We start from the raw sequence: 229,730 nt of genomic DNA, 5'->3' as shown, positions 1-229,730 counted from the left end.
GGGCTGGCAGAGATGATGGTCAGACAGCTTTCTGCGGCGAATATTGAGCCAAGCGAAACGGCGGGCACCGTGCCGATGCTGCTGGATAATCAGGTGCTGCAAAGGCTGCCGCTGCGGGCGCTGGAGCAGATAGTGCGCCGTGCGTTGCCGAAAGCGCCAGCGGTAGCCGCCGTACCGCTGAGCAATGGCAACTTTGTCGCGCAGTTGTCGGGGCCAGCAAGGATTGCCAGTTTGCAAAGCGGTATTCCGCATCAGTTGATTGTGGCGCAGGCGGCGCTGGAGTCAGGCTGGGGCAAGCGCGAAATCCCCACCGCCGAGGGAACGCCCAGTTACAACCTGTTTGGCATCAAGGCGGGCAGCAGTTGGGATGGGCCGGTGACGGAAATCACCACCACCGAATTTGAGCAAGGGGTGGCGAAGAAGATCAAAGCCCGTTTTCGCGTTTACAACTCCTATGTGGAAGCGATCGGCGATTACGTCAAACTGCTGACCAACAACCCACGCTACGCCAATGTGGCCGCCGCGCGCAGCCCGGAGCAGGCGGCGCACGCGCTGCAACAGGCCGGTTATGCTACCGATCCGCACTACGCCAAGAAACTGGTCAACGTGATTCAGCAGATGAAAAGCGCGGGTGAGCAGGTGGCGAAGGCCTACGGTCAGGGGGGGGAGGAGTTGTTTTGAGGGATAGCAGCGGTGTTTGTACGTTTACATAGCCAACGAGTTCTCGTATCTGGTCATGTACCGATTGATCAACAGGGCCAAATTGTTGGTTATTTAGCTTGTCCGCTGGCATCCAGACACCCATTCAATATTGCAAGGAGAAATTGGCTTACCTTCAGCAGTTATTCTGACTTCCTGCCGATCTCGACGCCATGAAGACAGCACCTAAAATAATGAAACCTCCAAATAAGGTACGTATATCAGGTATCTCATGCAGAAAAAGCGCTGCCAGACAGATACCATAGACAGGTTCTAGATAAACAAACAGGCTTGCCGTTTGTGCTCTGACAAACCGCATGCTAGAGATAAACAACGTGTGGGACAACGCCGTACAAAATAGGCCAAGAAACAATAACTGGGCACCGATGTACCATGAGTCCGGTATCATCGACATGTGGACTAGAGGCAGAAGGATTAAAGCCGCAAATGCGTTCTGATAAGCGGCAATTTTTACTGGATGGGTATTCTGCACTAGCGTACGGTTGGCAAGTTGAACGATAGCAAACGAAAACCCGGATGCCAAACCCCATAAAGGACCGATTAGCTCCCGCATGTGCGGATTTACCTGAGGTATAACCAGCCACAATCCAAACATCAGCACTGGTACAAGCTTAAGGTCGCTCATTCTAATAGTAGACCTGTCGATATACGGTGCGAGCAAGATCACGAAAACTGGAAAGCAGGAAAACGTCAGCAAGCCGACCGCCACACCTGCTAGATGTATCGCGCAGAAAAAACTGTACCAATGAAAGGCGAGCAGTGACCCAGTAATGAGAAAGTGCCAAATTTTCAAACGGTCGATTTGGAGTGGAATTCGCTTGAAAAAAGCGAAGCAAATGAGTGCCAGAGCGCCAAGGCTGGCACGCGCTTCAACCAGAATAATGGCATCGACCCTCGTTGCTTGACCAATGATCCCCGCTAAGCTGAAAAGAAGCGTAGCAAAGTGTAGTTGGAACACAGCAGAATGCGTGCTGTTGCGTAACAGGGCTATCTTTAGCATAAAACTTCCTGATTTCTGGATTTATGCCGTCAGAAGGCCCAACATCCACTGGTATATAAAACAGTGGCGATAGCATGTTTTCGAGTACACCGTTGCAAATTGTAACCATGTTCTCACCACCAGAGAAATGACAATTATTACCCTACGATTTAGAAGAGGCTCTTGCGCAGCGGGAATCGTTCGTTCATAACACGTGAGCCTATATAAAACTCCTGCATTTTCTCGCAATGTTCGATGATTTCCGGCCGTTTTGTCCGTTGTGCGACGGCGATGAGATTCTTGTAAATGTCGCTGACGGGTGCCTCGAAACGCAACTGTATTTCTGACAGATGAACCAAAATCTTCTCTGCATCATCTTTTTCCTTGAGACGCTCTGACAAAGTATCCAGATAGTCATCAAGGTCATCCTGTTCCAGACTCGATCGTGCAACTAGTGCAGGAGCGAGCGTCTCGTCATAAATCGACTGATCCTTGAAGATCAGCGAATAGTGCGGGTTTGGAATGTTCGCATATTGGAAGTCGAGGCTAAGGATGCGACGGTTATCAAAGGAAAGATTCAATGCAGCATGTGGCACCGTAGACTCAAGAATCCATATATCGCCCTTTCTCATCCTGAATACTCCGAATTTTTCTTCCGTATGATACGAATCGAGGCATGTATCGAGCGGGATCAATATACGGACATAGCGATCCTTTTCTTCAGAAAGCTCCAAGAAGTCGGTGTGCGGAATGACCAACCCTTTGACCAAGTTACGCACCCGAGCCATGCGTAGATGCTCCACATCGAAACATTCCTCGATGATCTTACTAAGATACGATGTTGCAGTTCCGACCTGAGTTTTAATGGCTGGGTGGCCGTAGTCAGAATACTGTGTATCAGTCCATTCACCGGTTCTGTTCCAAAGCGAATGATTGATCCATGTACCCGAACTGAATTCATCATATTGCTCTTTGATGATCGGCAGTTCGGAAAGCTTCTTCAGATCGTTCTTTAACAAAACATTATCGAAATTGATATGCCCTATGAGGCGGGTTTCGGTCGCCATTAGTCTTTTCTCCATTCCTACTAGTTATAAAACGACATGTTCCTGATATGTCGCATGCCAATACATTGCATATTAATTCGCAAAATTTGCATTTAAACTCAACTTCTCACAGGTGAGTTGAAAGTCGGTTTAACTCGAGTAGTCGATAAAATATCGTCCAGTAAGCCAACATTATAAAAACTAGCGGGTCGCTGTTTTAGTGTCCTTTTGTTCCACATCACTACTGACTTTCCGGCGTGATAGGGCAAACTCAAACACAATGCCAGCGACTAATCCCCAAAGGGCAGAACCAAGGCCAAAAAACGACATGCCCGAGACTGTTACAATGAAAGTAATTACAGAAGATTCACGTTGATTTTCGTTAGATAGCGATACCGCTAGACTTGACACAAGTGTGCCAAGCAGGGCAAGACCTGCGAGAGTTGTCGTCAATCCCTCAGGCAAACGGGCGAATAATGCAATAACGGATGCACCAAAGACACCAATGCATAGATAACCTATCCCGCATACAACACCGGAAACATAACGCCTTTTTGGGTCTTCGTGACATTCCGAACTAGCACACATTGCGCCAACAATGGCGGCAGGATTAATCCCCGAATTTCCAAAAAATGCGAGCGGAATAGACATCAGCCCACTGGTACCGACGACTGATTTTGGCGAAATATCATAACCAGCATTACGCAGGATATGAATTGAGGTCGCGTATTGGGTCAACGCTAGCAGTAACAATGGCAAGCCCAAACCAACCAGCGATTCCAGGGAAAATGTTGGGTAAGTCAGTATGGGCTTCGCGATGTGTAAGTTAAGACCTTCGGCTGCAAAGTTAGTACCTGGTAAGGCCACGATCACGCCAACTACCAACGCAATCGCTACGGCATAACGGGCAATGATGCGCCGACAGATTACGTATGTAACGATGACAGGCAAAACTACGGCGGGCGTAGACTGCAGAGACAGGAAAATCCGGGCACAGAATTCAAAAAGCACGCCTGCAATCATGGCCGAAAGTAGGTGTGCAGGCAGATACTTGATCAGCTTGGTAAAAACTCCTGATAACCCGAGAATAGCAATAATAACTGTGATCACGAGGTAGCACCCGATCACATCACTAAAGGAATAATGCGCTAGACCCGTTATAAGCAAAGCGACACCAGGTGTAGACCATGCACCAATAACAGGCATTCGGAGCCTTATGCTTAGCCAGAGTCCGAGTGCCCCAGCACCAATTGAAACAGCCCAGATCCATGTGGACAAAAGTTCATGTGATAAGTTACCTGCTTGCGCTGCTTGCACGACGATCAGAACAGGGCCACTGTATGTCGCTACTAAAGCAATAATTCCCGCTATCGCTGCGGAGACAGAAAAGTCTGCCCGTATCCTTGAAAACATGTTACGTATCCTATTTACATTCATTTATCTAATGTTTCTTCAACGTAATGCATGCGTAACTTTTCGTCAACAATAATAAAACAAATGATTTGCATTCATTCAGTGAACAAATAAGCCGAAGCGTTACATTAAAATAACAACAACTTAATGAATGTTTCACGCAAGGCTGTCCTGTTTTTCGTAGCCTTCAGATATCCTGTTGCTAGTAACGTCGTAGTTGCTAAATAGCTCTATGGAGTGTCACCCTTTCGTCATGACATCCCTTGCATCTTGCCTTCCCCCAGAGCTTCGACTCACGTTGCCAATGCACGCCTCAATCGCCGATAGCTTGTTCAGTCTGCATCGCCCCTGCCGCAGATTTTTCGATCAACGAGTTGTTCCTTAGTGCCCATGATTCAACTCGGTTCTAGCATTGAGTTTTGACAAGTTGAAAAGGAATTCTGAAGTGTGGTAACCATGTCTTGTGACTCTAGATCATCATTCTCAATCCATAATTGCACTAAAGGTTGCATATTTGTTAGTGTGATGATTCCATTTTGTTACAAAATAATTTGTAAAACTCTTTAATCCGAATGGCATAAATATGATGAACAATAGCCAAACATTAGTCGTAAAATTAGGCACTAGTGTGTTAACAGGTGGTTCGCTGGGTTTGAATCGTGCTGGCAGGTTTGAGTGCGCCGAAAAATCCGGTGCTGGCAGTCATGACTAACACTGGAAGCAAACTGCAAATCGATTTTCCAAACAAATGAATTAATGTCTGGTGCTAATACTTGTAGTCAGGATTAAATTTGGTTCACGCAATCACTTTTACTCCGTCAGTGTGTTGAGATAATTCGCCCATTTTTGTAGCCAAACTTTGCATTCTTTATCGTAAGTGTTCGAGTTATAAACGTTGATGACCCCCTTGCGACCTCAAATAAATACCCGTCATGTAAACAAGAGACAACCTTTAGGTCAGGTTCCCCTCAAGTATCCCCCTCTCATGCCGATAACCCATACAGACTAAGCGGCAACGCTCAGCAGAATCATTGAATCCAGCGGTCGCAGCATAAGGAACCCCTATGTCCAACAGCGTAATCAATAGCGCAATGAGTGGCCTGAATGCGGCGCAGGTGGCGCTCAGTACCGTCAGTAACAATATCTCCAACTACAATGTGGCGGGCTACCACCGCCAGATGGCGATCCTGACGCAAAACGCTGGCCTTGGCACCATGAACGGCTTTATCGGTAACGGGGCGAGCGTGACCGGGGTTAACCGTGAATATAACCAGTTTATTATGACGCAGTTGCGCGGTGCGCAAAGTCAGGCTGCGGCCCAGAACAGCTATTTTGAAAAAATCTCACAGATCGACAATCTGTTGGCGAACAAAACCAATACGTTGGCGAGCGGTATGGAGGATTTTTTCAAAAACCTGCAAAACCTGGTCAGCAATGCCGGGGATGACGCTGCGCGCCAGACCGTGCTGGGCAAAGCCAACGGCCTGGTGAATCAGTTCAACAATGCGGATAAATACCTGCGTGATATGGCGACGGGGGTGAATCAGCAACTGAGCGACAGCGCCACGCAGATCAATACCTACAGCCAGCAGATCGCCAGACTGAATGATGGAATCACTCAGTTGCGTGCCAGCAGCGGCGGCAGTGAACCGAATGCGCTGCTGGATCAGCGGGATCAGATGGTCACCGAGCTGAATAAGATTGTCGGTGTGCAGGTGACGCAGCAGGACGGCGATGCCTATACCGTCACCTTTGCCAATGGCCTGACGCTGGTGCAGGGCAACGCTGCGTATCAGGTTGTTGCCGTACCTTCGAGCCAAGATTCGGCCCGTTTGACGCTCGGTTATAACCGGGGTAACGGAGCCAGTGAAATTCCTGAAAGCCAGATCGCGAGCGGTAGCGTCAGCGGGGTGTTGACATTCCGCAACGAATCGCTGGATAGCGCCCACAATCAGTTGGGGCAGTTAGCGCTGGCGCTGGCGAGCAGTTTTAACCAGCAGCACCGACAGGGTTTTGATATCAATGGCGATCCGGGCGAGGATTTCTTCAGCTTCGCGGGGGGGCACGCCATCAGTAATACGCACAACACCGGGAATGCTTCTTTGCTGGTGGCTTTTACCGACACCAGCAAAGTTAAAGCCAGCGATTACCGGATGGAGTTTGATGGTAGCGAATGGCAGGTGACGCGCCTTGCCGACAGCGCCAAGGTAACAGCCATGGCCGGAACCGATGCCGACGGCAAACCGACGTTAAGTTTTGACGGTTTGCAGATCGGCGTTGGCGGCCATGCGCACAAGAACGACAGTTTCACCATTAAACCGGTCAGCGATGTGGCGGGCAGCCTGAAAGTGGCGATCGGTGATTCGGCAAAGCTGGCGGCAGCGGGAGCAGCAAACGGTGGCAAGGGCGACAACGATAACGCCAAGAAGCTGCTCAATCTGCAAACGCAAAAGGTGGTGGAGGGCAAAGCAACGCTGAGCGGCGCCTATGCCGGGCTGGTGAGCAGCGTCGGTAACCAGACCGCCACGGCCAAGGTTAACAGCACTTCGCAAACCCATATCGTCAAACAACTGGAGGTTCAGCAGCAAGCGATCTCCGGGGTTAATCTGGATGAAGAATACGGCGAGCTGCTGCGTTTCCAGCAATATTACATGGCCAATGCGCAGGTGATTCAGACCGCTACCGCCATGTTTGACGCCTTGCTGAATATTCGTTGAATTTGAGGAACCCACACCATGCGCATAAGCACCAGCATGATCTATCAGCAGAATCTGTCGGGGGTCACCAATAATCAGTCGCTGTGGATGCAGGCCGGGCAGCAACTCACCAGCGGCAAGCGCGTCATTTCACCTTCGGACGATCCGCTGGCAGCCTCACAGGCGGTGATGATCTCCCAGGCGATATCCGAGAATAGCCAGTATGCGCTGGCGCGGACGTTCGCTCGCCAGAATATCTCGCTGGAAGAAACCGTGCTGCGCAGCGCGGCGGATGGCATCAAAGATATGAAAGCGCTGATCGTCAACGCCGGGGACGGTACGCTCAGTGACAACGATCGCGATTCGCTCGCCACCCGCTTGCAGGGGCTGAAAGATCAACTGTTAAGCCAGGCGAACAGCACCGATGGCAATGGCCGCTATATTTTTGCCGGTTATGCCAACGATCAGCCGCCGTTTGCCGAACAGGGTGGCACGGTGGTTTATCAGGGCAGCCATTCAGCGATCGAACAACAGGTGGATGCCAACCGCACCATGACCATCGGCCATAGCGGCAGCGGGATCTTTATGGCGTTAACCCGCAATATCAAGCCCGAACCGGATGGCAGCCCTTCAGAAGTTAATGTGTTCAAAAGCATCGATATGGCGCTCGATGCCCTGAAAACCCCATTGCAGGGAGCTGATGATGCCACCCGTGACCAGGTGAAAGCTGCACTGGATAAGGCCGCTCGCGGCCTGGATAACACCTATAACAACGTGCTGAGCACCAGTGCGGTACTGGGTACTCAATTACAGGAGCTGGATGTGTTGGACAATATGGGTATTGAAAGTAACACCTATCATCAGGGGCAACTGAGCGCGCTGGTTGATGCCGATGTGGTCGAAGCGATCTCGTCTTACTCTATGCAGCAGGCGGCGTTGCAGGCGTCGTATAAGACTTTCAGTGATATGCAGGGGATGTCGCTGTTCCAGATCAATCGTTAATTGCGTTTTTCGTTTTGGTACGGCACTTCTTCCTACACAACCCGGTGCCGTACCCCTTTTTATTATTTCATTCCGCCTATCAGCAGCGCTAACCGATCGAAAAACTCGCCAAACAGATGCTCACAGAACGGGGCCAGCATCGGCATCATCAGGCCAATGGTGAGAATGCCGATGGTCATGGTGACCGGAAAACCGATAACGAATACCGAAAGTTGCGGGGTGACGCGGTTGAGCAAACCGAGTGCCAGATTGAGCGTCAGCAGCAGGCAGATCAGCGGCAGTGCCAGCATCATACCGTTGATAAAGATCGGTGAACCCAACTGCGCAAGCGCCAGAAAGCCGTTGCCGTTAAGCGGCTGAGCTTGGATCGGCAGCGTGTAAAAGCTGTCTGCCAAGAGGGAGATCAGCCACAGATGCCCGTCAAAACTCAGGAACAGCAGCATCGCCAGCAGGTTCAGCAACCGCGCCAGGATCGGCGTATTGGGGCCACCGGCAGGATCGAAGAAGGTGGCGAACGACAGCCCCATCTGCATACCGATCACCTCTCCGGCCAGGCGCACGGCGGCAAAGGCAAACTGCATGGTCAGCCCGAGCGCCACACCAATCAGCACTTGCTGCACCGCCAGCCACAGGCCGGTGATGGAAAAAATCGGGATATTGCTGCTGGGCAACGCCGGGGCGATCAGCAACACGATCAGCCCGCCAAGGCCGATTTTTACCCGTTTGCCGATCTGTTTTTCACTGAATAACGGCGCGGTAGCGATCAGCGCCAGCACGCGCAGCAGCGGCCAGAAAAACTGGCTGAGCCAGACGCTGAGCTGTGCGCTGTCGAAGGTGAGCATGATTAGCCAATCAGCTGCGGCAGATGGCTGAACAGCAGGCGCATGTAATCCAGCAGCAGATTCAGCATCCACGGCCCGGCAATGATGAGGGTGGCGGCCACCGACAGGATCTTGGGAATAAAAGACAGCGTCATTTCGTTAATCTGCGTGGCTGCCTGTAGCAGGCTGACCACCAGCCCGCTGATCAACGCCGCCAGCAGCAGCGGGGCGGCCAGCGCCAGCGCCACTTTCATCGCTTCGGCACCGAGTGTCATTACTGATTCAGGTGTCATCGTTATTCTCCACTATGAAAATCCTCCTTTTGGCGAAGTGCCGGTCAGTTGAGCGCAAGACTGCATAATCCTGCAGCCCTTTGCTAACCCCTCACCCTAACCCTCTCCCCGAGGGAGAGGGAACTGGTCAGCCGCCACGGGGTTAGCCTGGCTAAAACTCCCACCGCGATGCTGAATAGAACGCCCCCTCTCCCTGCGGGAGAGGGCCGGGGTGAGGGGCTTGTAGTTCGGTGATACTCCCCTAACCCTCTCCCCGAGGGAGAGGGAACTGGTCAGCCGCCACGGGGTTAGCCTGGCTAAAACCCACACCACAATGCTGAACAGAGCGCCCCCTCTCCCTGAGGGAGAGGGCCGGGGTGAGGGGCGGGGCACCGGCCTAGCTATAAAAACTCTGCGCCAGCGAGCCGAGCAGCAACTGCCAGCCGTCGACCAGCACAAACAGCATCAGCTTGAAGGGTAATGAGATCGTCGCGGGTGGCACCATCATCATCCCCAGCGCCATCAGCACGCTGGCGACCACCAGATCGATAATCAGAAACGGAATAAAGACGGTAAAGCCGATCTGAAAGGCGGTTTTCAACTCGCTGGTGACATAAGCAGGTAACAGAATGCGCATCGGCACTGCTTCCGGCCCGGCCAGCGGCGGCAGGTTGGCGAGTTTGGCGTACAGGGCCAGATCGGTTTCCCGCGTCTGGCGCAGCATAAATTCACGCAATGGCTGCGAACCTTGCTCGAACGCTACCTCCATGCTGATTTTATCCTGGCTAAAGGGCAGATAAGCGTCCTGGTATACCTTGTCGAATACCGGCGACATGATGAAGAAGGTCAGAAACAGCGCCAGCCCCAGCATCACCTGATTCGGCGGGGCCGAAGGGGTGCCCAGCGCGTTACGCAGCAGGCCCAGCACGATGATGATCCGGGTGAAGCTGGTCATCATCAGCAGCATGGCGGGCAGGAAGCTGAGTGAGGTCAGCAACACCAGGGTTTGCACTGGCAATGACCAGCTTTGGCCGCCGTTGGCTAAAGGTTGGCTGATCAGGCCGGGTAATTGGGCCAAAGCCGCTGGGCTCAGCAACAACAGGGTAGCGGCAAGCAGCGGCAGTGGATTCATCGCGCTTTCCCCCGGCGCTTCAGCACGCTGTGCATGATCTGGCGGAAATCCGCCGGTGGCGTGTCTGTTTCTGCCGTGTGGTCTTTGGTCGGGGCCGGTAGGGTATGCAGTGGGGTGATCTGCTGGGCGGTGACCCCCAGCACTAGCCAGGTGTTATCCACTTCGACCACGACCACCCGTTCACGCTGCCCCACTTGGCAACTGGCTTTCAGTTTGAGCACTTTATTGCCGTGAACCTGGGGCGCAAACCCTAAGCGGCGGAACAGCCAACCGGCGAAGACAATCAGCAGCAGGATTGCGCCGAGCGCACTGCTGACCTGCATCAGCGTTGAACCGGTGGGCAGTGCGGTAACCGGCTGCTGCTGAGTGCTCTGGGTGGGCACGGCGGCGTGGGCGTTCATCAGCGGCTCAGGCGGCGCATGCGCTCGGAAGGGGTAATGATGTCGGTGATGCGCACGCCGAACTTATCGGCTACTACCACTACTTCGCCTTGGGCGATCAGATAGCCGTTGATCAGGATATCCAACGGTTCTCCGGCCAGGCCGTCCAGCGCTACCACGGAACCCTGTGACAGGCGCAGCAGTTCTTTGATGGTCATTTTGGTGCGGCCCAGTTCGACGGTCAGCTTGACCGGAATATCCAGAATCAGATCGATATCTTGCAGGTTGCCAAGCGCCTCCTGGGCTTCTAACGATTTGAATACGCCTTCGGTGGTCGCGGCGGCCTGTTGCTCGTTAAACGCATCAGCCCACAGATCGTCTACGGATCCCGGTTGTTCGCCAGAGGGTTGCTTAGGATCACTCATTGGGCTGTTCCTCATTCAGAGCATTTAAAATGGGGTTAATCAGATGTTCAACGCGCAGGGCGTACTGCCCATCCAGAGTGCCGTATTGGCTGGTTAACACCGGCACGCCGTCGACGTGGGCGATCAGGCGCTCCGGTTTATCAATCGGTAACACATCGCCGGGTTGCAGTTTCAGCACTTTTGACAGGCGCAAGGGGATATCGACAAAGTTGGCAATCAGCTCCAGTTCCGAGTGCTGCACCTGCTTCACCAGCGTTTCCCGCCAATGGCTATCTTCCTGGCGTGAATTCTCCAGCGGCGGATTGGTCAGCAGTTCCCGCAGCGGTTCGATCATGGCGAACGGAATGCAGATATTGAACTCGCCATTCAGCGCGCCGATCTCCACCTGGAACGGCGTGGTGACCACGATGTCGTTCGGCGAGGTGGTGATATTGGTGAATTTGACCTGCATTTCGGCACGTACGTACTCCACGTTGAGCTTGTAGATGGCGCTCCAGGCATCGCCGTAGGCCTCCAGCGCCAGGCGCAGCATGCGTTTGATCACCCGCTGTTCGGTCGGCGTGAATTCCCGCCCTTCCACTTTGGTCGGGAAACGGCCATCGCCACCAAACAGGTTATCGACGGCGATAAACACCAGACTGGGGGCAAATACGAACAGCGCCGTGCCGCGCAGCGGGTTCAGATGCACCAGATTGAGGTTGGTCGGCACCGGCAGATTGCGGGCAAATTCATGGTACGGCTGGATCTTGATCGGGCCGACGGTAATATCCGGGCTGCGGCGCAGCAGATTGAATAACCCTATACGGAACTGGCGGGCAAAGCGTTCATTGATAATCTCTAACGCCTGTAGCCGTTCACGCACCACGCGGCGCTGGGTATTCGGGTCGTAAAGTTTGATCTCATTCTCGCTGCCAATGGCCGCAGCGGGCTGCTCCCCTTCGGTTTCACCGTTGAGTAAGGCGTCGATCTCGGCCTGTGAAAGAAGACTGTCGCCCATAGAGGATTACCGCAGTATAAAGGCAGTGAATAGCACATCGCTGATCGCCTGTTTAGGCTGCCCTTTGACCAGCGGTGTACCGAGGACTTCTTTGATCTGCACCACCAACTGATGTTTCCCCTGTTCACTGGCCAGTTGACCAGCTTCCTGCCGCGACAGCAGCATCAGCAAGCGGCTGCGCACTTCCGGCAGAAAATCGTTTAACCGCTGGCGCGTGGCTTCATCGGGTAAGCGCAGCGTCAGGCCGATATACAGCACGCGATCGGGGTTGTTATCCGGCGTGACCAAGTTGACGGTAAAGGTGTCGAGCGGCATAAACACCGGCGCGGGCGGAGGTAGCTTTTGCGCCGCTGCGGTAGACTTACCGTCTTTCTGTGGTTGCATCAGCCACCAAACGTAGCCTGTGGCCCCGCAGGCGCCAAGGACGATCAGTACCAGCAGGATCACCTGGAACGAACGCTTTTTGGGTGCTGTCGGCAGGGAGTTTTCAGACATGATGTAATATCCATTAGGGTGGCGGTGTGCAAAAAACTCACGCATGACATATAAGCGAATTATCTCGCTTATCCTGCTGGGCAATAGCCAGAATAGGTGGAGAAAAGCGCGCCAGATTGGGCGTTTAGGCGAAAATATCCACGCCTTCGACCGAACGGGCCATCGCCTGCAAGGTCGCTGGGGTATCAAGGTTTTGCATACGGGGTTCCGCGCGGCCGTGCTGCTGGCGATACGCAGGCTGCCCGCCGTTGTGTGAGTTTTGCTGCGGTGATGGCAGCGATTCGCCGCCAACGCTGCTCTGGCCAAGGTTGATGCCGTTTTCCGCCAGTGCCTGGCGCAACTGCGGCAGCGCGGCCTCCACCGCCGAACGCACCTGACCCTGTGTCGAGGCAATATGTAACTGCACCTGCTTGTCGTCGAGTGTCAGCCTGATTTGCAGCGCGCCCAACTCCTGCGGATGCAGACGCAGTTCGGCACTTTGCTGGCCGTTGCGCTGGAACAGCAGCACCTGTTGGCTTAATGCCTGTTGCCATTCCGCGCTGCCGAGTGGCGCAGGCAACTGAGGTGCTGGCGGTGTGCTCGCCGCTGTGGTGGCGGCTACCGGGCTGGCAACCGCTGGTGGGGAAGCATGAGCGATCGGCGGTGAGGGTTGGGCAGGCTCGGCGGCGAGTTTGGTTGGCGTGGGCGTTTGGCCAGTCTGGTTATCGGGCGTGAGCGGGGTTGGATCGGCTTTTACCGCCAGCGGGGTTTTATCGGCAACGGCTACAGGTGCTTTCTGCTGGGCCTGGTTTGGCGCTGGTGCGGTGGGTTGATCATTCAGCGTGCTCAGCAAATCCGTGGCTTCAGGCTGGTTTTGCTCAACAATCGCTTCTGAACTGATGGGTTGCGGCGCTGGTGCTGCGGGCAACATGGCGAACAGTGCTTGCAGCGTGGCGGCTGGTGGTAATGGGATTTCACTTTCATCAAGCTGATGGCTGGCGTCAATCAACGCAGCCTGGGGTTCTTCTGTGCGGCTCAGCAAGCCAGCTTGCTCCAACAGAGGGCTGCGGCTTAACGCCGGTGCGTCGGGAGCCGCAGCCTGTAACGGTGCCGCCGTCAGTTTGCCGCTCGGTTTCCTCTCGGGCGAAAAACGTTCACCGAGCAGTTGGGCAAAGGCCGACGACAGCTCGCTATCGCTCAGCGGCAGAACGGTTTCACCTATTGCCAGATTATCGCCAGCCGCCAGCAGGCCAGCCGCAAGGTTGAGGTTCATTGGGCGAGGTTCCTGTGTGTACTGCGTTGCGCGAACTCATCCATCAGTTTCTGATCCCGTTTATTCTCCAACACCTGTTCGGCACTCAAGGCGCGGGTATGCAGGGTGTCAAAGGCGTTCAGCCGTTGCTGTTTGTCCTGCCAGTGCTTGGCGGCGTGAGTGACTTTTTCGTTCCACTGCAACACATGGTGGCGGTGCTGAACAATCGCCTGTTCAAGCGTGCCGATAAACTGCTGATAGTTTTGCCAACTGGCAGAGCCCATGCCATCGCACAGGGTGCTATTCAGCCTGTGGCGATACTCATCCTGATAGTTAAGCAGCAGGCTGAGCTGCTGCTCTGCGGCCTGCTGCGCCTGGCGTGCCTGGCCGAGTTGCTGTGCGGCCTGTTCCACCGCGCTCTGCGCCAGATCGCGCAGAATAATCAGAGGTGATGGTGTTTTCATCGCGCTCACTCCCCTTGGTTACAGGATCAGTTGCCGTAATTGCTGGCAGGCATCGTCGTAGCCGCTGCGTTCGAAGATGCCCTGTTGCAGATAGGCTTCCATCTGCGGATACAGCGTGATGGCGCGGTCCAGCAACGGGTCACTGCCTGCGGCATAGGCACCCACGCTGATCAAGTCGCGGTTACGCTGGTAGCTGGCCAACATCTGCTTGAATTGCCGTACCCGGCGGTAGTGTTCTTCATCCATTAACGAGGTCATCGCCCGGCTGATCGAGGCTTCGATATCAATAGCCGGATAATGCCCGGCCTCCGCCAAACGCCGTGCTAACACTACGTGGCCGTCGAGAATGGCGCGCGCCGAATCGGCGATCGGATCCTGCTGGTCGTCACCCTCGGTCAGCACCGTGTAGAAAGCGGTAATCGAGCCGCCGCCGCTGATGCCGTTACCGGCGCGCTCCACCAGCGCGGGCAATTTGGCAAACACCGACGGGGGATAGCCTTTGGTAGCCGGTGGTTCACCGATCGCCAAGGCGATCTCGCGCTGCGCCATGGCGTAACGGGTGAGCGAATCCATAATCAGCAGCACGTGCTGGCCGCGATCGCGGAAGTCTTCGGCGATGCGGGTAGCATAGGCGGCACCCTGCATGCGCAGCAAGGGCGAAACATCGGCCGGAGCGGCGATCACCACCGAACGGGCACGGCCTTCGGCACCCAGAATGTTTTCGATAAAATCCTTCACCTCACGGCCACGTTCACCGATCAGCCCGACGACAATCACGTCGGCCTGGGTATAGCGTGCCATCATGCCGAGCAACACGCTTTTACCGACGCCGGAACCGGCGAACAGGCCCATCCGCTGGCCGCGCCCAACGGTGAGCAAACCGTTGATGGTGCGCACGCCGACGTCGAGCACCTGCTCAATCGGTGTGCGTTGCAGCGGGTTGAACGGCGCGGTGATAAGCTGAGCCCGATAGCCGGTTTCTGGCGGTGGCAGACCGTCGAGCGGTTTGGCGCTGCCGTCCAGCACCCGGCCCAGCAGCGCAGGGCCGAGGGGCAGTTGCTTGCTGGCGCTTTGCCCTTCCGGGGCGATGCGCGCATAGACTCGAGCGCCGGGAACGATGCCGTCCACTTCTTCCAGCGGCATCAGGAACAGCCGTTGGCCGTTGAACCCGACCACTTCACTTTCCACCTCCTGTATGGCACCGGCATCATGGCGTTCGATCAGGCAGGTTGCTCCGAGCGGCAATTGCAGCCCGGTGGCTTCCAGTACCAAGCCGGTGGCGCGCACCAGTCGGCCGTAGCGGCGTACCGCAGGTGCACGGGCAATGCGTTTTTCCAGCGCATCCAGCGCGTTCAGCCAGCGGCCGAGTCGCACGGTCATTACACCTCTCCCGGCGCTGCCAGGCGGCAAAGCTCATGCCAGCGCGTTGCCAGGCTGGCATCCAGATCGCCTTCGTCGGCGCTGACTTTGCAGCCGCCGGGGTGCAGTTGGCCATCGGCCAGCAGCCGCCAGCCATGCAGGCTGAGCGTAACGCCAAGCTGCTGTTCCACCCGCGGGTAATCATCCGGGTGCACGCGTAGCTGCGGTTTGCCGCTGAACATCGGTTCCTGCTGGATCAACTGCTGGATCTGGCCGAGCAGGGCGGTGCCGTCGCAGACCGGGGGCTGGCCGATCACCTGTTTGGCGGCGGTCAAGGCCAGTTGCATCAGGCGCGAGGCAATCACGCTGTCGAGGGCATCCAGCGTGTGCTGAAACTCGCTGACCAGCTGTTGCCACTGTTCCGTCAGCGGCTGTTGCTGCTGCTGGCCTTCGGCAATGCCTTGCTGACGCCCTTCCTCCAGCCCGGTTTGAAAACCGGCGGCGTAACCTTGTTGTTGGCCCTCGGTATAGCCCTGCTGTTGCGCCTGCTGGCGTAGTCTTTCCAGCCGTTGCTGCTCATCGGCCGCGTTCCTCTGCGGGATGAGTTCAATCTCTGGCGGTGGTTCTGCCTCAGTTAACGGCGTGGGTGCGGCCAGATCTTTGGGCGACCAGCGCTGCCAGGGCAGGGTATTGAGGCGATCAGACATAGGTGTCCTCGCCGCCGCCAACAATCATTTCGCCGGTTTCCGCCAGGCGGCGCACCACGAGCAGGATGGCTTTTTGTTCGTTCTCCACCTGCGACATGCGCACCGGGCCACGGTTGGCCAAGTCGTCGCGCAGGATCTCGGCGGCGCGTTGCGACATGTTCTTGAGGAATTTTTCGCGCAGCGGTTGTTCGGCGCCTTTCAGGGCGATCAGCAGCGATTCGCCCTCGACTTCCTGCAACAGGCGCTGGATGCTGCGATCGTCCACGTCCACCAGATTTTCGAACAGGAACATCTCGTCGATAATTTTCTGCGCCAGTTCGCCGTCGTATTCGCGCATGGCACCCATTACCGCCTCTTCCTGGTGAGTTTTCATCAGGTTGATGATCTCGGCGGCGGTGCGTACTCCGCCCATTTTGCTGCGCTTGAGGTTTTGCCCATCCAGCAGGTTGTTCAGCACTTCGGTCAACTCCGCCAGCGCAGCCGGTTGTACCCCGCCGAAGGTGGCGATACGCAGCATCACGTCGTTGCGCTGGCGCTCGTCGAACTGCGCCAGGATGTCTGCCGCCTGAGCGCGTTTCAAGTGCACCAGAATGGTGGCGATAATCTGCGGATGTTCATCGCGGATCAGATCGGCCGCACTCTGCGGCTCCATAAAGTTGAGCGTTTCCATGCCGGAGGTGGTTTCACGCGATTCGAGGATGTCTTCCAGCAGGCTGGCGGCGCGCTCTTCCCCCAGAGCCTTAATCAGCACTGAACGCAGGTAGTCGTTGGCGTTGACGCTGAGTGCCGCAAACTGGTCGGCGTCATCTTCAAACTCGGTGAGAAGCTCCCCCAACTGCTTGTGGGATACCTGGCGCATACTGGCCATAGTGCCGCTCAGTTGCTGTACTTCACGCGAGGAGAGATGTTTGAACACCTCGGCCGCGCGATCTTCGCCTAACGTCATCAGCAGGATGGCGCTTTTTTCTGTCCCTGACAGGCTCATAGCTCGTTACTCATCCATTGGCGGATCACCAGAGCGACCACGCGCGGATCTTTGTCGGCCAGATCGCGGATCCGTTGGCCCTGGACTTCGGCATTGACGCGCTGCTGCGATTTTTTACGCAGCGCCAACTCTTCGTGGTTGGGCTTGTTGATCTCAGCTGCGGGCAGATGGGTGGCGGCAAGAGCGACTGGGCGGCCTTGCAGCTGCGGGCGCACCAGCTTGCGCCACAGCAGCCAGGCTACCAGTAGCACCAGCAGATAGCGGCCCGCCTTGAATACCTGCTCAATAAACGCCTGTGACTGCCAGAACGGCAATTCGCTGCGCACGGGCTCCACATCGTTGAACGGCGTATTCACCACGTTCAACGTATCGCCACGGCTGCTGGAGTAGCCCATCGCTTCGCGCACCAGCGATTCCACCTGGGCCAACTGCTCTTTGCTCATGAGCACCGGTTTACCGTCTTGATCGGTGCCCAGCGTATTGATCACTACGGCGACCGACAGGCGCTCTACCGCACCGGCTTTTTGCTGGGTATGGCGGATGGTGCGATCCAACTCATAGTTGGTGGTTTCATCACGGCGGGTATTCTGTGGCTGGCCGCTGTTGGCATTTGCCGTGGAGGTATTGGCGTTGGCTGGCGTATTCGCTGCTTTTGCGGGTTTGGCTTTTTCGATCGGTGCGCTAGCGGGGGCGCTGGGTTGATTGGAAAGGGCACCCGGCACGCCGCCGATCGGCTGCCCACCAAGCTGTTCGCTCTGGCTGAGCTGTTTTGAACGTATCGCAGACTTATCGGCGGTCTGGTTAGGCTGATACTGTTCGTCGGTTTGCTCGCGGGTGGCAAAATCAATCTGTGCGGTGACCTGGGCGCGCACGTTGGCACTGCCGACGATCGGCGCAATGATGGCTTCGATGCGGCGCTGGTAGCGGTTTTCCACGTCGTTGGCATATTTTAGTTGCGCCGCATTGAGATCGCGCCCGCTGCCGTCGGACTGGGTCAACAGGCGGCCAGCCTGATCGACGACGGTCACGTTGGCAGGGGGCAAGCCCGCGACGCTGCTGGCCACCATATGCACGATGGCATTGATTTGGCCATCGTCCAGCGCCCGGCCAGATTGTAGCGTGAGGGTGACCGAGGCTGAAGGCGGCTTTTGTTCACGAACAAACAGCGAAGGCTTTGGCAGCGCCAGATGCACGCGGGCATTCTGTACCGGCCCCAGCGATTCAATGGTACGCGACAGTTCGCCCTCCAGCGCCCGTTGGTAGTTGATCTGCTCGCTGAACTGGCTGATGCCAAACTTTTCCTGATCGAGCAGTTCGAAGCCGACGGCACCGCCTTTCGGCAGCCCCTGTTGTGCCAAGCGTAACCGGGTTTCGTGTACCTTTTCTGCCGGGATCATCAGTGCCGAACCGTTCTCGGTAAAGCGGTAAGGGATGTTCATCTGCGTCAGTTGCGTGACGATGGCCCCGCCGTCGCGATCGCCAAGATTGCTGTACAGCACCCGATAATCCGCACTTTTCACCCATAACAGCAACGCGACCACGGTGGCGATCGCGGCAGAAGCGGCGATCAGCAGTGGAATTTTCGGGCTGGCACGCAGGCGGTGCCACATGGCTGGAAAACCATGATCCTGGGCGGCGCCGGTGCTGCTTGAGGCACTCATGCTGACAGATTCTCAGTATGAGGGTTAGCGTTGTGTGGTGACAAAGCAGGCTCCCTGAGACAGATAGCTTTACGGGCTGATAGATAAAAGGGCTTCCCCTTCGCTAGGCACGCCATTATTCGCTTTCAAGACCCAGATTGATGGCGCGATAAGCCGGTTTTTTTACCGCCATTTAACCGCTTTAAGCGGAAAACGCAGTGGTAGGCTGTACAACAGGCGCAAATGACGTATTGAGGTCACTATGGCAATTCAGAGCATTGAAGGGGTTGTGCAACAGTTGCAGGCTACGGCGATACGGGCTGGCGGCGTGGTACCGGGCAGTTCGGCGCAGGGTACCCGCTTTGCCAGTGAACTGAAGGCCGCCATCGGTAAAATCAGTGACACCCAGCAGAGCGCGCGCCAACAGGCGCAGGGTTTTGCATTGGGTGTGCCGGGTATCAGCCTGAATGATGTGATGGTTGATTTGCAGAAATCGTCGGTTTCGCTGCAACTGGGGGTACAAGTGCGTAATAAGCTGGTAGCGGCTTATCAGGATATTATGAATATGCCGGTGTAGTCGAAAAACGTTCGGTGGCGTTGAGTCTGAACTGCCTGTCTAAAATTGATTGACAGATGAACAGTAATCAAACGCATTCCCTGGCGTTTAAGTTGCTAATTAGTTGAAAAGTAACACTATTGCAACATAAAATGGCTGGTAAAACCTTAATGATCCCCTCATTTTTAGAGACTCAAATAATTCCAAGTGTGCGGGTATATAACCGATGCTGCCTCAGGTAATAAGTAAACTTCTCCATCAACAACGTCGCGTAGGCTTCTTTCATTTTAGGCAGCAACTGATAGTAGATGACACCCTGTCGGAAAAATGAATACGTTCGGCTTTTGCTGGTATTGACCTTGATCGTTCGTTCCAGACCCACGCTGTCACCCGCCTTGCCCAGCAGCGTCAACAGGACTATCGCCAGCGCACTGAACAGAAATAATCGGTCGCGTCGTGCCGGATTTTTGACACGAACCTGACCCATTCCCATGCCAAATCTGTAGTCCTTGATGTCCCGAAAACTGCTCTCGATACCCCAGCGCTGACCATACAGACTCAAGGCCTTGGCAGCGCTCAAATCGACGCGATTACTCGCCAGAAACCACGGCTCTTTCATACCGCTCTTGTGACAGCAATAGACCCGCTCGACCCGCTGTCGTTGCCCGGTAAGCTCCACCTCTTTGAGCGTGCGAGTTCGCCCGGTCGGGGTAAGCCATTCAGTCGCCGGCACCTGAGCCATACCTGGGTAGCCAACGAGAATATTGCTTTTAAAACGAATGATATAGGCAAAACCCAACTCTTGTTCAAGACGTTCAAACAACGCCATATAACCGAAGCCACGGTCCGCCACGACGGTGACAAAAACCCCTTGCGGCAAGGTCTTCCTGAGCTTGGTTAACAGCGCCTTTTCATGAGCGTTGCGTTGCCCTTTGAGCAAGGATTTCTGGTGGGTTTTCCACAGGAGCGGCGTGTTGCGTCCATGGTTGGTTTGCAAGCTGATAACCAGGGTGCTGTGGTCATCAGTATCAAACTCAGTCCAATCCATGGAGACGACGATGTCAGTACGTTCAGCCACCACATAGGGAACCCAGTCATCAAACAGGCTCCAGACGTTTAGTTTAGTGTTGGTGAGCAGTCTATCAACCTGCTTGACGGCGTGCTTTCGCTCAAGGCCGCTTGCCAAAGAGAGCCCATTGCCAATTGCATGGATGGCCAATGAGCCCGACTCAATCACCCCGTGGGTTGCATTGGCGAGCGACAATACACGCTTGGCATGCATGTCCTGCCCGAATATGTCATCAATGTGGTTAAGGATTATTTCGTGGTTAAGCATGGAGATTGTCTGCTCGTTATTAGCGGGTCAATAACGGAGATCATACCTCAGAAGCCGTACCATGCCTCACTCATATGAGGGGATAGCTAAGTGGTAAAACATACTTTTATGGTCTGAAGCGCTATCGGTTTTAATAAGCACAAAGAGCGATGTACAATGTTCTAGAAATTATATTCAGGTATCAGGTTGTATTTCTTAATATATTAAAGAAAGTCTATTCTTTGAACGCCGCCGATGTTTTCTGCGCGAGGTACCAATTTTCTTTGCATCAATGATATTAGAATGCTTTTTAAATGAAAATATACACAGGGCCATCAGGGATGCCACCAAAAACTCCATCTCACTACCCTCCATGATAATTGATTAGTGAAGCTAATACTTAAGCTAATCGAACGAACTGTCAATGTAATTATCTGAAAATAGGTTTTTTCCTGTTTTTTATAGGATTTACCCTGCTTTTGGTTTCATTTACACAATGTGTTTTTCTTATTTATTTAAAATAAGTATACATAATTTAATTAATTACAAGGAGAAAGTATTTATAGCAAATATGCATTGAGCGGAGAGGCATCAGGCTGTCGAGCATTTCTAGCAATGAGATACCTGGGTTTTTGCAGCTGTCGTGATTGCGTATGCTCTTGTATTGAACTGAATAGCAGTGTGAACACCGGCGGAAAAAAGGGGGAGCAACTCAGAAAGTAGCATCCCAAAAGCACCTTTTTTCACAGATTACTCCTTTGGGAATGTCTTATTGGTGGAAGTGAAGAAATATAGAGCAGTAGGAGCAGGTTCATACGGTAAATAACCTGAGAGTTCAACTTGGTTTTAAGCATTCAGATAACATTTATGTTTTAACTGAAAATAGGCGAATGAATATAAAAAAAACAGGGCATTGGGGGGTTATTTTTTACTGAAACAGAGCGACTTTTAAGTGATCTCTGTCTGTTTTTTTAATATCTTGGGGGCTATAATCGGTGAGCGAAAAATGATTGAAAGCGTTTGTTACTAATACAAATCATTGCGATGTTAAGAAACATTTTCTTTAACTGAATATATCTGATGTAGGGAAGGCGATGAGTACGAAAAGTGAGATGAGATGGCGTTTTTTCAGTTTTATTATGCTGATTGCGCTAATCCTGTTGACGATTTTGCTGGTTAAGTCCAGTTAACATGCAGGGCCACCCTGTCTGATTTTCTGGTGCAGGCACATGGACTATTCTCGCGGTTCAATCGTTGTTAGGGGGTGGCAACGTCGCCGCGGGTGACATCATCTGTTGATGTCCACGCATTGCTGTGGGGCACGGCCAAATGAACAGAGAATGCCCCGTTCGAAAGGGGAATTATCCATAAAAGAAAGAATCATGACCGGAATATTACCTACCCTTTGAGCCATTCAAATACTGTACGTTGATGTTATTACACAGCAGGCTAATAATAGCGTTTGGTGCTATTTCGTGCTTAAACAAGAGTATATTGCACAGGAATCATCTTGGCTGTGGTTCCCCTAATAGCAGAGCCTGGTCATGGAACTGCCCGTAGGTGTTGTTGACGACGTTCTGTTGCGTGGACTGCCCAATCAATACTTTCAATTCATCCATACGCAGTTGTAATAATCGTTTCAATTCGATTTCGTTGTCCAAGATCTGCTGCAGCCTGTGGTGCAATGCTATGGATGATCCAGAGACACTGACAAAATCAGCGGTTCTTTCCACGGCTTTAACGTAGACCATTTCCAGTTCAACCAGAGCTTCCCATTGGCTGGACTGCGCCAGGGCAATCATTTGGCTGCTCAGGTTGTAAATCTGTTGATAGGCCGATAACAGTCGCTGTTCCATTATACGACCTCCTGTGTAGGTTGATAGTTCGGGCCAATCTGGCGCCAGGCGTCGGCAATGTTTTCCAGCAGTTTGGTGACTTCTTCAATCGCTGCAACATCGTTATGCAGATTGGCCTGCATCAGACGGCGTTTCATATAGTCATATAACGCGGCAAGATGGTCGGCAATTTCCCCGCCATGCTCATGATTAAGCCCACTCTTCAGGCCGTTATCGATAATAGTGATCGCCTTCGAAATGGCCCGACCTTTGCCGACGATATTCCCCTGATTCATCAGAATGCGCGCACGCAGCAGGGCGCTGAGTGCCCCGTCGAATAACATCACGATCAACTGGTGCGGGCTGGCACTCATTACGCCGCTTTCGAGACCGATCTGGGCGTAAGCCTGAGTTCCGCTACGGTTATGCATGCTATGTTTACCTAGTTAAAAGCTCTTACTTAGTTGAGAACTGTTGGGTTAAATAACTACTGGTACCGTTCAGTTTTGACATCATGGCATCCAGTTGGACAAATTGCTGTTTGTAACGCTCAAGGGTGCTTTGAATACTGTCGCTGACGCGGGTGATCTGATCGCTCAGATCTTTGAGATCGCTGTTGATACTCTTGGTGGATTCCTCAATCAAGCCATCGGTTTTAATATAGTTCTGTATTTCATGGTGGATCTCGGTGGCCATACCGCTGTCTTTACCGTTACCGGCAAAAAAATTCGCTACCTGTTGCGGTTTTTCTTCAAGCGCCTTTTTCAACTTGTCGCTGTCGAGCTCCAGCTTGCCGGTCTTGCTATTGGTGGTAATGCCGAGGTTGCCCAAGCCTTTCAGTTCAGGGTTATCCTGCGCGGCGCTGAGGGCACTTTTAATTGATGACTGAATACCCCGCAACGTGTAGTCACCGAGCAAGGCACCGTTTTTGCTACTCTGGCTTTCACCACTTTTGACCGGGGTGTATTTAGTCAGGGAATTGAAGGTATCTTGCAGTGCGTTATAGCTATCAACCCAACTCTTGATCTTATCTGCGGAACCGCTCTTATCGGCGCTGATGATCAGGTTTTGCGGCTCGCCGGGTTTGGTGGTGAACTTCAGATCGAGCGTTACCCCCTGCAATGCATCGGCAATGGAGTTGGTGCTGCGGGTAATTTCAGTGCCATTGACGTTGATTTTCGCGTCCTGCCCCTTGGCCGATTCGAACATCGGGTTAGCGCTACCCTTAGCCGGATCGTAATTGAGCACCTCACCCAATTGATCGTCGTTATTAACCTGAAGAGCAATCTGGCTGTTTGCTCCAGAGGTAGACGAGCCGATCGCCAACTTATATTGGTTATCCCCTACGCGCATGATGGTGGCTTTAACACCGGCGTTAGCCGCGTTAATCGCATCGCGCATTTCTACCAGCGAGGTTTGGCCGTCGCTAAGCGAGATGGTCACGCTTTTAGGGGGATAGCCTGCGGTGATGGAAAGGGAGCGATCGGCGGCACCGTCAGTGCCCAATGCGGCAGTTTGATCTTTGATATCGGCCGTGGAAGTCAGGGTTTGTGGCTGAGCCAGTTGCAGCACATCAACGCGGTAGTTGCCCGGCACCGATTTGGCGTTGGTGGTGACACTGAACTGATCGTGAGCGCTGGCGGTGGTGTTGTCAAAGAAGTCAGGTTTGGCTAGGTCTTTACTCAAGTTATCGAACTTTTCTAACGCGCTTCTCAGCGTACCGTAGGCGGTCAGTTTGGCATTATGGCTGCTCTGCTGAGTGGTATAGGGCGTTAGGCGCTGTTGTTCTGCTCGGCTCAGTTTATCCAGCAAACCGTTAAGATCCAGCCCCGAACCGATGCCTAATGAACTGATCGATGCCATTCGTGATTCTCCCAAGGTCAATGAATTATGCACTTTCAGCGTTATCGGCCCAGTAGCAGAAAAGTTTACGGCAAAATCAGAAAATCGATGGCGCAGTAGAAGAGGGAAAAGCGGCGTTATTTGCGCCATTGCCGAAAAATTAAAAAAATTTAAAGGTTGCAGAAGGAGCGCCGATACCTGAAGGGACGGTGATTGACGCCGTGGCGAAATAAACCCAGACCTTTTAATTGTGAATGCGAATATGCCCTAAATAATTCGAGTTGCTTGTAGGCGACAGAGCGCAGCCAACACCCAACCAACTTGAAGTATGACGGGAATATCGCAGCTGATTCGTAAGGAAAGCAAACTATGGCACAAGTCATTAATACCAACAGCCTGTCGCTGATGGCGCAGAATAACCTGAATAAATCTCAATCTGCCCTGGGTACGGCGATTGAGCGTCTATCTTCTGGTTTGCGTATCAACAGCGCGAAGGATGATGCGGCAGGTCAGGCGATTTCAAACCGCTTCACCGCGAATATCAAGGGGCTGACTCAGGCTTCCCGTAATGCTAACGACGGTATCTCTCTGGCGCAGACCACCGAAGGCGCGCTGAACGAGGTGAACAACAACCTGCAGAACATCCGTCGTTTGACCGTGCAGGCGCAGAACGGCTCCAACTCTTCCAGTGACTTGCAGTCGATCCAGGATGAAATCTCACAGCGCCTGAACGAGATCAACCGCATCTCCGCACAGACCGACTTTAACGGCGTGAAAGTACTGAGCAGCGATCAGAAACTGACCATTCAGGTGGGCGCTAACGATGGTGAAACCATTGATATCAGTCTGGAAAATATCAATGCCAAAACGCTAGGCTTGGATAAGTTCAGCGTTGCTGATGGCATTGATACCAGCAAGGTTGGCGCTACCGCACTGACTGCTATTGATAAGATGGGCGCTCCGTCTATCCAGGCTGATGGCAACGCTGCGGCAAAAACCAGTGATGGTAAATTGTACGCTGTGGGCAGCGACTACTTCGTAAAATCTTCCGATGGCGGCATCTATGATGCTACTGTTGGTTCAGATGGAAAAGTGGCTTGGAGCTCTACTACCGCCACTTCTAAAACGACCACCGATATGGCTGAAGTGGCTCAGGTCAAAGTGGGTAACACCACCGTCAGCGGCCTGAGTGGGACTGATGCACTGCATAGCTATACCGATGCGACGGGCAAAGCAGGATATATGGTCAAAGGTAAAGATGCTGATGGTAACGACACATACTTCAGCGCGACTGTTGATGCATCGGGCGCAGTGACCAAAGGTGCTCAGCAGTCTGCCCAGTCCAAAACGGCCGATCCGCTGGCGACGCTGGATAAAGCGCTTTCTCAGGTGGATTCCCTGCGTTCTTCTCTGGGTGCGGTACAGAACCGTTTCGATTCGGTGATCAATAACCTGAACAGTACCGTGAATAACCTGTCGTCTTCCCAATCCCGCATTCAGGATGCTGACTACGCGACCGAAGTGTCTAACATGAGCCGCGCCAACATCCTGCAACAGGCGGGGACGTCGGTGTTAGCACAGGCCAACCAGTCAACTCAGAACGTATTGAGCCTGCTGCGTTAATCGATCTTCCCTATCTTATCACCCCGCGCTTTTAGCGGGGTTAATGAGATGGTCACCCCCACCCTGTAAGCGGTACGCTGACAGGGTGTTTTTTTATGCCAACTCGCCAGCGTTAGCCTGCATGACACAAATAAAGCCGGTTTTATACGGTTGTTCTACCGATTGGTATTTCGCCCCTGTGGATAATGGATATGACCCTCTGATTTGCAGGTTTAGACATCGTGAGCGATCTGTATACCGCCGAAGGCGTCATGGACAAAAATTTTCTCTGGCAGCGCTACGTTCCGCTGGTACGCCACGAGGCGCTACGCCTACAGGTCAGGCTGCCCGCCAGCGTGGAGCTCGACGATCTGCTGCAAGCCGGGGGAATAGGGCTGCTGAACGCCGTTGAACGCTACGACGCCCTGCAAGGAGCGGCTTTCACCACCTACGCAGTGCAACGTATCCGGGGAGCAATGCTTGACGAACTGCGCAGCCGCGACTGGGTACCACGCAGCGTGCGGCGCAATGCCCGTGAAGTGTTAAAAGTGATGCAGCAACTGGAACAGCGGCATGGCCGCCCGGCCAGTGAGAGGGAAGTCGCCCAGGTGCTGGAGATTCCCTTGGATGAGTATCGTCAGATCCTATTGGACACCAACAACAGCCAGCTCTTTTCTTACGATGAATGGCGGGAAGAACATGGCGATAGCCTGGAGGCAGTGCTGGCAGGGCATGAAGAGGGCAATCCGCTGCATCAATTGCTGGAGGGCAATCTGCGCCAGCGGGTAGTGGATGCCATTGAGGCGCTGCCGGAACGCGAAAAAATGGTGCTGACGCTGTATTACCAGGAAGAGTTGAACCTGAAGGAGATTGGTGCAGTGCTCAATGTGGGCGAATCACGAGTCAGCCAGTTGCACAGCCAGGCGATCAAACGCCTACGCGCGCGCCTGGCCAATGATGTTTGACGTTGATGCAGCCCGCTGTCTTTCAACCTGATGTCTGAAACGGATTGCAAACTATGCCAGGAATACTGTCGAAAAAGCGGCCGCTCAGCCGCTACCTGAAAGATTATAAACACAGCCAGACCCACTGTTCTCAGTGCGCTAAGGTGCTTGAGCGCATAGCGCTGGTGTTTCGTGGGAAAATTATCAGTAAAGAAGCCATCGCCAGAATGGATCAGCAGATTGACGAGCAGGTCTGGTTCAATCTGCAACGCGAACTGATGGCGCTATGCCGTTTCTGTAGCGAAATCGCGTATAACAGCGATCCCAGCTACTTCGATATTATGGCGTTTAAGCAGTATCTGTTTGAACAGACCGAGATGAGCCACAGCACGATCCGCGAATACGTGGTGCGCCTGCGTCGGTTGGATGAAATGCTGGTGGCACACAACTATCCTACCGAGCAGTTTGCCAAGGGGATCAGCCACCAGCGTATTGTTGACGATCTGCCATCGGCGGCGCACGCCAACTACCGCATCGCGCTGCGCAAATACGATCAGTATCTGGCCTGGCAAAAGAGTTACTGATAGCTGAGAGCTCAAAGCCCATCTGGTGGGCTCTGCGAGTGCCGGTTGGCGAACGGGGGTTATACTGCGTTATTTTGTTTCCGATCAGATCATTACCGCATTACCTCCCACCACGAATAAAGAGTGATTATTCAGAGCACATCTGATAAATCTATGCTTTGGATGCCGTTATTTTTATTCCCTGGGGGAAGTTGTGAATCTGCAACAGCAACTGGCGCAGTTCCCGCGCCTGGATTTGGTTGGCTCAGCCACACCGCTCGAAAAGTTATCTCGCCTTTCTGATTATCTCGGTCGCGAAATCTACATCAAACGTGACGATGTCACGCCGATGGCGATGGGCGGTAACAAGCTGAGAAAATTGGAATTTTTGGCCGCCGACGCGTTGCGCCTGGGGGCCGATACTTTGGTTACCGCCGGTGCTATTCAGTCAAACCACGTGCGCCAGACGGCTGCCGTGGCAGCCAAACTGGGCCTGCACTGCGTGGCGCTGCTGGAAAATCCGATTGATACCCAAGCGGAAAACTACCTCAGCAACGGTAACCGCCTGCTGCTCGATCTGTTCAACGTGGATGTGGTGATGTGCGATGCCTTGCACGATCCGCAGACACAGCTGGCGGATTTGGCGACGCGCCTGGAAGCGCAGGGGTTCCGGCCTTATGTGGTACCGGTCGGGGGATCTAATGCGCTGGGGGCATTGGGCTATGTGCAATGTGCCCTGGAAATTGCTGCACAACGCGGCAAGACAGCATTCAGTTCGATCGTCGTGGCCTCTGGCAGCGCAGGAACTCACGCCGGTTTGGCCGTTGGTCTGCAACAGCTGTTGCCGGAAAGCGAACTGATTGGTGTGACCGTTTCACGCAAAGTGATCGATCAGTTGCCGAAGGTGGAGCAAATTCAGCAAGCACTGGCGTGTTCGCTGGGCATTGATGAGTTGGCACCGATCACCCTGTGGGACGACTATTTTGCGCCGCAATACGGCATGCCGAACGATGAAGGCATGGCGGCAGTGCAACTGCTGGCGCAGCAGGAAGGGGTGCTGCTCGATCCGGTTTATACCGGCAAAGCCATGGCTGGCTTGATTGACGGTATCGCCCAGAAGCGTTTCCGCGACGAAGGCCCGATCCTGTTTATTCATACCGGTGGGGCTCCGGCGCTGTTTGCTTATCACCCACAGGTGTGAGATGAGGTATACCTCATCGGGGATATATCCGTTTTACGCAGAATGTTGATATATTCCACTTTGAACTATATTTATTAATTTATATTCCTTTATGCAGTCAAAGTGACTGTTAACGTCTTGATATCAAAAAAGATAAACAACTGATGGGGTGTCTATGGTCTTTTCTAAAATCCGTCGTCAATGCCTGCTGGGCGTGATGGCTGTTGCGCTGGTCACCGGGTTGAACGTGAAAACCTATGCGGCTGATAACCTGCTCGATCAGGTTAAACATCGCGGTACGCTGATTGTTGGGCTGGAAGGCACCTATCCACCGTTCAGCTTCCAGGGTGAAGACGGCAAACTCGCCGGTTTTGAAGTGGACTTCGCCAATGCGCTGGCAGAGCGCCTGGGTGTGAAGGCCAAGCTGAATCCAACCAAATGGGATGGCATGCTGGCTTCGCTGGAATCCAAGCGCATCGACGTGGTGATTAACCAGGTTACGATCTCCGACGATCGTAAGAAAAAATATGATTTCTCAACGCCTTATACCGTTTCCGGTATTCAGGCGCTGGTGAAAAAGGGTAACGAAGGCAAAATCACCAAGGCTGATGATCTAAAAGGCAAGAAAGTCGGGGTTGGCCTGGGCACTAACTACGAGCAATGGCTGCGTGAAAATGTGCAGGGCGTCGATGTGCGCACCTATGATGATGACCCGACCAAATATCAGGATCTGCGCGTAGGCCGTATTGATGCCATTCTGGTCGATCGTCTGGCGGCGTTGGATCTGGTGAAGAAAACCAGCGATACGCTGGCCGTTGCCGGTTCGGCATTCTCCCGCCAGGAAGCGGGTGTTGCGGTGCGTAAAAACAACCCGGAACTGCTGGTCGCCATCAATCAGGCCATTGCCGAAATGCAGAAAGACGGTACGTTGGCGAAGATCTCTGAAAAATGGTTTGGCGCGGACGTAACTAAATAATGCATGAGAGTATTCAACTGGCGCTGGATTCAGCGCCATTTTTATTAAAAGGTGCCCTGTTGACTCTCCAGCTCAGCTTGGGGGGCATGGCACTGGGGTTAATGCTTGGTTTTCTGTTGGCGCTGATGCGCCTTTCGCCGTTGTGGCCGGTGTCCTGGTTATCTCGCATTTATGTCTCGCTGTTCCGTGGCACTCCGCTGATCGCCCAACTGTTTATGATCTATTACGGTCTGCCGCAGTTTGGCATTGAGCTGGATCCGTTCCCGGCGGCGCTGATTGGCCTTTCGCTCAATACCGCGGCTTATACTTCTGAAACCCTGCGTGCGGCGATCTCCTCGATCGACAAAGGGCAGTGGGAAGCGGCTGCCAGTATTGGCATGACGCCGTGGCAGACGATGCGCCGGGTGATCCTGCCGCAGGCCGCACGCACCGCGTTGCCACCGCTGGGTAACAGCTTCATCGGGCTGGTCAAGGATACTTCGCTGGCGGCGACCATCCAGGTGCCGGAGCTGTTCCGGCAGGCGCAGTTGATCACCTCACGCACGCTTGAGGTATTCGCTATGTATCTGGTGGCATCGCTGATCTACTGGGTGATGGCAACCTTGCTTTCTGCGCTGCAAAATCGCCTGGAAGCGCACGTTAACCGTCAGGATCAGGAGTAACCGATGAGTGCCATTGAAGTAAAGCAGTTGGTCAAGCAGTTCAAAGGGAACACGGTGCTGCACGGTATCGATCTTGAGGTGAACTCCGGCGAAGTGGTGGCGATTATCGGGCCAAGCGGTTCCGGCAAAACCACTTTGCTGCGTAGCATCAACCTGCTGGAAGTGCCTGAATCGGGCACTATCCGCGTGGGGGATATCGAGATTGACGGTTCGCGCCCGCTGAGTAAGCAGAAACATCAGGTACGCGCGCTGCGCCAGCAGGTGGGGTTTGTCTTCCAGAGCTTCAACCTGTTTCCGCACCGTTCGGTGCTGGAGAACATCATTGAAGGGCCGGTGATTGTTAAAGGGGAGACGAAAGCCATTGCAGAAGAACGTGCCCGCGCATTGTTGGCCAAGGTTGGGCTGAGCGGCAAAGAGCAGGCTTACCCTAAACGCCTTTCCGGTGGCCAGCAGCAGCGCGTGGCGATTGCCCGCGCGTTGGCGATGCAACCGGCGGTGATTCTGTTTGATGAACCGACCTCGGCGCTCGATCCAGAACTGGTGGGCGAGGTGCTCAACACCATTCGCGCGCTGGCAGAAGAGAAGCGCACCATGGTGATTGTGACGCACGAAATGAGCTTTGCCCGCGACGTTGCCGATCGCGCCATCTTTATGGATCACGGCCGCATTGTTGAGCAGGGGTCAGCGAAAGAGCTGTTCGCCAACCCGCAGCATCAGCGTACCAAACAGTTTCTGGATAAGTTTCTTAATCAGTAGCCAGCGGTTTTGATCTGGCAGGAAATGAAGCGCCCCCTTCCTTTTGGTTGGGGGCGTTTTACTGTTAATCAAACGCGTAAGAAAGCTCACAGACCACGTCTTTTGCGCTGCTGATCTTTTCAATGCCTCCCGCTGATTCGGAAACGGTGATCACGCCGTGCTGGTGATCGCCGTCCAGCATGCCTTTCTTGATGATGCCAACCTCACTGTCTCCTCGCCCAGCGCGGATGCTCTCGGTGGCGATAACGCGCACATCTCCTGCCGGAGTATTAATCTCGATCAGATCCTCAGACAAAACGTTAACAATCGCCTCTTTGGTGTTGAGGCTGGCCGGTGATTCAAAGGTGGTGATAAAACGCGTGCCCACATAGACCCCCGCAGCGCCCATGGCCGTGGCGGCTTTTGCCGTTTTCTGGTTATAGATGCCGCCTGCGGCAATCACCGGGATCTTGACCACATCGGTGACCTGAGGCAGCAGGGCCAGAGTACTGATGCGGTGTTCGCTCAGGTGGCCCCCGGCCTCATGCCCGGTGATGATAATCGCGTCCACCCCCATTTTTTCTGCCAGTATCGAGTTCTCAACCGTTGGTGAAATTTCGCGGTGAATCACGATAATACCGGCCTCTTTCAGCCTGCGGATGTACTTCTCACCTTTGGTGATATCTTTGCCGCTGGTAATGACGATATTAATATTTTCTTGCAGGATCACTTCCAGCAACGGTTCAGCATAGTGAAAGCTGATCTCGACGCCCTCAATCGGCAGCAGGTAGTTAACGGCAAAGGGTTTATCCGTTAATGCTCGAGTTTTTGATATTTCCTGACGAAAATCCTCTGTGGTTTTAGCGATCCCGCCATCTGCCACTTTTCGCCCGGCATTCGGCCCTAAAACCCCTAATCCCCCGGCGTTGGATACCGCTGCCGCAAGCTCTGCCGAGTTTAGCCACACCATAGAGGCTTGAATCACCGGCGTATCGATACCTAACAATGTCTGTAGTCTCATCATTTCATTCCTCACATGACAATTAATCAGCGGTAAATCACGGCGCTGGCATGAAGTTTGTTATTGCCGGAGACAGAAATAATTCTGTAGTGGCTGGCGTTTTTTGCTTTAGCTTGTTGTGCAATGTTCTTTTCAACCTCGCTCAGCGTTGTCATCGCTGAAACCGTCACGCTACCCACGCGTTGCATATTTTGCGGCTGTGTCTGTTGCGGTTGTGCCGCCAAAGCCGAGGCTGAGAACAGGCAGGCGGCAATGGCCAGGTTTACGGTGGTTTTTTTCATGTGAAATATCCTTTTGATAGTTAAAACAGCAAGATGTGTTACTTTTCTATTTTTGTAACGTTTGCTATTTAAACCCTACGTGAAGAATCAGGCTTGTGCAATAATTTTTTGTAATGATCATTATTTTAATTTAGAATAGCGCTTGTTCTCAGGGTAAGGCTTTATCATGATCGTTCCATCAAGGGTTCAGGAGCCGTGGAGATGAGTAAAAATCTAAAAGAGGTGAGCGTGCGCGGCAGACCGAAAAAATTTGATCGCGATAGCGTACTGGAAAAGGCGATGAACCTGTTCTGGCGCTTTGGCTATGAGCCTACGTCGATGTCTGAATTGATTGAAAGCACGGGAACCAAGCCTTCTTCGCTGTACGCAGAGTTCGGCAGCAAAGAGGGGCTATTTTGCGCGGCGGTGGAAAAATATCTGGCGACTTACGGCCAGGCCAGAGATGCGATCCTCGATCAGGACCAACTGCCATTACCGCAGGTGGTTGAACAACTGCTGCGTGCGAGCGTTGAATGGTTCACTGACGCCGAGATGCCTCCCGGCTGTTTTATGGTGGCAGCAACCTTTGGTATGTCTGCCACGGATGACGCGTTATTCCACCAACTTAGCCAGCAGCGAAATTCCGCCGAAAAAAAGGTGATTGAATGCCTCGAATGCCGTGTTGGCAAAGGAGAACTTCCGGGTAACACGAATTGTGCTTTATTAGGGAAGTATATCGTTAACGTTATTCAGGGTATGTCAGTGCAGGCGCGCAATGGCGCAACCCGAGACGAACTTTCCGGGCTGGTGGATATCTTTATGAGTCAGTGGCAAGCGATTTCTGCTGCCTAAAGCGGGGCAGGGAGTGAACTGCGATTGGTGAAAAGGCAGCCAGACGGCTGCCTGACTTTTAACTAGCGCTGACTGGCGTATTTAGGTGAACGCGGGCCATAAAGGATACCGCCATCTTGCCCGGCGGCAAGCAGACGCGTATTGGTAATGGCACCAATATCGTATCCTTTGTCGCTGATGGTATTAACGACCTGTGCAACAGCCGCAGTAATCAGCATCCCAACAAGACCGCCACCGGAATTGTTGTTGTTCTCGTTGCTGGAGGCGGTAGCGCTGCCCGCCCACAACTGTTTACCGGTACGCAGATCGACCAGTTTGGCATTGACGGTGACGCGGGTTTCACTGTCGATCACGATATAGCTGGTGCCGTATTGGGTCACATCCAGGTACAGCACGGCGTCAGCGCCGAAGATCTTATGCAGCTTCTGGGTGCTGACCGCACGGATATCGTTGGCATTGGTCAAACCATTCTGCTGGAAGGTTTCTTCCACGACGGCGACGGGCAGCACGTAGTAGCCCGCTTCTGCCAGCGGCAAGGTAGCGCTAGAAAGTACGCTGTGACTGGCTTTGATATCAGGAGACTGACTGATCGGCGGCAGTACCAGAATCGACTTTGGCTTGCTGGCGTGGAAGGCTGCGTAGTCGTAAGGGGCTTTCTTGGCGCAACCCGCCAGCAGCAGTACGGCAACCGCCGCCAAAAGACCTAATGCACGTTTCATTTGAAACTCCCTTTATCTTTGCTCATCAGGAAATCCATAAACGGTGCTGATTCTGGGAACAGTGATTTTTCGGTATTGAATTCAGCCATTGCCAGTTCGGTTCTGCCGGTTTTCACGTACAGCATACCGAGATGAGCATGTAAACCCGGTGGTACGGCCTGACCTTTCGCGCGAGATTTTTCGAGGATCTCTTTTAACGAGGCGATCTGCTCTTCCGGGCTGGAAGCGTCCTGCTGATAATATTGGTATACCGTCTTCTGGTAACCATCCCAGTTGTAAAGAGGTTTTTCGGGCGTAGCACAACCACCCAGCAGAGTGGCTGCCAGCAGCACTCCGCCAATTTTTTTATTAATCATCATGATTCTTTTTTATAATCCGTTAGTTGGCTGGGCGCCATGCACCACTTTCAATCCCTGCAACCAGGTTGTTAACCGCTTCGCGCACGGCCAAGTCCAGCACTTTGCCGTTCAAGGTTGAGTCGTAGCTTGCCGTGCCGCCAAAACCGATGACTTCGCGGTTCGACAGGCTGTATTCCCCTGCGCCTTGGCTGGAGTAAACAACTTCAGAGGTTTGCACGTTAACCACGTTCAGATTGACTTTGGCATAAGCAACCTGGGATTTACCGCGCCCCAGAATGCCCCACAGTTGCTGATCGCCCACTTCCTTGCGACCGAACTCGGTGACATCGCCAGTGATCACATAGCTTGCGCCTTTCAGGGTTTGTTGCTGGCCTTTAATACCCGCTTCGGCTTTCAATTCATCCATATTGGCGCGATCCAGTACGTTGAAGCGGCCAGTTTGTTGCAGATGGGTGATCAGGATGGTTTTTGACTGGTTGCCCAGGCGATCAACGCCATCGGAAAAAACACCGTTCATATAGCTGGAGCGGTTATCAAATTTGCCGACAGCGATTGGGCTACGCACACCTTGATAAGTTGTATTGTAGGAGGCGACCTTGGGTACTTCGAGCGAACGAGAAGACTCTGAAGCACAACCTGCCAATAGGCTGGTTAGGGTAAGAGAACAAATAATGAGTGATTTTTTCATCGAAATGAAATCTCTCCATGATGATCAAGTCGGGAAATACTCCCCATGTATAATTACAAGAGAGTTATTTAGCTAATGTATATTTAAGTGAGGTATCAGTATGTTTTGGTAAACGTGATAGTTTCACGGCGCACATCCTACCAGAAAGATGTTTCTTAAAGGATAACGCCGTGCACTTTATATGAAATTTTTATCGCATAACGGGATGAGTCTTTTCGGCGATCCCCAGTCACTCGGTTTTCTAAGCTCCTGGGGATTTTTACTGATTGCAGAACTTAGCCAATCGTCATCAGGCTGGCGTTGCCACCCGCGGCGGCGGTGTTGACGCTTAACGAACGTTCGATCAACAGGCGCTCCAGCAGAATATGGGTTTCGCCGTGGGCGAAGCCCTGCACCGAGACAATGGCACCGCTGCGCTGGGCAACCTGCTCGCACAGGGTGCGTAACTGGTCGGCATCACCGTGGTAGATCGCGGCATCAAACTCCACCTTATCCTGTTGCCAGTCCTTGCTGAAGCTGATGCGTGCCTGCACGGCGGCGGGCAAGCGGCGGAACAGCGTGCGTTGCAACTCGGCTTCCGGCCACAGCACCTGGCTGCCCACTGCCAGCACGGCAGCTAACTGGATCAGCGCATCGGCCTCGTTATCGGCCAGGCACAGCACGCGTTCACGCGGCAGCAGGGCGTAAGTGTTGCGCTCCCCGGTCGGGCCCGGCAGCGGCCGCACGGTGCCGCCTTGACCAAGCTCGGCATACTGCTGTGCCAACGCTACCAGGTCGGGCTGGTTTTCGGCAACGGCCCACTGTTCCAACGCCTGATGCGCGGCCAGCAGGGCCGGGCGCGCCGTGGCTTCCAACGGGCGTTCGCTGTCTTGGCGATTCAGCGTGCGTTGTACCGCATCCATTGGGCGACTGGCGAGCAGGCGATACAGATAGAGCGGGCCACCGGCTTTCGGACCGGTGCCGGACAGGCCTTCGCCACCAAACGGTTGTACGCCAACCACTGCGCCAACCATATTGCGGTTAACGTATAGGTTGCCGACTTTGGCGTTGCCGGTTACGCGGGCGATGGTTTCATCGATACGCGTATGAATACCCAGCGTCAGGCCATAACCGGTGGCGTTGATCTGCTCAACCAGTTTGTCCAGATTGGCGCGCTGATAACGCACTACGTGCAATACCGGGCCAAAGATCTCTTTTTGCAACTCATCGAAGCTTTCCAGTTCGATCAGCGTTGGCTTAATAAAGGTGCCGCGTGCCCACTCTTTTTCATCCTGCACGTTGCCTTTGGCGGCCTGATAAACCTTGCGGCCTTTGGCGCGCATGGCTTGAATATGGCGCTCAATGCCGGTTTTGGCTTCAATATCAATCACCGGGCCGATATCGGTAGCCAGGCGTTCCGGGTTGCCCATGCGGCATTCGGCCATGGCTCCGCGCAGCATTTGCAGCGTGTGCTCCGCCACATCCTCCTGAATACACAGGATGCGCAGGGCAGAACAGCGTTGACCTGCGCTGTCGAAGGCGGAAGCCACCACGTCGGTCACTACCTGCTCGGTGAGTGCGGAAGAGTCGACGATCATCGCGTTCAGGCCACCGGTTTCGGCGATCAGCGGCGTTGGGCGGCCCTGTGGATCCAGGCGGCCAGCGATACTGCGTTGCAGAATACCCGCCACGTCGGTGGAGCCGGTGAACATTACGCCACGCACGCGGGCGTCGTTAACCAATACCGAACCCACGGTTTCACCCTGGCCCGGCAGCAACTGCAATACGCCCTGAGGAATACCGGCCTCCAGCAGGATCCGCACCGCCTGTGCGGCCACCAGCGGGGTTTGTTCGGCCGGTTTAGCCAGCACGCTGTTGCCTGCGGCGAGCGCGGCAGCAATCTGGCCGGTGAAGATCGCCAGCGGGAAGTTCCACGGGCTGATACACACCACCGGGCCGAGCGGGCGATGGCTGTCGTTGGCGAAATCGTCACGCACCTGACCGGCGTAGTAGTGCAGGAAATCAACCGCTTCACGCACTTCGGCGATGGCGTTATTAAACGTTTTACCGGCTTCACGCACCAGAATGCCCAACAGGCTCTGCAACTGACTTTCCATCAGCTCTGCGGCGCGCTCCAGAATGGCGGCACGTTCAGTGGGCGGGGTGGCAAACCAGATTGGCCCGGCAGCGGCGGCGGCATCCAGCGCCCGGCTGACTTCACCTGCGGTGGCTTCACGCACATAACCGACGATATCACTCGGTTCGGCAGGGTTGAGCACCGGTTGTTCCGCGCCCTGATCCAGAGCGGCATCAATAATCGGTTCGGCACGCCACGGCTGCGCTGCGCTGGTGAGCAACGAGCTGGACAGCGAAGCTAAACGTTGCTCGTTGGAGAGATCCAACCCGCTGGAGTTGACGCGTTTGTCGCCGTACAGCTCCTGTGGCAACGGAATGCGCGGATGCGGCAGGCCGATTTGGCCTTCGCTGGCCGCCAGCGCTTCAACGGCGCTGACCGGATCGGCCACCAGTTCATCCAACGGCAAGGTAGCATCGGCGATACGGTTAACAAACGAGGTATTGGCCCCGTTTTCCAGCAGACGACGCACCAGATAGGCCAGCAGGGTTTCATGCGTACCCACCGGGGCGTAAATACGGCAAGGGCGGTTCAGCTTGCCATCGGCCACTTTACCCACCACCTGTTCGTACAGCGGTTCCCCCATGCCGTGCAGGCACTGGAATTCATACTGCCCTGGATAGTAGTTGTTACCGGCCAGATGGTAGATGGCGCTCAGCGTGTGGGCGTTGTGGGTGGCAAACTGCGGGTAAATCAGGTTCGGTACCGCCAGCAGCTTACGGGCGCAGGCCAGATAAGAAACGTCGGTATACACCTTGCGGGTATAAACCGGATAACCTTCCAGGCCATCCATCTGGGCGCGTTTGATTTCGCTATCCCAGTAAGCACCTTTCACCAGGCGGATCATCAGGCGACGGCGGCTGCGGCTGGCCATATCAATAACCGCATCAATAGCAAACGGGCAGCGCTTCTGGTAAGCCTGGATCACGAAGCCAATGCCGTTCCAACCGGCCAACTGCGGCTCAAAGCACAGTTTTTCCAGCAGATCGAGTGAGATCTCCAGACGATCGGCTTCTTCGGCGTCAATGTTGATGCCGATATCATATTGGCGCGCCTGTAAGGTCAGCGACAGCAGGCGCGGATACAGCTCTTCCATCACGCGATCGTACTGCGCGCGGCTGTAGCGCGGGTGCAGGGCCGAAAGTTTGATCGAAATACCTGGGCCTTCATAGATGCCACGGCCGTTAGAGGCTTTGCCGATGGCGTGGATCGCCTGCTGATAGGAAACCAGATACGCCTGCGCATCGGCTTCGGTCAGTGCCGCTTCGCCGAGCATGTCATACGAATAGCGGAAACCTTTGTCTTCCAGCTTGCGGGCGTTCGCCAGCGCTTCGGCGATGGTTTCACCGGTGACAAACTGCTCGCCCATCAGGCGCATCGCCATATCCACGCCTTTGCGGATCAAGGGCTCACCGCTTTTGCCGATAATCCGGTTCAGCGAGCTCGACAGGTTGGTTTCATTGTGGGTAGACACCAGCTTACCGGTGAATAACAAACCCCAGGTTGTCGCGTTAACGAACAGCGATGGGCTGCGGCCAAGGTGTGAATGCCAGTTGCCGTTGCTGATTTTGTCGCGGATTAATGCATCGCGCGTTGGTTTGTCTGGGATACGCAGCAGCGCTTCCGCCAGGCACATCAGTGCCACGCCTTCCTGTGAAGACAGCGAAAACTCCTGTAGCAACCCTTGCACCATACCGGCGCGGCCGATGGCCGTTTTCTGGTTGCGCATCTTCTCGGCAATGCCATACGCCAGTTTGTGGGTGGCCTGGGCCAGATCGGCCGGTAAGCGTGCCTGCTCAAGCAGCATCGGCACTGCTTCGGTTTCCGGGCGGCGATAGGCGGCGGTAATGGCAGCGCGGCTCACGGACTGCGGCAGGATCTGCTCGGCAAATTCCAGGAATGGCTGATGGGACTCTTCGTAGGTTTGCGGCATAATGTCGTCCGCTTCGGCCAGCCCGGCAGCGGCGAGCGCCGGGAGTTCGGGAATATCGGAACCGCTTTCGAGGCGCTCGAGGTAATTAAAAATGGCTTGCTTGATTAGCCAGTGCGGTGTGCGATCAATGCGTTGTGCCGCGTTTTTAATCCGGTCACGTGTGGCTTCATCAAGCTTTACGCCCATGGTGGTAGTGGCCATGCCAATCCAACTCCTGTGTGTAGAACCTATCCCAGCAGGTTGATAAACCCTGTGCAGATAAGCCTGCTGGGATAGGTTCGTGGAAAGGTTGTGTCATTAATGCGGACAATATCCAGCATGTTGCAACTTTGTGCAACCTTGTTAAATCAGGCTCGTGAGCGAAGTGTGATTTCAATCGGTTTTTTAACATGAAACGACGGCAGGTTTCTTGCTGGCATTGGTACTTCTTTGCGGGTAGAGGCGGTATTTCCCTGCTGTTATCGGGGATAAAGGAGAGGTGCAACTCATTTTGTGATTGATGGGTGCAACCAATGGAGGGGGTAAATGTGACGCAGGGTAAACTTTGTGTAACTTTATTGTTAAACATCTTGTTGGTTGTTGATAGCGTCATCTAGGATAGCCAACGTTTAGGCAATACCGGGCAAAAACTCTATTCATCCGCCCCACGTTTCGGCACTTTGGTGGGTGAAATACATCGCATCGCAAACAGCGTGAATAAAAATACCCGATAGATTTCAAGCGGTGGCCAACAACGCTACGCCTGAAAAATGAAGGGAATAATGAAAGTGGAGAGTGGAATGACAATGAGCACACCAATGCTGGTGACCTTCCTGGTGTACATTTTCGGGATGATCTTAATCGGCTTACTCGCCTATCGGGCGACCAACAACTTTGATGATTATATTCTGGGTGGCCGCAGCCTGGGCAGCGTGGTCACCGCGCTTTCCGCCGGGGCATCCGACATGAGCGGCTGGTTGCTGATGGGCCTGCCGGGCGCGATCTTCCTTTCGGGTATTTCGGAAAGCTGGATCGCCATCGGCCTGACGATGGGTGCTTACCTCAACTGGAAGCTGGTGGCTGGCCGGTTGCGTGTGCATACCGAAGCCAACAACAACGCCCTGACGCTGCCAGACTATTTCACCAGCCGTTTTGAAGACAACAGCAAACTGCTGAGGATTATTTCCGCCATCGTCATTCTGGTGTTTTTCACTATCTATTGTGCTTCCGGCATCGTTGCCGGTGCGCGTCTGTTTGAAAGCACCTTCGGTATGAGCTACGCCACCGCGCTGTGGGCCGGTGCGGCCGCGACCATCCTTTACACCTTTATCGGTGGGTTCCTGGCGGTCAGCTGGACCGATACCGTGCAGGCCAGCCTGATGATTTTTGCGCTGATCCTCACGCCGGTGATCGTGATTTTCGCCGTTGGCGGGATCGACAGTTCGATGCTGGTGATTGCCGCTAAAAACCCGGCCAACGTCGATATGATGAAAGGGCTGAATTTTGTCGCCATCCTGTCGCTGATGGGGTGGGGGCTGGGGTATTTCGGCCAGCCGCACATTCTGGCGCGTTTCATGGCGGCAGATTCTCACCGGACTATCCGCAGCGCACGCCGTATCAGCATGATCTGGATGATCCTGTGTCTGGCTGGCACCATTGCGGTGGGCTTCTTCGGTATCGCCTATTTTGCTAACAACCCGGATCAGGCGGGGAATGTGTCGCAAAATGGTGAGCGGGTCTTTATCGAACTGGCGATGCTGCTGTTCAACCCTTGGATTGCCGGTATTCTGCTGTCGGCGATTCTGGCTGCGGTGATGAGTACCCTAAGCTGCCAGTTGCTGGTGTGTTCAAGTGCCATCACGGAAGATTTATACAAAGCCTTCCTGCGTAAAGGTGCCAGCCAGCGTGAACTGGTGTGGGTGGGGCGTGCCATGGTGCTGGTGGTTGCCCTGGTGGCGATCGCGCTGGCCGCTGACCCGGAAAACCGCGTACTGGGCCTGGTCAGCTACGCTTGGGCAGGTTTCGGTGCTGCATTTGGCCCGGTGGTGCTGATCTCGGTCATGTGGTCACGCATGACCCGCAACGGCGCACTGGCCGGTATGCTGGTGGGAGCGATTACCGTGATCGTCTGGAAGCACTATGCCTGGCTGGATCTGTATGAAATCATCCCGGGCTTCCTGTTCGGCAGTATCTCTATCGTGCTGGTCAGCCTGATGGGCCGTAAGCCTTCGGCCACCATGACCGAACGTTTTGATCTGGCTGAAGCCGAGTTTAAAACGGTGTAATGCCTGTTTAACCTCTCCCCGGCCATCGGGGAGAGGTTTCAACATCCCCCTTCCTGCACCGCTTTCCTGCGCTCGCTGTAACAACTGGCGACATTTGATTAGAAAAAATCACGCATCTGGCTCTTGTATTTCTTTTCATCATAATGATAATCACTATCGTTCTTGTTTACTTTTCTTTACATTGACTGCTGCTGGATAACTCGCGTGCCAGCGCCTTTTCAGGGGTTACTCATTTATGTTCGTTCCCTTCCTTATCATGTTCCGTGAGGGGCTGGAGGCCGCGCTGATCGTCAGCCTGATCGCCAGCTATCTGAAGCGTACTCAGCGTGGCCAATGGCTTGGCGTCATGTGGATTGGGGTGATAGTTGCCGCCGCTCTGTGCTTGGCGCTAGGCATCTTCATCAATGAAACCACCGGCGAATTCCCGCAAAAACAGCAGGAGCTGTTCGAAGGGCTGGTAGCGATAGTGGCAGTCTGCATTCTGACCTATATGGTGTTCTGGATGCGTAAGGTGTCCAAGTCGGTCAAGGTGCATCTGGAAGGGGCGATCGATAACGCGCTCAGCTCCGGCAAAGGCCAAGGCTGGGCGCTGGTGGCGATGGTGTTTTTTGCCGTTGCGCGTGAAGGGCTGGAATCGGTGTTTTTCCTGCTGGCGGCGTTCCAGCAGGATGTCGGTATCGAAGCGCCGATCGGTGCGCTTCTGGGGTTGGGAAGTGCCATTATCGTGGGCATGCTGATCTACTGGGGCGGCGTGAGGCTGCATCTGGCCAAATTCTTCAAATGGACCAGCCTGTTTATTCTGTTCGTCGCCGCCGGTTTGGCGGCGGGGGCGATCCGCGCTTTCCACGAAGCGGGCCTGTGGAATCACTTTCAGGATATCGCCTTTGATCTCAGCAACCAGCTATCAACCCATTCGTTGCTAGGAACGCTGCTGGAGGGGATGTTCGGTTACCAAGAAGCACCAACGGTCAGCGAAGTGGCGGTCTATTTCCTGTATCTGATCCCAGCCTTGATATTCTTTTTCCTGCCGCAGCGTACGGGGCCAGCAGCGATCCCGGCGCAACGTAAAACTCATCATTAATTTAATAGGGAATCTCACATGTCTACTCCGTTATTCCGCCGCAAGGCGCTGTTGTTAACTCTTCCTGCATTAGCGTTCAGCCTCAATGCGCTGGCGGCGGATGTGCCGCAGGTCAAGGTTACCGTTAACGACAAGCAGTGTGAACCGATGCAGTTGACCGTTCCGGCAGGGAAAACCCAGTTTGTGGTGCATAACGTCAGCCAGAAAAACCTTGAGTGGGAAATCCTCAAAGGGGTGATGGTGGTGGAAGAGCGTGAGAATATTGCACCGGGTTTCACTCAGAAGATGACGGCCAACCTGGAGCCGGGCGAATATGACATGACCTGCGGCCTGTTGAGCAACCCGAAAGGCAAGCTGACGGTCACTGCCGCGGCCGATGCGGCAAGCGATGGCAAACCGAACGCCATGGATCTGGTTGGCCCGATTGCCGAATACAAAGTCTATGTCACCAAAGAGGTCGAAGGGTTGGTTAAGCAGACCAAACTGTTTACCGATGCGATCAAGGCCGGTGATGTGGCACAGGCGCGTAAACTGTATGCGCCAACCCGCCAGCATTACGAGCGCATCGAACCGATTGCCGAACTGTTCTCCGATCTGGATGGCAGCATTGATGCCCGCGAAGACGATTATGAGAAAAAGGCAGAGGATCCGAACTTCACCGGTTTCCACCGCCTCGAGAAAGCGCTGTTTGCCGATAACACCACCCAAGAGATGGGCCACTATGCCGAGCGTCTTTACAACGACACGCTTGAACTGCAAAAACGGATTGGCGAATTAACCTTCCCGCCGAGCAAAGTGGTCGGTGGGGCTGCGGGCCTGATTGAAGAAGTGGCGGCCAGCAAGATCAGCGGTGAAGAAGATCGTTACAGCCGTACCGACCTGTGGGATTTCCAGGCTAACGTGGATGGCGCGCAGAAGATCGTCAATCTGCTGCGGCCGCTGCTGGAAAAAGCCAACAAGCCATTGCTGGAGAAGATCGACGCTAACTTTAAAACGGTGGATAGCGTGCTGGCGAAGTACAAAACCGCAGAGGGTTATGAATCTTACGAGAAGCTGACCGATGCGGATCGCAACGCGATGAAAGGGCCAATCACCACGCTGGCGGAAGATTTAGCGCAGCTGCGCGGCGTTTTGGGTCTGGATTAAGGGCGGCATATCATGAGTCATCATCTCGGCCCGGAAAACGGGTCGTTAACTCAAAAAGAGGGAGCCGCATCGCCATCTCGTCGGCGTTTGCTGCAAGGGTTGGGCATGATGGGCGGCGCGTTGGCGCTAGGCGGGAAGGCGGTGGCGCAGGCGGAGGACAAAACAGCAGAACCGCTGGCGCAGCCACAGGATGAACGTTGGCAGAAACAGCCGTTCTATGGCCCGCATCAGGCGGGTATTCTCACCCCACAGCAGGCGGCAATGATGCTGGTGGCCTTCGACGTGTTGGCCACCAATAAACAGGATCTTGAGCGGTTATTCCGGCTGTTGACCACGCGTATTACCTTTCTCACCAGCGGCGGAAAAGCGCCGGAGATCGACCCTAAACTGCCTCCGCTGGATTCTGGCATCATGGGGCCGGAAATCTACCCGGATAACCTGACGATCACCCTGTCTGTCGGAGCTTCGCTGTTTGATGAGCGTTTCGGCTTGCAGGCGCATAAACCGCTGCGTTTGCAAAAAATGACGCGTTTCCCGAACGATTCGCTGGATGCCGCTTTGTGCCATGGCGATCTGTTGCTGCAAATTTGCGCCAATACCAATGAAACCGTGATCCACGCGCTGCGCGATATCATCAAACATTCACCGGACTTGCTCAGCGTACGCTGGAAGCGTGAAGGGTTTATCTCTGCCCATGCGGCGCGCAGTAAAGGTAAAGAAACGCCGATCAATCTGCTCGGTTTTAAAGACGGCACCGCCAACCCGAAAACCAGCGATAAACCGCTGATGGATCAGGTGGTATGGGTGGGAAATAGTGAAGGCGAACCTGCCTGGGCGGTGGGGGGCAGCTATCAGGCCGCACGTATTATCCGTTTCCACGTAGAGTTTTGGGATCGGACGCCGTTGCAGGAGCAGCAAACCATCTTCGGCCGTGAAAAGCACAGCGGTGCGCCGTTGGGTATGCAGCATGAGCATGACGAACCGGATTATGCCAAAGATCCTGAAGGCAAGATGATCCCGCTGGATGCGCATATTCGGTTGGCCAACCCACGCACGCCGCAAACCCAGAGCAGCCTGATGCTGCGCCGGGGTTACAGTTATTCGCTGGGCGTCTCTAATTCCGGTCAACTGGAAATGGGGCTGCTGTTTATCTGTTATCAGGCGGATCTGGAAAAAGGTTTCCTGGCGGTGCAGAAACGGTTGGATGGCGAAGCCTTGGAGGAATACGTCAAGCCGATTGGCGGCGGGTACTTCTTTGTATTGCCGGGGGTTAAAGAAGCGGGTGATTATTTGGCCAGCGGCTTATTACAAGCCTGAAACGTTGACCGATCGGTTAAAGGCACAGTGCAGACTGTGCCTTTTTACTTGCTTATATTTTAATCTGGCAATCAAAATGTCATTGCCGGATTTTAATCATAACTTGTTGATCTAAATTGAGGATTAAATTTTTCTGGCAGGGCGTAAACGGCGTGATATAGTGTTTTTGCGTGTTCTGAAAACAAGACAATTAAATTTATTTACATTTTAGTAACACGCCGAGTTTGAATGTCATTATACTGTAATCATCTGGCGGTAGTTTCACACGGTGCACAGCTTGAAGCTGTAAATATCACTGCGGGGATCGCTAATGGTAAAGTCCTTGGTTGGGCTACAAAAGACAAATAACATCTCCTCCCTGATGACTCGTTATAACGAGGGTGCCCCCTCCGCCTCTCAATTTCTGACTGAATCCTGGCTCTCCTTTCGCCCTAATCTGGCTGTCACACTCTCTTATTATCGACAAACCGCGTTGTCCTGCGAAGAAACGGTGCATTGCCATGCTGCCGCATATTCGCGTTATTCATCGGCTTATATTGGCTCTAAAGGAAGCCAAAACCTAATACGTGTGTGAAACATAATCGCGCGACACCTGATGCCGCTGCGGTAGGTGAAACAAACTGTAAGGTGCCAACTATGGGAAGACAAAAAGCAGTGATCAAAGCACGTCGTGAAGCCAAACGCGTTATTCGTCGTGACGCACGTAGTCATCGCCAGCGTGAAGAAGAAAGCGTGACCTCGCTGGTACAAATGGGTGGTGTTGAATCTATCGGCATGGCACGCGACAGCCGCGATACTTCTACTATCGAGGCGAGAACCGAAGCTCAAGGTCATTACTTATTAGCCATAGAAAACAAACAGTTGATATTTGCCACTGGCGAAGCTGGTTGCGGCAAAACGTTCATCAGCGCTGCCAAAGCGGCAGAAGCTCTGATACATAAAGAGGTGGATCGGATTATTGTTACCCGTCCGGTTTTGCAGGCGGATGAAGACCTCGGCTTTTTGCCTGGGGATATCTCTGAGAAATTCGCCCCTTATTTCCGGCCGGTGTATGACATTTTGCTGCGCCGTTTAGGATCGTCGTTTATGCAATACTGCCTGCGACCAGAAATCGGCAAGGTAGAGATCGCGCCTTTCGCTTATATGCGCGGGCGTACCTTTGAAAATGCGGTGGTGATCCTGGACGAAGCCCAGAACGTCACGGCAAGCCAGATGAAGATGTTCCTGACCCGTTTGGGCGAGAACGTGACGGTGATCGTCAATGGGGATATCACCCAGTGCGATTTACCACGCGGCGTGAAATCCGGCCTTAGCGACGCGTTGGAGCGCTTCGAAGAGGACGAGATGGTGGGTATTATTCGCTTTGATAAACAGGACTGCGTCCGCTCGGCACTGTGCCAGCACACGCTCAACGCTTACGATTAATCGAATCGCTGTTAATCAACGGGGTGCCAAGTGGCACCCCGTTTTGTCTGCACTCTGCAACTTCAAATACGCAGGAAGAAGTATCAGGCAAAAATCGTCATCATATAAGCGGCGAACAGCGCCAGATGCGCGGTGCCGTTCAGCACGTTGGTTCTGCCGGTAGAGAAGGAGATGTGGCACAGGATCAACACCGTCAGCATCACCACCATATGCGGTGCTTGCAGGCCGAAGATCAGCGTCTGGCCGGTCAGGGTGGCGATAATCGTCACCGCAGGCACGGTCAGGGAGATAGTTGCCAGCACGGAACCGAAGAACAGGTTCATGGCGCGCTGTACCTGGTTATTCAGCACTGCACGTAATGCCCCCAGCCCTTCTGGCGACAGAATCAGCAACGCCACCAGGAAGCCGGTGAACTGCGTTGGTGCATTCAGCTTGGTCAACAGGCCTTCCAGCGGATTGGCGTTGAACTTGGTCACGGCAATTACCGCAACCAGATGCACGATCAACCACACCGCATGCCATAGGCTGCTGTGAGAAGAGGGTTTACCGTGATGAGGGTCGCCATCGTCACCGTCGTCTTCGTGTTCATACACGAACAGGCTTTGGTGGGTCTTGGTCTGGATCAGCAGGAACACGCCGTACATCGCCGCCGAAATCGCCGCCACCAGCAATGATTGCCCAACGCTGAAGTTACCGCCCGGTAGCGCACTCGGCAGCACCAGCACGATGATCGCCAACGGGAAAATCGCCATCAGATACTGTTTGATCCCACCGAGGTTAACGTACTGGGTGGCGAATTTGCGCCCACCGAGCAGCAGGGCAACGCCAACCAGCCCAGCGGTGACAATCATGATGATCGAATACAGCGTGTCGCGCATCAGGGCGGGTGCGGCGTCACCGGTCGCCATCAGTGCCGAGATCAGGCTCACTTCCAGAATCACGACCGACAGGCTGAGGATCAGCGAGCCGTAGGGTTCGCCGAGCCGATGGGCCAGCACGTCGGCATGACGCACCACGCTGAAAGCACTGCTGAGGATCCCCACCAGCGCCACAATATTAATCGCGACAATCAGCGGAAAACTGGCGGTACCGCCCCACAGGTTGAGCACAACCAGCGCAGCAATAGGAAACATGAGTGAATATTCGGTATGGCGGGATTTGGATCGGCCAGGATCGTTGTGCGACTTCATTTCGGTGATTCTCCTTCTCAAACTGCATGGCCCGTCATCGCAGAACACCCGAAGAAGCGGCCGTTCTGCGTATCCAGAAAGCTGTTACGCCCCAAGAGTTTCAGACCGCAGGCAGGTAGCGACTCAGCGGATCCCCGTAGCTTGTAAACCAAGTAGCCGGAGCGTGCAAAGGCAACCAACCCCTGCTGCTTGAAAGGCGAAGGGGACAATAATAATAGGATACACCCTGCGTATGACACCGGGTAATGATGTGATGTTGTTTTAACTTGGGAAAGCAATGGGTTGCTTTATGTGACAAGCCTAACAAAAAAACCGCAGTTTATGCGGTTTTTTTTACGTACTTTTACGTAAGAACGTGCTTTTTTTATGCTAAGTGACCATAAAATCACTTTAGCCATGCATTATCGTGGTAAATCAGACAGAAATTGACCGTTAGGCGTCAATGTTATCCATAATCTCATGCCTTTTATGATGATAACCCTCCTCATTTAGCCCTTCACGCCAGTAAGGTACGGCATAAAGCTGGTTACGATCGCATTTCCATTCGCGGCGCAGGTAACGGCGCAGCTCTACCACCAAGCGATCTTCACCCGCCAGCCAGAAATGCGTACCCGCCTGTGGCAGCGGTTGGGCACGGAATTGGGTGATGAGTTCCGCGGTTTTCTCGGTGCTGCCAATGAACCAGCTCAGTTCAACGCCAGCCGGTTTTTGCAGGTCAATCATATCTGCCGGTGTATCGACGCGAATAAATGCATGCCCTGCGCTGCCGGAGGGCAGGTTTTCCAGCAGAGCGGCGATCGCGGGCAGTGACGACGGGTCACCTGCCAGACAATAAAAATCTGCGGCTGGCAGCATGGGTTTCGGGCCACCAGGGTTGCTGATACCGATTTTATCGCCTGGTTTAGCCTGGCGAGCAAAGTTCACCGCCGGGCCGCTGTGATCGTGCAGCGCGAACTCAATATCGATCTCCGCCTGCTGTGGCCGCACGGCACGTATCGAATAGGTGCGGATGATCGGGCGCAAAGCGTCGGCAGCCCATACTGGCCCATTGTCGCTCAGCGTGGGGAGATCCGGCTGCGTTTGGCCTGCGAGTGGCAGAAAGACCTTAATATGGGCAGCGGCGGCGTCTGCTGGGTAATGGCATAAGTCCGGAGCGCTGAAGGTGATACGGCGCAGGTGTGGCGTAATATCGCGCAGACGGGTTACTTCGATCAAATAGGGGGCGCGGGTGCGTGGGGTATCGGTAGTCACAGTGTTCTCCTTTTATCATTCTGCGCCGAGTATATCATGCCATATGATAATGAGAATCGTTTGATTTGTGTGGGGCGAAGTCTGTCTGCTGGGAGAGGGACTGTTTTTTGTATGGGCCACTTGGTTAAGAAAATGTTTGAGAGATGACGGTAGGGGGAAAATATTACCGCAATTAATATTGACGCTGTTACATCCCAATACTTTCTCACACTAAATTAGCGTGGAAACTTGATTACATTGCAAGAACCGAATAAGGTTATTTATATAACAGCGGTGTTATTGAATTAATAAATTTCCGCAAAACTAAATTTCAAAGATGCAGTGGCGAAAAGGGATTAGGGCAATCCTATTCCCAGGAGGTTGTAGTCGGTGTTAACACGAGATTTTCTGCAAAAGGCAGATTGCAAAACTGCATTTGGCACAATTGAAGAGTCGCTGCTGCTAACACCAGAACAGCGTTTGGCATCATTGGAGTGTACGCTGTCACGCCGCCCAGATAATAGCCCGGTGTGGATATTTGGCTACGGTTCACTGATGTGGAACCCGGTATTTGAATCCGACGAAGTCCGGCCTGCCACTTTGCAGGGCTGGCACCGCGCGTTCTGCCTGCGGTTGACCGCCGGGCGCGGTACGCTGCATCAGCCAGGGCGCATGCTGGCACTGAATGAAGGCGGGCAGACCACCGGCCTGGCGTTTCGGTTGCCGGAAGAGAAACTGCATGAAGAACTGGAGCTGCTGTGGAAACGCGAGATGATCACCGGTTGTTATCTGCCAACCTGGTGTGATCTGACGCTGGAAGATGGCAGAGTGGTGAGCGCGCTGGTGTTCGTGATGAACCGGCAGCATCCGTTGTTTGAGGAAGATACGCGCCATCAGGTGATTGCCCCCTTGATCGCCCGTGCCAGCGGCCCGTTGGGCACCAATGCGCAGTACCTGTTTGCGTTGGATAAGGAGTTAAAAAACTACGGCATGCAGGACGACTACATTGGCGATCTGGTCAACACGGTGCGCCAATGGCTGCAACAGCACAACAGATCTGGCCTGATCGGTGGTGAAGCTACCGCTTGAGCAAGATCGCTCAGGATTTCTCTTCATGGCGCAGGTTGTTGCGCCATGCTGGTTTTTATCTCACCGCTTATATATCTAATCCCTCTATTTAATAACTTTTCTCTGCATGGCCTTTTTATCTTCGCTTGGATAAATTATCTTAATGCATTGATTTAGATGGTTTTATTTTATTTTTCAAATAAAATGAATTAATTGGCAACCAGGCAAGAGGCATTTAGTATTAAAAGGCATAAGTAAAGGTTATTTCTTATTTGTCCCTCCTGAGCAGATTCCGTATCAATGTTGTTAACAATATGGGTCGCAAGAGGGCATTGGATGAACTTTCAGCAATTAAAAATTATCCGTGAGTCGGCACGCTGCAACTACAACCTGACGGAGGTTGCCAACACTTTATTTACCTCGCAATCTGGGGTTAGCCGCCATATTCGTGAGTTGGAAGAAGAGTTGGGGATCGAGATATTTATCCGTCGCGGGAAACGGTTATTAGGCATGACGGAACCGGGTAAAGAACTGCTGGTAGTGGCCGAGCGTATCCTGAACGATGCGAATAATATTCGTCGTCTGGCCGATGTTTTCAGCAACAATGATTCCGGCCAATTGCATATTGCCACCACCCATACTCAGGCGCGTTATAGTCTGCCGGGCGTGATCAAAGAGTTTCGTGCGCTGTATCCGCGCGTGCGAGTGGTGCTCAATCAGGGCAACCCGGAAGAGATTGTGGCGATGCTGGCTTCCGGCGAGGCAGATATCGGTATCGCCAGCGAACGCTTGTTCAATGATGAGTCGCTGGCGGCTTTTCCTTATTACCGCTGGCACCATGCCATTCTGGTGCCGGAAGGGCATGAACTGACGCGCCAGCCACGGATAACGCTGGAAATGCTCAGTACGTTGCCGTTGATCACCTATCGCCAGGGGATCACCGGGCGTTCGCGGTTGGATGAGGCTTTCAAAGCGGCAGGGCTGACGCCGGATATTGCACTGAGCGCCCAGGATTCTGACGTGATCAAAACCTATGTTGAACTGGGGCTAGGGGTGGGCATCGTTGCCGATATCTCTTTTGAAAAAGAGCGCGATCGTGGGTTGGTCTGTCTTGATGCCGAACATCTGTTTGCAGCCAATACCGTCTGGTTGGGGTTGAAACGCAGTCAGTTACAACGCAATTATGCCTGGAAATTTATCCAACTCTGTAATCCCACGCTTTCACTGACGGAAATTAAAGAGAAAGTGTTCTCAGCCCAACTGGAACCGGTGATTGACTATCAGATTTGATGCCGGAAGCGTTTAGCACGGTGAATGCTGGTTGGTTTGCCCTCGCGTGGTGCAAAGATGCATGACGGTTGTGCGGTTGTCTCGGGTTTAGTGGCGTTATGCCTGAGATTTCGGTCTGAATAAACTGGCATACAAACTGCATTCAGTCACTGCCTGGGTTGTTCAAACGGGCAACTAACCATGATTCGTTTAAAAGCGTCCGTTCAGCATGTTTACCCCAATGGTCGAGCGTGCTGTTCGGACGTTTTTTATTTTACTCGGGTGTGCCGTTGGCAAGACCCAACTTATTGACGATGGACAGCAGGCTATCGGTCAGCAAAGACTGGAGATCGCCGTACCAGAACTGCTGCACGCCGGTCAGAGTGATATACAGGTAAGAACCTACGCCGAGGGAAAAACAGAGCAGAGTAAGTATGACTCTGCTGGGGAGGTCTTTTAGATTTCCGTACACCATGACCATAAAGATCAGTACAAAAATCATCATATTGAATGAGTAGCGGTTGGAGATCTCTTCAAAGCTGCTGGTAGCGAAGAATATTGCACAGGTATAGAGAAACATCAGACGCACGGAGTAGGCCGCTCGCTCAAATTGCTGGGAGGGCGAATGGAACTTGTTGCGAGCAAAGATATAAAGCGATTCCACCACACCGATATATAACAGCGTCACCATGATTTTTCGTGCCGGGTTATTGCCGTAATCGCCGGTGACGTAGGCTTCTGCCCTGGTGGCCAGAAAGTCATTACTCAGCATGCTGGTTAGTTTTGGCATCAGAAATGCCCCGCCAAAATAGCACACGGCAAAGATAAGCAGGGCGGTGAGGGTGGAAAGTGTACGCAATCGCTGTGGCAGCAGTACAAAAGGCAAGAAAAGATACGCGGAGAAATGGCTTAGTGAAGCCATGATAATCCACAGCAGCATACGTCCGCGATGCTGTTCCGACACGGCGAATACCAGGAACGACAACGCCAACCCTTGGCGCAGCAGGTTGCCGTATAACCCTTGGAAGTTATATTGGCAGCAGAACAGGAACAGAATTGCAGCAAAGTAGATGCTGGAAAGCCGATACACACCGATGGCTAAGACCACAAAGCTGACAATAAAGAACAATGCGAAGGCACCATTATTGATGCCAAATAAAAGAGCACAGAGTTTGAACAAGAAGTGAGAAATGAAATCGGCACCGGAAAATTGTTCTAGCCATTCCACCAGGTTGTAACCGTCACTCTGTTGTATTTCAAAGTAGTAGCGGACCTTGTCATTCATCACCGAATCGAGGTTTTTGGTCGCGAGTGGAACAACGCTCGCGACCATCAGCATGATGAAAGCCGCGGCGTTTAAAGCGTGGCTGGATTGCTGGCGTAAAATGGTCACAGCGGCAATTAAGCCAGCACCGAGCACCAAAGCAATATAGGGAGCGATGTAGAAGCCACCGGCTGCGCACAACAATAGCAACCAACGGAAACCTGAGCCTTGATTCAGAGAAGTTGAAAACGAATGGCTCATCGAAGTCAGCATGGTAAGTTCCGTCGTTTTAATCGTGCTGTGTAGGCTAACATTCGGCTCTGATCGGGCACAGTAAGTTTTAATAAAACCATCAAGGTTTCATATTTCACGTTGATACGGCTGATTTATGCCGTATTTTTACGTGTAAAATTCTATCAGCAGTAAGATAAAAGTAGGTTCCACTCGATTGATCGTTACGGTGTAGAGACTTGAAACGTGTTTCCCAAAATAAGGGGGTAATAGGTGTCGTCAGCAAATTTACCCATAAGGTTCCTGGCAGAGTGTCAGTTATTACGATATTTAATCTCCGTTACCCTGTTGTCGAAAGAGTATTATAAAATTGTAAAAATAGAAGTCCGTGAGGCTAATTCATCATCACAGGTTCAAATTCTAATCATTTGTAGGTACTCGCGTTAGCGTTATTGATCGCAATATGTTTTTCATCGGTAACTTTTAATATATAAAGATCGCAAGCGAAATCTGATGAGATAGTTCTCATATATTGATAGCCACGCACTTTATATGAGAATAAGCAATGGGATTAAGTGGAAAATTATTTTTTGCGATGGGATTTGATTCGGATTTCACAAAAAAATATCAGATATAAAAAATATGACTAAATATTTTTCTTGATATTTATCAATAAAGTATGGATTTTTAATCCTATTGATATCGCCATGTAACATCTGTTTTTCTTGTTTAATAATAAGAATTATCCTGATTTTTTTTAGAGTAAATAGAGGGCTATAAAATAAAATCAACGTGTTTTATGGAAAGTAAACCGTAAAATAAGTATAACTCGCCGAGTTTAGCTTTAATACCTTGAACATTTTTTCATATTTCTATACAAAGTGTTTAAGACGAGTACATTAAGGAAGTTTAAAGTGAATATTGAAAAAAGGATAAAAATCAGAAATCTCGACGTTCTGATACCGTCCAGAAAAAAATTCCGACTGCGCTGGAAGGAGTACCAGATACTTTCACTTCTTGTTTCCCGTTCGCCTGAACTGGTCAGCCGTTCAGAAATTATAGAAAATATATGGAAAGGAACCTACTGTTCAGATTCTACGATAAATCAGACCATTAAATCCATTCGTCAAAAAATTGGTGACGATGGTCATACCATGATCAGAACCATTCCTCGCCTGGGATATAAGGTGGAAAACAAAGAAGTCTTCCAGTTTATTTCTGAAGAGGATGCTTTCGTTCCTGATGAGTTATTGCTCAATGAAGATAAGGCCGAAATTGATATTCAATCGGAATCGTCTGTAATTATAGGTGAGGGTGATGACGAAATGAAGGCGATAGCCGCCTCTGAAAATAGAGAGTTGCATGACACATTAGTACAGGAGCAATCTGGCCTAGCAGAAAAAGCATTTATTACCAGCAAATCACCCGCCTCAAATGGTTTTTCTCCGGTACTGCTGAGCCGGAGCATGAAATATCTGGTGGTGTTCATCTCGCTATTGGTTATTTCACATTTATCCTATGTACTGGGTTATCAGACCCGGCATCCGATGGTGAGTGAGATTCAAAAAAAACCGCAGCTGGTACTTTCGTTAACGCTTAATGGTTCCCGCAGCTCTTCTCCACAGGCGCTGATTTGTCTATACCATGAAGGCAGCCAGATGGAAATGCGAATTGAATGTATCGATCCTAAGCCTACCTCATTCCAAGAACAAACGAGGTATGAGCTTTCGGCTGTGCATGGCAGCAGTAAAATCTGGCTGACTTTACCGAGCAAAACCAAGGAATATCAGGTGAAGTATGATGCTAAAAGTTAGTCTCTAGATTGATTTCATCTTTGATTTTAATTTTACAACCGCAGGGTAGTATTATTTCATTATATATTATTTGAAAGCCGAATAAAAATTGCTCAGTCTGATGATTATTCTCTGATACCTATTTGTGCTCTACCGTGAGAGGTGTCGGAAGATATTGACGCATGGGAAACCTGACTGAGACTGAGCGATAAATTATGGACAAACGTAAAATAGCTATTATCGGTGGTTCCGGCTTTATTGGAACCTGGCTGGTTAAACGCCTGAGTGTTCGTCGCGACCTGCTGTTGAAAATCATTGATATTAAGGAGAGCAAATATTTTCCACAGTTGTATCAGTATGGGGATGTGACCCAGCCTGAGAGCTTGCAGCAGGTGCTGGCCGGTTATGATGCGGTGATCAACCTGGCGGCTGAGCATCAGGATAATGTCGATCCTATTTCACTGTATTATCAGGTTAATGTGGAAGGTGCGCGCAACGTTTGCATGGCGGCAGCGGCACAGGGGATCCGGCAGATTATCTTTACCTCCTCGGTGGCGGTATATGGCTTTGTGGAACAGGAAACCGATGAGCAAGGGGTTTTTGAACCCTTTAACCATTACGGCAAATCGAAGCTAGAAGCTGAATATGTCTATGAGGCATGGCGTACGGCGGATAATGCTAACAAGTTGACCATCATCCGCCCAACGGTGGTATTTGGCGAAGGGAATCGCGGTAATGTTTATAATCTATTTCGGCAAATTGCCAGTGGCCGTTTCGTAATGATCGGCAGTGGCAATAATATGAAATCGATGGCGTACGTGGAAAACATTGCCGCCCGACTGGAACACGCATTAGATCAGCAATCAGCCTATCAGGTGAGTAATTATGCGGATAAACCGGACTTGACCATGAATCAACTGGTCAGCGTTATCTCATCTTCCCTTGGGCAGAAAAATAAGATGATTCGCATTCCCTATTTATTAGGAATGTGCGGTGCGACGGCGCTGGACATTATCAGTAAGGTCAGCCGCAAAAAATTCCCGGTTAGTCGCGTAAGAGTACAAAAATTCTGCGCCAGAACTCAATTTAAATCCAATATAAAGAATAATTTTGTCGCGCCGGTTGATCTTAATCTGGCAATCGAAAAAACGATTAAGCATGAGTTTATTCAAAGATAAACCGATATCGAGAATGCCGTAATTGAGTAGCTTAACAGCGGCATCATGAGTATTGCACAGCGTCACGTTTTGCCTGTGCTTGTCGATAACGTTCTGGGGTCGTAGTTCAAGGACGATAATGCACTTATTGGCTGGGGAGGGAACCATGTTATATCAACAGGGAGGCATATTTATTCTTGCATTATTGCTGCTGGCGATAATACGTCAGGCCGCACCGCGAATCGGGTTGATGGATAAACCCAATGCCCGCAAACAGCATCACGGGCACATTCCGCTGGTCGGTGGGATTGCTCTATACCTGACCATGATGCTGGTCACCCTATGGCAGCCAGAGTGGTTGCCACACAGCGCTTGTTATCTGCTGTGCGTCAGCATACTGCTCCTGCTGGGTGTGTTGGACGATCGTTTCGATTTGCCGGTCACCCCGCGCGTTATCGTGCAGGGAGTGATAACGCTGATCATGATAGAGAGCGCTGGGATGCAATTAAATACGCTCGGCTATTTATGGGGGCATGACGAATGGTTGCTCGGTGGTTTTTCCTGGCTGCTTACGCCGCTGGCGGTCTGGGGGGCCATCAATGCGTTCAATATGGTTGACGGCATTGATGGGCAGTTGGCGGTGTTGTCGTGCATTGCTTTCTCGACGCTGGCGATACTGTTTGCCCTGAATCAACAAGGCGATCTGGCGTCGTGGTGCCTGGCGCTGATGGTTTCACTGGCGGCTTTCCTGCTATTCAATCTTGGCGCGTTTGGCGCGGCTGGCAAAATCTTTATGGGGGATGCTGGCAGCATGGTGGTGGGGTTTACCGTGCTGTGGCTGCTGTTATTGGCCACCCAAGGGGAGCAACCTGCCATGCGGCCGGTCACGGTGCTGTGGGCGATCGCGATTCCCTTGATGGATATGGTGCAAGTGATGGCTCGCCGCCTGCTGCGCCGCCAGAGCCCGTTCCGTGCTGGGCGCGATCATTTGCATCATATCTTGATGCGGCGGGGTCTTAATGCCCGCCAGACCTTGGGCATGAGCAGCCTGCTGGCGGTATCCATGGCCTGTGTGGGCATTATCAGTGAAATGCTGTTGCTGCCAGAAAATGTAATGCTGCTGGCATTCATCATCTGTTTCCTCGGTTACTTCATATTGTTGCGTGAACCTCGTCAGAGCCCAACCTATGCGGGGAACCCCTCCGTGGACGGCTGACTTTTACCTCAGCAACTTTGCTTAAGCGGCCTCGCTGAGGCTGGTGTTATGCGCACACGACGGGTAATCAAGGAAATGAAACCATGAAGAATAGCGTGATGCCGATTGTGTTGGCAGAATCGGATGAAAAACTGGATTGGGAACGGCTGATTGGCCCCTTATGGGATGGTCGCTGGCGTATTTTGCTGGCCACCGTGCTGGCAGCGGCGATCGGGGTGGGTTATGCCCTGTTGGCAACGCCGGTGTATCAGGCCACCACGCTGGTGCAGGTGGAGCAGCCGAATAGCGGTGCTTCTCTGTTGCAGGAAACCCCAAACGCGACGCTCGGCCAGGCATTAGCCACTCAGGATGAGGTAGCCCTGGTAACCTCGCGTTTTGTGCTGGGGAAAACCGTCGATGAACTGGGTTTAACGGTGCGGGTGCAGGCCGATTATTTCCCGCTGTTTGGCAAAGGTATTGCCCGCTTGCAGGGCGAGACGCCGCCTGCGGTGACCATTGCCGAGTTAGTGGTCCCGGCGTTGATGCTGGGAGAAAAACTGACGTTGACGGTTCTGGATCAGCAACGTTTCAGCCTGAGTCAAGGCGATCGCGTGTTGTTGAGCGGCAGCGTTGGGCAACCAGAGCAGCAAGGGCCATGGCGCATTCAGCTCAAGGCCTTGGATGCGCTCTCTGGTACCACGTTCACCGTCACCAAAGTGGCTCGGCAGACCGCCGCCGATGATTTGCGCAAGAACCTGAGCATTGTGCCGGGTGGCAAAGACAGCGGCATCATGAGCTTCAAGCTGGAAAGTGAAGATCCACAACAGGCGCAGGCGATCTTGCAGAGCCTCACTGGCCACTACCTGCAACAGAATGTCGATCGCAAAACCGAAGAAGCGCAGCGAACGCTGGCGTTTTTACAGCAGCAATTGCCAGAGACACAGGCCCGATTGACCCAGGCAGAGAATCAGTTGAACCAGTTTCGCCAGCAGAATGACTCGGTGGATCTGTCGCTGGAGGCCAAATCGGTGCTGGATACTCAGGTGCAACTGGAATCTCAGCTTAATGAACTGACGTTCAAAGAAGCGGAAATCTCCAAACTCTACACTTACCAGCACCCGGCCTACCGCGCGTTGCTGGAAAAACGCGCCACGCTAGAGGCAGAGAAAGTGCGTCTGGGCAATCAGGTGCAGACGCTGCCGAAAACCCAGCAAGAGATCCTGCGCCTGACGCGTGACGTACAGGTGGATCAGCAGGTTTATCTGCAATTGCTGAACAAACAGCAGGAGGTGAGCATCACCAAGGCTGGCACGGTGGGGAATATCCGCATTGTTGATGAGGCGGAAACCACCCTAAAACCGGTAAAACCGCAAAAAATACTGATTGTGATCCTGGCGGTACTGGTGGGCAGCGTGTTGTCGGCCAGCGTGGTATTACTGCGGGCCGCATTCCACCGTGGCATCAGCGGGACCGAGGTGCTGGAACGAAACGGTATCAATGTTTACGTCACCGTGCCGCTCTCTCTGTGGCAGCAGAAACGCAACCGCAGCCAGCAACAGCAGTTGAACAGAAACCGCGGTGACAGGTTGCCGATTCTGGCGCGGGAAGAGCCGGGGGATCTGGCGGTGGAGGCCCTTCGCAGCCTGCGCACCAGCTTGCATTTCGCCATGATGGAAGCAAAAAACAATGTTCTGATGGTCTCTGGTGCCAGCCCGGCCAGCGGCAAGAGTTTTACCTGTAGCAACCTGGCGGTGGTGATCGCACAGGCCGGTCAGCGGGTGTTGCTGATAGACGCTGATATGCGTAAAGGCTTCCTGCATCGCTGGGTGAATATCGGTTGCGAGGAAGGGTTATCGGATATGCTGGCGGGGCAGATCGCCCCTGAATACGCGATCAAAGCCACCGATATTCCCCATCTTGATTTTGTCCCGCGCGGGCAGGTGCCGCCGAACCCGTCGGAGCTGCTGATGCACCCGCGTTTTGCCGATTTCCTGCGCTGGGCCGGGCAGCATTACGATCTGGTGCTGATCGATACTCCGCCGGTGCTGGCGGTGACCGACGCAGCGATTATCGGCCATCATGCCGGAACGGTGATGATGGTGGTGCATTTTGCCGTCAATACCCTCAAGCAGGTCGATACCAGCCTCCGGCGCTTTGAGCAAAATGGCGTGCTGGTCAAAGGGGTGATCCTCAACGGCGTAGTGAGGAAAACGGCGGCGGAAACCGGTTATTACCATTTTGCCTATCCGAGCCACCCGGCAGCGGCGAAGCCGGGCGGGGATGTATAGCGGCATGAAGGCAATCCTCGTTAATACCTTATGGCTGATGCTGGAGCGAGTCTCGCTCAGCCTGTCAGGGATCTTTGTGTCGATCTACGTGGCGCGCTATCTGGGGCCAGCACAGTTCGGCACGCTCAACTACCTGCTGGCAACCGTCGCGATTGTGGTGCCGCTGGTGCAGTTGGGGGCCGACAGCATCATTTTCAACCGCATCGCCCGGCGGCCGCACAGCGGTATCCGATTAATGCTGGCGTCGATGCGGTTGCGTCAGCGGCTGTTTTTGCTGGTAACGCTGCCCTTGCTGGCGTGGAGTGCCGCTACTCAGCCGCTGCCCGAGCAATTAATGACGCTGCTGTTACTGGTCAGCGCCTATTTCTCCATTCAGGACGTGTACAAGATTTACTACGACGCCAGATTGCAGTCGAAACGCAATACCTTGATCAACAATTTGGCGCTGTTGCTCTCCATCGCCCTCCGGCTACTGCTGGTGAGCGCGGCGTTGCCGTTAGTGTGGTTTGCCGTGCCGTATATTTTCAGCAGCGCCATCCCTTATCTAGTGCGCCGCTGGCTGTTTCAGCGGGAACAGCCCGCAAAGCCAGCGTTTTCACGCCGTCAGGTGCGAGGTTACGGCCGCTATCTGCTGTCGGTCGGGCTGCCACTGGCGATCTCCAGCCTGTCGATTGTGATCTATATCCGCATCGATCAAATCATGCTCGGCAATCTGATGGACGATCGGGCCGTTGGCTGGTACAGCGCGGCCATGACGCTGAGCCAAGGCTGGGTATTTGTGCCGATGGCGTTAATCACTTCGCTGATGCCGGGCATTGCGGGCAGCCGTGAGCCGCAGGAGCAGGAAGATCGCATTCGGGCGCTGTATCTGTTGGTGCTGGTGTTGTCTGTGCCGGCGTTGCTGGTATCGCTGCTGTTTGCCCGGCCGATCGTTGAATTATTGTATGGCGAGGCCTTCCAGCAGGCGGCGGACATTCTGGCTATCGGTACGCTGACTTCGCTGTTTTCGCTGTTGGGAACGGTGTCCTATCGCAGCATCGTTCTGTTCTCTGGCTACCGTTTTATCGCTATCAAGATGCCGCTGGTGGCGCTGGCCAATGTGCTGATGAATCTGGCGTTGATCCCGCGCTACGGCCTGACGGGGGCAGCGGTTTCCACGCTGTTGGCTGAATTCCTGTCATTTTTTGTTCTGAACAGTTTTTTCCGTGGCGGAAAGATCACCCGGCTGCAACTGACCTGTTTTTACTGTCTGCCACGTTTTCTCAGCAAGCTTAAGGAAAGAGCATGTTAAGTACATTAGTTAAAAGCATTGCCAAGCGTTTGCCTGATGCACTGCATCATCAGGTGAAGTACGCCATGTTTTACAAGAGGCTCCCCCGTTTTGCGCATCCTGTCGGCTTCAGCGAAAAAATCATGCGCCGTAAGGTGTACCCGCGCAGCATCTACACCACGCTGTCAGATAAATACAAGGTGCGAGAATTTATTGCGGGCCTGTGGGGCGAAGAGTATCTGGTGGAGCTGTATGCCCATGGTAATGAACTGAGTTATGACACCTTCAGCAAGCTGCCGCAGGCCTTTGTGCTGAAAGCGAATCATGGCAGCGGCTACAACAGACTGGTGTTTGATAAAAGTCAGGTCAGCTACGCCGAACTGTACGATCTTGCCTGCCTCTGGATGCGCAGCAATTTCTATCATCAGAGCCGTGAAAAACATTATCAGGGTATTGAGCCTTGCATCATGGTGGAGCGCCTGCTGCTGGAAAACGGCGAGGTGCCTAAGGATTTTAAGCTCCACTGTTTTAACCGCGACGGCGAAATCCGCTTTTTCATCCAGGTGGACTACCAGCGCTACACTTCTCCTCGCCGCGATATCTTCGACATTAACTGGAATCGCACCGAGATCCGCCTCGGCCTGCCGAATGCCGAAATACCGGCGGAGCGTCCGAGCCGGTTGGATGAAATGCTGTTTCTGGCGCAGCAGGTGGCAGAGCAATTTTCCTATGTGCGAGTGGATTTTTATCAGATCGACGAGCGGGTTTATTTTGGGGAACTGACGTTTACCGCCGGTGCCGGATTATGCAGGTTAATGCCGAAGAATATCGAGCAGGAATGGGGCAGCTATTTTACTGAGTAATCACCTATGCAGAAAATACTTCCCAAGCCGATATTCGCAGCCAGGTTATTGAATCAAGCTGCACAAACTCAGGTAATGCCTGCGGTGATATTTACCTTTTTGCTGAGTTTTTTCTGCAAAACGTTCCTGACTTCCGGGGCACATTTATTCATGCTTTGATTATAGCTTCACTCTTGTTGTTGTTCTGCTATTGCCAATTGTTGCGCAACCTGGTGTTTCTCAGCCGTTTTATGCGCTGGGTAGTAGTGGTTTTTTTGTTAACCACCCTGACCGAAACGTATTTTTTGGTGCCGGTGTTTAATATTTCGCTGTTATTGCTTTACCAGGCTAAAAGTTTTTATCAACTAAAAAACTGAGGTAGGGAATGGATTTCTCAATTGTTATGCCGATATATAACAGCGCGGATTATCTGGAAAGGAATCTGGCGCGTATTTTCGCTGCTTGCAGCGGTTTTGATTATCAGATTATTTTGGTGGATGACTGTTCAAACGACGATGATATTGCCCAAATCAGGCAACTGGTGGCCGCTCATCGCCATATTATGCTGTATGAGAAAGCGAAAAAGAGTAATGCCGCCGAGTCTCGCAATATCGGTGCTCGGCTGGCGCAGGCGGAGGTGGTTTTTTTTCTCGACTCTGACGACTACTTTACCACGCACTATATTATGCGCCGGTTGAAACGCCATGAAGATCAGTATATCGACATTATTTTTGGCAATTATGCTGAAGTCCGCGGTGATTCGGTCAGGGACTTTGCCTTTAATTATAAAAAGGGCTCGGCAGGCGAGGATTTTCTGTTTCTGGAAATGGGGGATATCCGTTCTTCCACTATCAGCCTGCGTAAAAAACGCGATCGTCGTTTCCTGTTCCCAGAGTTTCTTGGCAAACATCAGGACTGGGGGTTTCTGGTCAATGCCACCAAGCAGGGAGCGAATGTGGTGCACGATACGGGCAGCGGGGTGTTTCTCGATATCGGCCGCCGTGGGCGTATGACCACCAAGCTGAATCTGGAGGCCAGCGAACAGTTTATTGATGCCTTCCTGCACCCCAGCGATCGCCACATCAGCGGCTTTGCCTGCAAACATTTGCTGGTGTCGCTCTACAACGAGAACCAGTTGGCCTTCAACTATTACTCTTCTCGCATTCTGCGCCACACCCTCAGCAGTAAATTCAAACTGATCAAGCTGTATGGCGATTGCCTGGCCCGGTTAGGGCTATTCCCGCTGGGCGGCAGACTGCTGCGCGGCGCTCGTAACAATTTTAGGTGGTGATATGCAGCAACGTAAGGTGGCGATAGTGATTGAAAATATCGGCGGTAAAGGGGGCACCGAGCGTGTCGCCAGCGGCTTGGCGAATGCGTTGGCACGATTACCTGGCTATGCGGTCACGCTGTTTTCTATTAGCGGCGATCGCGCATTTTTCCCACTCGACACCGCCGTTACGCTGCGCTTTATGCCGGGCCGCCGTGGCGGTTGGCCCTGGCACTTGGCTTTGGCCCTGCGCCGGGGGGGATTCCACGCCATCATCCCGGTGTCGATGGGGCGTCTTTCGGTGATTATTGCACCTTATTTACGTCTGTTATGCCCTAACAGCCGCTTGCTGCTCAGTGAACACGTCAGTTTTCACCAATATCCGCGTCTGATGAAGTGGCTCAAGCTGGCGGTATATCGGTTCAGCGATCGAGTGATTTTCCTTACTCGGCAGGATCGCGATGCCATTGCCCGCTGGGTGCCACAGCGCAAGTGTCTGGTGATCGAAAACGTATCGCCTTTCCCCGTGCAATCTCCACGGGCCGAGCAACAGCAACCTCTGGCACTGGCGATCGGGCGGTTAAGCCATCAGAAGGGGTTTGACCGGTTGATTACCGCCTGGCAGCAGATCGCCCGGCAGGCCCCTGAATGGCGGTTGGTGATCATCGGCGACGGCCCCGAGCGTGGCGCATTACAACGGCAAATCGAACGGGCTGAATTACAGAAGTCGGTGCAACTGCTGCCGGCCACCGCTGATATAGCCGCCTGGTACCGGCGTGCAGGGTTGTATCTGATGACCTCGCGCTATGAAGGGTTGCCGATGGTGCTGATTGAAGCGATGAGCTTCGGCCTGCCGCTGGTGGCTTATAACTGCCAGACCGGCCCGGCGGAACTGATAGATGACGAACTTAACGGTTATCTGATTGCCGATGGCGATCAGGCCCAATTTTGCGCCAAAACGCTGGCGCTGATTGCCGATCCCGCGTTACGCCAGCGTTGCTCACAGGCATCGCTGATCAAAGCCGGGCGCTTTACGCCCGAACGTATTTATCCCCAATGGCAGCAGCTTATTGCGTAAGGAACAGATAACACATGGAAAAAGTGTCGGTCATTATGCCCGCCTACAATGCCGCGGCATCCATTGAGCAGTCGATCCTCGGCGTGCTGAATCAGAGCTTTACCGATTATCACCTGTATGTAATTGATGATGCCTCCACCGATCGGACGGCAGACATCGTACGGCCCTACATTCACCCGCGCCTGAGCTATATCCGCAATGCGCGCAATCAGGGCGTGGCCGCAACGCGCAACATCGGAATTGAGGCCGCACGCGGCGACTATCTGGCTTTTTGCGACAGCGATGATGTCTGGCGTGCAGATAAACTGGCGCGGCAGGTGGGGATCTTGCGATCCGGCCGCTACGACGTGGTGTGCTCCCATTACTATACCTTCGAAGATGATCCTGAACGGGTGAAAAACTACCGGGGTTCTGAGGAGATTATCGGCTATCAGGACCTGCTGAAAAGCAACTGGATTGGCAACCTGACTGGCATCTACAACCAACGGCGGATCGGCAAGGTGTATCAGAAAAGTATCGGCCATGAGGATTACGCCATGTGGTTGGCGATCCTGCAAAATGCGCGCAACCAACTGGCTTACTGTGTACCGGAGCCTTTGGCGTTTTATCGCCTGTCGGCCCAGTCGTTATCCGGTAACAAAGTGAAGGCCGCCGACTGGCAGTGGAAAATCTATCGCGACTATCTGGGGCTGTCGTACCAGAAATCCTGCTATCTGTTCTTCGCTTACCTGCTTAACGCCATGATGAAAAGGCAATAAGTATGATGCAACGTAAGGCAGTGCTGTTAGCTGGGTTATTGACCATAACGACTTTGCAGGCTGAGATTTGTACGCCGAATCTGCTGGTTAACCCCGGCTTTGAGCAAGGCAATACCGGCTGGAAACTGGCCGGTGCGCAGGTGGTGGCAGACGCGCACGGCGGGCGTGCCAGCCTGCGTTATCAGAATAGTAACCCTGAGCGTTATCACACTTTCAACCAGTTGTTAAATGTGCAGCCGGGGCAAACGATTGATTTCGGCGGTTGGGTGAAAAGCCGTAATGTGCAGGGGGTTGCCCAAGATCAAGGTGCCAGTATTTATCTGCAAAGCTTTGATCGGCAAGGGCGCTTTCTTGAAGGCAGCTATCCGCCAGGGGTAACGGGCGATGGCGGCTGGCAACCGATCGGGGCGGTTTATACCGTGCCGGAACAGGCTGCTCGCACCACGCTGGGTGTTTACCTGCGTAAAGGCAGCACCGGCATGGCTTGGTTCGACGATCTTTATGCCTGTGTACGGCCAGCCCAGCCCAGGCTCTATCAGTGGGTGGATCCTCATCAGCGGCTGGCGACCACGTTGATTGAGGTGGCCCAGCCGCAACAGGTGCAACTGGACAGCACCTTGCTCACCCGCCAGGGTGTGATAGTGAAAACCACCCGCCAGCATTATTGGATTGAACAGCAACAGCGGGTGCCGTTCGGGCTGCCGGAGGGGATGGCGCAAGGGGAGTATCGCTTGCATCAGCAGGTGATTGAGCTAGCGACCCGAAGTCAGCAGAGCAGCGATCTGTTGTTGCAGATTGGGCAACCGGCAGCGAGAGTCGCCATTGATGGGCAGGGCTTTGTGCTGCGGGGCGGTAAACGCTTTTTCCCATTGGGCATTTACGCCAATATGACGCAGGATCGGCATCTGTCGCGCATCGCGGCGGCCGGTTTCAACACCGTGCTGAACTATAACTACGGCAGTAGTAAAGATCCTTACGCCTTCTTTCGTCAGGCCAATAAGCATGGCTTGCAGGTGATCTACTCTGTCAAAGATCTGTACCCCGGCACGCGCTTTGCGCCGCCGACACGCCAGTCTTATCCGGCATTGACCCAGTGGTTGGTCGAGCGCTTGCGGGAGCAGCCTAATCTGTTGGCCTGGTACATCAACGATGAGTTAGGGCAGGAATATATCGCGCAGATTGAGCAGAAAAACCGGCAGATTAAACAGTTGGATCGCCATCATCCCACCTTTCAGGTACTGAATAAAACCGGTTATCTCAACGCCTATTTCAACAGTTCCGATATTCTGGCAACCGACCCTTATCCGGTGGGGGTTGATCCTGATCTAACGCGAAGCGGTGATTATGCCAGGTTGACTACCCAGGCGGCGCGCGGAGTGAAAGGGGCATGGGTGGTGATTCAGATTATGGATCATGCGGCTTACGATAGCCGCCGTAACGCGCATCAGCCTTCGCAGCAGGAAATCCGCAATCAGGCTTGGCAAGCGTTGATCGGTGGCGCACAAGGGTTGCTGTTCTATTCGTATACCGATCTGTTTTATAAACAAAAGAACGGCCAGTTTTCCCAACAGGAATTCGATGGCATCTGGCGTGATGTGGCGGTGGTTGCGCGGCAGACCGGCGAATTTATGCCTTATTTGCTGTCTGGCCAGAGCCAGTTACTGACAGGAGACAATACCGCGGTCGCTGCACGTCTGTTTATGCACGGCGATCGGGGCTTACTGATGCTGGTGAATCCTTACTATAAACCCGTATCAACCCGTTTTGTGCTGCCCAGCGGCTGGGCATGGCAGGGCGATCAACAGATAACGGTCAATTTACCCTCGATCGGCAGCAATGTGCTATGGTTGCATCGTCAAGAAAAAACCTTCCCATGAGGTAAGGTTCTCACCGTTGTTTTATCAGGCGCGATAATATTGACTCTGTGTTTGTGGGGTGTCCGCGGGGCGTTTTGACTCATCAGTTAAGAACTAACTTATCGAGATCCTGTGGATCTCTTTTCGCCGTTGATTTACGCTGTCGCGCGCCCAAATAAACGTGGTTTGTCACATTAGTTAAATGAACGGAATCAATCAGTAAAAATCACTTTTAGCGTTTCTTTTATACTGATTTTAATCAAGGGCTTAGCAAATATTGGCGTGTTATTGTTGATTAATAACGTTTGATATTGGTTGAGTCGAATTATGGATAAGCAGACTGAATAACTAAAATGACGATTGAAAGTCTCCCCCACATTGTACTTCCGCTCAACATTATTGTTACAGGAGTGGCATCGCCAACGCATGGTGTTGCATCGTTTGCGGTGGCAGCCTTAAACGATGCATTATCCCGCCATCATTTTGCCCATGATTCTGCTGATATCGCTTCACGCGATGATTTAGCACATGCGCGCAAGCGATTGCCTGCCACGCCAGCGGCGTTGAGCCCTGCCAGTGTGATTGATTCCACCACAGGGTTGACTCTGGGTGGCAGGGTGCTGCTGCCATGAGAGTGCTGGTGACTGGGGCAACCAGCGGGCTGGGGCGCAACGCGGCTGAGTGGCTACTGGCTGCCGGGTATCAGGTGCATGCAACCGGGCGCGATGAGGCTGTCGGGCGTTTGCTGGTGGCGCAGGGCGCGAAGTTTACCGAGCTGGATCTGACCCGCGCGGGCGTGGAACAGTGTGAGCAACTGATGGTCGGCTGTGATGTGGTCTGGCACTGTGCGGCCAAATCTTCCTCCTGGGGAAGAAGCGCAGAATTTTATCAGATCAATACCTATGTGACCGATAAACTGGCTCAGGTGGCCGGGCGCTGCGGGATACGGCGCTTCATTTATATATCAACCCCCGCCGTCTATTTTGATTTTCAACATCGCCACAATATTGCGGAAGGTGAGTTTGCTGACAGCTTTGTCAACCATTATGCCGCCAGCAAGTTTGCCGCCGAGCAGAGTATCGCGGCGCTGCTGCATCTTTATCCGCAAACCACCTACCTTATCTTGCGGCCACGCGGCCTGTTTGGGCCGCACGATCGGGTGAACGTGCCCCGAATACTGGCCCAACTGCGGCGTAGTAAAGGGGCGCTGTACCTGCCGGGTGGTGGCAAGGTCTGTCTGGATCTGACCTTTGTGCTCAACGTGGTGCATGCCCTGGATCTGGCTAGCCGCAAGGAGCATTTGACCTCTGGCAGCATTTACAACATCACCAATCAGCAGCCGCAGCCGTTGGCAGAAGTGCTGGAGCAATTGCTTATAAAACAACTCGGCTGGCAATATCGCTTGCAGGCGGTGCCTTATCCACTGCTGCTGTCCTTGGCATGTGGGATGGAAATGTTGGCGTTTATCACCGACCAAGAGCCTGCGTTGACGCGCTACAGCGTGGCGGCGACCTATTTTGATATGACGCTGGATAACACCAGGGCGATCGAAGAACTGGGTTATCGGCCGCTCTATAGCATGGAGCAGGGGATTGAGCTGACCGGGCAGTGGCTGAAGCAGCAGGGGATTCTGGCAACGCTGGGGCGGAAGTAGCGGCTCCGCAGAGCCGCCAGGCTTAATGCGATTTCATCCCCGCCATGCCCATCAGCAGGCGAAATAGCGAGGCGACCACAAACAGCCCCAACACGCTGGCGCTCCAGATAATCACCAGCCAGCCGAGGCGCTGCCACCAGGGAGTCGCCGGTGCTTTATCTTCCATCGTTTTCTTCATCATTAGTGATACCCATCTTCATGGCTGACTTTGCCGCGGAACACGTAGTAGCTCCAGAAGGTATAAACCAGAATGATCGGGATAATAAACAGCGCGCCGAACAGCATAAACCCCAGGCTTTGCGGCGGTGCGGCGGCTTGCCACAGGGTAATGGACGGCGGTATCAGCAGTGGCCAGATGCTGATGCCCAGCCCGCTCAGGCCGAGAAACACCAGCAGCAGCGTCAGCAGGAACGGTGAATAATGAGCCCCCTGATGTACGCCATGCCAAATTCCCCAGGCGCTGAGCAGCACCAGAATCGGCACCGGCAGCAGCCAGAACAGGTTTGGCAGGCTGAACCAGCGGGCGGCAATCTCCTGATGCGCGATAGGCGTCCACAGGCTGACCACCAGCAGCACCAGCAGCAGGGTGATTAAGAGCGGGGTCGCCAGCCGGTACATGCGTGCTTGCAGATCGCCCGCGGTTTTCATCACCAGCCAGGTGCAACCCAGCAGAGCATAGGTCACCACCAGCCCTAACCCGCAGAACAGCGCAAACGGCGTCAGCCAGTCGAGCGCACCGCCCACATAGGCACGGCCTGCTACCGGGAAACCGTTAAGGATTGCCCCCACGACCACCCCTTGGCTGAAGGTGGCGAAAATCGAGCCCCAGATAAATGCCTTATCCCAGATATGGCGCTTTTCTTCTTTGGCCTTGAAGCGGAACTCGAAGGCGACGCCACGGAAAATCAGGCCAAACAGCATCAGCGTGAGCGGAATGGCCAAGGCTTCGAGGATCACCGCGTAGGCCAATGGGAAAGCACCAAACAGCGCTGCGCCACCGAGCACCAGCCAGGTTTCATTGCCGTCCCAGACCGGGGCCACGGTGTTCATCATCACATCGCGATCGCGGCTGTTTTTCACCCAGGGGAACAGAATGCCGATGCCTAAATCGAAGCCGTCCATCACCACGTACATCATGGTGCTGAACACGATGATCACAAACCAGATCAGCGGAAGATCGATATTCATGTTTAGCTCCTGTCGTCCAAGGTTTCTTTCACCGCTGAAAGCGGACGGGACGGTGTGCCACCGCTGTTGGATTCGTCACCTTCATGCTCCTGCGGGCCTTTGCGGATCAGACGCATCATGTAGGAGTAACCCACGCCAAACACCGAGCTGTAAACGACGATAAAGGCCAGCAGGCTGATGCTCATCTGCAATTCACCGTGGGCAGATACGGCGTCTTTGGTGCGCAGTAGCCCGTAAATCACCCAGGGCTGTCGGCCGATTTCCGTGGTAAACCAGCCCGCCAGCAGGGCGAGTATGCCAGATGGCCCCATCCATAAAATGAAATGCAGGAACGGCCTGGAGTGATAGAGCTTGCCGCGCCAGCGCAGCCACAGGCTCCAGAAACCGGCCAGGATCATCAGCATACCCAGCGCTACCATAATGCGGAACGTCCAGAACACCACGGTGGCGTTAGGGCGATCTTCCGGCGGGAAGGATTTCAGCGCAGGCACCTGTTCGGTCAGGCTATGAGTCAGGATCAGGCTGCCAAGATAGGGGATCGCCAGTTTGAAACGGGTTTCTTCCCGCTGCATATCCGGCCAGCCGAACAGGATCAACGGCGTGGCTTCTCCTGGGTGGTTTTCCCAGTGGCCTTCCATTGCCGCAATCTTCGCCGGTTGATACTTCAGCGTATTCAAGCCGTGTGCATCACCGATAACCGCCTGAATTGGAGCCACGATCAGCGCCATCCACATGGCCATTGACAGCATTGTGCGCATGGCCGGGGTATCACGCCCGCGCAACAGGTGCCAGGCAGCGGAAGCGCCGACAAAAAAGGCCGAAGACAGGAACGCAGCGGTGGTCATATGCAACAGGCGGTAAGGGAACGACGGGTTGAAGATCACTCTCAGCCAGTCGACCGGGATGACCACGCCGTTGACGATCTCGTGCCCTTGAGGGGTATGCATCCAACTGTTGGAAGCCAGGATCCAGAAGGTGGAGATCAGCGTGCCAAGTGCCACCATACAGGTGGCGAAGAAGTGCAACCCTGGGCCGACGCGGTTCCAGCCAAATAGCATCACTCCCAGAAAACCGGCTTCAAGGAAGAAGGCGGTCAGCACTTCATAGGTCAGTAACGGGCCGGTAATACTGCCAGCAAACTCGGAGAAAAAACTCCAGTTGGTGCCGAATTGATAGGCCATCACCAGGCCGGACACCACTCCCATACCGAAGTTAACGGCAAAAATTTTTGACCAGAAATGATAGAGATCGCGATAGGTACGGTTACCGCTCTTTAACCATAACCCTTCCAGCACCACCAGATAACTGGCCAAGCCGATAGTGATGGCAGGGAAAATGATATGAAAGGATACGGTGAAGGCGAACTGAATGCGTGCTAACTCCAATGCGTCAAGACCAAACATGACGCCTCCTACATTTGTACATAAATTGACCTCTTCAGTATAGCTGTAATTTTCCAAACCAACGCTTGGTATTCAGTAGAGCACAGAGTACAGTGACTATAATAGTGACAGTTATTTTGCTTTTACCTATAACAGTTGGGCTGGAATGACCAGATACGAACAGCTTGCTCAGCAGATCCGTGAGCAAATTCAGAATCGGGTGTGGCGTGCAGGCGACAAACTGCCTTCGCTGCGTGAAAGCGGTAAACGCGCGGGATTGAGCCTGATGACGGTGGTGCAGTCTTACCAACTGTTAGAAAGCCAGGGTTGGATTGTCGCCCGCCCGCAGTCTGGCTATTACGTTGCGGCTCGCCCGCAGCCACTGCCGCAGCCGGTAAGCGGTGAGAAACTGCTGCTGAGCGAGCAGGTCGATATCAACACCTTTATCTTCGAGGTGTTGCAGGCGTGCAAAGATCCGGACATTGTGCCCTTTGGCTCCGCCTTTCCTGATGCCACGCTGTTTATGCAGCCGAAGCTGGCGCGGGCGTTGAGCAACGTCGCGCGTAAATTCACCCCGCATAGCTCATTGGCCAACCTGCCGCCCGGCAACGATGCCTTGCGCCGCCATATTGCCCAGCGTTATGCACTGAGCGGGATGCAGGTGGCACCGGATGAGATCGTGATCACTGCCGGTGCCATGGAATCATTGAGCCTCAGCCTACAGGCGGTGACGCAACCGGGCGACTATGTAGCCATCGAATCCCCGGCATTTTACGGCGCGTTGCAGGCGCTGGAGCGGCTGCGGTTGAAAGCGGTGGCGATTGCTACCCATCCGCAATATGGCATCGATCTGGATGCGTTGCAGCAAGCGGTGGAACAGTACCCGATCAAGGCCTGCTGGCTGATGACCCACTTTCAGAATCCGCAAGGTGCCACCCTGCCGCAAGAGAACAAACAGCGGCTGGTGACGTTGCTGCGCGAGCACCAGATCTCATTGATTGAAGATGATGTGTACGGTGAGCTGTATTTCAGCGCCGAACAACCGCTACCCGCCAAGGCGTTGGACAGCGGCGGGCAGATCCTGCACTGCTCGTCGTTTTCTAAATGTCTGGCTCCGGGCTTTCGCGTGGGTTGGGTGGCGGCGGGGCGTTATGCGCAGCAGATCCAGCGTTTGCAACTGATGAGTACGGTGTCCACCAGCGTACCGACCCAGATGGCGATTGCCGACTACCTGCTGCACGGCGGTTACGATACCCACTTGCGTCGCCTGCGCCGTTTGCTGGCTCAGCGCCAGAGTGCGATGCGTCAGGCGATCGCCCATCACTTTCCAGCCACGGTTAAGGTCAGCCAGCCGGACGGTGGCTATTTTCTCTGGCTGGAGTTGGATCCGGCGCTATCGGCCATGGTGCTGTATCAACGTGCATTGGTTGAAGGGGTCAGTATTGCCCCAGGGCGGATGTTTACCACTGGCAACCATTTCAACCACTGCTTCCGTCTTAATGCCTCTTTCGAATGGTGCGATAAGTTTGAAATGGCGATCAAGAAGCTAGCCAGACTGATTCGTGAGCTGGAGCCGGTTCAGGTCAAATAGTGTTTCAACGCGCGTCCGGCCTGATGGAGGGCGGAATGCACCGCCGGGACGTGGGCCAGCGGGTTCAGCAAGCCGTAATCGTGGATCAAACCGTTGTAGCGGGTGGCCGTGACTTCAACGCCCGCAGCATTCAGCAGGCGGGCATAGGCTTCGCCTTCGTCACGCAGCACGTCCAGCTCTGCGGTTTGGATCAGGGCAGGCGGCAGGCCTTTCAACTGTTCCAGCGTGGCATTGAGCGGTGAGGCGTAGATCTCTTTGCGCAAAGTTTTATCAGGGGCGTAATGGTCCCAGAACCCTTTCATCATATTGCGCGTCAGGAAATGGCCTTCGGCGAACTGATGATATGATCCGCTATCAAAACTGGCCTGGGTAACCGGCCACAGCAGGATCTGGCAACGCAGCGCTGGCGTGGCGTGCTCTTTTGCCAGCAGGCTGACCACCGCCGCCATATTGCCGCCCACGCTGTTGCCGACCACCGCCAGGCGCGTACCGTCGACGTTGATTTTCTCGCCAAATTCCGCCACCCACTCGGTGGCGGCATAGGCCTGATGAATGGCTGTGGGATAGTGAGCTTCCGGTGACGGTGTGTAATTAACGAACACGGCAACCGCCCCGGAGCTGTAAACCAGATCGCGCACCAGCCGTTCATGGGTGAGGAAGTCGCCCAGCACCCAGCCACCGCCGTGGAAGAACATAAACGCCGGTAATTTCCCTTTCACTCTGGGCGGGCGCACGATGTGCAGCAGAAGTTCCTTGCCCGCCACGCGGATAGTTTTCTCTTCAATTTCAACGTCACGCAGCGGCACCTCGACGCTGCGTTGCACGGCTTCCAGCACCTTACGCGCCTCTTTCGGCTTCATTTGCTCCATGGGTTTGCTCACACCGCTATTCAACGCCTGCAAAAAAACGGCGGTGTTGTGTTCCGCAGCAGGTTGGGCGAGATCAACAATTTTCTTCGGCATGCTGGAGCCTCAAAAGTGGGAGAGATGGCGCAATCAAAGTGTAGCCAATGCCCTTATTTTTGTACGGCAACGCACGGGCAAAAATCTGTCAGGGCGCGTAAGAGCGGGATAGCGGAACAGATTGCCTCAATGGAGTGCGCCTAATGCACCACAATGGTGCAAAAGCAGGCGAATCCCTCCGGAGGGCCAAATTTTTTTTGCGAGCGCGATCAGAGAAACAGAAGAATTTTGCGATTGAATAGGATTTCGCAGCCAACGATGATTTCACACCGTATTTTTTCCATTATTCATTACCAATGCATAAATATTGAATATTTATGCAGTATAAGCTCTTGTTTTAACGAAAAAAATTTCAAAATGTGCTGAAAAACCCGATCTGGCACGATAGCTGCTCTACACTCTTTATGAAACGACATGTATTTTAACTACTCGTTAACATTTATTCCCCGTTCCGGGGGGCTAAATGCGACAGATATAGCGAAAAATCGATTTTATGTAACAGGTTTGTATCTGAATGGCCGCTGATAAGAAGAATTATCGTCGGTCAGGAAATATCGCCAGTCAGACGATTTTTTGTGGTGTTGCATTGCTTCCGGCGCAGGAACGGCCCTTACAGTCAAAATTCAGCCTTTGCTGAAGTTAATGAGGTCACTATGGAACAGCCAATCGCAGTTACCCGCCAGTCTTTCGACGACTGGATGATCCCGGTGTATGCACCCGCTGATTTTATTCTGGTGCGGGGAGAGGGATCACACGTCTGGGATCAGCAGGGCAAGTCTTATATCGACTTTGCCGGCGGGATTGCCGTGAACGCGCTGGGGCACGCTCATCCGCAGGTCAAGGCAGCGCTGGTGGAACAGGCAGGCAAGCTGTGGCACTTGGGCAACGGCTATACCAACGAACCGGTGTTGCGCCTGGCAAAACAGCTGATCGACGCCACCTTTGCTGAGAAAGTGTTTTTCTGCAATTCCGGGGCGGAAGCCAACGAAGCCGCACTGAAACTGGCACGCAAGTATGCGCTGGATAATAGCGGCAGCGAAAAGAACCAGATTGTGGCGTTCAACAACGCTTTCCATGGCCGCACGCTGTTTACCGTTTCCGCCGGTGGTCAGCCGAAGTATTCGCAGGATTTTGCGCCGCTGCCCGGTGGGATTGTTCATTCACCGTTTAACGATCTGGCTGCGGCGGCGGCAGTGATTAACGCACAAACCTGTGCGGTGCTCGTCGAGCCGATCCAGGGCGAGGGCGGCGTATTGCCCGCCGATCCGCTGTTCCTGCAAGGGCTGCGTGAACTGTGCGATCGCCACGGCGCATTGCTGATTTTTGATGAGGTACAAACCGGCGTGGGTCGCACCGGGCATCTGTATGCCTATATGCAATACGGCGTGGTGCCGGATGTGCTGACCACCGCCAAGGCGCTGGGCGGCGGTTTCCCGATCGGGGCGATGATCACCACCAGCAAACTGGCGCAAACGCTGGGCGTCGGCACTCATGGCACCACCTATGGCGGTAACCCGCTGGCAACGGCGGTAGCCGGTGCGGTGTTCTCACTGATTAATACCCCAGAAGTGCTGGAGGGGGTGAAACAGCGTCACCAGTGGTTTATTGATGGGTTGAATAAAATCAATCAACAGCATCCGATTTTTGCGGAAATTCGCGGTGGTGGTCTGCTGATTGGTTGTGTACTGAGCAAGGATTATGCGGGTAAAGCTAAACAAATCACGCAACTGGCCAACGAAGAAGGGGTGATTGCCCTGATCGCGGGCCCAGACGTGGTGCGCTTCACCCCTTCGCTGATCATCCCGGAACAGGATGTTACAGAAGGGCTGGCGCGGTTCGCGCGTGCTGTCGCGCGGATTTGCAGTTAATAAAGCGGCTGCACCCAGTTGGTGCAGCCATCCCTGGTTGGCGTGAAAAACCCTGGGGACGATTTTCGAGGTTCGCATCATGATGATTATCCGCCCTATAGCGCGTCGCGATCTGGCTGACTTACTGACGCTTGCCGGTAAATCCGGTATTGGTTTGACTTCTCTGCCGCAGAATGAAGATACGCTGTCGGCACGTATTGAGCGGGCGTTAAAAACCTGGCAAGGCGAACTGCCGAAAAGTGAACAATGTTACCTGTTTGCCCTGGAAGATACCGAGCGCCAGCAGGTGGTTGGCGTCAGCGCCATCGAGGTGGCGGTGGGGTTATCCGAGCCCTGGTACAGTTTCCGCGTGGGTACGCAGGTGCATGCGTCAAAACAGCTTAACGTGTACAAATCGGTGCCGACGCTGTTTCTGAGTAATGACCATACCGGCCATTCGGAACTGTGTACGCTGTTCCTCGATCCTGACTATCGTCACGGCGAGAACGGCAAGCTGCTGTCTAAAGTGCGTTTCCTGTTTATGGCAGCGTTCCGTGAGCATTTCTCGCGCAAAGTGATTGCCGAGATGCGCGGTTTTTCCGACGAGAACGGCCGTTCACCGTTCTGGGAAAGCGTGGGCCGCCACTTCTTTTCCATTGAGTTTGCCAAGGCAGATTACCTGAGCGGCACCGGGCAGAAAGCCTTTATCGCCGAACTGATGCCAAAACATCCGCTGTATGTCGATTTCCTGGCGGAAGATGCCCAGAGGGTGATCGGCGAAGTCCACCCGCAAACCGCTCCGGCGCGCCGGTTGCTGGAGGCCGAAGGGCTGCGTTATCAGGGCTATGTGGATATCTTCGACGGTGGCCCGACGTTGGAGGCAGAGATCGACGAGATCCGCGCGGTGAAGCGCAGCAAACTGGTGAAAGTGGTACTGGACGATGCGCCAATCAACAGCGATGCCCCGGTGTATCTGGTGGCTAACGACAACTATCCCCATTACCGCGCACTGCTGGTGCATGCCGATCTGCATGACGATCGTCTGCGCATCAATGCCGAAACCGCAGCGGCGCTTGGCGTTGAACAAGGCAGCCAGGTGCGGGTAATCACGCTTATTGCACAGGAGAACGCGTAATGTCACACCCAGCATTGTTGATTAACGGAACTTGGCGTGAAGGCCGTGGCGCTGAATTCAATAAAACCGATCCGGTGGATAACCAACCGCTGTGGCAGGCTAATGCGGCGGATGCGGCCGACGTAGCCGCTGCCTGTGAGGCGGCGCGCGGTGCGTTTTCAGCCTGGGCTCGCACGCCGTTTGCCGAGCGTGAGCAGTTGGTCAAACGCTTTGTGGCGCTGCTGGAAGAGCATAAGCAGGATTTGGCGGAAGCGATCAGCCGTGAAACCAGTAAGCCGCGCTGGGAAACCCTGACCGAAGTGCAGGCGATGATCGGCAAAGTGGGGATATCCCTGCAAGCCTATCAGACGCGCACCGGCATAACCGAAACGGCCATGGCCGACGGTGCTTCGGTGCTGCGCCATCGCCCGCATGGGGTGCTGGCGGTGTTTGGGCCGTATAACTTCCCCGGCCATCTGCCGAATGGCCATATCGTCCCAGCCTTGTTGGCGGGCAATACCTTAGTGTTCAAACCGAGTGAGCTGACGCCGTTGACGGCCGAGGTGACGCTGAAACTCTGGTTGCAGGCCGGTTTGCCGGATGGGGTGATCAATCTGGTGCAGGGCGGGCGAGAAACCGGTGAAGCGCTGGCCGCCAGTGCGAATATCGACGGGCTACTGTTCACCGGCAGTGCCAATACCGGCTATCACCTGCATCGTCAGCTTGCCGGGCAGCCGGAAAAGATCCTGGCGTTGGAGATGGGCGGTAATAACGCGCTGATCGTCGAACAGATTGAAGACCGTGATGCGGTGGTGAACCTGGCGATCCAATCGGCGTTTATCTCTGCCGGGCAACGCTGCACCTGCTCGCGCCGTATTTTGGTCAAACGCGGGCCGGAAGGCGATGCCTTTATCGAACGCTTGGTTGAGGTGGCTGGCGCGTTACGCATTGGCCGTTGGGATGCTGAACCGCAGCCGTTTATGGGCGGGGTGATCTCTGTTGCCGCGGCCGAAAAAATGCTGGCGGCACAGCAGCAACTGCTAGCGTTAGGGGGGAAAGCCTTGCTGACTTTGCGCCAGTTGGCAAGCGGCAGCGCCTTGCTCAGCCCTGGAATTATTGACGTTACGGGCGTTGCCAATGTGCCAGACGAAGAGTATTTCGGCCCGCTGACCACCCTCATCCGTTACGACAGCTTTGACGACGCATTGCGCATTGCTAACGACACCCGCTACGGACTGTCTGTTGGGCTGGTGTCACCGCAGCGTGAGCAGTTCGAGCAATTGCTGCTGGAGGCGCGTGCTGGCATTGTCAACTGGAACAAGCCGTTGACCGGTGCCTCCAGTGCCGCTCCGTTTGGCGGCGTCGGGGCTTCGGGCAACCATCGCCCGAGTGCGTTCTATGCGGCGGATTACTGCGCCTGGCCGATGGCTTCGCTGGAAAGTTCCAGCCTGACGCTGCCAACCAGTCTGTCACCCGGTTTGTCGTTTAGCTGATGCCCAGAGGAGAGAAACATGTCGGGATATGAAGTCAATTTCGATGGGTTGGTCGGTTTGACGCACCACTATGCCGGGCTGTCGTTTGGTAATGAAGCCTCAACTCAGCATCGCAATGCGCTATCCAACCCCAAGCTGGCGGCTAAGCAGGGCTTGCTGAAAATGAAAGCGCTGGCGGATTTAGGCTTCCAGCAGGGAGTATTGCCGCCGCAGGAGCGCCCGCATCTGCCGATGCTGCGCAAGCTGGGGTTCAGCGGTTCGGACGAAAGCGTGCTGGCTCAGGCGATGCGCACGGCGCCGCAACTGCTTTCTGCGCTCAGTTCGGCTTCTGCCATGTGGACGGCCAATGCGGCGACGGTGTCACCTTCTGCCGACAGCGCCGATGGCAAACTGCACTTCACCGCTGCCAACCTGAATAACAAATTCCACCGTGCTATTGAGGCGGAAACCACTTCCGCCGTGCTACGGGCGATTTTCAGCGATCGGCAGTATTTTGTGCATCATGACGCGCTGCCACAGGTGGCGCTTTTCGGTGATGAAGGGGCGGCTAACCATAACCGTCTCGGAGGTGATTACGCCCAGCGTGGCGTACAGGTGTTCGTGTATGGTCGGCAGGAGTTCGGTGGGGAGCAGGCTCCAACGCGCTATCCGGCTCGGCAGACGCGGGAAGCCAGCGAAGCGATCGCCCGCTTGCATCAGTTAGACGCAGAGCAGACGGTCTTTTTGCAGCAGAATCCGGCGGTGATCGACCAAGGGGTGTTTCATAACGATGTGATTGCGGTCAGCAATCAGCAGGTTCTGTTTCATCATCAGCAGGCTTTTTTGCATCAGCAGCGCGGGCTGGATGAAGTCCGGCGCAAGATGGCCGCGGTGGGTTCTGAACTGGTGGCGATCGAAGTGCCTACCGCGCGCGTTAGCGTGGCGGATGCGGTAGCGACCTACCTGTTCAACAGCCAACTGCTGACCAAAGCGGATGGCCGAATGATGATCGTGGTGCCGGAAGAGTCCCGCCAGCACGAGGGGGTTTGGCACTATCTGACGGAAATGGTGGCCAGCGGCGGCCCGATTGATGAGATCAAGGTGTTCGATCTGCGTGAGAGTATGCGCAACGGCGGTGGCCCGGCTTGCCTGCGGCTGCGGGTGGCGATGAATGAGCAGGAGCTGCGGGCAGTCAACCCGCGAGTGATGATGAATGACGCGCTGTTTAGCACCCTTAACCAGTGGGTTGATCGCTATTATCGCGATCGCCTGACGCAGGCCGATCTGGCGGATCCGCAGTTGCTGCGCGAAGGGCGTGATGCCTTGGATGCCCTGACATCGATCCTTGGCTTGGGGTCTGTTTACCCGTTCCAGCAATAACCGGAGCAATCATGATCGATTTATTGGCGCTGACGTTGGCGGGTGAAGACCCAATGCAATCCCGCGGTGAGAACGCCATGCTGCGCTGGCAGTGGCTGGGCGAGGGGCTGCTGGAGATCTGCCCGCTGCACGGTTATCAACGTGCGGCGGTGATCTCTGCCGGTATCCACGGTAATGAAACGGCACCTATCGAATTACTTAACCAATGCGTGGGTGAAATACTTGCGGGCACGAGATCGCTGGCGGTACGTTTGCTGGTGGTGTTAGGCAACCCACCGGCGATGCGCGCCGGTAAGCGCTACTTGAGCAGCGATATGAACCGCATGTTCGGTGGCCGCTACGCTCAGTTTGAACCTTGTGGAGAAACCGCGCGGGCGCAGCGGCTGGAGCGGGCGATCGGTGCCTTCTTTACCGGGGAAAGTGCGGCCCGCTTTCACTTTGATTTACATACGGCGATCCGCGAATCACATTTACCGCGCTTTGGCCTGCTACCCTTTCAAAACCGGCCATACAGCACGGAAATGCTGGCGCTGTTGGAGGCGGCGGCGTTAGATGCCGTGGTGATCCATCAGGCTCCGGGGGGCACTTTCAGCCATTTCTCCAGTGAACAATGGCAGGCAGCCAGTTGCACATTGGAACTGGGAAAGGCACGGCCGTTCGGCAGCAACGATTTGCAGCAGTTTGCGGGTATTCATCAGGCATTACGGGCGTTTATCAGCGCCGAACCGCTGCCACAACGTGCGCAGGCACCGATGCGGGTATTCCGCGTTGAACAATCACTGATTAAGCGCAGTGAAGCATTCAGGCTGTATTTGAGCGATGATACGGCCAACTTTACCGCGTTACCGCGGGGAACCTTATTGTGTGAACAACCCGGTGAGAGCTACCGGGTGCAGCATGATCAGGAGTGGATATTGTTCCCAAACCCCAGCGTGGCGCTGGGATTGCGTGCTGGCATGATGCTGACTGAAATCCCGCGTAGCACCCTATTCTGATCCCTTCCTCCGCGCCGCAGGTTAAAAAGAACCTGCGGTGCTGCCGTTATTTTCTGCGCAATAACCGATTATTTTATTTAATGACTGTGATAGCAAAGGGCACCTGTTCATTAATTTAAGGTATTTCTTATACTGTCTAAGATAAACGCACTAATAGAATGAAAGCTAAATCGGTTAAATCACTTAACTCGATTTAGATATACAGGATTGTGAAATAAGTCATCCGATTACTCATCCTGCTAAGCCTGCTGTCGTTTCTCACCGGCTGAAAATCAAACAAGATGAAACCTTTTTGTTCATAAAGGACCGGTTTCACTGGTTAACTTATCGAAAATTTTAAAAATATTATTTTAATCAATTAGTTATGATTGTCCTTGTGGTTAATGTTTTGTTACAAATAAACATGGTTTAAAGCCGCTATTTTATGAACTTTTTGATTTTAAGTTTTTATTCGTAATGCTAATGTCACATAGCCCTTAATTGAGGGCCTTCATAAAATACACAACGATAAAGATCACAGCCCAAACCATAAATTGGGCGTGACGGGCAGATTTTAATTAATATCTAGGAAAGAAATTATGAAACGCAGTGTACTCGCTCTGGCGGTGGCTCTCGGTGCCGTTACCTCAATGGCCAACGCGGCTGAAATCTACAATAAAGACGGCAATAAACTCGATCTGTATGGCCGAGTGAACGGCAAACATTACTTTGTCAGTGACAGCAAGGAAAGCGGTGATAAATCTTACGTTCGTTTAGGTTTCAAAGGCGAAACGCAGGTTAACGACCAACTGACCGGTTATGGCCAGTGGGAATACCAATATCAAGCCGACAAAAGCGAAGGCAGCGATGCGAACGAAGGCAGCAAAACCCGTCTGGGCTTTGCGGGCCTGAAGCTCAAAGACTACGGTTCATTCGATTACGGCCGTAACTACGGCGTTGTGTACGATGTTGAATCCTTTACCGATATGCTGCCAGAGTTCGGTGGCGACTCTTACTCAAGAACTGACAACTTCATGACCAGCCGTTCTACCGGCCTGGCGACCTACCGTAACCGTGATTTCTTCGGTCTGGTGGATGGCTTGAACGTAGCGTTGCAGTATCAGGGCAAAAACGAAGGCCGTGACGTGCACCGCCAGAACGGTGACGGCTACGGTCTGTCTGCGGTCTATCAGGACATCGGTGGCAGCGGTATTGGCGCAGCGGCAGCCTATTCTGATTCCAATCGTACTGAAGCACAGAAAAACGCCTTCTACGGTCATGGTGACGGCAGCGCTTCAGCCTGGACGACCGGGCTTAAATATGATGCCAATCAGGTCTATCTGGCAATCATGTATGCAGAAACTCGTAACATGACCCCAATCACCGTTAATGGCGTGAAGGGTGCGGCTAAAAAGACCCAGAACGTTGAAATCGTCGCGCAATACCAGTTCGAGAACGGACTGCGTCCTTCTCTGGCTTATGTGCAATCTAAAGGCAAAGATATCGAAGGGATTGGTGATACCGATTTGGCAAACTATGTTGATATCGGTGCGACCTATTACTTCAACAAAAATATGTACGCCTACGTTGATTATAAAATCAACCAGTTGAACGACGATAACAACAAACTGCGTCTGAACAACGACAACATCGTTGCGACCAGCCTGACCTACCGTTTCTAAGCGTTTATCCCCAGATGCAGGCAGGCGTAGCTAATGCACCCTGCATCTTGGTCTACCTCATTCCTGTGTCGGGAAGTGGTCAAAAAGGCAGAATGCGAACTCTGCCTTTTTCTTTTAACTCGATAGGGGTTTACTCGCTGGCAGGCAACCAGAGGCCGTCGATAAAATCCTCAATCGGATAACAACCGGCATGGCGCAGCCGCTGTTCTTTCATCACCCGCAGGCATTGCTGCTCATCACGCAGTACATCAACCACCATGTCGGCACAGCCGCCATCCAGATAGCAAACGAACATAACTAATGCGTACATAACGCTATCGCATCCTCTTCGTTAACGCTTTCATACGGTGAGTTTAGATCATGATGCATTCACCGTGACAATCCACGTTGGCGTTACTGCTAAATAAACGTAGCCAAAGCGTTTTGCTTGGTGAAAAGATATTTTTTGCTGAAAGATGACCATTTAGTGAAAAAGTGATCTGCCGCAAATAAAAAAAGACCTGTTGAACTAAGGTTGATCTTAAAGGGTGAATTCGGTCTGTCGGCTCGTTGAAGTGGTGAGGTTGCTATGAACCAATTACTCTCTCGTGCAAGGTTATTTCATATTGTGATTGCAACGGCGCTATTTTGGCTTTCAGTTGCCTTTCTGGTCATGATGATGCTTAACTAACTCTAAATGATTAATTAAAAATCCGCTTCGGCGGATTTTTTTGCGCCTTAATATAGGTAAGTCAGATAGCAGGCTTATACTTTATATTCCTGCCCAAGAATAAGCCGATAAAATATGATGCTCATTGCCGCCATCCTGATTCTCTTCGTTGCGTTCTTACATATTTATATTCTTGTTCTGGAGGCTTTTCTCTGGCAAACGCCAGCGGGAAGACGTGCTTTTGGCACAACGGCAGAATTTGCCGCCGCCACGCGGGTATTGGCGGCAAACCAAGGGCTGTATAACGGTTTTCTTGCCGCAGGCTTACTGTGGGGAATGTGGCGGCAGGATGTGCCGACCCAACTGTTCTTCCTAGGCTGTGTGCTGGTCGCGGGCGTTTTTGGCGGTTTGACCGCCAGCCGCAAAATTCTCTGGATTCAGGCGCTGCCAGCACTGGTCGCCATACTGGCATTATTGATGGCGTATTACCGCGCCTGAGGCGTGGTGGTCAGGCCATTTTCTGATGAATGACGTGCAAGGGGGGCTCAATGTGCAGGTCTACGCTCAGATCCTGGCGGAAATCATAGGGAGTGATATCGAAGCGTTTTCTGAACATGTAAGTGAAATGCGACTGGGAACCAAAACCAAAATCCAGCGCGATGTCAAAAATAGAGGCTTCACTGCTGCGCAACTGATACACCGCCCCGGCAAGACGACGTTCACGAATATATTTGCCCAGCGAGATCCCGGTCGCTTCTTTGAACAGTTTCTGCATATGCCACAGAGAGTAGCCTGAATACTCAGCCAGTTCTTCCAAGTGGATCACTCGCCCGAGGTGAGTTTCAACCCATTTACTGAGGGCGCAGACTAATGAGAGGTGGTGTTCTTGTATCAATACGCTTACCTAATTGATTTATTGTTAAATTTATAAATCCTGAATGCTCACGGATATTTAATTAACCATCTGATTTTACAGAATTTATCGGTTTAACCTGGACGAAAGGATGTGGGTAAACGCACCTAGCCTAACTCAGAGATTTGAGGTTGTCACCACCGATAGTCGATTGCTCCTGCCATTCCAGTCGCCACCGCCCTTGTGTAGGGTTATCACAAAGCAGCTTGCACCACCTTGAATCACATAGTAATACGGCTATGCTTGAGCTATTGCTGTTTATAGGGAATGTGACGCTATATGGCTTCTCCACGATCCAATGAAAGTACTCGCACCCGGAAAATACTCTCTTTCTGGGATAACTATTTGTCACAGCAGGCTAACCTCTTGCCGGTATTGTTGTTTATCGTCGGGGTGATCTTTTCCGGCGTCGGAGCCTGGCGGCTTTATAACGAGATTGAACGTAATGCCGAGGCCGAATTTCAACGCGATGTTGAGCGGATTTCTGGTGAGATTGTCAGGCGTTTTTCTCAGCCGGTATACGGGCTGAATGGCGCGAGAGGCGCTTATGCAACCAATAATGATTTAAATCGCGAACAGTTTCGTGCCTATGTGGCCTCCCATGATCTGTCGGTTGAGTTCCCAGGGGTACGCGGGTTTGGTTTTATTCAGCGGGTTCAACGCAGTCATCTGGAGGCGTTTCTGGCGCAGGTCAGAGCGGATGGTGCCCCGGAATTTACCGTCCACCAGCTTGATGATAAGCATTATGACGATCTGTATCTCATTAAGTATATTGAGCCAGCTGACGATAATCATGGTGTTGAAGGGATTGACGTTGGCTCTGAAGCTGTCCGGCGTGCGGCTGTTCTTGCGGCGATTAATACCGGCCAGCCCACGCTGTCTGGCACCCTTCATTTAGTGCAGGATAACCGTAAAACGCCCGGTGTTTTGCTGTTTGTACCGGTTTATGCCTATGGCACCAACCCCGTTACGCCAGCACAGAGAAGGGCATTATTGGTAGGACTGCTCTATTCGCCTATCGTGATTGCCGATCTGTTACGTGATATTCCAGAGTTCACTAATGGGCGAGTGGATATCGAGCTGTTTAACAGTACGCATGACCTCTCTGCACAATATTTGGTGTTTGATGCCGATGGCAGCCAAAACCCAGACCAACTGTCCAAAGAGGAGCATTCTGAGCAGGTCATCAATGCCAGAATATTTCGCCAGATAAATACATTACAGTTGCCAGGGCGCGAAATGACCCTGCGAGTAACCAGTACCCCATCCTTTGAGGCACTGACGGAACGTTATGCATCGTGGTTATTGTTTGCTTTTGGTTTGTTGCTCAGTTCCGTACTGGCGTTATTGCTGCGGCAACAAATAAACGGACGATATCGTGCAGAAATGTTGGCGCGTAATATGACGGCAGATCTTGAACGTTTGGCGCTGGTGGCTAAAAACACCTCCAACGCGGTGATCATTACAGACGTAGACCGGCGTATCCTGTGGGTTAACGAGGGTTTTGAACGCATTACGGGTTACAGTAAAACCGAAGTCCTTGGCCAGTCTCCTGGGCAATTACTGCAATGTGCCAATACCGATCAAAAGGTTGCTGCGGCAATGAAAGCCGCATTGGATGCAGGCGAGCCGGTTAATGGCGAAATCGTCAACCGATCTAAGTCAGGCCAGGAATATTGGATTGAATTAGAAATTCAACCTCGCTACAACGAACAGAATGAACCCATCGGGTTTATGGCGATTGAATCGGATATCAGTGAACGTAAAGCCACCTATATGCGGCTTGAGGCTGCTTTGCGTGAAAATAACGCGTTGCTTAGCACCCTTAATTTACATGGCATCATTTCTTCCGCTGATAGTAACGGGTTAATCACCGAGGTTAATGACGCATTTTGTAACATCAGTGGTTATCAGCGGGAAGAGTTGATTGGCCAAAATTATCGGTTATTAGACTCGCATACTCATCCCGCTGAGTTTTGGCAAGCGATGTGGAAAGATATCGCCAGCGGCACCTCTTGGCGGGGGGAAATCTGCAACAAAGCGAAGGATGGGCGCATTTATTGGGTGGATACCACCATTGCGCCGTTTAAAAATAGTGCAGGCGAGATTGAACGTTATATCTCCATCCAGATTGATATTACCACCAGCAAAAATCAGCAGGCTAGCCTGACTATTGCCCGTAACCAATTAATCCGGGCCGCCGATGTGGCGGAGTTGGGGATCTGGTTCTGGAATATTCAGGATAAAACCTTCTCTTTTGATGAGCGCATGAATGATATTTATGCGCTGCCCGCAGAGTTATGTCATGTGCCTATTCCTCAGGAACATTGGTATAGCCTGTTGCATCCGGAAGATCGTCAAGACGTGACACATGCAGTGAAAAAGGCGCTGGAAAGCGAAAGTGTTTACCGCCAGAACTTCCGCATTGTGATCAATAACCAAGTGCGTTTTATTCAATCAAGCGGGATGGTTGAACGGGATGAAAATGGCCGTCCTGTCTCAATGATGGGGATAAATCGTGATGTCACTCAGCAGTATGAGGATGAGAATATCCTGCGGGCGGCCAGGCAAGCGGCAGAGGCAGCGAATCATGCCAAATCTGCATTTCTGGCAACCATGAGCCATGAATTACGTACGCCAATGAATGCCGTTCTGGGGATGATGACCCTATTGAGGAAAACCGGGCTCAATAATAAACAGGCCGACTATGCCATCAAAATTGAAGCGGCGGCCCGTACGCTGTTGCGGTTGCTGAATGACATCCTGGATTTCTCGAAAATTGAATCGGGCAAAATGGTTCTGGAATGCATCCCGTTTGATATTCATACCATGCTGCGGGATCTGTCCGTCATTCTATCCAGCAACCTGAGAGTGAAAAACGTTGAGGTTCTGTTTGATATTGATCCGCGCTTACCCTCATTTGTGGTGGGTGACAGCATGCGGCTGCAACAGATATTAATCAATCTTGGTGGCAACGCGCTGAAATTTACCGAACAGGGGGAGGTGATACTGTTCATCAAGGTTGTTCAGCAAGACAGCCAGCAGGTGGCCTTACATTTCGGGGTTCGCGATTCTGGGATTGGGATTGCCCCTGAACATCAGGAGCGCATTTTCAGCGGGTTTACACAAGCGGAAGCCTCTATTACCCGCCGCTTCGGTGGTTCGGGATTGGGGCTGGTGATCAGCCAGCGCTTTGTGGCCTTAATGGGGGGAACGCTGGAGTTAGAAAGCCAGGTTGGCCATGGCAGCCTGTTCCATTTCACCATTACGTTGCCTGTTCCTGCGCGCTCAGCGATTGTGAATGAAGCGCCTGAGCCATTGGCAGCCAGGGCTCATGCATTAAATTACTTACGCGTCTTGGTGGTTGATGACAACCCGACGGCCTGCGAACTGATTAAGCGCATGGGCGAATCGCTAAAATGGACCGTTGATGTGGCAAACAGTGGCAGCGAAGCGTTGCAACTGATGCAGCAGCAACGCGAGCAAGGTATTACCTACGGTGCGCTGTTTATTGACTGGCAAATGCCGGGATTGGACGGTTGGCAGACCAGCAAATCAGTGCGTGAACTCATGCCAGAAGGGATTGTGCCGATGATTGTCATGATCACCGCGCACGATCGCGAAATGCTGTTGCAGCGCAGCGAGGAAGATCAGGCGTTGCTTGATGGTTATCTGGTAAAACCTATTACGGCCTCTATGCTGTTGGATTCAGTGACCGATGCATTAAGCGAAGGCAAACAGCCTGATAATCTCCAACCCAGACTGATGGTTTCCTCTTCCCACCAATTGTCCGGTATTCGGCTATTGGTGGTTGAAGATAACGTGAATAACCAGCAAATTGCCCGCGAATTACTGGAGGATGAAGGCGCTATTGTCCAGATCGCTAACCATGGTCAGGAGGCGATTGATATTTTGCAGGATAATTTCTCGGCCTTTGACGTGGTATTGATGGATTTACAGATGCCGGTCATGGATGGCTTAAGCGCGACGCAGTATATTCGCAGCACGCTGGGGCTGGTGGAATTACCTATTATCGCCATGACCGCCAATGCGATGGCGTCCGATCGCGATGCCTGCCTGGCGGCAGGGATGAACGATCATATTGGTAAACCCTTCGATCTGAATAATCTGATCCGGGTGATACGGAAATACAGCAAGCAGCCTGAGATAGCGATCGCCACGCACAAAGAGACGCTTTCACCGCTCTTAGTGGAATGGAAAGAGGCGGCAACGGTGGCAGGGATTGAACTGGAGTCGGCGCTTAATCGATTAGGTGGGGATATTTCGCTGTTGCAGAAAATGCTCTCGCTGTTCGGGGCAGAGCTGGCCGATTTCCCAGTGCAATTAGATACGCTGATCGCGCAGCAGGACTGGCGATCCGCATCGCGTCTGTTGCACACCACCAAGGGGCTGGCGGCGCAGCTTGGCGCAACGCATTTGTCGCAAAATGCCGGTAAAGGGGAGACATTATTGAGCGGTACATCAATACCCACCCCGCAAGCGATAGAGAGCTTGCTGAGTGAAATAAAAGACCAAGCGCGATCCGTGCAGCTCGGAATGGCGGAATTGAGCCACATGCTGCTGGGTAAGGCGGTTGAGACAGATCCAGCAGGAAGCGGGCAGACAAATTCTCTTGATTCTGATCTGAACGCGCTGATATTACTGTTACAAAATTCAGATATGGCGGCACTGGAAGCCATGGGTCAATTACAGGCGGCGTTTGGCCAGCAAGTGGGTGAGGCATTATCTCCGCTGAATCACGCGATCAACCAATTGGACTTCGCTCTGGCCATTCAGATAGCTCAAGCGTTGCTGGACAGCCCTTCAAGGCAAAGGAATGAAAATAATGACAATAAATAACTCGCTTGATCAAGACGCTGCCGTGTTTTTACCGGGTTTGGAAAAGCCAAAGCTGCTGATTGTGGACGATCACCCGCTCAATATTCAGGTGTTATATCAAGCGTTTTCTGCCGATCATCATGTTTGTATGGCAACCAACGGTAAACAGGCGCTGGAGGTGGGCGTTAAGCAGAAGCCGGATCTGATTTTGCTGGATATTGAAATGCCGGATATCAGCGGTTATGAGGTTTGTGCTCAGCTCAAAGCCCTCCCTGAAACCAAGGATATTCCCATTATCTTTGTTACGGCCCATATCGATGAAGAGACTGAAACGCGCTGTTTTAATGAGGGTGCGGTGGACTTTATCAGCAAGCCGATCAATCGGAACACGGTCAGAGCACGAGTGCGCACCCACCTGTTGCTGAAGGCGCAATCTGACCTGTTACGTCAATTAGTCTATTTGGATGGGTTAACCGAAGTCCATAATCGGCGCTATTTTGATGAGCGGTTGAATCAGGAGTGGAAACTGGCCAGCCGTCACCATACTCCGCTTAGCCTGATTATTATTGATGTCGATTTTTTCAAGAAATATAACGATTTGTATGGTCACTTGGCAGGAGATGACTGCTTACGCCGTGTGGCAAAAACTATCCGCAATGCCCTGAAGCGCGCGACCGATCTGGTTGCCCGCTACGGGGGTGAGGAATTTGCCTGTCTGCTGCCCAATACCGAATTGAGTGGTGCCATGGCGGTGGCGGAATCGATCAGATTACAGCTGATTGAGCAGGGGATCCCTCATGCCGATTCCTCGGTATCCCCCGTTGTCAGTATCAGCCTGGGGGTCTGTTGCCGCAGTGCTGAAAGCACCGGCGTGCTGGCCGATTTCTTGCTACAGGCGGATGCCCAGCTGTATCAGGCGAAGAAAAAGGGCAAAAATCAGACCTGCGGAATATTGTTAGACGATATTGGGCCTGAAGCAGGCTGATGCTCCAGCACCTGCTGCCTGCAATACCCACCTCTTTGGTCAGATAAATAAAAAGCCTTACCGGATGACTTGTCATCATCCGGAAAAACCAGCTAATCTGAAATTACCCGCAACCGCCAATCCAAGTGGTCCAGGTCCGAGAAGTCATTAGCCGAAACAGAGAGTCAACCGTAACAACGTCATGTTGATGGGGTGATCGCATGTTAATAACAGTGATTATTACTCTTTTTGTCATCGTAGGCGTCGCTGCTTTTATGGCCGCGCCAGTGATGATGGTCAATAACGCGGAAGGTGTGGGAGGTGAAGATCAGTGAAATCCGGTAATCAACTCACTTATTGGTATTAACATAACTCAATGATGACGGGTTCCGGGTCAGGAACCATGTCATCATGGCTTTACCCACCCGAGCAGTACAGACTAAGCTAAACAACCCTCTCGCTTCTGGTACGCTCACAGCGTTACTTCCACCGGTCACCTAAAAAAATGAGATCATAAGGTTATGGAAATCAAGGATTACTATGCCATTTTAGGGGTTAAACCCTCCGATGACATTAAGGCAATCAAGACCGCTTACCGCCGTTTGGCACGGAAATACCATCCGGATGTCAGTACCGAAGCTGATGCGGAAGCCCGTTTTAAAGATGTTGCTGAGGCCTATGAAGTGCTCAAAGACAACGAGCGGCGCGCGGAGTATGACCAACTGCTCCAGCATCGCCACGATCCCGGCTTTGGGCGGCAGACGCGGCGCGCAGAGAGCGGCAATGCTGAAGATTTCTCCGATATCTTTACCTCGATGTTTGGTCGCGGCGCGCAGGGGCGGCAGCAGCGGCATGCGGCTCGTGGGCAGGATGTGGAACTCGGCGTGGCGATGTTGCTGGAGGAAACCCTGAGTGAACAAACCCGGTCCCTGAGTTATAAGGTGCCGGTATATAACATTTTTGGTCTGGTCGAAAAAGAAATCCCCAAAACCCTTAACGTAAAAATTCCTGCAGGAGTAGCGGATGGCGAGCGCATCCGCGTTAAGGGCCAAGGGGTTCCTGGTGCTGATGGCGGTGCGAATGGCGATCTCTATCTGATCATTAAGCTTGCTCCACATCCACTGTTTGAAGTGATTGGGCACGATCTGGAGATCGTGGTTCCGCTGGCACCCTGGGAGGCTGCGCTAGGGGCAAAAGTCTCGCTGCCCACCTTGTCGGATAACATTCTGCTCACCATTCCTGCGGGCAGCCAGGCCGGCCAGCGGCTGCGAATTAAGGGCAAAGGCCTGGTCAGCAAGAAAGAGACCGGTAATTTGTATGCGGTGATCAAGATTGTTATGCCATCTAAACCGGATGACAAGCAGGCGGCACTCTGGCAACAGCTGGCTGAGGCGAATACTGCCTTCGATCCCCGCACTGTATGGAGTAAAGCATAATGGCCAAGTTACAGATAACTTTTACCGTGACTGAGTTCTGCCTGCATACCGGAGTGACCGAAGCCGAATTGAGCGAGGTGGTGGGGTTGGGGGTCATTGAGCCACGGGATCCTGAGGCGGCCGATTGGCTATTCGACGATGGTGCGCTTGCGGCGTTCAATCGCGCCCAGCGCCTACAGCACGAACTGGCGCTGGACTGGCCCGGTATCGCTGTAGCCTTGACGCTGTTGGAGGAGATTGAGCAGTTACGCAAAGAAAATAGCCAGTTGCGCCATCGCCTGGAGCGTTTTATTGAGTGATAGACATGTTGTACTATGCGGCATCTGAATCAAGAAGGAAGTTATTATGTCTGACATGCTGAGCAACGATCAGGAACTGGTTTCTGATCTGGTTGCCTGCCAACTGGTTATCAAACAGATCCTGGACGTGATCGACGTTATTGCGCCGACGGAAGTACGGGACAAGATGGCCAGCCAACTGAAGAGTATTGATTTTTCTACCCATCCCGCCGGGGCCGACCCCATCACTAAGCGGGCGATTGAAAAAGCGATCGCGCTGATTGAGATGAAGTTTAACCGCGAGTAATCGTTAAACCGCCGCAGGGCGGCGGTTTTAAGCCACTGCCATTCTTGTAACATGACGTAATAACAATTTCTGGCAAACCTGCACTTGGTTTTACCGGGAGTGTTAAGATAGCGGCTCGGTTTATGCAGTAGATAGGGTTGTTCATGTACGATTTAGGTTATGGGCCGTCCGGCCTGATTTCCATTGCCGTTGTCATTTTATCCGTGTTGCTTGGCTTGTGGGTGTGGTTCCTGGTGAACCGTGCCAGCGTGCGTGCCGATGAGCAGATTCGCCTGCTACAGGAGATTGCCGAGCAACAGCGCCAGCAAACGGCGTTGTTGAAAACGCTGGTGCAAAACGCACGCGGAGAGCAAGAACCGAGCGATGACGACGATCTCGGCCCGGCGCTGGGTTTCAAAGGGTTTATCCCAGAGCGTTAAGCTCAAGACTGATTTTGTGAGAAGGTAAGGGAGCAATCGCGCCTTCTCACACCATTCCACCTTCAGTAAAACACCATGCCCGAATAGGGTTTCTCGCGGCAGACTGCTAAACGGCTGGCCAGATCGCCGCAGTGGATTTCCAGTGCGTGTCGATCAGGATCGAGAAAATACAGTGATTCCCCCTCGCTACGGTTACTTTTCCACTCTTCCACCCCATTTGCACGTAAGCGCGCGGCAAAGGCGGCAAAATCCTCGGGCGCGATGCTGAAAGCGTAGTGGGTGTAGTCGCGCGTGCGTGGCTCTAGGTGAGTGTCATCCAGCGACAGGCACAGCCACAGTTCACCCAGCGTCAGATAGGCTCCCTGTACCCAACGGGCTTTAGGGCTAAAGCCCAGCGTGTCGACGTAAAAAGCAAAGCTGCGATCAAGATCGCTGACGGCAAGCGTCAGGTGGTTAAGGCCAGATAGCATGATGAGGAATATCCTTAAGTGTATAGCCAGTTGTCATAAATCTGTCGTATCAGCATCGTAATGTAGCGTTAACTATAAGAAAGAGGGTTATCGCCAATGATTAAATGGTATGAAGAAAGTGACGCTGAAGTAAACCGCAGTATTGCGCTAATCACCGGGGAAAATCCGGAAAAATGGTACCCTTACGGTGGGGTAAAAGGTAAAGACTATTGTAAGAACCCTGCGGATGCCTGGCCGATTATCTGCGCCAATAATATCAGCCTCAACGCCATCAACCAGGATAATCATCCGCAGTGGCAGGCCAGTATCACCACCCAACGCGGCGCCTGGCAAGCGGGCAGCAGTAGCCCACTGCGAGCCGCCATGATCTGTTTCCTGCTGAGCCAGCAGACGCAAGAGGTGATGTGCTGACGTTTTTCTCATCACTCTTCTGATATTTGCCCCGGTAAATCAATTTATCTGCCAATAGGATAGGCAAAAAAGCCAGATGTTTATCATACTGGTCATAAGCCACAGGCGAGCTATCTTGTATTACTTGGGGGCAGGGAGAGGTAGGGAATGAAGATCACCAATCGTTATTACGATGCGAGCAAAGCCCATCATACGCCGCACGGATTCTGCAACCCTGAACCGACGCTGCACAAACCGGGGGATCTGAGGCGCTGGCAGGATGAGCGTAAAAAACTCGGCTTGCCCAAGCCACCGCTGGCGGGTTATGAGCAATTCACCGCAAACTGGTGGCAAGCCACCGATCTCAGTGGCAACCAGGACAGCGTTTGGTGGTTGGGCCATGCTTCGCTGTTGCTGCGCCTGGGTGGGCGTTATGTCCTGATCGACCCGGTCTTGTCAAACCGAGCCTCGCCGCTGAGTTTTTATGGCCCGAAACGTAAAACGCCCCCTCCGGTGACGGTGCAGCAGTTGCCCGCGGTGGATGTGGTGCTGATCTCCCATAATCATTACGATCATCTGGATCGCTGCACCATCAGGGAACTGACTAAGCGTTTCCGCGAGATCACCTTCGTGGTGCCACTGGGGCTAAAACGCTGGTTCAGCCATTATCCGGCCAAGCGGGTGGTTGAATTGGACTGGTGGGAAAGCCTGACGCTGGATGATATGACGTTTCACGCCACGCCAGCGCGCCATTGGAGCATGCGCACGCCTTGGGATCGCAACCGTTCCTTGTGGTGTGGTTGGGTGATCCATCATTCTGCGCTGCGCTTTTATTTCTCTGGTGACAGCGGTTATTCTGAAAAATTGGTCGAGATTGGCACTCGCCTGGGGCCATTTGATATGGCTGCGTTACCGATCGGTGCCTACGCACCAAGATGGTTCATGCAGGAGCAGCATATGGATCCGCAGCAGTCGGTCATGCTCTATCAGCAATTAAATTCACCGCGGGTGATTCCTATTCATTGGGGGGTTTTTGAATTGGCCGATGAGTCGTTGGATGAACCTCCGCAGCAATTAAACCTGGCACTAAACGAGGCGGGGATAGTGCAGCATCGGTTTCATCCGTTAAAGATTGGCGCACGTATTGATCTTGATGAGATTTCCTCATGAGTAAAGCTCGGTGCGTTCAGTGCTACCCTGTATTCCGCATCGTGCGGGCTTTGGTGGGGAGGGCTTTAGGCGGCCAATGAGGCTGAGAGTGGTGGAAATGGGTAAAAAAACAAAGCCAGAAGTGGGGATGAAATTCATTGGCCCATTTTCTTAATCATGGGTGAAAATAAACATTTTGTTATCAGAGAATACTTTTTTTATTTATTTACTCTTGACTAGGCTAACTCCGAATATTTACGCTCTGATGGCAATAGTTATTTTACCGCGCTGCACTCTATCGGTGCATAATTCCCGGTGGTGCATGTTTATGCACCACCAAACCGCAGCTTTATGTCGCACAAAAAGGGGATAACGACCATAACCTCTAGCGCCAGGAGACGATCTCTTCCTGCTGTGGCAGGCTTGGCAGCAAAAATTCAGATTGATGAGCCGTTTGCTCACCCGTTCATCGATATTCAAATCTTGCATATAAAATTCCATAAAGATTCAAAATTTTTTACGCTTTTGCCGCGCTCAGACGCTTATATGTTGTCAAAAACATTCGTCGTCAGCTTGAAAGAATTGTTAAAATTCAGGCAGCACGCGGAGTTCAGCGCAGTTCGTTTACAAAGCAGAAAATAGTCAAGGCTTCAACCTCTTTTACCGTATTTAGGCTATTGATGCGGTTGACCGTTTCAAATATGTGCGACAGGTCGATCGGTGATTAAAAATGGCTTGCCATCGTTTCCAGAGTATGTGATAACGCATCTGGGTAAAACGAGGTACAGTTCTGTATATGTGTGGCATTTTCAGTAAAGAAGTTCTGAGTAAAGACGTTAGCGTTGAATACCGCTTCTCTGCCGATCCTTATCTTAGTGCCTCAAGCAGTAACGACTCTAGTTTGTCTATGTAACGCCGCTGGGCGGTTTAAACAATCCAAAGGAAATACTCAAGATGGCAAAGATCAAAGGTCAAGTTAAGTGGTTCAACGAGTCTAAAGGTTTCGGTTTCATCACTCCAGCTGACGGCAGCAAAGACGTGTTCGTACACTTCTCTGCAATCCAGGGTAACGGCTTCAAAACCCTGGCTGAAGGCCAGAACGTTGAGTTCGAAATCCAAGATGGCCAGAAAGGCCCATCTGCAGTAAACGTTACTGCTATCTAATCAGCGTCAGCTGTACAAAAAACCCGCCTTTGTGCGGGTTTTTTCGTTGTGCGATTCAGCCGGTGATGAAAATGCCGGAATACTGATTACGCCCTTTGATACCCGGATGGCTGGGATCCTGCGCCCGGCGGTGGCTGTTACGGCGATAACTGGTGTATTTAAAGCGCTGTGGCAGTCGTAGGTCGCTGTTCTGTGTGCAAATGGTGCAGCTACCTGCGCGATCGACCGCGGCAAACCCTAGGGCTTGCAGCTGGTTTTCGGCGATAGCGGTCAGATCAAGATGACGATGCCGTGGGCTGATCAATTCAGGCGGCAGGGGTAAAGCCTGCTGAAAGCGCGCGACCAACTCCTCATTAACCTCATAGCAGCACGATCCCGCTGCGGGGCCGATGGAGGCTACCCAGTTTGCGGTGCTGTCATCACGGTTGATGTGCCGTGCCATCTGCTCAAGAATGCCGTCCAGTAACCCGCGCCAGCCCGCGTGAACCGCAGCGACAGCGCTGCCGTCGTGACGGCTGAAAATCACCGGCAGGCAATCTGCGGTCAGCACGCTGATTAGAATCCCCGGTTCACGAGTAAAGAAACCATCGGCCTCGCCGCATACTTGGGCAGGGTGATGAATATCGACAATACGTATGCCGTGTACTTGTTTCTTTTCCGGTAGCGTGGCGCGATAGGGCAACAGCAGCTCCGGCAGCAGGGCGCTTTTATTGCCAAAACCATGCTTGATGCCGGGAACCGCATTGAGGAACGGGGAGGTGTCGGTCATAGAACGTTTTTTTCCTGCAACTGGACGATAGGCTCCAGTGTAGCCAGCTTTTTTAGCCGTTGGCTAGCGGCAGTAGAGAGTATCTACCTTGCATCGCACAGAGCCCTTCTTTAGACTAGCCGCGCCGTATCTCTCTGGAATCCAAGCCATGTCCTATCAGTGCCCTCTGTGCCACCAGCCGCTGTATCATGCCAGCCAGCAATGGCGTTGTGAAAATCATCATCAGTTCGACTGCGCCAAAGAAGGTTACGTTAATTTAATGCCGGTGCAGCATAAGCGCTCAAAGCAACCGGGTGACAGCGCCGAGATGATGCAGGCACGCCGTGCGTTTCTGGATGGGGGTTATTATCAGCCATTGCAACAGCGGATCGCGGAACTGTTAGATGCGGCATTGCCTGATGAGGCGCAAGCGTTGTTGGACATTGGCTGTGGGGAAGGTTATTACACCGCAGCGGTGGCAGCGCGCTTATCGCAGAAACGGGCATTGGCCGTGCATGGCCTGGATGTGGCGAAGGTGGCGATCCGTTCTGCCGCCAAGCGTTATCCAGCGGTATCATTCTGTGTGGCTTCCAGCCACCGTTTGCCGTTTGCTGACGCTTCACTCGATGCGGTATTGCGCATTTATGCGCCCTGTAAAGCCGAGGAATTAGCTCGGGTGGTGAAGCCTGGAGGGGTGGTTGTGACGGTGTCACCAGGGCCGCGCCATCTTTACCAGCTAAAGCAGCAGGTTTATCAGGATGTTCAGTTGCATGCAGAAAACGACGAGCAACTTGAGGGATTTACCTGTGAAATCATCGAGTCATTGGCCTATCCGATGACGCTGCCCGGTGAGCAGGCGGCCAATTTATTGCAGATGACGCCGTTTGCCTGGCGCGCTTCGCCACAGGTGCAGCAACGGCTGGCAGAAACCACGGCTTTTACCTGTGAAACGGACTTTGCGATCCGCTTGTATCGCCGTTGTCGCTAGAAACAGAAAAACCTGCCTCGGCAGGTTTTTCTGTTTAGGAAGATGTTAGGCAAGATAACCCAGGTGTTCAAGCAGGATATTTATCCCAATGCCAATCAGCACCACTCCGCCAAGAATTTCAGCACGTTTGCCCAGCAGAGGGCCGATATAGCGGCCAATCATCATCCCCAGCGTGGCCATAATCATGGTGGCACAACCGATCGCCATGGCAGTATGGACGATATTGACCTGGAGGAAGGCCAGACCCACGCCGATGGCCATCGCGTCCAGGCTGGTGGCAATAGCGGTAGCCACTAATATCCAGAATCCATGGCGTTTTACTTTTTGTTCTTCGTGCGGCTGGTTTTTTACGCCTTCCATGATCATGCGCGCGCCCAGAATAAACAGCAGGCCGAAGGCCACCCAGTGATCCCACTCCATGATGTATTGGCTGGCGAACAGCCCGATGGCCCAGCCGATCAACGGGGTAATGGCTTCAACGACGCCAAAGATCAGACCGGTGCGGAGAGCTTCGCGGAAACGCGGTTTATGCAGTGCAGCGCCCTTGCCGATTGAAGCGGCAAACGCGTCCATAGACATACCAAATGCGAGAATAAGAGTTGCTGACAGGTTCATGTAAAATAGCCTCGGCCGGGCGGCTCCATATACACGTAACCCACCCCCAACCATACGACGGAGTTACGTGTCTATGGTCTCGCCAACCTGTTCGGCTACCCGCACCACGTTTCGAGTTGCGAAACGAGTATGTTGATACGGGCGTTTCTGGTATTTGCTACCCAGAAACCGGCTACTCCCCAATGACGGCGCAACCTTACCATAATATTTTTGACGGAGACAACCTTTAAATTGGTAGGGTAACTCAATGGAATTGAGAATTATTTTCACTTAAGAATGGAGGGAACAAATAACGGTGATAGCTGCATCAAAATATGCGGGAATAATAAACAGTGAACCAGAAGCATTGCTGATTAATTATCCGAGAATGCGGCTGGTGGTTAAATCGCTACAAAACAGAGAGGCTTTTTTGTTACTGATTTTCAACAAGAAAATGATAAATTCTCTCCAGGTCATCTAGTTGTGTGACTTGGATCAATAATCTACGCTGCTCTAAATCGATAACCAGAATACCGTCTTCGGATAAATTCATCGCCTTGATGCGTGAATATTCAATAAACGCATTGGCATAAAAGAAACCCTGTGGTTTAAACAACAGCTTGGGCCAACGAATATAGGAAATATAGACGGCAATTAATGCCAAAGAAATAAGCAGATAAGTGGTTAATGGCGCGCCTTGCGTGGTGACGTTGCGGTAAATCAGGATGGCAAGCAGGCCGACAAAAATCAGGCAGTCAAGCCGGTTACTGCGTTTTAACGGCACCTTGAGCAGGGTTTTGCCCTTCAGCAGGTTCATGCCGAATTCGTCGTACAGCGCATACAGCAGCATCAGCACAATAAAAATCAGTAATACAGCGTCGGTCAGCGACATCTCATCACTCCATCAATAAAAAGCCGGGGGTTTTGCCTCTAATGCCGGTTAGTTAAGGCTAACCAGTTCCCTCTCCCTTGGGGCTGTCTCTTGATCAGATCTCCTGATCAAGAGACAGCCCTCGGGGAGAGGGGAAGATCACTGAACTAAAGCCCCTCACCCCGGCCCTCTCCCACAGGGAGAGGGAGGCCACACCTTTAGCACCTGCTGCATAATTATGCAGCTTTGCGCTTAACTGACCGGCATTAGGGCTTACTACACATTTCCCGCGCAGTTTCATCAACCTGTGCGCGTTAATTCACATTAGCGTTAATTTATTTTAGTGAGTGAAAAAATAAATTTTGTGATACCGCTCTGTTATTGGCCGATCGAATTATCATTGAGGGATTAAACAGCAGAGATGTTACAAAACGAGGCGTAAAGTAAAAGAAGCTACTTTTCCACAGAAAAATTTCCTGCTAGAGTGCCTGCTTCTTTTATTACTAAGGAGTGAAGGGTCTCTGCCCTCCCTATGGACTGTCACCGAAGTTACTGTTTTTCAACGATCCACCCGCCACCTGCTGGCGTTATAGATGTCACCCGGCCCGTCGGCTGTTTCCCGGTTCTGCAATTCTATTCCACCATCATTCTTGCTAGCGCAATCTTTGCGTCTGCTTTGTCACGCCTGAGCACTGCTCAGCAAACCTGTCTTTCTTCTGGAGTCTGATATGGAAATATTAATGGACCCCTCTATTTGGGCTGGGTTATTGACCTTAGTAGTGCTGGAAATTGTACTGGGCATCGACAACCTGGTGTTTATTGCCATTCTGGCCGACAAACTGCCGCCCAAGCAGCGGGATAAAGCCCGTATTCTTGGCCTGTCATTGGCGCTGGTGATGCGTCTTGGCCTGTTGTCGGTGATTTCGTGGATGGTGACGTTGACCACGCCGCTTTTCAGCGTGGCAGAATTCAGTTTTTCCGGCCGCGATCTGATCCTGCTGTTTGGTGGTGTCTTCCTGCTGTTCAAGGCCACCATGGAATTGCATGAGCGGCTGGAGGGGCAAGGCCACCAAGGCGGTCTCAATCGCGGTTACGCCAAGTTTTGGGTGGTGGTGGTGCAGATCGTTATTCTTGATGCCGTGTTCTCCCTTGATGCGGTAATCACCGCCGTGGGGATGGTGAACGATCTGCTGGTCATGATGGCGGCGGTGGTGATTGCCATGGCCGTGATGCTGCTGGCGTCAAAACCGTTAACGAGCTTCGTGAACGCCCACCCGACCATCGTGGTGCTCTGTCTGAGCTTCCTGCTGATGATTGGCCTGAGCCTGATTGCTGAAGGTTTCGGTTTGCATATTCCGAAAGGCTACCTGTACGCCGCGATTGGTTTCTCGATCCTGATCGAACTGTTTAACCAGATTGCACGTCGTAACTTCATCAAGCATGAGGCACGCCGCCCGATGCGCGAACGCACGGCGCAAGCCATTATGCGCCTGATGGGGCAGGAACGGGGGCAAGAGCAACCGGACGAAGCGGCAACGCGTGAAGTGAATCAGACCTTTGCTGAAGAAGAGCGCTATATGATCAGCGGCGTGCTGACGCTGGCTGCCCGCAGCTTGCGCAGCGTGATGACGCCACGGACCGAAATCTCCTGGGTGGATTGTGAACGTTCCCGTGAAGAAGTGCGCGAGCAACTGCTGGATACCCCGCATAGCCTGTTCCCGGTGTGCCGTGACGAACTGGATGAGATCGTTGGCGTAGTGCGCGCCAAAGATTTGCTGGTCGCACTGGATCAGGGCGTGGACATCGCTGAGTTTGCCGCCCGCACGCCACCGATGGTGGTGCCAGAAACCATGGACGTGCTTAAGCTGTTGGCGGTATTACGCCGGGCCAAAGGCCGCCTGGTGGTAGTGACCAATGAGTTCGGCGTGGTGCAAGGGCTGATAACACCGTTGGACGTGCTGGAAGCGATCGCCGGAGAGTTCCCGGACGAGGACGAAACGCCGGATATTATTGCGGAAGGCGATCGCTTGCTGGTGAAAGGCGGAGCGGATTTACACTCGTTGGAACAAGCGTTGGACTGCGACGATCTGGTCAGCCCGACGGAGGATTATGCTTCGTTGGCGGGTTTCCTGCTCTCCCATTACGGCCAGATGCCGGAAGTTGGGGAGGTGGTGGAACTGAACGCGCTGCGTTTCGAAATCCTTGAAGTGTCTGACTACCGCATTGAGCTGGTGGGCATTACCAAGGTGAGGCCACACTACGAACAACATCAGTAATGATTCAGGCCGGAGGGTTCTCCCCCGGCCGTTTATGGCGCATTTCCTGCTGCCGGATTTCATATTGCTGTAACCACACTGGGAACACTTTGATTGGCATCGGCTTGGCAAAGTAGTACCCCTGCAACGCATTGACGTTACGGGAGCGCAGATAATCGGCCTGTTCCTCGGTTTCTACCCCTTCGGCAACCATCTTGATCTTCAGGCGCTGTGCCAGCGTGATAATGGTGTCGGTAACGGTGGCGTTCACCGCGTCGGTCCCGATAGCGGCGGTAAAGCTTTGGTCGATCTTCAACACGTCCGGGCTCAAATTCTTCAGATAGCTCAGTGAACTGTGACCGGTGCCGAAATCGTCGATCGCCAGCATGATGCCCATCTCTTTGAGCGATTTAATTTGCTCATACTGAATTTCCGACAGCGCCGTGCGCTCGGTCAACTCCAGCATCATTGAGGGCATCGGGTTGGCCGGTAACCAGATGCGACGAATATCATCAATAATACTGACTGTGTTGAAATGCTCGGCGGCGACGTTGATGCTGATATAAAACGAGGGGCGCTGCGGGAATAGGCCCAGGTTTTCCACCACGGTGGTCATCAGATAGCGGGTGAGCACGATGATCAGATCGTGTTGCTCGGCCAAGGGAATAAACACATCCGGTGAAATCCAGCCCTGGCGTTTATTTTTCCAGCGCAACAGCGTTTCGACACCGATGCAGCGGCCATTGTCGCTCTTGATGATCGGCTGGCAGTAAACGCGGAATTCACGGTGAGTAATGGCGTGGCCGATGTAGTAAGACAGGCTCATGCGGTTGGCGGTCATCAGATACACCACGTATGCGACCAGCAGGCTGATCATCAGTGCCAGCGGGATATGGCGCGGCAAGGCGGCCAGAGCCAGCGTGCTGGCGCTAGGGCCAAACAGTGAAATAGAAAAGGGGTACTTATCTGATTTTGCCGTATGTTGCAGACCTTCAGACTGTGTGCTGCCGAGAATAATTTCGCGCTGACCGTACATCAGGCTGCGATCACCAACGTTAAGCACCACCCGATGAGCGTAAGGCTCCTGCGGTTCAAGCAGGAAATTGGCCAGCAGTTCAATATTGAATACGTGCAGCACGCCGTTGGTAGCGCTGTTGTCCAGCGGCGTCCACATCACCAGCGTCGGCACGCCTTTGGCGACCGCCAGAGAAGGGCGCAGAGCCAACTGCACACCGTCATTGTTCATCTCAGGGAAGATAATCGAAAACACATAGTGGCGTGGGCCAAACAGGCTCGAGCAATAAATATCACCGTTTTGAACCAGAAGCAGCGAGCGCAGAGCCTGATTCTGAGCCGCCCGAAAACGCAACGTCGGCATTATCGGTTCACAGAGTTGCCCAACCAGCGGCATGGTGCGTTCGGCCTGCTGCTGCGCCGGTAGCAGTAGCCTGTTCAGTTTGGTGATGATTTGGGTGGTTAAAACCTGCCGGTTCTGTTCAGTGAGATGGACTTCCTGATAATAACGGATATTCAGTGAGATCAATAAGATAACCAACCCAACCGCACTGGCGAGCAGCCAACGGTAATAGCGGTACTTCGATGCGGCAAGCTGGGTCATCAACATCAGGTAAATCCTTGTTCAGCGATACAACTGAAAGTCACTCTAAGCCTAAGTTCTGTAATAAGAGGTAATTCTAGTCTGTCGACGTAGAAACTTAATGGTAGCTCAACAAATTACTGCGCGTATCTGCAACAAAACGGAGGTTCGTGGGGTAACCGAAGGATGAATAAGAGGCAAGAAAGGGGTTATCAGCCGCCAAGGAAAACCCCGCCGGAGATTTTTTGCGGGGTTTCTGTTATAGGGCCTGGCCTTGTAACAGGTCTGGCACGTATTGCCTTTCATTGCGCCGTTGCGCGATTATTCCATGAATCTTTATAGATAATATTCCCATCACAATACTTCCATGTAATGGATTCATAGCGTAGCTGAAGAGTTTCAAGGTGCGTTCCTGTTTGCCCACTTGGATGTAAATTCGGCGCTATTGACGTTACTTTAACGTTCTCTAAAATAATATTAAAATATTCTGTTTCAACGCCAGAACCTAAAACACGATACATTTTTATTGTTGCAGACTTTAGCGTAACCCCTTCACTTAATGCACGATATAAAATAGGTGTCGTTTTATCGAATTCTTTTTGCATGGAAAATGGAGAGTGCACTCTTGTGCCAGTAAGTCGGCCTGTATGTGCATCTGTAGGTATTGACATATGATGGCTAACTGACCTTAATTCAACGGCCCCAATTCTGCCAGAGACTAAAGAACCTCCGACGATAGGTGAGCCATTTTCATCAACTAACCAAAGATAAGCGGGGTTTGACATATTATATCCTTATAGATTGAGCTAATTTAAGTTACTGCTTATTTCGCCTTGGGTAAAATCTGTTAAAAAATTTAGCAATAAGATAGATACACACCCACATTGTAAAAATGGAAAGAACCCTTACTGACCAAGTGTCAAAATAGAAAATAAAAAACAGTGATAGCCAGACAGCAGCACCACCTATGAGTCCACCAAGAATGTTTAGGGCATTACCTATTATTTTTTCCTTAACCCACGATGTCTTATTATCCATGATGGCCACTCACCTTATCTTCGACTAGTTCCAGGATTTTGTTAAATGCAGGCACTCCCTGGCTTCGCTTTACAGATAAGGCATCAACAAAAGGTTTGAGCGCAGGTTCAAATAAAAAATAAAGCAAATCATAATCCTTGCTACGTAATAATTGATAAACCTCCGGCTCATCTAACTTCAGTTGCTCAGACGTTCTGATGCAACGTTCCATCATTCCACCTATCAGTAAAAGATTACCAATAGCACCACCTCGTATCCCTACAAAAAAACTCGCCTGTCCTGCGATGGCCGCTGCTATTCTGGATGAAATTACGGAGTTAGTGGCGGTGCGACCAATCAATGAGGACACACTGCTGGAATATATTTTATTTTGCTCCCTTTCTGAAACGTATTTATCAAATTGTTTAAATACTATCTGTATAGCATCAAGGATGCGGTCATAATTAAGAATCCCGCTATCTATAGCCCTCATTATTCTTATTCTTTCTGTTTCATGTGGGTAATGTGATTCAGTATCTAAATATCCATATGCCAGATAGCCGAGATCAATTGGGATAGATATGATTCCATGTATTAATCCAATCGCAGTCTCAGGGGATATAATGACATCTGCAATACGTAATGCTATTTCATCAATATCATTCATGCTAATTCCTTTTCCATATATCCAGCAAAAATGAAAATAACTTATCATTAATGTTAATTTAAGTCTAGAGCAGTCCTGATAACCCATAAACTTATTAATTCAGTAGGTTAATAAGTTTATGGGGGGAGTTCATTTTTTGTGGGGTGGTCGAATTAATCACACTGGACTTTGATCGCCAAACCACCGCGCGATGTTTCACGGTATTTGGCGTTCATGTCTTTGCCGGTTTCGTACATGGTTTCGATCACTTTATCCAGTGAAACGCGGGGCTCACTGGTGCGGCGCAGCGCCATGCGTGCCGAATTGATGGCCTTCACGGCAGCGATGGCGTTGCGCTCAATGCAAGGCACCTGTACCTGGCCAGCAACAGGATCGCAGGTCAGGCCCAGATTATGCTCCATGCCGATCTCAGCGGCAATGCACACCTGTTCCGGGCTGCCGCCCAACAGTTCGGCCAGCCCTGCGGCGGCCATGGAGCAGGCAACGCCCACTTCCCCTTGGCAACCCACTTCGGCACCAGAGATGGACGCATTCATTTTATACAGCGTCCCGATAGCGCCGGTGGACATAAAATAGCGAATGTAAATGTCCGGGCTGACGGATTCGATAAAGTGATCGTAATAGGCCAGCACGGCGGGCACGATACCACAGGCACCATTGGTAGGCGCCGTGACCACTCGGCCACCGGCGGCGTTTTCTTCGTTGACCGCCAGCGCAAACATGTTCACCCAATCGATCACGTTCATCGGATCGTTGGACAGCTTGTCTGAAGAGACCAACATACGGCGCAATGCCGAAGCACGACGCGGCACGCGCAGTGGCCCAGGCAGCACCCCTTCGGTATTCAGACCACGATCGATACAGGCACGCATGGTTTGCCAAACGTTGCCAAAGTAGCTTTCGATCTCCTGCTTGCTGTGCAGCGCCAGTTCGTTCTGCATGATCAGGCCAGACAGAGAAAGGCCGGTGGTGTGGCAATGTTCGAGCATTTCACTGGCCGAATGGAACGGATAGGGGACGCTGACTTCGCTGCTGTCGGCTTTACCGAAGTGCTCTTCATCAACGATGAAACCACCGCCGAGGGAATAATAGGTTTTGCTGTAAACCTGTTGATCTCCGGTGAAGGCATGGATCTGCATACCGTTTTCGTGCAGCGGCAGATTATCACTGCGGAATACCATGCCGCCGTCGCGCGGGAAATCGACTTCATGCAGGCCGCTGGCCAGCATCAGGCGTTGACGCTGTTCAACGTCACGAATAAAACCGGGAATGCTGTCGATATCGACCGTCGCTGGCATATTGCCCGCCAGGCCGAGAATAATGGCAATGTCGGTATGGTGACCTTTACCGGTCAATGAGAGTGAGCCGTAAACATCAACGGCAACACGCGTGACTGAAGGCATCAGGCCTTCGTTTACCAGATCGTCGACAAACTGTTTACCGGCTTTCATTGGGCCAACCGTATGAGAGCTGGACGGGCCGATGCCGATCTTAAACATGTCGAAAACGCTAATCACGCTAAAACTCCTTAAAGAGGCATATTGTTATGGCTGCAACAGCCTAAGCTGCGCAGGAAACCAGGCTTGGGTGGCCGGTTTTACATCAACGGAGCTTAAACCTCATTATAATAGTGGTTTGTTCCGAGCGCTGGTATTTTACAGGTATTTCATAAGGCTTAAGAGAGTATTTACGGTTTTTTTAAAAGATTGATGCGCTGAACAGTAGTTGAAAAAAAATTGCCATGAAGTGATAGCGATCGCTTTACGGATGAAAACGGTAAGAGGCAAACGCTAAATTGTGAAATAAGTCACAGAAATCGGCGGCCTTAAATGCTTACTTGCTGCGCCAGGCGACGGATGATGGCGGCGGTTAGCCCCCAAACAAACTGGCTTTGATACCAGGAAAGGTAGAGCCGATGTGAATGGCCGTTGCGGTGAATATCCAGCGGGTAATAGCGTGATAGCGTCAGCGCTTCGTGCAGCGGCATTTCAAACACCTCCGCCACTTCCTCGGCATTGGCATAGAATTCGATATCTGGCGGTAGCAGGCCAATGACCGGCGTGACTTGGAAACCGGTGCTGCTGTCGAGCGGGGCCAACTGCCCCAGAACATGCACCGCCTGCGGCGGGATCGCCACTTCTTCCTGTGCTTCCCGCAAGGCTGTCACGATCGCTGAGCCATCTTCGGCATCGGTTTTGCCACCGGGGAACGCCACCTGGCCTGCGTGTTTACGCAGTGAATCGGCGCGGCGGGTGAGCAACAAAGTCGGCTCCGGCCGGCAGATAATCGGGATGAGCACCGCGGCCGGGCGCACGTTGTGGGAGATCTGCGCGGCCTGTGGCAATTGCAGTTGAAAACGGCTGATGAAAGCGGCCAGCGACGCCGAATGGTCCTGATATTTCACGAAACGGTAAACTCCCCCAGTTGTGGCAAGATACGGCCTACCTTATCAAAGGTTTCCTGATATTCCGCCTGCTCCTGGCTGTCGGCAACGATGCCACCGCCTGCGGAACAATAGATGCGGCCGTTTTCGGTAGTCAGCGTTCGGATAGTGATATTGGTATCCATGGTGCCGCAGGTGCTGATATAGCCAATGCTGCCACAATAGGCATTACGCCGCTGTGGCTCCAGCTCTTCGATAATCGCCATGGCGCGCACTTTGGGGGCACCGGTGATCGAACCTCCAGGGAAGCAGGCACGCAGCAGTTCGGTGGCTGGCGTAGTAGTGGGGAGCACGGCGGTAATGGTACTGACCAGATGATGTACCGCTGGGAACGGTTCAACCACAAACAGTTCGGGCACGCGCACGCTGCCCGCTTGCGCCACGCGGCCAATATCATTGCGCAGCAGATCGACAATCATCAGGTTTTCAGCGCGATCCTTGGCTGAATTAGCCAGTTTCAGTGCCTGTGCTGCATCCTCTGCTGTATCGGCCAAACGCGGCAGAGTGCCTTTTATCGGCCGGGTCTGGATCCGTTGATTCTCCAGCCACAGAAAACGCTCCGGCGAAACGCTCAACACGCTGTTTTGCGGTAGCCGCAGAAAAGCAGAAAACGGGGCGCGGTTGCTGGCGCTCAATTGGCGGAAAGCCTGCCATTCGTCACCTTGATAAGGCGCGGAAAAGCGCTGTGCCAGATTGATTTGGTAACAGTCACCGCTGCGCAGGTAGTTCTGAATACGGCGAAATTTCTCACCGTATTGCTGGCGCGTCATATTCGCCTGCCAGTTGCCGGTCAGGGCAAAAGGTACACAAGACGGAGTCTGCTGCTGGCTTAGCCAGCGCCAACGCTGTTCAACATCGCCATAACTGAGCAACGTCAGCGTCTGCCGCTGATGATCGGCAATCAACGCCCAGTCATAAATGCCAACCGCCATATCTGGCAGGGCAATATCTGCCTGAGCCAACTGCGGCAGTGTTTCTACGCGTCGTCCTAAATCGTAACCAAACAAACCCAACGCACCGCCCTGAAAGGGGAAGTCCGTATTCGGCTTCGGGTGCAGGTGTAGCGCCTCCAGTTGCTGTTGCAGCAGCAGGAACGGATCTTCTGATGAGCTATCGCTCTCAGCGCCATGGCAAATTTCGGTGTTTGAGCCTCGGGTGGTCAGAGTGATGCGCGGCTCGGCAACCAGAATATCGAAGCGATTATGGGAGTGCTCGGCGAACCCGGAGTGCAGCAACATAGCCCAAGGTTGCTGCGCCAGTGGAGTGAACAACTCCAGCAGTGATTCACGGGTATAGGGCAAAGATTTAAGGTTTGGGGCGGTTGCACTCATGGGCTTCAATAGACCTGGCTGACAGGAACGGTTTCGGCTGGCTATTCTGCCATATTCTGCCCGTTGGCGCAGCCCACAGCGGCTCCAGACGAAAAGTAAACTATGGGTAAGCGAAGCGTTTTTTGCGACTTTTACGCCTTTTCTGAATGTGAAAAGGCAAGAGGCCTTGATGCTGGCAAATAGAGATCATAGTGTTATCCTAACGTGCGAATATATAATGATACTCCATTATTAATTGCGAATGGTTACTATTTCTTTATTCTTATATTACTGAGATGAGATATTATTTAATTCTGAACATGGATTGTGGATACCAAAAATAATCAATAAAATCATCCGGTCAGTATTGTAGTTCATCACCTTGTAGCAAAGCAGTACCCTGAATTTATTAAAATAATTAAACACTTTTACTTCTGCCAGCAAAGAGCCGTGTATGTCATTAAAACTGAGTGTCATTGTCCCTCTGCATAATGTCGGGGAGTTGTTCGTCCCTTTTCTGGAGTCTCTGCTTGCGCAGCAGGAACAACAGCTTGAAGTGATTATTGTGAACGATGGTTCTACCGATGGTTCAGGTGATATTGCTCACCGTTATGCCGCTCAGCATTCGCATATTAGTGTGATCGATCAAGCGAATGCGGGCGTATCCTGTGCGCGTAACGCCGGATTGGCCGTCGCGCGTGGGAAATATGTCGCCTTTCCTGATGCTGATGATGTATTGGCGCCAGAAATGTATTCAACGCTGATTGCACAGGCGGAACAGCATCAATTAGATGTGATGCAGTGCAATGGCGAACGTTATTTCGCCAGTAATGATGAGTTGCAGCCGATCATTCCCCAACAGCGGTTGAAAGACACTGCGGTCATCAGCGGCAACCAATGGCTGGAAAAGGCGCTGAAATCCAGACGCTTCATTCATGTGGTGTGGCTGGCAGTTTACCGTCTTGATTTTATCAGACAGCATCAGCTCTATTTTGAGCCGGGCCTCCATCACCAGGATATTCCCTGGACTACCGAAGTGATGTTTAACGCCCAGCGGGTGAAATACCTCAGCAAGCCACTGTATCGCCAGCGGGTTCACGATCGGTCGATTAGCAACCGCCGCCGCACCGGGCAGGCCAACGTTGAATACCAGCGTCATTACATGCAGATCGTCGAGATGCTGGTGGCGCTGAACCAACGTTATAGCCAGAAAATCCCGCTTTGCCCGGCATTTCACTGGCAAATCACTCGCGAAGCGCTGGGGATTTGCCACAGTATTCGCCGTGAACCTGAGTTACAGGCACGGCAGCAGATCACTGAAGAATTCTATCGGCGTGGTATTAATCACGCCATGATCGCCAACATGCGCGGCATCAAACAGATATGGCAGGTCATGCTGTGGCGGCATCGCCTGAAACAGTGGCGGTGCAACCGCCGTTGCCCGGTGCAGGCTCCAGAATAACAGGCGTAGGGTTCCACGGCTTTAAGGCGTATACTCCACGTCCATTTTGCTGGGGAGAAACACATGCTTGCAGGTATGCCGTCACTGAGCCATCAAGAACAGCAGGAAGCTGCTGAACGTATCCATCACCTGATGGAGCAGGGCATGAGCAGTGGTGAAGCCATCGCGTGCGTCGCACAGGAAATCCGTGAAAAGCATCAAGGGGATCGGGTAACTGCCCTGTTCGACGATGAAGAGGAAGAACCGCAGGAAGAGCCGACCGAGTATTTGGAAGACGACGCGGAAGACGACGAAAATTATTGATATTGCCGGGGTTCGGCGTACCGAACCCCAAGGTTATCAGCCTTGAACGGCCACTGCTGCGGCCGCCTGTTTAGCCAATTCTACCGCCTGATCAACGTCCGCTGCGGTAGCCAGTGCCACCCCCAAGCGGCGTTTGCCGCTGATGTCCGGCTTGCCGAACAAACGCACCTGATTATAGCCGCTTAACGCCCGATCCAACCCACTGAAGCGCAGGTTTTCGCTGTTCAATTCCGGCAGGATCACCGCAGAAGCCGAAGGCCCGAACTGGCGGATGGCGCTAATCGGCAACCCGAGAAAAGCACGCACATGCAGGGCGAACTCGGACAGATCCTGCGAGATCAGCGTAACCATGCCGGTATCGTGCGGGCGTGGCGACACTTCACTGAAAATGACCTCGTCACCGCAGACAAACAGCTCAACCCCAAATAAACCAAAGCCCCCTAATGCGTTAACCACGTTTTCTGCAATCGCCTGCGCACGGCTTAATGCCAACTCAGACATCTGCTGCGGTTGCCAGGATTCACGATAGTCGCCGTCCTCCTGACGATGGCCGATCGGGGCACAGAAGTGTATGCCATCAACGGCATTGATGGTCAGCAAGGTGATCTCGAAATCAAATTTCACCAATCCTTCCACAATCACCCGGCCACCACCGGCGCGGCCGCCTTGCTGGGCGTATTCCCATGCGCTGCCAAGCTGTTGCTCGCTGCGGATCAGGCTTTGCCCTTTGCCGGACGAGCTCATTACCGGCTTGATGATGCACGGATAGCCAATTTCAGCCACTGCCGCACGGAAGCCCTCTTCGCTGTCGGCAAAGCGATAACTTGAGGTTGGCAAACCCAGGGTTTCTGCCGCCAGGCGGCGGATGCCTTCGCGGTTCATGGTCAGGCGCGTGGCTTCGGCACAGGGCACCACGTTGTGCCCTTGCTGTTCCAGCTCGACCAGCATACTGGTGGCGATGGCTTCAATTTCCGGCACGATGTAATCGGGGCGCTCCAGCTCAATGATTGCTTTCAATGCCTGACCATCCAGCATATTGATTACATGGCTGCGATGGGCCACATGCATGGCAGGAGCGTCTTTGTACCGATCGACAGCAATCACTTCCAGCCCTAAACGCTGGCATTCAATGGCAACTTCTTTACCCAACTCGCCAGAGCCGAGCAGCATAACGCGGGTAGCAGAAGGGCGCAGAGCGGTTCCAATTGTCAACATAGTTTCGTACCAATACGGTCTGATAGTAGGCGCGCATTATATACGAAAACGATTGCGTGTGCAGAGGGTGAGATAACAAGGCCCGGAAATCTGCCGCTGCCAGCAGTTTTTTTACCGCTGAAATCCGGAATCCACACTAACTCTGTTATCATCTGCGCCTGATTCGGTGCCAGCCCGCGGGCCGCGCCGCCTTTCCACTTGCTATATAAGAGTTATTGCCGTGAGCACAGTTTCCTTTTCTTCCCTGCCGCTGCCAGCCGAACAGTTGGCCAACCTCAACGAACTGGGGTATGCCGAAATGACGCCGGTACAGGCCGCAGCGCTGCCCGCTATCCTGAAAGGGCTGGACGTTCGTGCCAAAGCGAAAACCGGCAGCGGCAAGACGGCGGCGTTCGGTATCGGTCTGCTGGATAAAATCAACGTTGCCCAGGTGGCGGCCCAGGCGCTGATCCTGTGCCCGACGCGTGAGTTGGCCGATCAGGTCAGCAAAGAGCTGCGCCGCTTGGCACGTTTCACCCAGAACATCAAAATCCTGACCCTGTGCGGCGGCCAACCGGTGGGGCCACAGCTCGATTCACTGGTGCATGCGCCGCATATCGTGGTAGGGACACCGGGCCGCATTCAGGAGCATCTGCGTAAAAAAACGCTGGTGCTGGATGATTTGAAGGTGTTGGTGCTGGATGAAGCCGATCGTATGCTGGACATGGGCTTTGCCGATGATATCGACGACGTGATCAGCTATACGCCACCGCAGCGCCAGACCTTGCTGTTTTCTGCCACCTATCCGGCAGGCATTGAGCGCATCAGCGCGCGCGTGCAGCGTGAACCGCTGAATGTCGAAGTGGATGAAGGGGATGAACCCACCACCATCGAGCAGCGTTTCTATGAAACCACGCGCGATCAACGCCCAGCGGTGCTGGTGGCGGCGATCCGCCATTATCAACCCGCTTCTTGCGTGGTGTTTTGTAACACCAAGCGCGACTGCCAGAGCGTGTTTGAAGCGCTGGAAGCGCGCGGCATCAGCGTGCTGGCATTGCATGGCGATCTGGAACAGCGCGATCGCGACCAGGTATTGGTACGTTTCGCCAACCGCAGTTGCCGAGTTCTGGTAGCGACCGACGTCGCAGCCCGTGGTCTGGATATTAAAGATCTGGAACTGGTGGTGAACTACGAATTGGCATTTGACCCGGAAGTACACGTACACCGCATTGGCCGTACTGGCCGTGCCGGTTTGAGCGGGCTGGCCATCAGCCTGTGTACGCCACAGGAAATGGCGCGGGTACATGCGATCGAAGAGTATCTGCAAATAACCGCCAATTGGGTGCCGGTTTCAGAGCTGAGTGGGGCGTCAAATGCCTCGCTGGAGGCCGAAATGGTCACGTTATGTATCGACGGTGGCCGTAAAGCGAAGATCCGCCCTGGTGATATTCTCGGCGCGCTGACCGGCGATGCTGGGTTGACGGCAGCGGATGTGGGCAAAATTGATATGTTCCCGGTGCATGCCTATGTGGCGATCCGCAAGGCCAGCGCACGCAAGGCGCTGCAACAGCTTCAGCAGGGCAAAATCAAAGGCAAAAGCTGCAAAGCGCGGCTGTTGAAATAATAAACGGCGGAGCGCTTGCGCTCCCGCTCGATATGATATTATACTGTATAAAATTACAGTATTCTAACCTTTGAGGAATGCGCACATGGCTGTTGAAGTGAAATATGTAGTAGTAAGAAACGGTGAGGAAAAAATGACTTTCGCTAACAAGAAAGATGCCGATGCCTACGACAAAATGCTGGATCTGGCCGACAGCCTCGGTGAGTGGCTGCAACAGGCACCGATTACCCTTGAAGATGAACAGCGTGAAGGGTTGAGCTTCTTCCTGGCAGAGCATAAAGACGCGTTAGCGCAGATTCTGCGTGGTGCTGCACCACAGGAAACAGTGAAAAAACCGGCTAAAGCCAAAAGTGAAAAACCGGTCGCTATCTTGCAAGAAGAACCAGCCTCCGAGCCAGAACAGCAGGCTGCATAATCAGCCGTGATGAACAAGGAACGGTATGAACCGTGAAATAACCTTCTTCAGCCGCTTTGAGCAAGACATTATGGCCGGGCGCAAAACCATCACCATTCGGGATGCCAGTGAATCCCACTTCCACCCCGGTGAGGTGCTGCGCGTGAGCCGTAATGAAGACGGCGTATTTTTCTGCTTTATTGAAGTGCAGTCGGTCACGCCGATACGTCTAGGGGCGTTGACTGAAGCGCATGCTCGGCAGGAGAATATGACGCTCAGCGAGTTGAAACAGGTGATCAAACAGATCTATCCAGGGCTGGATGAGCTGTTTGTGATTGCCTTCAGGAAACGTTAATTCCTTGCCTGGCTGAGTATTTAATGGCTCTGCGACACAAATTTGCATCTTTCATACATTTACTGACAAATAATCCCCTAATCTGAAGATTGATCGGCGATCTGGCATGAAAGTGCCTGCACGCCTGAAATTCACCTGTTCAGAGGTAGACGATGAAAAATAACTGGATGCAACAGATTCAATCGATGCTGGGTGACAAAGCCAGCTCAATGGGCGGCACGGAAGGCATTGGTAAATTACTGGCCCCGACCGCGCTGGGTGGCCTGGTAGGCGTTCTATTAGCCAACAAATCCTCCCGCAAAATGGTGGGTAAATTTGGTAAAAACGCGTTGATTATCGGTGGCAGTGCCGCGTTAGGAGCCGTGCTGTGGAACAAATACAAACAGCGCGTCAAAGAAACACACCAGGAAGAAACGCAGTTTGGCTTGCAGAGTACGCCAGCGGATTTGCGTGCCAAACGGCTGGTACAGGCGTTGGTGTTTGCCGCTAAAAGTGATGGCCATATTGACGCAGAAGAAAAGCAGGCCATCGACCATAGCCTGGAGCAATTGCAAGTGGGTGATGAAGCTCAAAGCTGGGTGCAGCAAGCCATCGACCAACCGCTGAACCCGGATCTGATCGCGCAAAGTGTGAAAAATGAAGACGAAGCGTTAGAAGTGTATTACCTGAGCTGTATGGTGATTGATGTCGATCACTTTATGGAGCGCAGTTATCTTGATGCGTTGGCACAATCGTTGAAAATCCCGGCTGACGTCAAGCAGGGCATCGAGAATGACGTTCATGAGAAAAAACGCGATCTGGCGTAGCCCTGCGGCTTGTTAATCCGGGGGGGATCGTGTCACTCTTGCCTTAATCAAGGTAAGCGGATGATTTAGCAATGATGACACCCCCTAAGGCAGAAAAACGTCCTTATCCGATCACCACTCACGGTGACACGCGTGTAGATGACTATTACTGGTTGCGTGATGACGAGCGCACAGATCCCCAGGTATTGGACTATTTGCAGGCAGAAAATGCCTACACTGATGCACAGTTGAAGCCGCAGCAGGCGCTGCGCGAAACGCTGTATCAGGAAATGGTGGCGCGTATCCCGCAGCAGGAACACTCCGTGCCTTACGTTAAGCGCGGTTTCCGTTATCAGACCCGCTACGAGCCCGGCAATGAATACGCGCTCTATGTACGCCAGCCAGAAGCGGCAAGCGAACAGTGGAGCACTTTGATCGACGGTAATCTGCGGGCCGAAGGGCACGAATTTTACACGTTGGGCGGGTTGGAGGTGAGTCCAGACAACCAGCGCTTGGCGGTGGCGGAAGATTTCCTGTCACGTCGTCAATACGACATTCGTTTCAAGAACCTGGATGATGATAGCTGGCTTGAAGAAGTGCTGGAAAACACGTCCGGCAATTTTGAGTGGGTGAACGACTCATCTACCGTCTATTACGTGCGCAAACATGCTAAAACGCTGCTGCCGTATCAGGTCTATCGGCACGTGGTTGGCAGCGATCCGCAGCAGGATGTGCTGGTGTATGAAGAACAGGATGATACTTTCTACGTCAGCCTGGAAAAAACCACCTCAGAACGCTTTATCCTGATCCATCTCAGCAGCACCACGACATCGGAAATTTTGCTGTTGGATGCGGATAATGCCAGCAGTACCCCGCAGATGTTTGTACCACGCCGTAAAGATCACGAATATGCCGTCGATCACTACCATCAGCATTTCTATATTCGTTCTAACAAAGATGGTAAGAACTTTGGTCTTTATCAGAGCGGGCAAGCCGATGAAGCGCAATGGCAGGTGCTGATCGCGCCCCGAGCCGAGGTGATGCTGGAGGGATTCAGTCTGTTCCGCGACTGGCTGGTGGTAGAAGAACGCATTGCTGGCCTGACGCAGTTGCGCCAAATCCATTGGCGCACTGGAGAAGACAAGAGCATTGCTTTTGACGATCCGACCTATGTCACCTGGCTGGCGTACAACCCGCAACCAGAAACTGCCCTGCTGCGGTATGGCTACTCCTCTATGACAACCCCCAGCACGCTGTATGAGTTGAATCTGGACAGCGGTGAACGCGTGCAACTCAAGCAGCAGGAAGTGAAAAACTTCACTGCGGAAGATTATCGCAGCGAGCGGGTATGGGTGAAGGCGCGTGACGGCGTTGAAGTACCGGTATCGCTGGTTTACCGTCCCGATCGTTTTGCTCAGGGCGCGAATCCGTTATTGGTTTACGCTTATGGTTCTTACGGCAGCAGCATGGATCCGGCGTTCAGCGCCAGCCGCCTCAGCCTGCTGGATCGTGGTTTTATTTTCGCTCTGGCACACATTCGCGGCGGCGCCGAACTGGGCCAACTGTGGTATGAAGACGGTAAATTGCTTAAAAAGCAGAATACTTTCAACGACTTTATCGACGTGACCGAAACGTTGGTGGCACAAGGCTATGGCGATAACCAACGCGTGTTCGCCATGGGCGGCAGTGCGGGGGGGTTATTGATGGGAGCCATCATCAATCAGGCACCGCAGTTGTACCACGGCGTGGTCGCGCAGGTGCCGTTTGTGGATGTGGTCACCACCATGCTGGATGAGTCGATCCCGTTGACGACCGGCGAGTATGACGAATGGGGCAACCCGAACGACAAGGCCTACTACGACTATATCAAGCAGTACAGCCCTTACGATCAGGTGAAAACGCAGGATTACCCGCATATGCTGGTGACCACCGGATTGCATGACTCACAGGTGCAATACTGGGAGCCCGCCAAGTGGGTGGCGAAGCTGCGTGAACTGAAGACTGACGATCATCAGTTGCTGCTGCATACCGATATGGATGCAGGTCACGGTGGCAAGTCTGGCCGTTTTAAAGCCTACGAGGATATTGCGCTGGAGTATGCGTTTATTCTTTCGCTGGCCGAGTAGTGAAAACGCGGGCGGCGTAAGTGGCCCGCGCTGTTAGCCGATCAGATAATACTTCAACGTATGCTTCATATCCGGGCTGAGATCGTCGATGGATTTCAGCATCCAACGCAGATAACCAGGGTCGTCCTGCGCTACGCGTTCAATCTCTTGTCCGCGATATTTGCCGAATTTGAATTTTTTCAGCAACACCGGTTGCTCGGTGATCTGCACCATCTGCTCTGGGGTCCAGCCGGAATCCCGCATAATGCGTTGCAGCAGCGCGGCGGTCACGTAGCAGTCATACAGCGCACGATGTGGGTAGAGCGTGGTGTCCTGCGGCAGTTGGACATCCAGATTCAAGGCATAGCGCAGATATTGATTGCCATATTTGATGTCCGGGTAGAGCGTTCGCGCCAGCTTGACGGTACAGATCCAGGCACCGTGCATTTCTGGCAATACCCCGCGATCAAACGCCGCATTGTGCGCCACATAATATTCACTGCCCTGATAGCGACCAATCGCCACCGCGATGCGTGGCTTGCCTTCCACCATCTGTTCGGTGATGTGATGAATCGCCATGGCATCCAGGCCAATCGGCCGATCGGGGCTGATTAAGTCGCTCATCGGGTTGGTGATGCGCCCATCGATCACATCGACAGAGGCCACTTCTACCACGCCGCCATCCAACCCGCAGGTTTCGGTATCTATTACACGTAAGCTCATGTTCTTCTCGGTGACAGTCTGTTGTTTTAGCTTAACGATACGTGACACGGGTGTTTTCAGACAACAAAAAACCCGCCTCGGCGGGTTTAACTACGGTTGGAAGTACGCTTACTCACCAGAGGGTTGATCTTTCTTGGCACGCTTACCGGCACGTTTTTCTGCTGGGGTTTTTAACGGCTTCTTCTTCGCATTTTTCTTGCTATCCATTCCCTTACTCATTATGGCCTCTCAGTTACCTATGGTTGGGTGGGTTGCCAGTCTATTAACCCCCTAACGGCAACCATATGCAAGCAACAAAGAGCGAACTGGCATTAACGCATTGTTAATCCACTGATTATTAATTATTAACATTCCATGAGCTAAAACTGTTACAATATAACAAAAATGTATATCGGAGATTTCCATGACAGTAATGACGCTGTTAAGCGAGCAGCAACTGCTAGCGATGCCAGAATCTGATTATATGAATGCTGAGCAGCGGGCGTTTTTCCGTCAGCGTTTGCTGGAAGAACAACAAAAACTCTGGCAGCACATTGACGAGTTGAAGCGAGATATCGATAGCGGTGATGTGAGCGGCGATGAAGCTGACAAGGCCGCGCGTGAGGAAGACCTGCGATTGCTGTTCCGTCAGTTGGATCGAGAAAGCCGTCTGTTACCGAAGATGACTGCGGCATTGGCGCGGCTGGAAAATGGTGACTACGGCTACTGCCTGGAAACAGGGGAACCTATCGGGTTAAGGCGCTTATTATTACGCCCGACGGCGGAATTGGGCATTGAGGCTAAAACGGCACAGGAAATGCGTGAACCGCATTTGCGCAAGAGTAAATCGACGTCATTTTAAGCAAACTCTCGCTAATATATTGGTGTAACTAAGTATTTTCTCGTTTTAACGTTGACCAGATGCGCGGCTTCGGCTTTGATGAATGAATGACTCGCAGAGACGGAAGCGCCATGGAACAATTACGAGGTTTGTATCCGCCATTAGCAGCCTATGATAGCGGTTGGCTGGACACCGGGGATGGTCACCGGATCTACTGGGAATTGAGTGGCAATCCAAACGGTAAACCTGCCGTATTTATCCACGGTGGCCCTGGTGGTGGGATTGCTCCCTACCACCGGCAGTTGTTCGACCCTGAGCGCTATAAGGTGCTGCTGTTCGATCAGCGCGGTTGTGGCCGTTCCAAGCCCCACGCCAGCCTGGACAATAACACCACCTGGCATCTGGTCGCGGATATCGAACGGTTGCGGAAGATGATTGGCGTGGAGCAATGGCTGGTGTTCGGCGGCTCTTGGGGATCCACACTGGCGCTGGCATATGCTCAAACGCATCCGCAATCCGTCAGTGAGATGGTGTTGCGTGGCATATTCACGCTGCGCAAGCAGGAAATCAGTTGGTATTACCAGGATGGTGCCTCACGTTTCTTCCCCGATAAATGGGAATGCGTGTTGTCTATTCTGTCAGAAGAAGAGCGCAAAGACGTTATCGCTGCTTATCGCCAGCGTTTGACGTCGCCAGATCTACAGGTACAGCTCGAAGCCGCTAAGCTGTGGAGCGTGTGGGAAGGCGAAACCGTGACGCTTTTGCCGAACAGTGCGTCGGCTGCTTTCGGTGAAGATAATTTTGCGCTGGCCTTCGCCCGTATTGAAAATCACTATTTTACTCATCTGGGATTTCTCGACAGTGATGACCAACTGCTGAAAAACGTACCGTTGATCCGCCATATCCCGGCGATCATTGTTCATGGCCGCTATGATATGGCCTGCCAGGTACAGAATGCCTGGGATCTGGCGAAAGCCTGGCCCGAAGTTGAACTGCATATTGTCGAAGGAGCAGGGCATTCGACGGATGAACCGGGTATTCTGCACCATTTGATGCTGGCAACCGATCGCTTTGCTGGCAAGTAACTGACCAGGAAGCCTGCTATATCGGCAGGCTTTTCTACTTCACTTTAGGCTCATACGGCAGACGGGAGAACTTGTGCGATTCAGCGCGATAATGCGCCACACGTTCACGGAAGTAATCTCGCAGATGTGTGGGTTGTTCACGCTCTACCATTTCAGGGATCACCGGCATGTTGTAGCGTTCTTTAAACGCCACACCGGAGGCGGCGAGATCAACGTTCACTTTGTCCATCTCATCTTTGGCAAGCTCTGCCAGATTGTAACCCATGGTATTTTCCTTCAGGTTGTTGCATCGAATCAGCGCAGAAGGTAATTCACCCTTGGTCACTTGGCAAGCCTGAAGCAGGCATAAACCGCTATTTTATTTTCAGTGGCGTGGAATAGATTAAATTTTCATTAAATAATAACTATTCGCTTTACCGCTAGATATAAATTTAGAAGCACTCTTATGATATTTCCCTATAACTCTGAGTGGGTATTCAATGCTATGAAAAATATAAATAATTTCCATAATAAAACGGGGTGAATCAAGGGTTTTTATTTTTATTCAATCAGGGCATAATGCAAACGAATCAATTTCACCTTCTGGAAAAATAAAAGGAATCATCATGCTAGCGCAAGAAATGATAAAAAAGCTGAATGAACAACTTAACCTGGAATTATATTCTGCAAATCTGTACTTGCAGATGAGCGCCTGGTGTAGCGATAAAGGCTTTGAGGGTGCCGCTGGGTTCCTGAAAGAGCATTCTCAGGAAGAGATGCAGCACATGCAACGCCTGTTTGATTACCTCAGTGACACCGGTGCCTTACCTTTGTTGGGCAGCATTGCGGCACCGCCGGTAGAGTTTGAATCGTTGGCTGACGTTTTCCAACAGACCTACGAACACGAACAACTGATCACACGTGCAATCAATGAGTTGGCACATGTGGCAATGACCACCCGCGATTACTCCACTTTCCACTTCCTGCAGTGGTATGTTGCTGAGCAGCACGAAGAAGAAAAACTGTTCAAATCCGTGCTGGATAAACTGGCGCTGGTGGGCAACAGCGGCAAGGCACTGTTCTTCGTGGATAAAGATTTGAAGAAAATGGGCACAGGGTCTGCAGGCGGCAACGGCCAGGCTTGAGATAGTTTCTGAAAAACCGCGTGTTCTGTTCTTCACAGCACGCGGTTTTTTATACCCTGTGTTTATCATGGTTTTTCAGCGATACGTGCTACGAAACAGTAAAATACCAGTGATGTACTCGACTTGTTGATTCACCACCGTTATTATTCAACGCGATGTGTTGCCCAAACCGCAGCATAATCATTGTGGTGGGGTGAGGCTGCGGAAACATCGCTCCGGTTAACGGCCAGCCCCTTATCACCTTCATTATGATAAAAGGGACTCCTCTGTGTTCGCTAAAATTCGTTCATCCTATCGCCTGCTTTCTACCATTTTCGTGCTATTTGTCGGGCTTTCTTCCCAGCAGGCTCTGGCGCATGCCCACCTTAAAATGCAGACTCCTGCGGCAGATACCACTACCAGCTCGGCGCCGAAAATGTTGACGCTGAATTTTTCTGAAGGTATCGAACCAAATTTCAGCGGTGTGAAAGTGACCGGCCCCGATCATAAGGCAGTGAAAACCGGCAAGCTGAGCCTGGAGCCGAATAACAGCATGCAGATCAACGTACCGATTGAAGCGGAACTGGCGGCGGGGAAATATAATGTCAGTTGGCATGTTGTTTCAGTCGATGGCCACAAAACCAAAGGCCAGTATAGCTTTACCGTAAACTGACCGATGACTCTGGCGACTCTTTTTACTCTGTGTCGCTTTGCGCACTTTGCGGCGGTGATGCTGATGTTTGGCATCAGTTTGTTCACCGCCTTACTGTCGCCGCAGCGCTTCTCTCCGCTTATTGCCCGCGATTTACATCCGCTGTTGCTGGTGTCGACCGGGATCTCCGCACTTACCGCGCTGTTGATGCTGGCAGTGCAGGCTGGAATGATGGGGGACGGTTGGGGCGATACCTGGCAGGTGGCAATCTGGTGGGCGGTGCTAGGTACTACGTTTGGTGAAGCCTGGCGCTGGCATTTGGCGCTGGCGTTGTTAGCTTTACTGGCGCTGCGTTTGCCCGATCCTAAACGCGCCAATGTGCTTACCGGGTGCTCGGTTTTGTTGCTGGTCAGCATGGCATTTATCGGCCATGCCGCGATGCACGGTGGTGTATTGGGCTTTCTGCACCGTCTTAATCATGCGTTACATCTGCTGGCAGCAGGCTATTGGTTTGGCTGTTTGTTACCGTTGCTGGCTTGCCTGCGTTACTTGGCACAGCCACAGTGGCGCAGCGAGGCGGTGGTGACGCTGACCCGTTTCTCCCGTTGGGGCCACGTTGCTGTAGCACTGGTGATCCTCACCGGCATCATTAATAGCCTGATTATCCTTGGTCATTGGCCGTTGAACGTCGATTCGGCCTATCAACGTTTGCTGTTGTTTAAAATCGCGCTGGTGGCGCTGATGGTCTTGGTGGCGTTGGTCAACCGTTACGCTATCGTGCCAGCGATGCACAACATGCCCAGGCTGGCACAACGTGGGTTAGTCATGGCCTGCTGGTGTGAAGTGGTGTTGGGGGCCGCAGTCCTGTTACTGGTCAGTTTGTTTGCAACCTCTGCACCAGTATGACATTGCAGCTTGCCGGGAGCCCCTGAATTGCGGGAAAATCGAATCAAATCGCAACCTAAGGCAATATCATGAAATCTGTAATTCTTGGCATCGCACTGCTGGCAACGGCGACCGGCACCTTGGCGGCAGATAAACTGGTTAACGTTACTAAGCTGGAGTACGGCCAACAGTGGGCGTTCACTAAAGAGGAAGTGACGCTGCAATGCCGCAAGGGCAATGCGCTGTTTGTGCTCAACAACAGCACCCTGATGCAGTATCCGCTGAATGATGCGGCGTTGGCACAGGTGAAAGCTGGGCAGCAGCGTGCTCAGCCATTGGATGTGCTCTTGCTGGATGATGCCAATAACCCAGGCAAGAAAATGAGCGTTGAAGTTTTTCGCGCAAGAGCAGAAAAGCTCTGTGCTGACTAAGCGCTTGTCTACCAATAAGTTATGAAATGGTTGACGGAGGGAGTGAAATTTCATGTGATTAATTTCAACACGAAATTATCACTTACCGTGCAGTTGGCTGGCAAAACTAGCATGTTCAGCTACTCTTAAAGTGCATGGCTGAGTAAGCCCTGCATAAATGCCAACTTTTAGCGCACGGCTCTCTCCCAAGAGCCATTTCCCTAGACCGAATATAGGAATCGTATTCGGTCTTTTTTTATGTTGTTTATTTATAAGGATAAATTTCCAAGCGTCCGAAATTTTTCCGAATTTTGTCCGAATTTTGATATCCGGTCTTTTATAGCATCACGTATTCTTTCCCCCTCGTATCGAGATACTTGTCCGTCATTTTCACCGATTTATGCCCCAGCAATTTCATCGCAAACTCCTTTCTCCCTCTCAATGCAGTTTGCTGCTGGCGAAACAGGCAAAACTCATTAAATATCAAAAAATCGCTCTAACCTCTTGAATTTTTTTCTGTGAGCTTATTATTCTTTGCTGCAAATACTCCATAAGGAACAGGGCGTGAAGAGGGTTCATCTAGGATTTGAAAAAGGCTTGCTAACATTGGCGTTAGTAAATGATAACTTGGTTTTTTTAATAGATAAGCATATGGTTTTTGTGAGTAACCAATATTAGGCTGTTACTCATGATGGCGTTTCAACTTTTCGAATCTATGACCCATATGCAAATGGCAACGGGTTTAACCATTTATTAGGGCAGGTGCAAATAAGGTCTCTGCCGCATTAAGGCTATTGCACTTTGAGCACTGGCTGATCCACGATTAATGCCCCACTTTTATAAACCATCAGCACACCCGGCGGACTATCACTGGCACCTACTACCGTCACCTGACATTCATATTGGTAAGGGCCGCTTTGAAATTGAAATGTGTGATTGCCACCACTACCATCGAATTTTATCTCGCCATTTTTCAGCACCAGATCCGGTTTTTCACTGATCGGATTTCCCTTGGCCCAAGAGGCATAGCGATACTTGCCATTGTTCAGTTGGTCGATGCGAATAGTAAATTTTTCGGTCTGCCACATCAACACGGGGCGTTGATACTCTTTCAGGCTTGGGTGCAGGGTGTTTTTTTGTTTGGCGATCAGCTCGTTGGCTAGCTTGGCTTCAAGCGCTGTCTGATAATTGACGGCAATAATATTGCCATCGTAATCCATCCATATCTTACCGCCACCCAACATAATGCCGCGCCATCCCATCGCCTGCCAATCTTGTTGGGCACGAGATTGTGCAATGGTGTCGAGAAGGGTGCTATCAAATACTTCATCGAAGCGTGTAAGCATCTCCTGCGGCCCGCTGATTGCCGCAAGAGGATATTCTCGCTTTAACGGGTAGGCGATCCGGTTGACAATGGCCTGATGATCGTTATTTTTTGCCGCATCGATAAAAGAGTGCACTAGAGGCTGATATTTTACGGGGAGAAGATCCTCTTGCCCATAAACAGATGTCGCACTCAGTACCAGCCCTAGGAGCCCGAACACTCCTTGCCTACACCTCGTCATCACGCATGATTGGCCAAATCTTTTCGCTTGTTTCATTCTGTTCCCTGATAATTATCTTGCTGGTATCTTAAAGAAATTGTTGTTGCTTTTGTAACCCAACGTTGGGTTGATTAAGTGGCAGCGGGATAATGTAGGGAAATGAGCATGCGAGCTTGGTGCAACCACCGGCAACGATGTTAAGCACATTGTTGAGCCCGCGACATAAATTTATACCAGTTTCAATTTAAATCAAGTTGGTCAATAAGAATTGGCTGAAATCAGGTTTTTTCTTATATTCCCAATATGACCACCATGACAGATGACACTCGACGAGCGCGACCTGTCATGGTTACTTCAGTTCTTTTAATTTTGGGCTGGTAATCCAAATGATAGTGCTCATGAGCACAACGCCGATGAGCCAAGGCCACTTGGCACCATCTAAGTAGTCATCACCTATTTGATTACCTAGAGTGATGCAGGTATAGACGGTTGTAAACATGAACCAGCCCCTAATGAATGATGCTTTAGTCATGAGAGTTTCCTTTCTTGTTGGCAAGTAAATCAATAAACAAGATCCTCGGCATAATCCAGGGTTTTTATTGCATCACAGAGCATCTGCGGTATGGGCATTCGGTATACTTCTCATCCGCGAAGAGTACGACCAAGTAATGGAAGATGACGATCGGCGCTGGAAAGAGATAATGGAAAAGGGTGCTAATGTTCATTGCCCTGCTTCCGTGCTCTGCTACCATGTAATGAGTTGTTACTTGTCTACGAGAAGGGATGAAATGAAAAAGATTTTTGCCGCTGTACTGCTAGCATCGCTACTGACTGGTTGCGTGTCTTCAGCTGGTAACGAAAACCTACATAAAGAAACCCAAACGAGCATAAAAAGTAAGATTAAAGAGGGTGTAACAACGAAGACAGAAATCAAAGGAATACTGGGTACTCCGGATAACGTTAGTTTTACCGATAGCAAGAATGAAATCTGGAGATATGAGTATGCTGAAGCTACAGTCACCGGGGAGTCGTACATTCCATTCTATGGTTTATTCCATAACGGGATGAAGGGTACCCAAAAAGATCTTGTTATTACTTTTAATGGCGACGTGGTTGAGAAGTACACCATCGAGCCTGTCCATAATTCTGTGTAACTGCCAACGTATTAAAGGTGACCGTCTAAGCGGTCACCGAATTCGATAATAAAACGACTCATCGCCAACCGCCAGTTCTTGATCGGCATACTCCATTTTTTCGACGCCGCCTGGATCGCCAGATAAATCACTTTTCTCACCGAGTCATCTGTCGGGAACACTTTACGCTTTTTAATCGCCTGCCGGATCACGCTGTTCAGCGACTCGATTGCGTTGGTCGTGTAGATCGCCTTGCGGATATCCGCTGGATAGCCGAAGAACGTGTTGAGATTTTCCCAGTGAGTACGCCAGCTTTTGCTGATTTGCGGGTATTTCTCATCCCAGACGCCTGCGAACTTGTCCAGCGCCATCAGGGCCGCCTCCTCTGTCGGGGCCTGGTACACTGTTTTCAACCCGCTGGTGACCGCTTTGTAGTCTTTCCACGACACGTACTTCAGGCTGTTGCGTACCATGTGGATAATGCACAGTTGGATGTGGGTTTGCGGATAGACGCTGTTTATCGCATCGGGGAAGCCTTTCAGGCCATCGACGCAGGCAATCAGGATATCCTGAAGACCCCGATTTTTCAGCTCAGTCAATACGTTGAGCCAAAACTTCGCCCCTTCATTTTCTGCCAGCCACATACCCAGAAGTTCTTTCTGACCCTCGGTGTTGATGCCCAGGGCAAGGAACACGGCCTTGTTGATGACGCTGCCATTTTGACGCACCTTCACCACGATACAGTCAAGGTAAACAATGGGATACAGTGAGTCCAGTGGCCGGTTTTGCCACTCGGTAACCTGCTCTTTAACGGCATCGGTGACTTTGGATATCAGCGTGGGTGACACGTCGGCATCGTACATCTCCTTGAACGTGGAGACGATTTCCCTCGTCGTCATCCCTTTGGCATATAAGGATAAAATCTGGCTGTCCATCTGCGTGATACGCGTCTGGTTTTTCTTTATCAGTTGGGGCTCAAAGGAGCCTTCACGGTCACGGGGTGTATTCAGCTCGAACTCACCATCATCAGTGAGCAGCGTTTTAGACGAGTAACCGTTACGGGCATTCGAGCCTTTTTTAGGGGTGTTTTTTTCATGGCCGAGGTGGTCAGTCAGCTCGGCATTCAAGGCGGTTTCGACGGTGAGCTTGGTCAACATACGAGAAAACGCATTGAGATCGGCTTCGGTTTTAATGCCTTTGGCCAGCTCAGCAGCGAGTGCCTTAAGTTTCTTTTCGTCCATAATTTGCCTGTCTCCATTGTCAGGAAGAACATATCAAAAACAGGCAATTACACAAATTAAATTACAGTCTCACACCATCTCTGAGTCACCTCTCGAAACTAAGACAGGATGGTCTGACTAAAGGTCATAAGACCTTGTCACCGCCTTAAAATCACCCTATCCAAGCCCACTGAGGTGGGTTTTTTGTTGTCTGATTTACATCGCCTGCTACCCGCTAGATCACAATAATTCTAGCCCAGTTCCAATCTCTACTGACATTTCATGGTAGACCTGCGACACCAATGGCAATTTGCGAATGAGGGCCTATTTCTGCGCCGAAAATTGCTTCTGGTTTGATCATGGTTATACGTTTCTCGGATTGAAGTGGCGATTAATTGGCACTTGAATGTCGAAAGGAAACGCGACAAAATAATTCTTTTTTACCTTTTAATCATTGTAAGTAAGGATTTTTTGATGAGTTTTTGGAGTTGCTATCTTGAAGGATGGAAAAAGTTTGTTGATTTCGGAGGGCGCGCCACGAGGAAGGAGTTTTGGAGCTTTACAGGCGTAAATTTCGCAGTGTTGTTTTTAATTCCACTCATATTGATTATAGCCGGAGAGCTTAAAAATCGCCCAGTGTCAATGTTTTATATTGAAGCGATTTACATCATCATGTCTTTGGTTCTATTACTACCTACAATAGCTGTAGGGATTAGGCGGATGCATGACATAGGTCGCTCTGGCTGGTGGTTTGGTATCACCTATCTTTTACCGCTATTAAATAAATTACTTGACTTTATTTTCATCTACCACTTATCGCCTCAGATATATGTGTATGTAAAGCTAATCCTTGCTGTTGCGTTGGTCTGGATTCCGACCATTTTTGTTTTGATTTTATGCTGTTTTAAGTCTAAAGATGTCATTCAGCCTATAGAAGAATAAATTTATCAGCCAAAACTAAGAGCCTCGGTAGTCCGGGGGTTTTATTGTATTCCAGAACATCTACAGTGTGTGCAAATATCCCATTAATTAAGAGAGGGTAGTAGTGGATGAAACTATCACAATGCTGGGAGTAATCTCGGCTGAGTCATAGCAATAGAAATAGATCGTTCGGGAAATCACGTTTGCCGATCTGCCCCACATGACCGGATGCGTTGTGATGAACTCGTGGTCGCCGGGAATTGCCGTCAATCGTATTGGCTCAGTAATCATGCCTGAAGCCCCGTTATTCTTAGCGTTACTGCACCGAGCCTATCGAGCTGAGGTTCCCACCCGGCCATAAGAAGAAGGTGTGCGCCTGTGAAACCCAGCGCACGCCCATTCAATGCATCAACCCTGCCGATAAATCTCCAATGCCTGCTTGCCGTTGGCACCTTGGTGGACGATCGCCATCAGCGCACTGACCACCCGCGACGGATTACTGTGCTGATACACGTTGCGGCCATACACCATCCCGCTGGCACCCTGGGCCATTAGCGCGGCGGATTTTTCCAGCACCGCGCTCAATTCCCCTTTACCGCCGCCGCGCACCAGCGTTGGGCAGCGCGCCGCTTCCACAATGCGGTAGAAATCCTGCACCCGCTCGGTGGGATCGGCTTTGATGATATCGGCCCCCAACTCCCGTGCCAACCGGACCAGCGGCACCATTTTCTCGATATCTCCCAGTGAACTGTAGGCGGCACCCAACCCAGCAGGGGCCATCACCAGGGGTTCAACCATCAGCGGCATGGCGTAGCGCTCGCAGGCGTGGCGCAGGCGGCCGATATTTTCCACGCACTGGCGGAAAATGCCGGGCTCATCGGGGATCATATACAGGTTCACCACCACGGCGGCGGCATCCATCTGCAATGCGGCCAGAATTGGCGCTTCCGGGTTGTGCAACACCGCCCACATTTCACGGTGGCGAGCGGCATTATAGGCGTTGCCAACGTCGGTGCGCATCACCAGCGCCGGTTTGTTGCGCAGCGGTATGTTCTGCAACAGATCGGCCTGACCATAGTTGACCTGAATGGCGTCCGGTTGGGCCGCAATCAGGTTGTGCATCACCTGCCCAATATCTTCTAGCCCAATCAGGAAATCAGGCTCGTTAGCGATGCCGTGATCGATCGCCACATCCAGACATTTTCCCTGATTAAACAGGCGGTTCATCCGTACTTTGCTGCTCAATTGCATGCCAATACCTCCTGACGCTGTGGTTATTTCAGTATTGCCGAGTGCTGATGATTACGACAGGTGGGATGCGTAAATTGCGTTCACGTTCGCATATTTAACGCAAAAAAATGGGCTGCGCCTAGCAAGCGATCGCAGGGAATAGGATGCGTTTGTCGCCATTTGTTAGATCCATGTCATGTTTTTGTTACCCGCCCATTCCAAAATGCATGTTTCGCTTGTTTGAGTTAAAAAATTTCAATAATCTAAATTTTGAAATAAATATTTGATTTGTGTGCCAAGGTCTGAAGTTACAGAGAAATAAAAATTTAATCTGTTGTTTTTAATCTTATTTTAGGCGTCTTTGAAACGTTTGAATCCCGCTTGCTTACGGTGATCAATGCGATTAATCACCGTTTTAAGGAGATAGCTACGGGCAGGTTGTTGTTTGAATGTAAAAAATATTTTTCATTGGCCGCTAAATCAGCAGGCCTCTTCATTCTAACGATTAAAGGGTACAGAACATGAAGCTGAAGAAATTGATCGTCACCTCGGTGTTGATGTGTATGTTGCCAGCCAGCGTGTTTGCTAAAGACATCAAAATCGGCGTATCGATGGCGCATTTTGATGACAACTTCCTCACCATTTTGCGCCAGGCAATGCAAAGCAAAATGAAAGAAACCGGCGGCGTCAGCGGTCAGTTTGAAGATGCCAAAGGGGACATCGCTCAACAGATCCAGCAGGTGGAGAACTTTGTCAGCCAGGGAGTGGATGCCATCATCCTTAACCCGGTGGATACCCAAGGGGTGAAGCCGATGATCAAGCTGGCAGAAAGCGCCAAAATCCCGTTGGTGTTTATTAACCGACGGCCCGAAGCCACATTGCCTGCCGGTATGGCCTATGTGGGATCCGATTCCAAGCTGGCCGGAAAGTTACAGATGGAAGAACTGGCCAAGCTGATGAACGGCAAAGGCAACGTGATGATCCTGCTGGGGGAACTTTCCAGCGAAGCCACCCGCGATCGGACTCGCGGCGTTGAGGAAGTGGTAGCCCAATATCCCGGCATTCATATCGTCGATAAACAGACCGCCAAGTTTTTCCGTAAAGAAGCGGTGGATGTGACCACGGACTGGATCCTCTCCGGCCAGCAGATTGATGCCATTGCTTCCAATAACGATGAAATGGCGATTGGGGCGATTCTGGCGCTGAAACAGGCGAAAAAAAGCGGCGTCCTGGTGGCCGGAATTGATGGTACACCGGATGCGCTGGAGTTTATCAAGAAAGGCGATCTCAGCCTCAGCATCTTTCAGGATGCCAAAGGCCAGGGCGAGGGCGCGGTACAAACCGCCATCCAATTGGTGAAAGGCGAAAAGGTCGAGAGCAGCGTGATGATCCCTTATCAGCTGATCACCCAGGCCAATTATCAGCAATTTGCCGGTAAAAATAACAAATAAAGATAAGCTCCTGAATTTTCCCTTCGTACCTGATTTCAACGGTAAATCAGGTACGGATGTGTTGGGTATAAAGGCGGAGGTGAGCGGAATGCATCCCTATGTACTTGAGGCTGAAGGCATCAGTAAACAGTTCCCTGGTGTTAAAGCGTTGGATAACGTTTCCATTAAAATCAAACCGGGCAGCGTGCATGCGCTAATGGGTGAAAACGGCGCCGGTAAATCGACGCTGATGAAATGCCTGATTGGTATTTATCGTCCTGACGCTGGCATTATCAAAATCAAAGGTCAGCCAATGACTTTCAGCGATACGCTGGAGGCGCTGCATTCCGGGATTTCGATGATCCACCAGGAACTCAATCTGGTGCCACATATGACGGTGGCCGAAAATATTTGGCTGGGGCGCGAACCCGCCCGATTGGGCTTTGTAAATCACAATGAGTTAAACCAGAAAACCCGCGAATTACTGCTGCGGCTCAATATTAAATTAACGCCGGAAACGCTGGTGGGGGATTTAAGCATTGCCAGCCAGCAGATGGTAGAAATTGCCAAAGCGGTTTCTTATAACGCTGACGTATTGATTATGGATGAACCGACCTCGGCCTTAACCGAAGGGGAAGTGGTACATCTGTTTGCGATAATTCGCGAACTGCGTGATCAGGGCAAAGGGATTATTTATATCAGTCACAAGATGGATGAAATCTTTGCGATTACCGATGAGGTCAGCATCTTTCGTGACGGCACCTTTATCGCCAGTGATAAAACCGAAAACCTGACTAAACAATCGCTGATCACCATGATGGTCGGCCGTGAATTGACCCAGATGTTCCCTAAGTTCAATAACAATATTGGCGAAGAAGTGCTGCGCGTTGCAGGCTTGCGCCGTGCAGGGTGGTTTCAGGATATCTGTTTTAGCCTTAAACGCGGTGAGATCCTGGGGGTTGCCGGGCTGGTGGGGGCAGGCCGCAGCGAAGTGATGGAAAGCCTGTTCGGTATGCACCCGGCAGAGGGGGGTGAAATTTTGATTGAAGGCCAGCCGGTGAAAATAGATTCGCCGTCAAAAGCCATCGAACAGGGGTTAGCTTTTCTTACGGAAGATCGCAAAAAGTCCGGGCTATTTCTGGTGCTGTCGGTGGTGGAGAATATGAGCATTGTCAACCTCTCCGACTATATCGGTAAAAACGGTTTTGTCAGCCATGTGCAAATGGCGCAAGACTGCATGGACCAGATTAAAAAGCTCAATATTAAAACCCCGACCATGGATCAGATTATTAATAATCTCAGCGGCGGTAATCAGCAGAAGGTATTAATTGCCCGCTGGCTGTTGGCGCAGCCGAAAATATTGATCCTCGATGAGCCCACGCGCGGTATTGATGTGGGAGCGAAAGCAGAAATATATCGGCTGATCAGTGAACTGGCGAACCGTGGCGTAGCCATTATTTTGGTTTCATCGGAGTTGCCGGAAATTCTTGGCATGAGCGATCGCGTCATGGTGATGCACGCTGGGCGAATCACCGGGATTCTGGATAGAAATGAAGCCGACCAGGAAAAAATCATGGCGCTGGCCTCGGAATAACCTAAAGGTGAACCACAATGAGTAACGCAAATCTGGACAAATCTTTCACGGCGGCACCGCCGAATAAAACCACTTTGCTTTCTGGCCTGAGCGGCAAAATGCCGAAAGACGCCGGTATTTTCGTCGTGATGATCGGCATTGCGCTGATTTTTGAAATTCTTGGCTGGACGGTGCGTGACCAATCCTTCCTGATGAACCCCAACCGGTTGCTGCTGATTGTGTTGCAGGTGGCGATCATCGGTATTATTGCGGTGGGCGTGACCCAGGTTATTATCACTACCGGTATCGATCTTTCTTCCGGCTCGCTGATTGCTTTGACGGCGGTGGTAGCCGCCAGCCTGGCGCAAACCTCAGACAGCATTTCCCCGATGTATCCCGCTTTGCTCGATCTGCCCGCTGCCATCCCGATTGGTGCCGGGATCGGCGTCGGTATCCTCTGTGGGTTTATCAACGGCTTCCTGATCACCCGCACCGGCATTCCGCCGTTTATCGCCACGTTGGGGATGATGGTGTCGGCGCGTGGCCTGGCGCAGTATTACACCAAGGGTAATCCGGTCAGTTTTCTGTCGGACGGTTTCACGGCGATCGGGCAGGGTGCCATGCCGGTGATTATTTTCCTGATTATCGCGGTGATCTTCCATATTGCGCTGAAGCATACCCGTTACGGTAAATACGTTTATGCCATCGGTGGCAATATGACCTCGGCCAAAGTCTCGGGCATTAACGTTAATAAATACCTGGTGACGGTTTATACCATTGCGGGGGGATTGGCAGGGTTGGCTGGCGTGGTGTTGGCAGCGCGCGTCAGCAGCGGGCAGTCGAGCATGGGCGTTGCTTATGAACTGGATGCCATCGCGGCGGCGGTGATCGGTGGCAGCAGCCTGATGGGCGGCGTGGGGCGCATTACCGGCACCTTGATTGGGGCGGTGATCCTCGGCCTGATCAAAAGCGGCTTCACCTTTATCGGCGTGGATTCCTACATTCAGGACATCATCAAAGGCATCATCATCGTGGCCGCAGTCGCCATTGATATGCGCCGTAACCGCAAGAAAGTCTAGCCTTTAGCTGTAATGCTGATCAGTTAAGCGCAAAGCTGCATAATTATGCAGCAGGTGCTAAAGGTGTGGCCTCCCTCTCCCTGTGGGAGAGGGCCGGGGTGAGCAGCTGTGTTTAAAGTCAATGGGTGATGATTAATTTGTCACCCATTGCCTATTATCTCGCAGCATCGCGTTTAATATCGTTAACAGCTTTCTGATGCATGCTGTTAACGCCACTTTCTTCGCTTTACCCCGTGCAACCAGCCTGTCATAGAACTCTTTTATCGTCTTATTGCTACGCGTTGCCGACAACGTTGCCATGTAAAGCGCCGCTCTCACCGCTGAACGCCCGCCCCAGATCGTTCGCTGCCCTTTCATTTTCCCACTCTCATGGGCGTACGGGCACACGCCAACCAAGGCACTGATTTCTCGCCGTGTCAGCTTACCTAGCTCCGGTAACAACGCCAGTAACGTCGACACCGTCACTTTACCTAACCCTTTCACCTCTTCGAGCAACCTGGCTTTCTCCTGCCAGACTGGCATCACCTTCAGTTGTCGGTGTATATCATCGTCAATATCGCTAATCTGCTGATTCAGCCAATTAACATGGGCATGTATCGATTGGCTGGCCTCGTATAACGCACCCTCAAGCCTGTTAAGCTCCGCTGTGCGGATCTCTATCAACTGACGCCGCCGCGTTACCACTCCCGCCAGACGTTGAGTTTGAACATCGTTTTGTTCCCTCACTGGCGGCTCTATCGCCTGGGCAAAGCGGCATAACACTGCAGCATCTATCGTGTCTGTTTTCGCCCGTTTTCCCAACGCACGGGCAAAATTCTTGACCTGCCGAGGATTAACGACCGCTACGGGCAATGTCTTCAACGTGAGCGCTGCGCAAAGTGGCCCATGATATTTACCTGTAGCCTCCATGGCGATCAGCTCCACCTCATAGGTCTCAAGCAAGGTGATTAACGCCTGATGCCCAGAGGGCGTATTGTCAAATTGAGCAATACGATGGTCTGTGTTGATAAACACGTCGAACTTCTCTTTGGCGATATCAATACCGACGTAAGTCTTTTGCTTCATCTCATGTCTCCCAGCCTTGCGTGATACGGACTGACAGCATCGTCGTCCAGGCAGCTGTTCGGGCTCATCATGAAACCGACGTGGCGCAATAAGCTCTCCCACGGGCTTGGTGTCCCAGAGGGCGTACGTGCTGCCACGCCGGGTAAGAACACGGTACAACCTATCTTTTTACATCAACTACAAACATACAAGGGGCTTTAGTTCAGTGATGTCCCCCTCACCCTAACCCTCTCCCCGAGGGAGAGGGAACTGGTTAGCCTTAACTGACAAGCATTAAGCCTTTAGCTGGCCGCCGGTTTAACCCGACGGCAGAGTGAACTCAGGCTTCGGCAGGATTGATGCGCCGTGCCTGTACGTATTTTGTCTTCCAGTATTGATTGTCCAGTTCTGAAACCGTGACACCCACTTTGGTAGAGGCATGAAGGAATTTGCCATCCCCGACGTACACCCCAACATGGCGTTCGCGCGCCGAGGTTTTGAAAAACACCAGATCGCCAGTAGCAAGATCGTCTTTAGCAACGTGTGAACCTAACTTGCTCTGCTCGTGCGAGCTTCTTGGCAAGTTGAGAGAAAACTCATCGGCAAAAACGCGCTGCATATAGGCGGAGCAATCAATGCCTTTGCGCGAGTTGCCGCCGAATTTGTAGCGTACGCCTTCCCATTCATCATAATGAGTCAGGATTTTTTTAAGTCTCTGCGTGTCGTTGTGCCCTGATTTTGCAGGGTTGTTGTCGCTGGCAAAGGATGAATTAAAAAAATCCGGCTTGATGTTGGTACTTGTGCTCGCTGCGGCAGAAAAAACGGATAACGAGGTTAAAACAAAAATAAACGGAGTAAAAATCTTTAACATAATTATAACTAAACTTAAATAACTGTTTTTAGGGTGAACTCCAGTTAGGAATCCTAGTGAGTGGGCAAACTTTACACAATTGGAGTGCAAAAATAAACCAGTATCTGATTATTAATTGAACATTCTGTCATGTCAGATCAGTTTTTGTTGCCATTATTGTCTTTGTCATATCTTGGTTGATTTATTCTCTTGTCACCTGCGCAGGCCAACTCACATACAGCAAGCCGCTTGCGAGTTGGCTTTGCGAGCTGGGAGTCAGGCTGTGTTCCGCAATGGCATGTGAGAGTCGCTGGTGATCATTTGTGCGTGGGGAAAGGCGTGAACCAGGAGGTTTGGTGGGCCAAATAAGCGGTGAACAACCCAGCATCATGGTCAATTGATGGGAGCATTAATCAGATCGGTGTGACCACCGGCAACCAAAGGGGCTTTGTGCTGAGGAAGTCTCACCTCTAGGATATTCTGATGGCTTGAGGTTGCAGCCCTGTTGGCCTGCAACGTCAAATACCTAGGCAGTAAAAAAATCGGTCACCTTCTGGTTGAACAGCGCCGGGCAAGCCACGTTGGAGATGTGCGAGGCGGGCAAGGTTGCCAGCTTCGCATCGGGGGCGTTGGCCACCAGCCACTCGGCATCTGCCACGGTGGTGACCGGATCATGCTCTCCGGCAATCACCAGCATTGGGGCGGCCATGTGCGGCACTTCAACTCGCAGATCGGCCTGCGCCAGCGCTTGGCAGCAGGCCGCGTAGCCCGCCGCATTTCCCTGTGCTAATTGTTCTACCAAGCTGGCGACCTGTTGTGGTTGATCACGCTGGAAATCCTCGGTAAACCATCGGGCGGGAGAAGCTGCGGCGATAGGTGCCAACCCTGTTTGCTGCACTTGCTGAGCGCGTTGCTGCCAACCTTCTGCGCTGCCGATCCGCGCGGCGGTGTTCGCCACCGCCAGTTTATGGAAGCGCTGTGGGTGGTAACGGTTGAGCCACAGGCCGGTCAGCCCGCCCATAGAAATACCGCAAAAATAAGCGCGCTCCACATCCAGCGTATCGAGCAGGGCGATCACGTCCAGGCCCAAAATCTCAAGCGTTAGCGGAGCCGCTGGCAGCGACGTGGCACCGTGCCCGCGCTGGTTATAGCGCAACACGCGGAACTGTTGGGTCAATGCCGCCATTTGCGGTTGCCACAAATCAAAGGTGGTGCCCAGCGAGTTGGACAATACCAGCAAGGGCGCTGCGCTCGGGCCATCCAGGCGATAGTCGATATTCATCTCATACTCTCTCGATAATCAGCGCAATGCCTTGGCCGACGCCGATGCACATGGCGCATAAGCCATAACGGCCGCCGGTTTTTTGCAGTTGCCAGGCCGCGTTCATCACCAGCCTGCCGCCGGAAGCCCCTAAAGGATGGCCGAGGGCAATAGCACCGCCGTTCGGGTTCACCTGCGGCGCGTCATCTGCCAACCCCAGTTCGCGGGTGACTGCCAGCGCCTGTGCGGCAAAGGCTTCGTTAAGTTCGAATACATCCATCTGTTCCAGCTTCAGCCCGGCGAGGTTCAACACTTTACGCACCGCTTGTACTGGGCCAAAGCCCATAATGCTGGGCTCGATACCGGTCACGGCGCTGGCGACGATGCGCGCCATCGGTTGCAGCCCATGTTGTTGTATGCCGCGTTCGCTGGCTAACAGCAGGGCGCAAGCGCCATCGTTAAGGCCGGAAGCGTTACCCGCGGTGACGGTTCCCTGTGGATTGACCACCGGTTTCAGTTTTTCCAATGCCTGGAGCGTAGTGGCTCTAGGGTGTTCATCCTGAGTGAACAGCAGCGCTTCACCTTTCTTTTGCGGGATGCTGACTTCGGTCAACTGACTGGCGAAAAAGCCACTTTCCTGTGCGGCGGCGGTGCGCTGCTGGCTGCGCAGGGCAAAGGCGTCCTGATCGTGGCGGTTGATGCCAAACTTCAGCGCCACGTTTTCCGCCGTCTGTGGCATGGATTCCACACCGTACAGCGCTTTCATCTGTGGATTGATAAAGCGCCAGCCCATGGTGGTGTCTTCCAACTGCATACTGCGGCTGAAGGCGCTTTCCGCTTTGCCCATCACAAACGGCGCACGCGACATACTCTCCACGCCACCGGCGATCAGCAAATCGCTTTCTCCGGTTTTGATCGCGCGCGCGGCCATCGCCACGGCATCCAGGCTGGAGCCGCACAGGCGATTAACGGTGCAGCCGGGCACCGACGTTGGCAGGCCCGCCAGCAGCAGCGCCATACGCGCCACGTTGCGGTTGTCCTCACCGGCCTGATTGGCACAGCCCAGCAGCACATCGTCCAGCGCACTCCAGTCCAGCGTCGGGTAGCGTTGTTGCAGAGCTTTAAGCGGCAGGGCGGCCAGATCGTCGGCGCGAATAGTGGCCAGGCTGCCGTTGAGTTTGCCGAACGGGGTACGGACGGCGTCACACAGATACGCTGGATTCATGCTGTTTCTCTCCATGCTGAAGGGCAAAAGTCAGTTCGACCGGGGTGATTTCCTGCAATTGCTGCGGTGTCAGGCCACCAAAGATTTCGCGCACCACCAAACCTTGTGGCGTAACGTCGATCACCGCCAGGTCGCTGTAGATACGCTCAATACAGCCGATCCCGGTTAGGGGATAGGTACACTCTTTGACGATTTTGCACTCGCCTTTCTTGGTCAGATGTTCGGTCATCACAAACACTTGGCGTGCGCCGATGGCCAAATCCATCGCGCCGCCCACCGCCGGGATGGCCCCCGGCGCGCCGGTGCTCCAGTTGGCCAGATCGCCACGCTCAGAAACCTGATAAGCGCCCAATACACAGATATCCAGGTGCCCGCCGCGCATCATGGCAAAGGAGTCACCGTGGTGGAAAAAACAGCCGCCGGGCAGCAGGGTAACCGCCTGTTTACCTGCGTTGATCAGCTCAGGATCTTCTTCACCCGCCGCCGGTGCCGGGCCCATACCGAGAATACCGTTTTCGCTGTGCAGGAAGATCTCTTTGTCGGCGGGCAGGTAGTTGGCGATCTGGGTTGGAATGCCGATCCCCAAGTTGACGTAAGCCCCTTCTGGGATATCGCGCGCAATCCGCTCGGCCAACTGCGCATGAGTGAGTTTTGACATAACTATTCCTTAAGCTGAAAGCTGCTGGCTATTGGCGGGAGAGGTGACCAGGCGCTGCACGAAGATCCCTGGGGTAATCACGGTTTCGGGATCCAGTTCACCCAGCGAAACCTGCTGATTAACCTCGGCAATGGTGCAGGTGGCGGCCATCGCCATGATCGGGCCGAAGTTGCGCCCGGTTTTGTTATACACCAGGTTGCCCCAGCGATCGGCGCGTTCGGCCTTGATCAGCGCGAAGTCGGCTTTCAGCGGCAGTTCGAACACGTACTGACGGCCATCGATCTCGCGGGTTTCCTTATTGGCGGCCAGTAGGGTGCCAAAACCCGTCGGGGTATAGATCCCGCCGAGCCCAGAACCCCCGGCTTGTATGCGTGCGGCCAGGTTGCCCTGTGGGATCAGTTCCAGCTCCAGTTCACCACGGCGGTAGAGATCGTCGAATACCCATGAATCTGACTGGCGCGGAAACGAGCAAATCACCTTGCGCACGCAACCGGCTTTCAGCAGCGCCGCCAGGCCGAAATCGCCGTTGCCCGCGTTGTTGCTGATTAATGTCAGCTCGCGCGGGCGGCGGCGGATCAGCGCATCCAGCAGAGCATAAGGTTGGCCTGCCGGGCCAAAACCCCCCACCATCAGGGTAGCGCCATCATGAATATCGGCCACGGCGGCGTCGGTGGAAGGCATGCTTTTGTTGATCATTTCTTCTCCTGAGTATGCGGTTGAAAGCGGTGCCAAGATGTTTGGCTTGCTTTAACTTAGGGGATGAAAAATCGACCGACAAGTGCGATTATCAGAACATTGTGCGATTATCGGTGTATTTGTTATTTTGATGTTAATTTTGTGACGCAGGTAGATAATTTGGCATTTGCCGCCGTCCATCACGCTGTTTCTGGCTGCTCGGCGTATAGTGCGATGATTCGTATGCGGAATTGGAGTCAATGATGAATGATAAACCGGAGTTTGCTACCGAAGAGTTGCAGCGGTTACAGGAAATCAGCGAATTGGCCAACGACCAATACAAGGGCGATCCAAACTTTATGGCCTCGCTGGCCAGAGGGCTGGAGGTATTACAGGCGTTCAAACCACAATACTCGGAGATGTCGGTGTCTGAAATCAGCCAGATCACCGGCATTCCACGCGCTGCGGTGCGCCGCTGCCTGTATACGCTGAATGCGCTGGGGTTTGTGCATTGCCCGGATGGCCGCCATTATCGCCTGTTGCCCCGGGTGTTAACCCTGGGCCATGCCTATCTTTCCTCTTCGGAGCTGGCGAAGGCGGCGCAGAACTCGCTGGATTACCTGAGCAAGCTGCTGAACGAGTCCTGCTCGGTGGCAACGCTGGACGGTGACAATATTCTGTATATCGCCCGCGCATCGGTAAAACGCATTATGACCATCGATCTGGGGCGCGGCAGCCGGTTGCCAGCCTACGCCACGTCGATGGGAATGGTATTGCTCAGCGCGTTGAATGAGCCACAGCTGGAAGAGTACCTGTCGCGCGTGGCGATCGAACCGCTGACCGGTTTTACCGTCACCAGCGCCGAGGCGCTGCGCGCCGAACTGGAGCAGGTGCGCCGCCAGGGCTATGCGATCAACGATCAGCAACTGGAGATCGGTCTGCGTTCTATCGCAGTGCCGATGTATTCGCGCAAAGGCGGGGTGGTGGCGGCGATGAACGTGGGGGTCAATGCCTCTCAGGTTCCCGCCTCAGAACTGCGTGAAAGAGTTTTGCCCCAGTTGCAGCGTGCGGCGATGGAGCTGGCGCTATTGCTGTAGCCAGCCTCAAGGCTTGATATAGCTGATGCCTTCCTCTTCATACAGGCCGTAGATCATTTGCAGCAGTGTCTTGATGTCTTCCGATTCATCCAGCAAGCGGGTGCTCATGATGATCGGCGAAACCAGATACTGCTCATTTAACGCTTTATAGATCACATCCTGGCGCTTCAAGCTGTGCAGGCACTGCGGCACCAGCGTAATGCCTTCGCCTGCGGCCACCAGGCCTAAAGCCACCTGAAGCTCGCGCACCTCCATGATTTTACGCGGTTCAAGCGCGCGATCGCGGAAGGTGGCCAGCACCTGATCGGCAAAGCTTGGCCGCGGAGTTTGCGGATAAACGATCAGGGTTTCAGCTTGCAGGTGGCGCAGCGTCAGTTCAGATGCGTCTGCCAATGGGTGATCGGCCGCTAACGCCGCCATCAGGGTTTCATCGCGCAGGATAATGCGGCGCACGTTGGCATCTTCGTAGCGGATGCGGCCAAAACCCACATCGATTCTGCCCTCTTTCAGCGCCTGGATCTGCTCCATGGTGGTCATCTCTTGCAGGCTCATCGCCACTTGCGGGTATTGCGTGCGAAAGCGGCGGATCAGCCGTGGCATGATCCCATACAGCGTAGAGGCGACAAAGCCAATCGACAGCGAGCGCTCCAACTGCCCAACGCGCTGGGTCATCGATTTCAGTTCGACGCTCTGGGCGAGAAATTGCCGCGCATGCCCGTAGAAAAAACGGCCCGCCTCGGTGAGCTTCAACGGGCGGGAACCGCGTTCAAACAGCAACACGCCCAGGTCTTCTTCCAGTTGCTGAATCTGTCGGCTGAGCGGCGGTTGGCTGATGTGCAGCCGTTCAGCCGCGCGGCTGAAGTTCTGTTCTTCCGCGACGGCGACAAAATAGCGTAAATGACGCAGTTCCATGTTCATACCTTTTAAGTATGGAGATGATGCTAAATCGGTGTTAGACGGCCAGCATATGTTGGATATAGGGTCATATACAACCTGAACTTACCAAGTTTGATACCGTAAAAATATGATTAAAGCCATTGAAACTCTGCTGCTGGATGTTCCGGCAATCCGCCCCCACCGCCTGTCGGTGGCCACGGTGAATGTGCAAACCCTGGTGCTGGTGCGTGTGCTGTGTGACGACGGGATCGAAGGCTGGGGCGAAGCGACCACCATCGGTGGCCTGAGCTACGGCGAAGAAAGCCCGGAAAGTGTGAAGGTGAATATTGATACCTATCTGGCACCGTTGTTGATTGGTACGGAAGCCAGCCAGGTGGCACCGGCCATGGCCAGGCTGCGCAAGTCGATCCAGGGCAACCGTTTTGCCAAATGCGCGCTGGAGACAGCGTTGTTGGATGCGCAGGCGCGGCGGCTGAATATTCCGCTGAGTGAACTGCTGGGGGGCCGCGTGCGTGATGCACTGCCGGTGGCCTGGACGCTGGCCAGCGGCGACACGCAAAAAGATATCGCGGAAGCCGAAAAAATGCTGGAGCTGCGCCGCCACCGTATTTTCAAGCTCAAGATTGGCCTGCGGGCGGTCGAGGCTGATGTGGCACACGTGCTGGCCATCAAGCGGGCGTTGGGTGATGACGTCAGCGTGCGCGTTGATGTTAACCAGGCCTGGAGCGAACTGGATGCGGAACGCGGCATTGCCGCACTGGAAGCGGGCGGGATCGATCTGATCGAACAACCGATCCGTGCAGAAAACCGTGCCGGTCTGGCCCGGCTTGCCAGACGCTTTACCGTGCCGATCATGGCGGACGAAGTGCTGAAAGGGCCGTTGGACGCCTTCGATCTGGCTACTCATGCCGGTGCCGATGTGTTCTCGGTGAAAATCAGCCAGTCTGGTGGTTTGACTCAGGCGCGGCAGGTGGCCGATATCGCCACGCTGGCGGGGATCGGCCTGTATGGCGGCACCATGCTGGAAGGGGCGGTTGGCACGGCAGCTTCTGCCCACGTGTTTTCCACCTTCAGCGATCTCAGCCAGGGCACCGAACTGTTCGGCCCGTTGCTGCTGACCGAAGACATTCTGACCGAACCCTTGGTTTATCGTGATTTCATGTTGCAGGTACCCACCGGGCCGGGGCTGGGGATTGAGATCGATCGCGACAAAGTCGCCACCCTGCGCCGCTGCTGATGAACCTCAAGCTCAAGGAGTTATCGCTATGCTGTTTCACGTAAGAATGGACGTTAATTTACCGCCCTCAATGCCGCAAGCCGAGGCTGCCGCACTGAAGGCAACGGAGAAAGCCCAGTCGCAGGCACTACAGGCCAGCGGTCAATGGCGCCATCTGTGGCGCATTGCGGGGCAGTACTCCAACATCAGCCTGTTTGACGTTGCCAGCGTTGATGAACTGCATCAACTGCTGTCGCAACTGCCGCTGTTCCCTTACATGAAGATTCAGGTGATGCCGCTGTGCCGTCATCCTTCCTCGATCAGGGAGGACGATCGCTGAGTTAGATCGCTGATTGCATTACCTGCCAATGTTTATGTCGCTGTTCCCTGCCGGGTGAATACCCGCAGGGAGAATAAAAAAGAAAGCCGTTAAAACCAAAAATAGCCGCAGGACTGTACCCCCTCGGCCCAGTAATTGTTTACTGCCAATATGAATACGGAGCAATGACATGACTCATAACGACATCGACACCCTGGTCAACAGCTTTATTGTTGACACCGCCAAAGGCGAAGTTAACCCACGCGTTCAGCAGGTTACCGTGCGCTTATTAGGCGATCTGTTTAAAGCGATTGAGGATCTGGATCTTCAGCCGAGTGAAATCTGGAAAGGGCTGGAATATCTGGCAGAAACCGGTGCCAGCCACGAAATGGGGCTGCTGGCCGCCGGGCTGGGGCTGGAGCGCTTTATCGATATTCGCGCCGATGAAGCCGAAGCCAGAGCGGGCCTGACCGGCGGTACGCCGCGCACCATCGAAGGGCCGTTGTACGTGGCCGGTGCGCCGGTCTGTAAAGGGTTTGCCCGCCTGGATGACGGCACCGAAAGTGCCAAAGGCGAAGTCTTGTTTATGCAAGGCACGGTGTTGGACGCCAACGGCAAACCGCTGCCGGGTGCTACCGTCGAAGTCTGGCACGCTAACCTGATGGGCAACTATTCGTTCTTCGACAAGAGCCAGCCCGAGTTCCACCTGCGTCGCACCATTGTGACCGATAGCCAGGGTAACTATCAGTTCCGCAGCATCGTGCCTTCTGGCTACGGTTGCCCGCCGGAAGGTTCCACCCAGCAGTTGCTGAACCTGTTGGGCCGCCACGGTCGCCGCCCGGCGCATATCCACTTCTTCGTCTATGCCGACGGTTACCGCAAGCTCACCACGCAGATCAACATCGACGGTGACGAATACCTGTGGGATGACTTCGCTTTCGCCAGCCGTGAAGGGTTGGTGCCGCAGGTGAACAAGATTTCTGCACCGGATCAGTTGGACAGCAAGCAACTCAACAAACCTTTCTCTTCGATCGACTTTAACTTCACGCTGCACAAAGAACGCACTGCCGCGCCCGAAGCCGAAGTGGAACGCAAACGCGCTCAAGCGTAGCCCGGCCTTTCACTGCCTCTGCTCAGAGGCAGTGAGTCTCTCTACATCGTGAATAACGCCCGCTGGAGCAACGCCTGTCCTTATTATTTTAATATATTCAGCCAATTGGTGCCGGATGTTGCCTATGCGGAACCAGGGGCCAAGGATATAACAGGAGCATTAATGTGAGCACGCCACAAGAACTACAAAACTGGCAGCATGTTATTGAAAACAGCCTCGACTTTCGGCCACAGGAGGGGGTTTATCGCATCGCCCGCTCAATGTTTACCAATCAGGAACTGTTTGACCTGGAAATGGAGCTGATTTTCGAGAAGCAGTGGATTTTCGCCTGCCATGAAAGCCAGATCCCTAATCCGCACGATTTTATCACCGTGCAAGCGGGCCGCCAGCCGATGCTGGTCACCCGTGACGGCAAAGGGGAACTGCACGCGCTGGCGAATACTTGCCAGCATCGCGGCGCTACCCTGACCCGCGTCTGCCAGGGTAACCAGAGCACCTTTACCTGCCCGTTTCACGCCTGGTGTTACAAGTCCGACGGCGTGCTGGCGAAGGTCAAAGCCCCGGCGGAATACGGCAGCGACTTCGATAAAAGCCAGCATGGCTTAAAAGCGGCACGCATCGCCAGCTATCGGGGTTTTGTGTTTATCAGCCTGGATACCACATCCGAGCAGAGCCTGACCGAATTCCTGGGCGACACCACGCTGTTTTTCGACATGATGCTGGAGCAGTCCGAAAACGCCGAGCTGGAAGTGCTGCCCGGTATCTCGACCTATACCTATCCCGGTAACTGGAAGTTACAGAATGAGAATGGGCTGGACGGTTACCACGTCAGCACCGTTCACTATAACTATGTCTCGACGGCCAACCACCGCCGTGAGCTGAATATCCAACGCAACGGTGCCAGTGACAGCACGCTCGACTACAGCAAGCTGGGTGCCGGGGATAAAGACACCGACGACGGCTGGTTCTCATTCAAACATGGCCACGGCTTGCTGTTCAGCGACATGCCCAATGCCGCCGACGTGCGCCCCGGTTATGGCCGCATCATGCCGCGCCTGTTGGATAAATATCCGCAGGAGCGCGCGCAGTGGACCATGCACCGCCTGCGTAACCTGAACATTTACCCCAGCCTGTTCTTTATGGATCAGATCAGCTCCCAACTGCGCATTATTCGCCCGGTCAGCTGGAATAAAACCGAAGTGATCAGCCTGTGCCTGGGGGTGAAAGGGGAGTCAGATCGGGATCGCGAAAGCCGTATCCGCCAGTTTGAAGACTTCTTCAACGTTTCCGGCATGGGAACGCCGGACGATCTGGTGGAGTTTCGCGAACAGCAGCGTGGCTTCGAGGCACGCACCACGCCGTGGAGCGATATCTCCCGTGGGCATCAGCATTGGCAATATGGCGCAACGCGCAATAGCGACATTTTAAACATAACGCCTGCGATCACCGGTACCGAAATTACCCATGAAGGGCTGTATGTCAACCAGCACCGCGCATGGCAGCAGATGATGCTGGCAGGGCTGGCGAAAAAAATAGCGCAGGCGGCGGCCCGCTGAAATGACGGAGATAAATCATGCAAAACATTACGCCTGAGCAGCAGCAATATGCCGTTGAACAATTTTTATACCAGGTATCAGAGGCTTGCGATCACCAGGATTGGGATCGCTATCTTGGCTATTTCACCGAAGATGCCGAGTTTCACGTGCCGCAGTGGCGCAGTGAACATGACTACACGCAGGATCCGAAGCGCGAAATGTCGCTGATCTACTATGCCAACCGCTCTGGTCTGGAGGATCGGGTATTCCGTATTCGCACCGGTAAGTCAGCCGCCTGTACGCCGATGCCGCGCACGCTGCACCTGATCGATAACGTGCGCTGTCAGGCGGGTGAAAATGACCCACTGGCCGTTAGCGTCAACTGGGTAACGCATTACTACCGCTTTGGCGAAAGCCGCCATTTCTTTGGTCGTGCTAATTACCGTCTGTGCTGGCACGGCGAGCAGTTGAAAATTGCGGGGAAACACGTGCTGCTGCTGAATGACAAGATCGACTCAGTGCTCGATTTCTACCATCTCTGATTGGCTTTGGTACGGCGGTTGCGGCCGCCGTTGCTATGAACAGTAATGATACAGGAGTGACCATGACCCATCGCGCCGCCATTATTTTCCGGGACGGACTCACGCAGTTTATTCAGGTTGAGCAGCACGAAAAATTGCTGGATGCGGCTTTTCGTCACGGGATCCAGCTGCCGCTGGACTGTCGTGAAGGGGTTTGCGCCACCTGCCGTGGACGCTGTGAGTCGGGAACCATCGAAATGGAGTATGTCGATGATGATGCGCTGAGCGCCAGCGATCTTGCGCAGGGCTATATGCTGGCCTGCCAGACCCGGCTGACGTCGCCAGGTTCTTTTTACTTTGATATCGACTCCAGCATTTGCAACATCAGCCAGCAGAACTATCGCGGGCGGGTGAGCGCGCTGAACCTGCTCTCCGATACGGTCGCCACCCTGGAAATCACGCTGGAGGCGGGGGAACCTGCGCTGCACTATCTGCCAGGGCAGTATGCGCGCATTCAGATCCCCGGCAGTGAGGAAAGCCGCGCCTATTCGTATGCCAGCGCCAGCGCGCAATCTTCGGTAGTGCGCTTTTTGATTCGTTTGTTGCCGAGCGGGTTGATGAGTGACTATTTACGCCAGCGTTGCCAGGTGGGGAACAGCATCAGCTTTACCGCCCCGTTCGGCGCATTTTACCTGCGTGAAGTGAAGCGCCCGCTGCTGTTTGTCGCCGGGGGAACCGGGCTGTCCGCGTTTCTCAGCATGTTGGAAAGCCTGGCTGAGCAGGGGGATGGTGGGCAACCGATCGCACTGTATTACGGGGTAAACCGTGAGAGTGAGATCAGCGAACTGGAGAGGCTCGACGCATTGACCCAACGGCTTGGCAATTTCAGCTATCAGGTGGTGGTGGTCGATCCTGGCGCTGAATGGCAGGGTAAAAAGGGTTGGGTGACCAATGCGTTGGAAAGCCATCTGCTGCAACAACCGTTTGATGCCTATCTGTGTGGGCCACCGCCGATGATTGAGGCGACCTGCAACTGGTTGTCTGCCCAACCGGTAGCCGAACATCAGGTGTATTTTGAGCGCTTTGTTTCCAGCTGATTACCGATCAATACTTTTACGCCAAGGAGAGCTTTTATGGCTCAGATCGAGATAAACGTCGTTAATATTACGCCAATAATCGACAATGCAAAGTTCCAGAATATCCACCGCCTGACTATTTTTTGGTGTGCTTATATTATTATATTCGATGGTTATGATCTCGCCGTATTGGGGGTGATTCTCCCCAAATTAATGGCTGACTGGGGGTTAACCGCCACTCAGGCTGGCTTATTGGGGAGCTATACGCTGATTGGCATGATGGTGGGCGCACTGTCGCTGGGTTCACTCTCAGATAAAATAGGTAAAAAGAAGGTCATTACCCTCTGTGTGATTATCTTCAGCTTATTTACCTTTCTCTGTGGGTTTACCGTTAATGCCAACCAGTTTGGCTGGTGCCGGTTTATTGCTGGCATTGGCTTGGGTGGCGTGATGCCTAACGTGACTGCACTGACCAGTGAATACTCGCCGAAAAATAGACGCAGCTTAATGGTCGGTTTAATGTTCAGTGGCTATTCCATCGGTGGGATGTGGGCCGCGATATTAGGTATCTACCTAATTCCGCTGCTGGGCTGGCAGTCTATATTTTACGTTGCTATTTTCCCCATCCTATTTTTACCCTGGATGTTAAAGCATTTGCCTGAGTCAGCGGCGTTCTTAATTAAAACCAAACAAAGTGAACGTTTAAAAAGTGCGTTGGAAAAAATTGCTCCGGATTATATTCATCAGCCAGGGACCGAATTTGTCAGCCAATCGGCTCTCGGCGCTGGGCCGGTAAAAATGGCCATCGGCGATCTGTTCGCAGGGGGGAGAATACTAAGTACCCTGATGATCTGGCTGGTCTTCTTTATGTCGCTGTATGTGATCTATGGCATGACGTCCTGGTTACCTAAACTGATGCTACAGGCCGGTTATCCTTTAGGCTCCAGCCTGATGTTCCTGTTTACCTTACACTTTGGCACCATTGCCGGTGCGCTAAGCAGTTGCTGGTTAATGGATAAAGTGAGCGGTAGAACCGTGCTGATCGGTTACTTCCTGCTGGGTTCGGTGACGATTGCTCTTTTGGGCGCTCAAAGCTCGATGAGTCTCCTGTATGTGTTACTGCTTATTGCTGGTGCCAGCACGATCGGCACTCAGATCGCCATGACCTCTTATGTTGCCCGTTTTTATCCCAGCACCATGACATCGACGGGGCTGGGTTGGGGATTGGGGATCGGGCGTATTGGTGCTATTCTTGGCCCTTTCGCGGGTGGGTTGTTAATCGATATGGAATTAACGTTACAACAAAACTTTATGGCGTTCGCCTTGCCATCATTATTGGCAGCCGGAGCCATGTTTTTTGTTAATCCACGGCTGGCAGCCTCTTAATTGCTTCGCTAGCGATGAGAAGAGGGTGAGTTGAGAAATAATGGAAGATAAGTATGCAACCACTTTATCGTAATATGGATCGTCTACAACTTGATGCTGCCTACAATAACACCAAGGCCGTAAGCGATTTCCCGGCATTACTGGCACAATTTCAAAAGCAGAGCGCTGCCTGGTATGCAGTGGCCAACGTTCAGCGTGATATTCATTATGCCAATAGCGCTAGAGCACGCTTTGACTTTTTCCCAACTCAGGAAGCAGGTACGCCAACGCTGATATTTATTCACGGGGGGTACTGGCAAAATTGTGATAAAGAAGATTTTGCTTTTATCACGGAGGGTATGTGCAAAAGCAATATGAATGTCATTCTGGTGGAATATACCTTGGCTCCCGAGGCTTCAATGACAACCATTGTCAATGAGATAGGGGTTCTGTTGGATTTTCTGAATAACAACCGGCCAGTGTTTAATATCACCCCAGGCAAGGTATGCCTGTCGGGGCATTCGGCTGGTGGGCATCTTACGGTTATTCATCGTGAGCATCCGTTAATCTCACATGTGATGCCAATCAGTGCGCTGGTGGATCTGGAGCCCATCAGTTTGAGCTGGCTGAATGATAAACTCGCGCTGACAGCAAAAGAAATCCACGACTATAGCCCGATTCATTCTGTTGGTTCGGGTAGGCCGGTTTCTGTTCAGGTGGGGGCGGATGAGTTACCCGAGTTAATTCGCCATTCGGAAGAGTACGCTGAAGCTCTGGCGCAAGCTGGCAATAATGTGGTGTGCCAGCGTGTTGCCGGGCGTAACCATTTCTCTTTACTGAATGAGTTTCAACCGGGTGGCAAACTGTTGCAGGCATTACAGGATTTACTGAGCAAGTAATTCGTCAGTGGGTTTGTTAAGACAGGGCTGTTTATCAGCCCCTATCCCAATTCCCAGCCTCTTTAGGTCAAGCCATCTTATTATTAGATGGCTTGAGGTTAATAAAGTAATACGTTTAAAAACTCCCAGTAGGATTTTTTAACTCGGATTACCAACGCAATTCTGAGGTTGGCATAAACGTTACGGCCTCCGCCATATCGTCCATATCGTAGCGGATCACCATAGTGATAGGAATATGAAAATCCTCGATAGTAAATCGCTCGATCCAACCAATAGCATATTTCATGACCACTTTAGGCGGGTTGCTTTTATCAGGCTCACCAAAATTTTCATGAATCCATTGACGAGACATGGACTTTTGCAACGGTGACGGTAGGTCGTTGGGGAAAACCCATTCCTTTTTATCTTTTTTAATGTTAAGAGTGATCTGGCTTAAGATTTTATCTTGATTATTATTAAAAGATAGAAAAACCCCTTCCTTTATCATGTCAATATAGAGAAAGTCATCACTTTGTGTACCTTTGGGTTTTGATTTATATGGTATTAACCCAGCATCAAAAATATCTTGATAGCGTTTACCCAAACTGCGAATCAACGATTCTACATTTACCGTCATTTGTATAACCCCTGTTCTTCATTAATTTTGTGCATTTTTTCACGGGCTTCTTGCAACTGTTTTTCAGTTGCGCCATGTTCTCTCAATGCTTCTTCTTCTGTATCAAAATCTTTATCCATTGCAGTACGCAGATCATAAGAATCGCTATCTTTTTGTTCCTTATTACGCCCACCATACGTAGCACTGACTTTTCTATGCACCTCCGCAGGTATGGCAATTGCAGCTACATTGTCCGCCATCTTTTTTATAATTGCATCATCAATATCTGGATATTCTCTTTTCAAATTCAATATTACAGCAGCCCTGGACGGCATATGATCGACATGATATTTACCCTGCCGTGAGCGACCTTTGAGATTGCTATATAAATCCACATCTAAAAACTCTACTGGAGGCTTGCTCAAGTAGATATAGATTGGTGGATATTCATTCTCTGGGAAGATCAGAATATAGTCCCGAAAATCTCTCTCTTCCGGGATCGGCGTCACTGTGACCGTCACACCCTGTATATCGGGGATCTCTAGCCCCGGAGGGCCAGACGGCAGCACCACCTGTTCACCGTGAGCCGTATCTGATGGAGCTACATAGTCAGGAGTATCCGGTGTCCAAAGTATCGTTGGCCCTTTGGCTCCATCTTCCCAAAACTCATAGGTGCCTTTACCGGTACGGTAGAGTGAACGAACTCTCACCTGATCAGAACCACTTTCCGCGCTGGTGTGGTAGCCAACCGCTTTCAGTCGACCCGTCTGCTCATCCTCCACCCAGTTATAACGTACCCGCGTGGGAACTGTGCCATGCTTCTTGGCAACTTCCAGCAGTTTATCTGCCGTCAGCAGGTCACTTTTTTGCCCCTTGAGCATATTGTGAACCATCGCCCCCATCACCACGAAGGGCAGAGCCATATCCAGTGAACCCTGCCAGACCGATGGCCCGGAAAGGTGCTTCATAGAGTGCGTCAGCGCTTTGGCTGCACCTTGATTGGCCTTTGCTGTTGCTCCGCCTGCCGTAGCCGTCATTCCGGCCTCTGCGGCTGCACCACCAGTGACTACAGGCGGTGCAGCTAATGGCAATGGCATAGCTTCCGCTTCACCGAAAAAGAAACCACTCACTTTATCGAACAGCGATCTTTTCTTCGGAGCTTGGGGAGGAGGCGGTGGTGGAGTTTCCGGCTTTTTCTTCTTTGCCGCCTGAGCATGTTGCACTGGCTCGGTATGGGTTACGGGTGAGGTTGCCACCGGTTGCGACTGATAAAAGCTCATCGCAGCAAAGTTATCTTGTGATTCGTCAGTCGTTCCTGCGTCTGTGTTCCCTGCTTCTCTCAGGCTGGATTTGGCAAACACCGGTACGATGGGAACCGGTAGCACAACGGGAGGCGGGGCAAACGTTGATTTCGGTGTAGATTTGACCGGTTGGCTCGCCTTCTCGTAACAATCTGCTATCGAATTGATAAATGTCGCGCGGCAGGGGCAAGAACTTACGCTGTCCAGCGTTCCTGCCACGGCTTGTCCTACGTCAAATACATCGGCTACGCCTCCCAGGATTTCATACACACCGGGATTTTTGCCGCAGGACACCTTATCCCCCATTCGAGCACCGGCTACGCCATACCAACTGAACGTTGGATCCCCCGTCAGAATTTCGCCACCGCACGTTGTTTTATCGCCGACGCGAAGAAAATAGCCCCTTGCCATAAGCCGTCCTTAGCGAGCCTGCGCAACACATAAAAAATCGTCAGCCATGGGTACGCCATCACGCTGTACCAACCAGATGGTGCCCTGAAAGGTGTTAATGATTTCATCACCATTATTCAATCTACTGCCAACCCATGCCACCGATGAGCCATCATTGAAATGACCGTTTCTTCCTGCACCTGTGATGATTTCTGCTGTTGTTTTAACGATCCCCCCGTTGCGGGTACGGCTACCATCAGTAGCAAACCGATAAATCGCTATCGATGGGTGCGTTCGACAGTAGGCTTCCTGTTGGCGAATATGTGCGCGGGTATCTTTGTGCAAAGTGGCTAATCGCTCATCGGTAAAGGCGGGCTGATCCATTCCCGATAGCAACGCTGGGGTCATATCATTCGTGTACAAGGTGTGTTCGACGTCTTGCATACTGATCATCCTTAATCAATTAACGGCAATAAGGTCATAGCATAAACGCTGAGCGCCAACAATCCCACAGGAAAACTGATAGATGGTGGGTATTAACACTGCGTCGTCAATCATGTTATTGAACAGGTAACTGCATACCATTTCGTCAAGAAGTTAAAATAAACAGCGGGATACCGTTGGCATATCGAAAAGCAATAAATTGATTTACCTTGTAACGCTAAATCACGATATTGAACGAAGCATTCATTAATCGCATGGAAGGGCTTTGATAAATGATTACCATTAACTGTTCTCTGGCTGAAACGCAGGCAGAACTGGAACAAGCGAATCAAAGATATTCGGTTCTACCAACGTACTGATAGAAGCGTCATGAGCTATGTCAGCCAGATCGCCGCTGAATACAGTGATGTCTATTATAATACCTGATGCTTCCCACCCGATGAGGAAACCGCGTTAGAGTTTGATCTCAAGCTCAATCAGACTTGGCGAGCCCGTAAAGGTGAGAAGTAAGATCTACATGCCAATGAGAAAATGATCCAACACTGGCTGACTGAGTATTTGTGTTTTGCGCCTCAAAAGGCCACTGACGCAATGGCACAAGTGAGAGCCGTACAACAGGAACAGTTGAATATGCGTTTAGCGACTATGGCGGCAACACGCCAACAGTTGGATAGTGCCAACGTTGGTGCTGATAGCCACGATAATGTGATTGAGTTTAGCCGCTATCAGCAGAAGAAAAAGTGATTTAGGTTCGCCAGTGCCTGAGCTTTAGGCATATCAATCACATCACAGGGTAATATTTTGCGGGCCGAGCTTTTGGATCAGCGCTGCAATATCCACGTCATCGACTTTATCCGCCTGCAAATAGGCCACGCCGTAATCGCGCCAGACGCCCGATTGCAGAAACAGAATAAACAACTCACGATCCAGATGATTTTCGTTCACCATCGCCGTCATGATCTTCAGCGCTTCTGATAACATTTTGCCCGGCTTATAAGGGCGATCGGCGGCGGTCAGCGCTTCGAATACGTCGGCAATCGCCATCATCCTGACCGGAATGCTCATTTGCTGATAGTTCAACTGATAGGGGTAACCCTTGCCGTCCATGCGCTCGTGATGACCACCGGCAATGATTGGCACATTCGCCATGGTGCGTGGGAACGGCAGCCTGTTCAGCATAATAATCGTCTGCATAATATGCTCGTTGATCTTATAACGCTCTTCGTCATTCAGCGTGCCGCGGCGAATCGAGAGGTTATAAATTTCCCCGTAGTTATAAAGATAAGTGGGTTCCTTGAGCTTAAAGTGGTAGCTCTCCGGCAGGTGGTTTTTGCTATCTCGATAAACGATATGCTCTTCTTTATCCGCCAGCATGGCTTCCTGCACCGGCAAGTCGCGCGCTGGCTGGCGGGTTTTGCGCGCCCATTCGGCCTGGGAAACCCCGGCCCTATCGTCCAGCGTGCGGGTCCATTGATAGCTGGCAATCTGCCGAATGCGCGAGAGCGCCTCGTCAGACAGAAACTCACCGCCAACGTTACATTGGGCGATAAAATAGAAATCCTCATCCAACTGGCGCAGTTCCTCTGCCAGTTGGTGTTCCGCCGCCGTGTTGTCGTGGGTTGGGAGCCGGTTACGCAGAGAGAGGATCTCTTTCTCTCTTTTCAATACCTCGAAGCGCATGCGTATTTCGTGAATGCGATCGTAAATCAGCTCCAGCTTGGTGGCTTTATCCACCACGAATTCCGGCGTGGTGATCTTGCCACAGTCGTGCAGCCAGCAGGCGATGTGTAGCTCTTCCCACTCGTTTTCTGACAGGGTGAAATCCGCGAACGGGCCGTCTTGCACCTCAACGGCCGCCTTGGCCAACATTTTGGTAATTTCGGGCACGCGCTGACAGTGGCCGCCGGTATAGGCGCTTTTGGCGTCGATCGCCCCGGCGATCAGTTCAATAAAGGCATTCAGCAGATTTTTTTGCTCTTGCAACAAATACTGGGTTTCTATGGCGACGGATAAACTGCCGACCAGCGCGTTGACCAACTGTATTTTGGCACTCTCGCGTTCGGTGCTTAATTCAGCTGCGTTAAACAGCAGTAAGAATCCCAATAACTCTTCGTCATGGGTTTGCATGGGGACGGCAATATAGTGCAGAGGAAGATAGGTCTGGAAAAAGGCGCGCAGCGGGGTGGGAATATGCTCATGATCCAACACCCCAGAAACCGTTTGACCTTCCCGTATCTGCCAAAATGTGGCGAAGTTATCGGGATCGAACTGTATTGCGTCAATCTCTGATATTGGGATGTTTTGATCGTTCCAGTGGAAAGCGATGGGGGTAAAGATATCTTTGTTTTTATCGGCCAGGAAAATCACCCCGCCGTTCATGGCGGCGATATCCGCGGTTTCATTCAGCAACCCCTGCATTTGCTGCGGGAAATTGTCTTTGGCCGACAATATGCTGCCCATCGAGATAAATTGCTTCAGCGTCTGTTTCATTTTGGACATGGCGTGATGCAAATCGTCAATTTCCTCAATGACCGAGTGTTCACGTTCTCTATCATCAAAGATCAGATTGCTGATGGCTTCGGCATCTTTCCGTAAGCTAATTAGCGGGCTGGAGATGCGTAATGAGAAATACCAGACAATCGGCAGGCTGAGCAGTAACAGAATAAAAGCAACCAACGTTGAGCGGTTGCGAATTGAATTGGCTCCCAGGGTGAGATAAGCGGCCGGGGTTGCAATGACCAACTGATAGTTATTGCCATTATTCACGATGTTGACCACGGAGCCGTACCAATCTTGGCCCTGCGTTTTAAACAGGAGGTTGTTACCGCGGTTATCAGTGGCGTTATTATGGTGAAGATCCAACAGCGCTTTTAATACTGGAAAGTGCTCGATGCTGTTGAAACTCTGATCGTTTTGCATTTTCTCATTCTGGATTATCGGCTGGCTGGCGATAACCTGATTGGCAAAGTTGATAATGGCCGCCTGGCTGTCGGGGGGAAGGCTTTGCCGTTGCAAGAATTGAGACAGTGAAGCCAAAGAAACATCCATGCCGATCACCGCGCGTTGATTATCAGCCCGGCGGCTGTAAGTAAAACCGGTCTCTCCTGTACCTTTGAAGGTATAAGTTGGAGAGGTAACCAGACCAGGCTGTTTTGATGCCAAAATAAACCAGTCACGGGTGCGAGGATCATAGGGGGGGTCATCGACAATTCTTACGTTCAGCACCTGTTGGTTAGCGTCGAGATACACAAAGCGCTTTTCTGGCTTACCTGCAACAAAACGATTGATTTGTAGCAGCCACGGCACATTTTCCGGCACCTTGAAAAAGGCGCGATTAGCCTCAGTGATGCGCCGTAGCATAAAGAAATCGCCATTGGGATAGGCGGCGTAGACCGAGCTGGCGTAGTCGTTCCGTTTGAGTATTTCAATAAATTTGTCTACAGAAGCCATTCTTTGCTCGAAAGTTGAGGCTTCGGTAACCGGCATACCCGTCAAAATATTGACCGACATCATCATGGTGCGCGTCACCGCATTCAGTTCGGCGGCAATGGCTTGACCGGTTTTCTGATACTGCCGGTTGGTGCTGATCTCGGTTAATTTGGTCAACTGGCTATGGCTGAAAATAACAATCGCGCTGCCGATAGAAACAATCAGCAGCATAAAAAGCGCAGCAATCTGGATATGCAATGGGTAACGATTTTTTAGCCCAGATAAATGGCCTAGCATAGAAGCAACCTTGGATGAATGTTTTCCAACTGTTCTAATCATAGACGACGGACGGCAAGCCGAGAGGTTTGCCTCGTTTCCTACGCGATCAATCCACCGCTAACCCTCCACTTTTCTGAGTAATTTTGCATAAATTTTTGCAGTACGCTTTTTTCATGCGAAATGTCATGGAATGTAATTAATTATAACCATTACATTTACATGGTTATAACCCTGAAGATACCTGCCTACGCCAGCGATATAAAAGGTCATAACGCTAACTCTTTAATGATGCCTTTTTTAGCCAAATTGTTCGAAAAGGATACTATGAATCAATTTATCGTTGCAGAATCAGAGGCCTGTATAGGCTGCCGAAGCTGCGAAGTGGCTTGTGTGACAGCTCATCATCATGGGGATTATCCCAGCCAGCGGGAGTATTTCACCCCACGGGTGAAAGTGATTCAGGGGCCAAATGCCAATACGGCGGTGTTCTGCCATCACTGCGAAAATGCCCCTTGTGCCAATGTTTGCCCGACCGGGGCCATTGTGCAAAGTCACGACAGTATTCAGGTCAGCCAGGAGAAGTGCATCGGTTGCAAAGCCTGCGCCGTAGCCTGCCCGTTTGGCATGATGACGGTGGTGACCGAAACCGTACAACCGGCCAATCGTCGCTTGGCGGACAGTTATCAGAAAACCGAAGCGCAGAAATGCGATCTGTGTAGCGATCTGAACCAGGATCCGGCTTGCGTGCGCGCTTGCCCGACCCATGCGCTGAGCCTGGTGGATACCAAAACCCTGGTGGAACAGCAGATGCAAAAGCGCCAGCGCAGTGCGGCGCGCGATCTGCATAGCCAACTGTTTGGCAGCGTGGCCAACCAGAAAACGGCGGTAAATCATCAGGCACAGCCAAAACCGATCCGTAATCTGCTGCAACAGCCGCGAGCGCCGCGCTTGGAGGCCGGCAAAATCCCGCTGGAATTACGTAAAACTACCTTTGCAGAAATCTACCAGCCATTCAACGAACAGCAGATCCACCAACAGGCCGAACGCTGCCTGAACTGTGGCAAGCAGAGCATCTGTTCCTGGACCTGCCCGCTGCATAACCAGATCCCGCAATGGATCAAACTGGCCGATCAGGGGCGGATTTGGGAAGCCGCTGAGCTGTCGCACCAGACCAGCAGCCTGCCAGAGGTCTGTGGTCGGGTCTGCCCGCAGGATCGGCTGTGTGAGCAATCTTGTACCCTGAACGGCCACGGCGGCGCGGTCACTATCGGTAATATTGAGCGTTATATCACCGAAACCGCGTTCTCGATGGGCTGGCGGCCGGATATGTCTGCGGTCAAAAACAGCGGCAAGCGGGTAGCGATTATCGGCGCTGGCCCGGCGGGGCTTGGCTGTGCCGATATTCTGGTGCGTAACGGCATCAAACCGGTGGTGTTTGATCGTTACGCGGAGATCGGTGGCCTGCTGACCTTCGGCATTCCGGCCTTCAAGCTGGAAAAAGACGTGATGGCCAGAAGGCGCGAAATCTTCACTGATATGGGGGTCGAATTCCGCCTGAACACCGAGATTGGCAAAGATGTCTCGATGGAAGCCTTGCTGAATGAATATGACGCGCTGTTCCTCGGCGTCGGCACCTATAAATCCATGAGTTCCGGCCTGGAAAATGAGGATGCACCGCAGGTTCACGCTGCGCTGCCGTTCCTGATTGCCAATACTCAACATCTGATGGGCTATCCCGAGAATCCGCAAAGCCCCTACATCAATATGGCGGGCAAACGGGTGATTGTGCTGGGTGGCGGTGATACCGCGATGGACTGTGTGCGCACCTCGCTGCGGCATGGCGCGACGCAGGCGATCTGCGCCTATCGCCGTGATGAAAAGAGCATGCCGGGCTCCAAGCGGGAAGTGAAAAATGCCCGTGAAGAGGGCGCTGAATTTATGTTCAACCTGCAACCGCTGAGCATTGTGGTGGATAAGCAGGGCAACGTCAGCGGCATTAAGATGCAGCGCACCGAAATGGGCGCGGCCGATAGCCAAGGGCGGCGGCAGGCGGTGGTAGTGGCGGGTTCCGAGCATATCGTGCCTGCCGATGCGGTGATTATGGCCTTTGGTTTCAGCCCGCACCGGATGGGCTGGCTGGCCGAACACAATGTGGTACTGGACCGACAAGGACGGGTGGTGGCACCCACCGTGGCGGGTTATCCCTATCAAACCAGTAACCGCAAGATTTTCGCCGGTGGTGATATCGTGCGCGGGGCCGATCTGATCGTGACTGCCATTGCCGAAGGGCGTAAAGCCGCAGAAAGCATTGCCTATTATCTCAATGTTCTATAACGCGGCCGAAGGAGAGAAATGATGAATCAGTTTGTTATCGCCGACATGCAGCAGTGTATCGGTTGCCGCACCTGCGAGATCGCCTGTGCGATGGCGCACCTGGGTGAAAACCCACAGCCGCTCACGCCGGAAAACTTCAATCCGCGCCTCAAGGTGATGAAAACCTTCAGCGTCAGTGCCCCGATGCTGTGCCGCCAGTGTGAGAACGCTCCCTGCCTGAATGCCTGCCCGAACGAGGCTATCTACAACCATAACGGCAGCGTGCAGGTGATGCAGTCGCGTTGTATTGGCTGCAAAACCTGCATGGTGGTGTGCCCTTATGGCGCGATGGAAGTGGTGGTTAATCACAGTAGCCTCCGTGATGGCAGCACCCATAGCCGCGCGCAGGCCAATAAATGCGATCTCTGCGAGGGGCGCAGCGCTGGCCCGGCCTGCATTGAGGTGTGTCCGACAGCGGCGCTGAAGCTGATCAAACCCGCCGATCTGCAAGCGATGCAGCGGGAAAGACAACAGCGTGCAGCGCTCGGTTCTACGCCGAATCTGTTGCAATAATCAGAGCCACAGGGAGAAACATAATGGAAAAAATCACGACCGTTTGCCCGTACTGCGGCTCTGGCTGCAAACTCAATCTGCTGGTGGAGAATGGCAAAATTGTCAGTGCCCAACCAGCCAATGGCGTTACTAACCAGGGCGAACTGTGCCTGAAAGGCTATTACGGCTGGGATTTCTTGCAGGATACCAAACTGCTGACCCCGCGCCTGACTTCACCGCTGATCCGCCGCCAGCGTGGCGGTGAGTTTGAGCAAGCCAGTTGGGATGAAGCCATCGCCTACATCAGCGAAAAACTGTCTGCCATCAAGCAGCAGCACGGTGCGGATGCGATCATGATGACCGGTTCCTCGCGCGGCCCAGGCAACGAAGCTAACTATGTGATGCAGAAATTTGCTCGCGCGGTGATCGGCACCAACAACATCGACTGTTGCGCCCGCCTGTGCCACGGCCCGTCGGTGGCGGGGTTGCAGCAAACGCTCGGTAACGGGGCGATGAGCAACTCGATCAATGAGCTGGAAAATACCGAATGCCTGCTGATCTTTGGCTATAACGCGGCGGATTCACACCCGATCGTGGCGCGGCGCATCCTGAAGGCCAAAGCCAAAGGGGCCAAAGTGATCGTCTGCGATCCGCGTTACATTGAAACCGCACGCATTGCCGACCAATGGTTGCCGTTGAAGAACGGCAGCAATATGGCGCTGGTGAATGCCTTTATTCATGTGTTGATCGAAGAAGGCCTATACAACAAGAGCTATGTCGAATCCTATACCGAAGGTTTTGACCAACTGCGCCAGACGGTGGCGAAGTACACGCCGGAATACGTTGCCGATATCACCGGTTTAACGGCGCAGCAGATCCGCGCAGCCATCCGCACCTATGCTGCGGCTCCGACCGCCACCATTCTGTGGGGCATGGGCGTGACCCAATGGGGGCAGGCGGTGGATGTGGTCAAGGGGCTTTCTTCACTGGCGCTGCTGACCGGCAACCTGGGGCGGCCTAACGTTGGGGTTGGCCCGGTGCGTGGGCAGAATAATGTGCAGGGTGCCTGTGATATGGGCGTGTTACCCAATACGTTCCCCGGCTATGAAAAGGTTGGCGATGCGCTGGCCAGCGCTAAATTTGCCAAAGCCTGGGGTGCTGACAGCCTGCCGATGGAGATTGGTTATGCCATCACCGACGTGCCACACAAGGTGGCTGAAGGCAAGCTGAAAGCCTATTACATCTTCGGCGAAGATCCGATCCAGACCGAACCGGATCTGGCGGCGATGCGCACTGCCTTTGAACAGTTGGAACTGGTGATTGTGCAGGACATCTTCATGACCAAAACCGCTTATATGGCGGATGTGATCCTGCCCGCCACCTCTTGGGGGGAACATGAGGGCGTTTATACCTGTGCCGATCGCGGTTTTCAGCGCTTCAGCAAGGCGATTGAACCGGTTGGCGATGTGAAACCCGACTGGGAAATCGTCAGCCTGCTGGCCAGCGCCATGGGTTACCCGATGTCTTACCAGAACACCAACGAAATCTGGGATGAATTGCGCCAGTTATGCCCGAACTTCTATGGTGCGACCTACGACAAGATGGCTGGTTTGGGCTATGTGGCCTGGCCTTGCCCAAGTGAAGATCACCCTGGTACACCTTATCTGTATAAAGGCAATAAGTTCAGTACGCCGACGGGTAAAGGTTACCTGTGCAGTGCCGAGTGGATCCCGCCGCATGAGAAAACGGATAAAGCCTATCCGCTGGCGCTGTGTACGGTGCGCGAAGTGGGTCATTACAGTTGCCGCTCAATGACCGGTAACTGTTCGGCGTTGCAGACGCTGGCAGATGAGCCGGGTTATGTGCAGATCCACCCTAATGACGCTGTTCAGCAGGGTGTTGAAGATCAGGCGCTGGTGTGGATCGCCTCACGCCGCGGCAGGGTGATGGCGCGTGCCGAAGTCAGCGAGCGGGTGAATGCCGGTGCGGTATATATGACCTATCAGTGGTGGATTGGTGCCTGCAATGAGTTGACGCTGGATCATGTTGACCCGGTATCAAAAACGCCAGAGTTCAAACACTGTGCGGTGCGGGTGGAGGCTATTGCCGATCAGGCTTGGGCAGAGGCGGAAGTACAACAGCAATACAGCGCACTGAAAAAACAGCTGCTGGAGGCGGCACCTAGCGCCTGATTCTTTGTTAGACCACCACGCCCGCGGGGCGTGGTGGTCAGTTGCCTGAACGGCGGAAGCCAGCCACGTAATCGATAAAGAAACGCCTATTTCCTTCGTTGCTGTTTTCAAGATCATAAATGTTCAGCATCAACTGCATTTCATAATCTGGTGACTGATGAATGGTGCGTATTTTTCGCTGATTGATAAAAAAATCAATGCGGTTTTCTGTCCACGCTATGGCGTAAGTGTTGAATACGCTGACATCAAGTTCAAAAGGATCTTCATAGAATTCGTCGACAATCTTCGCATCGCCAAAAGGATGAACCCCATAGCCAATCAGAGCGTGTCCGCTATGGATATTTTTACCTTTGAGCTCGAAGATGCAAATCTCGGCAGAGCGCTCAGGGAGATCTTCATAGCCGATCATCCATAGTGCAGCAACATTGTTTGCTGCAATATCACATCTGGCTCTCAGTTCGAAATAGCCATATTTAGGCAGGTACTTTTTCTCGGCTACCTGTTTTTCACGTACCAGGCAAGCCGGTGAAAACCGATGCTGCCCAAGCGTTGAACCCAGCGGGCCTGAGTAAACCCCGGTCTGCAAAGAGGACACTCTGACGGCACCGTTAAACTCTGGGCACCAGGGTTGCTGGTCTGGCTCAATATTCAGCGAGAATCCGTTTTCAGAAAAGGTGAAGCGCGGCGCAGATAACTCCCGGCTGCTCCACTGCGGGAGGTAATAAGGCAGCCAGTGTGTTTCATCAAGAAAACCCTGATCAAAACCATCATAAAATTCTAATGCGTATTTTTTGCCATTAATGATTTTTTGGTGTGCAATTTTCATGGTTATCGGCCTGAAGTAATGACTTCTGTTTGTTGATTATCTAGATTTTATTATCTTCATGTTAAGGTGATCGAAAATGACTTGATACTTATCAGTATCAATAAAATGAGGGAGTTGGCGAAAAAATACACATTATTTCGCTATCTTCCCGTAGGCTCATCGTATTCTTTACAGCGTTGTGCATGATTAATGTCAATCCCTGGGGCGAGTCATCGCTTTTCCACAAAATTAGAGTTAACGAGTGTGCTATGACCAGAACAGTTGCTTTCAAGCAGGTTGATGTTTTTTCCCAATTGCCTTTTAGCGGTAATCCGTTGGCGGTCATTCTGGATGCTGACGCGTTAAGCGATGATGAGATGGCAGCCATCGCCCGTTGGACGCATTTATCTGAAACGACCTTTGTGTTAACCCCGACGGATAAACATGCCGATTATCGGGTGCGTATTTTTACTGTCGAAGGTGAGTTGCCGTTTGCTGGCCACCCTACGCTGGGGACTGCACATGCGTTGCTGGAAGCTGGGCTTGTGCCACAAGTGCCAGGGCAAATAGTGCAGGAGTGTGGCGTTGGTTTGGTGACCATTAAGATTGATCCTCAGAGGGGGCTGGCGTTTGCGGCACCAGAAGCCGTTCTCACGCCGTTTGACGATGCGTTGCTCAGTACCGTGTTTAGTCACGAGGAGTTGGATATTTCACAGACGGTCACTATCGCTGATATGGGAATTCGCTGGCTGCTGGTGCCGATGATATCGGCTGAGGCCGTGTTAAACATTAAGCCTAACGTTAGCGCTTTAGAGCGCCTGCTGAAACGCGCACAGGTGACTGGCCTGATGCCTTTTGGCCCATGTAGCCATGGCGATGAACAATTCGAAGTTCGCGGTTTGATGGTTGAATATGGCTCCCTGACGGAAGATCCGGTTACCGGTAGTGCCAATGCTTGCTTGGCGCGTTATTTCGCTTCGCGGGGATCTCTGGAGGATTATCATGCTCGTCAGGGAACCGCAATCCAACGCAATGGCCGCATAACGGTTCAGTATCGTGAGGATGGCATTTGGATTGGTGGTCAAACGGTAACGGTGATTAACGGCACCATTAATCTTTAACAGTGGCAGACCCTTCTATTGATTGCCGCTGTGGCTTTTTTAGCGAGGATGAGCAGCGGCTTTTTCAAGAAAAACAGCAGAAACCGTATCAGACAACGGGCTACTGTGCGAAATACAGTAACCGTTGCGCTGGTACAGGCGAATATTCGCGCTGCTTAAGCTACCCGTAAAGAGTTCATAGTGGGATACCAACGGGAAATGAGCTTCGATAGCAGCAAGAAGCGCAGAACCAATCCCTTGCCCTTGATAGTCAGGCTGAACAATCAGTTTGCCGATAAAACAGCGGTTGTTATCCACTTTTGCCCTAACAGAGCCTACGATTTCCCCGTCAGCCACGGCCTTAAGGATCAGATGATCGGCAAATTCCGTCATCAAAGAAGCAAGAGATTGGGTTAGCGGCGGAATGGTCCAGTCCTGGTAAATGATTGCCTCAGATTGGTAAGCGATCTTTTGTAAAGCAAGAATACTATCGGCATCAGCAACAACCGCACGGTAAATAGGGTACATAAACTGGCCACTCCCTGAAAAATAGACCTCATCAATATCTATAAAAAACATAGCCATGTGGAAATATCAAACATATTGCATGTTTTTCATCCATAAATCGAGTGTTAATAATTATTTTCCAACGGTAAGTTTAGTAAACACATTTGTTCAATGAATGAATTTCCTTTCAAAATTACCCCTATTTGTGCTGGTGGTGATTTTTTATATTATTGATTTTTAATTAGTTAACGGTTTTTCTTCAGGAAGGGTTCTTTTTCGATAAGCAACTCATTTGCTTTATAAGGAATATCTGAACATTGAGGCCGATTCTTGCATAAGTTGATAAGGAATGTGACCCATGGCAAGAATATTAAATTCTTTTTTGTTTTATTTTAAGGAATTTATTATTTTGAATTTTCTGGGATGATGAAGAGAAAATACAATGAAAAAAATCGGAATGACGGCCATTGCAGCGTGCATGGCCGGGCTAGCAATCAGCAGCGCTTATGCGCAGATGACGGCCAGCCAACAACAATCCTTGTGGGCCGCGCCCAAAGAAAATGCGGAACAGATTGTTTCGCAAATGAGTACCAAGGAAAAAATTGGTCAGATCTTGATGCTGGACGTGCGTAACTGGGGCAAGAATGCGGCGGGCGAACCTGAGAACGTGACGGTGCTGCCAGCAGAGCTTGCCAAAGCGATCGCGGATTATCGTTTAGGCTCGGTGATCCTGTTTCGTGAGAACTTTATCAACACGCCACAGAGCTACCAACTGATACAAGACTTGCAGAAAGCCAGCTATCAACTGCCTTTGCTGATCAGTACCGATCAGGAAGGGGGCTATGTGACGCGCCTGCGTGAGGGAACAGAAATGCCGGGTAATATGGCACTGTCTGCAACCCGTAATGAAAGCATGGCACAGCGGGTTGGCGAAGTGCATGGTGCAGAACTCAACGCTTTGGGCGTTCACGTCAACTTTGCGCCAGTGCTGGATGTTAATACCCATCAAAACAATCCGGTGATCGGCGTGCGTTCGTTCGGCAGCAATATTGACTTGGTCAACGGCATGTCGGCCGCCTACATCAAAGGACTGCATCAGCACTCCGTATTGGCGACCGCGAAGCATTTTCCTGGTCATGGCAACGTAGCCACCGATTCGCACTTTGGCTTGCCGCAGGTTTCTTATTCAGAAAGTGAATGGCGGAAAACGGACCTGGTGCCTTTCAAAAACGCCGTTGAGAATGGTCTTGATGCCGTGCTGACTGCGCATATTATCGTACCGGCACTGGATGATACCAAAGTGATCTCCAAAAAAGACGGTACTGAGATTGGCCTGCCCGCAACCTTATCCAAGAAAATCATCAGCGGTATTTTGCGTGATGAGCTGAAGTTTAAAGGGCTGGTGTTTACCGATGCGATGGATATGGGGGCGATCGCCGATAACTTCGGTGCGTCTGAAGCGACTGAAATGGCGTTGATGGCGGGTAGCGACGTTATCGTCATGCCAGTGCATATCTGGGATCCGCAGGGTGTTGAGCAACTGGAAAATCTCTACCGCTATCTTGAAACGGAAAGCCAGAAAAAACCTGAACTTGCAGCGCGCTTGCAGCAGGCGGCAACGCAGGTGGTCGAGACTAAACTGGCCAATAAGTTGACGCCTTACAGCCCGCATACCTTGGATTACGCCAAGTCCGTGGTGGCATCACCAGAGCATAAGCGCTTTGAGAAGCAGGTTGCTGAAAGCGCCATCACGCTGATCAAGAATGACCATCTGCTGCCTTATCAACTGAAGGCACAAAATAATCTGTTGGTGATCTCAGATGAGAATGCCCGCAACAAGATTATCAGCAATGAGTTGGAGGCTATTGCCAGCGAACTTAAAGGGCAAAAGATCGCAGTAACCAGTTCGGCATTCAAATTGGATGAAAAAACTCTGCCAAACGATCTGGTAGAGAATATTAAGGCCAATGATTTCGTCATACTGGTGACTTATAATCTGAAAGCTAAAGATACCGCTGCACAACAGGTGATCAATCAGGCTGAGAAGCTGAATAAACCGCTGGTGGTTATTTCCTCTCGCAACCCTTACGATATTGCCTATCTGGATAATGTAAAAGCCAACGTGGCTATTTATGGGATTACGGGCTTTGACGTAACCAACAATAACCGAAACTCCCTGGAAGCAAATATTAAAGCGGGTGTCAGAACGCTATTTAAAACCAGTGACAGTCATTCAGCATTGAATGTACCAAGAGGTAAGCTGCCTGTCGATATCAGAAATCCGCAGGGTGATATTATTTATCCATTTGGGCACGGATTAACTTACTGATTACTTCCGGCAGGTATGAGCATTGGTAAATAGCACGACTTATCTAGGCTTTTGAGGCAACCTATTGCCTGCTACAACTTGAATGACTTAGGGAATCGCTTGTGAAAACAGGCTTGAACGCATTTTTTTAAAAATTGGCAAGGTATTATATGAAAAACTATCAGTTGGCATTAATTTCGCTGGTGCTGTTCGCTCATCCTTTTTCTGCTATGGCAAAAATAGACGATCAAATCGAGGCGCAGGAATTACAGGCACTTCCATGGCAGGTTAATACCAATACTTTCCTAGAGATTGAAGACTTTAGAGGCCACCGAGTTAATGGTGAGCGCGTTTTTGATAAGGTCAGCCCAGCCATTCAGTTAGGTCTTAATAAACCTGACTCAGATTGGGGTTACTTTATGGAGTATAAGGTCTCTATGAGAAATTATACCACCGGCTATGAATCCAGAGATACCTCCTACAATCGTAACCGTTTGCAGTTGCAGGCTAACCGTAAACTGTATAAGGGTGATGAAGGTAACCTGAATATCAGCTTTGTCTACAGAAAAGAGTCGAATGATGTCCGGTCTGGGCAACCGGCTAAAAACTCATACCATTCATACTGGTTGATCCCAAGCGGCGCCTATAAATTTAACGATCAGTTGTCCTTTGTGTTCTGGGATGCCGGGTACTATTACGACAACACCTTCTCTGGCCCTTATGTTAACCAGTGGGAGTGGGAGAGTGAGCATGGTTTGCAATATCGGTTTAACGACACTTTCACCGCCAAGCTGATGTACTATACCGACTGGACCTGGAATAGCAGCGGCACTAAAACCTGGGAGCAGAATCAGATCCGTGGCTATTTCCCTACCAAGATTAACGAAGAGTGGAACCTGCAACCTTATTTCCGCTTCTTCCTGAGCGAAAAGAACTATAACCCGTTAACGGGGGAAACAACTAATAGTGCAGATTTAGGTGGGTTAAGACTTGGTTTGATTGTTAACTATAACCTGACGGCCAAGGTAACCTTGTGGACTAATATGGCGTGGGAAACTACCCACTGGGATAAATCCAAAAACAGCCAGGTTGTGACCATTACTCATGGGGATAACAACCAGCAGGACTTCCGTCTGTACTCCGCTGGCGTCAAATATTCCTGGTAATGCTATTGCCAGAGGTTGAGGCAGCATGAGGCCGCCTCAGCCTTATATTATCGACTTGTAAAGGACTCTGTATATGCACAATAATTCTCTTTCCATCGCAGCAAAAATGATCGCACTGGTTCTTGCTACCGGGATGTTGTTTGGTTGTGACTCTGGCGTAACGACAACTAATAACGGCAATAACACAACCGATACGGGTAGTGCCGATAATAACAGCACTGACAATGGTAATGCCGAAAATATCGACAACGGTAATGACGATAATGGAAATACCGAAAATACCGACAACGGCAATACCGACAATGGCAATACCGACAATGGCAATACCGAAAATATTGATAACGGTAATACTGATAAGCCGGTGCAAACTTTTTCTCCTTTGTATAAATACGTCAAAAACAGTGACGAGACGTATGGTTACGACATTAGTCTTCCCGTTGACCTTTATAAGGGAGCCAACCAGTTTATCAGTATCCCCGATAATTATATTGCACCAAAGCAGGCTTTCAGAAGTGCCTGGGTAGCAACTATCGGCAATCTCAATATGCCGATGGTCAACAGTGAGCAAGCCTTTAAGAAGACCTATCTGGGCATACTGGACCGTTTCACTGCGCTTAACATGAATGCGATGATTTTCCAGATACGTCCGATGCTGGACGCCTATTACTCTTCCGAGATTAACCCTTGGTCGCAGTATCTGAGCGGTAAGCAGGGTAAAGATCCGGGCTATGATCCCCTGGCATGGATGGTTGAAGAGGCCCATCAGCGTGGTATGGAGTATCATGCCTGGTTTAACCCGTACCGGGTAACCAACACCAAGATCAGCAGTCTGTTAAAAAATAATGAGCAGGGTTTATCTGATAAAGACATTTTATCCTTGAGTACGGAACAGCAGATTGGTTATCTGGTCAGTGCCGGGATCTTGTCTTCAGAGAATTTTGCGGCGAAAAACCCACAATGGGTACTGAGTTTTGACGAGAAGCTATTTTTAAATCCGGCCGTCCCTGAAGTGGTTCAGCATGTGGTCGACACGGTGGAAGAAGTGGTGCGCCGCTACGACGTTGATGCCATTCATTTCGATGATTACTTTTATCCCTATCGCATCACGGTTAACGGTGCCACTGTGCAGTTTGGTGCTAAGGGCGATGATAGGGCAGCGTTTGAAGCCTATGGCCTGGTCAATAACCAGTACCCTGATACGCCGCAAGGGATTGAAGATTGGCGGCGCGACAATGTTACCCATCTTATCAGCCGCGTGCAAAACGTCATCACCCAGCATAACCAGCAGCAGGGCACGGCGGTGCAGTTCGGGATCAGTCCGTTTGGCATCTGGGAACATAAAGGGCGCAACGAACTGGGCTCTAATACGCCGCTCGGTTCTTCACAGTCATACAGTGGCAGCATTTTTGCCGATACCCGTAAGTGGGTTAAAGAGGAACTGGTTGACTATGTTGTGCCACAGATTTACTGGAGTTTTGACCAAGCGGCAGCCCCTTATGGCGAGTTGACCAATTGGTGGAATAACCAGATGGAAGGTTCACATACGCAGCTTTATATCGGCCATGCCAACTATAAGCACGTTTCCAATGCCGTCGTCGATCCTGCCTGGATGAACCCCGAGGAGATCCCTAACCAGATGCGCTACAACCAGGAGCTTAGCCACGTTTCCGGTAGCGTTTTCTTCAGTTACAACGATCTGTTGATTTCTAATGTTGCGGCACAAACTGTGGATAAGCAGGGGGCCTACGGCGCGAAGAACGCCTCTATTGATCTGCTTTCGTCAACCTATCTCAGCACGCCGACACTGCCACCGAGCAAACCTTGGCTGGATCAGAAAGTGACCACGTTGCCGCAGCAGGCCCACTTTGTATCTGGCAGTAAAAACGCCTTTAACTGGTCGGACAGCTCGGATAACGATGCTCGCTACTATGTGATCTATCGCGGTACCGGCAAGCCCGGCGCCATCTTTGCCGATCCCAAAAATATCGTTGCCAAAGTATGGCGGGGGAAGGGCAATAACTTCAGCTACCAGGACAACAACGGCTTGGATAAAAGTTATACCTACCTGATCAGTGCGATTGACGCCGCACAGAATGAAACTGCTCCAGTCACCGTGACGGCGGATTGACAAGGTTACTCAGCAGTGAACATTTCGAAGCACAATAAAAAATCCACGCAACTGCGTGGATTTTGCGTTAACAGGTGGGGCAAGCCATTCTGCGCTGATAGCGAAGCTTAAGCCCCTGTTGCTATAATTATACAATATAATATTATATAAAATAATAAAGTGTTATTGTGAGCGTTATCAGGATGATTCAGGGGGCAATGAATAACGTGCTTATCGATCAGCAAAAAATGCGTGATGCAGCCAGTGCGGCAGTCGCGGTGCTGCGTGCCCTGGCAAATGACGACCGGCTGCTGCTGCTGTGTCACCTCAGTCAGGGAGAGGCCTCCGTGGGGCAAATGGAAAGTGCGCTGGGGATTGGTCAGCCGACATTGTCACAACAGTTAGGGGTGATGCGGCGGCGGCAACTCGTGGCCACGCGCCGTGAGGGAAAGCAGATTTTCTACCGTATTGATGATCCGAATGTGTTGATATTACTCAATACCCTATATCAACTTTACTGTCCGAAAGATGACGCAGAAGGGGTTAACCATGACCATTAACATGCTGCAATTCACCCCGTTTCTCAGTTTTTTTGGCGGTGCACTGATCGGCTGTGCAGCCTGGATATTGCTCCTGTTCTGCGGGCGTATTGCAGGGATCAGCGGCATAATCGGCGGAGTGCTATCATCTGGCACCCCAGACCGTGGCTGGCGTTTGGCTTTTGTGATCGGCCTTATTGTCTCCCCCATTTTGTATGGCCTCGTCCATCCCCTTCCTGCCAGCGAGATTACTGCCTCTTGGCCTATGTTGATCATTGCCGGGCTGCTGGTCGGGATTGGCACCCGTTATGGTTCGGGGTGTACCAGTGGTCACGGAGTCTGCGGTTTATCTCGCTTATCCTTCCGCTCGCTGGTGGCCACGCTGACGTTTATGGGGGCCGCTTTTTTCACTGTCTGGTTGATGGGGTCGCTGGCTTAATCTGGCCTGTTAGGTTGTAAACCGTTCTTGGAGGCAGGTATGAATCTGTTTTTTTCGCTGTTAGCGGGCTTGATATTTGGCCTCGGATTATTGGTTAGCGGCATGGCAAACCCTGCCAAGGTGTTGGGCTTTTTGGATATCAGCCGTGTTTGGGATCCTTCACTGGCTTTTGTGATGGGTGGTGCTATCAGCGTGGGTTTCTTCGCCTTCCGCTCGGTGAAACGACGTACCCAATCGGTGTGCGGTGGTGCCATAAACCTGCCGAGCAGTAAACAGATTGATAAACGTCTGATTGGGGGCGCAATTCTGTTTGGTGTCGGTTGGGGGCTGGCCGGTATTTGCCCTGGCCCAGCGCTGGTACTACTGGGTGCGGGGGCAACCCAAGGCATCGTCTTTGTTGCGGCGATGGTGGCTGGCATGCTGCTTTTTGAACAACTTGAGAGCGCCCGAGCGAAACGTCAGGCAAAGTAATGCGCTGTAATGCGTTATCAGTGACACACTAGGAAAGCACCATGGTCATCTCGCTACTTTTGGGTCTGTGCGTGGGAGCCGTGCTCGGTATTACGGGCGCTGGAGGTGGGATTTTTGCCGTTCCCACGCTGGTGATCGGCATGGGATGGGCACCGCAGCAGGCGGCTCCTGTCGCGCTGATGGCCGTTGCCAGCAGTGCTGCTCTGGGGGCTATCGAGGCTTGGCGCAAAGGTCTGGTGCGTTATCGGGCTGCCATTGTGATGACACTGGCGGGTATTCCGATGACGAGCGTTGGGTTATTCGTCGCCCAGCATTCTTCCCCTGCATTATTGACACTGCTGTTTGCGGTGATGATGCTGGCAGTTGCGTGGCGAATGCTACGGGCTCCCGAGGTGGCTGCTAACCACATTTACCCCGTTATGTTGGATGAACACTCCGGGCGATTTGTCTGGGTTTTAAACACGTGGCTGCTGTTTCTTGCTTTTGGGACGGTGACGGGTTTCATGACCGGGTTATTGGCCGTGGGCGGTGGGTTTATTCTCGTTCCTCTGCTACGGCAGTTTTCTCCTTTAGCCATTCACAGTTGCATCGCCACTTCATTAATGGTTGTCGCGCTGGTGAGTACCGGCGGGATTATCACGGCAGTGATGCATGGTGCCACCTTGCCCCTGCCTTTTACCCCGTTGTTTGTGGTTAGCATGGTGACCGGTATGTTTATTGGCCGGAGATTAAGCCACCATTTACCTGAACATATTGTGCAGAAAGGGTTTGCCGGGTTATTGATCGTGATTGCTTTAGGAATAGCATTCAATGCCATTATGACGAAGTAAATTAAAACGGTTTAAGAAAGAGAAGTAATTACATTTGGGCATTAAAAATCTATCTCAATGGGTTCTCGCTAATCTGAATAGGACAATGACCGATCGTGATGTAAACACACTGCTTTAGTTCCATACACTCGTTGAGATCGCGGTTTGATTGAACCCTTTCCAGTATTGGCCTTCGCCTAAAATGAAGATGGAAACTGATTGTTTCCACCTGCGCACTCATTTTGACTGTGTTTTCATGAGATGAAACGCTATGAAAGCAAAAATCCACGCAGATACGTGGATTTTAAAGGGCTTTGTTACCCGATGGACTCTTCGTGAAACAACTTAAACCATTTAGACGTTAAACAGGAAGTTCATCACGTCACCGTCTTTAACGATGTAATCCTTACCTTCTGAACGCATTTTGCCGGCCTCTTTGGCACCTTGCTCACCTTTATAGGCAATAAAGTCGTCAAAAGCGATGGTCTGCGCGCGGATAAAGCCTTTCTCAAAATCGGTGTGGATTTTGCCTGCGGCCTGCGGTGCGGTCGCGCCAACGGGAATGGTCCAGGCACGCACTTCTTTTACGCCAGCGGTGAAATAGGTTTGCAGATTCAGCAACTCGTAGCCTGCGCGGATCACCCGGTTCAGACCAGGCTCTTCTAAGCCCAGTTCTGCCATGAATTCGGCACGGTCTTCATCATCCAATTCGGCGATATCAGACTCTACAGCGGCACAAACCGCCACCACGACTGAACCTTCTGCGGCCGCAATTTCACGCACTTTATCCAGGTACGGGTTATTCTCGAAACCGTCTTCGTTGACGTTAGCGATGTACATGGTGGGTTTCAGCGTCAGGAAACTCAGGTAACGGATAGCGGCTTTATCTTCAGCCGTCAGATCCAAAGCGCGCAGCATGCCAGCGTTTTCCAGCTGTGGCAGGCATTTTTCCAATGCGGCCAGTTCGGCTTTGGCATCTTTATCGCCGCCTTTGGCCTTCTTCTGCACACGATGGATTGCGCGTTCGCAGGTATCAAGGTCAGAGAGTGCCAGTTCAGTATTGATCACCTCAATATCGTCGGCAGGGTCAACCCGGTTATTCACATGGATAATGTTGTCGTTTTCGAAACAGCGCACTACATGGCCGATCGCTTCGGTTTCGCGGATGTTGGTCAGGAACTGGTTACCCAAACCTTCACCTTTGGATGCTCCTTTGACCAAACCTGCGATGTCAACGAACTCCATGGTGGTTGGCAGAATGCGTTGAGGTTTGACGATCTCGGCCAACTGATCCAGACGCGAATCAGGCATCGGTACCACACCGGTGTTAGGCTCAATGGTACAGAACGGGAAGTTGGCTGCTTCAATACCCGCTTTGGTCAACGCATTGAACAGTGTGGATTTGCCAACGTTAGGCAGGCCGACGATACCGCATTTGAATCCCATGTTTATATCACCTTAAATATCTTAACTATCAGTAGGTTAAGTTTAACCTGCTGCATAAATGGTAAAGTTATTTCACTATTATACACGTAATGCGCGGTTATCTCGATCTGACAGTTGCCCCGTGCGTCGCCCAAGGTCGTTAAAACCGGGATTGTGCTGTGTGTAAAATGAGCAATTAAAGATCCCGCAACAGGATATAGCTTATCCAATAGCATTATTTCATTTTAAATGAATGTTTTAAGGTGAAATATGGTTTCATTATTCTTAGGTTGCGCTGTGCTAATTCCGATCTGATATTATCGGCTAAGGATATTCCGTAATGAAACGTCAAAAAGTAATCATTTGATGCTGTTATCGGAGCATTAATTAATATCTAAGTTAATAAGACTCTCAATGTAATGGTCTGACATTGATTCTAATGCCAGTGTAAAAGAAGGTGATATCTTTTGATGTGGTTATAAATTGATCAATTATTGAGATCCTTCGTCAGTTGAGTCATCTGGGTAGAGTAGGAGTTGGCTATCTGTAAGGCTTACAGCGTCCTGAACGAAATCAGTAAGAGTGATTTTTAATCACAATTGGGAATTATCCTGTAGTGATATCAACTAATATTAAATTTAAACATGAATAGCCTATACTTTAATCAGTGATAAGTAATTACGCAGTTTTAAATTAAGACATTTCTTGTCTTATTGAGAAGTTTCTTGATTGCATTTGATTAGGGAGGTTAATGATTGTAAATTTATGCGTTAGTGTTGTTGATATAATTTTTTTCAGATAATATTCGCATCTTATTTTTGATATATTTATATCCAAGGGAGAAAATTATTCCATGAACGGAATCTATGCGTTTCTAGCACCGATACTCTTATTGCTGTCAGTCATATCATTTGTTATCCATTTTCGTAACGAACGGAAAAAAACTTTGATTGAACGGCCTTTTCATGCTGCTAAAGAAAGTGGGAAAGAGAGTTCCATCGCTGGTGTTACGGTACAAAGCGGTGGACAGGCTGTTCAGTCGTACTGTGCACAGAGTAAGTTGTGCCGTTTTTGCCCGATGAGAAAGTGAGCCAAACGAGTGAAAATGCCCCCGCTTGGCCGAATTATCAAGGAATTGCCTTAAAGGCATGCAATCGGTTCATTGCTTTTGTCATGCCTTCCTGCAACAAAATCTCCGTACAACGCAGTGACTCATCGATAGCATCATCAATCAGCGTTTGCTCTGTTGCAGACGGTTTGCCGAGCACGAATCCTACGACTTTGTTTCTGTCGCCAGGATGGCCGATACCAATGCGTAAACGGTAAAAGTTAGGGGTGTTGCCCAGTTTGCTCTGGATATCCTTCAGGCCGTTATGACCGCCATTGCTGCCGCCCAGCTTGAGCTTAGCCACACCCGGTGGCAGATCCAGCTCATCGTGGGCGACCAGAATATCTTCCGGTTGGATACGATAAAAAGTTGCGATAGCAGCGACGGCCTTGCCGCTGAGATTCATAAAGGTGGTAGGGACCAGCAGCCGAACATCGTTGCCCGCCAAATTCAAGCGGGCGGTATAGCCGAAGAATTTACTCTCTTCCTTCAACGGTTGGTTGTGGCGTTGGGCTAATAAATCGACATACCACGCGCCGGCATTGTGTCGCGTCTGGGCATACTCTGCGCCCGGATTCGCCAGGCCAACAATCAATTTGATACTGCTCACGAGAGATTCACTATGATCGAGATAATGGAAAGGGCAATAGTTTACCTGTCGGCACGCAGAATGACAAAAGCCCTGGCCGTGCAGCATTCTATTTATAACGGGCATTGGCTGAAGAATGAATAATACATTAGAGAAATCATTCAATTTGTTAGCTAATTTTTAGCATAACGTAAAGGAGTGTCAGTGTTTATTTGTCATTTGTGACCATTAGCGCAATACCCTTTCTCTAAGCATGCCTATACTTAACTTATCGAAGTGGGTTAACAGTTTGTGCGTTATCCCGAATTGGTACATGACGCGATGGAGGTGGCATATGAAACGTAAAAACGCTGGCTTAATGGGCAACGTTTTAATGGGGCTGGGAATGGTGGTGATGGTCGTTGGTGTCGGATACTCCATTCTGGCTGAAGTATCACAACTCAATCTGCCGCAGTTCTTTGCTCACGGTGCCGTTATGAGTATTTTTATCGGTGCTCTACTGTGGCTGGCCGGGGCGCGTATTGGCGGCCGTGAACAGGTTGCCGATCGTTACTGGTGGGTCAAACATTTTGATAAACGCTGCAAGGATAATAACCAACATCGTTCATCACATTGACCAACCTTACCCAATGAAGCAGGCTTGAGGTTATGTTGTATAACAAGTAAAAAACCCGTTGTTGCGGATAGCTTCAACGGGTTTTCTGTTTTCTGCCGTTCTTAATCGACTGATACGGCGCAGCGGTTGGCTGCGCCGGGCAGGAGATTAATGCTCAAACATGGCAGAAATTGACTCTTCGTTACTGATACGGCGGATGGCTTCAGCCAACATGCCGGACAGGGTCAGAGTACGAACGTTTTTCAGCGCTTTGATTTCTGCCGACAACGGAATGGTGTCGCAGACGATCACTTCATCAATCACCGAGTGCTTGATGTTTTCCACGGCGTTACCGGAGAAGATCGGGTGCGTCGCGTAGGCAAATACGCGCTTGGCACCGCGTTCTTTCAACGCTTCAGCCGCTTTACACAAAGTACCACCGGTATCAATCATATCGTCTACCAGCACACAGTCACGGCCTGCAACGTCACCGATGATATGCATCACTTGAGAAACGTTGGCGCGTGGGCGGCGTTTATCAATGATAGCCATATCGGTATCGTTCAGCAGTTTGGCAATAGCGCGGGCGCGCACGACACCACCGATATCTGGGGAAACCACAATCGGGTTCACCAGATTCTGTTGCAGCATGTCTTCCAGCAGGATCGGGCTACCGAATACGTTATCTACCGGGACATCGAAGAAGCCTTGGATCTGCTCAGCATGCAGATCCACTGTCAGTACGCGGTCAACCCCTACACTGGAGAGGAAATCAGCGACAACTTTGGCCGTGATTGGCACGCGGGCGGAGCGCACACGGCGATCCTGGCGGGCATAACCGAAGTAAGGGATAACAGCAGTAATACGACCTGCGGAGGCGCGACGCAGGGCATCGACCATAACAACCAGTTCCATCAGGTTGTCGTTGGTGGGTGCACAGGTGGACTGGATGATGAAAATATCACCGCCGCGTACGTTTTCGTTGATTTGCACGCTCACTTCGCCATCGCTAAAACGACCTACAGCGGCGTCACCAAGGCTGGTGTACAAACGGTTGGCAATACGTTGTGCTAGTTCCGGGGTGGCGTTACCAGCAAAAAGCTTCATATCAGGCACGAGAAGAACCTCAGGCTTGCGTCCAGAGAAGATATTGTCATACGGTCTTCACCAAGGGGCAGTTGGCGACACCGACGCAATAACCATACGGGTATGTAAAACTAAATTGAACCGCAGGCAGCGCCGAGATGGCAGGGTCAAATATAAACGACCTTGCGCAGCGAAACGTTGAGCTACGACTCAGACTGCCCTAAACGGATGCGATGTAGTGGCGAGACGTTAACGCCGCGCGCTACAAATCCACGCAACCAGGCCGGGGCTTGATTTAACACCTGAAGGGCGGCGGGCTCGGAGTCGAATTCTGCAAACACACAAGCACCTGTGCCGGTCAGGCGTGACGGCGCGTATTGTAACAGCCATGAAAGAAGCTGTTCAACCTCGCGAAAACGTTTTCTTGCAATCGGTTCGCAATCATTTGCGTAAGGAGCCTGTAATAAGGCACTTAGCGGGCGATTTGGCGTATTTCTTTTTAATTCCGGGTCAGCAAAAATAGCCGGTGTGGGGATGCTGATGCCAGGATGAGCCACCAAATACCACTTTTCTGCCGGTTCGGCCGGTTGCAACTGTTCGCCGATGCCTTCGGCAAACGCCGCATGCCCGCGTACAAACACCGGCACGTCGGCCCCGAGAGTCAGCCCCAACTCTGCCAGTTGCTCGTCATGCAAGCCGCATTGCCACAGTTCGTTCAGTGCGATCAGCACCGTGGCGGCGTTGGACGATCCGCCTCCTAGCCCACCGCCCATCGGCAGACGCTTTTCAATGCGGATATCCGCGCCACGCGGCGGCGTGTTGATCGCGTGAGCAGCGCAGTAGTTCTGCAACAAACGGGCGGCACGCACGATCAGATTCTGTTCGCTCGGCACCCCGGCAACCGGCGTCAGCAAATGGATACGGTCATCCTGGCGCGGTTCGATGGTCAAGGTGTCGCCATAATCCAAAAACTGGAACAGCGTTTGCAACTGATGGTAGCCGTCAGCACGACGGCCAGTGATATAGAGAAACAGATTAAGCTTTGCCGGAGAGGGCCATTGGCGAATCATTTCAGCGTCCAATTATCCATTTTCAGCTTGATGCGCTGGTCGCCTTGTTGCAGTTCGAGGCGGCTTGGCAACGGCGGTTGCTGGTCGGTGTTGTAATCCTGATACGTTACCACCCAAGTGAGAGCACCCTGCTGATAGGTCAGCTTGCTCAGGCGGTATTGATCGTCGAGGGTGAAATCGGTGGCTTCCCCCGGCAAGCCCAGCATCCATTGGCGCAGGTTGTTCAAGGGAATGGCCATCCCGGTCAGTTTGCGGATCATCTCTTCCGCATCATTACTGACATAGCGCTTGCCCTGGCTATCGCTCAGTTGGACCACTTCCTTCTGCACGTTAAGTTCCAGCTCAGTGCTGCCCAGCGGATTGGTCAGCAATAAACGGTAGCGTTCGGGAGAATATTGTTGCCAGAAGAAACGGGCGTAGACTTTCTTCTGATCGGACAGATAGGCGAAAGCGCCACGGGTCTGATACTGGCTGAGTTGCTGCACGGCCTGCTCGTGGGCGCGCCACTGTGGTGAAGTGGGACTGGTTGCCGGGCCGCTGGGTTTGGTGAGGGTACAGGCGGTCAGCAGCAGGCTGGCCAATGGGAGCAGGCGAAGCAAATTAACTTTGCGGATAGGCATAACTTTTTGTTGTCCTTTTGTCCTTACGGGCACGTACGACGAAACCTTTTATTTGCTACTCACGTTTACGGGGAACCCCCGGCGTCGACAATGTTACTCAACATCTGGCAGCAAGGAAATAACTATACCAGCGATTGGGGGGAAGATGCGGTTGTTACTTTTATTGATGTCGTGCATCAAGTAGAATGCCAAACAACGAAAACCCGTACCAACAGAAGTATTACTCGAAGCAATGACCCTGCTTGCGTTAGGTATTAATCACAAAACCGCACCGGTTTCTCTGCGAGAACGGGTAACCTTCTCCCCAGAGTCAATCGAACAAGCGCTTAATAGCCTGCTCCAACAGCCGTTGGTTCGGGGCGGTGTTGTATTGTCTACCTGTAACCGTACCGAGCTGTATCTCAGCGTGGAGCAGCAGGAACATCTGCACGAACAGTTGGTTAATTGGTTATGTGAATATCACCATCTGCGCCCTGATGAAGTCACTAAAAGCCTGTATTGGCACCAGGGTAACGAGGCCGTCAGCCATTTGATGCGCGTCGCCAGCGGGTTGGATTCACTGGTATTGGGTGAACCGCAAATTCTGGGGCAGGTCAAAAAAGCCTTTGCCGAGTCACAACGTGGCCAGTCGCTGTCTGGCGAGCTGGAACGCCTGTTCCAAAAAACCTTCTCCGTTGCCAAACGCGTTCGTACCGAAACTGAAATCGGTGCCAGTGCTGTCTCGGTAGCCTTTGCCGCCTGTACCTTGGCGCGTCAGATTTTCGAATCTTTAGCTGAACTGAATGTGTTGCTGGTGGGGGCGGGTGAAACCATCGAACTGGTGGCGCGCCATCTGCGTGAGCACAACGTAAAGCACATGATTATCGCCAACCGTACCCGCGAGCGCGCTCAATTGTTGGCGAAGCAGGTGGGGGCGGAAGTGATTACCCTGCCAGAGATCGATGAACGCTTGGCGGATGCCGACATCATTATCAGCTCTACCGCCAGCCCGCTGCCGATTATCGGCAAAGGGATGGTGGAACGTGCGCTGAAAGCGCGCCGCAACCAACCGATGCTGCTGGTGGACATCGCGGTGCCGCGTGATATCGAACCGGAAGTTGGCAAGCTGGCGAACGCCTATCTGTACAGCGTGGACGATCTGCACGCCATCATTCAGAACAACCTGGCGCAGCGCCAGGCGGCAGCGGTGCAGGCTGAGTCGATCGTTCAGCAGGAAAGCATCAATTTTATGGCCTGGCTGCGCTCGCAGGGCGCGACAGAAACCATTCGCGACTACCGTTCGCAGGCCGAACAGGTCCGGGTAGAAATGGAATCGAAAGCGCTGGCTGCCATTGCGCAGGGTGCTGATGTTGAGCAGGTGATTCAGGAACTGGCTCGCAAACTGACCAATCGTCTTATTCATGCTCCTACCAAATCCCTCCAACAGGCCGCCAGCGATGGCGACATGGAGCGGTTGCAAATTTTACGCGACAGCCTCGGGCTGGATTAGCTTAGTTCTCTCTTATTAACAGGGTTTAAAACCACGCATGAAGCCTTCTATTGTTGCCAAACTGGAAGCGTTACAAGAGCGCCATGAAGAAGTACAGGCGCTGCTCGGCGATGCCGGGGTTATTGCCGATCAGGATCGGTTTCGCGGCCTGTCGCGCGAATATGCACAGTTGACCGATGTCAGCCGCTGTTTCTTGGAATGGCGTCAGGTGCAGGACGATCTCGAAGCGGCAGAAATGATGCTGGACGATCCTGAAATGCGCGAAATGGCGCAGGAAGAGTTGAAGCAGGCCAAAGCGGCGACGGAAGAGCTGGAGCAGCAGTTACAGGTGTTGCTGCTGCCGAAAGATCCTGACGATGAGCGCGGTTGTTTCCTCGAAGTGCGCGCCGGTACCGGTGGCGATGAAGCGGCCATTTTCGCGGGCGATCTGTTCCGCATGTACAGCCGTTACGCTGAAATGCGCCGTTGGCGGGTGGAGATCATGAGTGCCAACGAAGGTGAACACGGTGGCTACAAAGAGGTGATCGCCAAAGTTTCCGGTGACGGGGTTTACGGCCAGTTGAAGTTTGAATCGGGTGGGCATCGCGTGCAACGCGTGCCGGAAACCGAGTCGCAGGGCCGTATTCATACCTCTGCCTGCACCGTGGCGGTGATGCCAGAAATACCGGAAGCTGAATTGCCAGAGATTAGCCCGAGCGATCTGCGTATTGATACTTTCCGGTCATCCGGTGCCGGTGGCCAGCACGTTAACACCACCGATTCGGCGATCCGCATTACCCACTTGCCGACCGGTATTGTGGTGGAATGTCAGGACGAGCGTTCTCAGCACAAGAACAAAGCCAAAGCGATGTCGGTGCTCGGTGCGCGTATTCGTGCTGCCGAAATGGCGAAGCGCCAGCAGGCAGAAGCCTCGACGCGCCGCAACCTGCTGGGCACTGGCGATCGTTCCGATCGCAACCGCACCTATAACTTCCCGCAGGGGCGCGTGACCGATCACCGCATCAACCTGACGCTTTATCGCCTGGATGAAGTGATGGAAGGCAAATTGGATATGCTGATTCAGCCGATCGTGCAGGAATATCAAGCCGATCAGTTGGCTGCGTTATCGGCAGATCCTGAGTAATGGATTATCAAACCTGGCTGAAAACCGCGGCTGCCCGCCTGGTTGCGAGCGAAAGCGCCAGGCGTGATGCAGAAATCCTGTTGGGTTTTGTTACCGGCCGTGCCCGTACGTTCCTGATGGCGTTTGGCGAAACTTTGTTGACGTCACCGCAAACCGAACAATTAGCCACGCTGCTGGCCCGCCGCGAACGGGGTGAACCGGTGGCGTATCTGGTGGGTGAGCGTGAGTTCTGGTCGCTGCCGCTCTCGGTTTCGCCTGCCACGCTGATCCCGCGGCCAGACACCGAATGCTTGGTGGAACTGGCGTTGCAGCGTTTGCCCGCTGAGCCGTGTGCGATCCTCGATCTCGGTACCGGCACCGGTGCGATTGCTCTGGCGCTGGCCAGCGAGCGCCCGAACTGCCAGGTAACCGGTATCGATCTGCAACCCGATGCCGTTGCGCTGGCGCAGCATAATGCGCAGAAACTGGCGCTCGAGAATGCACACTTCAGGCAGGGCAGTTGGTTTGCGCCGGTTGCCGGGCAGCAGTTTGCGCTGATCGCCAGTAACCCGCCTTATATCGATGCTGCCGATCCTCATCTGGCGCAGGGCGATGTGCGTTTTGAGCCAAGCAGCGCGCTGGTTGCCGCCCAGCACGGGCTGGCCGATCTGGCGACGATCGTGCAGCATGCGCCGGGCTATTTGCAGCCGCAGGGCTGGTTATTGCTGGAGCATGGTTGGCAGCAAGGGGAAAGCGTGCGCGCGTTGCTGAAGGAAGCAGGATTTAGGGCTATTGAAACCTGCCGCGATTATGGCGGCAACGATCGTGTGACTCTCGGCCAAAAATCACAATAAAAATAAGGAAGCACCATGGCTGCTTATATGGCGTTAAAACACCTGCATTTGTTGACGGTAACCCTCAGTATTATCTTGTTTGTACTGCGATTCTTCTGGAAATGGCGCGACTCGGCTATGATGCACAAGCGTTGGGTGAAGATCACGCCCCATATCAACGACACGCTGTTGTTCCTCACCGGGATTGCGTTGGTGGTAATGTTAAAACTTTACCCCCTGTTGAGCATGGACTCATGGCTGACCGAGAAGCTGTTTGGCGTTATCATCTATATCCTGCTTGGCTACGTTGCATTGGGCAAGAAAACCAAGAATTGGGCTACGCGCACGCTGGCGTTTGTTCTGGCACTGGGCTGTCTGTACCTGATCATTAAACTTGCCACGACGAAAATACCGTTTCTGATGGGATACCTATGAGTAGCATTGCTGATTTCGAATTTAACACCTCACCGTTGAGTGACGGCGTGATCCTGGTGTCACAGGCCATCCGGCGCGATTTTCCTGCTGCTGACGTGGCGCGCAGGTTGCAGCAACTGGCCGATGAAGCGCGAGCGGCTATTCCGGACGATCTCAACCAGGAGCAGCAACTGGATGCGCTCATTGAGCTGTTTTTCAACACCTGGGGTTTTGGCGGCGCCAGCGGCGTTTATCGTCTGTCCGATGCCATCTGGCTGGATAAAGTTTTGGACGCCCGGCAGGGTACACCGGTTTCATTAGGGACGATCTTCCTGTACATCGCACAATACATTGATATCCCGCTGATGCCGGTGATTTTCCCCACGCAGTTAATCCTGCGCGCCGACTGGCTGGATGAGGAAATGTGGTTAATCAACCCGCTGAACGGTGAAACGCTGAACGAACACCAGCTGGAAGTGTGGCTCAAGGGTAACTTGGGCCTGGGGGCTGAGCTGGAAGATGACGATCTGGATGAGTCAGAACATATCCAGGTGGTGCGCAAGATGCTGGATACGCTGAAAGCGGCCCTGATGGAAGAGAAGCAGATGGAGCTAGCGCTGCGTGCCAGCGAAGCCGTATTGAGCTTTGATCCAGACGACCCTTATGAAATCCGCGATCGCGGGCTGATCTACGCGCAGTTGGAGTGCAACCATATCGCGATCTCCGATCTTAATTATTTTGTTGAGCAGTGCCCTGAAGATCCGGTCAGCGAAGTGATTAAAATCCAGATCCACGCGATTGAGCTGAAGCAGGTTACGCTGCACTAATTAATTCCGATTTATCATTTATAAAGGCGCAAGCATGAAACAGAAAGTGGTTAGCATTGGTGACATCAAGGTAGCGAACGACCTGCCGTTTGTGCTGTTTGGCGGTATGAACGTGCTTGAATCGCGCGATTTGGCGATGCGCATCTGCGAACACTACGTCACCGTGACGCAAAAACTGGGCATTCCTTACGTTTTCAAAGCGTCATTTGATAAAGCCAACCGTTCTTCCATCCACTCCTATCGTGGCCCTGGCTTGGAAGAAGGGATGAAAATCTTCCAGGAAATCAAAAGCACCTTCGGCGTGAAAGTGATCACCGATGTGCACGAAGTTGCACAGGCGCAGCCGGTTGCCGAAGTGGTTGATGTGATTCAGTTACCTGCCTTCCTGGCGCGCCAGACCGATTTGGTTGAAGCCATGGCCAAAACCGGCGCGGTGATTAACGTCAAAAAACCGCAGTTCGTCAGCCCTGGCCAGATGGGCAATATCGTCGATAAGTTTAAAGAAGGCGGTAACGATCAGGTGATCCTGTGCGATCGCGGCAGCAACTTCGGTTACGACAACCTGGTGGTCGACATGTTGGGCATCAACGTGATGAAGAACGTGACCGGGGGTCATCCGGTGATCTTCGACGTGACCCATGCGTTGCAAACCCGCGATCCATTCGGTGCCGCTTCCGGCGGCCGCCGTGCGCAGGTGACCGAACTGGCGCGTGCCGGTATGGCAGTAGGTTTGGCGGGGCTGTTTATCGAAGCGCATCCAGAGCCGAACAGCGCCAAGTGTGATGGCCCGTCTGCGTTGCCGCTGGATAAGCTGGAACCCTTCCTGATGCAGATGAAAGCCATTGACGAGTTGGTGAAGAACTTCCCAGAACTGGATACCAGCAACTAAGTTGATAGTTGTAAACCCAGTTAAAGAGGCCCGGCAAATATGCCGGGCTTTTCTATTTAGTGAGTACCGAGCGCCGCCAGCGCTTCCGGCAGCGTGGGGTAGAAATGCAATTTCCCTTCGATGGGTTGCATGCGGGCGCGTGCTAATGTTTTCAGCGGCTGGAACGGAATATCGGTGATCGCCAACTGTTTACCGGCGGGCAGGGTATCGATATAGCGTTGCAAAGCGTGCAGCCCACCGGCATCCAGCACCGGCACCGCATCCCATTGCAGCACGATGGTGTGATAATGCTCGCTGCGCAACAGTAATTCGCTGAAGATACGTTCGGCGGCGGCGAAGAACAGCGGGCCGTTGACGCGCATCACCAGAATGCCATTTTCTGCACTCAGCTCACTCAAACGCGTCATGCGCGCAATGCGCCGCATAAACAACAGCGAAGCCAGCACGATACCGACGGTAATGGCGATCACCATATCGAACAGCACCGTCAGTGACATACACAGCAGCAGCACCAGAATGTCGTCTTTCGGTGCCCGGCGCAGCAGGTAAACCACCTTGTGCGCTTCACTCATATTCCATGCCACCAGCAACAACAACGCAGCCATCGCGGCCAGCGGCAGATAAGACAGCCAAGGGGCGAGCACCAATAATGCCAGCAGCACCAGCAGCGAGTGAATAATGGCAGAGATAGGCGATGTCGCCCCAGCACGCACGTTGGCGGCTGAGCGGGCAATGGCAGCGGTAGCGGTAATACCGCCAAAGAACGGCGCAATAATGTTGCCTGCTCCTTGACCAATCAGTTCGGCATTGGAATTGTGTTTTTTACCGGTCATGCCATCCAGCACCACGGCGCATAACAGCGATTCGATGGCACCGAGCATTGCCATAGAGAACGCAGCGGGTAACAGCGCGGAAAGCAGATGCCAACTCAGCTCTACTTGTTTACCGCCGCTGGCGGGGAGATCCCAGGGTAATACCAATTGCGGGAGGATCGGCGGGATCCCTTGGCCTTGGCTGCCGTCAGCCAGTTGGAAGCTGAAACGGGAACCAATGGTGGCGACCTGATGATCGAACAGAGCCAAGATTGCCATCAGCGCGGTCCCTGCCAGCAGCGCGGGCAGGTGGCCGGGTACCCGCAACCCCAACTTTGGCCAGAGGATCAAGATCAACAGAGTGACAACGCCAATCAACGTATCGCCGAAATCCAAACTGGGCAGCGCGTGCAGCAGCGCATAGACCTTACCGATGTAATTTTCCGGCATTTCCGCCACAGCCAAGCCAAAAAAGTCTTTCACCTGCATGGTGGCAATGGTGATAGCGATCCCAGAGGTAAAACCGAGCGTGACCGACAGCGGGATATACTCAATCAGCCGGCCAAGGCGCGCCAACCCCATCAGCAGCAGGAACAGGCCAGACATCATGGTGGCAATCAACAGGCCAGAAAGCCCGAACTGCTGCGAAACGGGGTATAAAATGACGACAAAAGCGGCGGTAGGGCCGGAGACGCTATAGCGTGAACCACCGCCGACGGCAATCACGATCCCGGCAATTGCCGAGGTATAAAGCCCGTACTGCGGCGGAACACCACTGGCAATCGCCAGCGCCATCGCCAGCGGAATGGCGATAATACCGACGGTCACCCCGGCAATGGCATCTTTCAGTAGACGTTGAAGTGAGTAGGGTTCTCGCCAGCAGGCATCAATCAGCGCACTAAAGGGACGAATGCCGTTAATTTCGTGAGTTTTCATCTAAGTTGCAAACCAAATCTAGAAAAGAGAAAGGAATGGCGGGCCAGATGAGGTCCGTCTCGAATAACTGAGAGATATCATACTCCTTTCTGTGGAGGGATACTTAGACCTGTATCAATGCGCCATAATTGCGGCAATGGGCAACCCGCTCAGACCGGGGGTTACCGGCCTGAGTCGATAGGATAAGTGAAGGTTTTAGCGCTTAGTGCATCGCTGGCAGGGATAAGCCGAGAAACTGCGCCAGAGTGTCTACCAGCAGATTATGATCTTCATGCTGCGGTGAGCCGGAGAGGGCGATCGTACCGATGCAGCCAACACCGGCCAGCCGGATCGGGAATGCGCCGCCGTGGGCCGCATAGTCACGAACGCTGAGGCCATACCGTTCTTCCAGCGTGACCTGGCGCTGTTGCAGGCGCAGGCCAACGGCATAGGAGCTTTTATGGAAATGGTTAACCACATTGCGTTTGCGCCGCACCCAGTCGGCATTATCCGGCGTGGTGCCTTGCATGGCGTAATAAAACAGCGTTTGCCCGGCAAGTTGGATCTCAATAGCGATAGCCAGATGGTGCTGTTCGGCTGCCGCTTTCAGTGCCATCCCTAATTCCCACGCGGCAGCGTGATCGAAATGATGAAAGGTCAATGCCGTTTCCTGCATGGCTAACGCGTGTAAATCGTCTTCAATACTCATGACATTTCCCCTTAGCGAGATTAATAACAGCCTAGCCTAATGTTACAGCCCAAAGACGCGCTTGTTCAGGGCGAGCTTGCCGCCAGAGCGGCCGGGTTATGCCAGATGGCGTCACGGATATGAACCGGTTTGGTAATCAGCCCCAAGGCGTAGAAACGATCCGCAATTCGCTGTTGCTCGCGCACAAGGGTGCTATCCATTAGCTGGGTCTGGTGGCTACGACGGGCCAGGGTCGTTTCCAGTGTATCGCTGTTGAGACCCAGTTCGTTGGCAAGGACTCGGGCTGCGGTAGGGCGTTGTTGATCGATAAACTTGCCGGTCTGTTGCAGGATGGCCTGTAGTATCTGCATAACATCCTCATTGTAAGCAGCAAATTCTTTATGGGCCAGATAGAACAGATGGTTATTTACCCGTTGATGCCCGTCGGCCACTACCCGCAGCATGCCGCTTTGCTCGGCGTCGCTGAGTAGTGGATCCCACATCATCCAGGCATCGACGGCCAGATAGTCACTGGGCGTGAGAGGGTATTTAGGCGGCGAGTAAACGATCCGTACATCAGCCAGACCGAGCCCCGCCTCGTCGAGCAACTGGATCAGCAACCAATGCACATTCGCCCCTTTGTTTACCGCAATACGCCTGCCACGCAGGTCTGCCAGGGTACGGATCCCGCTTTCACGCGGGACCATCAGAGCTAAGCTGCCGGGGGCGGAAGGCTCACAGGCCATATAGATCAGCGGGTTGCCGCTGGCCTGGGCCAGTATTGAGGGCATTTCTCCGGCGCTGCCGAAATCAATGTCATTATTTTGCAACGCGTGTAGCAACTGTGGGCCTGCCGGAAACTCGCTCCATAAAACCTGTACGCCGAGGGGAGTGAGCTGTTGCTCAAGGCTCTGACGCGCTTTCAGCAGGCCCAGATTACCGAATTTCTGATAGCCGATGCGTAATTCCCGCTCCTGGCGTGGGGCGGGAACCACTGCGCTAGCCGGTTTGCGTCGGCCACGGATCGTGCCCAGATTGGCTAATTGAGTACGCAACGTATTACGGCTGATACCCAGCAGGGTGGCGGCCTGGGTCTGGTTTCCGTCACTGAGCGTCAGGGCATTGCTGATCAGGCTCTCGGTCAACCGCTGGTAGATTTTAGTTTGGCCCGTTGTCAGTAACCGTAAAATAAACTGCTCAATTTCATCTTCATTCTGCACGGTGTCTTGGTGAGCGGGGCGCAGGTTGAAACGCAGTTGATCTGATGTGATCACCTCTTCATGGCTGAGGAGTACGGCATTGTGCAAGATATTCTCCAGTTCCCGCACATTGCCTGGCCAACGGTAATCCAGCAGGGTGGCTATTGTTTCCGCTGCCAGTTTTTGAGCCGGGCGCCCCAAGCGACGAGCGTAAAGAGACAAAAAGTGACTGGCAAGTACCGGAATATCCTGCGGCCGCTGGCGTAATGGGGGCAGTTCGATGGCGGCAATATTTAGCCGGTACCAGAGATCTTCCCGAAAGCGCCGAGCCTGAATCGCCTGCACCAGATCAACATGGGTGGCGGCAATAACCCGCACATTCACTTTGACCGGTTTACGGGAACCAACCCGAGTGATTTCCCTCTCCTGAAGTACCCTGAGGAGTTTCACCTGTAACGGAAGACTCAGTTCACCAATCTCATCCAGTAGCAGCGTTCCTCCCTCCGCCGCTTCAAACCAGCCCGTTTGCGCCTGGGTGGCACCGGTAAACGATCCTTTTTCATGGCCGAACAGTTCCGCTTCGGCGAGGCTCTCCGTTAAGGCTCCACAGTTGACCGCCAGAAATGGCTTATGACTGCGGGAACTGTGGTGGTGCAGATAGCGTGCTACCACTTCTTTCCCGGTGCCGGTTTCCCCCACGATCAGCACGGTGGCGTCAGTTGGGGCAAGTTTATCCAGTAACTTCTGGAAGGCTTTTGACGCCGGATCAATAAGTACCGGGGAGCTGCTGTGTGCTGGCTGTACGTTTTGCATAATATTCTCCTGTCTCCCTGGTTGATGTTCATCACCACGTACAACCCCGCGGGCTATTGCTGCAAATACAACAGCTGCTGTCGGTAGCCTGCTGCATTTGCAGCAGCCGTTCTGAATGGTGTTTTTCTAATATTTTGATAAATAACAGTAATTATAAGCCTGCGGAATTGGCACACAATTCGCTAACAATCATATAACCAAAATGGAAAACTAATTATCTAAATATTAGATATGGTTATATGAGGGTTGCATAATGACTGAACGCACTAACGAAAAAATCAACGTACTCTGGTTTTTACCCACCCACGGTGACGGACGTTACCTTGGCACTGCCCACGGTGGGCGGCCTGTCGATCTCGCTTACTTGCAGCAAGTGGCACTGGCTGCGGACAATCTGGGTTATTACGGGGTGTTAATTCCTACCGGGAAAAGTTGCGAAGACTCTTGGCTGGTGGCTTCTGCGCTGGCACCCATTACCCGTCGTCTGCGCTACCTGGTGGCGGTTCGCCCCGGATTACAACCCCCCACGCTGGCGGCACGTATGGCCGCGACTCTGGATCGCTTATCGGAAGGGCGCTTGCTGATCAACGTGGTCACCGGTGGTGATCCGGTAGAAAACAAAGGAGAGGGGATCTTCCTCAGTCATAAAGAACGCTATGAGGTCACCAGAGAATTCCTCGATGTCTACTCCCGGCTATTAAAAGGGGAAAAAGTGGATTACCAGGGCAAACATATTCATGTCGAAGGGGCGGAAGTGTTGTTTCCACCGGTACAGCCGAATGGGCCACCGCTGTGGTTTGGCGGATCTTCTGAAGACGCCATTGATGTGGCTGCCGATCAGGTGGAAACCTATTTGACCTGGGGGGAGCCGCTGGAACAGGTGGCAGAGAAGTTAGCGGTGGTCCGCGAGCGCGCCGCCGCTCGTGGTCGAACGCTACAGTTTGGTATTCGTCTGCACGTGATCGTCAGGGAAACCGAAGAAGAGGCCTGGGCAGCGGCCGAGCGCCTTATTGCCCACCTGGATGATGAAACGATTGCCCAGGCGCAGCAGATCTTCTCCCGCATGGATTCCAGCGGGCAGGCGCGGATGAGTGCATTACACCATGGCTCGCGTGAAAAGCTGCGCATTGCGCCTAATTTGTGGGCGGGCGTGGGTTTGGTGCGTGGTGGCGCTGGCACTGCCCTGGTTGGGGATCCGCAGCAGGTGGCGGAGCGGATCCGCGAATATCAGGCACTGGGAATTAGCAGCTTTATTTTTTCTGGTTATCCCCATCTGGAAGAGGCTCATCGCTTTGCGGAGCTGGTGATGCCGCTTCTGCCGCTCGCCGGGAAGAACCCGCAGCGAGAAAAAACCGTGAATACCGGCCCGTTCGGAGAAACTATCGGCGGTGACCGCCGCCCATTTAACCAGGTCAGCGCGAGCTGAGGAGAAAGATATGTCTGAACAACGTCCGTTGCAGTTTGCTTACTGGGTCCCTAATGTCTCCGGTGGTCTTGTTGTGAGTCGCATCCCCCAGCGCACCCAGTGGGATGCCCCTTATAACCGGAAGCTGGCACAGATCGCCGAGCAGGCTGGGTTTGATTATGCTTTGACGCAAATCCGCTTTACCGCCGGTTACGGTGCCGATAATCAACATGAATCGGTCAGTTTTTCTCAGGATCTGTTAGCCGCTACCGAACGGTTAAAGGTGATTGCCGCGCTGTTGCCGGGCCCATGGAATCCGGTGCTGGCGGCGAAACAGATTGCTACCATCAGCCATCTTTCCGGCTCCCGCATTGCGGTAAATATCGTCAGCGGTTGGTTTAGGGGCGAGTTTAAGGCGATAGGTGAACCTTGGCTGGATCACGAAGAAAGGTATCTGCGCTCGGCCGAGTTTATTCAGTGCCTCAAAGGGATCTGGCAGGAGCCCTCTTTCAGTTTTGCCGGGGATTTTTACCGCTTCCGCGATTACAGCATGAAGCCAAAACCTCTGGCTCCGCGTCCAGAAATTTTCCAGGGGGGCAGTTCCAGAGCCGCAAGGGATATGGCGGCCCGGTTATCCGACTGGTATTTTACCAACGGAAACAGCGTCGAAGAGATACGCAGGCAGGTGGACGATATTCACCAGAAAGCCAAGGAGCATCAACATCAGGTGAAAATTGGGATGAACGCCTTTGTTATTGCGCGCCCCACGGTGCAAGAGGCTCAGGCGGAACTCCAGGCTATTCTCGATCACGCGGATATTGATGCTGTTAAAGGTTTCCACCATGAAGTCCAGAATGCCGGGAGCGCTTCTCCAGAAAAAGAAGGTAACTGGGCGAAGTCGACATTTGACGACCTGGTGCAGTATAACGATGGGTTTAAACCAGGGTTGATCGGTACGCCGCAGCAGATTGCCCAGCGTATTATTGAGTACAAAAAAGCCGGGGTGGATCTACTCTTACTTGGGTTCTTGCATTTCCAAGAGGAAGTGGAGTTCTTTGGCCGTGAAATCATCCCCTTGGTGCGGGAACTTGAACAACAATCAACGACGGAGTTGACTCATGAATGATGCGCATGTGGTGGTAATCGGTGGCGGTTTCAGCGGTACCGCCCTGGCCATCCATCTGGCGCGTATGGCCACCGGGCCGTTGAGGATCACGCTGGTGGAACCCCGGCCGATACCCGGGCAGGGAGTGGCTTACTCCACTAGCGAACCCTCCCACCGAATTAATGTTCCCGCCTCACGGATGCAGTTGAGCGGGGCGGAGCAGGGTGAATTTGAGCGTTGGTATCGGGAACAGGAGGCGTATCAGCAGGATCCGGCCGCCCGCAGTGCGGATGGGGCGCTCTATCCGCGCCGGGAACTGTTTGGCCGCTATGTGGCTTGGCACTTTTCCCAAGCAGCGTTGCAAGGCGGTATCACATTGCGCCACTTGCAGGATCGGGCGGTGGCGCTAGCGCAGGGAGACGTTCTCACCGCAAGCGGAGAGCGTTTGAAGGCGGATGTTGTGGTGCTGGCGGTGAGCCATCCGCCGCCTGCGTTACCTGGATTGTTGCAACCGCTGGCGGATCATCCAGGCATCATCGCTAATCCGTGGCAGGTCTCGCGTTTTGATGACATCGCGCCCGCTGCCAGTGTGGCGATTATCGGCAGCGGCCTGACCATGGCGGATGTGGTGGCCTCACTCGACGATCGGGGCCATGGTGGCCCGGTACTGGCTTTTTCCCGCCGCGGTTTGTTGCCGCGCCCCAATTTATCCGGAAATTACCCGGATTGGTCAGGAGACTACCAACGCCATGATATTACCGGTATCCGTCAGTGGTTACGCCAGATCCGGTGTGATATTCGCCAGGCGGCTCAGCAAGGGATCCCTTGGCAGAAAGTCATGGATGAGGTACGCGGCCATGGTCAGAACATCTGGCAAAATCTGCCTTTAGCCCAACAGCGGCGTTTTCTGCGCCATCTGCGCAGTTGGTGGGATGTACATCGTTACCGGATTGCTCCTCAGGTGGCAGAAATGTTAGAGCATCGTCGGCAGAAAGGGCAATTGGAACTCCGCGCCGCCCGCCTGTTGGCTGCCACAGCCGATGGCAACCGGCTCACTCTGACTTTGGGGCTGCGGGGAGGGGAACGGTTACTGCGCCAGGTGGAACATCTGATCGTGACCACCGGCCCGGCCCACAGCACCTTGACCTCCAGCCAGGCGTTGTTTCAGAACCTGAGTTTGCTCGGAGCTATCCAGCCTGATCCTCTGGGGTTGGGTTTACTGGTGAACGGGCGTTCACAGGCGATCGATCGCACTGGAAGGGCAAATCCGCGCCTGTTGGTGGTAGGGCCAGCCGCCCGGGGATATTTTGGTGAGCTAATGGGGCTGCCGCAGGTTGCCGATCACGCTCTGGCTGTGGCCCGGGAAACGCTGAATACCCTGCGCCATATCTGACTACAGTAAATACCCCTCTCTTTAGGGGAATATAGAAGCAAAAAAGCCTGAACTTTCGCTCAGGCTTTCTCTTCAAATTTGGCGGTGAGGTCGGGCTTGATTCGCTGCGCTCACCCTGCGGGCGGCCTGCGGCCGTCCAAAATGGCAGGCCATTTTGTCGAACCCTGTCGAGGGTTCTCACCCCTCTCTTTCTGGGGAATATAAAAGCAAAAAAGCCTGAACTTTCGCTCAGGCTTTCTCTTCAAATTTGGCGGTGAGAGAGGGGTTCGAACCCTCGATACACTTACGCGTATACACACTTTCCAGGCGTGCTCCTTCAGCCACTCAGACACCTCACCGTTTCGTTGCGCGTTACTCAGTGCAACGGGGCGCTACTATAGGGAGTGACGGTGATCCGGTCAAGAATATTTTCTCGGTTTTAGCATGGGTGGTTAAGCGGTGTTCGCATTGCTGCAAAGTCAGGCGGAAATAGCCGTTGGCCAGAACCCGAATCGTCACGAGCCAATCCTCAGAACGCAACGTAAAAAAAACCTCTCAGCCGATTACCACTCACCAACTAACTCTTATTAGGTATTTGATTTCCAAGCACGTTCAGCCGTTTTGCGCCACTTCGCAAAAATCAATCGAAGTCTTGAATTAGCCCCTCTTAACTTGATTAAAGACAACAATTTTTGTGTGGTCTATGTTATCCATAGCGAGCACGCAATGTCGATGATATGTCCTTCGTGGATCAAATAACTAATAAGCCGCTGCTATCAAGCAGGCTAAATGGATGGGATGCTTATGACTAAGGTAAGCAATATATTGGCTATTTTTCTGGCAGGGATCTGTGCTGGTCTTGTTTCGTTCTCGCTACAAGCCGACGCAACCAATACCGCAGCACCACAGAAGATCGAAGCCAAAAACGAAAAGTTCGCTACGCCTCACCCCGATCAATACCAATCATGGAAAGCAACATCAGAGCAGTCTGAACAGACTGATGCGCTGGCGGAAGACCCGCGCCTGGTGATTTTGTGGGCCGGATATCCTTTTGCTAAAGACTACAAAAAACCGCGCGGCCACTCCTATGCGCTGACGGATGTGCGTGAAACGCTGCGCACCGGTGCGCCAAAAACGGCTGAAGATGGGCCATTGCCGATGGCCTGCTGGAGCTGCAAAAGCCCAGACGTCGCCAGAATGATCACCGAACAGGGGGAAGAGGGCTACTTCCATGGCAAATGGGCGCGCGGCGGCCCGGAAATTGTCAACAATCTCGGCTGTGCGGATTGTCATAACACCGCTTCAGCGGAGTTCGCCGAGGGTAAACCGGCGTTGAGGCTTTCCCGTCCTTATGCGGCCAGGGCGATGGAGGCGATCGGTAAACCCTTTGATAAGGCAGGGCGGCTCGATCAGCAAGCCATGGTGTGCGGGCAGTGCCACGTTGAATACTATTTTGATGGCAAAGATAAAGCGGTGAAATTCCCTTGGGATAAAGGGACCACCGTCGATGATATGGAAGTTTATTACGACAATATCGCTTTCTCCGACTGGACCAATCCACTGTCCAAAGCGCCGATGATCAAAGCCCAGCATCCAGAATATGAAACCTGGCGCGCAGGCATTCACGGCCAGAACAATGTGACCTGTATCGATTGCCACATGCCGAAAGTGCAAAACGCCCAAGGCAAAATCTATACCGATCATAAGATTGGCAACCCGTTCGATAACTTCGAAAAAACCTGTGCCACCTGCCATACCCAGGATAAAGCCAGCCTGCAAGGGATCGTGACCAAGCGCAAACAGGATATTACCGAGATCAAGCTGAAGGTCGAAGACCAACTGGTGCATGCGCACTTCGAGGCGAAAGCCGCGTGGGATGCCGGTGCCACAGAAGCGGAGATGAAACCGATCCTGACGGATATCCGCCATGCGCAATGGCGCTGGGATTATGCCATCGCCTCGCACGGCATCCATATGCATGCTCCGGACGTGGCGCTGCGGGTGCTGGGCACCGCGCTCGATCAGGCCGCTCAGGCCCGCACCAAGCTGGCTCGTTTGCTGGCGACCAAGGGCATCAGCCATGAAATTCCGTTGCCGGATATCTCCACCAAGCAAAAGGCGCAGTTAGCCTTGGGCATGGATATGCCACAGCTCAATGCGGAAAAGCAGGAATTCCTCAAGACGGTGGTACCGCAGTGGGATGAGCATGCGCGCAAAGCCGGGCGGCTAAGCCAATAACCCCTCCGCCCCATGCGCGGGGCGTAAAGACATGGAGTGAATATGAGCGTACTGCGTTCGTTATTAACTACCGGGGTGCTGGCTTGCAGCCTTTGGCTGACAGTGTTACCGGTATCAGCTCAGCCTGACAGCCCCGCGGTGCAACAGAAAACCGCTGACGTGGCGTTGCAGCGTAACCCCGATGATGCCTGCTTGCGCTGCCATAAGCCGCAGCAAAGTGCGATGCATGGTAAACATGAAGGTGCAATCAACCCGAATAATCAGTTGCCGGTGACCTGTACCAACTGCCACGGTAACCCTTCACCGTTGCACCGTGAAGGGGTGAAAGATGTGATGCGCTTTAATGAGCCGATGTATGGCGTAGAAGCGCAAAATAGCGTCTGTATGTCTTGCCACCTGCCGGAGGCGTTGCAAAAAGCCTTCTGGCCGCACGATGTTCATTTGGCCAAAGTGACCTGCGCCAGTTGCCATCAGCTTCATCCTCAGCAGGATAAAATGCAGGAGCTGAGTGATAAAGGGCGGATACAGATCTGCGTGGATTGCCATCGTCAGCAACAGCATGATCCGGCGTTTAATCCAGCAGCCGTACGGCTGGGTAAGGAGCAGCCATGAGCTGTTCACGACGGCGTTTTATTACCGGTATAGGCGTTCTGGCCGTGGCGTCTACTGCCGTTGAACAGGTGCTGGCGCGCACCATGAACGTGAATGGCGTGCGCTATGGCATGGTGCATGACGAATCGCGCTGTATCGGTTGCACCGCCTGCATGGATGCCTGCCGGGAAGTCAATCAGGTGCCAGAGGGCGTTTCGCGCCTGACCATCATCCGCAGCGAGCCGATCGGCAGTTTCCCCGACGTGAAGTACCGGTTTTTCCGCCACTCCTGCCAGCATTGCGATGATGCGCCCTGTGTGGATGTCTGCCCGACCGGCGCTTCATTCCGCGATGCCGCCAGCGGGATTGTTGACGTAAATCCCGATCTTTGCGTCGGTTGCCAATATTGCATTGCCGCGTGCCCGTATCGGGTGCGATTTATTCACCCGATCGGCAAAACGGCAGATAAATGCGACTTTTGCCGCAAAACCAATCTGCGCCAGGGCAAACAGCCCGCCTGTGTGCTGTCCTGCCCGACCCAGGCGCTGACCTTTGGCAATCTCGACGATCCTGGCAGTGATATCTCGCGCCTGCTGAAGCAGACCACGACTTACCGCTACAAAATTGCGCTGGGTACCCGGCCCAAAGTGTATCGCGTGCCTTTTAAATATGGGGAGATAAGTCAATGACCTCTGCGTTTCATTTTGACTCTCTAGTCTGGGACTGGCCGATCGCGATTTATCTGTTTCTGATTGGGATTTCTGCTGGCCTGGTAACCCTGAGCATTCTGCTGCGCCGCTATCATCCGGCAGAAGGCACTTCCCACAGCCGCATCATGCGCACCACGCTGTTTATTGCGCCCAGTTCGATCGTGCTGGGGCTGGTGATCCTGATTTTCCACCTGACGCGCCCATGGACCTTCTGGAAGCTGATGTTTCATTACAGTTTCACCTCGGTGATGTCGATGGGGGTGATGCTGTTTCAGGTGTATACGTTGGTGCTGGTGGTCTGGCTGGCGTTGATTTTCCGTGACGAAGTCGCTGTGCTACAGCAGCGCTGGCTACCGAAGCTGACGCTGATCCCCACGCTGCTGGCGCGGATCCTGCCGCTGCTGCGCCCGATTGAAACGCTGATGATGCTGTTGGCGGTGCTGTTGGGAGCCTATACCGGGTTCCTGCTGTCCGCGTTGAAATCCTACCCGATGCTCAATAACCCGCTGTTACCGGCGCTGTTTTTGTTCTCGGGGGTGTCATCCGGGATCGCGGTGGCGCTGTTAGCCTTTGTGTTCGGCCCCAAAGGCGATCTGCACAGCAAAGAAATGCATTTTCTGCACCGGGTAGAAACGCCGGTGGTCTGGCTGGAGATTTTCCTGCTGGCCGCCTTCTTCATCGGCCTGTGGCTGGGGGATGACGGCAAGTTACGCGCGCTGTCGGCGGCGCTGGGCGGTGGCTTCTGGGCCTGGTGGTTCTGGCTGGGCGTGGTCGGTGTCGGGCTGTTCCTGCCGCTGTTGTTGAAGGCGTTGGGCTGGGGCAAGGCGCATGTTCATATCCTGCTGATCAGCGGCAGCAGCCTGTGCGGTGTGCTGCTGCTGCGTTATTTCATTCTGTATGCCGGGCAAATGACGGTAGCTTGAATGACATTAGCAGCGAAATAAGGCGGTAAGCGTGCTGTTGTGGTTACCCGAATTGGGGTTTGGCGCACTGTTGCTGGCGTGTACGGCGTCATTGCTGATGTCTGGCGTGACGCTGTTTGCACGTAGCCGGTTAGCGCTATTGCCGGTCCGTGGCTGGAGTTTGGCGATATTTGCGCTGGTCGCGCTGGCATTCGCTATCCTGCTGTTGTTGTTTTTACGCGATGATTTTTCTGTGCTGTATGTTGCCCAGCACGGGCACCGGCAATTATCAGGGTTGCTTAAAGCCGGAGCGCTGTGGGGTGGCCATGAAGGTTCATTGTTGCTTTGGCTGCTGTGCCTGACCGGCTGGGCTGCCGTTTTCGCCTGGCGCAGTAAACCAGAAGAGGTAACGGCTTCCATCACGCTGGGTATTCTGGCGCTGATCGTCGGCTGCTTTCTGGTCTTCATTCTGCTTTTCTCCGATCCCTTTGTTCGCGTTTTCCCTCCGGCGGTTGAAGGGCGTGATCTGAACCCGATGCTGCAACATATCGGGCTGATCCTGCACCCACCTTTGCTGTATCTCGGCTATGCCGGGTTTGCCGTCTGTAGTGCCTTGATGCTGGCGGCTTTGCTCAAAGGGGCGTTTAGCGCCCAGATTGCCGGGCAGTGCCAGCGTTGGGCTGCTCCGGCGTGGTGCTTTCTCACCGCCGGGATCATCCTGGGTTCCTGGTGGGCCTACAGTGAATTGGGCTGGGGCGGCTGGTGGTTCTGGGATCCGGTCGAAAATGCCTCTTTGCTGCCCTGGTTGACCGCGACGGCATTGCTGCACAGCCTGGCCGCTAGCCAGAGCACCGGCGGGTTGCGGCACTGGTCGCTGCTGCTGGCGCTCGGAACGTTTGTGCTCAGCCTGTTGGGAACCTTGATTGTGCGCTCCGGCGTGCTGCTCTCGGTACATGCCTTCGCGCTGGATGAACAGCGGGCATTACCGCTATTCGTGCTGTTTGCTTTCCTGAGCGGTGCCTCGTTTCTGATCTACGCTCTGCGTGCCAACCGTGAGGAGCAACCTGCACCGCGCGCTCAACCAGTGCTGCTGGCGACCTTGCTGCTGTTCAGTTCGGCAGCATTGATCGTGCTGATCGGCACGCTCTACCCGATGCTGTATCGGCTGATGGGTTGGGGGCAAATCTCGGTAGGTGCGCCTTACTTCAACTTGGTTCTGCTGCCTTTTGGGCTAGTAGCATTAATCCTGATGGGTGTTGGTGGCTTTCGCCGCCAGCTTGCGCCGTGGATTGCGCATTCCGGCGTGCTGCTGGTCGCCTTGGGCATTCTGTGTTCATCGTTGCAACGGCATGAGGTCAGCCTGAATGTGGCCGTTGGGGAAAGCGTGACGCTGGCCGGTTACGAGTTCTCGTTCCGCTCGATCGAACTCCAGGCGCAGGGCAATTTCACCAGCGAGCAGGCGGTGATTGACGTTTCACGGCAAGGGAAGGTGGTGACGCAGCTTAGGCCGGAGCGGCGCTTTTACAGCGCGCGTCGGCAGCAGATGTTTGAACCGGGTATCGACTGGAATCTGCTGCATGACTGGTACGTGGTAATGGGCGAAAAGAGCGGCGAAAATCGCTACGCCATGCGGTTTTATGTGCAGACCGGTATCCGTTGGATCTGGTGGGGCGGCGCACTGATGATGATCGGCGTGCTGGCCGCCGGTTGGCAAAGGAGAAAACCATGCGCAGATTAGCCCTTGTGCTGCTGTGGTGTGCGCTGGCATGGCCGCTGCGGGCGCAGGTGGTGGATACCTGGGCATTTTCCTCGCCCGCAGTGCAGGAGCACGCCCTGTCTGTGGCGGCTAAAATACGCTGCCCGCAGTGCCAGAATCAGAACCTGTTGGAGTCCAATGCGCCAGCGGCAGTGGCCATGCGCCACGAGGTGTTTGCCATGACGGAGCAGGGCAAAACGGAAAGCGAAATCATGAATTTCATGACCGCGCGTTACGGCAATTTTGTGCGCTATCAACCCGCGTTAGAGGCTTCAACGGTGGTGCTTTGGGGGCTGCCGCCGCTGCTGTTGGTGCTGATCGGTATCGTGCTGTGGCGCGGCAGGAGCAAGCCATGACGCCGCGCCGTTTTCATCTGCTGTTGATCGGCCTGACATTGGCGATCGCGGCTGGCCTGTATCTGTCTAGTGGCCGCCCGGCAAGCCTACTGGCCCAGCAGCAGGTGCAGAATTTAACCCTGGCACAGCAGGCCGATAACAGGCTGATGCGGCTACAGCAAAAACTTCGTCAGAATCCGCAGGACAGCGTGCTGTGGGCAGAATTGGGCGAATATTATCTCTACACCGATAATTTTGACTCAGCGCTACAAGCCTATCAGCAGGCGCTGGCGCTGCGTGGCAGTAATGCAGAGCTGTATTCCGCACTGGCAACGGTGCTCTATTATCAGGCCGGGCAGCATCTTACGCCGCAGGCGGCAGGCTATATAGAACAAGCCTTGCAGATGGATAAAGACGAAGTCTCAGCCTTGATGCTGCTGGCAGCAGATGCCTTTATGCAGGCAGATTACCCGCGGGCGATCGGTCTGTGGCAGCGCCTGTTAGACAGCAATTCGCCACGCGTGAATCGCCAGCAGCTTATCGAGGCGATTAATATGGCTAACCTGCTGGTGCAGCAACCATAAACCGCCTCAGGCCCGCAGAAAATCGTGCCAGCGGCGCACCAGATAATTATGCTCGTCCATCACGGAGTTCCAAACCGCGATATGGCTCATCCGCTGCTCATAGCTGCCACCATCGCGGGTTTCACCTTGTGGGATCAGCGGGTTGCCATAGGCATCCGGCAGATCTTCGCTGGCGGCTTTACCGGCGTACCAGTAGTCCCATTCGGCTGGCGACAGGTAAGGGCGGCTGCGCTGCGGGTTGGAAATGTAGTAGCCCTGTTTCGCCATCATGGCGCCCGGCCAGCCGGATTGCCACCAGCTGAGGTAGGCATAGGCGGCATCCAGCGTTCTACCGCTGGCGCAGCGAGATAAAGACAGCCCGCCATACCAGGCTCGGTAACCCTCGCGCGGGGTAGCCAATTTATAGCCCTTCTGTTGGTAATGATGGCGGAAATAGGTGGGTGCCCACAGGCTCTGAATGCTGATGAGTGGATCGTCGATCAATCGATAGGCTTCATCCTGGCTGGCCCAGAACGCGGCAAAATGCCCTTGGCGTTGCAAAGCAGAAAGCTCGTTGGTCAGATTATCAATCTCTTCCAGATTCAGATTGCCGACGTTGGCAAAGCGCATCAGCCCGGCCCCTTGCGCCGCCAGTGCCGCATCCAATCCCCCCATGGCCGCATCGTTTTGCAGTGCCACTTGCCCGCTAAAGCCGGGGTGCAACAGCCAGCCCCAGCTCTCTTCCTGATCGTGCAAAACCTGGGGCAAACGGGCGGTATGGTAGGCAAAACTGTCGGCGTTATGCGTCAACGGCAACATACTGATGTGGTCGGTGGGGTGACTGCTCAGGCTGTGATCGTGCTGAACATACAGGCGTTCTACCGGCACGCTGCCGTCGCCCAACCGCCCGCCGGGAAATAGCGTGCCAAACTTGGGCAGATCGTTGATCTCATCCCAATAGCTCAGCCGTTTGATATCCAACGGTTGAATCGCCTGTGCTGGCCAGACGAAATCCACGTTGTGAAACCACTGATCGTAAAGATCGTAACGCTCAGGGTGCATCACGGCAATACGCTGTGCATCCTGCACATCGCAGATCTGGTATTCGATACGCAACCCAAGGTCTTGCTCTGCACGCTGGCGCAGAAGCTCCAGCAGAGTGACCGAGGTGCCCAAGACTCGCAGGGTGATCGGGGTTACAGCGGTAGCGCTTGATTTCATGACGTTCTTGCTCCGGCAGCGGTGGTTTCTGTCGTGTAAGGTTGCAGAAAATGGCTAAAGGCATTTTGCAGGCATGAAGCGGAAATGCCACGCATGATAAACACTAATTGCGATTGTCGCCGCACTTCTGGCCAAGCCGAAAGATGAATTGGGGGATGCAGGCTGTGCTGCACCCCGTGGATCACCACCGGGGTGGCGCTTTCGGCTACGTTTAACAGCCCTTTGATGCGCAGTATAGACTGGCCATGGCAATGCAGCAGCATGGAGAGCCAGACGGCGAAAGCTGACCAGTTAATCTGCTGATCAAACGTGATAACGCAGGTGGTGGTGGCCGGATGTTCCGCGCGGGTGGTGGGTGCCTTCATCGGCAGCGCTATTTCCCCCAGCCAACGCCGGAAGCGTTGCGGAGCCTGCGGATTGAATGGGGTAGCAAACAGGCTGAGATCGCCATCGGCCAGCTCACGGCTACAGGCAATCTGCGCCAGCGGATTCAACCGTTGCAGATAGTCCCGCAGCGCGGGCAATTCCTCCGGCGGAATGCGATCGGTTTTACTCAGCAGCAGCCAGTCAGCTGCGGTGACCTGCGCTAACCATTCCGGCTGCTGTTCTGCCTGCTGCCAGCCGTGTTCGCTATCGACCAGCGTGACCAGCATCCCCTGAGAAAAGTGGTGCTGAAGCTGTCGATCGTGCAGCAAGGTGGCGAGAATAGGGGCCGGATCTGCCAGCCCGGTGGTTTCCAGAATGACCTTGCTGAACGGCGGAAGCTGGCCGCGTTGGCGGCGCTCATACAAATCCAGCAGGGCCTGCTTCAGCTCGCCGCGAATGGCGCAGCACAGACAGCCCCCCGGCAGCAGGACAATATCGGGCGCCACCTCGTTCAGCAGCAGGTGATCGATACCCACTTCGCCGAACTCATTAACCAGCAGCGCCACATCGTGCAAATCCGGCCCGGCCAGTAAACGCTTCAGCAGCGTGGTTTTGCCGCTGCCGAGAAAGCCGCTCAGAACGTGTACCGGCAGTTTAGTTTCCTGAGTCATGGTGCCTCCGCAAGTTTCAGGGCGGCGAGATAGGCCGGGTCCAGAGGATCGATCGGATGCTTCAGCAAGCGTTCTGCCTCAACCCACAGTTGCTCCAGGCGAGTGATCACCTGTTGCTGACCGGTGGGGCTCGCCAACAGCCATGCGCTGCCGTGCACATCACTCAGTTTTAACCTGAAGGGTGCCAAGGCTCGGTTCAACACCGCCAACTGTTGCAGCCGAAGTTGGCGCACTGGCAGGGACTGTTGCTGTAGCGGATCGCTCCACTGCGGTGCATCATTCAATAATCCACAAAGTCCGCACATCATTCGTGCTCCTCAAGTCAGGGCATGACATCGCCGGAGTTCGGCCCCAGCGTCTGGCCCACGTACAGATTGCCGCCCGGATCGCTGGCCAGCAGCAATGCCGTGGGGGCGATCTCGTCGGCATTGCCAAAACGGCCGAGTGGCAATTCGGCGGCTTTGGCGGCCTTCCAGGCGCAGCTGATCCCGGCCACCAGCGGCGTTTCTATCGGCCCAGGGGCAATAGCGTTCACCAGCACGTTGTGGCTGGCGACTTCCAGCGCCAGTGACTTGGTAAAGCCGATCACGCCCGCTTTGGCCGCCGCATAGTGGCAAAGCTCGGCACCGCCTTTGATCCCCAGTTGCGAAGCAATATTAATGATGCGCCCCCAGCGTTGTTGCAGCATGTAAGGCAGGGCGCGTTGGGCTGCGATAAAGACGCTGCGCAGATCCACCGCCATCATCTCGTCCCACATCTCTAACGTCAGTTCGGTACAGCGCGCCTGTGTCAGCATACCGGCATTATTCACCAGAATATCGATGCCACCCAGCAGATGCAGACATTCATCCACACCGCGCTGGGCACCGGCAGGATCGCCGACGTCAGCGACTACCCCATAGCAGGTTGCGCCCAGCGAGCGGCAGTGGCTGACCATGGCTTCCAGCCCGGATGCATTATGGTCGCTGAGTACCAAGGCGCTGCCCTCGGCAGCAAACAGGCGGGCAATGGCGGCACCAATGCCGCTAGCCGCGCCGGTGATCAGCGTTCGACGATGTTGCAGTAACATGTTTCGCTCCCTAGTCACGGTTAGTCAGGCCAGCGGACGGTCAACCCGCCATCGATAATCAGGCTCTGGCCGGTAATGTAAGAGGCATCCTCACTGCAAAGAAAGCGGATCAGCCTGGCTACTTCTTCTGGCCGCCCGACTCGCCCCAACGGAATGCTGCGTGCGGCTTTAGCCAAGCCTTCTGGCCCCAGCGAGTTTTGCTTGTCCAGCGATTGCGGGGTTTCGATCAGGCCAGGGATCACCGCATTACAGCGAATGCCGCGCGGTGCCAGTTCCACCGCCATGGAACGGCAGATACCGGGAACCCCGGCTTTGGCGGCGGCATAGTGGGCATGATCCTGCCAGCCATAAACCCCACCGGCGATCGAGGAGATCGCCACCATGCTGCCAGCCCCTTGCATGTGAGTGGACGCGGCACGGAACAGCCGCATTACCCCGCTTAAATCTACATTGAGCATTTCATTCCATTGCTCGTCGCTCATCTCGCCGATTGAAGCGCGGCGCAGTAAACCGGCGTTGGCCACGGCGTAATCAATACGGCCGAAATGTTCTGCCGCGCGCTGGGCGAAAGCATTCACCGATGGGGTTGAAGCCACATCCAGCTCTAACCACAGCGCCTCACCCCCAATGGCTGCTACCTGAGCGGCGGCTTGCCGATAGTCATGCGGATCCTGAGGGAAATAGCCTGCGGCGACGCGCACGCCACAGCGGGCGAACTCCAGCGCTAAGGCTAGGCCGATACCGCTGGCCGCACCGCTGATCAGCGCCACCGGGCGTGAGGTTGCATGTTCGGTCATGATTAACTCCTTATCCGTAAAGTAGGGGGAGCCAGCTCCCCCAGTTCAAACTATTTCACGCTGTGGGGGGCGACATGGCGGGCAAACAGCATAATGATGCCCGAGGCAAAGCAGGGAACTGCGCCGAAGAACAGCGCGGCGCTCTGCCAGTTGCCGCCGCTGCTGAGAATGGTGGTGCTGCCAATCCCGGCAATAATGGCACCAACCGGCCCCATGGCCCCAATCAAGGCTCCGGCGGTGGCACGGATAGCAGTCGGGAAGCTCTCGCTGATAAAGAACAGGGCGGCGGCATACGGCCCGATCAGGAAGAACAGGCCAACGCTGTACAGGATAACGATGATGGCGAAATTGCTCGGGCAAAACAGCATGGCGGCAAAGGCCAGGCCACCCAGTATCCAGCCGACGGCAATGGTATTGCGCCTGCCGAAGCGATCGCCCAGCCAGCCGTGCACCAGATAACCGCAGTAGCCAACCAGATTGGACAGCACCAGAATCAACAGCGAGTTGGCAAAAGAGACGTTATGCACTTTGGTGATTACCGTGGTGCCAAGTACGCTGAAAATCTGAATGGCAAACCAGTTGATCAGCACCGCACAGCCCAGCACCAGGGTGGCGCGTAGCGACGTACCGCGAAACGTCGCCGCCAGACCGGCACTCTGATGATCGCCGTAATCGATATGGTAATCTTCCGCCACCTGCCGGGCTTTATCGGCCTGATTGGCGTTACGCAACCGGTGAATATGCTGGTGGATTTGAAACTGCGGGGTTTCTTTCAGCTTCAACGCCAGCAGGGCGATGATAAACGACGGAATGGCGGCAAAGATAAAGCTGCCCTGCCAGCCGATAAGCGGCATCAACAGCGCGGTCAACGCAGAGGCGACCAGTGCGCCGACCGGCCAGCCGCCCTGCACCAAACTGTAGATAAAGCCTTTGCGCCGGTTCAGTTTTGGATCGTTGATGGCGGCATACAGCTCAGTAAGGTAAGTCGCGTTCACGGTCTGTTCGGCATAACCTAACCCTGCTACTGAGCGGATGCCGATCAAGGCACCTTTGCCCCAGGCTCCCCCTACGGCGGTCAACAGCGAACAGACAGCGGCACCGGTGACGGTCACGATGATACCAAGCCTGCGGCCCAACCGGTCCACCAGCGGGCCGACGCCAAGGGCCACAACGGCACCGCCAACCGCCACCCAGGTTGCCAGCTTGGCCTGCTCAACTTCGCTCCAGTTGAAATGATTACCGATCTCCGGCAGTAGCGTGCCGAACAGAATAAAGTCGTAGACGGCGAATACCCAGGCGAAGAACGCGATCCAGGTGGCGAATTTGACATCTTTCAGGGTTAATGGCTGTGGCTGCCAGCCATCGACCGTGGTTTTTTTATAGATGCTCATGTTTGCTGTCACTCATTCAATAGGGGGAGTCAGGATTAGACTTTGCGCGGTACGCGGCGCAGGTAGTCGTCAGCAATTTCATCAAAGGTCACGAAGCGCACGCCTTGATGGCTTTGGATGTGTTTGATTAACCGCTCCAGCATCAGTAACACCTGCGGGCGGCCAGACACGTCGGGATGGATGGTCATGGTAAACACTGCGTAGTCGTTCTCGCGGTACACCCAGTCGAACTGATCGCGCCACATCTCCTCCAGGTGACGAGGGTTGACGAAGCCGTGGCTGTTCGGGGATTTCTTGATGAACATCATCGGCGGCAGATCGTCCAGGTACCAGTTGGCCGGGATCTCCACCAGATCGGTTTCCTCGCCGCGCTGCAACGGTTTCATCCAACTGTCGGGGTGTTTGCTGTAATCAATGCGGGTCCAACTGTCGCCAACGCGCACATAGTAAGGATGGAAATCGTTGTGCATCAGGCTGTGGTCATACTTGATGCCTTTCTTCAGCAACAGCTCGTTAGTGACGTTGCTGAATTCCCACCAGGGGGCGACATAACCGGTCGGGCGCTTACCCGCTAACTCGGTCACCAGATCGATGCAGCGATCCAGAATGGCCTCTTCCTGCGCGGGCGTCATGGCGATCGGGTTTTCGTGGCTGTAGCCATGCACGCCAATTTCGTGCCCGGCGGCGGCCACCGCCTGCATTTGCTCAGGGAAGGTTTCGATCGAGTGGCCCGGAATAAACCAGGTGGTGCGTAGGTTATGGTCGGCAAACAGCTTCAGCAAACGCGGCGCGCCAACCTCACCGGCAAACAGACCGCGTGAAATATCATCGGGTGAGTCTTCACCGCCGTAGGATCCTAACCAGCCAGCAACGGCATCCACATCAACGCCAAACGCACAGAGTATTTCTTTAGCCATGATAATTGCTCCTAGGTTTGCGAGTTATCGCAGGTAAACCGGTGGCCAGATGGCCTGCCGGGGTGGTCAGGTGGCGGTCAATCAAGGGGGCCACCTCAGTTTTGTCGGGCCATGTGTTGTTCTATGCTGAGCGCCAGATTCAGCAGGCGTTGATCGTCCCCGTTGGGCAACGACAGCAGCAGGCTGGTGGCTAATCCGTTGGCATCCTGGCCGGTTGGCAGCGTGATGCCGGGCATATCCAGCAGGCTGCCCGGCATGGTCAGGCGTAAGGTCGCCAGATTGGTTTGAGCGAACAGTTCGGCATCGTTTTCCAGCGGTGCCAGAGCAGGGGCGACGTGTGCGACGGTTGGAGTAACCAGCACCGCGCCGTTCAGCTCGGTGCGCATTTGCTGCTGCCAGCCGACGCGTTGTTGTAAAAAGCGCGGCAGCAGATCGGCGGGTAACGCCTTGGCGGCCATCAGGCGGGTACGGACACGGGCGTCCATTTGTGCCGCCTGCGGACTTTCAAGCAACGTGCGGTGCAAGGTTAAGGCCTCAACGGCACCCGGCCAACCTTCATCGGCTATCCATTGCAGGCTGTGGTGCAATGCGGCAACCGGCCGCCGGTCGATCAGCACGCCCACAGCAGTGAGTTTGCCCAGCATATTCAGCAGATTTTGCCGCACGCTAGGCTCAACGCGATGGTCATTGAGGATCTGCTCATCAACCCGCAGCACCAGGCCGCGCAGTGATACCGAGGCTGGCGCTGAGCAAGCGCCGGTCAATAGTTGATCCAAGGTGACGGCATCACGCACGCTGCGGCAGAGGGGGCCGAGTGTGTCCAGGCTTTGCGCCAGCGGGAACACTCCGTGGCGGCTGTAACGCTGGCTGCTGCTGCGATAGCCGATCAAACCGTTGAACGCTGCCGGGATGCGGATGGAACCGGCGGTATCGGTACCCAACGCGATAGGAACGACGCCGCGTGCGACGGCGCAGGCCGATCCGCTGGAGGAACCGCCTGGAGCGTGTGCTATGCCGTGACGATCGTAAATTGCCGGGGTACCGAAATGTGGGTTAAGGCCCAGCCCGGAATAGGCAAACTCACTGAGGTTGGTTTTGCCCAGGCAGACCATTCCGGCTGCCTGTAGCCGGGCCACGAGAGCGGTATCCTGCGTGGCCAATGGGGCGTTAAGGCGAGTGGCGGAACCGGCAGTGGTGAGCGAACCGGCCAGATCAAACAGATCTTTCCAGGCGACAGGTATGCCATCCAGCGGGCTTAACGGGGCACCGCGTTGCCAGCGCCTGGTCGCTTCAGCCGCTTCACGGCGTGCCCGCTCGGGGGTTAGGCTGATAAAAACCTCGGGCATCGACTCTGCCAGAGCTAATGCTTGCTCAGTCAGTTCGCTTGGGGTCAAGGTTCCCTGGCGGAAGCGTTCGGCAAAATAGCGGGCATCGCTGTTTTGATCGCCTGAGGATCCCGAAAGTCGATTGTCCATATCGCCCCTTAAAATGTATTTTTCAATAAAATATACATTTTAAGCTAGCAAGAGGAATGCCAATCTGTCAGCCTGTAAAGTTGATTTTTGTGTTTTTATGTGATCAATGTGCTGATTAAGTGTTAAATAAAAGAAAATGGAAATCATGTTTGTGTGATTTACATACAGAATATGAAGTGGCAATAGCGTTGAAAATGAATATTTACTAGAATGATTCATTAATGAGCGGTGTGGATAACAGATTGTACCACCGAGGGGCAAGGTGGCTCATCCGAACGGTGGCTACATCAACTTAACGGACAGAGTGTGCCATAATAGCTGCCATTCAACTGAGAACGGTTGCCGAGTTACGTGCGGATGGAAGAGAGAAACAGCGGCGAAATGCGCGTTGGTGCGCGTTATGAAATGATCAGGCAGGTATTGGATGACGCGATCCAGTCTGGTGCAGTTCCTACGGGGTTGGTGTTGCTGGAGGGGCCGCTGGCGGAAGTTTTTGGTACCAGCCGGGTGCCGGTTCGTCGGGCACTGGGGCTGCTGCATGAAAAAGGGGTGATTGCGCGTTTTGAAGGGCGCGGTTTTATCGTTGCCGCCGAAGGGCAAGATGTAGAACCGCAGCGTTTACCTCTCAACCGCTCCGTTTTGGGGTTGTGCCAGCTTGAAGAACTGGTGGATACGCGCAGCGCGGGTGAAAAGGTGCTCGGCTATCTGCAAGAGGCGCTCTCTACCTGCATGGTATTTGGCCATTATCAGGTTAATGAAGGCGCTGCCGCAGAATTTCATAGTGTGAGCCGCAATATTATCCGTGAGTCACTGATGCGGCTGCGCGATCGCGGCCTGGTGGAAAAAGAATCCTATGCCCAATGGCTGGTGGGGCCTTTGACCGCGCGTGAAATTGCCGATCATTATGAAATCCGCGCCAGCCTGGAACCGATTGCCCTGCGTAAAGCCGCACCTTACCTGCCACGCCAACTGTTGTTGGACAGCCTGGATCGGTTGATGCAACTGGAAAATGGTGGTTTTTCGCTGGCCGCCCTGGAACAGGTGGAAGAAGATCTGCATGTCCATTGCCTGGAACCCTCAGGTAATAAAGCTATGCTGGCCGTGCTGCGGCAAAGCCAGTCTCCTCTGATCGTCACGCGGATTTTCTACGATATGTTGGGGGTCAAAGTGGATGAGGTGATGCTGAATGAGCACCGGCTGGTGTTGCAGATGCTGCTGCAAGGGGCGTATGACTCTGCGGCATTTGGCCTGCGAGATCATCTCAATCGTGCCCAAGCCCGCACACTGCAACGCCTGAAAGTGATTTCGGTGCTGCCTGAGCCTGAACTGCCTCCTTATTTATTGCGTTTGAGCTAACAAACAATCTAGATGTGACCCTCCTCTGGTTTTCGCTTTTCTCACATTGACCTTTATATTCATTTTTATGAATATAAAGGTCAATGCAATGACGAAGTGCAAAATGAACCATAAATTTATAAAAAAAGAAGGGGTTGCCCAATCGTTCTTGGCCCGCTATCTGTTGACAGAGCAGATAGGCAGCAGGCTGAAAACCATTGATGCACTGGCTAAAGAAAGTGGTTTATCTGTGGGCCTGATGCAAGGGGCGTTAAAAAGCCTTGAACAGGCTGGTGCTATTGATATTGAGCGCCGTGGGCGTAATGGCAGTTTCATCATCGCTGCCGATCATAAGGCACTGCTCAAACACGCCAATATCGGCAATGTTGTTTGTGCGATGCCACTGCCTTATACCCGGATTTATGAAGGGCTGGCCAGCGGGTTAAAAGCCCAGTTTGCGGATGTTCCCTTTTATTTTGCCCATATGCGGGGGTCAGATATCCGTATTGAGTGCCTGCTGAACGGTCTTTACGATCTGGCGGTGACATCAAAATTGGCCGCCGAAAGTTACGTGCAGCAACATCAGGTGCAGATTGCCCTGTCGCTTGGCGAGCACAGCTATACGGAGCAGCACCGGCTGATTTACCGTCTTGGTGAACGGGATCGCATACGTAAGGTGGGGATAGACAGTGCCTCTGCGGATCAGAAAATCATGACCGCCGCATTTTTTGCCGGGCAGGCGATCACCTTGGTTGAGATCTCTTATCATGAATGCCTGAAACAGATTATCTGCGGTGATATTGATGCCGCCATCTGGAACGTCAACGACGATGATGAACTGACCCGCCTGGGGCTAATGACAGAACCCCTCAGTGGCGATGATTGTTTTACCAGTGCATCGGAGGCGGTGATCCTGACCCGTCATCATGATGTGCAAACCCAGCAGTTATTACACACCATGGTGGATCGTCAGAGCCTGTTGTTCCACCAGCAACGCGTGGTTGCCGGTGAAATAAGGCCGGTTTATTGAGGGATGAATATGGAACAAAGATTACACCTGCTTTGCCAAGGTGGCGTGATTGATAGCGAAGTGCGTGATGGCATGTTGAGAGTGTTGGATGCGCTGGATAACCGCTGGTCGATCCCGGTGCGTAATGATCAAGGTGTTATGGCTTTGACCCACATGGCCAGTGCGTTGATGCGCTCAAAGCAACATGTGGTTATCCAGGCTTTGGATGAAGAGTTGCAACGCGAGATTTGTGAGGCCGAAATTTATCCGCAACTGTTGCTCATTCATCAGGATCTGTTGCAGGCTTCGGGTCATCAAACCCATCCCAATGAAGAAGGGTACCTGCTGGCTAATCTCTATAGTTTGCTGCAAGCCCAGAACCCGCACTGATGCATTATTTAATGGGCTAAATATTCATATTATTGAAGATATAAAGAGAAGATATGTTTATTAACGCACTGCAAAAGCAAAACCCCAAGATGATTGATGTAGCCAGGGAGTTATGGGCCCAAGGGCTTATCTTGCCGGATACTTATATTATTGATGTTGATAGGGTTATTTCCAATGCTCGCCAGTTATTGCAGGTGGCTCAGGCATGCGGCATTGAACTCTATCTGATGACCAAGCAGATTGGCCGTAACCCTTGGCTGGCCGAGCGTTTGGTTGCGCTGGGTTACCGTGGCGTGGTGGCAGTGGATTTTCGCGAGGCCCAGAGCCTTGCCGCGGCCGGGATCCCGCTGTGCCACGTTGGGCATCTTGTCCAGATCCCAGATAAATTGATCCCGCAGATAGTGGCGCAGCGGCCAGAGGTCATCACCGTTTTCTCACTGGAGAAAGCCGCAAAAATTGCTGAACATGCGCAGCGCTCAGGCTATGTGCAACCGGTGATGCTGAAAGTGTTTGCGCCGGGCGATCTGCTCTATCCCGGCCAGGAGGCGGGTTTTGTACTGGAGCAACTGCCAGAGATTGCGGCAAAAATCGCTGCCATGCCGGGGCTAGTGTTACAGGGGTTGACCCATTTCCCATGTTTACTCTGGGATCCACAGCAGCAACAAACCTTACCCACGCATAACTTACAGACGCTGCTCCAGGCCAGCCAGCAACTACGGCAGCGCGGCTGGGAGATCCGGCAGATCAATGCCCCTTCGGCGGCCAGTTGCACCACGCTGCCGCTGCTGGCGCAGCACGGTGCTACCCATACTGAGCCGGGGCATGCTCTGACCGGTACCATACCGGCCAATATCAAGGGCGATCAGCCGGAACAGATTGCCATGCTTTATCTCACCGAGGTTTCCCATCATTTCGCCGGTAACAGCTATTGCTATGGCGGTGGCTATTATCGCCGCGGCCACGTTCTTCAGGCGTTGGTCGCCGCAGAGGAAGGGGGATCACTGTTGACCGCAGGCGTTCAGCCACAGAATGAATCCAGTATCGATTATCACATTGCTCTGCAAGGGGTATACCCCATCGGCAGCCCGGTATTGATGTGTTTTCGCAGCCAGATATTTGTTACCCGCAGCGATGTGGCACTGGTATCCGGCATTGCCACCGGTGAACCCAAGCTGGAAGGGATTTATGACAGCCAAGGCCGTGTGAAACAAGGGGGCTGCAATGGCTAAGTTTCTGCTACTGGTGATCGACAGCTTCGGCGTGGGTGCCATGGATGATGTGGAGCAGAAACGGCCGCAGGATAGGGGCGCCAATACCTGCGGCCATATTTTGCAGGCTTACCCTGAAGTACGTTTACCGACTCTGGAACGGCTTGGGCTGATTAATGCTCTGGGTTTTCAAGCCAATATCATGCAGCCTTCCGCTAGCGCAGTGTTTGGCACTGCCAACCTCCAGCATGAAGGTGGCGATACCTTTATGGGGCATCAGGAAATCATGGGTACTGAGCCACAAACGCCGGTGTGTATTCCTTTTTCATCGGTGATCGACTCGGTGGAAGCGGCTTTGCAACAGGCGGGTTATTCAGTGAAACGTATGGGGGACGGTTTGCAATACCTTTGGGTGAATGATGCGGTAGCGGTGGGGGACAATATCGAGGCGGATCTGGGGCTGGTATTTAATGTTACCGCCAATCTGACGCTGATCCCCTTCGAAGAGGTCAAGAAAATTGGCCGCATCGTGCGCGAGCAGGTCAAGGTGGCGCGAGTGATCGCCTTTGGTGGGTTGATTGGCGATAGCCAGCGTATTCACCAGGCGGCAGAAAGCCGGCTGGATAAGTACATCGGCATTAACGCTCCTGCGTCCGGTGCCTATGAAAACGGCTTTCAGGTGCAGCACATGGGGTATGGCGTGAATGCCGCCGTACAGGTGCCACAGCAGTTGCATCAGGTGGGCATCAGCACGGTCCTGATCGGCAAAGTCGCCGATATTGTGGAGAACCCGCATGGCACCCGCTACCAGGATTTGGTGGATAGCCAGACTATTTTGGATATCACGTTAACCGAATTGCAAAAGCCGGGGGCGAGCTTCATCTGCACCAATATTCAGGAGACCGATCTTGCCGGCCACGCCCAGAGTACGGAGCGTTATCTCGATCGCCTGCAACTGGTGGATCGCAACCTGGAGAAAATCTTACGCAGTTTGGCTGCGGAGGATTGCCTGATCGTCACCGCCGATCACGGCAATGACCCGACGATTGGCCACAGCAAACACACGCGGGAAAAGGTACCGCTACTGGTTTATCTCCAAGGCGCGCCAACCGGTGACTTGGGCTTACGCAGCACGCTGTCGGATATCGGTGCCACCGTATGCGATTTCTTTCAAGCCCCCGCACCGCAGAATGGCCGTTCATTTCTCCCCCTAATCAGGCCGCATAACCCGCATTGGAGCACGCTATGACAAGCGCGAAACCGCTTACCCGCTGGATTGATGACTCCGGTTACACCTATGTGCATGAGCATCTGCATGTCGATCTCTCCGGGGGAAAAAACGATATCGACTGCAAGTTGGATCAATATGATCTGATCTGCCAGGAAATGCGTGAACTGTTCGCGCTTGGGGTGCGCAACATAGTGGAGATGACCAACCGCTATATGGGGCGCAATGCCGAATTTTTGCAGGCGCTGATGCGCGATAGCGGGATGAACATCATCGCCTCCACCGGTTATTACCAGCAGGCGTTTTATCCCGCCCACCTTGCCCAGCTCAGCGAAGCCCAAATTGCGGCGGAGATGTGCCGCGAAATTGAACAAGGCATTGATGGCACGACGATGAAAGCGGGAGTGATTGCCGAGATTGGCTCCAGCCGGGGGAAAATCACTGACGATGAACGGCGTGTGTTTGCCGCTGCCGCTCTGGCCCATCAGCGCACCGGCAGGCCGATCTCGACCCATACCACCCTCAGCACCATGGGCTATGAACAGCTACGGCTGTTGCAACGTTTTGGCGTGGCTGCTGAGCATATTGTGATTGGGCACTGCGATCTTACCGACAACCTCGACATCATTTTGCCGATCTTGGATCAGGGCGCTTGGGTGCAGTTCGATACCATCGGCAAAAACAACTATTACCCCGACAGTAAACGGGTCGCCATGTTGCAAGCGATTGCTGAGCGCAAGCAGCTTGGGCAGGTGATGCTCTCGATGGATATTACCCGGCGTTCCCATTTAAAAGCCAACGGTGGGCTCGGTTTTGCTTATCTGTTGCACACCTTCGTGCCGATGTTGCTTGAGGTTGGCTTGTCCCAACGCGATGTGGATCTGATGTTGCGTGATAACCCAGCTCGATTTTTCAACTGATACCTACCCAGCGTTATGCAAGCCGTAACGGACATTCTTTAGGATACCGCTAGTTAACTGAATAAAAAGGAAAAAAGATGAAATTTGTTATTGGTGGCCAGATCGAAAAAGAAAAAATTGCCGATGCCGTGCGCCGTTTGGCTGGCGAGAAAGCAACGTCTATCAACATTATGAATGATATCGAGGCCGCGATGAGCATAAAAAGCGGCCAGGCGGATATCTATCTTGGCGCCTGCAATACCGGAGGCGGCGGCGCGCTTGCCATGGCGATCGCCATTATCGGCATGGATAAATGTGCCACCGTGGGGATGCCTGGCAAGATCCTGTCCGACGACGAGATCGCCGCCTGCATCAACGCGGGCAAGATCGCCTTCGGCTTTACCGGGCAGGATATTGATGTGGTGGTACCGGTGATCATTAACACGTTGTTCCCTGTGTGAGGCATTGACTATGGAACACTCATTCTTAATGCGATTGCTTGAAATCGACCCCACGAAGGCCGGGTTACTGGCACTGATCGGGGCGATTTCCGCCATGATGGCTAACCGAGGGATTGCGGTCTTTCATGATGGATTGCGCCCGCTGATGCCCGAATATCTGGAAGGGCGCATGAGCCGCAAGGCGCTTGGCGCAACCAGCTTCGCTCTGAGTTTCGGGCTGATTATCGGCTTTGGGCTGCCTTTTTCCCTCACTGCGCCGATTATTCTGGTGCACAGCTTATTGCTTGGAACCGACGTGATCGGCGTTTGGAGTGCCGACAGCCGCAAGGGGCTGGTGCTGTCTGGTGTGATCGGCGCGCTGTACGCGATCGCTCTGCTGACCGGGCTACGTTCGGTGGTCGAGCTGTTCAGCCATATGCCGGTAAACTTTATGAGTAACTTGGGGAAAGTGGGCGATCCTATTGTGGCTTGCTTTGCCCTGTTCCCGGCCATTGTGGTGGGTTATCAATATGGTTACCGCAAAGGGATCTGGGTGCTGGTCGCAACGCTAGTGGGGTATCTCGCCACACAGGCTGTCGGTAACCTCAGTTTTGGTGGTTTGATCGCTACACCGGTCAAGCTCGATCCTAATGGCAGCGCGCTGCTGCTTTCCATGATCGCCATGTTCTACTTTGCCATGCAAGAGCGCCCGGCACAGCCAACCAACGGCCAGCAACCGGGGGCGAATGAAATGCTGGTGGGGCTGTTTTCCAGCCGTATCGAGCGTATCCAGAAGAATAAATGGCTGCTGGTGTTAAGCGGCGGGCTGACGGCGGTGGCGGCAACCATGTCTTTCAGCCTGTTGGCAGAAGGCCCGGTTTCCCTGCAATTAATGGCCCATGGCGAGCAAACCAGTGCCATGCTGGTGGCGCTGGCGCGTGCCATCAGCTTTGTGCCATTAGTCGGTATGACCGCCATTGCGACCGGTGTTTACAGCCCCGATGGCATGAAGTTTGTGTTCGTTGCTGGCCTGGCGACCAATAATCCGTGGATCGCTTTTATCGCAGGTTGCGTCATCATGCTGATGGAGATCCAATTACTGACCAAAATCGCTATCGGCTTGGATAAATATCCTGGCGTCAAAGCCTGTGGTGACCATATTCGTACCGCGATCACCCGGATGCTGGAAGTGTCGCTGCTGGTCGGGGGCATGATCGCCTCGAACGCCATTTTGCCGGGTATGGGCTTTATGGTGGTGGCGGGGCTTTATTTGCTTAACCGCACGTCGAAGCGACCACTGGTTGAGATGGCGATCGGCCCGATTGCCACCATTGTGGTGGGGATATTGGCCAACATTATTCAGATTGTCGGCATTGGCTGATACCGCTGTGGGGTGAATCATGATCAGGACATTTCCACTCGCCAGCATGGATATGGAGCAGGCCCAGCAGGCTCAATTCCGGCTGGTGGATACCATCTGCCGGCATTTCCCTGGCGCTGAGTTTTTGACACAGGGGGATTTGGGGCTCTCTCCGGGGCTTAATCAGCCGCGAATTACCCGGCAGGTTGAGGCGGTTATCGCTCAGTTTTTTTCCGCCGAAGCGGCGGCGCTGGTGAGCGGTGCGGGTACGGGCGCGATCCGCTGTGGGCTGGCCGCGTTGCTTAAATGCGGCGAGAGCCTGCTGATCCATGATGCACCGATCTATCCCACCAGCAAGGTGATTGCCGAACAGATGGGATTACGCTTGATTCGTGCAGATTTCAATCAGCCGGAACAGATTGCCCAAGCGGTGCGTGAGCACCGTCCAGTGGCGGCATTGGTGCAACATACCCGCCAGAAAATTGATGATAGCTATGATTTGGGTGCGGTTATCCACCAACTGAACCAACTGGCGATCCCGTCGTTAGTTGATGATAACTACGCGGTGATGAAAGTAGCGAAGATAGGCTGTGAGCTGGGGGCAACCTTATCAACCTTTTCCAGCTTTAAGCTGTTTGGCCCGGAGGGCGTTGGGGTGGTGGTAGGCAAGCAGCAGGCAATCAGCGCCATTCGCAGCAGCATGTATTCTGGCGGCAGTCAGATCCAGGGTTTTCAGGCGATGGAGGTATTGCGCGGGCTGGCGTTTGCTCCGGTCATGCACGCGGTTCAGGCGCGGGTGAATGAGGAGTTGGTGCGCCGCTTGAATCAGGGCGAGATACCACAGATAAAACAGGCGCTGCTGGCGAATGCGCAATCTAAAGTGCTGCTGGTGGAGTTTCATCAACCGATCGCTGAAGCGGTGTTGTTGCAGGCGCAAACATTGGGGGCATTGCCTTATCCTGTTGGCGCTGAATCCAAGTATGAGATCCCACCGCTGTTTTACCGTGTTTCTGGCACCTTTCGCCAGACCGATCCCAGCCTGGAACAGCGCATGATCAGGATAAACCCTAATCGCAGCGGTGCGGACAGCATTATCCGCATACTGCGTGAAAGCTGTCAGGTTGCCAGCGCGGGTTATTGAGCCGCTGGGAAGGGGAATATAAAAGCGAAAAAGCCTGAAGGTGAATTCAGGCTTCAGATTGATGACAAGATCCTGGCCGTGAGGCCAGGATCTTGAGCTAATAAGGTCAGTGCAAAAAATGGACTGACTGCCATGCTCAAAACACCCTCCCTAGCAATATCAGTTTGAAACCATCGCCTTGGATGAATTGGTTCCTGAAGACTATCTGGTACGTAAATTGATGCCACCATCGACTTTGAATTTATCCACAAAGCCGTGGCTCATCGCGGTGTGGGGGAGCCTGCGTGACAAGGTGAGCAACCTGTCGGCAGCGAATAGCGGGATATCGTTCGGTTCCAACGTGGTAAATGTGGGCGCTGAAGGGGTTGAAATGTGAAAATTGCGATTCTTGTGAAAAACGACTTGTTATGGTTGCTCTATTCAATAATAAAAATTAAGTGCAATACATTAATTGTGATTCAAATCACAATTATTGATTTTTGTTTTAATCTAATTTATGTGATGTAAATCACATATAATGGCGGTATTTTAGCCACCTAATTTTTAGGCGATTGTTTTATAAAGATAAAATATTTTATTTCTGAATTGAGGTTGGATCTGGCCCGAATTGCATTCGTTTCTCTGCTCGAGTATTTTATTTTTAGCAACGTTGTGTACCCTAAAATTAAAATGAGAGAGTACCTTATGCGATTAATTGATTTTTTTCCTGAAACGTCGATTTCTATTAAAAACTCAGCACAAACATGGCAAGAAGCTATTGATATCTGTATGGCTCCGCTATTAAGGCACCATATTGTTAATGAGGAATACATTCAGGCAATTAAAGAGTCAACTATCAGCAATGGGCCATATTATATTCTGGTGCCCGGAGTAGCAATGCCTCATGCAAGACCAGAATGTGGTGCCTTAAAAACAGGGATGTCATTAACGCTATTAAAAAACGATGTTCATTTCGGTGAGGATAACGAACCTGTTCGCTTGCTTATAGGCTTGGCTGCGTCGGATGCCAATTCACACATTGATGCAATTCAAGCGCTGAGTGAATTATTGAGTGAAGATGAACATCTGGAATCTCTTCTGATGGCAGAAACAGAAAAACAACTCGCGGATATTATTTCTCGCGTGTAATGACTCATTCCTTTATAGGATATTATCATGGAAAACAAGTCTGCTCGTGCAAAAGTCCAGGCTTTTGGGGGATTTTTGACTGCAATGGTTATCCCCAATATTGGTGCATTTATTGCCTGGGGTTTTATTACGGCATTATTTATACCAACAGGTTGGATGCCAAACGAAAATTTCGCCAAAATTGTTGGCCCAATGATTACCTATTTGCTGCCAGTGATGATTGGCTCAACGGGTGGGCATTTGGTTAGCGGTAAGCGTGGTGCGGTGATGGGCGGTATTGGCACCATCGGTGTGATCATCGGTGCCGATATTCCTATGTTTATAGGTGCGATGATCATGGGACCACTTGGTGGATTGGTGATAAAGCACATTGACCGTCTTTTAGAAAAAAAGATACCTGCTGGCTTTGAGATGGTTATCAATAATTTCTCGCTGGGTATCGCGGGCATGTTACTGTGTCTTCTCGGTTTTGAGATAATTGGTCCAGCGGTACTGATTGCCAATAACTTTGTTAAAACAGGCATTGAATCACTGGTACAAACGGGGTATCTGCCTCTGCTCTCATTGATTAATGAACCCGCTAAGATTCTTTTCCTCAACAATGCCATCGATCAGGGGGTTTATTATCCTCTCGGTATGCAGCAGGCTTCAGAAACGGGAAAATCGATCTTCTTTATGGTCGCTTCTAATCCTGGACCAGGCTTGGGGTTGCTGTTAGGTTTTGCCATTTTTGGCAAAGGGATGAGTAAAAAATCAGCGCCAGGTGCGATGATCATTCACTTCCTTGGGGGGATTCATGAGCTTTATTTCCCGTATGTGTTAATGAAACCACTGACGCTTGTTGCAATGATCGCCGGTGGAATGTCAGGGATATATACCTTCAATTTACTCGGTGGTGGTTTGGTGGCTGGGCCAAGTCCTGGATCGATTTTTGCCTATCTGGCATTAACACCCAAAGGCTCGTTTGTTGCAACATTGGCGGGAGTGAGTGTTGGGGCGGCAGTTTCTTTCGTAATCACCGCATTTATCCTGAAAATGGAGAAAAATGCTGAAGTAGAGAATGAAGATGAGTTCGAGCATTCAACTAAAGCCGTGAAATCGATGAAGCAGGAAGGGGCTCGTTTATTCCGTCAGGTGAAACGTATTGCGTTTGTTTGTGACGCCGGAATGGGATCCAGTGCAATGGGCGCGACAACGTTTCGTAAACGACTGGAAAAACAAGGGATATCTATAGACGTTAAACACTATGCTATTGAAAATGCGCCTGATGATGCTGATATTATTGTGACTCATGCAAATCTTGAGGGACGAGTAAAACTTGTCAGTGATAAACCGTTAATTTTAATTAGCAACTATATTGGTGATCCACAATTAGATAATTTATTTCAACAGCTTGTCACTGAAAGCAAACACTGATTTTCCGAGGCTATTATGAGAACCAAAGTTGCTGCTATATATGGTAAGCAGGATATCCGTTTACGTGAATTTGAACTTCCAGAGATCACTGACAATGAATTATTGGTCAGCGTTATATCTGACAGTATCTGTTTGTCAACATGGAAGGCTGCATTGCTGGGAAGCGATCATAAGCGTGTGCCCGATGATTTAGAAAATCACCCGGTGATTACAGGTCATGAGTGTGCTGGAATAATTGTTGAAGTAGGTAAAAATCTTCAGGGCAAGTATAAGAAAGGGCAGCGTTTTGTTTTACAACCAGCAATGGGGTTACCTTCTGGTTATTCAGCCGGATACAGCTATGAATATTTCGGTGGCAACGCGACTTACATGATTATTCCCGAAGTCGCGGTTAATCTGGGCTGTGTTTTACCCTACAACGGATCCTATTTTGCTGCTGCATCCTTGGCGGAACCGATGTGCTGCATTATCGGTGCGTATAACGGGAATTATCATACGACGCCGTATGTCTATGAGCATCGTATGGGAATTAAGCCGGGCGGCAATCTGGCGCTGCTCGCCTGTGCCGGGCCGATGGGAATTGGCGCCATTGATTATGCCATTAACGGTGGCATTGAGCCTTCACGAGTGGTGGTGGTGGATATCGATGAGACGCGTCTGGAGCAGGCAAAAAAATTACTGCCCGTCGAGTTGGCCGCTGAGAAGGGCATAGAGCTTATCTATGTCAATACCGCAGGCATGGAAAACCCTGCAGCAACACTTCGTGCATTGACTGACGGTACAGGCTTTGATGATGTCTTTGTCTACGCCGCCGTGCCCTCAGTGGTAGAAATGGCTGACGAACTGCTGGCGGAAGATGGCTGCCTGAACTTCTTCGCTGGCCCGACGGATAAAGACTTCAAGGTGCCGTTCAACTTCTACAACGTGCATTACAATAGTACCCATGTGGTCGGCACCTCCGGTGGTTCCGCCGACGATATGAAAAAGGCCATAGCGCTCAGTGCGACTGGGCAATTGCAACCCTCGTTTATGGTAACGCACATCGGTGGTCTTGACGCCGTGCCGGAAACCGTACTCAACTTGCCAAATATTCCCGGTGGCAAAAAGCTTATCTACAACGGCGTGACGATGCCGCTAACGGCGATTGCCGACTTCGCAGAAAAAGGCAAAACCGATCCCCTATTCAGAGAACTGGCGCGACTGGTAGAAGAGACGCACGGTATCTGGAACGAGAAGGCGGAGAAATATCTACTGGCACAGTTTGGCGTTGATGTCGGGGAGGTTGTGGAATGATATCACTGACCTGGTCGCTGGTGCGTACGACGGAGCAGGCGGCGTTGGCCGCCTGGCCACAAACGGGGTGCGGCGACAAGAACAGAATTGATGGCCTGGCAGTCTCGGCGATGCGTCAGGCGCTTAATCACATCCCCATGCAGGGGCGGATTGTGATCGGTGAAGGGGAAATCGATAAAGCACCCATGCTGTGGATCGGTGAAAAAGTGGGAACCGGTATGGGTATTGAGGTCGATATCGCTGTGGATCCCATTGAAGGCACAAGAATGGTGGCTATGGGGCAAAGTAATGCACTGGCGGTCATGGCGTTTGCTCCACATGGCAGCCTGCTTCATGCCCCTGATATGTACATGAAAAAACTGGTCGTAAATAAGAAGGCTCAGGGGGCAATCAACCTGGCACTATCTCTGCAAGATAACCTGCGCAACGTTGCTGACGCGCTCGGTAAGCCTCTGGAAATGTTGCGCATGGTGACACTGGATAAACCGCGTTTACGACCAGCGATCGAAGAGGCTTCTCGTCTCGGTGTTAAGGTCTACGCTCTTCCAGACGGTGATGTCGCCGCCAGCATCTTGACCTGCCAACACGATAATCTGTTTGATGTCATGTTTACGATAGGTGGTGCACCGGAAGGCGTGATTTCTGCCTGTGCAGTGAAGGCGTTAAACGGTGACATGCAAGCTGAACTCATTGATTTTTGTCAGGCCAAGGGTGAATCGGGGGAGCATCGGCAGATAGCGGAAAGTGAGCGTCGCCGCTGTGTGGAAATGGGCGTTGATATTAATCGTGTTTATTTTCTTGATGAATTGATAACCAGTCGAGATATTTTGTTCTCTGCCACAGGTGTCACAGGCGGTGATCTGCTGGGAGGTATCCAGCAGATGCCTAACGGCTTACGTACACACACGTTACTTATCTGTGGCATGGACCAAACATGTAATATAATAGACTCCCAACACTCCTGGTGATTTATCGAGAAACGAATGACAACGCTGACAGAAGATGATGTGCTTGAGCAATTGGATGCACAAGATGATTTGCTCTCATTTATTACGGTGGCAAACAGCATGTTGCAACATGGCGTCAAGCAATTTCTGCCGTCGTTATTCGTTAACAACGATGAAGAAATTATGGAATATGCGGTGAAACCGTTACTTGCCCGTAGTGGACCACTGGATGATATTGATGTTGCATTGCGCCTGATTTACGCCTTGGGGAAAATAGATAAAGCGTTCTACGCTGACATAGCACATTTTTCTCAATTCGGACAATACTTGCAGGAGCAAAAGGTAACTCCCAGCTTTACCGATGATATATGTTGGGATTTCATCTGTAACGTCAGTTGTATAGTCAAGAACGTCACGCTATATAGTGCATTAACGTCAATGAAGTTTGCTGATTTTTCTACTTGGTCAGAATTACGTTTTAGAGGCATGATCAAAACGGCGTTAGTACTGGCAGTAACGGCAATTTTAAAGGAGCTCACACCTTGAAAGTAACGTTGACTATTAACGGATTGGTCGTTGAAGCCTATTATGACGACAAAGAAATTGCTCATGTTCATCTACCATTACTTCGTCAATTGGCAGACCGGAAGATTATTCCCTCACACAAGAGAAAGATTATTTTCCTCAGTGCGCCACCGGGTACTGGAAAATCCACTTTGACCGCATTTTGGGAGTACTTATCCCTGCAAGACCCATTGTTGCCAGAAATTCAGACCCTGCCAATGGATGGTTTTCATCATTACAATGATTGGCTTAATGAACATGGCTTGCGGCCATTTAAAGGCGCTCCGGAAACGTTCAATGTGGATAAACTGGCAAAAAACCTTGAGCTGATCCGTGATGGTGATGGGGAATGGCCACAGTATGACAGGCAACGGCACGATCCGGTGGAAAATGCGATCAGGGTAATAGCACCGGTGGTGATTGTAGAGGGGAACTGGCTGTTGCTGGATGATGATAACTGGCGCAGCCTTGAGCCTTATTGCGATTTTTCCATTTTTATTCAGGCGCCTGCTGAGATGTTGCGTGAGCGATTGATCGCTCGTAAGTGTGCTGGCGGTTTAAGTCTGGACGAAGCGAGAGCGTTCTATCTGCGCACGGATGGCCCAAATGTCGAGCACGTGCTGGCGCATAGTCGCCCGGCAGATATCACTCTGGCGATGACTGAAAATGGGAAATACCGTTTTACCTGATTTAATCTATGCCGATAATATCGTAAATATCATTACAGTATATCTATATATCTCATTCTCCAGGCTGCCTATTGGTTGGTGATGGTTATCTTTTTAGTTGTATATTATTTTTTCGTTTTTGAATTTATGACCTTACCTCTCTAGATATATTTTAATAGTTGCGCGCATATTACCTGAAATTATTTAATGATTTAATATACAAGTGCAGGAGTATTTAAATGTCTAAAGTTTTTGACTTCGTAAAACCGGGCGTGGTGACGGGGGATGATATTCAGAAAGTGTTTCAGGTGGCTAAAGAAAATAGCTTCGCTCTGCCAGCCGTAAACTGTGTGGGGATTGACTCCATCAACGCCGTAATGGAAACCGCTGCTAAAGTTAAAGCGCCAGTTATTATCCAACTCTCCAATGGTGGTGCGCAATATATCGCGGGCAAGGGGATTAAGGGTGAAGGTCAACAGACTGCTATTCTGGGGGCTATCTCTGGTGCACGCCATGTGCACCAGATGGCTGAACACTACGGCATACCGGTGATCTTGCACACTGACCACTGTGTGAAGAGACTGTTACCGTGGATCGATGGCCTGTTGGATGCTGGTGAAAAACACTTTGCTGCTACCGGTAAATCGCTGTTCTCTTCTCATATGATCGACCTGTCTGAAGAATCTCTGGAAGAGAATATTGAGATCTGTTGCAAATACTTGGAACGCATGTCCAGAATCGGCATGACTTTGGAAATCGAACTGGGCTGCACTGGTGGGGAAGAAGACGGCGTGGATAACAGCCACATGGACGCTTCTGCCCTTTACACCCAACCGGAAGATGTTGACTACGCATACACCAAACTGAGCGCCATTAGCCCATATTTCACCATTGCTGCGTCCTTCGGTAACGTACATGGTGTGTACAAGCCGGGTAATGTTAAACTGACTCCGATCATCCTGCGCGATTCTCAGGAATATGTTTCTAAGAGACATAACCTGCCACACAACAGCCTGAACTTTGTCTTCCACGGTGGTTCAGGCTCTTCTGCTGAAGAAATCAAAGATTCCGTAAGCTACGGTGTCGTGAAAATGAATATCGATACCGATACCCAGTGGGCAACCTGGGAAGGTGTCTTGGACTACTACAAAACCTACGAAGATTATCTGCAAGGCCAACTGGGTAATCCGAAAGGCGAAGACCAGCCGAATAAGAAATATTACGATCCGCGTGCCTGGCTTCGCGCTGGTCAGTTGACGACGATCGCACGTCTGGAGCAGGCATTCAGAGAGTTAAACGCTATCGACGTTTTATAATCGGACCCTGCCGTTCATGACAAGGTTTGATTTCTCTTAACGAGTTAAATACGGAGTTTAAAATGTCATCAAGAAAGACCCTGGCGAATGCTATTCGTGCACTGAGCATGGATGCAGTACAAAAAGCCAACTCCGGTCACCCGGGCGCCCCGATGGGTATGGCTGACATTGCCGAAGTTCTGTGGCGTAATTTTCTAAACCACAATCCCCGGAACCCGTCTTGGGCCGATCGTGATCGTTTCGTGCTGTCCAACGGCCACGGTTCCATGCTGATTTACAGCCTGTTACACCTTACCGGCTACGATTTACCGATGGATGAACTGAAAAATTTCCGTCAGCTTCACTCCAGAACGCCGGGCCACCCGGAAGTAGGCCACACCCCGGGCGTGGAAACCACCACAGGTCCACTGGGGCAGGGCATAGCGAATGCGGTCGGTATGGCTATCGCAGAGAAAACCCTGGCAGCGCAGTTCAACCGTCCAGGTTACGATATCGTCGATCACTTTACTTATGTTTTCCTTGGTGACGGTTGCATGATGGAAGGCATATCCCATGAGGTTTGCTCTCTGGCGGGTACCCTGAAGCTCGGTAAACTGGTGGCGTTTTACGACGATAACGGTATTTCCATCGACGGCCACGTTGAGGGTTGGTTCACTGATGATACTGCGAAGCGTTTTGAAGCCTATGGCTGGCATGTCGTGCGCGGCGTTGAGGGGCATGATTCAGATGCGATTAAACGCGCTATTGAAGAGGCTCATTCTGTAACAGACCGACCCTCCCTACTGATGTACAGAACCATCATCGGTTTTGGTTCACCGAACAAGGCTGGCACACACGATGCACATGGTGCGCCGCTGGGGGATGTGGAAGTCGCGGCGACCCGCAAGCAGCTTGGTTGGGACCATGCTCCGTTTGTGATCCCGCAGGATATCTACGCGCAGTGGGATGCGAAAGAGGTTGGCCAAGCGAAAGAAGCAGCCTGGAACGAGAAATTCATGGCCTACACTCGAGCCTTCCCGCAGGAAGCAACTGAGTTCACCCGCCGTATGAAAAACGAGATGCCAGAAGGCTTTAACGCAAAAGCGGATGAATTCATCACCCGCCTGCAGGCAAAACCGGCAAAAATCGCCAGCCGTAAAGCTTCCCAGAATGCTATCGAAGTTTTCGGCCCGTTGTTACCGGAACTCCTCGGCGGCTCCGCTGATCTGGCGCCATCCAATCTGACTTTGTGGTCTGGTTCGAAAGCCATCAACCAAGAGACCGCGGGTAATTATATCCACTATGGCGTGCGCGAGTTTGGTATGACCGCGATTGCCAACGGCATTGCACTACATGGTGGCTTCCTGCCGTACACGTCGACCTTCCTGATGTTTGTGGAATATGCGCGTAACGCTGTGCGTATGGCGGCACTGATGAAGCAGCGCCACGTGATGGTCTACACTCATGATTCCATCGGTCTGGGTGAAGACGGCCCGACTCATCAGCCGGTAGAACAACTTGCATCTTTGCGCGCGACCCCCAATCTGAGCACATGGCGTCCATGTGACCAGGTGGAATCTGCGGTGGCGTGGAAATACGGTGTTGAACGTCGCGATGGTCCTACGGCGCTTATCCTGTCACGCCAGAACCTGGTGCAGCAGCAGCGTACCCAAGAACAACTGGCAAACATCGTACGCGGCGCTTATGTGCTGAAAGATTGCGATTGCCAGCCGGAGCTTATTTTTATCGCCACCGGTTCTGAAGTGGAACTGGCCGTAGCGGCGTGGGAAAACGTATCTGCTGAAGGGATCAAAGCGCGCGTAGTTTCCATGCCGTCCACCGATGTTTTCGATCGGCAGGATGCTGCTTACCGGGAATATGTGTTGCCAAAAATGGTGAGGGCCCGAGTGGCTGTCGAAGCGGGCGTGTCCCACTGCTGGTTCAAATACGTAGGCTTAGATGGTGCCGTCATCGGTATGAACACATATGGGGAATCAGCGCCCGCTGAGCAGTTGTATGAAACGTTTGGCATTACCCCTGATAGGATCCTCCAGAAAGCAAAAGAGGTTATATCGCAGTAAGATGTACTCGCATCTTGTGAGTCACAATAACTCACGGCTAGTATGATTAGCCGTGATTTTTGCTTTAGTTGCTACCTGGAATGCTACTAACGCGAGCCCCTCAGTGATACTCCAAAGCCTGTACGCATCTGCGAAAGAAGCTAACTCAGTGCGGGGGAATATAAAAGTGAAAAAGCCTGAACTTTCGCTCAGGCTTTCCCTTTGAATATGGCGGTGAGGGAGGGGTTCGAACCCTCGATACACTTACGCGTATACACACTTTCCAGGCGTGCTCCTTCAGCCACTCAGACACCTCACCATATTGTTATCGGCAACGTATTACGCTGGCGATGGGCGCTAATGTAGGAGAATCTATTCCCAGCGTCAATACTCTTCTTACATCGCCGAGCGCGTTTAGTTAAACTTGCAGCAATCTGCTGATTTGACGAACGATCATCTGTAATTTAATCCCCCCGACAGAGTGCAGGATTTTCTCTGGATGAAGAAAATGAACAGCAATAATTAAAGGGCAGGCAATGAATATTATCTTTTACCATCCATTCTTCGCGGCTGAAGATTGGCTTGCGGGAATGGCGCAGCGTTTGCCACAGGCTCACATTCGGGCCTGGCAACCAGGAGATAACGCTCAGGCAGATTACGCGCTGGTATGGCGGCCGCCGTATGAGATGCTGGCTAACCGCCGCGATCTGAAAGGCGTATTTGCCTTGGGAGCCGGGGTGGATGCCATCCTGGAACAGGAACGTCAACACCCTGGCACTTTGCCTAGCGGGGTGCCACTGATGCGTTTGGAAGATAGCGGTATGGCCCAGCAGATGCAGGAATATGCGCTGGCCTGCGTATTGCGCTATTTCCGCCGTTTCGATGAGTATTACGTGCAGCAACAGCAGCAACGCTGGTTGCCACTGGAGCCGCATCAGCAGAGCGATTTCACCATCGGTATTCTCGGTGCGGGCGTGCTGGGCAAAAGCGTGGCGCAAAAGCTGGTCGAGTTTGGTTTTACTGTGCGCTGCTGGAGCCGCAGCGCCAAGCAGATTAACGGCGTGCAGAGCTTTGCTGGCAACGCACAATTAACGGACTTTCTTGATGGTACACGCTTGCTGATCAACCTGTTGCCCAATACGCCGGAAACTGCCGGGATCCTCAATCAGCAACTGTTTGCTCATCTTGCACCAAAGGCTTACTTGCTCAATCTGGCCCGTGGTGCGCATCTGGTGGAAGACGGTCTGTTGCAGGCGCTTGAGCAAGGGCAAATCGCGGCGGCAACGCTCGATGTGTTCATCAACGAACCCTTACCGCAGGGGCATTCGTTCTGGCGTCATCCGCGTGTCACTATCACCCCGCATATTTCTGCCATTACCTTACCCGAGCAGGCAATGGATCAAATTGCTGCTAATATTCTGGCGCTTGAGGCGGGGAAATCACCCACTGGAGTGATTGATATTCAGCGTGGTTACTGATGATCTGCCACCCACGCAGCACTGCTGATGGCAGCGTTAACTGCTATCATGAAACATGTCGGCTTACCGTGCCTATAAGTCTATTGGGCATACGGCATCGGTAGGCATATAAAAGGAGAAATAATGTACCCCGTTGATTTACATATGCATACCGTCGCCAGTACTCATGCTTATAGCACTCTGCACGACTATATTGCTGAGGCGAAACAAAAAGGCATCAGGCTGTTTGCCATCACCGACCATGGGCCGGATATGGCCGATGCCCCCCATTACTGGCACTTTATGAATATGCGAGTCTGGCCGCGTCTGGTAGATGGGGTCGGTATTCTGCGCGGCATTGAGGCTAATATTAAAAATCTGGCGGGTGATATCGATTGCACCGGCCCGATGCTGAATGAGATCGATCTGATTATTGCCGGATTCCATGAGCCGGTATTTGCCCCACAGGGCAAGGCCGCTAACACCGAGGCCATGATTGCCGCTATGGCGCAGGGGGATGTGCATATCATCAGCCATCCAGGCAACCCTAAATATCCTATCGACATTGCTGCGGTGGCCGCTGCCGCCGCGAAGTATCAGGTGGCGCTGGAGCTGAATAACTCTTCGTTTACCCATTCGCGCAAGGGCAGCGAGGCCAACTGCCGGGCCGTGGCGGCGGCGGTGCGTGATGCTGGCGGCTGGTTGGCGCTGGGTTCTGACTCACATATTGCTTTCTCCCTCGGTAATTTGGAGCATTGTGAACGCATTATCAAAGAGGTGGACTTCCCACCGGAGCGTATTTTGAATGTGTCACCGCGTCGCTTGCTGAATTTTCTGGAGCAGCGTGGCAAGCCAGCGATTGCGGAACTGGCCGATCTGTGACATCGTCACGGCAAATTTTCCGTATTGAATAGGGCTTGATTATGAATGAGTTTTCCGTTGTCTGCCGGGTGCTGGGTACGTTGTTTTACCGCCAGCCGCAGGATCCGTTGCTGGTGCCGCTGTTTACCCTGATCAACGAAGGCAAACTCCAGCAGCATTGGCCACTGGAGCAGGACGAACTGCTGGCGCGTTTGCAGCAGCAGTGTGAGGCTCATCTGTTGGCCGCTGATTTCAACGCGATGTTTGTCGGCAGTGAGTGCAGCGTACCGCCGTTCCGTTCTGCCTATGTTGAAGGGAGCAACGAAGCGGAAGTGCGCGTTTTCCTGCAACAGCGCGGGATGCCGCTGGGCGAAGCGCCAGCCGATCATTTCGGTTCACTGCTGCTGGCGGCCTCTTGGCTGGAAGATCAGTCGCAGGAAGATGAAGCTCAGGCGCAAATCACCTTGTTTGATGAATTCCTGCTGCCATGGTGTGGGCGTTTTCTGGGCAAGGTTGAAGCTCATGCCACCAGCGGTTTCTACCGTACTCTGGCATTGATTACCCGTGATGCGATCGCGGCGATGCGTGATGAGTTGGCGGAGTATGAGCAGGAAGAAGCCGGACCGGACGCAGAAGAGTAAGTTTCACAGGGCGCAGTCAAGGTTAAGACTGCGCCCAATAAGGTCAGTCGGTAAACGGGATCACCAATTGGCCGGGCTTCACTTCCAACCCTTTCGCCAGTTTGCGCGCCAGCGCTTCTGTTTTGCTGTTATCCGGGTTCAGGACATAAACCGGTTGCTGTTCGAAATAGGCTTTCAGCGATTGATTCAGATAAGGCGTTAGCGCTTTCATCACCGTATCCATTTTCTCCGGCTGAACCTTATAGTCCACCAGTTCCATTTCTTTCAGGAAGATAGCGCCTTTTTCGCGATCGTAAACCGGCTGCGCCTTTAGCGTCAGTTGCAATTCGGCTGCCTGCGGGCCAAGAATCGAGGTGATATTGACGTTGGCATTGCCAGAAAGCATCACTTTGCCCGGCTCACTGCGGCCAATCTGGCTTTGCAGTTGCGTCAGGACGATATTGGCATCGACCAATCCTGGCACACCGATCTGTTTCTGGTAATTGTTGTGCTTTTGCAGGTACTCATTCACTTCTTGTTCGCTGACGCTGTATTGAGCCAGTTGGTTGCAACCGGCAAGCACACCGGCAAATATCAGGGCAGTAATGCCCAGCAGGATCTTCTTCATTCGTGCCTCGTAAAACTGCTAACGGAAATGCTACAGATAATAATGATAAACAACTGGCTACCAGCAAAGAAATGTTTGCCTGGGCGGCAGGATAGCAGATGATGCGGCAGAAAGGGCGGGCGACCTATCGGATAACGCCGAAACCGGCTGCAAAAAGGCATGCCGGGAACGCAGGCATGCCTGAGAGATGGGCTACAGTTCCATATCGAGCAACAGCGGGATATCGCAGCGCTGCGCCATACGGTTACGGTAAGCCTCGACGTTGTCCGGCAGCGTGACGCCAGCGACGATCGACAGCGAACGCAACAGCGGGAACAGGTGGATATCATCGGTAGAGAGAGTGCCATTAACCGCATCAGGCGACTGGATCAGCGTAGCAAGCTTTTCCAGATCGCTTTCCAACTGTGCAATTAAATCGGCGCTGTCTGCCAGATGGCTGGCAAAATCGCCCATCGCTGCCTGCTTTTTATCGCTGAAGTAACGACGCGCATTGTCAGTGGCGAACTCTTCGAAATCGGCATTGGCAAAACGCGGCAGCAACAGTTTGCCGGTGTAGTTGTTGGCCTGCTGCAACCAGGCGGCAATCGCCGGATTGGTCTTGCCGGTCAGCAGCGGTTTCCCCTCAAGGTTATCGACATAATGCACAATATCCATGCTCTCTGGCAGGTAGCTTCCGTCGTCCTTTTGCAGGATTGGGGCCATTTTTTTGCCGATCATACTGATGGGTGTCGCTTCGTCGTCGCTGAGCAGGGTAACCAGACGTACTGATAGATTTTTCAGGCCGAAGATCATGCGGGCCTTCACGCAGAATGGGCAATGATCATAAATAAACAGTTTCATGCTTGCTCCCGTTATCAGGTTTTAACAGCAATAGTTATCACAGCCTGGGCAGGCTGCCGCGCAAAGTTCTTGTTATATCATGCATTAGTATGAACTTTTCCGCGCTCGTTTTTGTACTATCAGGATAGCAGCCACTGCTGATTTAGCAGGTTTTTTTGGTGAGTTAGCCTTCATTCACGCTGGGTGCCGGAGCAATGGCGCGTGGATTAAACTGCCAGTACAAGGCAAACAGCGTGATGAATCCCACCAACCCCAGCAGGAACCAGGGCAATTCCGGCCTACCCAGTGCATGGCCGGTATCATACATCCAACCACCGCCGGTATAACCCAGCGCACCGCCCAAAGCCAGACCTAAGCGGCTGAAACCCATATAGCTGCCACGCGCCCGTGGATCGGCCAGCGAAGCACTCAGGGTTTCACGTGCGGGTTCGGCAATGATCGAACCCAGATAGAAACAGCAAATCAGGGTAAATACCGCTTGCAGGCTGGTTGCCAGACCAACCGGTATCAGGCTGAGGGTCATCAGCAACAAACCGGCCATCAGGCGCTGTTCCAGCCGGAAGTGTTTTTCGCTCCAGCGTGCCAATGGATAAAGCAGTGACAGCGACAGCGCCGCTTCAATGGCGTACATCCATTTCACCGCCGCCGGTGAACCGGCAATTTCATTCACGATGATGGGCAGCATCAGCATCACCTGCACCGACAGCATGTAATAGCCGGTCAGGGTCAGCACATAGGTCAGGAAACGACGGTCACGCAACACGCGCATCATGCCTTCTTTCATTGGCGCACGCACGGTAGAGATGCGATAGGCGGGCAATAACCAGGCGTTCCAACCGGCGGCCAGTACGAAAATTCCGGCCCCCGTCCAGCAGACAAAGTGAAAGTCGTATTGCAGCAACCAACTGCCGATCAGCGCGCCGACCACCGCTCCAGCGCTGTCTTGCATCATCAGCAGGGAGTAGAAACGGCTACGCTCATGCGGACGGGTTAATTTGATCACCAGCGCGGTACGCGGTGGATCAAACAGCGTGCCGCCAATCGCCGAAAGCGCACAGGAAAACCACAGCAGCCAAGGCTGATCCGCCATCGCCATGGTGGCAAAGCCCGCAGCGCGCAACAGCATACCGGTGACAATCATCGGTTTGGCACCGAAACGATCGGCAATGGCACCGCCAAAAATCCCCAGCCCTTGCTGCACCAGTTGGCGCAGGCCGAGCGCAATACCCACCACCACGGCTGCCCAGCCAAGCTGATCGACAAAGCGGATGGAAATCAGTGGGAAGACCACGAAAAAGCCTAAAACCACTAACAGATTATCAAACAATAAGAAATATTTACCCAAGCTCCGAGCTTGCGATACCAGAGACATGCTTCACCACGAGCAATTAAGAGGAGAAAATCACAACCCGTTCATTCTCCGCTCAATGTCCCCATTCTGATAGGGGGGGAATAGATAATATTTTTTTATCGTCAATACGTTACGTGAGTGGCAAAACGGACCAAAAAAACAGACAAAATGGTTGATTGCTTATTTACTGAACGACAGGGGTTTTACCTGTGGGGCAGGCTACGGTTATATTAGCCGGGGGCAAGTGCGGTTCTGCGTTGGCTGTTGAACATTAATGGCACCGGCGGTGAAGACAATAACGGTAATAATTCAGACGCTCACCCAATCAATACTTCTTATCGAACCGTCCTGACCGCGGGGGAAATGATGTTTGGCTATCGCTCTGCATCACCAAAAGTAAGCCTTACCACTGACCGGCTGGTTGTCCGCCTCGTTCATGAGCGTGATGCCTATCGCCTGGCTGAATACTATGCTGCCAACCGGGTGTTCCTCAAACCTTGGGAACCGCTGCGGGATGAGAGCCACTGCTATCCTTCCGGCTGGCAGGCGCGGTTAAGCATGATTATGGATCTGCAAAAGCAGGGCAGTGCCTACTATTTTATCCTGCTGGATCCTGATGAAAATGAAGTGCGTGGCGTAGCCAATTTCAGCAATGTGCTGCGCGGTTCGTTCCACGCCTGTTTTCTGGGGTATTCCCTGGGGGAAAAGTGGCAAGGGCAAGGGCTGATGTATGAAGCGCTGCAATCTGCTATCCGTTATATGCAGCGTCAGCAGCGGATGCACCGTATCATGGCCAACTATATGCCGCATAACCAGCGCAGCGGTGCGCTGCTTGCCCGGCTCGGTTTTGAACGTGAAGGCTATGCCAAAGATTATCTGCTGATCGACGGAAAATGGCAGGACCACGTTCTCACCGCCTTAACCAATAAAGAATGGCTACCATCGCCACGCTGAGGCCGTAAATGAAATATGAATTAAGCGCTAAAGAAGCCCGAGTGATTGGTTGCCTGCTGGAAAAACAGGTCACTACGCCCGATCAATACCCGCTTTCCCTGAATGCCATCACCTTGGCCTGCAACCAAAAAACCAACCGCGAACCGGTCATGGATCTGCCGGAAAGTGAAGTCCAGCAGATCCTCGATTTGCTGCTGAGAAAACATTTTTTGCGCACCTTGAGCGGTTTCGGCAACCGGGTGGTGAAGTATGAACACCGCTTCTGCAATTCGGAGTTCGGCCAACTGAAACTCTCCCCGGCCGAGTTGGCAGTGATTGCAACGCTATTACTGCGGGGCGCGCAGACGCCAGGCGAACTGCGCACCCGCACCAACCGTATGCACGAATTCAACGATGTCAGCGAAGTTGAAGAGGTCTTGCAGCAGTTGACGACGCGTGAGGATGGCCCGTTTGTGGTGCGCTTGCCGCGTGAACCCGGCAAGCGTGAAAGCCGGTTTATGCACTTATTCAGCGGCCAGATCGAAGAGGCTCCCGCCGAAGTTGAACCCGCCGCTGGTGGCGAGTTGAGCGAACGGGTGGCTGTTTTGGAAGCCGAAGTGGCCGAACTGAAACAGCAATTGGCACAGCTGCTGGCGCGGGGGCAACATGAGTAAATTACGTATCGGCGTGGTTGGGCTGGGTGGGATCGCGCAAAAAGCCTATCTGCCGATCCTCAGCCATGCGCTGGACTGGCAACTGGTTGGCGGTTTTTCACCGAATCAGCAAAAGGCGCAGCCGGTGTGCGATAGCTATCGCATGGCCTGCTTTTCACGGCTTGATAGCTTGGCACAGCAATGTGACGCGGTGTTTGTACACAGCAGCACCGCCAGCCATTTCTCCGTGGTGACTGAGCTACTTGAACTTGGCGTACATGTCTATGTGGATAAACCGCTGGCAGAAACGCTGGAACAGGCGGAACAGCTGATCGCGCTGGCCGATAAACGCGGCAAAGCCCTGATGGTCGGTTTTAACCGGCGTTTTGCGCCGCTGTATTGCCAACTGAAACAGCAAATGCATCTGCCAGCCTCGATCCGCATGGATAAACACCGTGCGGACAGCGTCGGGCCGCAGGATCTGCGTTTTACCCTGCT

At 52.7% G+C, this 229,730-nt stretch carries 215 protein-coding genes, 2 tRNA genes, 1 pseudogene and 1 riboswitch (2 of these 219 running past the window's edge); of the genes and pseudogenes, 132 read left to right on the top strand and 86 right to left on the bottom strand.

What is annotated here, in order from left to right; all coding sequences use genetic code 11:
- Positions 1-681: the 3' portion of a flagellar assembly peptidoglycan hydrolase FlgJ gene (flgJ, locus tag ACX9GT_RS15295; RefSeq protein ID WP_473187589.1), read on the top strand. It extends 261 nt beyond the left edge of the window; the window shows 681 of its 942 coding nt (coding positions 262-942); its start codon lies off the left edge, out of view; the stop codon is at positions 679-681.
- A gap of 154 nt (positions 682-835) precedes the next feature.
- Here flgJ and ACX9GT_RS15290 read toward each other — a convergent pair whose 3' ends face one another.
- The 3 genes from ACX9GT_RS15290 to ACX9GT_RS15280 form a co-directional block, all read right to left on the bottom strand.
- Complete coding sequence (locus ACX9GT_RS15290; protein WP_473187588.1) at positions 836-1,720, bottom strand: DMT family transporter; 885 nt, start codon at positions 1,718-1,720, stop codon at positions 836-838.
- A 149-nt stretch (positions 1,721-1,869) separates the two neighbouring features.
- On the bottom strand, positions 1,870-2,766 hold the full coding sequence (locus tag ACX9GT_RS15285) for an aspartyl/asparaginyl beta-hydroxylase domain-containing protein (protein ID WP_473187587.1): 897 nt from the start codon (positions 2,764-2,766) through the stop codon (positions 1,870-1,872).
- 180 nt (positions 2,767-2,946) lie between these two features.
- The gene (locus ACX9GT_RS15280) at positions 2,947-4,158 is read right to left on the bottom strand and encodes a benzoate/H(+) symporter BenE family transporter (protein ID WP_473187586.1); all 1,212 of its coding nucleotides are present in this window, start codon (positions 4,156-4,158) and stop codon (positions 2,947-2,949) included.
- A gap of 586 nt (positions 4,159-4,744) precedes the next feature.
- On the opposite strand from ACX9GT_RS15280, the pseudogene ACX9GT_RS15275 reads away from it, so the two are divergent.
- The 3 genes and pseudogenes from ACX9GT_RS15275 to flgL all read left to right on the top strand — a co-directional run.
- Positions 4,745-4,858: pseudogene (locus tag ACX9GT_RS15275) on the top strand (glutamate 5-kinase); the annotation flags it as partial.
- A 364-nt stretch (positions 4,859-5,222) separates the two neighbouring features.
- Positions 5,223-6,875: a flagellar hook-associated protein FlgK gene (gene flgK, locus ACX9GT_RS15270; RefSeq protein WP_473187585.1), complete on the top strand. Its 1,653-nt coding sequence runs from the start codon at positions 5,223-5,225 to the stop codon at positions 6,873-6,875.
- An 18-nt stretch (positions 6,876-6,893) separates the two neighbouring features.
- Complete coding sequence (flgL, locus tag ACX9GT_RS15265; RefSeq protein ID WP_473187584.1) at positions 6,894-7,856, top strand: flagellar hook-associated protein FlgL; 963 nt, start codon at positions 6,894-6,896, stop codon at positions 7,854-7,856.
- A gap of 62 nt (positions 7,857-7,918) precedes the next feature.
- Here flgL and fliR read toward each other — a convergent pair whose 3' ends face one another.
- The 13 genes from fliR to fliF all read right to left on the bottom strand — a co-directional run bounded on the left by fliR (position 7,919) and on the right by fliF (position 18,785).
- Positions 7,919-8,698 (bottom strand): flagellar biosynthetic protein FliR, encoded by a 780-nt coding sequence (gene fliR / locus ACX9GT_RS15260; protein ID WP_473187583.1) that lies wholly within the window; start codon positions 8,696-8,698, stop codon positions 7,919-7,921.
- Between the two features lie 2 nt (positions 8,699-8,700).
- Complete coding sequence (fliQ, locus tag ACX9GT_RS15255; RefSeq protein ID WP_473187582.1) at positions 8,701-8,970, bottom strand: flagellar biosynthesis protein FliQ; 270 nt, start codon at positions 8,968-8,970, stop codon at positions 8,701-8,703.
- Between the two features lie 376 nt (positions 8,971-9,346).
- Complete coding sequence (gene fliP / locus ACX9GT_RS15250; RefSeq protein WP_473187581.1) at positions 9,347-10,081, bottom strand: flagellar type III secretion system pore protein FliP; 735 nt, start codon at positions 10,079-10,081, stop codon at positions 9,347-9,349.
- Entirely contained in the window at positions 10,078-10,482 is a 405-nt protein-coding gene (fliO, locus tag ACX9GT_RS15245; protein WP_473187580.1) for a flagellar biosynthetic protein FliO, read from the bottom strand. Before fliO ends, fliP begins: the two co-directional genes overlap by 4 nt.
- On the bottom strand, positions 10,482-10,886 hold the full coding sequence (gene fliN / locus ACX9GT_RS15240) for a flagellar motor switch protein FliN (RefSeq protein ID WP_473187579.1): 405 nt from the start codon (positions 10,884-10,886) through the stop codon (positions 10,482-10,484). Before fliN ends, fliO begins: the two co-directional genes overlap by 1 nt.
- Complete coding sequence (fliM, locus tag ACX9GT_RS15235; RefSeq protein WP_473187578.1) at positions 10,879-11,883, bottom strand: flagellar motor switch protein FliM; 1,005 nt, start codon at positions 11,881-11,883, stop codon at positions 10,879-10,881. Before fliM ends, fliN begins: the two co-directional genes overlap by 8 nt.
- A 6-nt stretch (positions 11,884-11,889) precedes the next feature.
- Entirely contained in the window at positions 11,890-12,378 is a 489-nt protein-coding gene (gene fliL, locus ACX9GT_RS15230; protein WP_473187577.1) for a flagellar basal body-associated protein FliL, read from the bottom strand.
- Positions 12,379-12,502: 124 nt separating this feature from the next.
- Positions 12,503-13,630 (bottom strand): flagellar hook-length control protein FliK, encoded by a 1,128-nt coding sequence (locus ACX9GT_RS15225; protein ID WP_473187576.1) that lies wholly within the window; start codon positions 13,628-13,630, stop codon positions 12,503-12,505.
- On the bottom strand, positions 13,627-14,073 hold the full coding sequence (gene fliJ, locus ACX9GT_RS15220; protein WP_473187575.1) for a flagellar export protein FliJ: 447 nt from the start codon (positions 14,071-14,073) through the stop codon (positions 13,627-13,629). Before fliJ ends, ACX9GT_RS15225 begins: the two co-directional genes overlap by 4 nt.
- Before the next feature lie 18 nt (positions 14,074-14,091).
- A complete protein-coding gene (gene fliI / locus ACX9GT_RS15215) occupies positions 14,092-15,453 on the bottom strand; it encodes a flagellar protein export ATPase FliI (RefSeq protein ID WP_473187574.1) in 1,362 nt (453 codons plus the stop codon).
- Positions 15,453-16,139 carry a flagellar assembly protein FliH gene (gene fliH, locus ACX9GT_RS15210; protein ID WP_473187573.1) on the bottom strand — a complete coding sequence of 229 codons (687 nt, stop codon included), beginning with the start codon at positions 16,137-16,139 and terminating at the stop codon, positions 15,453-15,455. The genes fliI and fliH overlap by 1 nt, the downstream gene beginning before the upstream one ends.
- Entirely contained in the window at positions 16,132-17,124 is a 993-nt protein-coding gene (fliG, locus tag ACX9GT_RS15205; RefSeq protein WP_459402298.1) for a flagellar motor switch protein FliG, read from the bottom strand. Before fliG ends, fliH begins: the two co-directional genes overlap by 8 nt.
- Positions 17,121-18,785 carry a flagellar basal-body MS-ring/collar protein FliF gene (gene fliF, locus ACX9GT_RS15200; RefSeq protein ID WP_473187572.1) on the bottom strand — a complete coding sequence of 555 codons (1,665 nt, stop codon included), beginning with the start codon at positions 18,783-18,785 and terminating at the stop codon, positions 17,121-17,123. Before fliF ends, fliG begins: the two co-directional genes overlap by 4 nt.
- A 241-nt stretch (positions 18,786-19,026) precedes the next feature.
- On the opposite strand from fliF, the gene fliE reads away from it, so the two are divergent.
- Positions 19,027-19,341: a flagellar hook-basal body complex protein FliE gene (fliE, locus tag ACX9GT_RS15195; RefSeq protein ID WP_473187571.1), complete on the top strand. Its 315-nt coding sequence runs from the start codon at positions 19,027-19,029 to the stop codon at positions 19,339-19,341.
- A gap of 172 nt (positions 19,342-19,513) precedes the next feature.
- On the opposite strand, the gene ACX9GT_RS15190 is transcribed toward fliE, so the two are convergent.
- The 4 genes from ACX9GT_RS15190 to fliD form a co-directional block, all read right to left on the bottom strand.
- Positions 19,514-20,656: an IS4 family transposase gene (locus ACX9GT_RS15190; protein WP_473187570.1), complete on the bottom strand. Its 1,143-nt coding sequence runs from the start codon at positions 20,654-20,656 to the stop codon at positions 19,514-19,516.
- Positions 20,657-22,140: 1,484 nt separating this feature from the next.
- Positions 22,141-22,491 (bottom strand): flagella biosynthesis regulatory protein FliT, encoded by a 351-nt coding sequence (gene fliT / locus ACX9GT_RS15185; protein ID WP_473187569.1) that lies wholly within the window; start codon positions 22,489-22,491, stop codon positions 22,141-22,143.
- Positions 22,491-22,901 (bottom strand): flagellar export chaperone FliS, encoded by a 411-nt coding sequence (gene fliS / locus ACX9GT_RS15180; RefSeq protein WP_473187568.1) that lies wholly within the window; start codon positions 22,899-22,901, stop codon positions 22,491-22,493. The genes fliT and fliS overlap by 1 nt, the downstream gene beginning before the upstream one ends.
- A 25-nt stretch (positions 22,902-22,926) precedes the next feature.
- Positions 22,927-24,333, bottom strand: coding sequence for a flagellar filament capping protein FliD (fliD, locus tag ACX9GT_RS15175; protein WP_473187567.1), 1,407 nt, complete (start codon positions 24,331-24,333; stop codon positions 22,927-22,929).
- Between the two features lie 348 nt (positions 24,334-24,681).
- Between fliD and ACX9GT_RS15170 the strand changes: the two genes are divergently transcribed.
- The 7 genes from ACX9GT_RS15170 (at position 24,682) to tcyN (ending at position 30,995) form a co-directional block, all read left to right on the top strand.
- Complete coding sequence (locus tag ACX9GT_RS15170; protein WP_473187566.1) at positions 24,682-25,935, top strand: FliC/FljB family flagellin; 1,254 nt, start codon at positions 24,682-24,684, stop codon at positions 25,933-25,935.
- 221 nt (positions 25,936-26,156) lie between these two features.
- The gene (locus tag ACX9GT_RS15165; protein ID WP_473187565.1) at positions 26,157-26,879 is read left to right on the top strand and encodes an RNA polymerase sigma factor FliA; all 723 of its coding nucleotides are present in this window, start codon (positions 26,157-26,159) and stop codon (positions 26,877-26,879) included.
- 53 nt (positions 26,880-26,932) lie between these two features.
- On the top strand, positions 26,933-27,442 hold the full coding sequence (fliZ, locus tag ACX9GT_RS15160; RefSeq protein ID WP_473187564.1) for a flagella biosynthesis regulatory protein FliZ: 510 nt from the start codon (positions 26,933-26,935) through the stop codon (positions 27,440-27,442).
- 193 nt (positions 27,443-27,635) lie between these two features.
- The gene (locus ACX9GT_RS15155) at positions 27,636-28,622 is read left to right on the top strand and encodes a D-cysteine desulfhydrase (protein WP_473187563.1); all 987 of its coding nucleotides are present in this window, start codon (positions 27,636-27,638) and stop codon (positions 28,620-28,622) included.
- 154 nt (positions 28,623-28,776) lie between these two features.
- Positions 28,777-29,577 carry a cystine ABC transporter substrate-binding protein gene (gene tcyJ / locus ACX9GT_RS15150; RefSeq protein ID WP_473187562.1) on the top strand — a complete coding sequence of 267 codons (801 nt, stop codon included), beginning with the start codon at positions 28,777-28,779 and terminating at the stop codon, positions 29,575-29,577.
- Positions 29,577-30,239: a cystine ABC transporter permease gene (gene tcyL / locus ACX9GT_RS15145; RefSeq protein WP_473187561.1), complete on the top strand. Its 663-nt coding sequence runs from the start codon at positions 29,577-29,579 to the stop codon at positions 30,237-30,239. Before tcyJ ends, tcyL begins: the two co-directional genes overlap by 1 nt.
- Positions 30,240-30,242: 3 nt before the next feature.
- Positions 30,243-30,995: an L-cystine ABC transporter ATP-binding protein TcyN gene (gene tcyN / locus ACX9GT_RS15140; RefSeq protein WP_473187560.1), complete on the top strand. Its 753-nt coding sequence runs from the start codon at positions 30,243-30,245 to the stop codon at positions 30,993-30,995.
- A 64-nt stretch (positions 30,996-31,059) separates the two neighbouring features.
- On the opposite strand, the gene ACX9GT_RS15135 is transcribed toward tcyN, so the two are convergent.
- A complete protein-coding gene (locus ACX9GT_RS15135; protein ID WP_473187559.1) occupies positions 31,060-31,998 on the bottom strand; it encodes an NAD(P)H-dependent flavin oxidoreductase in 939 nt (312 codons plus the stop codon).
- 23 nt (positions 31,999-32,021) lie between these two features.
- Entirely contained in the window at positions 32,022-32,276 is a 255-nt protein-coding gene (locus ACX9GT_RS15130) for a YdgH/BhsA/McbA family protein (RefSeq protein ID WP_473187558.1), read from the bottom strand.
- A 201-nt stretch (positions 32,277-32,477) separates the two neighbouring features.
- Here ACX9GT_RS15130 and ACX9GT_RS15125 point away from each other — a divergent pair, with 201 nt between their 5' ends.
- The gene (locus ACX9GT_RS15125) at positions 32,478-33,107 is read left to right on the top strand and encodes a TetR/AcrR family transcriptional regulator (RefSeq protein WP_473187557.1); all 630 of its coding nucleotides are present in this window, start codon (positions 32,478-32,480) and stop codon (positions 33,105-33,107) included.
- Between the two features lie 62 nt (positions 33,108-33,169).
- Here the strand turns inward: ACX9GT_RS15125 and ACX9GT_RS15120 are convergent, their stop codons facing one another.
- From ACX9GT_RS15120 to putA, 4 genes are all read right to left on the bottom strand, one after another.
- Complete coding sequence (locus tag ACX9GT_RS15120; protein WP_473187556.1) at positions 33,170-33,826, bottom strand: DUF799 domain-containing protein; 657 nt, start codon at positions 33,824-33,826, stop codon at positions 33,170-33,172.
- Positions 33,823-34,185: a DUF4810 domain-containing protein gene (locus ACX9GT_RS15115; RefSeq protein WP_473187555.1), complete on the bottom strand. Its 363-nt coding sequence runs from the start codon at positions 34,183-34,185 to the stop codon at positions 33,823-33,825. The genes ACX9GT_RS15120 and ACX9GT_RS15115 overlap by 4 nt, the downstream gene beginning before the upstream one ends.
- Before the next feature lie 19 nt (positions 34,186-34,204).
- Positions 34,205-34,873, bottom strand: a complete 669-nt coding sequence (locus ACX9GT_RS15110) for a CsgG/HfaB family protein (RefSeq protein WP_473187554.1) — start codon at positions 34,871-34,873, stop codon at positions 34,205-34,207.
- 275 nt (positions 34,874-35,148) lie between these two features.
- The gene (putA, locus tag ACX9GT_RS15105) at positions 35,149-39,120 is read right to left on the bottom strand and encodes a trifunctional transcriptional regulator/proline dehydrogenase/L-glutamate gamma-semialdehyde dehydrogenase (protein ID WP_473187553.1); all 3,972 of its coding nucleotides are present in this window, start codon (positions 39,118-39,120) and stop codon (positions 35,149-35,151) included.
- Between the two features lie 578 nt (positions 39,121-39,698).
- On the opposite strand from putA, the gene putP reads away from it, so the two are divergent.
- From putP to phoH, 5 genes are all read left to right on the top strand, one after another.
- A complete protein-coding gene (putP, locus tag ACX9GT_RS15100) occupies positions 39,699-41,183 on the top strand; it encodes a sodium/proline symporter PutP (protein ID WP_473187552.1) in 1,485 nt (494 codons plus the stop codon).
- Positions 41,184-41,418: 235 nt separating this feature from the next.
- On the top strand, positions 41,419-42,264 hold the full coding sequence (gene efeU, locus ACX9GT_RS15095; protein ID WP_473187551.1) for an iron uptake transporter permease EfeU: 846 nt from the start codon (positions 41,419-41,421) through the stop codon (positions 42,262-42,264).
- 18 nt (positions 42,265-42,282) lie between these two features.
- The gene (gene efeO / locus ACX9GT_RS15090) at positions 42,283-43,410 is read left to right on the top strand and encodes an iron uptake system protein EfeO (RefSeq protein WP_473187550.1); all 1,128 of its coding nucleotides are present in this window, start codon (positions 42,283-42,285) and stop codon (positions 43,408-43,410) included.
- A 12-nt stretch (positions 43,411-43,422) separates the two neighbouring features.
- Positions 43,423-44,727, top strand: coding sequence for an iron uptake transporter deferrochelatase/peroxidase subunit (efeB, locus tag ACX9GT_RS15085; protein WP_473187549.1), 1,305 nt, complete (start codon positions 43,423-43,425; stop codon positions 44,725-44,727).
- Between the two features lie 636 nt (positions 44,728-45,363).
- Positions 45,364-46,152: a phosphate starvation-inducible protein PhoH gene (phoH, locus tag ACX9GT_RS15080; protein WP_473187548.1), complete on the top strand. Its 789-nt coding sequence runs from the start codon at positions 45,364-45,366 to the stop codon at positions 46,150-46,152.
- Between the two features lie 83 nt (positions 46,153-46,235).
- Here phoH and chaA read toward each other — a convergent pair whose 3' ends face one another.
- A complete protein-coding gene (gene chaA / locus ACX9GT_RS15075; RefSeq protein ID WP_473187547.1) occupies positions 46,236-47,342 on the bottom strand; it encodes a sodium-potassium/proton antiporter ChaA in 1,107 nt (368 codons plus the stop codon).
- A gap of 432 nt (positions 47,343-47,774) precedes the next feature.
- A complete protein-coding gene (locus tag ACX9GT_RS15070) occupies positions 47,775-48,593 on the bottom strand; it encodes a siderophore-interacting protein (protein WP_473187546.1) in 819 nt (272 codons plus the stop codon).
- Positions 48,594-48,962: 369 nt separating this feature from the next.
- On the opposite strand from ACX9GT_RS15070, the gene ACX9GT_RS15065 reads away from it, so the two are divergent.
- Both ACX9GT_RS15065 and cbl read left to right on the top strand, forming a co-directional pair.
- Positions 48,963-49,661, top strand: a complete 699-nt coding sequence (locus ACX9GT_RS15065) for a gamma-glutamylcyclotransferase (RefSeq protein ID WP_473187545.1) — start codon at positions 48,963-48,965, stop codon at positions 49,659-49,661.
- A 315-nt stretch (positions 49,662-49,976) separates the two neighbouring features.
- Positions 49,977-50,930, top strand: a complete 954-nt coding sequence (gene cbl / locus ACX9GT_RS15060; RefSeq protein ID WP_473187544.1) for an HTH-type transcriptional regulator Cbl — start codon at positions 49,977-49,979, stop codon at positions 50,928-50,930.
- Between the two features lie 253 nt (positions 50,931-51,183).
- Here the strand turns inward: cbl and ACX9GT_RS15055 are convergent, their stop codons facing one another.
- The gene (locus tag ACX9GT_RS15055) at positions 51,184-52,446 is read right to left on the bottom strand and encodes an EpsG family protein (protein ID WP_473187543.1); all 1,263 of its coding nucleotides are present in this window, start codon (positions 52,444-52,446) and stop codon (positions 51,184-51,186) included.
- Positions 52,447-53,318: 872 nt separating this feature from the next.
- Here ACX9GT_RS15055 and ACX9GT_RS15050 point away from each other — a divergent pair.
- The 12 genes from ACX9GT_RS15050 to ACX9GT_RS14995 all read left to right on the top strand — a co-directional run bounded on the left by ACX9GT_RS15050 (position 53,319) and on the right by ACX9GT_RS14995 (position 67,565).
- The gene (locus ACX9GT_RS15050) at positions 53,319-54,218 is read left to right on the top strand and encodes a winged helix-turn-helix domain-containing protein (RefSeq protein ID WP_473187542.1); all 900 of its coding nucleotides are present in this window, start codon (positions 53,319-53,321) and stop codon (positions 54,216-54,218) included.
- Positions 54,219-54,412: 194 nt separating this feature from the next.
- Positions 54,413-55,375 (top strand): NAD-dependent epimerase/dehydratase family protein, encoded by a 963-nt coding sequence (locus ACX9GT_RS15045; protein ID WP_473187541.1) that lies wholly within the window; start codon positions 54,413-54,415, stop codon positions 55,373-55,375.
- A 145-nt stretch (positions 55,376-55,520) separates the two neighbouring features.
- Complete coding sequence (gene wecA / locus ACX9GT_RS15040; protein ID WP_473187540.1) at positions 55,521-56,570, top strand: UDP-N-acetylglucosamine--undecaprenyl-phosphate N-acetylglucosaminephosphotransferase; 1,050 nt, start codon at positions 55,521-55,523, stop codon at positions 56,568-56,570.
- Positions 56,571-56,653: 83 nt separating this feature from the next.
- On the top strand, positions 56,654-58,837 hold the full coding sequence (locus ACX9GT_RS15035) for a polysaccharide biosynthesis tyrosine autokinase (protein WP_473187539.1): 2,184 nt from the start codon (positions 56,654-56,656) through the stop codon (positions 58,835-58,837).
- Between the two features lie 4 nt (positions 58,838-58,841).
- Positions 58,842-60,128, top strand: coding sequence for a flippase (locus tag ACX9GT_RS15030; RefSeq protein ID WP_473187538.1), 1,287 nt, complete (start codon positions 58,842-58,844; stop codon positions 60,126-60,128).
- Positions 60,122-60,970, top strand: coding sequence for an ATP-grasp fold amidoligase family protein (locus ACX9GT_RS15025; RefSeq protein WP_473187537.1), 849 nt, complete (start codon positions 60,122-60,124; stop codon positions 60,968-60,970). The genes ACX9GT_RS15030 and ACX9GT_RS15025 overlap by 7 nt, the downstream gene beginning before the upstream one ends.
- 364 nt (positions 60,971-61,334) lie before the next feature.
- Complete coding sequence (locus tag ACX9GT_RS15020; RefSeq protein WP_473187536.1) at positions 61,335-62,240, top strand: glycosyltransferase family 2 protein; 906 nt, start codon at positions 61,335-61,337, stop codon at positions 62,238-62,240.
- Position 62,241: 1 nt separating this feature from the next.
- Positions 62,242-63,297 carry a glycosyltransferase family 4 protein gene (locus ACX9GT_RS15015; protein ID WP_473187535.1) on the top strand — a complete coding sequence of 352 codons (1,056 nt, stop codon included), beginning with the start codon at positions 62,242-62,244 and terminating at the stop codon, positions 63,295-63,297.
- A gap of 14 nt (positions 63,298-63,311) precedes the next feature.
- Positions 63,312-64,055, top strand: a complete 744-nt coding sequence (locus ACX9GT_RS15010) for a glycosyltransferase family 2 protein (protein ID WP_473187534.1) — start codon at positions 63,312-63,314, stop codon at positions 64,053-64,055.
- A 5-nt stretch (positions 64,056-64,060) separates the two neighbouring features.
- Positions 64,061-65,932, top strand: coding sequence for a carbohydrate binding domain-containing protein (locus ACX9GT_RS15005; protein ID WP_473191601.1), 1,872 nt, complete (start codon positions 64,061-64,063; stop codon positions 65,930-65,932).
- A 332-nt stretch (positions 65,933-66,264) separates the two neighbouring features.
- The gene (locus ACX9GT_RS15000; RefSeq protein WP_473187533.1) at positions 66,265-66,543 is read left to right on the top strand and encodes a hypothetical protein; all 279 of its coding nucleotides are present in this window, start codon (positions 66,265-66,267) and stop codon (positions 66,541-66,543) included.
- Entirely contained in the window at positions 66,540-67,565 is a 1,026-nt protein-coding gene (locus tag ACX9GT_RS14995; protein WP_473187532.1) for an NAD-dependent epimerase/dehydratase family protein, read from the top strand. The genes ACX9GT_RS15000 and ACX9GT_RS14995 overlap by 4 nt, the downstream gene beginning before the upstream one ends.
- 22 nt (positions 67,566-67,587) lie before the next feature.
- Here the strand turns inward: ACX9GT_RS14995 and ACX9GT_RS14990 are convergent, their stop codons facing one another.
- The 3 genes from ACX9GT_RS14990 to ACX9GT_RS14980 are packed head-to-tail and all read right to left on the bottom strand — an operon-like array spanning position 67,588 to position 70,156.
- Positions 67,588-67,731, bottom strand: a complete 144-nt coding sequence (locus tag ACX9GT_RS14990) for a DUF2474 domain-containing protein (protein WP_459402767.1) — start codon at positions 67,729-67,731, stop codon at positions 67,588-67,590.
- A gap of 14 nt (positions 67,732-67,745) precedes the next feature.
- Complete coding sequence (gene cydB, locus ACX9GT_RS14985) at positions 67,746-68,753, bottom strand: cytochrome d ubiquinol oxidase subunit II (protein WP_473187531.1); 1,008 nt, start codon at positions 68,751-68,753, stop codon at positions 67,746-67,748.
- Positions 68,754-68,755: 2 nt separating this feature from the next.
- Positions 68,756-70,156, bottom strand: coding sequence for a cytochrome ubiquinol oxidase subunit I (locus ACX9GT_RS14980; protein WP_473187530.1), 1,401 nt, complete (start codon positions 70,154-70,156; stop codon positions 68,756-68,758).
- 145 nt (positions 70,157-70,301) lie between these two features.
- Here ACX9GT_RS14980 and ACX9GT_RS14975 point away from each other — a divergent pair, with 145 nt between their 5' ends.
- Entirely contained in the window at positions 70,302-71,726 is a 1,425-nt protein-coding gene (locus ACX9GT_RS14975; protein ID WP_473187529.1) for an aminotransferase-like domain-containing protein, read from the top strand.
- Here ACX9GT_RS14975 and ACX9GT_RS14970 read toward each other — a convergent pair.
- Positions 71,714-72,688 (bottom strand): alpha/beta hydrolase, encoded by a 975-nt coding sequence (locus ACX9GT_RS14970; protein WP_473187528.1) that lies wholly within the window; start codon positions 72,686-72,688, stop codon positions 71,714-71,716. The genes ACX9GT_RS14975 and ACX9GT_RS14970 overlap by 13 nt on opposite strands.
- Before the next feature lie 653 nt (positions 72,689-73,341).
- Between ACX9GT_RS14970 and ACX9GT_RS14965 the strand changes: the two genes are divergently transcribed.
- The 6 genes from ACX9GT_RS14965 to ACX9GT_RS14940 all read left to right on the top strand — a co-directional run bounded on the left by ACX9GT_RS14965 (position 73,342) and on the right by ACX9GT_RS14940 (position 81,157).
- Positions 73,342-74,556 (top strand): bifunctional succinylornithine transaminase/acetylornithine transaminase, encoded by a 1,215-nt coding sequence (locus tag ACX9GT_RS14965; protein WP_473187527.1) that lies wholly within the window; start codon positions 73,342-73,344, stop codon positions 74,554-74,556.
- A gap of 79 nt (positions 74,557-74,635) precedes the next feature.
- On the top strand, positions 74,636-75,670 hold the full coding sequence (gene astA, locus ACX9GT_RS14960; RefSeq protein WP_473187526.1) for an arginine N-succinyltransferase: 1,035 nt from the start codon (positions 74,636-74,638) through the stop codon (positions 75,668-75,670).
- Complete coding sequence (gene astD, locus ACX9GT_RS14955; RefSeq protein ID WP_473187525.1) at positions 75,670-77,142, top strand: succinylglutamate-semialdehyde dehydrogenase; 1,473 nt, start codon at positions 75,670-75,672, stop codon at positions 77,140-77,142. The genes astA and astD overlap by 1 nt, the downstream gene beginning before the upstream one ends.
- A gap of 18 nt (positions 77,143-77,160) precedes the next feature.
- Positions 77,161-78,501, top strand: a complete 1,341-nt coding sequence (gene astB, locus ACX9GT_RS14950; RefSeq protein WP_473187524.1) for an N-succinylarginine dihydrolase — start codon at positions 77,161-77,163, stop codon at positions 78,499-78,501.
- Between the two features lie 11 nt (positions 78,502-78,512).
- Positions 78,513-79,496, top strand: a complete 984-nt coding sequence (astE, locus tag ACX9GT_RS14945) for a succinylglutamate desuccinylase (RefSeq protein ID WP_473187523.1) — start codon at positions 78,513-78,515, stop codon at positions 79,494-79,496.
- A gap of 575 nt (positions 79,497-80,071) precedes the next feature.
- Positions 80,072-81,157, top strand: coding sequence for a porin (locus tag ACX9GT_RS14940; RefSeq protein ID WP_473191600.1), 1,086 nt, complete (start codon positions 80,072-80,074; stop codon positions 81,155-81,157).
- Positions 81,158-81,287: 130 nt separating this feature from the next.
- Here ACX9GT_RS14940 and ACX9GT_RS14935 read toward each other — a convergent pair whose 3' ends face one another.
- A complete protein-coding gene (locus tag ACX9GT_RS14935; protein ID WP_473187522.1) occupies positions 81,288-81,467 on the bottom strand; it encodes a YdfD/YebW family protein in 180 nt (59 codons plus the stop codon).
- A gap of 474 nt (positions 81,468-81,941) precedes the next feature.
- On the opposite strand from ACX9GT_RS14935, the gene ACX9GT_RS14930 reads away from it, so the two are divergent.
- The gene (locus ACX9GT_RS14930; protein WP_473187521.1) at positions 81,942-82,304 is read left to right on the top strand and encodes a DUF1304 domain-containing protein; all 363 of its coding nucleotides are present in this window, start codon (positions 81,942-81,944) and stop codon (positions 82,302-82,304) included.
- Positions 82,305-82,314: 10 nt separating this feature from the next.
- On the opposite strand, the gene ACX9GT_RS14925 is transcribed toward ACX9GT_RS14930, so the two are convergent.
- Positions 82,315-82,701, bottom strand: coding sequence for a helix-turn-helix domain-containing protein (locus tag ACX9GT_RS14925; protein WP_459402348.1), 387 nt, complete (start codon positions 82,699-82,701; stop codon positions 82,315-82,317).
- A gap of 297 nt (positions 82,702-82,998) precedes the next feature.
- Here ACX9GT_RS14925 and ACX9GT_RS14920 point away from each other — a divergent pair, with 297 nt between their 5' ends.
- From ACX9GT_RS14920 to ACX9GT_RS14895, 6 genes are all read left to right on the top strand, one after another.
- Positions 82,999-87,579, top strand: coding sequence for a CHASE domain-containing protein (locus ACX9GT_RS14920; protein WP_473187520.1), 4,581 nt, complete (start codon positions 82,999-83,001; stop codon positions 87,577-87,579).
- On the top strand, positions 87,566-88,543 hold the full coding sequence (locus tag ACX9GT_RS14915) for a diguanylate cyclase (protein ID WP_473187519.1): 978 nt from the start codon (positions 87,566-87,568) through the stop codon (positions 88,541-88,543). Before ACX9GT_RS14920 ends, ACX9GT_RS14915 begins: the two co-directional genes overlap by 14 nt.
- Before the next feature lie 500 nt (positions 88,544-89,043).
- Positions 89,044-89,958, top strand: a complete 915-nt coding sequence (cbpA, locus tag ACX9GT_RS14910) for a curved DNA-binding protein (RefSeq protein ID WP_473187518.1) — start codon at positions 89,044-89,046, stop codon at positions 89,956-89,958.
- The gene (gene cbpM / locus ACX9GT_RS14905) at positions 89,958-90,257 is read left to right on the top strand and encodes a chaperone modulator CbpM (RefSeq protein WP_459402352.1); all 300 of its coding nucleotides are present in this window, start codon (positions 89,958-89,960) and stop codon (positions 90,255-90,257) included. The genes cbpA and cbpM overlap by 1 nt, the downstream gene beginning before the upstream one ends.
- Before the next feature lie 46 nt (positions 90,258-90,303).
- Positions 90,304-90,543 (top strand): DUF2766 family protein, encoded by a 240-nt coding sequence (locus ACX9GT_RS14900; RefSeq protein ID WP_473187517.1) that lies wholly within the window; start codon positions 90,304-90,306, stop codon positions 90,541-90,543.
- A 143-nt stretch (positions 90,544-90,686) separates the two neighbouring features.
- Complete coding sequence (locus tag ACX9GT_RS14895) at positions 90,687-90,962, top strand: YebO family protein (RefSeq protein ID WP_473187516.1); 276 nt, start codon at positions 90,687-90,689, stop codon at positions 90,960-90,962.
- Between the two features lie 62 nt (positions 90,963-91,024).
- On the opposite strand, the gene fos is transcribed toward ACX9GT_RS14895, so the two are convergent.
- Positions 91,025-91,432 carry a fosfomycin resistance glutathione transferase gene (gene fos / locus ACX9GT_RS14890; RefSeq protein WP_473187515.1) on the bottom strand — a complete coding sequence of 136 codons (408 nt, stop codon included), beginning with the start codon at positions 91,430-91,432 and terminating at the stop codon, positions 91,025-91,027.
- A gap of 96 nt (positions 91,433-91,528) precedes the next feature.
- Here fos and ACX9GT_RS14885 point away from each other — a divergent pair, with 96 nt between their 5' ends.
- The 5 genes from ACX9GT_RS14885 to cspE all read left to right on the top strand — a co-directional run bounded on the left by ACX9GT_RS14885 (position 91,529) and on the right by cspE (position 94,135).
- Positions 91,529-91,843: a phage protein NinX family protein gene (locus ACX9GT_RS14885; protein WP_473187514.1), complete on the top strand. Its 315-nt coding sequence runs from the start codon at positions 91,529-91,531 to the stop codon at positions 91,841-91,843.
- A 147-nt stretch (positions 91,844-91,990) separates the two neighbouring features.
- Positions 91,991-92,992 (top strand): MBL fold metallo-hydrolase, encoded by a 1,002-nt coding sequence (locus tag ACX9GT_RS14880; RefSeq protein WP_473187513.1) that lies wholly within the window; start codon positions 91,991-91,993, stop codon positions 92,990-92,992.
- Between the two features lie 330 nt (positions 92,993-93,322).
- Positions 93,323-93,613, top strand: coding sequence for a hypothetical protein (locus ACX9GT_RS14875; RefSeq protein WP_473187512.1), 291 nt, complete (start codon positions 93,323-93,325; stop codon positions 93,611-93,613).
- A 154-nt stretch (positions 93,614-93,767) separates the two neighbouring features.
- Positions 93,768-93,884: a DUF2627 domain-containing protein gene (locus ACX9GT_RS14870; RefSeq protein ID WP_002211058.1), complete on the top strand. Its 117-nt coding sequence runs from the start codon at positions 93,768-93,770 to the stop codon at positions 93,882-93,884.
- Between the two features lie 41 nt (positions 93,885-93,925).
- Positions 93,926-94,135: a transcription antiterminator/RNA stability regulator CspE gene (gene cspE / locus ACX9GT_RS14865; protein ID WP_002221949.1), complete on the top strand. Its 210-nt coding sequence runs from the start codon at positions 93,926-93,928 to the stop codon at positions 94,133-94,135.
- Positions 94,136-94,190: 55 nt separating this feature from the next.
- Here cspE and ACX9GT_RS14860 read toward each other — a convergent pair whose 3' ends face one another.
- A complete protein-coding gene (locus ACX9GT_RS14860; protein WP_473187511.1) occupies positions 94,191-94,904 on the bottom strand; it encodes a purine nucleoside phosphorylase YfiH/LACC1 family protein in 714 nt (237 codons plus the stop codon).
- Between the two features lie 148 nt (positions 94,905-95,052).
- Between ACX9GT_RS14860 and rlmA the strand changes: the two genes are divergently transcribed.
- Positions 95,053-95,871 (top strand): 23S rRNA (guanine(745)-N(1))-methyltransferase, encoded by an 819-nt coding sequence (rlmA, locus tag ACX9GT_RS14855; protein WP_473187510.1) that lies wholly within the window; start codon positions 95,053-95,055, stop codon positions 95,869-95,871.
- 45 nt (positions 95,872-95,916) lie between these two features.
- On the opposite strand, the gene mntP is transcribed toward rlmA, so the two are convergent.
- Together mntP and ACX9GT_RS14845 are read right to left on the bottom strand one after the other, a co-directional pair.
- Complete coding sequence (gene mntP / locus ACX9GT_RS14850; protein ID WP_473187509.1) at positions 95,917-96,486, bottom strand: manganese efflux pump MntP; 570 nt, start codon at positions 96,484-96,486, stop codon at positions 95,917-95,919.
- A gap of 12 nt (positions 96,487-96,498) precedes the next feature.
- Positions 96,499-96,679, bottom strand: a riboswitch (yybP-ykoY riboswitch).
- A gap of 219 nt (positions 96,680-96,898) precedes the next feature.
- Positions 96,899-97,357 (bottom strand): DUF986 family protein, encoded by a 459-nt coding sequence (locus ACX9GT_RS14845; protein ID WP_473187508.1) that lies wholly within the window; start codon positions 97,355-97,357, stop codon positions 96,899-96,901.
- 707 nt (positions 97,358-98,064) lie between these two features.
- On the opposite strand from ACX9GT_RS14845, the gene ACX9GT_RS14840 reads away from it, so the two are divergent.
- On the top strand, positions 98,065-99,612 hold the full coding sequence (locus ACX9GT_RS14840) for a TerC family protein (RefSeq protein ID WP_473187507.1): 1,548 nt from the start codon (positions 98,065-98,067) through the stop codon (positions 99,610-99,612).
- A 4-nt stretch (positions 99,613-99,616) separates the two neighbouring features.
- On the opposite strand, the gene ACX9GT_RS14835 is transcribed toward ACX9GT_RS14840, so the two are convergent.
- The 6 genes from ACX9GT_RS14835 to pabB form a co-directional block, all read right to left on the bottom strand.
- Positions 99,617-101,215, bottom strand: coding sequence for an EAL domain-containing protein (locus ACX9GT_RS14835; protein ID WP_473187506.1), 1,599 nt, complete (start codon positions 101,213-101,215; stop codon positions 99,617-99,619).
- A 275-nt stretch (positions 101,216-101,490) separates the two neighbouring features.
- Positions 101,491-101,973 (bottom strand): Hcp family type VI secretion system effector, encoded by a 483-nt coding sequence (locus ACX9GT_RS14830; RefSeq protein ID WP_473187505.1) that lies wholly within the window; start codon positions 101,971-101,973, stop codon positions 101,491-101,493.
- Positions 101,974-102,218: 245 nt separating this feature from the next.
- Positions 102,219-102,872 (bottom strand): hypothetical protein, encoded by a 654-nt coding sequence (locus tag ACX9GT_RS14825; protein WP_473187504.1) that lies wholly within the window; start codon positions 102,870-102,872, stop codon positions 102,219-102,221.
- A gap of 152 nt (positions 102,873-103,024) precedes the next feature.
- Positions 103,025-104,389: an L-serine ammonia-lyase gene (sdaA, locus tag ACX9GT_RS14820; protein WP_473187503.1), complete on the bottom strand. Its 1,365-nt coding sequence runs from the start codon at positions 104,387-104,389 to the stop codon at positions 103,025-103,027.
- 308 nt (positions 104,390-104,697) lie between these two features.
- Complete coding sequence (locus ACX9GT_RS14815; protein WP_473187502.1) at positions 104,698-105,276, bottom strand: CoA pyrophosphatase; 579 nt, start codon at positions 105,274-105,276, stop codon at positions 104,698-104,700.
- Positions 105,273-106,646 (bottom strand): aminodeoxychorismate synthase component 1, encoded by a 1,374-nt coding sequence (pabB, locus tag ACX9GT_RS14810; protein ID WP_473187501.1) that lies wholly within the window; start codon positions 106,644-106,646, stop codon positions 105,273-105,275. Before pabB ends, ACX9GT_RS14815 begins: the two co-directional genes overlap by 4 nt.
- Before the next feature lie 433 nt (positions 106,647-107,079).
- Between pabB and ACX9GT_RS14805 the strand changes: the two genes are divergently transcribed.
- Together ACX9GT_RS14805 and ACX9GT_RS14800 are read left to right on the top strand one after the other, a co-directional pair.
- Positions 107,080-108,087 carry a glycosyltransferase gene (locus ACX9GT_RS14805; RefSeq protein WP_473187500.1) on the top strand — a complete coding sequence of 336 codons (1,008 nt, stop codon included), beginning with the start codon at positions 107,080-107,082 and terminating at the stop codon, positions 108,085-108,087.
- Between the two features lie 63 nt (positions 108,088-108,150).
- A complete protein-coding gene (locus tag ACX9GT_RS14800; RefSeq protein WP_473187499.1) occupies positions 108,151-108,390 on the top strand; it encodes a YoaH family protein in 240 nt (79 codons plus the stop codon).
- A 36-nt stretch (positions 108,391-108,426) separates the two neighbouring features.
- Here the strand turns inward: ACX9GT_RS14800 and purT are convergent, their stop codons facing one another.
- Positions 108,427-109,605, bottom strand: coding sequence for a formate-dependent phosphoribosylglycinamide formyltransferase (gene purT / locus ACX9GT_RS14795; RefSeq protein ID WP_473187498.1), 1,179 nt, complete (start codon positions 109,603-109,605; stop codon positions 108,427-108,429).
- Between the two features lie 220 nt (positions 109,606-109,825).
- Here purT and dbpA point away from each other — a divergent pair, with 220 nt between their 5' ends.
- The 5 genes from dbpA to ACX9GT_RS14770 all read left to right on the top strand — a co-directional run bounded on the left by dbpA (position 109,826) and on the right by ACX9GT_RS14770 (position 114,868).
- Positions 109,826-111,208 (top strand): ATP-dependent RNA helicase DbpA, encoded by a 1,383-nt coding sequence (dbpA, locus tag ACX9GT_RS14790; RefSeq protein ID WP_473187497.1) that lies wholly within the window; start codon positions 109,826-109,828, stop codon positions 111,206-111,208.
- An 85-nt stretch (positions 111,209-111,293) separates the two neighbouring features.
- Complete coding sequence (locus tag ACX9GT_RS14785; protein WP_473187496.1) at positions 111,294-111,623, top strand: YebG family protein; 330 nt, start codon at positions 111,294-111,296, stop codon at positions 111,621-111,623.
- A gap of 25 nt (positions 111,624-111,648) precedes the next feature.
- A complete protein-coding gene (yqfB, locus tag ACX9GT_RS14780) occupies positions 111,649-111,957 on the top strand; it encodes a N(4)-acetylcytidine aminohydrolase (protein WP_473187495.1) in 309 nt (102 codons plus the stop codon).
- Positions 111,958-112,109: 152 nt separating this feature from the next.
- Positions 112,110-112,763: a tellurite resistance TerB family protein gene (locus tag ACX9GT_RS14775; protein WP_473187494.1), complete on the top strand. Its 654-nt coding sequence runs from the start codon at positions 112,110-112,112 to the stop codon at positions 112,761-112,763.
- A gap of 71 nt (positions 112,764-112,834) precedes the next feature.
- Positions 112,835-114,868, top strand: coding sequence for a S9 family peptidase (locus tag ACX9GT_RS14770; protein WP_473187493.1), 2,034 nt, complete (start codon positions 112,835-112,837; stop codon positions 114,866-114,868).
- A gap of 33 nt (positions 114,869-114,901) precedes the next feature.
- Here ACX9GT_RS14770 and exoX read toward each other — a convergent pair whose 3' ends face one another.
- Positions 114,902-115,570 (bottom strand): exodeoxyribonuclease X, encoded by a 669-nt coding sequence (gene exoX / locus ACX9GT_RS14765; protein ID WP_473187492.1) that lies wholly within the window; start codon positions 115,568-115,570, stop codon positions 114,902-114,904.
- 403 nt (positions 115,571-115,973) lie between these two features.
- Here exoX and dksA point away from each other — a divergent pair, with 403 nt between their 5' ends.
- Positions 115,974-116,411: an RNA polymerase-binding protein DksA gene (gene dksA, locus ACX9GT_RS14760; RefSeq protein ID WP_473187491.1), complete on the top strand. Its 438-nt coding sequence runs from the start codon at positions 115,974-115,976 to the stop codon at positions 116,409-116,411.
- Between the two features lie 110 nt (positions 116,412-116,521).
- Positions 116,522-117,475: a prolyl aminopeptidase gene (pip, locus tag ACX9GT_RS14755; protein ID WP_473187490.1), complete on the top strand. Its 954-nt coding sequence runs from the start codon at positions 116,522-116,524 to the stop codon at positions 117,473-117,475.
- A gap of 34 nt (positions 117,476-117,509) precedes the next feature.
- Here the strand turns inward: pip and ACX9GT_RS14750 are convergent, their stop codons facing one another.
- Complete coding sequence (locus ACX9GT_RS14750; RefSeq protein WP_473187489.1) at positions 117,510-117,740, bottom strand: DNA polymerase III subunit theta; 231 nt, start codon at positions 117,738-117,740, stop codon at positions 117,510-117,512.
- 340 nt (positions 117,741-118,080) lie between these two features.
- Between ACX9GT_RS14750 and ftnA the strand changes: the two genes are divergently transcribed.
- From ftnA to ACX9GT_RS14730, 4 genes are all read left to right on the top strand, one after another.
- Complete coding sequence (gene ftnA, locus ACX9GT_RS14745) at positions 118,081-118,599, top strand: non-heme ferritin (protein WP_473187488.1); 519 nt, start codon at positions 118,081-118,083, stop codon at positions 118,597-118,599.
- Between the two features lie 268 nt (positions 118,600-118,867).
- Positions 118,868-119,251, top strand: a complete 384-nt coding sequence (gene copC / locus ACX9GT_RS14740) for a copper homeostasis periplasmic binding protein CopC (RefSeq protein ID WP_473187487.1) — start codon at positions 118,868-118,870, stop codon at positions 119,249-119,251.
- A 3-nt stretch (positions 119,252-119,254) separates the two neighbouring features.
- Positions 119,255-120,136: a copper homeostasis membrane protein CopD gene (copD, locus tag ACX9GT_RS14735; RefSeq protein WP_473187486.1), complete on the top strand. Its 882-nt coding sequence runs from the start codon at positions 119,255-119,257 to the stop codon at positions 120,134-120,136.
- 68 nt (positions 120,137-120,204) lie between these two features.
- Positions 120,205-120,546 carry a YebY family protein gene (locus ACX9GT_RS14730; protein ID WP_473187485.1) on the top strand — a complete coding sequence of 114 codons (342 nt, stop codon included), beginning with the start codon at positions 120,205-120,207 and terminating at the stop codon, positions 120,544-120,546.
- Positions 120,547-121,316: 770 nt separating this feature from the next.
- On the opposite strand, the gene ACX9GT_RS14725 is transcribed toward ACX9GT_RS14730, so the two are convergent.
- Positions 121,317-122,126, bottom strand: coding sequence for a hypothetical protein (locus ACX9GT_RS14725; RefSeq protein WP_473187484.1), 810 nt, complete (start codon positions 122,124-122,126; stop codon positions 121,317-121,319).
- Between the two features lie 292 nt (positions 122,127-122,418).
- The gene (locus ACX9GT_RS14720; RefSeq protein ID WP_473187483.1) at positions 122,419-122,601 is read right to left on the bottom strand and encodes a hypothetical protein; all 183 of its coding nucleotides are present in this window, start codon (positions 122,599-122,601) and stop codon (positions 122,419-122,421) included.
- Positions 122,602-122,737: 136 nt separating this feature from the next.
- Here ACX9GT_RS14720 and ACX9GT_RS14715 point away from each other — a divergent pair, with 136 nt between their 5' ends.
- Positions 122,738-123,223 carry a hypothetical protein gene (locus ACX9GT_RS14715; RefSeq protein ID WP_473187482.1) on the top strand — a complete coding sequence of 162 codons (486 nt, stop codon included), beginning with the start codon at positions 122,738-122,740 and terminating at the stop codon, positions 123,221-123,223.
- Positions 123,224-123,234: 11 nt separating this feature from the next.
- On the opposite strand, the gene ACX9GT_RS14710 is transcribed toward ACX9GT_RS14715, so the two are convergent.
- Positions 123,235-124,443 (bottom strand): IS256 family transposase, encoded by a 1,209-nt coding sequence (locus tag ACX9GT_RS14710; protein ID WP_473187481.1) that lies wholly within the window; start codon positions 124,441-124,443, stop codon positions 123,235-123,237.
- Positions 124,444-124,896: 453 nt separating this feature from the next.
- Between ACX9GT_RS14710 and ACX9GT_RS14705 the strand changes: the two genes are divergently transcribed.
- A complete protein-coding gene (locus ACX9GT_RS14705; protein WP_473187480.1) occupies positions 124,897-125,364 on the top strand; it encodes a DUF805 domain-containing protein in 468 nt (155 codons plus the stop codon).
- Between the two features lie 387 nt (positions 125,365-125,751).
- On the opposite strand, the gene ACX9GT_RS14700 is transcribed toward ACX9GT_RS14705, so the two are convergent.
- The gene (locus ACX9GT_RS14700; RefSeq protein ID WP_473187479.1) at positions 125,752-126,594 is read right to left on the bottom strand and encodes a class I fructose-bisphosphate aldolase; all 843 of its coding nucleotides are present in this window, start codon (positions 126,592-126,594) and stop codon (positions 125,752-125,754) included.
- Positions 126,595-127,094: 500 nt separating this feature from the next.
- On the opposite strand from ACX9GT_RS14700, the gene ACX9GT_RS14695 reads away from it, so the two are divergent.
- From ACX9GT_RS14695 to ACX9GT_RS14685, 3 genes are all read left to right on the top strand, one after another.
- The gene (locus tag ACX9GT_RS14695; protein WP_473187478.1) at positions 127,095-128,024 is read left to right on the top strand and encodes a sugar ABC transporter substrate-binding protein; all 930 of its coding nucleotides are present in this window, start codon (positions 127,095-127,097) and stop codon (positions 128,022-128,024) included.
- 88 nt (positions 128,025-128,112) lie between these two features.
- The gene (locus ACX9GT_RS14690) at positions 128,113-129,597 is read left to right on the top strand and encodes a sugar ABC transporter ATP-binding protein (protein ID WP_473187477.1); all 1,485 of its coding nucleotides are present in this window, start codon (positions 128,113-128,115) and stop codon (positions 129,595-129,597) included.
- Between the two features lie 17 nt (positions 129,598-129,614).
- Positions 129,615-130,655 (top strand): ABC transporter permease, encoded by a 1,041-nt coding sequence (locus ACX9GT_RS14685; RefSeq protein ID WP_473187476.1) that lies wholly within the window; start codon positions 129,615-129,617, stop codon positions 130,653-130,655.
- A 132-nt stretch (positions 130,656-130,787) separates the two neighbouring features.
- Here the strand turns inward: ACX9GT_RS14685 and ACX9GT_RS14680 are convergent, their stop codons facing one another.
- The 6 genes from ACX9GT_RS14680 to ACX9GT_RS14655 form a co-directional block, all read right to left on the bottom strand.
- Positions 130,788-131,720 carry an IS110 family RNA-guided transposase gene (locus ACX9GT_RS14680; protein ID WP_473187475.1) on the bottom strand — a complete coding sequence of 311 codons (933 nt, stop codon included), beginning with the start codon at positions 131,718-131,720 and terminating at the stop codon, positions 130,788-130,790.
- Between the two features lie 319 nt (positions 131,721-132,039).
- Complete coding sequence (locus ACX9GT_RS14675; protein ID WP_473187474.1) at positions 132,040-132,570, bottom strand: NlpC/P60 family protein; 531 nt, start codon at positions 132,568-132,570, stop codon at positions 132,040-132,042.
- A gap of 505 nt (positions 132,571-133,075) precedes the next feature.
- A complete protein-coding gene (pcaD, locus tag ACX9GT_RS14670; protein ID WP_473187473.1) occupies positions 133,076-133,831 on the bottom strand; it encodes a 3-oxoadipate enol-lactonase in 756 nt (251 codons plus the stop codon).
- A 1-nt stretch (position 133,832) separates the two neighbouring features.
- Positions 133,833-135,035, bottom strand: a complete 1,203-nt coding sequence (gene pcaF / locus ACX9GT_RS14665; protein ID WP_473187472.1) for a 3-oxoadipyl-CoA thiolase — start codon at positions 135,033-135,035, stop codon at positions 133,833-133,835.
- On the bottom strand, positions 135,013-135,693 hold the full coding sequence (locus ACX9GT_RS14660) for a 3-oxoacid CoA-transferase subunit B (RefSeq protein ID WP_473187471.1): 681 nt from the start codon (positions 135,691-135,693) through the stop codon (positions 135,013-135,015). Before ACX9GT_RS14660 ends, pcaF begins: the two co-directional genes overlap by 23 nt.
- 9 nt (positions 135,694-135,702) lie before the next feature.
- Complete coding sequence (locus ACX9GT_RS14655; protein ID WP_473187470.1) at positions 135,703-136,389, bottom strand: 3-oxoacid CoA-transferase subunit A; 687 nt, start codon at positions 136,387-136,389, stop codon at positions 135,703-135,705.
- A 242-nt stretch (positions 136,390-136,631) separates the two neighbouring features.
- On the opposite strand from ACX9GT_RS14655, the gene ACX9GT_RS14650 reads away from it, so the two are divergent.
- Positions 136,632-137,465, top strand: coding sequence for an IclR family transcriptional regulator domain-containing protein (locus ACX9GT_RS14650; RefSeq protein WP_473191599.1), 834 nt, complete (start codon positions 136,632-136,634; stop codon positions 137,463-137,465).
- Positions 137,466-137,471: 6 nt separating this feature from the next.
- On the opposite strand, the gene ACX9GT_RS14645 is transcribed toward ACX9GT_RS14650, so the two are convergent.
- Positions 137,472-138,377: a LysR substrate-binding domain-containing protein gene (locus ACX9GT_RS14645; protein WP_473187469.1), complete on the bottom strand. Its 906-nt coding sequence runs from the start codon at positions 138,375-138,377 to the stop codon at positions 137,472-137,474.
- A 112-nt stretch (positions 138,378-138,489) separates the two neighbouring features.
- Between ACX9GT_RS14645 and ACX9GT_RS14640 the strand changes: the two genes are divergently transcribed.
- The 8 genes from ACX9GT_RS14640 to ACX9GT_RS14605 all read left to right on the top strand — a co-directional run bounded on the left by ACX9GT_RS14640 (position 138,490) and on the right by ACX9GT_RS14605 (position 146,404).
- Positions 138,490-139,599 (top strand): muconate/chloromuconate family cycloisomerase, encoded by a 1,110-nt coding sequence (locus ACX9GT_RS14640; RefSeq protein ID WP_473187468.1) that lies wholly within the window; start codon positions 138,490-138,492, stop codon positions 139,597-139,599.
- A 28-nt stretch (positions 139,600-139,627) separates the two neighbouring features.
- Entirely contained in the window at positions 139,628-139,918 is a 291-nt protein-coding gene (gene catC, locus ACX9GT_RS14635) for a muconolactone Delta-isomerase (RefSeq protein WP_473187467.1), read from the top strand.
- 169 nt (positions 139,919-140,087) lie between these two features.
- A complete protein-coding gene (gene catA / locus ACX9GT_RS14630) occupies positions 140,088-141,008 on the top strand; it encodes a catechol 1,2-dioxygenase (protein WP_473187466.1) in 921 nt (306 codons plus the stop codon).
- A 164-nt stretch (positions 141,009-141,172) separates the two neighbouring features.
- Entirely contained in the window at positions 141,173-142,564 is a 1,392-nt protein-coding gene (antA, locus tag ACX9GT_RS14625; RefSeq protein WP_473187465.1) for an anthranilate 1,2-dioxygenase large subunit, read from the top strand.
- 17 nt (positions 142,565-142,581) lie between these two features.
- Positions 142,582-143,085, top strand: coding sequence for an anthranilate 1,2-dioxygenase small subunit (gene antB, locus ACX9GT_RS14620; protein ID WP_473187464.1), 504 nt, complete (start codon positions 142,582-142,584; stop codon positions 143,083-143,085).
- Between the two features lie 62 nt (positions 143,086-143,147).
- Positions 143,148-144,161, top strand: coding sequence for an anthranilate 1,2-dioxygenase electron transfer component AntC (gene antC, locus ACX9GT_RS14615; protein ID WP_473187463.1), 1,014 nt, complete (start codon positions 143,148-143,150; stop codon positions 144,159-144,161).
- Positions 144,162-144,197: 36 nt separating this feature from the next.
- Entirely contained in the window at positions 144,198-145,526 is a 1,329-nt protein-coding gene (locus tag ACX9GT_RS14610) for an MFS transporter (protein ID WP_473187462.1), read from the top strand.
- 53 nt (positions 145,527-145,579) lie between these two features.
- A complete protein-coding gene (locus ACX9GT_RS14605) occupies positions 145,580-146,404 on the top strand; it encodes an alpha/beta hydrolase (protein WP_473187461.1) in 825 nt (274 codons plus the stop codon).
- 148 nt (positions 146,405-146,552) lie between these two features.
- Here ACX9GT_RS14605 and ACX9GT_RS14600 read toward each other — a convergent pair whose 3' ends face one another.
- Genes ACX9GT_RS14600 through ACX9GT_RS14590 form a run of 3 tightly spaced genes read right to left on the bottom strand, consistent with a single transcriptional unit; the run spans position 146,553 to position 149,134 of the window.
- Positions 146,553-147,020: a DUF6392 family protein gene (locus ACX9GT_RS14600; protein ID WP_473187460.1), complete on the bottom strand. Its 468-nt coding sequence runs from the start codon at positions 147,018-147,020 to the stop codon at positions 146,553-146,555.
- Positions 147,017-148,711, bottom strand: coding sequence for an S-type pyocin domain-containing protein (locus ACX9GT_RS14595; RefSeq protein ID WP_473187459.1), 1,695 nt, complete (start codon positions 148,709-148,711; stop codon positions 147,017-147,019). Before ACX9GT_RS14595 ends, ACX9GT_RS14600 begins: the two co-directional genes overlap by 4 nt.
- A gap of 9 nt (positions 148,712-148,720) precedes the next feature.
- Entirely contained in the window at positions 148,721-149,134 is a 414-nt protein-coding gene (locus ACX9GT_RS14590; RefSeq protein WP_473187458.1) for a hypothetical protein, read from the bottom strand.
- Positions 149,135-149,725: 591 nt separating this feature from the next.
- Here ACX9GT_RS14590 and ACX9GT_RS14585 point away from each other — a divergent pair.
- On the top strand, positions 149,726-149,878 hold the full coding sequence (locus ACX9GT_RS14585) for a hypothetical protein (RefSeq protein WP_473187457.1): 153 nt from the start codon (positions 149,726-149,728) through the stop codon (positions 149,876-149,878).
- A gap of 42 nt (positions 149,879-149,920) precedes the next feature.
- Here ACX9GT_RS14585 and ACX9GT_RS14580 read toward each other — a convergent pair whose 3' ends face one another.
- Positions 149,921-152,860, bottom strand: coding sequence for an HD domain-containing phosphohydrolase (locus tag ACX9GT_RS14580; protein ID WP_473187456.1), 2,940 nt, complete (start codon positions 152,858-152,860; stop codon positions 149,921-149,923).
- Between the two features lie 306 nt (positions 152,861-153,166).
- On the opposite strand from ACX9GT_RS14580, the gene aegA reads away from it, so the two are divergent.
- Genes aegA through fdhF form a run of 3 tightly spaced genes read left to right on the top strand, consistent with a single transcriptional unit; the run spans position 153,167 to position 157,899 of the window.
- Positions 153,167-155,176: a formate-dependent uric acid utilization protein AegA gene (aegA, locus tag ACX9GT_RS14575; RefSeq protein WP_473187455.1), complete on the top strand. Its 2,010-nt coding sequence runs from the start codon at positions 153,167-153,169 to the stop codon at positions 155,174-155,176.
- A gap of 21 nt (positions 155,177-155,197) precedes the next feature.
- Positions 155,198-155,728, top strand: coding sequence for a 4Fe-4S dicluster domain-containing protein (locus ACX9GT_RS14570; protein WP_473191598.1), 531 nt, complete (start codon positions 155,198-155,200; stop codon positions 155,726-155,728).
- A gap of 23 nt (positions 155,729-155,751) precedes the next feature.
- A complete protein-coding gene (gene fdhF / locus ACX9GT_RS14565; RefSeq protein ID WP_473187454.1) occupies positions 155,752-157,899 on the top strand; it encodes a formate dehydrogenase subunit alpha in 2,148 nt (715 codons plus the stop codon).
- Positions 157,900-157,936: 37 nt separating this feature from the next.
- Here the strand turns inward: fdhF and ACX9GT_RS14560 are convergent, their stop codons facing one another.
- The gene (locus ACX9GT_RS14560; RefSeq protein WP_473187453.1) at positions 157,937-158,725 is read right to left on the bottom strand and encodes a glycoside hydrolase family 16 protein; all 789 of its coding nucleotides are present in this window, start codon (positions 158,723-158,725) and stop codon (positions 157,937-157,939) included.
- Between the two features lie 248 nt (positions 158,726-158,973).
- On the opposite strand from ACX9GT_RS14560, the gene ACX9GT_RS14555 reads away from it, so the two are divergent.
- Positions 158,974-159,825: a PhzF family phenazine biosynthesis protein gene (locus ACX9GT_RS14555; RefSeq protein ID WP_473187452.1), complete on the top strand. Its 852-nt coding sequence runs from the start codon at positions 158,974-158,976 to the stop codon at positions 159,823-159,825.
- Positions 159,826-159,864: 39 nt separating this feature from the next.
- Here the strand turns inward: ACX9GT_RS14555 and ACX9GT_RS14550 are convergent, their stop codons facing one another.
- Positions 159,865-160,389 (bottom strand): GNAT family N-acetyltransferase, encoded by a 525-nt coding sequence (locus ACX9GT_RS14550; RefSeq protein WP_473187451.1) that lies wholly within the window; start codon positions 160,387-160,389, stop codon positions 159,865-159,867.
- A 364-nt stretch (positions 160,390-160,753) separates the two neighbouring features.
- Here ACX9GT_RS14550 and ACX9GT_RS14545 point away from each other — a divergent pair, with 364 nt between their 5' ends.
- The 7 genes from ACX9GT_RS14545 to ACX9GT_RS14515 all read left to right on the top strand — a co-directional run bounded on the left by ACX9GT_RS14545 (position 160,754) and on the right by ACX9GT_RS14515 (position 168,171).
- On the top strand, positions 160,754-162,640 hold the full coding sequence (locus ACX9GT_RS14545; protein ID WP_473187450.1) for a glycoside hydrolase family 3 protein: 1,887 nt from the start codon (positions 160,754-160,756) through the stop codon (positions 162,638-162,640).
- Positions 162,641-162,789: 149 nt separating this feature from the next.
- Positions 162,790-163,785 (top strand): OmpG family monomeric porin, encoded by a 996-nt coding sequence (locus ACX9GT_RS14540; RefSeq protein WP_473187449.1) that lies wholly within the window; start codon positions 162,790-162,792, stop codon positions 163,783-163,785.
- A 73-nt stretch (positions 163,786-163,858) separates the two neighbouring features.
- On the top strand, positions 163,859-165,913 hold the full coding sequence (locus ACX9GT_RS14535) for a glycoside hydrolase family 10-like protein (RefSeq protein ID WP_473187448.1): 2,055 nt from the start codon (positions 163,859-163,861) through the stop codon (positions 165,911-165,913).
- 197 nt (positions 165,914-166,110) lie between these two features.
- Positions 166,111-166,452 carry a metalloregulator ArsR/SmtB family transcription factor gene (locus tag ACX9GT_RS14530; RefSeq protein WP_473187447.1) on the top strand — a complete coding sequence of 114 codons (342 nt, stop codon included), beginning with the start codon at positions 166,111-166,113 and terminating at the stop codon, positions 166,450-166,452.
- Complete coding sequence (locus tag ACX9GT_RS14525; RefSeq protein ID WP_473187446.1) at positions 166,442-166,870, top strand: YeeE/YedE family protein; 429 nt, start codon at positions 166,442-166,444, stop codon at positions 166,868-166,870. The genes ACX9GT_RS14530 and ACX9GT_RS14525 overlap by 11 nt, the downstream gene beginning before the upstream one ends.
- 39 nt (positions 166,871-166,909) lie before the next feature.
- Complete coding sequence (locus ACX9GT_RS14520) at positions 166,910-167,341, top strand: DUF6691 family protein (RefSeq protein ID WP_473187445.1); 432 nt, start codon at positions 166,910-166,912, stop codon at positions 167,339-167,341.
- Between the two features lie 41 nt (positions 167,342-167,382).
- Positions 167,383-168,171 (top strand): sulfite exporter TauE/SafE family protein, encoded by a 789-nt coding sequence (locus ACX9GT_RS14515; RefSeq protein ID WP_473187444.1) that lies wholly within the window; start codon positions 167,383-167,385, stop codon positions 168,169-168,171.
- 333 nt (positions 168,172-168,504) lie between these two features.
- On the opposite strand, the gene ychF is transcribed toward ACX9GT_RS14515, so the two are convergent.
- Together ychF and pth are read right to left on the bottom strand one after the other, a co-directional pair.
- Complete coding sequence (ychF, locus tag ACX9GT_RS14510) at positions 168,505-169,596, bottom strand: redox-regulated ATPase YchF (protein WP_473187443.1); 1,092 nt, start codon at positions 169,594-169,596, stop codon at positions 168,505-168,507.
- A gap of 1,106 nt (positions 169,597-170,702) precedes the next feature.
- Positions 170,703-171,293: an aminoacyl-tRNA hydrolase gene (pth, locus tag ACX9GT_RS14505; RefSeq protein ID WP_473187442.1), complete on the bottom strand. Its 591-nt coding sequence runs from the start codon at positions 171,291-171,293 to the stop codon at positions 170,703-170,705.
- A 313-nt stretch (positions 171,294-171,606) separates the two neighbouring features.
- Between pth and ychH the strand changes: the two genes are divergently transcribed.
- Positions 171,607-171,888 carry a stress-induced protein YchH gene (gene ychH / locus ACX9GT_RS14500; protein ID WP_473187441.1) on the top strand — a complete coding sequence of 94 codons (282 nt, stop codon included), beginning with the start codon at positions 171,607-171,609 and terminating at the stop codon, positions 171,886-171,888.
- Between the two features lie 147 nt (positions 171,889-172,035).
- On the opposite strand, the gene prs is transcribed toward ychH, so the two are convergent.
- The 3 genes from prs to lolB form a co-directional block, all read right to left on the bottom strand.
- A complete protein-coding gene (gene prs / locus ACX9GT_RS14495) occupies positions 172,036-172,983 on the bottom strand; it encodes a ribose-phosphate diphosphokinase (protein ID WP_095996084.1) in 948 nt (315 codons plus the stop codon).
- Between the two features lie 173 nt (positions 172,984-173,156).
- On the bottom strand, positions 173,157-174,023 hold the full coding sequence (gene ispE, locus ACX9GT_RS14490; RefSeq protein WP_473187440.1) for a 4-(cytidine 5'-diphospho)-2-C-methyl-D-erythritol kinase: 867 nt from the start codon (positions 174,021-174,023) through the stop codon (positions 173,157-173,159).
- On the bottom strand, positions 174,020-174,643 hold the full coding sequence (gene lolB, locus ACX9GT_RS14485; protein ID WP_473187439.1) for a lipoprotein insertase outer membrane protein LolB: 624 nt from the start codon (positions 174,641-174,643) through the stop codon (positions 174,020-174,022). The genes ispE and lolB overlap by 4 nt, the downstream gene beginning before the upstream one ends.
- Positions 174,644-174,875: 232 nt before the next feature.
- Here lolB and hemA point away from each other — a divergent pair, with 232 nt between their 5' ends.
- The 6 genes from hemA to kdsA are packed head-to-tail and all read left to right on the top strand — an operon-like array spanning position 174,876 to position 180,197.
- The gene (hemA, locus tag ACX9GT_RS14480; protein WP_473187438.1) at positions 174,876-176,132 is read left to right on the top strand and encodes a glutamyl-tRNA reductase; all 1,257 of its coding nucleotides are present in this window, start codon (positions 174,876-174,878) and stop codon (positions 176,130-176,132) included.
- A 37-nt stretch (positions 176,133-176,169) separates the two neighbouring features.
- Entirely contained in the window at positions 176,170-177,255 is a 1,086-nt protein-coding gene (gene prfA, locus ACX9GT_RS14475; RefSeq protein ID WP_473187437.1) for a peptide chain release factor 1, read from the top strand.
- Complete coding sequence (prmC, locus tag ACX9GT_RS14470; RefSeq protein ID WP_473187436.1) at positions 177,255-178,088, top strand: peptide chain release factor N(5)-glutamine methyltransferase; 834 nt, start codon at positions 177,255-177,257, stop codon at positions 178,086-178,088. Before prfA ends, prmC begins: the two co-directional genes overlap by 1 nt.
- 15 nt (positions 178,089-178,103) lie before the next feature.
- A complete protein-coding gene (locus ACX9GT_RS14465) occupies positions 178,104-178,502 on the top strand; it encodes a SirB2 family protein (RefSeq protein WP_473187435.1) in 399 nt (132 codons plus the stop codon).
- Positions 178,499-179,308 carry an invasion regulator SirB1 gene (gene sirB1, locus ACX9GT_RS14460; RefSeq protein ID WP_473187434.1) on the top strand — a complete coding sequence of 270 codons (810 nt, stop codon included), beginning with the start codon at positions 178,499-178,501 and terminating at the stop codon, positions 179,306-179,308. Before ACX9GT_RS14465 ends, sirB1 begins: the two co-directional genes overlap by 4 nt.
- Positions 179,309-179,342: 34 nt before the next feature.
- On the top strand, positions 179,343-180,197 hold the full coding sequence (kdsA, locus tag ACX9GT_RS14455) for a 3-deoxy-8-phosphooctulonate synthase (protein WP_473187433.1): 855 nt from the start codon (positions 179,343-179,345) through the stop codon (positions 180,195-180,197).
- A gap of 56 nt (positions 180,198-180,253) precedes the next feature.
- Here the strand turns inward: kdsA and dauA are convergent, their stop codons facing one another.
- From dauA to ACX9GT_RS14440, 3 genes are all read right to left on the bottom strand, one after another.
- On the bottom strand, positions 180,254-181,945 hold the full coding sequence (dauA, locus tag ACX9GT_RS14450; protein ID WP_473187432.1) for a C4-dicarboxylic acid transporter DauA: 1,692 nt from the start codon (positions 181,943-181,945) through the stop codon (positions 180,254-180,256).
- 202 nt (positions 181,946-182,147) lie between these two features.
- A complete protein-coding gene (locus tag ACX9GT_RS14445) occupies positions 182,148-182,633 on the bottom strand; it encodes a heme-degrading domain-containing protein (RefSeq protein ID WP_473187431.1) in 486 nt (161 codons plus the stop codon).
- 65 nt (positions 182,634-182,698) lie between these two features.
- Positions 182,699-184,624 carry a sigma 54-interacting transcriptional regulator gene (locus ACX9GT_RS14440; RefSeq protein WP_473187430.1) on the bottom strand — a complete coding sequence of 642 codons (1,926 nt, stop codon included), beginning with the start codon at positions 184,622-184,624 and terminating at the stop codon, positions 182,699-182,701.
- Between the two features lie 253 nt (positions 184,625-184,877).
- Between ACX9GT_RS14440 and ssuD the strand changes: the two genes are divergently transcribed.
- From ssuD to ACX9GT_RS14425, 3 genes are read left to right on the top strand one after another with little or no spacing between them, the layout of a single operon-like run.
- Positions 184,878-186,050, top strand: coding sequence for an FMNH2-dependent alkanesulfonate monooxygenase (ssuD, locus tag ACX9GT_RS14435; protein WP_473187429.1), 1,173 nt, complete (start codon positions 184,878-184,880; stop codon positions 186,048-186,050).
- 10 nt (positions 186,051-186,060) lie between these two features.
- Positions 186,061-187,155: a dimethylsulfone monooxygenase SfnG gene (sfnG, locus tag ACX9GT_RS14430; protein ID WP_473187428.1), complete on the top strand. Its 1,095-nt coding sequence runs from the start codon at positions 186,061-186,063 to the stop codon at positions 187,153-187,155.
- The gene (locus ACX9GT_RS14425; protein WP_473187427.1) at positions 187,148-188,527 is read left to right on the top strand and encodes an FAD/NAD(P)-binding protein; all 1,380 of its coding nucleotides are present in this window, start codon (positions 187,148-187,150) and stop codon (positions 188,525-188,527) included. Before sfnG ends, ACX9GT_RS14425 begins: the two co-directional genes overlap by 8 nt.
- Positions 188,528-188,775: 248 nt before the next feature.
- Here the strand turns inward: ACX9GT_RS14425 and ACX9GT_RS14420 are convergent.
- Positions 188,776-188,865, bottom strand: a tRNA-Ser gene (locus tag ACX9GT_RS14420).
- Between the two features lie 445 nt (positions 188,866-189,310).
- On the opposite strand from ACX9GT_RS14420, the gene nrfA reads away from it, so the two are divergent.
- The 7 genes from nrfA to ACX9GT_RS14385 are packed head-to-tail and all read left to right on the top strand — an operon-like array spanning position 189,311 to position 195,622.
- Positions 189,311-190,744 (top strand): ammonia-forming nitrite reductase cytochrome c552 subunit, encoded by a 1,434-nt coding sequence (gene nrfA / locus ACX9GT_RS14415; RefSeq protein ID WP_473187426.1) that lies wholly within the window; start codon positions 189,311-189,313, stop codon positions 190,742-190,744.
- Between the two features lie 42 nt (positions 190,745-190,786).
- Positions 190,787-191,356, top strand: a complete 570-nt coding sequence (nrfB, locus tag ACX9GT_RS14410; RefSeq protein ID WP_473187425.1) for a cytochrome c nitrite reductase pentaheme subunit — start codon at positions 190,787-190,789, stop codon at positions 191,354-191,356.
- Entirely contained in the window at positions 191,353-192,024 is a 672-nt protein-coding gene (gene nrfC, locus ACX9GT_RS14405; protein WP_473187424.1) for a cytochrome c nitrite reductase Fe-S protein, read from the top strand. The genes nrfB and nrfC overlap by 4 nt, the downstream gene beginning before the upstream one ends.
- Positions 192,021-192,968 (top strand): cytochrome c nitrite reductase subunit NrfD, encoded by a 948-nt coding sequence (nrfD, locus tag ACX9GT_RS14400; protein ID WP_473187423.1) that lies wholly within the window; start codon positions 192,021-192,023, stop codon positions 192,966-192,968. Before nrfC ends, nrfD begins: the two co-directional genes overlap by 4 nt.
- 31 nt (positions 192,969-192,999) lie before the next feature.
- On the top strand, positions 193,000-194,685 hold the full coding sequence (gene nrfE / locus ACX9GT_RS14395; protein WP_473187422.1) for a heme lyase NrfEFG subunit NrfE: 1,686 nt from the start codon (positions 193,000-193,002) through the stop codon (positions 194,683-194,685).
- On the top strand, positions 194,673-195,059 hold the full coding sequence (gene nrfF / locus ACX9GT_RS14390; protein ID WP_473187421.1) for a heme lyase NrfEFG subunit NrfF: 387 nt from the start codon (positions 194,673-194,675) through the stop codon (positions 195,057-195,059). Before nrfE ends, nrfF begins: the two co-directional genes overlap by 13 nt.
- Entirely contained in the window at positions 195,056-195,622 is a 567-nt protein-coding gene (locus ACX9GT_RS14385; RefSeq protein WP_473187420.1) for a TPR domain-containing protein, read from the top strand. Before nrfF ends, ACX9GT_RS14385 begins: the two co-directional genes overlap by 4 nt.
- Positions 195,623-195,628: 6 nt before the next feature.
- On the opposite strand, the gene ACX9GT_RS14380 is transcribed toward ACX9GT_RS14385, so the two are convergent.
- The 8 genes from ACX9GT_RS14380 to ACX9GT_RS14345 form a co-directional block, all read right to left on the bottom strand.
- A complete protein-coding gene (locus tag ACX9GT_RS14380) occupies positions 195,629-196,822 on the bottom strand; it encodes an ABC transporter substrate-binding protein (protein ID WP_473187419.1) in 1,194 nt (397 codons plus the stop codon).
- Positions 196,819-197,859 (bottom strand): CobW family GTP-binding protein, encoded by a 1,041-nt coding sequence (locus tag ACX9GT_RS14375; protein ID WP_473187418.1) that lies wholly within the window; start codon positions 197,857-197,859, stop codon positions 196,819-196,821. Before ACX9GT_RS14375 ends, ACX9GT_RS14380 begins: the two co-directional genes overlap by 4 nt.
- Positions 197,856-198,167, bottom strand: coding sequence for a hypothetical protein (locus ACX9GT_RS14370; RefSeq protein WP_459402457.1), 312 nt, complete (start codon positions 198,165-198,167; stop codon positions 197,856-197,858). The genes ACX9GT_RS14375 and ACX9GT_RS14370 overlap by 4 nt, the downstream gene beginning before the upstream one ends.
- Before the next feature lie 14 nt (positions 198,168-198,181).
- Entirely contained in the window at positions 198,182-198,928 is a 747-nt protein-coding gene (locus ACX9GT_RS14365; protein WP_473187417.1) for an SDR family NAD(P)-dependent oxidoreductase, read from the bottom strand.
- Positions 198,929-198,948: 20 nt separating this feature from the next.
- A complete protein-coding gene (locus tag ACX9GT_RS14360; protein WP_473187416.1) occupies positions 198,949-199,725 on the bottom strand; it encodes an SDR family NAD(P)-dependent oxidoreductase in 777 nt (258 codons plus the stop codon).
- 50 nt (positions 199,726-199,775) lie between these two features.
- Positions 199,776-201,116, bottom strand: coding sequence for an MFS transporter (locus ACX9GT_RS14355; protein ID WP_473187415.1), 1,341 nt, complete (start codon positions 201,114-201,116; stop codon positions 199,776-199,778).
- A gap of 35 nt (positions 201,117-201,151) precedes the next feature.
- Complete coding sequence (locus tag ACX9GT_RS14350; RefSeq protein WP_459402461.1) at positions 201,152-202,033, bottom strand: polysaccharide deacetylase family protein; 882 nt, start codon at positions 202,031-202,033, stop codon at positions 201,152-201,154.
- A gap of 95 nt (positions 202,034-202,128) precedes the next feature.
- Positions 202,129-203,508: an amidase gene (locus tag ACX9GT_RS14345; protein WP_473187414.1), complete on the bottom strand. Its 1,380-nt coding sequence runs from the start codon at positions 203,506-203,508 to the stop codon at positions 202,129-202,131.
- A 357-nt stretch (positions 203,509-203,865) separates the two neighbouring features.
- Here ACX9GT_RS14345 and ACX9GT_RS14340 point away from each other — a divergent pair, with 357 nt between their 5' ends.
- The 17 genes from ACX9GT_RS14340 to tkt all read left to right on the top strand — a co-directional run bounded on the left by ACX9GT_RS14340 (position 203,866) and on the right by tkt (position 221,910).
- Positions 203,866-204,864: a GntR family transcriptional regulator gene (locus tag ACX9GT_RS14340; RefSeq protein WP_473191597.1), complete on the top strand. Its 999-nt coding sequence runs from the start codon at positions 203,866-203,868 to the stop codon at positions 204,862-204,864.
- 103 nt (positions 204,865-204,967) lie between these two features.
- Positions 204,968-205,873: a GntR family transcriptional regulator YhfZ gene (yhfZ, locus tag ACX9GT_RS14335; protein ID WP_473187413.1), complete on the top strand. Its 906-nt coding sequence runs from the start codon at positions 204,968-204,970 to the stop codon at positions 205,871-205,873.
- A gap of 9 nt (positions 205,874-205,882) precedes the next feature.
- Entirely contained in the window at positions 205,883-206,242 is a 360-nt protein-coding gene (locus ACX9GT_RS14330; protein ID WP_473187412.1) for a PRD domain-containing protein, read from the top strand.
- 53 nt (positions 206,243-206,295) lie between these two features.
- The gene (locus tag ACX9GT_RS14325; RefSeq protein ID WP_473187411.1) at positions 206,296-207,471 is read left to right on the top strand and encodes a YhfX family PLP-dependent enzyme; all 1,176 of its coding nucleotides are present in this window, start codon (positions 206,296-206,298) and stop codon (positions 207,469-207,471) included.
- Entirely contained in the window at positions 207,464-208,699 is a 1,236-nt protein-coding gene (locus tag ACX9GT_RS14320; RefSeq protein WP_473187410.1) for a phosphopentomutase, read from the top strand. Before ACX9GT_RS14325 ends, ACX9GT_RS14320 begins: the two co-directional genes overlap by 8 nt.
- Positions 208,696-209,598 carry a phosphotriesterase-related protein gene (locus ACX9GT_RS14315; RefSeq protein ID WP_473187409.1) on the top strand — a complete coding sequence of 301 codons (903 nt, stop codon included), beginning with the start codon at positions 208,696-208,698 and terminating at the stop codon, positions 209,596-209,598. Before ACX9GT_RS14320 ends, ACX9GT_RS14315 begins: the two co-directional genes overlap by 4 nt.
- A 77-nt stretch (positions 209,599-209,675) precedes the next feature.
- Positions 209,676-210,038, top strand: a complete 363-nt coding sequence (locus tag ACX9GT_RS14310) for a DUF2620 domain-containing protein (RefSeq protein WP_473187408.1) — start codon at positions 209,676-209,678, stop codon at positions 210,036-210,038.
- 10 nt (positions 210,039-210,048) lie between these two features.
- On the top strand, positions 210,049-211,398 hold the full coding sequence (locus ACX9GT_RS14305) for a YhfT family protein (RefSeq protein WP_473187407.1): 1,350 nt from the start codon (positions 210,049-210,051) through the stop codon (positions 211,396-211,398).
- 22 nt (positions 211,399-211,420) lie between these two features.
- Entirely contained in the window at positions 211,421-212,518 is a 1,098-nt protein-coding gene (locus ACX9GT_RS14300; RefSeq protein ID WP_473191596.1) for an aminotransferase class V-fold PLP-dependent enzyme, read from the top strand.
- A gap of 684 nt (positions 212,519-213,202) precedes the next feature.
- The gene (gene cmtB / locus ACX9GT_RS14295; RefSeq protein ID WP_473187406.1) at positions 213,203-213,646 is read left to right on the top strand and encodes a PTS mannitol transporter subunit IIA; all 444 of its coding nucleotides are present in this window, start codon (positions 213,203-213,205) and stop codon (positions 213,644-213,646) included.
- Between the two features lie 27 nt (positions 213,647-213,673).
- The gene (locus ACX9GT_RS14290) at positions 213,674-215,062 is read left to right on the top strand and encodes a PTS mannitol transporter subunit IIBC (RefSeq protein WP_473187405.1); all 1,389 of its coding nucleotides are present in this window, start codon (positions 213,674-213,676) and stop codon (positions 215,060-215,062) included.
- A gap of 15 nt (positions 215,063-215,077) precedes the next feature.
- The gene (locus ACX9GT_RS14285) at positions 215,078-216,355 is read left to right on the top strand and encodes a zinc-binding dehydrogenase (RefSeq protein WP_473187404.1); all 1,278 of its coding nucleotides are present in this window, start codon (positions 215,078-215,080) and stop codon (positions 216,353-216,355) included.
- Positions 216,352-217,323, top strand: coding sequence for a class II fructose-bisphosphatase (gene glpX, locus ACX9GT_RS14280; RefSeq protein ID WP_473187403.1), 972 nt, complete (start codon positions 216,352-216,354; stop codon positions 217,321-217,323). The genes ACX9GT_RS14285 and glpX overlap by 4 nt, the downstream gene beginning before the upstream one ends.
- Positions 217,324-217,338: 15 nt before the next feature.
- On the top strand, positions 217,339-217,848 hold the full coding sequence (locus ACX9GT_RS14275; protein WP_473187402.1) for an MltR family transcriptional regulator: 510 nt from the start codon (positions 217,339-217,341) through the stop codon (positions 217,846-217,848).
- Complete coding sequence (locus ACX9GT_RS14270; RefSeq protein ID WP_473187401.1) at positions 217,845-218,555, top strand: nucleoside/nucleotide kinase family protein; 711 nt, start codon at positions 217,845-217,847, stop codon at positions 218,553-218,555. Before ACX9GT_RS14275 ends, ACX9GT_RS14270 begins: the two co-directional genes overlap by 4 nt.
- Before the next feature lie 218 nt (positions 218,556-218,773).
- Complete coding sequence (gene fbaA, locus ACX9GT_RS14265; protein WP_473187400.1) at positions 218,774-219,850, top strand: class II fructose-bisphosphate aldolase; 1,077 nt, start codon at positions 218,774-218,776, stop codon at positions 219,848-219,850.
- A 62-nt stretch (positions 219,851-219,912) separates the two neighbouring features.
- On the top strand, positions 219,913-221,910 hold the full coding sequence (tkt, locus tag ACX9GT_RS14260) for a transketolase (protein ID WP_473187399.1): 1,998 nt from the start codon (positions 219,913-219,915) through the stop codon (positions 221,908-221,910).
- A 208-nt stretch (positions 221,911-222,118) separates the two neighbouring features.
- On the opposite strand, the gene ACX9GT_RS14255 is transcribed toward tkt, so the two are convergent.
- Positions 222,119-222,208 (bottom strand) — tRNA-Ser (locus ACX9GT_RS14255).
- A 217-nt stretch (positions 222,209-222,425) separates the two neighbouring features.
- On the opposite strand from ACX9GT_RS14255, the gene ghrA reads away from it, so the two are divergent.
- The 3 genes from ghrA (at position 222,426) to ACX9GT_RS14240 (ending at position 224,848) form a co-directional block, all read left to right on the top strand.
- A complete protein-coding gene (gene ghrA, locus ACX9GT_RS14250; protein WP_473187398.1) occupies positions 222,426-223,367 on the top strand; it encodes a glyoxylate/hydroxypyruvate reductase GhrA in 942 nt (313 codons plus the stop codon).
- A 123-nt stretch (positions 223,368-223,490) separates the two neighbouring features.
- Entirely contained in the window at positions 223,491-224,228 is a 738-nt protein-coding gene (locus tag ACX9GT_RS14245) for a PHP domain-containing protein (protein WP_473187397.1), read from the top strand.
- 41 nt (positions 224,229-224,269) lie between these two features.
- Complete coding sequence (locus ACX9GT_RS14240; protein ID WP_473187396.1) at positions 224,270-224,848, top strand: TorD/DmsD family molecular chaperone; 579 nt, start codon at positions 224,270-224,272, stop codon at positions 224,846-224,848.
- Positions 224,849-224,891: 43 nt separating this feature from the next.
- Here the strand turns inward: ACX9GT_RS14240 and ACX9GT_RS14235 are convergent, their stop codons facing one another.
- From ACX9GT_RS14235 to mdtH, 3 genes are all read right to left on the bottom strand, one after another.
- Positions 224,892-225,455, bottom strand: a complete 564-nt coding sequence (locus ACX9GT_RS14235; protein WP_473187395.1) for a lipoprotein — start codon at positions 225,453-225,455, stop codon at positions 224,892-224,894.
- Between the two features lie 192 nt (positions 225,456-225,647).
- Positions 225,648-226,295, bottom strand: a complete 648-nt coding sequence (gene grxB / locus ACX9GT_RS14230) for a glutaredoxin 2 (protein ID WP_473187394.1) — start codon at positions 226,293-226,295, stop codon at positions 225,648-225,650.
- Positions 226,296-226,458: 163 nt separating this feature from the next.
- On the bottom strand, positions 226,459-227,667 hold the full coding sequence (gene mdtH, locus ACX9GT_RS14225) for a multidrug efflux MFS transporter MdtH (RefSeq protein WP_459402476.1): 1,209 nt from the start codon (positions 227,665-227,667) through the stop codon (positions 226,459-226,461).
- 345 nt (positions 227,668-228,012) lie between these two features.
- On the opposite strand from mdtH, the gene rimJ reads away from it, so the two are divergent.
- The 3 genes in view from rimJ to ACX9GT_RS14210 are tightly spaced (at most 8 nt apart) and all read left to right on the top strand, a layout consistent with a single transcriptional unit that may run on beyond the window.
- A complete protein-coding gene (gene rimJ / locus ACX9GT_RS14220; RefSeq protein WP_473191595.1) occupies positions 228,013-228,600 on the top strand; it encodes a ribosomal protein S5-alanine N-acetyltransferase in 588 nt (195 codons plus the stop codon).
- Between the two features lie 8 nt (positions 228,601-228,608).
- Positions 228,609-229,253 (top strand): YceH family protein, encoded by a 645-nt coding sequence (locus ACX9GT_RS14215; RefSeq protein WP_473187393.1) that lies wholly within the window; start codon positions 228,609-228,611, stop codon positions 229,251-229,253.
- Positions 229,246-229,730, top strand: partial view of a Gfo/Idh/MocA family protein gene (locus ACX9GT_RS14210; RefSeq protein WP_473187392.1) — the 5' portion only. It continues 433 nt past the right edge of the window; the window shows 485 of its 918 coding nt (coding positions 1-485); the start codon lies at positions 229,246-229,248; its stop codon lies beyond the right edge, outside the window. Before ACX9GT_RS14215 ends, ACX9GT_RS14210 begins: the two co-directional genes overlap by 8 nt.

It is taken from the genome of Serratia sp. YWN4, from assembly GCF_055790845.1.
This window is presented reverse-complemented; position numbering and strand designations above follow the sequence as displayed.

What these genes read in the sequence shown, in the direction of transcription:
- ACX9GT_RS15290 (WP_473187588.1), bottom strand. Translation starts at nt 1,720, where the DNA reads ATGCTAAAGATAGCCCTGTTACGCAACAGCACGCATTCTGCTGTGTTC.
- ACX9GT_RS15285 (WP_473187587.1), bottom strand. Translation starts at nt 2,766, where the DNA reads ATGGCGACCGAAACCCGCCTCATAGGGCATATCAATTTCGATAATGTT.
- ACX9GT_RS15280 (WP_473187586.1), bottom strand. Translation starts at nt 4,158, where the DNA reads ATGTTTTCAAGGATACGGGCAGACTTTTCTGTCTCCGCAGCGATAGCG.
- flgK (WP_473187585.1), top strand. Translation starts at nt 5,223, where the DNA reads ATGTCCAACAGCGTAATCAATAGCGCAATGAGTGGCCTGAATGCGGCG.
- flgL (WP_473187584.1), top strand. Translation starts at nt 6,894, where the DNA reads ATGCGCATAAGCACCAGCATGATCTATCAGCAGAATCTGTCGGGGGTC.
- fliR (WP_473187583.1), bottom strand. Translation starts at nt 8,698, where the DNA reads ATGCTCACCTTCGACAGCGCACAGCTCAGCGTCTGGCTCAGCCAGTTT.
- fliQ (WP_473187582.1), bottom strand. Translation starts at nt 8,970, where the DNA reads ATGACACCTGAATCAGTAATGACACTCGGTGCCGAAGCGATGAAAGTG.
- fliP (WP_473187581.1), bottom strand. Translation starts at nt 10,081, where the DNA reads ATGAATCCACTGCCGCTGCTTGCCGCTACCCTGTTGTTGCTGAGCCCA.
- fliO (WP_473187580.1), bottom strand. Translation starts at nt 10,482, where the DNA reads ATGAACGCCCACGCCGCCGTGCCCACCCAGAGCACTCAGCAGCAGCCG.
- fliN (WP_473187579.1), bottom strand. Translation starts at nt 10,886, where the DNA reads ATGAGTGATCCTAAGCAACCCTCTGGCGAACAACCGGGATCCGTAGAC.
- fliM (WP_473187578.1), bottom strand. Translation starts at nt 11,883, where the DNA reads ATGGGCGACAGTCTTCTTTCACAGGCCGAGATCGACGCCTTACTCAAC.
- fliL (WP_473187577.1), bottom strand. Translation starts at nt 12,378, where the DNA reads ATGTCTGAAAACTCCCTGCCGACAGCACCCAAAAAGCGTTCGTTCCAG.
- ACX9GT_RS15225 (WP_473187576.1), bottom strand. Translation starts at nt 13,630, where the DNA reads ATGAACCTCAACCTTGCGGCTGGCCTGCTGGCGGCTGGCGATAATCTG.
- fliJ (WP_473187575.1), bottom strand. Translation starts at nt 14,073, where the DNA reads ATGAAAACACCATCACCTCTGATTATTCTGCGCGATCTGGCGCAGAGC.
- fliI (WP_473187574.1), bottom strand. Translation starts at nt 15,453, where the DNA reads ATGACCGTGCGACTCGGCCGCTGGCTGAACGCGCTGGATGCGCTGGAA.
- fliH (WP_473187573.1), bottom strand. Translation starts at nt 16,139, where the DNA reads ATGTCTGATCGCCTCAATACCCTGCCCTGGCAGCGCTGGTCGCCCAAA.
- fliG (WP_459402298.1), bottom strand. Translation starts at nt 17,124, where the DNA reads ATGAGCCTGTCAGGGACAGAAAAAAGCGCCATCCTGCTGATGACGTTA.
- fliF (WP_473187572.1), bottom strand. Translation starts at nt 18,785, where the DNA reads ATGAGTGCCTCAAGCAGCACCGGCGCCGCCCAGGATCATGGTTTTCCA.
- fliE (WP_473187571.1), top strand. Translation starts at nt 19,027, where the DNA reads ATGGCAATTCAGAGCATTGAAGGGGTTGTGCAACAGTTGCAGGCTACG.
- ACX9GT_RS15190 (WP_473187570.1), bottom strand. Translation starts at nt 20,656, where the DNA reads ATGCTTAACCACGAAATAATCCTTAACCACATTGATGACATATTCGGG.
- fliT (WP_473187569.1), bottom strand. Translation starts at nt 22,491, where the DNA reads ATGGAACAGCGACTGTTATCGGCCTATCAACAGATTTACAACCTGAGC.
- fliS (WP_473187568.1), bottom strand. Translation starts at nt 22,901, where the DNA reads ATGCATAACCGTAGCGGAACTCAGGCTTACGCCCAGATCGGTCTCGAA.
- fliD (WP_473187567.1), bottom strand. Translation starts at nt 24,333, where the DNA reads ATGGCATCGATCAGTTCATTAGGCATCGGTTCGGGGCTGGATCTTAAC.
- ACX9GT_RS15170 (WP_473187566.1), top strand. Translation starts at nt 24,682, where the DNA reads ATGGCACAAGTCATTAATACCAACAGCCTGTCGCTGATGGCGCAGAAT.
- fliZ (WP_473187564.1), top strand. Translation starts at nt 26,933, where the DNA reads ATGCCAGGAATACTGTCGAAAAAGCGGCCGCTCAGCCGCTACCTGAAA.
- tcyJ (WP_473187562.1), top strand. Translation starts at nt 28,777, where the DNA reads ATGGTCTTTTCTAAAATCCGTCGTCAATGCCTGCTGGGCGTGATGGCT.
- tcyL (WP_473187561.1), top strand. Translation starts at nt 29,577, where the DNA reads ATGCATGAGAGTATTCAACTGGCGCTGGATTCAGCGCCATTTTTATTA.
- tcyN (WP_473187560.1), top strand. Translation starts at nt 30,243, where the DNA reads ATGAGTGCCATTGAAGTAAAGCAGTTGGTCAAGCAGTTCAAAGGGAAC.
- ACX9GT_RS15135 (WP_473187559.1), bottom strand. Translation starts at nt 31,998, where the DNA reads ATGATGAGACTACAGACATTGTTAGGTATCGATACGCCGGTGATTCAA.
- ACX9GT_RS15130 (WP_473187558.1), bottom strand. Translation starts at nt 32,276, where the DNA reads ATGAAAAAAACCACCGTAAACCTGGCCATTGCCGCCTGCCTGTTCTCA.
- ACX9GT_RS15125 (WP_473187557.1), top strand. Translation starts at nt 32,478, where the DNA reads ATGAGTAAAAATCTAAAAGAGGTGAGCGTGCGCGGCAGACCGAAAAAA.
- ACX9GT_RS15120 (WP_473187556.1), bottom strand. Translation starts at nt 33,826, where the DNA reads ATGAAACGTGCATTAGGTCTTTTGGCGGCGGTTGCCGTACTGCTGCTG.
- ACX9GT_RS15115 (WP_473187555.1), bottom strand. Translation starts at nt 34,185, where the DNA reads ATGATGATTAATAAAAAAATTGGCGGAGTGCTGCTGGCAGCCACTCTG.
- ACX9GT_RS15110 (WP_473187554.1), bottom strand. Translation starts at nt 34,873, where the DNA reads ATGAAAAAATCACTCATTATTTGTTCTCTTACCCTAACCAGCCTATTG.
- putA (WP_473187553.1), bottom strand. Translation starts at nt 39,120, where the DNA reads ATGGCCACTACCACCATGGGCGTAAAGCTTGATGAAGCCACACGTGAC.
- putP (WP_473187552.1), top strand. Translation starts at nt 39,699, where the DNA reads ATGACAATGAGCACACCAATGCTGGTGACCTTCCTGGTGTACATTTTC.
- efeU (WP_473187551.1), top strand. Translation starts at nt 41,419, where the DNA reads ATGTTCGTTCCCTTCCTTATCATGTTCCGTGAGGGGCTGGAGGCCGCG.
- efeO (WP_473187550.1), top strand. Translation starts at nt 42,283, where the DNA reads ATGTCTACTCCGTTATTCCGCCGCAAGGCGCTGTTGTTAACTCTTCCT.
- efeB (WP_473187549.1), top strand. Translation starts at nt 43,423, where the DNA reads ATGAGTCATCATCTCGGCCCGGAAAACGGGTCGTTAACTCAAAAAGAG.
- phoH (WP_473187548.1), top strand. Translation starts at nt 45,364, where the DNA reads ATGGGAAGACAAAAAGCAGTGATCAAAGCACGTCGTGAAGCCAAACGC.
- chaA (WP_473187547.1), bottom strand. Translation starts at nt 47,342, where the DNA reads ATGAAGTCGCACAACGATCCTGGCCGATCCAAATCCCGCCATACCGAA.
- cbl (WP_473187544.1), top strand. Translation starts at nt 49,977, where the DNA reads ATGAACTTTCAGCAATTAAAAATTATCCGTGAGTCGGCACGCTGCAAC.
- ACX9GT_RS15055 (WP_473187543.1), bottom strand. Translation starts at nt 52,446, where the DNA reads ATGCTGACTTCGATGAGCCATTCGTTTTCAACTTCTCTGAATCAAGGC.
- ACX9GT_RS15045 (WP_473187541.1), top strand. Translation starts at nt 54,413, where the DNA reads ATGGACAAACGTAAAATAGCTATTATCGGTGGTTCCGGCTTTATTGGA.
- wecA (WP_473187540.1), top strand. Translation starts at nt 55,521, where the DNA reads ATGTTATATCAACAGGGAGGCATATTTATTCTTGCATTATTGCTGCTG.
- ACX9GT_RS15035 (WP_473187539.1), top strand. Translation starts at nt 56,654, where the DNA reads ATGAAGAATAGCGTGATGCCGATTGTGTTGGCAGAATCGGATGAAAAA.
- ACX9GT_RS15030 (WP_473187538.1), top strand. Translation starts at nt 58,842, where the DNA reads ATGAAGGCAATCCTCGTTAATACCTTATGGCTGATGCTGGAGCGAGTC.
- ACX9GT_RS15025 (WP_473187537.1), top strand. Translation starts at nt 60,122, where the DNA reads ATGTTAAGTACATTAGTTAAAAGCATTGCCAAGCGTTTGCCTGATGCA.
- ACX9GT_RS15020 (WP_473187536.1), top strand. Translation starts at nt 61,335, where the DNA reads ATGGATTTCTCAATTGTTATGCCGATATATAACAGCGCGGATTATCTG.
- ACX9GT_RS15015 (WP_473187535.1), top strand. Translation starts at nt 62,242, where the DNA reads ATGCAGCAACGTAAGGTGGCGATAGTGATTGAAAATATCGGCGGTAAA.
- ACX9GT_RS15010 (WP_473187534.1), top strand. Translation starts at nt 63,312, where the DNA reads ATGGAAAAAGTGTCGGTCATTATGCCCGCCTACAATGCCGCGGCATCC.
- ACX9GT_RS15005 (WP_473191601.1), top strand. Translation starts at nt 64,061, where the DNA reads ATGCAACGTAAGGCAGTGCTGTTAGCTGGGTTATTGACCATAACGACT.
- ACX9GT_RS15000 (WP_473187533.1), top strand. Translation starts at nt 66,265, where the DNA reads ATGACGATTGAAAGTCTCCCCCACATTGTACTTCCGCTCAACATTATT.
- ACX9GT_RS14995 (WP_473187532.1), top strand. Translation starts at nt 66,540, where the DNA reads ATGAGAGTGCTGGTGACTGGGGCAACCAGCGGGCTGGGGCGCAACGCG.
- ACX9GT_RS14990 (WP_459402767.1), bottom strand. Translation starts at nt 67,731, where the DNA reads ATGGAAGATAAAGCACCGGCGACTCCCTGGTGGCAGCGCCTCGGCTGG.
- cydB (WP_473187531.1), bottom strand. Translation starts at nt 68,753, where the DNA reads ATGAATATCGATCTTCCGCTGATCTGGTTTGTGATCATCGTGTTCAGC.
- ACX9GT_RS14980 (WP_473187530.1), bottom strand. Translation starts at nt 70,156, where the DNA reads ATGTTTGGTCTTGACGCATTGGAGTTAGCACGCATTCAGTTCGCCTTC.
- ACX9GT_RS14975 (WP_473187529.1), top strand. Translation starts at nt 70,302, where the DNA reads ATGACCAGATACGAACAGCTTGCTCAGCAGATCCGTGAGCAAATTCAG.
- ACX9GT_RS14970 (WP_473187528.1), bottom strand. Translation starts at nt 72,688, where the DNA reads ATGCCGAAGAAAATTGTTGATCTCGCCCAACCTGCTGCGGAACACAAC.
- ACX9GT_RS14965 (WP_473187527.1), top strand. Translation starts at nt 73,342, where the DNA reads ATGGAACAGCCAATCGCAGTTACCCGCCAGTCTTTCGACGACTGGATG.
- astA (WP_473187526.1), top strand. Translation starts at nt 74,636, where the DNA reads ATGATGATTATCCGCCCTATAGCGCGTCGCGATCTGGCTGACTTACTG.
- astD (WP_473187525.1), top strand. Translation starts at nt 75,670, where the DNA reads ATGTCACACCCAGCATTGTTGATTAACGGAACTTGGCGTGAAGGCCGT.
- astB (WP_473187524.1), top strand. Translation starts at nt 77,161, where the DNA reads ATGTCGGGATATGAAGTCAATTTCGATGGGTTGGTCGGTTTGACGCAC.
- astE (WP_473187523.1), top strand. Translation starts at nt 78,513, where the DNA reads ATGATCGATTTATTGGCGCTGACGTTGGCGGGTGAAGACCCAATGCAA.
- ACX9GT_RS14935 (WP_473187522.1), bottom strand. Translation starts at nt 81,467, where the DNA reads ATGTACGCATTAGTTATGTTCGTTTGCTATCTGGATGGCGGCTGTGCC.
- ACX9GT_RS14930 (WP_473187521.1), top strand. Translation starts at nt 81,942, where the DNA reads ATGATGCTCATTGCCGCCATCCTGATTCTCTTCGTTGCGTTCTTACAT.
- ACX9GT_RS14920 (WP_473187520.1), top strand. Translation starts at nt 82,999, where the DNA reads ATGGCTTCTCCACGATCCAATGAAAGTACTCGCACCCGGAAAATACTC.
- ACX9GT_RS14915 (WP_473187519.1), top strand. Translation starts at nt 87,566, where the DNA reads ATGACAATAAATAACTCGCTTGATCAAGACGCTGCCGTGTTTTTACCG.
- cbpA (WP_473187518.1), top strand. Translation starts at nt 89,044, where the DNA reads ATGGAAATCAAGGATTACTATGCCATTTTAGGGGTTAAACCCTCCGAT.
- cbpM (WP_459402352.1), top strand. Translation starts at nt 89,958, where the DNA reads ATGGCCAAGTTACAGATAACTTTTACCGTGACTGAGTTCTGCCTGCAT.
- ACX9GT_RS14900 (WP_473187517.1), top strand. Translation starts at nt 90,304, where the DNA reads ATGTCTGACATGCTGAGCAACGATCAGGAACTGGTTTCTGATCTGGTT.
- ACX9GT_RS14895 (WP_473187516.1), top strand. Translation starts at nt 90,687, where the DNA reads ATGTACGATTTAGGTTATGGGCCGTCCGGCCTGATTTCCATTGCCGTT.
- fos (WP_473187515.1), bottom strand. Translation starts at nt 91,432, where the DNA reads ATGCTATCTGGCCTTAACCACCTGACGCTTGCCGTCAGCGATCTTGAT.
- ACX9GT_RS14885 (WP_473187514.1), top strand. Translation starts at nt 91,529, where the DNA reads ATGATTAAATGGTATGAAGAAAGTGACGCTGAAGTAAACCGCAGTATT.
- ACX9GT_RS14880 (WP_473187513.1), top strand. Translation starts at nt 91,991, where the DNA reads ATGAAGATCACCAATCGTTATTACGATGCGAGCAAAGCCCATCATACG.
- ACX9GT_RS14875 (WP_473187512.1), top strand. Translation starts at nt 93,323, where the DNA reads ATGTCGCACAAAAAGGGGATAACGACCATAACCTCTAGCGCCAGGAGA.
- ACX9GT_RS14870 (WP_002211058.1), top strand. Translation starts at nt 93,768, where the DNA reads ATGTGTGGCATTTTCAGTAAAGAAGTTCTGAGTAAAGACGTTAGCGTT.
- cspE (WP_002221949.1), top strand. Translation starts at nt 93,926, where the DNA reads ATGGCAAAGATCAAAGGTCAAGTTAAGTGGTTCAACGAGTCTAAAGGT.
- ACX9GT_RS14860 (WP_473187511.1), bottom strand. Translation starts at nt 94,904, where the DNA reads ATGACCGACACCTCCCCGTTCCTCAATGCGGTTCCCGGCATCAAGCAT.
- rlmA (WP_473187510.1), top strand. Translation starts at nt 95,053, where the DNA reads ATGTCCTATCAGTGCCCTCTGTGCCACCAGCCGCTGTATCATGCCAGC.
- mntP (WP_473187509.1), bottom strand. Translation starts at nt 96,486, where the DNA reads ATGAACCTGTCAGCAACTCTTATTCTCGCATTTGGTATGTCTATGGAC.
- ACX9GT_RS14845 (WP_473187508.1), bottom strand. Translation starts at nt 97,357, where the DNA reads ATGTCGCTGACCGACGCTGTATTACTGATTTTTATTGTGCTGATGCTG.
- ACX9GT_RS14840 (WP_473187507.1), top strand. Translation starts at nt 98,065, where the DNA reads ATGGAAATATTAATGGACCCCTCTATTTGGGCTGGGTTATTGACCTTA.
- ACX9GT_RS14835 (WP_473187506.1), bottom strand. Translation starts at nt 101,215, where the DNA reads ATGTTGATGACCCAGCTTGCCGCATCGAAGTACCGCTATTACCGTTGG.
- ACX9GT_RS14830 (WP_473187505.1), bottom strand. Translation starts at nt 101,973, where the DNA reads ATGTCAAACCCCGCTTATCTTTGGTTAGTTGATGAAAATGGCTCACCT.
- ACX9GT_RS14825 (WP_473187504.1), bottom strand. Translation starts at nt 102,872, where the DNA reads ATGAATGATATTGATGAAATAGCATTACGTATTGCAGATGTCATTATA.
- pabB (WP_473187501.1), bottom strand. Translation starts at nt 106,646, where the DNA reads ATGAGTGCAACCGCCCCAAACCTTAAATCTTTGCCCTATACCCGTGAA.
- ACX9GT_RS14805 (WP_473187500.1), top strand. Translation starts at nt 107,080, where the DNA reads ATGTCATTAAAACTGAGTGTCATTGTCCCTCTGCATAATGTCGGGGAG.
- ACX9GT_RS14800 (WP_473187499.1), top strand. Translation starts at nt 108,151, where the DNA reads ATGCTTGCAGGTATGCCGTCACTGAGCCATCAAGAACAGCAGGAAGCT.
- purT (WP_473187498.1), bottom strand. Translation starts at nt 109,605, where the DNA reads ATGTTGACAATTGGAACCGCTCTGCGCCCTTCTGCTACCCGCGTTATG.
- ACX9GT_RS14785 (WP_473187496.1), top strand. Translation starts at nt 111,294, where the DNA reads ATGGCTGTTGAAGTGAAATATGTAGTAGTAAGAAACGGTGAGGAAAAA.
- yqfB (WP_473187495.1), top strand. Translation starts at nt 111,649, where the DNA reads ATGAACCGTGAAATAACCTTCTTCAGCCGCTTTGAGCAAGACATTATG.
- ACX9GT_RS14775 (WP_473187494.1), top strand. Translation starts at nt 112,110, where the DNA reads ATGAAAAATAACTGGATGCAACAGATTCAATCGATGCTGGGTGACAAA.
- ACX9GT_RS14770 (WP_473187493.1), top strand. Translation starts at nt 112,835, where the DNA reads ATGATGACACCCCCTAAGGCAGAAAAACGTCCTTATCCGATCACCACT.
- exoX (WP_473187492.1), bottom strand. Translation starts at nt 115,570, where the DNA reads ATGAGCTTACGTGTAATAGATACCGAAACCTGCGGGTTGGATGGCGGC.
- dksA (WP_473187491.1), top strand. Translation starts at nt 115,974, where the DNA reads ATGACAGTAATGACGCTGTTAAGCGAGCAGCAACTGCTAGCGATGCCA.
- pip (WP_473187490.1), top strand. Translation starts at nt 116,522, where the DNA reads ATGGAACAATTACGAGGTTTGTATCCGCCATTAGCAGCCTATGATAGC.
- ACX9GT_RS14750 (WP_473187489.1), bottom strand. Translation starts at nt 117,740, where the DNA reads ATGGGTTACAATCTGGCAGAGCTTGCCAAAGATGAGATGGACAAAGTG.
- ftnA (WP_473187488.1), top strand. Translation starts at nt 118,081, where the DNA reads ATGCTAGCGCAAGAAATGATAAAAAAGCTGAATGAACAACTTAACCTG.
- copD (WP_473187486.1), top strand. Translation starts at nt 119,255, where the DNA reads ATGACTCTGGCGACTCTTTTTACTCTGTGTCGCTTTGCGCACTTTGCG.
- ACX9GT_RS14730 (WP_473187485.1), top strand. Translation starts at nt 120,205, where the DNA reads ATGAAATCTGTAATTCTTGGCATCGCACTGCTGGCAACGGCGACCGGC.
- ACX9GT_RS14725 (WP_473187484.1), bottom strand. Translation starts at nt 122,126, where the DNA reads ATGAAACAAGCGAAAAGATTTGGCCAATCATGCGTGATGACGAGGTGT.
- ACX9GT_RS14720 (WP_473187483.1), bottom strand. Translation starts at nt 122,601, where the DNA reads ATGACTAAAGCATCATTCATTAGGGGCTGGTTCATGTTTACAACCGTC.
- ACX9GT_RS14715 (WP_473187482.1), top strand. Translation starts at nt 122,738, where the DNA reads ATGGAAGATGACGATCGGCGCTGGAAAGAGATAATGGAAAAGGGTGCT.
- ACX9GT_RS14710 (WP_473187481.1), bottom strand. Translation starts at nt 124,443, where the DNA reads ATGGACGAAAAGAAACTTAAGGCACTCGCTGCTGAGCTGGCCAAAGGC.
- ACX9GT_RS14705 (WP_473187480.1), top strand. Translation starts at nt 124,897, where the DNA reads ATGAGTTTTTGGAGTTGCTATCTTGAAGGATGGAAAAAGTTTGTTGAT.
- ACX9GT_RS14700 (WP_473187479.1), bottom strand. Translation starts at nt 126,594, where the DNA reads ATGCAATTGAGCAGCAAAGTACGGATGAACCGCCTGTTTAATCAGGGA.
- ACX9GT_RS14695 (WP_473187478.1), top strand. Translation starts at nt 127,095, where the DNA reads ATGAAGCTGAAGAAATTGATCGTCACCTCGGTGTTGATGTGTATGTTG.
- ACX9GT_RS14690 (WP_473187477.1), top strand. Translation starts at nt 128,113, where the DNA reads ATGCATCCCTATGTACTTGAGGCTGAAGGCATCAGTAAACAGTTCCCT.
- ACX9GT_RS14685 (WP_473187476.1), top strand. Translation starts at nt 129,615, where the DNA reads ATGAGTAACGCAAATCTGGACAAATCTTTCACGGCGGCACCGCCGAAT.
- ACX9GT_RS14680 (WP_473187475.1), bottom strand. Translation starts at nt 131,720, where the DNA reads ATGAAGCAAAAGACTTACGTCGGTATTGATATCGCCAAAGAGAAGTTC.
- ACX9GT_RS14675 (WP_473187474.1), bottom strand. Translation starts at nt 132,570, where the DNA reads ATGTTAAAGATTTTTACTCCGTTTATTTTTGTTTTAACCTCGTTATCC.
- pcaD (WP_473187473.1), bottom strand. Translation starts at nt 133,831, where the DNA reads ATGAATATCGACTATCGCCTGGATGGCCCGAGCGCAGCGCCCTTGCTG.
- pcaF (WP_473187472.1), bottom strand. Translation starts at nt 135,035, where the DNA reads ATGAATCCAGCGTATCTGTGTGACGCCGTCCGTACCCCGTTCGGCAAA.
- ACX9GT_RS14660 (WP_473187471.1), bottom strand. Translation starts at nt 135,693, where the DNA reads ATGTCAAAACTCACTCATGCGCAGTTGGCCGAGCGGATTGCGCGCGAT.
- ACX9GT_RS14655 (WP_473187470.1), bottom strand. Translation starts at nt 136,389, where the DNA reads ATGATCAACAAAAGCATGCCTTCCACCGACGCCGCCGTGGCCGATATT.
- ACX9GT_RS14650 (WP_473191599.1), top strand. Translation starts at nt 136,632, where the DNA reads ATGAATGATAAACCGGAGTTTGCTACCGAAGAGTTGCAGCGGTTACAG.
- ACX9GT_RS14645 (WP_473187469.1), bottom strand. Translation starts at nt 138,377, where the DNA reads ATGGAACTGCGTCATTTACGCTATTTTGTCGCCGTCGCGGAAGAACAG.
- ACX9GT_RS14640 (WP_473187468.1), top strand. Translation starts at nt 138,490, where the DNA reads ATGATTAAAGCCATTGAAACTCTGCTGCTGGATGTTCCGGCAATCCGC.
- catC (WP_473187467.1), top strand. Translation starts at nt 139,628, where the DNA reads ATGCTGTTTCACGTAAGAATGGACGTTAATTTACCGCCCTCAATGCCG.
- catA (WP_473187466.1), top strand. Translation starts at nt 140,088, where the DNA reads ATGACTCATAACGACATCGACACCCTGGTCAACAGCTTTATTGTTGAC.
- antB (WP_473187464.1), top strand. Translation starts at nt 142,582, where the DNA reads ATGCAAAACATTACGCCTGAGCAGCAGCAATATGCCGTTGAACAATTT.
- antC (WP_473187463.1), top strand. Translation starts at nt 143,148, where the DNA reads ATGACCCATCGCGCCGCCATTATTTTCCGGGACGGACTCACGCAGTTT.
- ACX9GT_RS14610 (WP_473187462.1), top strand. Translation starts at nt 144,198, where the DNA reads ATGGCTCAGATCGAGATAAACGTCGTTAATATTACGCCAATAATCGAC.
- ACX9GT_RS14605 (WP_473187461.1), top strand. Translation starts at nt 145,580, where the DNA reads ATGCAACCACTTTATCGTAATATGGATCGTCTACAACTTGATGCTGCC.
- ACX9GT_RS14600 (WP_473187460.1), bottom strand. Translation starts at nt 147,020, where the DNA reads ATGACGGTAAATGTAGAATCGTTGATTCGCAGTTTGGGTAAACGCTAT.
- ACX9GT_RS14595 (WP_473187459.1), bottom strand. Translation starts at nt 148,711, where the DNA reads ATGGCAAGGGGCTATTTTCTTCGCGTCGGCGATAAAACAACGTGCGGT.
- ACX9GT_RS14590 (WP_473187458.1), bottom strand. Translation starts at nt 149,134, where the DNA reads ATGCAAGACGTCGAACACACCTTGTACACGAATGATATGACCCCAGCG.
- ACX9GT_RS14585 (WP_473187457.1), top strand. Translation starts at nt 149,726, where the DNA reads ATGGCACAAGTGAGAGCCGTACAACAGGAACAGTTGAATATGCGTTTA.
- ACX9GT_RS14580 (WP_473187456.1), bottom strand. Translation starts at nt 152,860, where the DNA reads ATGCTAGGCCATTTATCTGGGCTAAAAAATCGTTACCCATTGCATATC.
- aegA (WP_473187455.1), top strand. Translation starts at nt 153,167, where the DNA reads ATGAATCAATTTATCGTTGCAGAATCAGAGGCCTGTATAGGCTGCCGA.
- ACX9GT_RS14570 (WP_473191598.1), top strand. Translation starts at nt 155,198, where the DNA reads ATGAATCAGTTTGTTATCGCCGACATGCAGCAGTGTATCGGTTGCCGC.
- fdhF (WP_473187454.1), top strand. Translation starts at nt 155,752, where the DNA reads ATGGAAAAAATCACGACCGTTTGCCCGTACTGCGGCTCTGGCTGCAAA.
- ACX9GT_RS14560 (WP_473187453.1), bottom strand. Translation starts at nt 158,725, where the DNA reads ATGAAAATTGCACACCAAAAAATCATTAATGGCAAAAAATACGCATTA.
- ACX9GT_RS14555 (WP_473187452.1), top strand. Translation starts at nt 158,974, where the DNA reads ATGACCAGAACAGTTGCTTTCAAGCAGGTTGATGTTTTTTCCCAATTG.
- ACX9GT_RS14550 (WP_473187451.1), bottom strand. Translation starts at nt 160,389, where the DNA reads ATGGCTATGTTTTTTATAGATATTGATGAGGTCTATTTTTCAGGGAGT.
- ACX9GT_RS14545 (WP_473187450.1), top strand. Translation starts at nt 160,754, where the DNA reads ATGAAAAAAATCGGAATGACGGCCATTGCAGCGTGCATGGCCGGGCTA.
- ACX9GT_RS14540 (WP_473187449.1), top strand. Translation starts at nt 162,790, where the DNA reads ATGAAAAACTATCAGTTGGCATTAATTTCGCTGGTGCTGTTCGCTCAT.
- ACX9GT_RS14535 (WP_473187448.1), top strand. Translation starts at nt 163,859, where the DNA reads ATGCACAATAATTCTCTTTCCATCGCAGCAAAAATGATCGCACTGGTT.
- ACX9GT_RS14530 (WP_473187447.1), top strand. Translation starts at nt 166,111, where the DNA reads ATGAATAACGTGCTTATCGATCAGCAAAAAATGCGTGATGCAGCCAGT.
- ACX9GT_RS14525 (WP_473187446.1), top strand. Translation starts at nt 166,442, where the DNA reads ATGACCATTAACATGCTGCAATTCACCCCGTTTCTCAGTTTTTTTGGC.
- ACX9GT_RS14520 (WP_473187445.1), top strand. Translation starts at nt 166,910, where the DNA reads ATGAATCTGTTTTTTTCGCTGTTAGCGGGCTTGATATTTGGCCTCGGA.
- ACX9GT_RS14515 (WP_473187444.1), top strand. Translation starts at nt 167,383, where the DNA reads ATGGTCATCTCGCTACTTTTGGGTCTGTGCGTGGGAGCCGTGCTCGGT.
- ychF (WP_473187443.1), bottom strand. Translation starts at nt 169,596, where the DNA reads ATGGGATTCAAATGCGGTATCGTCGGCCTGCCTAACGTTGGCAAATCC.
- ychH (WP_473187441.1), top strand. Translation starts at nt 171,607, where the DNA reads ATGAAACGTAAAAACGCTGGCTTAATGGGCAACGTTTTAATGGGGCTG.
- ispE (WP_473187440.1), bottom strand. Translation starts at nt 174,023, where the DNA reads ATGATTCGCCAATGGCCCTCTCCGGCAAAGCTTAATCTGTTTCTCTAT.
- lolB (WP_473187439.1), bottom strand. Translation starts at nt 174,643, where the DNA reads ATGCCTATCCGCAAAGTTAATTTGCTTCGCCTGCTCCCATTGGCCAGC.
- hemA (WP_473187438.1), top strand. Translation starts at nt 174,876, where the DNA reads ATGACCCTGCTTGCGTTAGGTATTAATCACAAAACCGCACCGGTTTCT.
- prfA (WP_473187437.1), top strand. Translation starts at nt 176,170, where the DNA reads ATGAAGCCTTCTATTGTTGCCAAACTGGAAGCGTTACAAGAGCGCCAT.
- prmC (WP_473187436.1), top strand. Translation starts at nt 177,255, where the DNA reads ATGGATTATCAAACCTGGCTGAAAACCGCGGCTGCCCGCCTGGTTGCG.
- ACX9GT_RS14465 (WP_473187435.1), top strand. Translation starts at nt 178,104, where the DNA reads ATGGCTGCTTATATGGCGTTAAAACACCTGCATTTGTTGACGGTAACC.
- sirB1 (WP_473187434.1), top strand. Translation starts at nt 178,499, where the DNA reads ATGAGTAGCATTGCTGATTTCGAATTTAACACCTCACCGTTGAGTGAC.
- kdsA (WP_473187433.1), top strand. Translation starts at nt 179,343, where the DNA reads ATGAAACAGAAAGTGGTTAGCATTGGTGACATCAAGGTAGCGAACGAC.
- dauA (WP_473187432.1), bottom strand. Translation starts at nt 181,945, where the DNA reads ATGAAAACTCACGAAATTAACGGCATTCGTCCCTTTAGTGCGCTGATT.
- ACX9GT_RS14445 (WP_473187431.1), bottom strand. Translation starts at nt 182,633, where the DNA reads ATGAGTATTGAAGACGATTTACACGCGTTAGCCATGCAGGAAACGGCA.
- ACX9GT_RS14440 (WP_473187430.1), bottom strand. Translation starts at nt 184,624, where the DNA reads ATGCAAAACGTACAGCCAGCACACAGCAGCTCCCCGGTACTTATTGAT.
- ssuD (WP_473187429.1), top strand. Translation starts at nt 184,878, where the DNA reads ATGACTGAACGCACTAACGAAAAAATCAACGTACTCTGGTTTTTACCC.
- sfnG (WP_473187428.1), top strand. Translation starts at nt 186,061, where the DNA reads ATGTCTGAACAACGTCCGTTGCAGTTTGCTTACTGGGTCCCTAATGTC.
- ACX9GT_RS14425 (WP_473187427.1), top strand. Translation starts at nt 187,148, where the DNA reads ATGAATGATGCGCATGTGGTGGTAATCGGTGGCGGTTTCAGCGGTACC.
- nrfA (WP_473187426.1), top strand. Translation starts at nt 189,311, where the DNA reads ATGACTAAGGTAAGCAATATATTGGCTATTTTTCTGGCAGGGATCTGT.
- nrfB (WP_473187425.1), top strand. Translation starts at nt 190,787, where the DNA reads ATGAGCGTACTGCGTTCGTTATTAACTACCGGGGTGCTGGCTTGCAGC.
- nrfC (WP_473187424.1), top strand. Translation starts at nt 191,353, where the DNA reads ATGAGCTGTTCACGACGGCGTTTTATTACCGGTATAGGCGTTCTGGCC.
- nrfD (WP_473187423.1), top strand. Translation starts at nt 192,021, where the DNA reads ATGACCTCTGCGTTTCATTTTGACTCTCTAGTCTGGGACTGGCCGATC.
- nrfF (WP_473187421.1), top strand. Translation starts at nt 194,673, where the DNA reads ATGCGCAGATTAGCCCTTGTGCTGCTGTGGTGTGCGCTGGCATGGCCG.
- ACX9GT_RS14385 (WP_473187420.1), top strand. Translation starts at nt 195,056, where the DNA reads ATGACGCCGCGCCGTTTTCATCTGCTGTTGATCGGCCTGACATTGGCG.
- ACX9GT_RS14380 (WP_473187419.1), bottom strand. Translation starts at nt 196,822, where the DNA reads ATGAAATCAAGCGCTACCGCTGTAACCCCGATCACCCTGCGAGTCTTG.
- ACX9GT_RS14375 (WP_473187418.1), bottom strand. Translation starts at nt 197,859, where the DNA reads ATGACTCAGGAAACTAAACTGCCGGTACACGTTCTGAGCGGCTTTCTC.
- ACX9GT_RS14370 (WP_459402457.1), bottom strand. Translation starts at nt 198,167, where the DNA reads ATGATGTGCGGACTTTGTGGATTATTGAATGATGCACCGCAGTGGAGC.
- ACX9GT_RS14365 (WP_473187417.1), bottom strand. Translation starts at nt 198,928, where the DNA reads ATGTTACTGCAACATCGTCGAACGCTGATCACCGGCGCGGCTAGCGGC.
- ACX9GT_RS14360 (WP_473187416.1), bottom strand. Translation starts at nt 199,725, where the DNA reads ATGACCGAACATGCAACCTCACGCCCGGTGGCGCTGATCAGCGGTGCG.
- ACX9GT_RS14355 (WP_473187415.1), bottom strand. Translation starts at nt 201,116, where the DNA reads ATGAGCATCTATAAAAAAACCACGGTCGATGGCTGGCAGCCACAGCCA.
- ACX9GT_RS14350 (WP_459402461.1), bottom strand. Translation starts at nt 202,033, where the DNA reads ATGGCTAAAGAAATACTCTGTGCGTTTGGCGTTGATGTGGATGCCGTT.
- ACX9GT_RS14345 (WP_473187414.1), bottom strand. Translation starts at nt 203,508, where the DNA reads ATGGACAATCGACTTTCGGGATCCTCAGGCGATCAAAACAGCGATGCC.
- ACX9GT_RS14340 (WP_473191597.1), top strand. Translation starts at nt 203,866, where the DNA reads ATGGAAGAGAGAAACAGCGGCGAAATGCGCGTTGGTGCGCGTTATGAA.
- yhfZ (WP_473187413.1), top strand. Translation starts at nt 204,968, where the DNA reads ATGAACCATAAATTTATAAAAAAAGAAGGGGTTGCCCAATCGTTCTTG.
- ACX9GT_RS14330 (WP_473187412.1), top strand. Translation starts at nt 205,883, where the DNA reads ATGGAACAAAGATTACACCTGCTTTGCCAAGGTGGCGTGATTGATAGC.
- ACX9GT_RS14325 (WP_473187411.1), top strand. Translation starts at nt 206,296, where the DNA reads ATGTTTATTAACGCACTGCAAAAGCAAAACCCCAAGATGATTGATGTA.
- ACX9GT_RS14320 (WP_473187410.1), top strand. Translation starts at nt 207,464, where the DNA reads ATGGCTAAGTTTCTGCTACTGGTGATCGACAGCTTCGGCGTGGGTGCC.
- ACX9GT_RS14315 (WP_473187409.1), top strand. Translation starts at nt 208,696, where the DNA reads ATGACAAGCGCGAAACCGCTTACCCGCTGGATTGATGACTCCGGTTAC.
- ACX9GT_RS14310 (WP_473187408.1), top strand. Translation starts at nt 209,676, where the DNA reads ATGAAATTTGTTATTGGTGGCCAGATCGAAAAAGAAAAAATTGCCGAT.
- ACX9GT_RS14305 (WP_473187407.1), top strand. Translation starts at nt 210,049, where the DNA reads ATGGAACACTCATTCTTAATGCGATTGCTTGAAATCGACCCCACGAAG.
- cmtB (WP_473187406.1), top strand. Translation starts at nt 213,203, where the DNA reads ATGCGATTAATTGATTTTTTTCCTGAAACGTCGATTTCTATTAAAAAC.
- ACX9GT_RS14290 (WP_473187405.1), top strand. Translation starts at nt 213,674, where the DNA reads ATGGAAAACAAGTCTGCTCGTGCAAAAGTCCAGGCTTTTGGGGGATTT.
- ACX9GT_RS14285 (WP_473187404.1), top strand. Translation starts at nt 215,078, where the DNA reads ATGAGAACCAAAGTTGCTGCTATATATGGTAAGCAGGATATCCGTTTA.
- glpX (WP_473187403.1), top strand. Translation starts at nt 216,352, where the DNA reads ATGATATCACTGACCTGGTCGCTGGTGCGTACGACGGAGCAGGCGGCG.
- ACX9GT_RS14275 (WP_473187402.1), top strand. Translation starts at nt 217,339, where the DNA reads ATGACAACGCTGACAGAAGATGATGTGCTTGAGCAATTGGATGCACAA.
- fbaA (WP_473187400.1), top strand. Translation starts at nt 218,774, where the DNA reads ATGTCTAAAGTTTTTGACTTCGTAAAACCGGGCGTGGTGACGGGGGAT.
- tkt (WP_473187399.1), top strand. Translation starts at nt 219,913, where the DNA reads ATGTCATCAAGAAAGACCCTGGCGAATGCTATTCGTGCACTGAGCATG.
- ghrA (WP_473187398.1), top strand. Translation starts at nt 222,426, where the DNA reads ATGAATATTATCTTTTACCATCCATTCTTCGCGGCTGAAGATTGGCTT.
- ACX9GT_RS14245 (WP_473187397.1), top strand. Translation starts at nt 223,491, where the DNA reads ATGTACCCCGTTGATTTACATATGCATACCGTCGCCAGTACTCATGCT.
- ACX9GT_RS14240 (WP_473187396.1), top strand. Translation starts at nt 224,270, where the DNA reads ATGAATGAGTTTTCCGTTGTCTGCCGGGTGCTGGGTACGTTGTTTTAC.
- ACX9GT_RS14235 (WP_473187395.1), bottom strand. Translation starts at nt 225,455, where the DNA reads ATGAAGAAGATCCTGCTGGGCATTACTGCCCTGATATTTGCCGGTGTG.
- grxB (WP_473187394.1), bottom strand. Translation starts at nt 226,295, where the DNA reads ATGAAACTGTTTATTTATGATCATTGCCCATTCTGCGTGAAGGCCCGC.
- mdtH (WP_459402476.1), bottom strand. Translation starts at nt 227,667, where the DNA reads ATGTCTCTGGTATCGCAAGCTCGGAGCTTGGGTAAATATTTCTTATTG.
- rimJ (WP_473191595.1), top strand. Translation starts at nt 228,013, where the DNA reads ATGTTTGGCTATCGCTCTGCATCACCAAAAGTAAGCCTTACCACTGAC.
- ACX9GT_RS14215 (WP_473187393.1), top strand. Translation starts at nt 228,609, where the DNA reads ATGAAATATGAATTAAGCGCTAAAGAAGCCCGAGTGATTGGTTGCCTG.